The organism is Mesorhizobium sp. BR1-1-3 (assembly GCF_020165455.1).
Classification (GTDB): domain Bacteria; phylum Pseudomonadota; class Alphaproteobacteria; order Rhizobiales; family Rhizobiaceae; genus Mesorhizobium; species Mesorhizobium ciceri.
Window position 1 is genome coordinate 1 of record NZ_JAIUIC010000013.1, and the last position, 197,943, is coordinate 197,943.

At 63.3% G+C, this 197,943-nt stretch carries 190 protein-coding genes, 2 tRNA genes and 3 pseudogenes; 99 read left to right on the plus strand and 96 right to left on the minus strand.

Going from position 1 to position 197,943, the window contains the following annotated elements; translation table 11 throughout:
• Positions 1-128: 128 nt before the first annotated feature.
• From LB559_RS25200 to LB559_RS25225, 6 genes are all read right to left on the minus strand, one after another.
• Entirely contained in the window at positions 129-1,148 is a 1,020-nt protein-coding gene (locus LB559_RS25200) for a zinc-binding alcohol dehydrogenase family protein (protein WP_224675231.1), read from the minus strand.
• Positions 1,149-1,214: 66 nt separating this feature from the next.
• Entirely contained in the window at positions 1,215-2,180 is a 966-nt protein-coding gene (locus LB559_RS25205; RefSeq protein ID WP_013529527.1) for an ABC transporter permease, read from the minus strand.
• On the minus strand, positions 2,177-3,730 hold the full coding sequence (locus tag LB559_RS25210) for a sugar ABC transporter ATP-binding protein (RefSeq protein WP_064995547.1): 1,554 nt from the start codon (positions 3,728-3,730) through the stop codon (positions 2,177-2,179). The genes LB559_RS25205 and LB559_RS25210 overlap by 4 nt, the downstream gene beginning before the upstream one ends.
• A gap of 183 nt (positions 3,731-3,913) precedes the next feature.
• Positions 3,914-4,906 carry an ABC transporter substrate-binding protein gene (locus tag LB559_RS25215; protein WP_013529529.1) on the minus strand — a complete coding sequence of 331 codons (993 nt, stop codon included), beginning with the start codon at positions 4,904-4,906 and terminating at the stop codon, positions 3,914-3,916.
• A gap of 300 nt (positions 4,907-5,206) precedes the next feature.
• Positions 5,207-6,205, minus strand: coding sequence for an aldo/keto reductase (locus tag LB559_RS25220; protein WP_224675232.1), 999 nt, complete (start codon positions 6,203-6,205; stop codon positions 5,207-5,209).
• Between the two features lie 60 nt (positions 6,206-6,265).
• The gene (locus LB559_RS25225; RefSeq protein ID WP_013529531.1) at positions 6,266-7,771 is read right to left on the minus strand and encodes a UxaA family hydrolase; all 1,506 of its coding nucleotides are present in this window, start codon (positions 7,769-7,771) and stop codon (positions 6,266-6,268) included.
• Between the two features lie 229 nt (positions 7,772-8,000).
• Between LB559_RS25225 and LB559_RS25230 the strand changes: the two genes are divergently transcribed.
• From LB559_RS25230 to gndA, 6 genes are all read left to right on the plus strand, one after another.
• The gene (locus LB559_RS25230; RefSeq protein ID WP_224675233.1) at positions 8,001-8,903 is read left to right on the plus strand and encodes a GntR family transcriptional regulator; all 903 of its coding nucleotides are present in this window, start codon (positions 8,001-8,003) and stop codon (positions 8,901-8,903) included.
• Positions 8,904-9,100: 197 nt separating this feature from the next.
• Positions 9,101-9,457, plus strand: coding sequence for a DUF2946 family protein (locus tag LB559_RS25235; RefSeq protein ID WP_224675234.1), 357 nt, complete (start codon positions 9,101-9,103; stop codon positions 9,455-9,457).
• A gap of 97 nt (positions 9,458-9,554) precedes the next feature.
• Positions 9,555-10,094 carry a copper chaperone PCu(A)C gene (locus LB559_RS25240; RefSeq protein ID WP_224675235.1) on the plus strand — a complete coding sequence of 180 codons (540 nt, stop codon included), beginning with the start codon at positions 9,555-9,557 and terminating at the stop codon, positions 10,092-10,094.
• 41 nt (positions 10,095-10,135) lie between these two features.
• Positions 10,136-10,654: a YcnI family protein gene (locus LB559_RS25245; RefSeq protein WP_013529535.1), complete on the plus strand. Its 519-nt coding sequence runs from the start codon at positions 10,136-10,138 to the stop codon at positions 10,652-10,654.
• Positions 10,655-10,707: 53 nt separating this feature from the next.
• Complete coding sequence (locus LB559_RS25250) at positions 10,708-12,345, plus strand: copper resistance CopC/CopD family protein (protein WP_224675236.1); 1,638 nt, start codon at positions 10,708-10,710, stop codon at positions 12,343-12,345.
• A 149-nt stretch (positions 12,346-12,494) separates the two neighbouring features.
• Positions 12,495-13,922, plus strand: a complete 1,428-nt coding sequence (gndA, locus tag LB559_RS25255) for an NADP-dependent phosphogluconate dehydrogenase (protein WP_064995551.1) — start codon at positions 12,495-12,497, stop codon at positions 13,920-13,922.
• Between the two features lie 17 nt (positions 13,923-13,939).
• On the opposite strand, the gene LB559_RS25260 is transcribed toward gndA, so the two are convergent.
• The gene (locus LB559_RS25260) at positions 13,940-14,995 is read right to left on the minus strand and encodes a LacI family transcriptional regulator (RefSeq protein WP_224675237.1); all 1,056 of its coding nucleotides are present in this window, start codon (positions 14,993-14,995) and stop codon (positions 13,940-13,942) included.
• Positions 14,996-15,399: 404 nt separating this feature from the next.
• Between LB559_RS25260 and LB559_RS25265 the strand changes: the two genes are divergently transcribed.
• The 8 genes and pseudogenes from LB559_RS25265 (at position 15,400) to LB559_RS25300 (ending at position 23,364) form a co-directional block, all read left to right on the plus strand.
• Positions 15,400-16,638 carry an ABC transporter substrate-binding protein gene (locus tag LB559_RS25265; RefSeq protein ID WP_224675238.1) on the plus strand — a complete coding sequence of 413 codons (1,239 nt, stop codon included), beginning with the start codon at positions 15,400-15,402 and terminating at the stop codon, positions 16,636-16,638.
• 81 nt (positions 16,639-16,719) lie between these two features.
• Positions 16,720-17,607, plus strand: coding sequence for a carbohydrate ABC transporter permease (locus LB559_RS25270; RefSeq protein WP_024504415.1), 888 nt, complete (start codon positions 16,720-16,722; stop codon positions 17,605-17,607).
• 2 nt (positions 17,608-17,609) lie between these two features.
• Positions 17,610-18,541, plus strand: a pseudogene (locus LB559_RS25275) (carbohydrate ABC transporter permease).
• A gap of 5 nt (positions 18,542-18,546) precedes the next feature.
• Positions 18,547-19,644: an ABC transporter ATP-binding protein gene (locus tag LB559_RS25280; protein ID WP_224675239.1), complete on the plus strand. Its 1,098-nt coding sequence runs from the start codon at positions 18,547-18,549 to the stop codon at positions 19,642-19,644.
• A gap of 53 nt (positions 19,645-19,697) precedes the next feature.
• Positions 19,698-20,444, plus strand: coding sequence for a sugar phosphate isomerase/epimerase family protein (locus tag LB559_RS25285; protein WP_064995552.1), 747 nt, complete (start codon positions 19,698-19,700; stop codon positions 20,442-20,444).
• 11 nt (positions 20,445-20,455) lie between these two features.
• Positions 20,456-21,598 carry a Gfo/Idh/MocA family protein gene (locus tag LB559_RS25290; RefSeq protein ID WP_224675240.1) on the plus strand — a complete coding sequence of 381 codons (1,143 nt, stop codon included), beginning with the start codon at positions 20,456-20,458 and terminating at the stop codon, positions 21,596-21,598.
• A 120-nt stretch (positions 21,599-21,718) separates the two neighbouring features.
• A complete protein-coding gene (gene mgrA / locus LB559_RS25295) occupies positions 21,719-22,765 on the plus strand; it encodes an L-glyceraldehyde 3-phosphate reductase (protein WP_013529545.1) in 1,047 nt (348 codons plus the stop codon).
• A gap of 194 nt (positions 22,766-22,959) precedes the next feature.
• The gene (locus LB559_RS25300) at positions 22,960-23,364 is read left to right on the plus strand and encodes a Fur family transcriptional regulator (protein WP_013529546.1); all 405 of its coding nucleotides are present in this window, start codon (positions 22,960-22,962) and stop codon (positions 23,362-23,364) included.
• 152 nt (positions 23,365-23,516) lie between these two features.
• Here LB559_RS25300 and polA read toward each other — a convergent pair whose 3' ends face one another.
• Positions 23,517-26,468, minus strand: coding sequence for a DNA polymerase I (gene polA / locus LB559_RS25305; RefSeq protein ID WP_224675315.1), 2,952 nt, complete (start codon positions 26,466-26,468; stop codon positions 23,517-23,519).
• 416 nt (positions 26,469-26,884) lie between these two features.
• Between polA and LB559_RS25310 the strand changes: the two genes are divergently transcribed.
• The 7 genes from LB559_RS25310 (at position 26,885) to LB559_RS25340 (ending at position 33,219) form a co-directional block, all read left to right on the plus strand.
• Complete coding sequence (locus tag LB559_RS25310) at positions 26,885-28,270, plus strand: M20/M25/M40 family metallo-hydrolase (RefSeq protein ID WP_013529548.1); 1,386 nt, start codon at positions 26,885-26,887, stop codon at positions 28,268-28,270.
• A gap of 125 nt (positions 28,271-28,395) precedes the next feature.
• Entirely contained in the window at positions 28,396-29,016 is a 621-nt protein-coding gene (locus tag LB559_RS25315) for a ribonuclease D (protein ID WP_013529549.1), read from the plus strand.
• Between the two features lie 100 nt (positions 29,017-29,116).
• Positions 29,117-29,320 (plus strand): hypothetical protein, encoded by a 204-nt coding sequence (locus LB559_RS25320; protein ID WP_224675241.1) that lies wholly within the window; start codon positions 29,117-29,119, stop codon positions 29,318-29,320.
• Positions 29,321-29,428: 108 nt separating this feature from the next.
• On the plus strand, positions 29,429-29,683 hold the full coding sequence (locus LB559_RS25325; protein ID WP_013529551.1) for a GlsB/YeaQ/YmgE family stress response membrane protein: 255 nt from the start codon (positions 29,429-29,431) through the stop codon (positions 29,681-29,683).
• Between the two features lie 25 nt (positions 29,684-29,708).
• Positions 29,709-29,855, plus strand: a complete 147-nt coding sequence (locus tag LB559_RS25330; protein ID WP_013529552.1) for a hypothetical protein — start codon at positions 29,709-29,711, stop codon at positions 29,853-29,855.
• 18 nt (positions 29,856-29,873) lie between these two features.
• Positions 29,874-30,788 carry a hypothetical protein gene (locus LB559_RS25335; RefSeq protein WP_224675242.1) on the plus strand — a complete coding sequence of 305 codons (915 nt, stop codon included), beginning with the start codon at positions 29,874-29,876 and terminating at the stop codon, positions 30,786-30,788.
• Between the two features lie 169 nt (positions 30,789-30,957).
• Positions 30,958-33,219 carry a transglycosylase domain-containing protein gene (locus tag LB559_RS25340; protein ID WP_224675243.1) on the plus strand — a complete coding sequence of 754 codons (2,262 nt, stop codon included), beginning with the start codon at positions 30,958-30,960 and terminating at the stop codon, positions 33,217-33,219.
• Positions 33,220-33,228: 9 nt separating this feature from the next.
• Here LB559_RS25340 and LB559_RS25345 read toward each other — a convergent pair whose 3' ends face one another.
• Positions 33,229-33,594: a nuclear transport factor 2 family protein gene (locus LB559_RS25345; protein WP_224675244.1), complete on the minus strand. Its 366-nt coding sequence runs from the start codon at positions 33,592-33,594 to the stop codon at positions 33,229-33,231.
• A 161-nt stretch (positions 33,595-33,755) separates the two neighbouring features.
• On the opposite strand from LB559_RS25345, the gene LB559_RS25350 reads away from it, so the two are divergent.
• The gene (locus LB559_RS25350; RefSeq protein WP_013529556.1) at positions 33,756-34,508 is read left to right on the plus strand and encodes an SDR family NAD(P)-dependent oxidoreductase; all 753 of its coding nucleotides are present in this window, start codon (positions 33,756-33,758) and stop codon (positions 34,506-34,508) included.
• A 13-nt stretch (positions 34,509-34,521) separates the two neighbouring features.
• On the opposite strand, the gene LB559_RS25355 is transcribed toward LB559_RS25350, so the two are convergent.
• Entirely contained in the window at positions 34,522-35,442 is a 921-nt protein-coding gene (locus LB559_RS25355; RefSeq protein ID WP_224621315.1) for a zinc-binding dehydrogenase, read from the minus strand.
• Between the two features lie 137 nt (positions 35,443-35,579).
• On the opposite strand from LB559_RS25355, the pseudogene LB559_RS25360 reads away from it, so the two are divergent.
• Positions 35,580-36,384: pseudogene (locus LB559_RS25360) on the plus strand (AraC family transcriptional regulator).
• A gap of 70 nt (positions 36,385-36,454) precedes the next feature.
• On the opposite strand, the gene ybaL reads toward LB559_RS25360, so the two are convergent.
• Positions 36,455-38,251 carry a YbaL family putative K(+) efflux transporter gene (gene ybaL / locus LB559_RS25365; protein ID WP_024502843.1) on the minus strand — a complete coding sequence of 599 codons (1,797 nt, stop codon included), beginning with the start codon at positions 38,249-38,251 and terminating at the stop codon, positions 36,455-36,457.
• A 219-nt stretch (positions 38,252-38,470) separates the two neighbouring features.
• The gene (locus LB559_RS25370) at positions 38,471-38,920 is read right to left on the minus strand and encodes a host attachment protein (RefSeq protein ID WP_013529560.1); all 450 of its coding nucleotides are present in this window, start codon (positions 38,918-38,920) and stop codon (positions 38,471-38,473) included.
• A gap of 420 nt (positions 38,921-39,340) precedes the next feature.
• Here LB559_RS25370 and cysG point away from each other — a divergent pair, with 420 nt between their 5' ends.
• The 6 genes and pseudogenes from cysG (at position 39,341) to LB559_RS25400 (ending at position 45,944) form a co-directional block, all read left to right on the plus strand.
• Positions 39,341-40,792, plus strand: a complete 1,452-nt coding sequence (cysG, locus tag LB559_RS25375; protein WP_024502841.1) for a siroheme synthase CysG — start codon at positions 39,341-39,343, stop codon at positions 40,790-40,792.
• Complete coding sequence (locus LB559_RS25380) at positions 40,789-41,082, plus strand: DUF2849 domain-containing protein (protein WP_013529562.1); 294 nt, start codon at positions 40,789-40,791, stop codon at positions 41,080-41,082. The genes cysG and LB559_RS25380 overlap by 4 nt, the downstream gene beginning before the upstream one ends.
• Before the next feature lie 43 nt (positions 41,083-41,125).
• The gene (locus LB559_RS25385; RefSeq protein WP_013529563.1) at positions 41,126-42,796 is read left to right on the plus strand and encodes a nitrite/sulfite reductase; all 1,671 of its coding nucleotides are present in this window, start codon (positions 41,126-41,128) and stop codon (positions 42,794-42,796) included.
• Complete coding sequence (locus tag LB559_RS25390; RefSeq protein ID WP_224675245.1) at positions 42,771-43,535, plus strand: phosphoadenylyl-sulfate reductase; 765 nt, start codon at positions 42,771-42,773, stop codon at positions 43,533-43,535. The genes LB559_RS25385 and LB559_RS25390 overlap by 26 nt, the downstream gene beginning before the upstream one ends.
• Before the next feature lie 172 nt (positions 43,536-43,707).
• Positions 43,708-44,241: a DUF934 domain-containing protein gene (locus LB559_RS25395; RefSeq protein ID WP_224675246.1), complete on the plus strand. Its 534-nt coding sequence runs from the start codon at positions 43,708-43,710 to the stop codon at positions 44,239-44,241.
• 97 nt (positions 44,242-44,338) lie between these two features.
• Positions 44,339-45,944, plus strand: a pseudogene (locus LB559_RS25400) (GMC family oxidoreductase).
• 126 nt (positions 45,945-46,070) lie between these two features.
• Here the strand turns inward: LB559_RS25400 and LB559_RS25405 are convergent.
• The 3 genes from LB559_RS25405 to LB559_RS25415 all read right to left on the minus strand — a co-directional run bounded on the left by LB559_RS25405 (position 46,071) and on the right by LB559_RS25415 (position 47,924).
• Positions 46,071-47,093 carry a fatty acid desaturase gene (locus tag LB559_RS25405; protein ID WP_013529567.1) on the minus strand — a complete coding sequence of 341 codons (1,023 nt, stop codon included), beginning with the start codon at positions 47,091-47,093 and terminating at the stop codon, positions 46,071-46,073.
• Positions 47,094-47,245: 152 nt separating this feature from the next.
• On the minus strand, positions 47,246-47,749 hold the full coding sequence (locus LB559_RS25410) for a hypothetical protein (protein WP_318014183.1): 504 nt from the start codon (positions 47,747-47,749) through the stop codon (positions 47,246-47,248).
• Positions 47,724-47,924, minus strand: coding sequence for a hypothetical protein (locus tag LB559_RS25415; RefSeq protein ID WP_013529569.1), 201 nt, complete (start codon positions 47,922-47,924; stop codon positions 47,724-47,726). The genes LB559_RS25410 and LB559_RS25415 overlap by 26 nt, the downstream gene beginning before the upstream one ends.
• A 238-nt stretch (positions 47,925-48,162) precedes the next feature.
• Here LB559_RS25415 and grpE point away from each other — a divergent pair, with 238 nt between their 5' ends.
• Both grpE and LB559_RS25425 read left to right on the plus strand, forming a co-directional pair.
• Positions 48,163-48,798 carry a nucleotide exchange factor GrpE gene (gene grpE, locus LB559_RS25420; protein WP_013529570.1) on the plus strand — a complete coding sequence of 212 codons (636 nt, stop codon included), beginning with the start codon at positions 48,163-48,165 and terminating at the stop codon, positions 48,796-48,798.
• 112 nt (positions 48,799-48,910) lie between these two features.
• On the plus strand, positions 48,911-49,543 hold the full coding sequence (locus LB559_RS25425) for a trimeric intracellular cation channel family protein (protein ID WP_013529571.1): 633 nt from the start codon (positions 48,911-48,913) through the stop codon (positions 49,541-49,543).
• A gap of 64 nt (positions 49,544-49,607) precedes the next feature.
• Here LB559_RS25425 and LB559_RS25430 read toward each other — a convergent pair whose 3' ends face one another.
• The 6 genes from LB559_RS25430 to LB559_RS25455 form a co-directional block, all read right to left on the minus strand.
• Positions 49,608-50,483, minus strand: a complete 876-nt coding sequence (locus LB559_RS25430; RefSeq protein ID WP_224675316.1) for a GNAT family N-acetyltransferase — start codon at positions 50,481-50,483, stop codon at positions 49,608-49,610.
• Positions 50,484-50,665: 182 nt separating this feature from the next.
• Complete coding sequence (locus LB559_RS25435) at positions 50,666-52,957, minus strand: PAS domain-containing hybrid sensor histidine kinase/response regulator (protein WP_224675247.1); 2,292 nt, start codon at positions 52,955-52,957, stop codon at positions 50,666-50,668.
• A 141-nt stretch (positions 52,958-53,098) separates the two neighbouring features.
• A complete protein-coding gene (locus LB559_RS25440) occupies positions 53,099-54,088 on the minus strand; it encodes an MDR family oxidoreductase (protein ID WP_024502831.1) in 990 nt (329 codons plus the stop codon).
• Positions 54,089-54,141: 53 nt separating this feature from the next.
• On the minus strand, positions 54,142-54,630 hold the full coding sequence (lspA, locus tag LB559_RS25445; protein WP_063169013.1) for a signal peptidase II: 489 nt from the start codon (positions 54,628-54,630) through the stop codon (positions 54,142-54,144).
• 13 nt (positions 54,631-54,643) lie between these two features.
• Positions 54,644-55,501, minus strand: coding sequence for a TrmH family RNA methyltransferase (locus tag LB559_RS25450; RefSeq protein WP_224675248.1), 858 nt, complete (start codon positions 55,499-55,501; stop codon positions 54,644-54,646).
• On the minus strand, positions 55,498-56,592 hold the full coding sequence (locus tag LB559_RS25455; protein WP_224675249.1) for a class I SAM-dependent rRNA methyltransferase: 1,095 nt from the start codon (positions 56,590-56,592) through the stop codon (positions 55,498-55,500). The genes LB559_RS25450 and LB559_RS25455 overlap by 4 nt, the downstream gene beginning before the upstream one ends.
• Before the next feature lie 136 nt (positions 56,593-56,728).
• On the opposite strand from LB559_RS25455, the gene LB559_RS25460 reads away from it, so the two are divergent.
• From LB559_RS25460 to LB559_RS25470, 3 genes are all read left to right on the plus strand, one after another.
• Positions 56,729-57,421 carry a helix-turn-helix transcriptional regulator gene (locus LB559_RS25460; protein WP_013529578.1) on the plus strand — a complete coding sequence of 231 codons (693 nt, stop codon included), beginning with the start codon at positions 56,729-56,731 and terminating at the stop codon, positions 57,419-57,421.
• Positions 57,422-57,492: 71 nt separating this feature from the next.
• On the plus strand, positions 57,493-57,888 hold the full coding sequence (locus LB559_RS25465; protein ID WP_013529579.1) for a VOC family protein: 396 nt from the start codon (positions 57,493-57,495) through the stop codon (positions 57,886-57,888).
• Positions 57,885-58,322, plus strand: a complete 438-nt coding sequence (locus LB559_RS25470) for an EVE domain-containing protein (RefSeq protein ID WP_224675250.1) — start codon at positions 57,885-57,887, stop codon at positions 58,320-58,322. The genes LB559_RS25465 and LB559_RS25470 overlap by 4 nt, the downstream gene beginning before the upstream one ends.
• Here LB559_RS25470 and LB559_RS25475 read toward each other — a convergent pair.
• The 4 genes from LB559_RS25475 to sppA all read right to left on the minus strand — a co-directional run bounded on the left by LB559_RS25475 (position 58,319) and on the right by sppA (position 61,059).
• Complete coding sequence (locus LB559_RS25475) at positions 58,319-59,284, minus strand: ornithine cyclodeaminase family protein (protein WP_224675251.1); 966 nt, start codon at positions 59,282-59,284, stop codon at positions 58,319-58,321. The two genes, LB559_RS25470 and LB559_RS25475, sit on opposite strands and share 4 nt — an antisense overlap.
• A gap of 37 nt (positions 59,285-59,321) precedes the next feature.
• Positions 59,322-59,678 carry a DUF1049 domain-containing protein gene (locus LB559_RS25480; RefSeq protein ID WP_024502826.1) on the minus strand — a complete coding sequence of 119 codons (357 nt, stop codon included), beginning with the start codon at positions 59,676-59,678 and terminating at the stop codon, positions 59,322-59,324.
• Positions 59,679-59,735: 57 nt separating this feature from the next.
• Entirely contained in the window at positions 59,736-60,020 is a 285-nt protein-coding gene (locus tag LB559_RS25485; RefSeq protein WP_006200394.1) for an integration host factor subunit beta, read from the minus strand.
• Between the two features lie 82 nt (positions 60,021-60,102).
• On the minus strand, positions 60,103-61,059 hold the full coding sequence (sppA, locus tag LB559_RS25490; protein ID WP_224675252.1) for a signal peptide peptidase SppA: 957 nt from the start codon (positions 61,057-61,059) through the stop codon (positions 60,103-60,105).
• 404 nt (positions 61,060-61,463) lie between these two features.
• Here sppA and lptC point away from each other — a divergent pair, with 404 nt between their 5' ends.
• The 6 genes from lptC (at position 61,464) to ptsN (ending at position 66,725) form a co-directional block, all read left to right on the plus strand.
• A complete protein-coding gene (gene lptC / locus LB559_RS25495; RefSeq protein WP_013529584.1) occupies positions 61,464-62,177 on the plus strand; it encodes an LPS export ABC transporter periplasmic protein LptC in 714 nt (237 codons plus the stop codon).
• Positions 62,164-62,745, plus strand: a complete 582-nt coding sequence (locus LB559_RS25500; RefSeq protein WP_013529585.1) for an LptA/OstA family protein — start codon at positions 62,164-62,166, stop codon at positions 62,743-62,745. Before lptC ends, LB559_RS25500 begins: the two co-directional genes overlap by 14 nt.
• Complete coding sequence (gene lptB, locus LB559_RS25505; protein WP_013529586.1) at positions 62,745-63,563, plus strand: LPS export ABC transporter ATP-binding protein; 819 nt, start codon at positions 62,745-62,747, stop codon at positions 63,561-63,563. Before LB559_RS25500 ends, lptB begins: the two co-directional genes overlap by 1 nt.
• Before the next feature lie 199 nt (positions 63,564-63,762).
• Positions 63,763-65,289 carry an RNA polymerase factor sigma-54 gene (gene rpoN, locus LB559_RS25510; protein WP_224675253.1) on the plus strand — a complete coding sequence of 509 codons (1,527 nt, stop codon included), beginning with the start codon at positions 63,763-63,765 and terminating at the stop codon, positions 65,287-65,289.
• A gap of 265 nt (positions 65,290-65,554) precedes the next feature.
• Positions 65,555-66,139, plus strand: coding sequence for a ribosome hibernation-promoting factor, HPF/YfiA family (gene hpf / locus LB559_RS25515; RefSeq protein ID WP_013529588.1), 585 nt, complete (start codon positions 65,555-65,557; stop codon positions 66,137-66,139).
• A 121-nt stretch (positions 66,140-66,260) separates the two neighbouring features.
• Positions 66,261-66,725 (plus strand): PTS IIA-like nitrogen regulatory protein PtsN, encoded by a 465-nt coding sequence (gene ptsN, locus LB559_RS25520; protein ID WP_013529589.1) that lies wholly within the window; start codon positions 66,261-66,263, stop codon positions 66,723-66,725.
• 92 nt (positions 66,726-66,817) lie between these two features.
• Here the strand turns inward: ptsN and LB559_RS25525 are convergent, their stop codons facing one another.
• Both LB559_RS25525 and LB559_RS25530 read right to left on the minus strand, forming a co-directional pair.
• On the minus strand, positions 66,818-67,072 hold the full coding sequence (locus tag LB559_RS25525; RefSeq protein ID WP_013529590.1) for a DUF1150 family protein: 255 nt from the start codon (positions 67,070-67,072) through the stop codon (positions 66,818-66,820).
• A 65-nt stretch (positions 67,073-67,137) separates the two neighbouring features.
• Positions 67,138-67,563, minus strand: coding sequence for an Hsp20 family protein (locus tag LB559_RS25530; RefSeq protein WP_013529591.1), 426 nt, complete (start codon positions 67,561-67,563; stop codon positions 67,138-67,140).
• A 315-nt stretch (positions 67,564-67,878) separates the two neighbouring features.
• On the opposite strand from LB559_RS25530, the gene LB559_RS25535 reads away from it, so the two are divergent.
• Positions 67,879-68,823 carry a nucleoside hydrolase gene (locus tag LB559_RS25535; protein ID WP_224675254.1) on the plus strand — a complete coding sequence of 315 codons (945 nt, stop codon included), beginning with the start codon at positions 67,879-67,881 and terminating at the stop codon, positions 68,821-68,823.
• 36 nt (positions 68,824-68,859) lie between these two features.
• Here the strand turns inward: LB559_RS25535 and LB559_RS25540 are convergent, their stop codons facing one another.
• The 11 genes from LB559_RS25540 to LB559_RS25590 all read right to left on the minus strand — a co-directional run bounded on the left by LB559_RS25540 (position 68,860) and on the right by LB559_RS25590 (position 76,431).
• Positions 68,860-69,234 carry a hypothetical protein gene (locus tag LB559_RS25540; protein WP_224675255.1) on the minus strand — a complete coding sequence of 125 codons (375 nt, stop codon included), beginning with the start codon at positions 69,232-69,234 and terminating at the stop codon, positions 68,860-68,862.
• Positions 69,235-69,237: 3 nt separating this feature from the next.
• Positions 69,238-69,558, minus strand: a complete 321-nt coding sequence (locus tag LB559_RS25545) for a hypothetical protein (protein ID WP_013529594.1) — start codon at positions 69,556-69,558, stop codon at positions 69,238-69,240.
• Positions 69,559-69,659: 101 nt separating this feature from the next.
• Positions 69,660-70,274, minus strand: coding sequence for a LysE family translocator (locus LB559_RS25550; protein WP_013529595.1), 615 nt, complete (start codon positions 70,272-70,274; stop codon positions 69,660-69,662).
• 113 nt (positions 70,275-70,387) lie between these two features.
• Positions 70,388-71,836, minus strand: coding sequence for an amidase (locus tag LB559_RS25555; protein WP_224675256.1), 1,449 nt, complete (start codon positions 71,834-71,836; stop codon positions 70,388-70,390).
• A gap of 1 nt (position 71,837) precedes the next feature.
• Positions 71,838-72,743: a ribokinase gene (locus tag LB559_RS25560; protein WP_224675257.1), complete on the minus strand. Its 906-nt coding sequence runs from the start codon at positions 72,741-72,743 to the stop codon at positions 71,838-71,840.
• 153 nt (positions 72,744-72,896) lie between these two features.
• Complete coding sequence (locus LB559_RS25565) at positions 72,897-73,379, minus strand: hypothetical protein (protein WP_224675258.1); 483 nt, start codon at positions 73,377-73,379, stop codon at positions 72,897-72,899.
• Positions 73,354-73,866 (minus strand): hypothetical protein, encoded by a 513-nt coding sequence (locus tag LB559_RS25570; protein WP_027161334.1) that lies wholly within the window; start codon positions 73,864-73,866, stop codon positions 73,354-73,356. Before LB559_RS25570 ends, LB559_RS25565 begins: the two co-directional genes overlap by 26 nt.
• On the minus strand, positions 73,833-74,225 hold the full coding sequence (locus LB559_RS25575) for a hypothetical protein (protein WP_064995573.1): 393 nt from the start codon (positions 74,223-74,225) through the stop codon (positions 73,833-73,835). The genes LB559_RS25570 and LB559_RS25575 overlap by 34 nt, the downstream gene beginning before the upstream one ends.
• A 19-nt stretch (positions 74,226-74,244) precedes the next feature.
• Complete coding sequence (locus tag LB559_RS25580; protein ID WP_224675259.1) at positions 74,245-74,715, minus strand: hypothetical protein; 471 nt, start codon at positions 74,713-74,715, stop codon at positions 74,245-74,247.
• Between the two features lie 221 nt (positions 74,716-74,936).
• Positions 74,937-75,812, minus strand: coding sequence for a methylated-DNA--[protein]-cysteine S-methyltransferase (locus LB559_RS25585; protein ID WP_224675260.1), 876 nt, complete (start codon positions 75,810-75,812; stop codon positions 74,937-74,939).
• 124 nt (positions 75,813-75,936) lie between these two features.
• Positions 75,937-76,431, minus strand: a complete 495-nt coding sequence (locus LB559_RS25590; RefSeq protein WP_013529603.1) for a DUF2244 domain-containing protein — start codon at positions 76,429-76,431, stop codon at positions 75,937-75,939.
• A gap of 22 nt (positions 76,432-76,453) precedes the next feature.
• Between LB559_RS25590 and nth the strand changes: the two genes are divergently transcribed.
• Positions 76,454-77,278 carry an endonuclease III gene (gene nth / locus LB559_RS25595; RefSeq protein WP_024502815.1) on the plus strand — a complete coding sequence of 275 codons (825 nt, stop codon included), beginning with the start codon at positions 76,454-76,456 and terminating at the stop codon, positions 77,276-77,278.
• A 1-nt stretch (position 77,279) separates the two neighbouring features.
• Here nth and LB559_RS25600 read toward each other — a convergent pair whose 3' ends face one another.
• The 4 genes from LB559_RS25600 to LB559_RS25615 form a co-directional block, all read right to left on the minus strand.
• Entirely contained in the window at positions 77,280-78,788 is a 1,509-nt protein-coding gene (locus tag LB559_RS25600) for a tripartite tricarboxylate transporter permease (RefSeq protein ID WP_027161338.1), read from the minus strand.
• Between the two features lie 10 nt (positions 78,789-78,798).
• Positions 78,799-79,272, minus strand: a complete 474-nt coding sequence (locus LB559_RS25605) for a tripartite tricarboxylate transporter TctB family protein (RefSeq protein ID WP_027161339.1) — start codon at positions 79,270-79,272, stop codon at positions 78,799-78,801.
• Positions 79,273-79,346: 74 nt separating this feature from the next.
• On the minus strand, positions 79,347-80,324 hold the full coding sequence (locus LB559_RS25610; RefSeq protein WP_224675261.1) for a tripartite tricarboxylate transporter substrate-binding protein: 978 nt from the start codon (positions 80,322-80,324) through the stop codon (positions 79,347-79,349).
• A gap of 135 nt (positions 80,325-80,459) precedes the next feature.
• Positions 80,460-80,915 (minus strand): DUF2214 family protein, encoded by a 456-nt coding sequence (locus tag LB559_RS25615; RefSeq protein WP_224675262.1) that lies wholly within the window; start codon positions 80,913-80,915, stop codon positions 80,460-80,462.
• A gap of 198 nt (positions 80,916-81,113) precedes the next feature.
• Here LB559_RS25615 and LB559_RS25620 point away from each other — a divergent pair, with 198 nt between their 5' ends.
• Positions 81,114-81,647, plus strand: coding sequence for a GNAT family N-acetyltransferase (locus tag LB559_RS25620; protein ID WP_224675263.1), 534 nt, complete (start codon positions 81,114-81,116; stop codon positions 81,645-81,647).
• Positions 81,648-81,678: 31 nt separating this feature from the next.
• Here the strand turns inward: LB559_RS25620 and LB559_RS25625 are convergent, their stop codons facing one another.
• Positions 81,679-82,443, minus strand: coding sequence for an IclR family transcriptional regulator (locus LB559_RS25625; RefSeq protein ID WP_224675264.1), 765 nt, complete (start codon positions 82,441-82,443; stop codon positions 81,679-81,681).
• A 183-nt stretch (positions 82,444-82,626) separates the two neighbouring features.
• Here LB559_RS25625 and LB559_RS25630 point away from each other — a divergent pair, with 183 nt between their 5' ends.
• The 5 genes from LB559_RS25630 to LB559_RS25650 all read left to right on the plus strand — a co-directional run bounded on the left by LB559_RS25630 (position 82,627) and on the right by LB559_RS25650 (position 87,853).
• Complete coding sequence (locus LB559_RS25630) at positions 82,627-83,601, plus strand: Bug family tripartite tricarboxylate transporter substrate binding protein (protein WP_013529611.1); 975 nt, start codon at positions 82,627-82,629, stop codon at positions 83,599-83,601.
• A gap of 139 nt (positions 83,602-83,740) precedes the next feature.
• Positions 83,741-84,277 carry a tripartite tricarboxylate transporter TctB family protein gene (locus LB559_RS25635; RefSeq protein WP_064995576.1) on the plus strand — a complete coding sequence of 179 codons (537 nt, stop codon included), beginning with the start codon at positions 83,741-83,743 and terminating at the stop codon, positions 84,275-84,277.
• A 4-nt stretch (positions 84,278-84,281) separates the two neighbouring features.
• A complete protein-coding gene (locus LB559_RS25640) occupies positions 84,282-85,805 on the plus strand; it encodes a tripartite tricarboxylate transporter permease (protein ID WP_013529613.1) in 1,524 nt (507 codons plus the stop codon).
• A 15-nt stretch (positions 85,806-85,820) separates the two neighbouring features.
• Positions 85,821-87,005: a CaiB/BaiF CoA transferase family protein gene (locus LB559_RS25645; protein ID WP_224675266.1), complete on the plus strand. Its 1,185-nt coding sequence runs from the start codon at positions 85,821-85,823 to the stop codon at positions 87,003-87,005.
• A complete protein-coding gene (locus LB559_RS25650) occupies positions 87,002-87,853 on the plus strand; it encodes a citryl-CoA lyase (RefSeq protein WP_063168996.1) in 852 nt (283 codons plus the stop codon). Before LB559_RS25645 ends, LB559_RS25650 begins: the two co-directional genes overlap by 4 nt.
• Positions 87,854-87,857: 4 nt before the next feature.
• Here the strand turns inward: LB559_RS25650 and LB559_RS25655 are convergent, their stop codons facing one another.
• Complete coding sequence (locus LB559_RS25655; protein ID WP_013529616.1) at positions 87,858-88,328, minus strand: NUDIX hydrolase; 471 nt, start codon at positions 88,326-88,328, stop codon at positions 87,858-87,860.
• A gap of 126 nt (positions 88,329-88,454) precedes the next feature.
• Entirely contained in the window at positions 88,455-88,763 is a 309-nt protein-coding gene (locus LB559_RS25660) for a hypothetical protein (protein ID WP_224675267.1), read from the minus strand.
• A 634-nt stretch (positions 88,764-89,397) separates the two neighbouring features.
• Between LB559_RS25660 and LB559_RS32920 the strand changes: the two genes are divergently transcribed.
• Both LB559_RS32920 and LB559_RS25670 read left to right on the plus strand, forming a co-directional pair.
• The gene (locus tag LB559_RS32920) at positions 89,398-97,473 is read left to right on the plus strand and encodes an autotransporter outer membrane beta-barrel domain-containing protein (RefSeq protein ID WP_263499148.1); all 8,076 of its coding nucleotides are present in this window, start codon (positions 89,398-89,400) and stop codon (positions 97,471-97,473) included.
• A gap of 35 nt (positions 97,474-97,508) precedes the next feature.
• Positions 97,509-98,087, plus strand: a complete 579-nt coding sequence (locus tag LB559_RS25670; RefSeq protein ID WP_224621330.1) for an invasion associated locus B family protein — start codon at positions 97,509-97,511, stop codon at positions 98,085-98,087.
• 85 nt (positions 98,088-98,172) lie between these two features.
• Here the strand turns inward: LB559_RS25670 and coaBC are convergent, their stop codons facing one another.
• From coaBC to ubiE, 5 genes are all read right to left on the minus strand, one after another.
• Positions 98,173-99,405, minus strand: a complete 1,233-nt coding sequence (coaBC, locus tag LB559_RS25675) for a bifunctional phosphopantothenoylcysteine decarboxylase/phosphopantothenate--cysteine ligase CoaBC (RefSeq protein ID WP_224675268.1) — start codon at positions 99,403-99,405, stop codon at positions 98,173-98,175.
• Entirely contained in the window at positions 99,402-99,824 is a 423-nt protein-coding gene (locus LB559_RS25680) for a type II toxin-antitoxin system VapC family toxin (protein ID WP_024502801.1), read from the minus strand. Before LB559_RS25680 ends, coaBC begins: the two co-directional genes overlap by 4 nt.
• Before the next feature lie 2 nt (positions 99,825-99,826).
• Positions 99,827-100,084 carry a FitA-like ribbon-helix-helix domain-containing protein gene (locus LB559_RS25685; RefSeq protein ID WP_224675269.1) on the minus strand — a complete coding sequence of 86 codons (258 nt, stop codon included), beginning with the start codon at positions 100,082-100,084 and terminating at the stop codon, positions 99,827-99,829.
• Between the two features lie 81 nt (positions 100,085-100,165).
• Entirely contained in the window at positions 100,166-101,740 is a 1,575-nt protein-coding gene (gene ubiB / locus LB559_RS25690; protein WP_063168992.1) for a 2-polyprenylphenol 6-hydroxylase, read from the minus strand.
• Positions 101,741-101,810: 70 nt separating this feature from the next.
• Entirely contained in the window at positions 101,811-102,587 is a 777-nt protein-coding gene (ubiE, locus tag LB559_RS25695) for a bifunctional demethylmenaquinone methyltransferase/2-methoxy-6-polyprenyl-1,4-benzoquinol methylase UbiE (RefSeq protein ID WP_013529624.1), read from the minus strand.
• Positions 102,588-102,721: 134 nt separating this feature from the next.
• Here ubiE and LB559_RS25700 point away from each other — a divergent pair, with 134 nt between their 5' ends.
• The 3 genes from LB559_RS25700 to LB559_RS25710 all read left to right on the plus strand — a co-directional run bounded on the left by LB559_RS25700 (position 102,722) and on the right by LB559_RS25710 (position 105,260).
• Positions 102,722-103,696: an adenosine deaminase gene (locus tag LB559_RS25700; protein WP_224675270.1), complete on the plus strand. Its 975-nt coding sequence runs from the start codon at positions 102,722-102,724 to the stop codon at positions 103,694-103,696.
• Positions 103,697-103,842: 146 nt separating this feature from the next.
• Positions 103,843-104,472, plus strand: coding sequence for a uracil phosphoribosyltransferase (gene upp, locus LB559_RS25705; RefSeq protein ID WP_013529626.1), 630 nt, complete (start codon positions 103,843-103,845; stop codon positions 104,470-104,472).
• 224 nt (positions 104,473-104,696) lie between these two features.
• Positions 104,697-105,260 (plus strand): TIGR02281 family clan AA aspartic protease, encoded by a 564-nt coding sequence (locus tag LB559_RS25710; protein WP_024502797.1) that lies wholly within the window; start codon positions 104,697-104,699, stop codon positions 105,258-105,260.
• 86 nt (positions 105,261-105,346) lie between these two features.
• Here the strand turns inward: LB559_RS25710 and deoA are convergent, their stop codons facing one another.
• The 6 genes from deoA to LB559_RS25740 are packed head-to-tail and all read right to left on the minus strand — an operon-like array spanning position 105,347 to position 111,594.
• Complete coding sequence (gene deoA, locus LB559_RS25715) at positions 105,347-106,666, minus strand: thymidine phosphorylase (protein WP_224675271.1); 1,320 nt, start codon at positions 106,664-106,666, stop codon at positions 105,347-105,349.
• Entirely contained in the window at positions 106,666-107,475 is an 810-nt protein-coding gene (locus LB559_RS25720) for a purine-nucleoside phosphorylase (protein ID WP_064995584.1), read from the minus strand. Before LB559_RS25720 ends, deoA begins: the two co-directional genes overlap by 1 nt.
• Before the next feature lie 30 nt (positions 107,476-107,505).
• Positions 107,506-107,898, minus strand: a complete 393-nt coding sequence (gene cdd / locus LB559_RS25725; protein ID WP_013529630.1) for a cytidine deaminase — start codon at positions 107,896-107,898, stop codon at positions 107,506-107,508.
• 54 nt (positions 107,899-107,952) lie between these two features.
• On the minus strand, positions 107,953-108,924 hold the full coding sequence (locus LB559_RS25730; protein ID WP_013529631.1) for an ABC transporter permease: 972 nt from the start codon (positions 108,922-108,924) through the stop codon (positions 107,953-107,955).
• 1 nt (position 108,925) lies between these two features.
• Positions 108,926-110,065, minus strand: a complete 1,140-nt coding sequence (locus LB559_RS25735) for an ABC transporter permease (RefSeq protein WP_024502793.1) — start codon at positions 110,063-110,065, stop codon at positions 108,926-108,928.
• Positions 110,062-111,594 carry an ABC transporter ATP-binding protein gene (locus LB559_RS25740; RefSeq protein ID WP_224675272.1) on the minus strand — a complete coding sequence of 511 codons (1,533 nt, stop codon included), beginning with the start codon at positions 111,592-111,594 and terminating at the stop codon, positions 110,062-110,064. The genes LB559_RS25735 and LB559_RS25740 overlap by 4 nt, the downstream gene beginning before the upstream one ends.
• A gap of 227 nt (positions 111,595-111,821) precedes the next feature.
• On the opposite strand from LB559_RS25740, the gene LB559_RS25745 reads away from it, so the two are divergent.
• Positions 111,822-112,031 (plus strand): SlyX family protein, encoded by a 210-nt coding sequence (locus LB559_RS25745; protein ID WP_013529634.1) that lies wholly within the window; start codon positions 111,822-111,824, stop codon positions 112,029-112,031.
• Between the two features lie 23 nt (positions 112,032-112,054).
• Complete coding sequence (locus LB559_RS25750; RefSeq protein ID WP_127368211.1) at positions 112,055-112,450, plus strand: hypothetical protein; 396 nt, start codon at positions 112,055-112,057, stop codon at positions 112,448-112,450.
• On the opposite strand, the gene LB559_RS25755 is transcribed toward LB559_RS25750, so the two are convergent.
• From LB559_RS25755 to LB559_RS25775, 5 genes are all read right to left on the minus strand, one after another.
• Positions 112,445-112,906, minus strand: a complete 462-nt coding sequence (locus LB559_RS25755; protein ID WP_013529636.1) for a GNAT family N-acetyltransferase — start codon at positions 112,904-112,906, stop codon at positions 112,445-112,447. The two genes, LB559_RS25750 and LB559_RS25755, sit on opposite strands and share 6 nt — an antisense overlap.
• Before the next feature lie 115 nt (positions 112,907-113,021).
• The gene (locus LB559_RS25760; protein WP_024502791.1) at positions 113,022-114,011 is read right to left on the minus strand and encodes a BMP family protein; all 990 of its coding nucleotides are present in this window, start codon (positions 114,009-114,011) and stop codon (positions 113,022-113,024) included.
• Between the two features lie 195 nt (positions 114,012-114,206).
• Positions 114,207-114,872, minus strand: coding sequence for a peptide-methionine (S)-S-oxide reductase MsrA (msrA, locus tag LB559_RS25765; protein ID WP_224675273.1), 666 nt, complete (start codon positions 114,870-114,872; stop codon positions 114,207-114,209).
• A 32-nt stretch (positions 114,873-114,904) separates the two neighbouring features.
• On the minus strand, positions 114,905-115,228 hold the full coding sequence (locus tag LB559_RS25770) for a hypothetical protein (protein WP_024502789.1): 324 nt from the start codon (positions 115,226-115,228) through the stop codon (positions 114,905-114,907).
• Between the two features lie 232 nt (positions 115,229-115,460).
• Positions 115,461-116,165, minus strand: coding sequence for a hypothetical protein (locus LB559_RS25775; RefSeq protein ID WP_224675274.1), 705 nt, complete (start codon positions 116,163-116,165; stop codon positions 115,461-115,463).
• Between the two features lie 361 nt (positions 116,166-116,526).
• Here LB559_RS25775 and LB559_RS25780 point away from each other — a divergent pair.
• From LB559_RS25780 to LB559_RS25825, 10 genes are all read left to right on the plus strand, one after another.
• Positions 116,527-116,616: transfer RNA gene (locus tag LB559_RS25780), tRNA-Ser, on the plus strand.
• 588 nt (positions 116,617-117,204) lie between these two features.
• Entirely contained in the window at positions 117,205-117,450 is a 246-nt protein-coding gene (locus LB559_RS25785) for a hypothetical protein (protein WP_224675275.1), read from the plus strand.
• 367 nt (positions 117,451-117,817) lie between these two features.
• Complete coding sequence (locus LB559_RS25790; RefSeq protein ID WP_013529642.1) at positions 117,818-118,120, plus strand: DUF982 domain-containing protein; 303 nt, start codon at positions 117,818-117,820, stop codon at positions 118,118-118,120.
• A gap of 449 nt (positions 118,121-118,569) precedes the next feature.
• Positions 118,570-118,659 (plus strand): K(+)-transporting ATPase subunit F, encoded by a 90-nt coding sequence (locus LB559_RS25795; RefSeq protein WP_032808122.1) that lies wholly within the window; start codon positions 118,570-118,572, stop codon positions 118,657-118,659.
• A 20-nt stretch (positions 118,660-118,679) separates the two neighbouring features.
• A complete protein-coding gene (gene kdpA / locus LB559_RS25800) occupies positions 118,680-120,383 on the plus strand; it encodes a potassium-transporting ATPase subunit KdpA (protein WP_224675276.1) in 1,704 nt (567 codons plus the stop codon).
• Between the two features lie 25 nt (positions 120,384-120,408).
• Positions 120,409-120,606 carry a hypothetical protein gene (locus LB559_RS25805; protein WP_224621338.1) on the plus strand — a complete coding sequence of 66 codons (198 nt, stop codon included), beginning with the start codon at positions 120,409-120,411 and terminating at the stop codon, positions 120,604-120,606.
• Positions 120,603-122,696 (plus strand): potassium-transporting ATPase subunit KdpB, encoded by a 2,094-nt coding sequence (kdpB, locus tag LB559_RS25810; RefSeq protein ID WP_027161361.1) that lies wholly within the window; start codon positions 120,603-120,605, stop codon positions 122,694-122,696. The genes LB559_RS25805 and kdpB overlap by 4 nt, the downstream gene beginning before the upstream one ends.
• Positions 122,697-122,770: 74 nt before the next feature.
• The gene (kdpC, locus tag LB559_RS25815) at positions 122,771-123,337 is read left to right on the plus strand and encodes a potassium-transporting ATPase subunit KdpC (protein WP_127365906.1); all 567 of its coding nucleotides are present in this window, start codon (positions 122,771-122,773) and stop codon (positions 123,335-123,337) included.
• 54 nt (positions 123,338-123,391) lie between these two features.
• A complete protein-coding gene (locus tag LB559_RS25820) occupies positions 123,392-126,121 on the plus strand; it encodes a sensor histidine kinase (RefSeq protein WP_224675277.1) in 2,730 nt (909 codons plus the stop codon).
• Positions 126,118-126,810 (plus strand): response regulator transcription factor, encoded by a 693-nt coding sequence (locus LB559_RS25825; RefSeq protein ID WP_013529648.1) that lies wholly within the window; start codon positions 126,118-126,120, stop codon positions 126,808-126,810. Before LB559_RS25820 ends, LB559_RS25825 begins: the two co-directional genes overlap by 4 nt.
• A 15-nt stretch (positions 126,811-126,825) precedes the next feature.
• Here LB559_RS25825 and LB559_RS25830 read toward each other — a convergent pair whose 3' ends face one another.
• The 7 genes from LB559_RS25830 to LB559_RS25860 all read right to left on the minus strand — a co-directional run bounded on the left by LB559_RS25830 (position 126,826) and on the right by LB559_RS25860 (position 132,438).
• Entirely contained in the window at positions 126,826-128,262 is a 1,437-nt protein-coding gene (locus tag LB559_RS25830) for an MFS transporter (protein WP_224675278.1), read from the minus strand.
• A gap of 222 nt (positions 128,263-128,484) precedes the next feature.
• Entirely contained in the window at positions 128,485-128,967 is a 483-nt protein-coding gene (locus LB559_RS25835; RefSeq protein WP_224675279.1) for a DUF992 domain-containing protein, read from the minus strand.
• A 91-nt stretch (positions 128,968-129,058) separates the two neighbouring features.
• The gene (locus LB559_RS25840; RefSeq protein WP_024502781.1) at positions 129,059-129,535 is read right to left on the minus strand and encodes a DUF992 domain-containing protein; all 477 of its coding nucleotides are present in this window, start codon (positions 129,533-129,535) and stop codon (positions 129,059-129,061) included.
• Positions 129,536-129,744: 209 nt separating this feature from the next.
• Positions 129,745-130,587: a tetratricopeptide repeat protein gene (locus LB559_RS25845; protein ID WP_013529652.1), complete on the minus strand. Its 843-nt coding sequence runs from the start codon at positions 130,585-130,587 to the stop codon at positions 129,745-129,747.
• Positions 130,588-130,725: 138 nt separating this feature from the next.
• Complete coding sequence (rpsU, locus tag LB559_RS25850; protein WP_013529653.1) at positions 130,726-131,004, minus strand: 30S ribosomal protein S21; 279 nt, start codon at positions 131,002-131,004, stop codon at positions 130,726-130,728.
• A gap of 177 nt (positions 131,005-131,181) precedes the next feature.
• The gene (locus LB559_RS25855; RefSeq protein ID WP_063168976.1) at positions 131,182-131,568 is read right to left on the minus strand and encodes an SET domain-containing protein; all 387 of its coding nucleotides are present in this window, start codon (positions 131,566-131,568) and stop codon (positions 131,182-131,184) included.
• A 111-nt stretch (positions 131,569-131,679) separates the two neighbouring features.
• Positions 131,680-132,438 carry an SDR family oxidoreductase gene (locus LB559_RS25860; RefSeq protein WP_224675280.1) on the minus strand — a complete coding sequence of 253 codons (759 nt, stop codon included), beginning with the start codon at positions 132,436-132,438 and terminating at the stop codon, positions 131,680-131,682.
• Positions 132,439-132,707: 269 nt separating this feature from the next.
• On the opposite strand from LB559_RS25860, the gene LB559_RS25865 reads away from it, so the two are divergent.
• From LB559_RS25865 to LB559_RS25900, 8 genes are all read left to right on the plus strand, one after another.
• Positions 132,708-133,961 (plus strand): sarcosine oxidase subunit beta, encoded by a 1,254-nt coding sequence (locus tag LB559_RS25865; RefSeq protein ID WP_127259922.1) that lies wholly within the window; start codon positions 132,708-132,710, stop codon positions 133,959-133,961.
• Positions 133,961-134,401, plus strand: a complete 441-nt coding sequence (locus LB559_RS25870) for a hypothetical protein (protein WP_224675281.1) — start codon at positions 133,961-133,963, stop codon at positions 134,399-134,401. Before LB559_RS25865 ends, LB559_RS25870 begins: the two co-directional genes overlap by 1 nt.
• A gap of 10 nt (positions 134,402-134,411) precedes the next feature.
• Positions 134,412-134,708, plus strand: a complete 297-nt coding sequence (locus LB559_RS25875; protein WP_013529658.1) for a sarcosine oxidase subunit delta — start codon at positions 134,412-134,414, stop codon at positions 134,706-134,708.
• Complete coding sequence (locus tag LB559_RS25880; RefSeq protein WP_224675282.1) at positions 134,705-137,701, plus strand: sarcosine oxidase subunit alpha; 2,997 nt, start codon at positions 134,705-134,707, stop codon at positions 137,699-137,701. Before LB559_RS25875 ends, LB559_RS25880 begins: the two co-directional genes overlap by 4 nt.
• Positions 137,694-138,278, plus strand: a complete 585-nt coding sequence (locus LB559_RS25885; RefSeq protein WP_224675283.1) for a sarcosine oxidase subunit gamma — start codon at positions 137,694-137,696, stop codon at positions 138,276-138,278. The genes LB559_RS25880 and LB559_RS25885 overlap by 8 nt, the downstream gene beginning before the upstream one ends.
• 60 nt (positions 138,279-138,338) lie before the next feature.
• On the plus strand, positions 138,339-138,569 hold the full coding sequence (locus LB559_RS25890; RefSeq protein ID WP_024502775.1) for a hypothetical protein: 231 nt from the start codon (positions 138,339-138,341) through the stop codon (positions 138,567-138,569).
• Between the two features lie 77 nt (positions 138,570-138,646).
• Entirely contained in the window at positions 138,647-139,432 is a 786-nt protein-coding gene (locus LB559_RS25895) for a ThuA domain-containing protein (protein ID WP_224675284.1), read from the plus strand.
• Positions 139,433-139,502: 70 nt separating this feature from the next.
• Positions 139,503-140,552 carry a Gfo/Idh/MocA family protein gene (locus tag LB559_RS25900; protein ID WP_224675285.1) on the plus strand — a complete coding sequence of 350 codons (1,050 nt, stop codon included), beginning with the start codon at positions 139,503-139,505 and terminating at the stop codon, positions 140,550-140,552.
• Positions 140,553-140,594: 42 nt separating this feature from the next.
• On the opposite strand, the gene LB559_RS25905 is transcribed toward LB559_RS25900, so the two are convergent.
• The 5 genes from LB559_RS25905 to LB559_RS25925 form a co-directional block, all read right to left on the minus strand.
• Complete coding sequence (locus tag LB559_RS25905) at positions 140,595-140,843, minus strand: DUF680 domain-containing protein (protein ID WP_013529664.1); 249 nt, start codon at positions 140,841-140,843, stop codon at positions 140,595-140,597.
• Positions 140,844-141,048: 205 nt separating this feature from the next.
• Complete coding sequence (locus LB559_RS25910) at positions 141,049-141,693, minus strand: TetR/AcrR family transcriptional regulator (protein WP_013529665.1); 645 nt, start codon at positions 141,691-141,693, stop codon at positions 141,049-141,051.
• Between the two features lie 165 nt (positions 141,694-141,858).
• Positions 141,859-142,890, minus strand: a complete 1,032-nt coding sequence (locus LB559_RS25915) for a phosphotransferase family protein (RefSeq protein WP_224675286.1) — start codon at positions 142,888-142,890, stop codon at positions 141,859-141,861.
• Positions 142,887-143,372: a MaoC family dehydratase gene (locus LB559_RS25920; protein ID WP_263484965.1), complete on the minus strand. Its 486-nt coding sequence runs from the start codon at positions 143,370-143,372 to the stop codon at positions 142,887-142,889. Before LB559_RS25920 ends, LB559_RS25915 begins: the two co-directional genes overlap by 4 nt.
• Positions 143,373-143,411: 39 nt before the next feature.
• Positions 143,412-144,227, minus strand: coding sequence for an SDR family oxidoreductase (locus tag LB559_RS25925; RefSeq protein WP_224675287.1), 816 nt, complete (start codon positions 144,225-144,227; stop codon positions 143,412-143,414).
• A 113-nt stretch (positions 144,228-144,340) separates the two neighbouring features.
• Between LB559_RS25925 and LB559_RS25930 the strand changes: the two genes are divergently transcribed.
• The 7 genes from LB559_RS25930 (at position 144,341) to LB559_RS25960 (ending at position 150,762) form a co-directional block, all read left to right on the plus strand.
• Positions 144,341-145,582 carry an acyl-CoA dehydrogenase family protein gene (locus LB559_RS25930; protein ID WP_224675288.1) on the plus strand — a complete coding sequence of 414 codons (1,242 nt, stop codon included), beginning with the start codon at positions 144,341-144,343 and terminating at the stop codon, positions 145,580-145,582.
• A gap of 53 nt (positions 145,583-145,635) precedes the next feature.
• Entirely contained in the window at positions 145,636-146,673 is a 1,038-nt protein-coding gene (locus tag LB559_RS25935) for a zinc-binding dehydrogenase (RefSeq protein ID WP_064995599.1), read from the plus strand.
• A gap of 6 nt (positions 146,674-146,679) precedes the next feature.
• Positions 146,680-147,222, plus strand: a complete 543-nt coding sequence (locus tag LB559_RS25940) for a hypothetical protein (protein WP_224675289.1) — start codon at positions 146,680-146,682, stop codon at positions 147,220-147,222.
• 181 nt (positions 147,223-147,403) lie between these two features.
• Complete coding sequence (locus LB559_RS25945; protein ID WP_224675290.1) at positions 147,404-148,567, plus strand: glycosyltransferase 87 family protein; 1,164 nt, start codon at positions 147,404-147,406, stop codon at positions 148,565-148,567.
• Entirely contained in the window at positions 148,560-149,549 is a 990-nt protein-coding gene (locus LB559_RS25950; RefSeq protein WP_064995601.1) for a glycosyltransferase family 2 protein, read from the plus strand. Before LB559_RS25945 ends, LB559_RS25950 begins: the two co-directional genes overlap by 8 nt.
• Positions 149,546-150,355, plus strand: coding sequence for a ChbG/HpnK family deacetylase (locus tag LB559_RS25955; RefSeq protein ID WP_224675291.1), 810 nt, complete (start codon positions 149,546-149,548; stop codon positions 150,353-150,355). The genes LB559_RS25950 and LB559_RS25955 overlap by 4 nt, the downstream gene beginning before the upstream one ends.
• Positions 150,352-150,762, plus strand: a complete 411-nt coding sequence (locus LB559_RS25960) for a GtrA family protein (RefSeq protein WP_224675292.1) — start codon at positions 150,352-150,354, stop codon at positions 150,760-150,762. Before LB559_RS25955 ends, LB559_RS25960 begins: the two co-directional genes overlap by 4 nt.
• 64 nt (positions 150,763-150,826) lie before the next feature.
• Here LB559_RS25960 and LB559_RS25965 read toward each other — a convergent pair whose 3' ends face one another.
• From LB559_RS25965 to LB559_RS25975, 3 genes are all read right to left on the minus strand, one after another.
• Positions 150,827-153,958 (minus strand): efflux RND transporter permease subunit, encoded by a 3,132-nt coding sequence (locus LB559_RS25965; protein WP_224675293.1) that lies wholly within the window; start codon positions 153,956-153,958, stop codon positions 150,827-150,829.
• Positions 153,955-155,115: an efflux RND transporter periplasmic adaptor subunit gene (locus LB559_RS25970; protein ID WP_013529678.1), complete on the minus strand. Its 1,161-nt coding sequence runs from the start codon at positions 155,113-155,115 to the stop codon at positions 153,955-153,957. The genes LB559_RS25965 and LB559_RS25970 overlap by 4 nt, the downstream gene beginning before the upstream one ends.
• A 193-nt stretch (positions 155,116-155,308) precedes the next feature.
• A complete protein-coding gene (locus tag LB559_RS25975) occupies positions 155,309-156,136 on the minus strand; it encodes a MurR/RpiR family transcriptional regulator (protein WP_013529679.1) in 828 nt (275 codons plus the stop codon).
• 144 nt (positions 156,137-156,280) lie between these two features.
• Between LB559_RS25975 and LB559_RS25980 the strand changes: the two genes are divergently transcribed.
• The 12 genes from LB559_RS25980 to LB559_RS26035 all read left to right on the plus strand — a co-directional run bounded on the left by LB559_RS25980 (position 156,281) and on the right by LB559_RS26035 (position 170,788).
• Entirely contained in the window at positions 156,281-157,099 is an 819-nt protein-coding gene (locus LB559_RS25980; protein ID WP_224675294.1) for an N-formylglutamate amidohydrolase, read from the plus strand.
• A gap of 44 nt (positions 157,100-157,143) precedes the next feature.
• Entirely contained in the window at positions 157,144-158,700 is a 1,557-nt protein-coding gene (locus tag LB559_RS25985; protein ID WP_013529681.1) for an amino acid permease, read from the plus strand.
• 87 nt (positions 158,701-158,787) lie between these two features.
• Positions 158,788-160,158: a glutamine synthetase family protein gene (locus tag LB559_RS25990; protein ID WP_224675295.1), complete on the plus strand. Its 1,371-nt coding sequence runs from the start codon at positions 158,788-158,790 to the stop codon at positions 160,156-160,158.
• 127 nt (positions 160,159-160,285) lie between these two features.
• On the plus strand, positions 160,286-161,674 hold the full coding sequence (locus LB559_RS25995; protein WP_224675296.1) for an aldehyde dehydrogenase family protein: 1,389 nt from the start codon (positions 160,286-160,288) through the stop codon (positions 161,672-161,674).
• A gap of 17 nt (positions 161,675-161,691) precedes the next feature.
• The gene (locus tag LB559_RS26000) at positions 161,692-162,864 is read left to right on the plus strand and encodes an iron-containing alcohol dehydrogenase (RefSeq protein WP_224675297.1); all 1,173 of its coding nucleotides are present in this window, start codon (positions 161,692-161,694) and stop codon (positions 162,862-162,864) included.
• Between the two features lie 242 nt (positions 162,865-163,106).
• Positions 163,107-164,213 (plus strand): ABC transporter substrate-binding protein, encoded by a 1,107-nt coding sequence (locus LB559_RS26005; RefSeq protein WP_013529685.1) that lies wholly within the window; start codon positions 163,107-163,109, stop codon positions 164,211-164,213.
• Between the two features lie 187 nt (positions 164,214-164,400).
• Positions 164,401-165,195 (plus strand): ABC transporter permease, encoded by a 795-nt coding sequence (locus LB559_RS26010; RefSeq protein ID WP_224621361.1) that lies wholly within the window; start codon positions 164,401-164,403, stop codon positions 165,193-165,195.
• Complete coding sequence (locus LB559_RS26015; RefSeq protein WP_013529687.1) at positions 165,192-165,983, plus strand: ABC transporter permease; 792 nt, start codon at positions 165,192-165,194, stop codon at positions 165,981-165,983. Before LB559_RS26010 ends, LB559_RS26015 begins: the two co-directional genes overlap by 4 nt.
• Positions 165,984-165,999: 16 nt before the next feature.
• Positions 166,000-167,064 carry an ABC transporter ATP-binding protein gene (locus tag LB559_RS26020; RefSeq protein WP_013529688.1) on the plus strand — a complete coding sequence of 355 codons (1,065 nt, stop codon included), beginning with the start codon at positions 166,000-166,002 and terminating at the stop codon, positions 167,062-167,064.
• A 262-nt stretch (positions 167,065-167,326) separates the two neighbouring features.
• Positions 167,327-168,877, plus strand: coding sequence for a cation:proton antiporter (locus tag LB559_RS26025; protein ID WP_013529689.1), 1,551 nt, complete (start codon positions 167,327-167,329; stop codon positions 168,875-168,877).
• Between the two features lie 166 nt (positions 168,878-169,043).
• Positions 169,044-169,946: an endonuclease/exonuclease/phosphatase family protein gene (locus LB559_RS26030; protein WP_224675298.1), complete on the plus strand. Its 903-nt coding sequence runs from the start codon at positions 169,044-169,046 to the stop codon at positions 169,944-169,946.
• Positions 169,943-170,788, plus strand: coding sequence for an EamA family transporter (locus LB559_RS26035; RefSeq protein ID WP_224675299.1), 846 nt, complete (start codon positions 169,943-169,945; stop codon positions 170,786-170,788). Before LB559_RS26030 ends, LB559_RS26035 begins: the two co-directional genes overlap by 4 nt.
• An 8-nt stretch (positions 170,789-170,796) precedes the next feature.
• Here the strand turns inward: LB559_RS26035 and LB559_RS26040 are convergent, their stop codons facing one another.
• The 14 genes from LB559_RS26040 to LB559_RS26105 all read right to left on the minus strand — a co-directional run bounded on the left by LB559_RS26040 (position 170,797) and on the right by LB559_RS26105 (position 186,047).
• Positions 170,797-172,032, minus strand: a complete 1,236-nt coding sequence (locus LB559_RS26040) for an MFS transporter (RefSeq protein ID WP_411970117.1) — start codon at positions 172,030-172,032, stop codon at positions 170,797-170,799.
• 146 nt (positions 172,033-172,178) lie between these two features.
• Complete coding sequence (locus LB559_RS26045) at positions 172,179-172,487, minus strand: Dabb family protein (protein WP_224675301.1); 309 nt, start codon at positions 172,485-172,487, stop codon at positions 172,179-172,181.
• 17 nt (positions 172,488-172,504) lie between these two features.
• The gene (locus tag LB559_RS26050; RefSeq protein WP_224675302.1) at positions 172,505-174,133 is read right to left on the minus strand and encodes a GMC family oxidoreductase; all 1,629 of its coding nucleotides are present in this window, start codon (positions 174,131-174,133) and stop codon (positions 172,505-172,507) included.
• Positions 174,134-174,145: 12 nt separating this feature from the next.
• The gene (locus LB559_RS26055; protein WP_224675303.1) at positions 174,146-174,904 is read right to left on the minus strand and encodes a 3-ketoacyl-ACP reductase; all 759 of its coding nucleotides are present in this window, start codon (positions 174,902-174,904) and stop codon (positions 174,146-174,148) included.
• Complete coding sequence (locus LB559_RS26060; RefSeq protein ID WP_224675304.1) at positions 174,901-176,403, minus strand: GMC oxidoreductase; 1,503 nt, start codon at positions 176,401-176,403, stop codon at positions 174,901-174,903. Before LB559_RS26060 ends, LB559_RS26055 begins: the two co-directional genes overlap by 4 nt.
• A gap of 88 nt (positions 176,404-176,491) precedes the next feature.
• Positions 176,492-177,607 carry an ABC transporter ATP-binding protein gene (locus tag LB559_RS26065; protein WP_013529698.1) on the minus strand — a complete coding sequence of 372 codons (1,116 nt, stop codon included), beginning with the start codon at positions 177,605-177,607 and terminating at the stop codon, positions 176,492-176,494.
• Between the two features lie 4 nt (positions 177,608-177,611).
• Positions 177,612-178,556, minus strand: coding sequence for a carbohydrate ABC transporter permease (locus LB559_RS26070; protein ID WP_027161386.1), 945 nt, complete (start codon positions 178,554-178,556; stop codon positions 177,612-177,614).
• Complete coding sequence (locus tag LB559_RS26075) at positions 178,553-179,509, minus strand: carbohydrate ABC transporter permease (protein WP_024502750.1); 957 nt, start codon at positions 179,507-179,509, stop codon at positions 178,553-178,555. Before LB559_RS26075 ends, LB559_RS26070 begins: the two co-directional genes overlap by 4 nt.
• A 104-nt stretch (positions 179,510-179,613) precedes the next feature.
• Positions 179,614-180,867 carry an ABC transporter substrate-binding protein gene (locus LB559_RS26080; protein WP_013529701.1) on the minus strand — a complete coding sequence of 418 codons (1,254 nt, stop codon included), beginning with the start codon at positions 180,865-180,867 and terminating at the stop codon, positions 179,614-179,616.
• A gap of 57 nt (positions 180,868-180,924) precedes the next feature.
• The gene (locus tag LB559_RS26085) at positions 180,925-182,436 is read right to left on the minus strand and encodes an aldehyde dehydrogenase family protein (RefSeq protein ID WP_224675305.1); all 1,512 of its coding nucleotides are present in this window, start codon (positions 182,434-182,436) and stop codon (positions 180,925-180,927) included.
• A 9-nt stretch (positions 182,437-182,445) separates the two neighbouring features.
• Positions 182,446-183,222: an enoyl-CoA hydratase/isomerase family protein gene (locus LB559_RS26090; RefSeq protein WP_224675306.1), complete on the minus strand. Its 777-nt coding sequence runs from the start codon at positions 183,220-183,222 to the stop codon at positions 182,446-182,448.
• Complete coding sequence (locus LB559_RS26095) at positions 183,215-184,816, minus strand: acyl CoA:acetate/3-ketoacid CoA transferase (RefSeq protein ID WP_224675307.1); 1,602 nt, start codon at positions 184,814-184,816, stop codon at positions 183,215-183,217. Before LB559_RS26095 ends, LB559_RS26090 begins: the two co-directional genes overlap by 8 nt.
• Positions 184,813-184,992, minus strand: coding sequence for a hypothetical protein (locus LB559_RS26100; RefSeq protein ID WP_224675308.1), 180 nt, complete (start codon positions 184,990-184,992; stop codon positions 184,813-184,815). Before LB559_RS26100 ends, LB559_RS26095 begins: the two co-directional genes overlap by 4 nt.
• Positions 184,989-186,047, minus strand: coding sequence for a LacI family DNA-binding transcriptional regulator (locus LB559_RS26105; RefSeq protein WP_224675309.1), 1,059 nt, complete (start codon positions 186,045-186,047; stop codon positions 184,989-184,991). Before LB559_RS26105 ends, LB559_RS26100 begins: the two co-directional genes overlap by 4 nt.
• 238 nt (positions 186,048-186,285) lie before the next feature.
• Between LB559_RS26105 and LB559_RS26110 the strand changes: the two genes are divergently transcribed.
• Positions 186,286-187,440, plus strand: a complete 1,155-nt coding sequence (locus tag LB559_RS26110; protein WP_224675310.1) for a dihydrodipicolinate synthase family protein — start codon at positions 186,286-186,288, stop codon at positions 187,438-187,440.
• Between the two features lie 55 nt (positions 187,441-187,495).
• On the opposite strand, the gene LB559_RS26115 is transcribed toward LB559_RS26110, so the two are convergent.
• Positions 187,496-189,664, minus strand: a complete 2,169-nt coding sequence (locus LB559_RS26115; RefSeq protein WP_224675311.1) for an alginate lyase family protein — start codon at positions 189,662-189,664, stop codon at positions 187,496-187,498.
• Between the two features lie 228 nt (positions 189,665-189,892).
• The gene (locus tag LB559_RS26120; RefSeq protein ID WP_145923782.1) at positions 189,893-190,183 is read right to left on the minus strand and encodes a hypothetical protein; all 291 of its coding nucleotides are present in this window, start codon (positions 190,181-190,183) and stop codon (positions 189,893-189,895) included.
• A gap of 175 nt (positions 190,184-190,358) precedes the next feature.
• Between LB559_RS26120 and LB559_RS26125 the strand changes: the two genes are divergently transcribed.
• Complete coding sequence (locus LB559_RS26125; protein WP_224675312.1) at positions 190,359-190,718, plus strand: lysozyme inhibitor LprI family protein; 360 nt, start codon at positions 190,359-190,361, stop codon at positions 190,716-190,718.
• A 14-nt stretch (positions 190,719-190,732) separates the two neighbouring features.
• A complete protein-coding gene (locus LB559_RS26130) occupies positions 190,733-191,128 on the plus strand; it encodes a hypothetical protein (protein ID WP_013529710.1) in 396 nt (131 codons plus the stop codon).
• Positions 191,129-191,579: 451 nt separating this feature from the next.
• Here the strand turns inward: LB559_RS26130 and LB559_RS26135 are convergent, their stop codons facing one another.
• A complete protein-coding gene (locus LB559_RS26135; RefSeq protein ID WP_224675313.1) occupies positions 191,580-192,347 on the minus strand; it encodes a Stf0 family sulfotransferase in 768 nt (255 codons plus the stop codon).
• 403 nt (positions 192,348-192,750) lie between these two features.
• Here LB559_RS26135 and LB559_RS26140 point away from each other — a divergent pair, with 403 nt between their 5' ends.
• Positions 192,751-192,957 (plus strand): hypothetical protein, encoded by a 207-nt coding sequence (locus LB559_RS26140; protein WP_013529712.1) that lies wholly within the window; start codon positions 192,751-192,753, stop codon positions 192,955-192,957.
• A 274-nt stretch (positions 192,958-193,231) separates the two neighbouring features.
• Here the strand turns inward: LB559_RS26140 and LB559_RS26145 are convergent.
• Both LB559_RS26145 and cpdR read right to left on the minus strand, forming a co-directional pair.
• Positions 193,232-193,306 (minus strand) — tRNA-Val (locus LB559_RS26145).
• Between the two features lie 116 nt (positions 193,307-193,422).
• The gene (gene cpdR, locus LB559_RS26150; protein WP_006199474.1) at positions 193,423-193,785 is read right to left on the minus strand and encodes a cell cycle two-component system response regulator CpdR; all 363 of its coding nucleotides are present in this window, start codon (positions 193,783-193,785) and stop codon (positions 193,423-193,425) included.
• A gap of 163 nt (positions 193,786-193,948) precedes the next feature.
• Between cpdR and LB559_RS26155 the strand changes: the two genes are divergently transcribed.
• Together LB559_RS26155 and hisN are read left to right on the plus strand one after the other, a co-directional pair.
• Positions 193,949-194,890, plus strand: coding sequence for an N-formylglutamate amidohydrolase (locus LB559_RS26155; RefSeq protein ID WP_013529713.1), 942 nt, complete (start codon positions 193,949-193,951; stop codon positions 194,888-194,890).
• A 301-nt stretch (positions 194,891-195,191) separates the two neighbouring features.
• Positions 195,192-195,965: a histidinol-phosphatase gene (hisN, locus tag LB559_RS26160; RefSeq protein WP_024502739.1), complete on the plus strand. Its 774-nt coding sequence runs from the start codon at positions 195,192-195,194 to the stop codon at positions 195,963-195,965.
• Between the two features lie 17 nt (positions 195,966-195,982).
• Here hisN and LB559_RS26165 read toward each other — a convergent pair whose 3' ends face one another.
• A complete protein-coding gene (locus LB559_RS26165; RefSeq protein WP_224675314.1) occupies positions 195,983-196,960 on the minus strand; it encodes an alpha/beta fold hydrolase in 978 nt (325 codons plus the stop codon).
• 481 nt (positions 196,961-197,441) lie between these two features.
• Between LB559_RS26165 and LB559_RS26170 the strand changes: the two genes are divergently transcribed.
• Positions 197,442-197,909 carry an Hsp20 family protein gene (locus LB559_RS26170; protein ID WP_013529716.1) on the plus strand — a complete coding sequence of 156 codons (468 nt, stop codon included), beginning with the start codon at positions 197,442-197,444 and terminating at the stop codon, positions 197,907-197,909.
• Positions 197,910-197,943: the final 34 nt, after the last annotated feature.

Sequence of the window (197,943 nt, forward strand, 5' to 3'; positions counted from 1 at the left end):
GCTCAATCGCTCTAATCCCACGAAATCTCTCTCGTGTAGATACAAGGTGGCTCGGCGAAGCCGAGACGGAGTGGGGGTCGACCTGGCTCGGGCGTCGTCAATTCGGGCCGGGTTCGCCGCCTGCCATGTTATAACCCCACCTCGATCACAGCCTTGATCAGGCCGGATTTCTCATGCGCCCAACGAGCCAGATCGCGCGGCGTGGCGGCGAGTGTGGTGCGGTGTGTGACGAGCTTGGCCAGTGGTACGGCCCCGTTGCGGATCGAGGCGGCGACATGATCGAAGTCGGCGCGCAGCGCGTTGCGGCTGCCGATCAGCGTCATCTCGCGCTTGTGGAATTCCGGATCGGAAAAGCTGATGTCGTCCTTGACGACGGAGACCAGCACCAGCGTTCCGCCATGCGCGACATGGGCGAAGGCCGACTGCACCGACTGGGTGTTGCCGGTGGCGTCGAAGACGACATCGAAGCCTTCGCCTGATGTCGCTTCCCTGATCAGATCGGGCACCGCGCCGCGCGAGCCGTCTAGGGTCTGGAAACCAAGCTCGTTTCCAGCGAAGGCGAGCCTTTCACTGCTCATGTCGAGCAGCGTCACGTCGAGCCCGGCGATGCGGGCGAAGATGGCGGTGCCGAGCCCGATCGGGCCGGCGCCGATGACCAGCGTGCGGGCGCCGGGGTCGGCGCGGGCGCGCCGCACGGCATGCGCGCCGATGGCCAGGAACTCGACGGCAGCGGCGTCGGCCAGCGAAAGGCCGTTGGCCGGATAGAGATTTTGCGCCGGCACCAGGATGCGTTCGCACATGGCGCCGTCGCGATGCACGCCAAGCACCTCGATCCTGACACAGCAATTGGGCTTGCCGTGCCGGCAGGCGATGCACTTGCCGCAGGAAAGATAGGGGTTGACGACGACGGGCTCACCAATGGCCAGTTCGACGCCTTCGCCGGTCTCTATCACGGTACCCGAGACCTCATGACCCATGATGCGGGGATAGGCGAGGAACGGGTGCTTGCCCTCGAAAATGTGGTAGTCGGTGCCGCAGATGCCGACATGGCTGACCGCCACCAGCGCCCAGCCGGGAGGCGGTGCCTCGGGTGCGGGCCGGTCTTCAAGGACAAGATCGCCGGGCGAACGGCAGAGGACGGCTTTCATGCGCTAATCCAGTCATGAAATCGCCGGCCCGTTGGTGTGGCGGACCGGCGGTTGATTGCGGGGTCGCTACTTGCCGCGGCGGCGCAGGCCGTCGAAGTAGACGATGATGATGATCAGCGCGCCGGTGATGATGCGCTGCCAGAACGAGTTGACGTTGAGCAGGTTGGCGCCGTTGTTGATGGTGGCCAGGATGAAGGCGCCGAGCAGCGGCCCATGCACCGAGCCGACGGCGCCGAACAGGGAGGTGCCGCCGATGACCGACGACGCGATCGCCTGCAGTTCCCAGCCCTCGGCCTGCGTCGGGTTGCCGATGCCGATGCGGGCGGCCAGCAGCACCCCGACGAAGGCGGCGCACAGGCCCGACAGCGTGTAGGCCATGTAGATGGTGCGCTGGACATTGACGCCGGACAGGCGCGAGGCCTCGGCGTTGGAGCCGACCGAAAACAGGTATCTGCCCCAGCGGCTGTGGTGCAGGAAGATATAGGCCGGAATGCCGACCAGGATCACCATCCAGAACAGGTTGGGGATGCCGATGAAGGAATTGCGCGAGAAGGCGGTGAAGGTGTCGCTGTTGATGTTGATCGAATTGCCGTTGGTCATCAAAAGGCCGATGCCGCGCAGCGAGGTCAACGTCGCCAGCGTGATGATGAAGGGCGGCAGGCCCATCTTGACGATACCGAAGCCGTGGAACATGCCGATGGCGACACCGACCAGCAGCGTCACCAGAATGGCGAGCCAGATGGGGAAGCCGGCATTGATCATCATGGCCACGACCACGGTGGCGAAGCCGACCACGGCGCCGACCGACAGATCGATGCCGCCGGTGATGATGACGAAGGTCTGGCCGACCGCCATGATGGCGATCATCGAGCCCTGGCGCAGGAGATTGGCTATGTTGTTGGCCGAGGCGAAGCTCGTCGTCGTCACGGAGAGGAGGATCCAGAGCAGAACCAGCAGCGCCAATAGCGTCAGCCCGAACAGGACATTATAGTTGCGCTTCGGTTTTTCGACGGCGATCGCCTCGGTGCTCATATCTGTCCTCCCAGCTTTTCTTGTTTCTCGGCGAGCGCCTGAGTGAGAATATCCTCGTGGCTGGCGGCGTGAAAACCGTGCGTCGCCACCAGTTTGCCGCGCCGGAACACATGCAGCGTATCGGCGAGTTCATAGACTTCCGGCAGATAGGACGAGATCAGGATGATGCCGGCGCCCTTTGACAAAAGCGCGCCGAACAGGCGGTAGATCTCGGCCTTGGTGCCGACATCGACGCCGACGGTCGGTTCGTCGAAGATGAACAGCTTGGCGCCGTGCGCCAGCCATTTGCCGATGACGATCTTCTGCTGGTTGCCGCCCGACAGGCTGGATGCCAGCGCGCCACGTGTCGGTGTCTTGATGCGCAGATCGGCGATCTGGCGATCGGCCTGCGTCTTCTCCTGCGTGCTCGAAATCAGCAGATTGTTCGAGATGCGCTTGTAGATCGGCAGGTTGAGGTTGAAGCCGACCGGCAGGTTGAGGCAGAGGCCCTGGTCGCGGCGGCTCTCCGGCGCCAGCGCCATGCCGAGCTTGATCGCGTCATGTTCGGAATTGACCTGTACCTCCTTGCCTTCCCAGAGGATCTGGCCGGCGGATTTGCGGTGGCGGCCGTAGAGCGTGGTGACGAACTCGCTGCGTCCGGCGCCGATCAGCCCATAGAGTCCGACGATCTCGCCGGCGCGGACCGTCATCGAGACATTTTCGAAGCCCTTGCCGGACAGGTTTTTCGCCTCGATGATGGCGGCGCCCGGCGTGAAATGCTCCTTGTGATAGACCTGCTCGATCGAGCGGTTGATCATCATCTTGACCAGTTCGGCATCGTTGGTCTCTGCGATATTGCGGGTGCCGACCAGCGTGCCGTCGCGCAGCACGGATACCCGGTCGGCGAGTTCGAACACTTCCTCCATGCGGTGGCTGATGTAGATGATCGTCACGCCTTCGCCCTTCAGACGGCGGATCAGCGTGAAGAGCTGGTCGGCTTCCTTGCGGGTGAGGTAGGCGGTCGGCTCGTCGAAGATCAGGAATTTGGTGCCGCGCACGGTGGCGCGGGCGGCGGCTATCAGCTGCTGCTGGCCGATGGTCAGGTCGCCGAGCGTGACATGCGCCGGCAGGTCGAAGCCGAGGTCGTCGATGATCGTCTGCGCCTGCCTGACCATGGCGCGCTGCTGCAGGATGCCGAAGCGCGAATTCTCCTCGCCGAGGAACATGTTGGCGGCGACCGTCAGGTGACGGCACAGCACGACTTCCTGGTGCACGGCATTGATGCCGAGCGCCATCGCCTCGTGCGGCGTCGCCAGGGCGGCCGGCTGGCCCTCCCAGACAATCTCTCCGGAGGTGCGCGGCATGACGCCGGTCAGAAGCTTGATGAGCGTGGATTTGCCGGCGCCGTTTTCGCCGACGATGGCGTGGATCTCACCGGACTTGAAGGCGAGGTCGACCGGTTTCAGCGCGTGGGTGCCGGGATAGCGCTTCTCCAGCCCACGCAATTCGAGGATAGTCCGCCCCTGTTCCAGAACGGGTGCGGGATGCAGTTCCTGCGCCGTCGAAATCATGACAATCCTCCCAGATTGGCCTCCCGGATTGGCTTCCCAGGCTGGCCTCACGATTGGCACGCGGCGAGGCAGGGATATGCCTCGAAAACAGCCTGGCTCAGGCGTGCGGATTGCCAAGCCGTTTGTGCGGTAGTTTGTGTCTCCGGGGCGAGGTGCCCCGGAGACGATTGCGGATGCGACGGCTCAGAGCTTCGGATTGAGCAGCGCGTCGATCTTGGGGTCTTTCATGTTGTCCTTGGTCACCAGGTTGGCGCCGGTGTCGACATTGGCTTCGACCTTCTCGCCCTTGGAGGCGGCGAGCGCGGTCTTGATGCCGTCATAGCCCATCCGGTACGGATCCTGGACGACGAGGGCGGAAATGACGCCGTCGTTGAGGAACTTGATCAGCTTCTCGTCGCTGTCGAAACCGACCAGCGCCAGCTTGCCGCCAAGGTTGTTTTCCGCGACGGCCTGGCCGACGCCCTGCGCCATGATCAGGTTGGAAGCGAAGATGCCTTTGAGGTTCGGGTTGGCGGTGATCAGGTCGGTGGCGATGTTGAGGCCGGTGGTGGCCTGGCCGTCGGCATATTTGTCGGCAACCAGCTTGAGGCCCGGATATTTGGCGGCCAGCTGTTCGGTGAAGCCCTGCTTGCGCTGTTCGAGCGAGCCGGCGCCCGGTGCGTTGGTGATCAGGGCGACGTCGCCCTCGATCTTGCCGCCGTTGGCGGCGCCGATGGCGGCTGCGAGGCCGTCGGCAGCGACGCGGCCGCCCTGCACATTGTCAGTGGTCAGGAACGAGGTGAAGGCCTTGGAGTCGGCACCGGAGTCGATGCCGATGACCTTGACCTTGGCAGCGGCTTCATCGATCGGCTTGCCGAGCGCCTTGAACTCGGTCGGCGCAATGACGATGGCCGCCGGGTTGCTGGCAACGGCGTTCTCGAGGATCGAGACCTGGCCGTTGACGTCGGTTTCAGCCTGGGCGCCGAGTTCCGGCACGTTGACGCCGAGATCCTTGCCGGCCTTGCGGGCGCCGGCCAGAACGATCTGCCAGTAGAAGGACGTGGTGTCCTTGACGATGATCGGAATGGTGACGTCCGCCGCCGAAACCGGCGCCGAATGCATGACGCCGGCGAGCATTGAAGCTGCTGCCAGCGCCATGACGGCGCGGCGGTTGAGAATGCTGGTCACGAATTTCATGAGGTTTCCTCCCTAAGTCGCCCGGTGAACGATACGGAAGCTCCGTTCGGATAGGCGTGGTCCCAAACAGAACTTTATCAATAAAAAACAGTTGCCCTGTTTTGATAGTGCATCGAACAGATCGATGCAAGCGGTGTTTGATCAGTCGTTGCGAGGTCTGGCAGAGGCAGATCCCCCGCCCTGTTCTCCCATTGGCGCCGTCACGCTTCCGTTCCGTTCTGGGAATGTATGGAATATTAATTCCACCAATTCGTCAATATGGAATATCCATTCCTCCATGTGCCGCAGGAACATGAAGTTTCACACCAGCTCCTGCACCAGCGTGTAGGGACGATATTTGGCGTATTCCGCTTCCGGTACGTCGATGTCGAGCAGTTCGAGGTTGCGCGTCAGATTTGCCAGTTTGGCGGTGCCGGTCAGTACGGTGGCGACGGCAGCTTCATGCAAGGGGAATTGGAACGCTGCGGCGGCGAGCGGATAGCCACCCTCGGCGGCGATCCTCTCCATTGCGCCGACGCGGTCGAGCACGTCATGGTTGGCGGGGCGGTAGTCGAAATGTGCGCCTTGCACCGGGCCGGTCGCCAGGATGCCGGAGTTGAACACGCCGCCAATGACCAAGGAGGTCTGCTGTGCCCGGCATAGCGGCAGCAACTCGGCTTCGGCACTGCGGTCGAGCAAGGAATAGCGGCTGGCGAGCAGGATGCAGTCGAGCGGCGCCCGGCGCATCACATCCAGGCAGATCTGCACCTCGTTGACGCCAAGCCCATAGGCGGAAATGACGCCAGTCCGTTTCAGCTCTTCGAGTGCCTTGAGGCCGCCATCCATCAGGTCGCGAAAATGCAGCTTGGTCTTCTCGATACCATGGGTGTAGGCGCCGATGTCGTGGACAAACAGGATGTCTATCCTGTTTAGGCCAAGCCGCGCATAGCTGAACTCGACCGACCGCATAATGCCGTCATAGGAATAGTCGTAGTCGAGCGCGAAGGGCAGCGGATCGACATAGGAGTGATCGGGAACCTGATCGTCCGGCACCGGGCGAAACAGCCGGCCGACCTTGGTCGACAGCACATAGGAATCGCGCGGCTTGTAACGCAGGAAGTCGCCGAAGCGGCGCTCCGACAGTCCGAAACCGTAGAAGGGTGCGGTGTCGAAATAGCGCAGGCCGGCATCCCAGGCGCCCTGCAGCGTCTCCATCGCCGCTTCGCGCGAACAGGCGCGGTAAAGGCCGCCAAGTGCGGCGCCGCCGAAACTGACTTCGGTGACCTCCAGAGCTGTCCGACCGATACGGCGTTTTTCCATGCAAAACCTCCCCGTTGCCCGCCGCTGACCGGCGCGCAGTCTACTTTATATCAGTAAAATCTAAAGTGTTGCGCCCAGATGCCAGGGCACGAACTCGTTGTCGCCGTAGCCGAAGTCCTCGCTCTTGGTCTTGCGGCCGGAAGCCGTTTCGACGATCAGTTCGAAGATCTCGCGGCCCATGCCGGCGATGGTCTTTTCACCCGAGGCGATGACGCCGCAATTGACGTCCATGTCCTCTTCCATCTGGTGGTACATGGTCGAGTTGGTGGCGACCTTGATCGACGGCGTCGGACGGCAGCCGAAGCAGGAGCCGCGGCCGGTGGTGAAGACGATGACGTTGGCGCCGCCCGCCACCTGGCCGGTCGCCGAAACCGGGTCGTAGCCAGGCGTATCCATGAACACCAGGCCACTGCCGGTGACTTTTTCGGCGTAGCCGAAGACGCCGTTGAGCGGCGTCTGGCCGCCCTTGGCGACCGCACCGAGGGACTTCTCCAGGATGGTGGTGAGGCCGCCGCGCTTGTTGCCGGGCGAGGGATTGTTGTCGATCGAGGCGCCATGCTTGGCGACGTGGTCCTCCCACCACTTCACGAAGCCGTCGAGCTTCTGCGCGATCTCCGGCGTTGCCGCGCGGTAGGCAAGCAGATGCTCGGCGCCGTAGATTTCCGTGGTCTCGGAGAGGATGCCGATACCGCCAACGCCGGCCAGGATGTCGACAGCCGCGCCCAGCGCCGGATTGGCCGTGATACCCGACATGCCGTCGGAGCCGCCGCATTGCAGGCCGACGACGATCTCGCTGACCGGGATCGGCTCACGCTTCAACTGGCCGACTTCCTCGGCGATCTCGGCCAGCACGCCCATCGCTTTTTCCACCGATTTGCGCGACCCGCCGGCGTCCTGGATGTTGAAATGGCGCTTGCCGGCAGCGACGCCCTTCTGGCCGTAGAGGGTGAGCTGGTTGACCTCGCAGCCGAGGCCGACCATCAGCACGCCGCCGAAATTCGGGTGGCGGGCATAGCCGGCAAGCGTGCGGTGCAGCACCATCATGCCGTCGCCGGTGCCGCTCATGCCGCAGCCCTGGCCGTGCACGATCGGCACGAAGCCGTCGATGCCGGGGTATTTCGGCAACAGCGTGCGGTTGGCGGTATCGGCGATGGAATGGCAGACGGTGGCCGAGCAATTGACGCTGGCGACGATGCCGATGAAGTTGCGCGTGCCGGCGCGGCCATCGGCGCGGCGATAGCCCATGAAGGTGCGGGCGCGGTCGGCCTCCGTCGCGTGCTCGGCCTCGCTCGGCGGCACGACCGGCAAGCGGCCGGATTCGAAAACCAGATTGTGCGAATGCACGTGCTCGCCGGCTGCGATGTCCTGTGTCGCGCGACCGATCGCCTGGGCGTATTTCACCACGGCCTCGCCGGCGGCGATCGGCTTGATCGCCACCTTGTGGCCGGGCTCGATCAGCGCACTGGCGACGGCACCGCCCGGCAGCGCGGTGCCGATCTCGATGCGGCCGTTGGCGACGGCGACATTGTCGGCGGGGGACAGAAGAATGCAGTTGGAGGCGTTCACGGGCGGTTTCCTGGGTGATCCTGGGTTGCGCGGGGCGGATTGACACGCGCCTGTTTAGAGATATTGTCTTTTATCGTGAAAAAACAGTTTTGCGTCAATTGTTTTTTCGTGGGGAGTTCCGCATGTCTCCGGGTTGTTCCGGGAAGCAATTTCGCTTCTCAGAGCCATGCGAACGTCATATTGCGCTTCAAACCGTCCGCTGCAAGCGACGGCGTGCAACGGGTCAGGGATGTCGAAGAGCAACAACGTCTACAAGGATGCCTACAACCGCTGCCTGCGGCTGCTCGACGAAACGCGCAGCCTGCCTTCGGAGCCGGAACTGGGCACCTTGCTTGGCGTCAGCCGTACCACGGTGCGCACCATTCTCGCGCGCATGGAAGAGACCGGGCTGATCGCCTGGAACAAGCGCGCCAAGACGGTGCTGCGCGAACCGCTTCCCAATGATTTCTTCCCCGAGGAAGAGACAGACACGCTGGCCGAGATCATCGAACGGTCGTTCATGCGTCGGCTGCTCGCCGGCGGCGCCGAAGCCGGCATGCAGATCAACGAACTCGAACTGGCGCGTGAGATCGGCGTCGGCACCACCAGCGTGCGCGAGTTCCTGATCCGCTTCTCCCGCTTCGGCCTGATCGAGAAACGTCGCAACAGTCATTGGGTGCTGAAGGGCTTTACGCGCGCCTTCGCGCTGGAGCTGACCGAAATCCGCGAGATGTTCGAACTGCGCTCGGCGGCCGCCTTTGCCGCTTTACCGCAGGACAGCGCAGTCTGGACCGATCTCGACCGCCTGGAAAACGAGCATCGCCAGCTGGCAAACGACATTGCCGCCCGCTTCACGGAGTTCTCCGAACTCGACGAGCGCTTCCACCGGCTGATCCACCGGGCATCGCGCAATCGCTTCATCGTCGATTTCTACGATGTCATCGCCATGATCTTCCACTACCATTACCAGTGGAACAAGGCGCAGGAACGCGAGCGCAACGAAGTCGCGATCAGTGAGCATCTGGTCTACATAGAAGCGCTGAAATCACGCGATCTCGGCAAGGTCGACGCCGCTTGCCGCAAGCATTTGAAGTCGGCGCGCCAGACATTGCTGACCTCGATCCCGGAGAGCCGGTCGCTGCAAAAACACTGAGCCGCATCGCGGCTCGGAGCCTTGTTTCATGCATGTCGTTGTCCCAAAACCGCTATACACTTCTGGGCGACATGCCTTGGGCCTGCCGCGTTGCCGCCGCGGCGATTTGGCGATTTTCCACCCGCCGGCCCCGTGCTAGATATGGTTGGTTGCTGCGAAGAGGCAGGGCTTTGGGCGTATCGAGGAGACGATGGAGCATGCCGGTCGCGCTTGTCGCGGCCTATCTGCTGTTGCTCCAGTCGACGCTTGGTGCATTCGCCTTCGGCGCCGGTCCCAATGCATCGCAACTCGACGCTTTCGGCAACGTCATCTGTACCCATGAAGGCGCAACCCAGCTTCCGGGCGGCAACCAGCCGCCGTCCCATCTGCCGGCATGCTGCGTGCTCGGCTGCAGCATGGTTTTGGCGGCCTTTGCGCCGCCGCCCAATGCCGGTCTGGCGCCGGGCAGCCTTTCCTTTGAAACGGTCGCCTTTGTCTTCCCGGCGGCCATCCATCTCGACTTTGCGCGTGAGCGCTCGCCGTCGAACCCGCGCGCGCCGCCGCTGACGGCCTGAGCCTGTTTGCCCGGCGGAACCTTTCGTGGGCGTACCCATCCAAAGATCTAACTGCTCGCGACCGGCAACGGCGCGACCTTCACTTCATGGAGCAACCATGTCCTATTTTTTCCCTGACGCCGCGCGTCCTATGGCCGGCAGCATTCTACGCGGCATCGAAGAGCGTGTCGGCATTGCCGTGCTGGCTCTTGCGCTGCTGTTCACAGGCGCCCAGTCCGTCCTCGCGCATGAGTTCAAGGTTGGCGATCTTGAGATCGGCCACCCCTGGTCGCGCGCCACGCCGGCCGGCGCCAAAGTGGCCGGCGGTTATTTCACCATCACCAACAAGGGCAGTGCGCCGGACCGGCTGGTGTCGATTTCCTCCGATGTCTCCGAAAAGGCCGAGCTGCATGAGATGGGCGTCAAGGACGGCGTCATGACCATGCGGCCGGTTGCCGGCGGCCTGGAAATTCCGGCCGGCGGCAAGGTAGCCCTTGCACCTGGCGGCTATCATTTGATGTTCATGGGCCTGAAGCGGCAACCCAAACAGGGCGAAAAGTTCTCCGCCACCCTGACCTTCGAAAAGGCCGGCGCCGTCAGCGTCGATTTCGCCGTCGAAGGCATGGGCGGCGGCGCCGTGGACGATCACGCCAATTGACCGCGCCAGTTCGACAAATCTTGAAAATCCGAGGGACCATCATGAACAAATATCTTTTGTCGGCCGGCGCACTTCTCGCGCTCGGAACCAGCGCCGCCTTCGCGCATATCACGTTCGAAACCCAGGAGGCGGCGGTCGGCTCGACCTACAAGGCCGTTTTGCGCGTGCCGCATGGCTGCGACGGCAAGGCGACGACCGCCGTGCGCGTGCAGATTCCGGAAGGGGTGATCGCGATCAAGCCGATGCCGAAGCCCGGCTGGACGCTGCAGACCAAGAAGGGCAAGTACGAGAAATCCTACCAGCTCTACGGTCAGGCGGTGACCGATGGGGTCAAGGAGGTCGACTGGAGCGGCGGCAACCTGCCCGATGAATTCTATGACGAGTTCGTTTTCCGCGCGACGCTGACGGCGGATCTCCCCGTCGGCCAAAAACTCTATTTCCCGGTCGTGCAGGAATGCGACGGTGCAGCCGATCGCTGGATCGAGATTCCAGCGGCAGGGCAGGATGAAGACGCACTGGAAAGCCCGGCACCCGGCATCAAGCTGCTGCCGAAGAAATGATCTCCCAGGCGGCGCGCTCTTTCGAGTGCGCCGCTCTTTTTCGTGGCGGTGACATGAGCACGACCTCCCTCCTGCAAACGGCTTGCATGACCGGCAAACGCACCGGCCGGCTTGCCGTCGGCCTGTTGGCTGTGATCGTGTTTCTTGCCAGCCTTGCCGTGTCAGATCAGGCCTTTGCCCATGCCGCGCTGATCAAGACCGACCCGGCCGACGGCGCGGTGCTGGCACAGGGACCGGCGCAGTTCTCGCTGACCTTCAGCGAGCCGGTCTCGCCTCTGGTGCTGACGCTGGTGAAGCCCGACGGCAAGCCGGTTCCACTGACTGTCTTTCGTCTCAGCGACCAGACCGTCGAGATCGACAATCCGCAGCCGCTCAAGTCGGGCACGCATGTCTTGAGCTGGCGCGTCATCTCCGCAGACGGTCATCCCGTCGGCGGATCGCTGCTGTTTTCCATCGGAGCGCCCAGCGAACCGCCGGCCGTATCCGAAGCGGTCGACTGGCCGTTGCGGTCGGCTATCTGGGCGGGCAAAATCCTTCTCTACGTCGGCCTCTTCCTCGGCGTTGGCGGCGCCTTCGCGCTTGCCTGGTTGGCCGGAAGTGCCCGTGCCGGGCAACGCTTCGTTGCAGCTGCAATCCTGAGCGGGCTGGTCGCGTCGTCCCTGTCGCTCGGATTGCAGGGGCTTGATGCACTCGGGGCGCCGCTCTCCCATCTGGCACAATCGGTCATCTGGCGGACCGGGCTCGGCACCAGCTTCGGCTGGACGGTGCTGGTCGCGCTGATCGCGCTGGGGCTTGGCCTGCTGTCGCTGGCCGGTCCTCGTGCCACCGCCAAGCCATTGGCGCTGGCCGGCCTGGCCGGGGTGGGGATTGCGCTTGCCGCCAGCGGCCATGCCAGTGCCGCCGAACCGCAATGGCTGACGCGGCCGATGGTGTTCCTGCATGGCGTCTGCATCGCGTCGTGGGTCGGCGCATTGGTCCCACTCGGGCTGGCGCTCAAGGGGCAATCGGCGGAGGCCACGCCATTCCTGCGGCGATTTTCTTGGGCGATCCTGCCCGTGGTGGCCGTGCTTGCCGCTGCCGGCACCGTGCTTGCCGTCATCCAGGTGCAAACGCCCGCGGCATTGGTCGACACCGCCTATGGAAGGCTGCTGCTGATCAAGCTCGGGCTGCTGGTCTTTCTGTTCACGCTCGCTGCCGTCAACCGCTGGAAACTCACGGCATCGGCCGAGGCGGGATCGACGGAAGTTCAACGCAGGCTGGTCCGCTCGATCGGCGTCGAGATGTTGATCGTGTTGGCGATTTTCGGCGTTGCCGCGGGCTGGCGCTTCACACCGCCGCCACGAGCCCTGGCGATCGCGGCAGCGCAACCGGTGTCGGTCCATATCCACGCGCTGCAAGCGATGGCCGATCTCAACTTCACTCCCGGCCATGCCGGCCCGGTCGTTGCCTCGATGGTCATCATGAGCGGCGATTTCGGCCCGCTCGACGCCAAGGAGGTAACGCTTGTGCTGTCAAAGCCCGATTCCGGCATCGAACCCTTGAAGCGCACGGCGACCAAGCCCGGCGACGGCAGCTGGCGCGTCGACAACCTCGTCATTCCGGTGCCCGGTCGGTGGACGGTGCGCATCGACATACTGGTCTCGGATTTTCAGATGGTGAAGATCGAGGCGCCCGTCGACATCAGGCCGTAGGCGGGACTGCCAGGTACCTCTACACGGGCACGACCGACAAATCCGGGCAACACAATTGGGCGAGGCGGTTGACGCAGGCGTCAAGGCCCGTCAATCATCGCCCGCAAAATCGCGGTCTCAACAAACGATCCGAGAGCAGGGAAGAAACGATGGAAAAAGCCGAAATCGGCCTGATCGGCCTTGGCACGATGGGCTCCAACCTGGCGCTCAACATCGCCGAGCACGGGCACCGCATCGCTGTCTTCAACCGCACCAGGGCGCGCACCGATGCCTTTGTCGAGAATGCCGGCGCGCTCAGGGACATGGTCGTGCCCTGCTACAGCCTTGAAGAGCTCGCCGCCGCGATCCGACCGCCGCGCCCGATCATCATCATGGTGCTGGCCGGCAAGCCGGTCGACGAACAGATCGCGGCACTGCGCGGCGTGCTGTCGGCCAACGACATCGTCATCGATGCCGGCAACGCCAATTTCCGCGACACGATGCGGCGCTTCTCCGAGCTTTCCGGTTCGGGTCTCACCTTCATAGGCATGGGCGTGTCCGGCGGCGAGGAGGGGGCGCGCCACGGGCCGTCGATCATGGTCGGCGGCACGGAGGACTCATGGAAGCGTGTCGAGAAGGTGCTGACGGCGATCTCCGCCAAATTCAAGGACGAACCCTGCGCGGCATGGCTCGGCACCGACGGCGCCGGACATTTCGTCAAGACCATCCACAACGGCATCGAATATGCCGACATGCAGATGATCGCGGAGATCTACGGCATCCTGCGCGACGGCCTGGGCATGGGTCCGAAAGAGATCGGCACGGTGTTTGCCGACTGGAACAAGGGCCGGCTCAACTCCTACCTGATCGAGATCACCGCCAAGGTGCTGGCGGCCGACGATCCGAAGACCGGCAAACCGGTGGTCGACATCATCCTCGACCGCGCCGGCCAGAAGGGCACCGGCAAATGGTCGGTCATCGAGGCGCAGCAGCTCGGCATCCCGGCCACCGCGATCGAGGCGGCGGTGGCGGCGCGCGTTCTGTCGTCGATCAAGGACGAGCGGCTGGCGGCGGAAAAGGCCTATGGCAACATCGGCGTGACGAAGATTTCCGGTGACAAGGACGCCTTGCTGAAAGATCTGGAACTGGCGCTGTTCGCCGGCAAGATCGCCGCCTACGCCCAAGGTTTTGCGGTGATGAGCGGCGCGTCGAAGGAATTCAACTGGAACCTGCCGATGCCGACCATCGCCAGGATCTGGCGCGCCGGCTGCATCATCCGCTCGCAGATGCTCGACACCATGGCGGAAGCCTTCAGCAAGGGCGGCGCCTCGACCAACCTTCTGATGGCGCCGGCCTTCATCTCGCTGATGCAGGGAGCGCATCCGTCGCTGCGCCGCATCGTGGCGAGGGCTTCGGAGGCCGGCTCGCCGGTTCCGGCGCTGTCTTCCGCACTTGCCTATTTCGACAGCTATCGCCAGGGCCGCGGCACCTCGAATCTGATCCAGGCGCAGCGCGACTTCTTCGGCGCGCACGGCTTCGAGCGTATCGACGACAAAGGCGCGTTCCATGGGCCGTGGGGAAGCGGTGCGGCTGGCTGACAAGCCGGCCCAAGAGCCTAAACGGAAACCGGGGGTCTGAACGCCTGAACCTCGCTGGTGGCGACCAGGCGCTGCAGCGAGCCGGGTGCGGCGCCGCCGATCCAGCCGAGCACGGAGCGGGCGAGATCGGAGCCGGCCAGGCGGAAGTTCTCGTTGACGACGAGCAATTCCGGCCGGAACAGGTGCAACAGGTCCGACGACTGCTTGGACACGACATCGACGTCGCGGCCAAGCTTGAGGCCGGCATCTTCGATGCCGGCGACGATAGCCAGTGTCGCGGCGGCAGCGCTGCTGACGAAGCCGTCCGGCCTGTTTTCGCGGCGCATCACCTGCGCGGTCCTGCTCCTGATCTGCTCGATCGTGTGATCGATGGAAACGGTGTTGAACGGAATTTCGCTGGCGCCGACCTCGCTCAGCGCATCGGCAAAGCCGTTCAGCGTGTGGCCATAATAGGTCAGCCCGGGTGGCGGCGACAGAAGCGCCAGCTTGCGCCTGCCCATGCTCGCCAGGCGGCGCACGGCTTCCATCGCGAATACATGGTTGTCGAAGTCATGGTAGGGGTGGACGAGGCCCATATCGGTGCGGCCATGCGTGGCAAAGGGCATGCCGTGCTCGAGCATGTAGCGGGCGCGCGGATCGTTCGGTTGGGTGCGCGAGATGATGACGCCATCGGCCGAGCCGGTCTCGACGAGATAGCGGATCGGCTCCATCGGATCCTGCGAGCGGGAATAGGGCGTGACGATCAGGTGATAGGGCGTTTCGGCGAGCACTTCCGAAACGCCGTAGATGATGTCCGAGACGAAGCTCATGATCTCGCGGTCGGTGTTGAGCACGAGGCTGATGACATTGGTCCTGCCGGTGCGCAGACGCACGCCGGCGCGGTTCGGCCGGTAGCCGATCTGCTTGGCGACGAGTTGGACGCGGCGCCTGGTCTCGGCGCCGATTTCCGGGGCATCCTTCAAGGCGCGTGACACGGTGGTGACGCCGAGCCCGGTCATGAAGGCAAGCGTCTTCAACGTCGGCCGTCCCTGTGCCGAGTTCTCCCCGTTCTTGTCCGTACGCTGTCTGTCCATTCGTCCCGCCCGTCAGGCGCATAGCAGCCGCGGGCCATGTCGGCAATCGCCGTCATAGCGATACGATATGCGTCCCAGCCCCGGCAAAGCGTCAATATACTGAAACGTTACAGATTGCCAGTATCGAGATGTATGTCCTCGTCACGAGGTGGATGGTTCTTTTTGCGAAACGCATTGGGATTCCAGGAGAAATCGCCCCTGCCGCCGCCTTTTGCCCGTATCAGGCGGCATTTCGGTGTTTGCGCCGCAGCAAACCATGCTGCAGTGCATGAGAAGCGCGATCATTCAGGCGGATTTGTTCGCGGCCCGAAAAAATATCGAGGGCGCTTCGTTGATGGGTTGCACAGCCCGCGCAATTGCCGTATCGAAAATCTGTAACGTTTCAGATTCTGGGAGGAGCCGAAATGCGATACAGATTTTTGACCGCTGCCCTGGCGGCGACGGCTGCACTGCAATTTGCCGGCCAGGCGGCCGCGACGGACCTGGAAGTCACCCATTGGTGGACTTCAGGCGGCGAGGCCGCGGCGGTTGCGGAACTTGCCAAAGCATTCGATGCGACCGGCAACCACTGGGTGGACGGCGCCATTGCCGGCTCCGGCGGCACGGCGCGGCCGATCATGATCAGCCGCATCACCGGTGGCGATCCGATGGGCGCCACGCAGTTCAACCATGGCCGGCAGGCGGAAGAGCTGGTGCAGGCCGGCCTGATGCGCGACCTCACCGACGTCGCCACCAAGGGCAAGTGGACTGATGTCGTGCGGCCGAAGAGCCTGCTCGACGGCTGCACCATCGACGGCAAGATCTATTGCGTGCCCGTCAACATCCATTCCTGGCAGTGGCTGTGGCTGTCCAACGAAGCCTTCGCGAAGGCCGGCGTGCCGTTGCCGAAGGACTGGAATGAATTCGTGGCGGCAGCGCCGGCACTGGAGAAGGCCGGCATCATCCCGCTCGCCGTCGGCGGGCAAGCCTGGCAATCCTCCGGTGCCTTCGACGTGCTGCTTGCGGCTGTGGGCGGCACGGACACGTTCCTCAAGGTCTACAAGGACAAGGATGCCGAGTTCGCCGCCGGGCCCGAAGTCGCCAAGGTCTTCAAGGCCGCGGACGATGCCCGCAAGATGGCGAAGAACACCAATGTGCAGGACTGGAACCAGGCGACCAACCTGGTCATCACCGGCAAGGCCGGTGGCCAGATCATGGGTGACTGGGCACAGGGCGAGTTCCAGGTTGCCGGCAAGACCGCCGGCAAGGACTATACCTGCCTGCCGGGCCTTGGGCTGAACGAGGTCATAGCCACGGGCGGCGACGCCTTCTACTTCCCGCTGCTCAAGGATGCCGACAAGAGCAAGGCGCAGGAGGTGCTGGCCGAGACGCTGCTCGATCCCAAGACGCAGGTTGCCTTCAATCTGAAGAAGGGTTCCCTGCCGGTGCGCGGCGACGTCGATCTCAACGCGGCGAACGACTGCATGAAGAAAGGCCTCGCCATCCTCGCCAAGGGCGCCGTCATTCCATGGACGGACCAACTGCTTTCACAGGACACCCAGAAGCAGAAGGAAGACCTTTTCGCCGAATTTTTCGCCAAGCCGGAATTGACCATCGAAGACGCACAGAAGCGCTTCGCCGACCTCATCGCTTCGGCGGACTGACGCTGGCGGCAACCCACCTCGCTCCCGGCCTTGCGAATGCAGGGCCGGGAATGCACCGCCCTTACCCAGCCGGCTGACGAGATGAGCAAGAGCGAACGCCCCAACCTTCTGTTCCGCAACCTCAATGCGAAGGTCGCCTCGATCCCGATGATCCTCACCGCCATGGTGGTTTTCGTCGGCGGCACCGTTTGGACGGTGCTCTATTCCTTCACCAATTCGAAGCTTCTGCCGCGGCTGAATTTCGTCGGGCTCGACCAGTACTACCGGCTGTGGGCGACGCCGCGCTGGCTGATCTCGATCGAAAACCTGCTGATCTACGGCGCGATCTCGCTGGTGTTCTCGCTGGTCATCGGCTTCCTGCTTGCAGCACTGCTCGATCAGAAGATCCGCTTCGAGGACACGTTGCGCACCATCTTCCTCTATCCTTTCGCGCTCTCCTTCATCGTCACCGGCCTGGTCTGGCAGTGGCTGCTCAATCCGGATTTCGGCATCCAGCATGTGGTCCGTGACTTAGGCTGGACGAGCTTCAGCTTCGACCCGCTCTACAATTCCAGCATCGTCATCTACGGCATATCGATCGCGGCGCTGTGGCAAGGCACAGGGCTCATCATGTGCCTGATGCTGGCTGGCCTGCGCGGCATTGACGAGGACATCTGGAAGGCGGCGCGGGTGGATGGGATCCCGATGTGGAAGACCTATCTGTTCATCGTCATCCCGATGATGCGGCCGGTCTTCATCACCACGCTCGTCATCATCGCTGCCGGCATCGTCAAGGTCTATGACCTCGTCGTGGCCCAGACCAGCGGCGGCCCGGGCATCGCCTCCGAAGTGCCGGCCAAATACGTCTACGACTATATGTTCTTCGCCCAGAACCTCGGCCAGGGCTTTGCTGCCTCGACCATGATGCTGCTCTCGGTGGTGATCGTCATCGTGCCCTGGGCCTATCTCGAGTTCGGGCGGCGCAAATGAGCATGGCAGACATCACCGCTCAAGCGAGCACCGCCGCCGGCGCGCGCCAGGGCATCACCGATCCCTACGGCCCGAAGCCGCGCCGCGTGATTTCGCGCGCAACGTCTTCCTATACGGCACATTGTTCGTCATGGCGGTCTACTACCTCTTGCCGCTCTACGTCATGGTCGTCACCTCGCTCAAGGGCATGCCGGAGATCCGGCTCGGCAACATCTTCTCACCGCCGCTCGAGATCACTTTCGAACCGTGGGTCAAGGCGTGGTCGACTGCCTGCACCGGCCTTAACTGCGACGGACTTTCGCGCGGCTTCTGGAATTCGGTGCGCATCACCGTGCCGTCAGTGCTGCTGTCGATCGCCATCGCCTCGGTGAACGGTTATGCACTGGCCAATTGGCGCTTCAAGGGCGCCGATACGTTCTTCATCATCCTGATCGTCGGCGCCTTCATTCCCTACCAGGTGATGATCTATCCGATCGTCATCATCCTGCGCGAGATCGGCCTCTATGGCAGCCTCAGCGGGCTGGTGATCGTCCATTCCATTTTCGGCATGCCGATCCTGACGCTGCTGTTCCGCAATTATTTCTCCTCGATGCCGGAGGAGCTGTTCCGGGCGGCACGTGTCGACGGTGCCGGCTTCTGGGGCATCTTCCTGCGCATCATGCTGCCGATGTCGCTGCCGATCTTCGTTGTCGCCATCATCCTGCAGGTGACCGGCATCTGGAACGACTTCCTGTTCGGCGTCGTCTACACCCGCCCCGACACTTATCCGATGACGGTGCAGCTCAACAACATCGTCAATTCGGTGCAAGGCGTGAAGGAGTACAACGTCAATATGGCCGCAACCATCCTGACCGGGCTTGTGCCGCTCATCGTCTACTTCATCTCCGGCAAGCTTTTCGTACGTGGCATCGCCGCCGGCGCGGTGAAGGGGTGATGGCGATGACGGCAGCCAACGATACCAGCGTTTCGATCCAGGACCTGTCGCTGAATTTCGGCGCGGTGACCGTCCTGGAGACGCTCAATCTGGATGTCGCCGATGGCGAGTTCATCGTGCTGCTCGGGCCGTCCGGCTGCGGCAAGTCGACCTTGCTCAATTGCATTGCCGGCCTGCTCGACGTTTCCGAAGGCCGCATCTTCATCAAGGGCAAGAACGTCACCTGGGAAGAGCCCAAGGACCGCGGCATCGGCATGGTGTTCCAGTCCTATGCGCTCTATCCGCAAATGACGGTGGAGAAGAACCTTTCGTTCGGGCTGCGTGTCGCCGGCACGCCAAAAGAAGAGATCGCCAAGCGGATCACGCGGGCGGCTGAAATCCTGCAGATCGAACCGCTGCTGCAGCGTAAGCCGGCCGCACTTTCCGGCGGCCAGCGCCAGCGCGTCGCCATCGGACGGGCGCTGGTGCGCGATGTCGACGTGTTCCTGTTCGACGAGCCGCTGTCCAATCTCGATGCCAAGCTGCGCGCCGAACTGCGCGTCGAGATCAAGCTGCTGCATCGCAAGCTGCAGAACACCATGATCTACGTCACCCACGACCAGATCGAGGCGATGACGCTGGCCGACCGCATCGCGGTGATGAAGGGCGGCGTCATCCAGCAGCTCGATGCGCCGCAGACCATCTACAACCGTCCGGTCAACCGTTTCGTCGCCGGCTTTCTCGGTTCGCCCGCAATGAACTTCGTCGATGGCCACCTGGAAGACGCCGACGGCGGCTGGCGGTTCGCGGCCGGGGATATCAAGATCCCGCTCGGCACTTACGACTTTGCCAAGCCTCCGGCTCCCGGCCCCGTCACATTCGGTATCAGGCCCGAGCATGTCAGCCTGAACAGCGGCACCGGCTGGCCGTTCTCGATAGCCGCCAATGTCGAGGTGGTCGAACCCATGGGCTCCGACACGCTGGTCTGGCTGAAGCTTGCCCAGCAGAATTTCAGCGTCCGAGTGACCTCGGAACGCACGCCCAAGAACGACGAGGCGGTGACGCTTGGCTTCGATCCGATGCGCGCCTCGCTTTTCGACACCGCAACCGGCACACGCATCTAGCTTCCGAGAACCAACCTTCCAACGACGATCCCCAAGCAAAACGGACAGAGACGATGAATTGGTCATTCCAACTTTACAGCGCCCGCAATTTCCAACCCTGGGACGGTGTGCTCGCCATGCTCGGCAAGCTCGGCTACGCCCAGGTCGAAGGTTTCGGCGGCGTCTATGATGATCCCAAGGCATTCCGCGCCGAGCTCGACAAGAACGGGCTTGCCATGCCGACTGGACATTTCTCGATCGATGCGCTCGAGAACGATTTTGACGGCGTGCGCAAAACCGCCGACGCACTCGGTATCACGCTGCTCATCTGTCCTTTCCTGATGCCCGACCAGCGGCCATCCGACGTGGCCGGCTGGCGTGGTTTCGGCGAACGCCTGGCCAAGGTCGGTGACGCCGCGAAAAAGGCCGGCTACGGCTTTGCCTGGCACAATCATGATTTCGAGTTCAAGAAACTTGCCGACGGATCGGTGCCGCAGGACCACATCCTGTCATCCGCGCCCGATGTCAGCTGGGAGATGGACGTTGCCTGGGTGGTGCGCGGCGGCGATGATCCGCTGCCGTGGATCGAGAAACACGGCAAGCGCATCAGCGCCGTCCACGTCAAGGACATGGCCAAGCCCGGCGAGGGGCTGGATGAGGATGGCTGGTCGGATGTCGGCCATGGCACCATCGACTGGGCCGGCCTGATTAAGGTGTTGCGTGCCAGGAGTGCTGCCCAATACTACGTCATGGAACAGGACAACCCCAACGACATCGAGCGTTTCGCCCGCCGCTCCATCGCAGCCGCCAAAACCTATTAGGAGCAATCAGCATGGCAAAGAAACTTGGCATCGGCGTGATCGGCTGCGGCAACATCTCGAAGGCGTATTTTTCGCTGGCGCCGCTGTTTCGCGGCATTGAAATGCGTGCCTGCGCCGACATCAACATGGAGGCGGCCAAGGCGCGGGCGAAGGAGTTCAAGCTGCGCGCCGAAACCGTCGAAGACCTGCTCAAGGCCGACGACATCGACATCATCGTCAACCTGACCATCCCGGCGGTGCACTATGAGGTGTCAAAGCAGATCCTCGACGCCGGCAAGCACGTCTATTCGGAAAAGCCGTTCGTGCTGTCGGTCAAAGAAGGGCTCGACCTTAAGAAGCGGGCGGAGAAAAAGGGTCTGCGCATCGGCTCGGCGCCAGACACTTTCCTCGGCGGCGCGCACCAGCTGATACGCAACCTGATCGACACCGGCAAGCTTGGCAAGGTCACGAGCGGTACCTGCCATGTCATGGGCCACGGCATGGAGCACTGGCACCCCAATCCGGATTTCTTCTTCCAGCCAGGCGCGGGGCCGGTGCTCGACATCGGACCATATTACATCACCAATCTGATCCAGCTGATCGGGCCGGTGAAGCAGGTCGCGGCCTTCGCGACGACGCCGGCCAAGGAGCGCACGATCAGTTCAAAGCCGCGCGCGGGTGAAAAGATACCGGTCAACACGCCGACAACCATCCACGGGCTGCTGGAGTTCGAGAACGGCGCCGTTATCACGCTCAACACCAGCTGGGACGTCTGGGCCCACGGCCACGCGCCGATGGAGCTTTATGGCGAGGCGGGTACGGTGTTTGTGCCGGACCCGAACTTCTTCGGTGGTGACGTTCGCTTCACCGTCGCGGCCAAACCGGTCAAGAAGCTGCCGAACTGGCCGCATCCGTTCGGCGTGCCCAACGAGATGCATTCGCAAGGCATGATGGCCAACTACCGCACGTCAGGCCTTGCCGATATGGCGGTGGCGATCGCGGAAGGTCGGCCGCACCGCTGTTCGATGGAGCTGGCGCTGCACGCCGTCGACGTGATGACCGGCCTGCTGCGTTCCGGCGAAACCGGCAAGTTCGTCGCCATGCAGACCACCTGCGAACGGCCGGCCGCACTTGGCGTCAAGGAAGCCAAGGAGCTTTTGGCGAAGAAGAAATAGGGCAGCACACCTCAACCCTCTCCCCGTTTCGACGGAGAGAGGGTAAGGGTGGGGGCAGAGCCAACTCGCCGCGTTGTGACGATGCAGCCGACCGGCTCGTTTCCATTCGAGGATTTTCCGATGCCCTACACGCCCGCCGAAAACCGTTACGAGAAAATGGTCTACAACCGCTGTGGCCGCTCCGGCCTGAAGCTGCCGGCGATCTCGCTGGGCCTGTGGCACAATTTCGGCAACGACACGCCGCACAAGACCAAGCAGGCGATCGCGCGCAAGGCCTTCGACCTCGGCATCACGCATTTCGACCTCGCCAACAATTACGGTCCGCCGCCCGGTTCTGCCGAAACCGCCTTCGGTGAGATCCTGCGCACCGACTTCGCTGCCTACCGCGACGAACTGATCATCTCGACCAAGGCCGGCTACCAGATGTGGGCCGGGCCCTACGGCGAATGGGGTGGGCGCAAATACATTCTGGCCAGCCTCGACCAGAGCCTCAAGCGGATGGGGCTCGACTATGTCGATATCTTCTATTCGCACCGTTTCGATCCCGACACGCCGCTGGAAGAAACGATGGGTGCGCTCGACCATGCCGTGCGCTCGGGCAAGGCGCTCTATGCCGGCATCTCGTCCTACAATTCGCAGCGCACGCGCGAGGCGGCCGATATCTTGAAGCAGCTTGGCACGCCTTGCGTCATCCACCAGCCGAGCTATTCGATGCTGAACCGCTGGGTGGAGGAAGACGGCTTGCTCGACACGCTCGAAGGGCTCGGCGTCGGCTCCATCGTGTTCTCGCCGCTGGCGCAAGGCATGCTGACGGACAAGTATCTCGGCGGCATTCCGGACGGCAGCCGTGCGTCGCAGGGCAAGTCGCTGAAGACAGCCTTCATCAACGACAAGACCATCGCCAACATCAAGGCGCTCGACGCCATCGCCGGCAGGCGCGGACAGACGCTGGCGCAGATGGCGCTGGCCTGGGTGCTGCGCAAGGGGAGGGTGACCTCGGCACTGATCGGCGCCAGCCGGCCGGAGCAGGTCGAGGACTGCGTCGGCGCGCTCAAGGCGCTCGACTTCAGCGATGCCGAACTCGCCGAGATCGACACCTACGCGCGCGAATCCGACATCAATCTGTGGGCGGCTTCTGCCGAGCGCAAAGGCCCGCCGAGGAAATAGGTCCGCTCGATAAGCCGGCAAAGCGAAAAACGGCGGGCAACCTGCCTGTTGCCCCGCTCCGATCGATGTTCTCGGCCGCCTTGCGGGCAGAATGCTGGAAACAGTAGCAAAAATGCCTGTTCGTCGCTATCTGGGTGGGACATGGATCGTTTGTGCGCGGCGCAAGCGACGCAAGGCGAGTTGGAAACAGGATCATGGCGGCAAGGGATGTGCTGACGAAAAACCAGCTGTGCGTGCTCGAGAAACTCGAGACCGCCAGCGGACCGCTCAGTGCCTACACCTTGCTCGACCAATTGCGCGAGCGCGGTTTTCGCGCACCGCTTCAGGTCTATCGCGCGCTCGACACGCTGGTGAAGTCAGGTTTCGTGCATCGGCTTGAAAGCATCAATTCCTTCGTCGCCTGCGCCGAGCCGCATGACCACAGCCATTCGATGACTGCCTTCGCCATTTGCGACACATGCGGGCAGGTCACCGAGATGTCCGACCACGATGTCGGCCACAGCTTGGACGAATGGGTGCGCTCCACCGGCTTCGCCGCCAAGAAGGCGGTGATCGAGTTTCGCGGGACATGTGCCAAGTGTTTGGCTGAGGCGGCTTGAGGTGAGTTGAGATTCAGATGATGCCGGCCTGCAAATGGCGGCTTCCTGCCGCTTCCGGTGCTCACGTACGAAAAGTACGCTCCGCTCCGGTTCTCGGAATCCACCATTTTCGGCTCGGCCTGATCTGAATCTCAACACACCTTGCGTTGGTGCTAATGCGCCTCGTCCCAGTTGTTGGCGGCTCGCGCGTCGACATGCAGCGGCACCGACATCGAGACCGCCGGCATCGCCGCGTTTTCCATGACATGACGCACGACCGGGATCGTCGCCTCGACTTCCGCCTCGACGGTCTCGAAGATCAGTTCGTCATGCACCTGCAGCAGCATGCGTGCCGAAAGGCCTGCTTTTTCCAGCGCCTCCTCCATGCGGATCATGGCACGGCGGATGATGTCGGCGGCGGTGCCTTGCAGGCGGGCATTGATCGAGGCGCGTTCGTTGAAGGCGCGGAGCGAGGGGTTGGACGATCTTATGTCGGGGTAATGGATGCGGCGGCCGAAGATCGTTTCGACAAAGCCGTGCTCGCGGGCATAGGCCTTGGTCTCCTCGATGTAATCGCGGATGCCGGGGAAGCGCTCGAAATATTTCTTGATGTAGTTGCCGGCCTCCTCGCGCGGGATCGACAGCTGGTTGGCGAGACCGAAGGCCGAAATGCCGTAGATGATGCCGAAATTGATCGCCTTGGCGCGGCGGCGAACCTCCGACGGCATGCCTTCGACCGGCACGTTGAACATCTCCGACGCGGTGATGGCGTGGATGTCGGCGCCGTCGGCGAAAGCCTGCCGCAGTTGCGGGATTTCGGCGACATGGGCGAGCACCCGCAATTCGATCTGGCTGTAGTCGGCCGAGACCAGCCGATGGCTCTTGTCGGTGATGAAGGCGGTCCTGATCTTGCGGCCCTCGGCGGTGCGCACCGGGATGTTCTGCAGGTTCGGATCGGAGGATGACAGCCGGCCCGTCGTCGTCGCGGCCAATGCGTAGGAGGTGTGGACGCGCTTGGTGTCGGGATGGATGAAGCCGGGCAGCGCATCGGTATAGGTCGATTTCAGCTTGGTCAGCTGGCGCCAGTCGACGATCTTGCGCGGCAGTTCGTGACCTTCGGCGGCGAGATCTTCGAGAAGCTGCGCCGACGTCGACCACTGGCCGGTCTTGGTCTTGGAACCGCCGGGCAGGCCCATGCGCCCGAACAGGATGTCGCCGAGCTGCTTTGGCGAACCGATGTTGATGCGTTCGCCGATGAGCTGGTAGATTTCCTCTTCGAGGCGAGCGGCGCCCTGCGCCAATTCGCCGGAGAGCCGCGACAGGATCTGCCTGTCGACCGAGATGCCGCGCTGTTCCATGCGCGCCAGCACCGGCACCAGCGGCCGCTCCAGCCGCTCATAGACAGACACCAGGCCCTTGGCGGCAAGCCGCGGTTTCAGCACCAGCCAGAGCCGCAGCGTGACATCGGCGTCTTCGGCGGCATGAGCCGTCGCCTTGTCGATGTCGACCTGATCGAAACCGACCGAGCTTTTGCCCGAGCCGGTCACGTCCTTGAGCTGAAGAGGAGTATGACCGAGCCACTTTTCGGCAAGCGCATCCATGCCGTGACCATGGGGCGTACCGGCATCGAGCACGTAGGAGATCAGCATGGTGTCGTCGAACGGTGCGACATCGATGCCGTAGCGGCTCATGATGACAAGATCGTATTTCAGGTTCTGCGCGATCTTGAGAACCGATCTGTCTTCGAGCAGCGGTTTCAGCACCGTCAGCGCCTCGCGCAGCGGAATCTGGTTTTCGAGCGCGCCACCACCGAGCAGGTCGCCATTGCCGCTCATGTGGGCGAAGGGAATGTAGGCGGCGCGTCCGGGAGCCGTGGCGATGGCCATGCCGATCAGTTCCGCCTGCATCGGATCGGCGGATGTCGCCCTGACGTCGAAGGCGGCGATGCCAGCCTCCCGTGCCTCGGCGACCCAGGCTTTCAGGGTCGAGATATCGCGGATGCAGTGATAGGCTGAAATGTCGATCTTGCCGGTGGCCGCGCGCTCCAGCCTTAGTGCCGCGAGCAGGGAGGGGGTATCGCCTTGTTTTGACGTCTCCGCCGTCCCGCCGGCTTCGTCCGGTTCAGTGCCAGGCGCGTTCCGGGCAACCGGCGGCAACCCGGCCCCAACATCCGGGCCATGAGCATGATCGGCGCGTTCGACGGTGACCGCGACGGCCTGGACGTCGCCGGCCTCGGTGCTGGTCGCTTCCGCGACACGGCGGGTCAGCGAGGTGAATTCCATGGTCTTGAGGAAACCGATCAGCTTCGGGCCGTCGGGCGCGTGCAGGACGAAATCCTCCAGACCCTCGGTCACCGGTACGTCGTTCATCAGCGTCACCAGCTGACGAGAAATGCGCGCCTTGTCGGCGTTGGCGATGATCGATTCCCGGCGCTTGTCCTGTTTGATCTCGCCGGCCCGGGCCAGCAGCGTGTCTAGGTCACCGAACTGTTCGAGCAGTTGCGCCGCCGTCTTCGGCCCGATGCCGGGCACACCAGGCACATTGTCGACCGAATCGCCGGTCAGCGCCTGCAGGTCGACCATCTTCTCCGGCGGCACGCCCCATTTCTCGATGACCTCCGGAATGCCGATCTGGCGGTCCTTCATCGGGTCGTACATGGCGACCGTATCGCCAACCAGTTGCATCAAATCCTTATCGGAGGAGATGATGGTGGTATCGCCGCCGGCTTCGCAGGCGAGCCTCGCATAGGTGGCGATCAGATCGTCAGCCTCGTAGCCTTCGATCTCGACGCAGGGCAGGTTGAACGCCCTGGTCGCCTGGCGGATCAGGCCGAATTGCGGGATCAAATCTTCCGGCGGTGCCGAGCGGTTGGCCTTGTATTCGGGGTAGAGCTCGTTGCGGAAGGTTTTTGACGAATAGTCGAAAATGACGGCGAAATGCGTCGGCACGATGCCTACATCGGTATTGCGGGCGTCGAGCATCAGCTTCCACAGCATGTTGCAGAAGCCGGAAACGGCGCCGACCGGCAGGCCGTCGGATTTGCGGGTCAGCGGCGGCAGCGCGTGATAGGCACGGAAGATGTAGCCGGAGCCGTCGACAAGGAAGAGATGATCGCCTTTTTTCATGCCGGCAGGGATAGCGCGGCGCGGCGGCTTGGTCCATGCCAAAGGCAGCCTCGACTATCGGTTCCGGCAACACCCTGACAGATCGCCGTCACCCTGCTCACGGCCATGTTACAAAACTGTAATTTTCGTGCCCTTGAATCGCCACGTTCAGAGACCCAAATACACGTCATCGGCAGTTTTCGCCGAGTCCGGAGCAAGGCCCGTCCCCCGCCTATCCCGGACACCTGCGGCAGCCTATCCCCCCTCTCCGGGCTGCCGCATCGTTTCGAGTAGAAGGCCGCCGTGGTTCCCCCTCCACCACGGCGGTCTTTTTTTGCCTCGCAGAGACGTTTGCAGCCCGTGGTCCAATGATCGCGGGCTTTTCGTTTTCCCGTCATGCCTTTACGGTTCCGGTTCTGAATCGAAAGGCTTCACATATGTCCGCAGTTTCCCCCGTCCTCGACCGTCTCGACAAGAATCTCGACCAGAGCCTCGAGCGCCTGTTCGGCTTGCTCAGGATCAAGTCCATCTCCACCGATCCAGCCTATGCCGCCGACTGCCGCAAGGCGGCGGAATGGCTGGTGGCCGAACTCGAGCTGATCGGCTTCGACGCCAGCGTTCGCGACACGCCCGGCCACCCGATGGTGGTTGCGCACCATGACGGCCCGGCCGGTTCGCCGCATGTGCTGTTTTACGGCCATTATGACGTTCAGCCGGTCGACCCGATCGAATTGTGGGAAAGCGATCCGTTCGCGCCTGCTGTCAAGGAGGTCGGGCCGGACCACAAGGTGATCGTCGGTCGGGGGTCGGCCGACGACAAGGGCCAGTTGATGACCTTCGTCGAGGCTTGCCGCGCCTGGAAACAGGTGCATGGCAATCTGCCTTGCCGCATCACCATCCTGTTCGAGGGCGAGGAGGAATCCGGTTCGCCTTCGCTGAAGCCGTTCCTCGAGGCCAATGCCGGCGAACTCAAGGCCGATTTCGCGCTGGTCTGCGATACCGGCATGTGGGATCGCGACACGCCGTCGATCTGCGTCGGATTGCGCGGGCTGGTGGGTGAGGAGATCACGGTGAAGGCCGCCGACCGCGACCTGCATTCGGGCCTCTATGGTGGTGCCGCCGCCAACCCGATCCGCATCCTGGCCAGGGTGCTGGCCGATATCCACGACAAGGACGGCCACATCACCATTCCCGGCTTCTATGATGGCGTCGAGGAAACGCCGTCGCAGATCCTGAAATCATGGGAGACGCTCGGCGAGACTGCCGAGACGTTCCTGGGACCGGTCGGCCTGTCGATCCCGTCGGGCGAAAAGGGCCGCTCCGTGCTGGAATTGACCTGGGCGCGGCCGACGGCCGAGTTCAACGGCATCATCGGCGGCTATACCGGCAAGGGCTTCAAGACGGTGATCGCGGCCGAAGCCTCGGCGAAGGTCTCGTTTCGCCTCGTCCACAAGCAGGACCCGAAAAAAATCCGGGCCGCGTTCCAGAAGTTCGTCAAGGAGCGCATTCCGGCCGACTGTTCCGTCGAATTCCATCCGCATGGCGGCTCGCCGGCAATCCAGCTTTCCTACGACTCGCCCTTCCTGGCCAAGGCCAAGAATGCGCTGTCCGACGAATGGCCGAAGCCGGCGGTTACGACGGGCAGCGGCGGCTCCATTCCGGTTGTCGGCGATTTCCAGACCTATCTCGGCATGGAATCGCTGCTGGTCGGGTTCGGCCTCGACGACGACCGCATCCACTCGCCCAACGAGAAATACGAGCTCAGCTCCTTCCACAAGGGCCAGCGCTCCTGGGCGCGGATTCTCGATGCCTTGACGCGCTGAGCAGCGGCACCCCCTGTTTTCCTGTTGATTTTTCAGCCGATCGCGGCGAGGACGGGCCACAAGATAAAGCGCTGCAGCATCCCCTGCGGGTCAGGGGACACTATAGGGCTCGACCGGAGAAGATAATGGCCGATATCCGTTTCCATAAAAACGACCTGCCCGACCTCTCGCACTACAATGTCGGGGCAGTGGCCATCGACACCGAAACGCTCGGGCTCAATCCGCATCGCGACCGGCTGTGCGTGGTGCAGATTTCGCCTGGCGACGGCAGCGCCGACGTCATCCAGATCGCGCCCGGCCAGAAGAAGGCGCCGAACCTCGTCAGCCTGCTGAGGAACCGCGGCGTAACCAAGCTGTTCCACTACGGCCGCTTCGATCTTGCCGTTCTCTACAATGCGTTCGGCGTCATGCCGGAGCCGGTGTTCTGCACCAAGATCGCCTCGCGGCTGACCCGCACCTATACCGACCGCCACGGGCTCAAGGACATCTGCTTCGAGCTTCTCGGCGTCGGGCTGTCCAAGGCGCAGCAATCGTCGGACTGGGCGGCCGAGACGCTGTCGCCCGAACAGCTCGAATATGCGGCTTCCGACGTGCTCTATCTGCACCGGTTGCGCGATGTACTGGCCGGACGGCTGGCGCGCGATGGGCGGACCAAGGAGGCCGATGCCTGCTTCCGCTTCCTGCCGACGCGTGCCAAGCTTGACCTGATGGGCTGGGACGAAGAGGATATCTTCGCCCATAGCTGAGGGCCGTTGGCGCGCTCCGCGGGCCGGTGACCGTTTGGAACCCGATACAGGCCGTCGCGTTCTGTCGGCTCAGTTTGTCGGTGCAATTGGGGATAATGACATGGCGGACAGAAAGCCGATTGCGACCGCGCCGACAGACGGCTTCAAGGTCTCCGTGACCTGGAAGGACAGCGACGGCGTCATCAACGAATCCATCGCGCAATATCGCGACGACGGCTGGTGGGTCTATATCGACAGTCACACGCAAAAGAAGGTCGAGCCGACCAGCTGGCGCCCTGCCGCAAGCGACGACGACGATCAATAAGCGCGCCGCTGGTGAGGCCGGCTGCTTTCGAATAGCCTAAGCTGTTGATGTCGAGGCCGATTCGGGCTTTCCGGTCCGCGGTCGCCCTCTTGCTCGGAGGAAATCGCTATGGGTGTCGAAAGCCTGCTCGTCTTCATCATCATCGGTGCCATCGCCGGCTGGCTCGCCGGTCTCATCGTTTCCGGCTTCGGCTTCGGCCTGATCGGCAACATCATCGTGGGCATCGTCGGTGCGTTCATCGCCGGCTGGCTGTTTCCGCGGATCGGCTTTTCCATCGGCGGCGGCACTCTCGCCGCGATCATCCATGCCACGATCGGCGCCATCATCCTGCTGGTGCTGGTCAAGGTTCTGAAACGAGCCTGAGGCTCGACAACGCAAAGAGCGCGCCATGAAACAGAATACGCTCTATCTCGTCATCGGCGCGCTCGTCGTCGTGGTCATCGCGCTCGGCATCTATGTCTATCGCGAGCAGACCAAACCCAAGGGCGTCGAGCTCAAGATCGACGACAAGGGCATTTCGATCCAGCAGAACTAAGCCATGCGGGGGCGCGACATGGTTGCTTCTGACGCCCCGGAAGACGTCGATCAGCCTGGAATCACCGTGGCGGAGTGGGAGAGGCTGAACCGGCCGCCAAGGCGCGAGGCGCTGCTGCGCTATCGTTGGCGGGTGTTTCGCTTTCTGAGGACATCCGCGCCGGTCAGCGAATTGCAGGGGCAAGAGCAGGTATTCCGCGATGCGGTCGTCGCCACCGTGGCCTTCAACCGGCCCGAAATGATCGAATGGCAGATCCACCTGGTACGCCGATACCTGGCCGAGCACGAAAGCTACATCGTTTTCGACAACAGCAACAAGGGCGAGGCAAGGGAAGCAATCCGCGATCTCTGCCGTCGCCAGCATGTCCCTTATGTCGCATTGCCGAAGAACAGACTGGTCGTCAGCAGATCGCACGGTCAAGCGCTCAACTGGATCGTGCGGAATTTCTTGCCCAGGTTCGGGCCGAAGCTGTTCGGCTTCATCGATCATGACATCTTTCCGACTGAACCGTTTTCGATCCGCGCCCGGATGGAGGGCAAAAGCCTCTACGGCAGCGTGCGGCGCGATACGCCGACGCCAGGCGGCTGGTTCCTGTGGCCCGGCTTCTGTTTTTTCGACGGAAGCCTGTTGCGGCGACGACTGGATTTCGCCCCGAGCTACAAGTTTCATATGGATTCCGGCGGCGGCAACTGGCCTGTGCTCTACAGGTCGATCGATCCGGCGCTGATTCGATTCGCTGAAAACAAATCGCTTCGCTTCGGCGCCGGACATGATCAATCCGAGGATTTTTTCATGATGGTCGATGGCTGGCTGCACGTCACGAACGCCTCGAACTGGAGGCGACAGCCGGTTGACAGGGGCGAACACATTGTCGCGCTGTTGCGGCAAGCCGGCGGTCCCGACCAGCCGGATGTGAAGTTCGAGCCCATCTGAACGAGACAGCGAACAGCGTGGCGTCAGTAACCTGCAAAGAGCAGACGCTGGCCTTTTTGGCTGCCCAACCCCAAGGACGGCATTCGAACACGACTTAACCCGCCCTTAAATCGCCGCATCTACTCTTCAACCCGAACGCCATAGGCATCGGGGACATCAAGCACAGCGCATGGCGAACCGCAGAGACAGTCGCATCGAACCCAGTTTCGAGGGGCCGCCGCAGGCGCGGTCCTCGGCGGGTCTTTCGGTGAACGAGGAGGATCGCGTCGTGCCGAGCAATCGCAAAGCCTCCGCAAAACGCAAGCCGGCCAAAGGGAAATCGTCGCGGGTCAAGCGCGGCAGAAGCCGGCGCGGCCTGTTCGGCGTGCTCGGCCGGCTATTCTACTGGTGCTTCGTGCTCGCCATCTGGGGCGGCATCGCCGTGGCCGGCATCGTCATCTACTACGGCGCCAAGATGCCGGCGGCGACGACCTGGTCGATTCCCGACCGCGCCCCCAACATCAAGATCGTCTCGGCAGATGGCCAATTGCTCGCCAATCGAGGCATGAGCGGCGGCGAGGCCGTCGGCCTGCACGAAATGTCGCCCTATATCCCGGAAGCCGTCATCGCCATCGAAGATCGGCGCTTCTACTCGCATTTCGGCATCGACCCGATCGGGCTTTCCCGCGCCATGGTCACCAATGTGCTTGGCGGGCATTTCTCGCAGGGTGGCTCGACGTTGACCCAGCAATTGGCCAAGAACCTGTTCCTGACACCCGACCGCACGCTGGAGCGCAAGGTGCAGGAAGTGCTGCTGGCGCTATGGCTGGAGCACAAGCACACCAAGGACCAGATCCTCGAAATGTACCTGAACCGGGTCTATTTCGGCTCTGGCGCCTATGGCGTCGAAGCCGCCTCGCGCCGCTATTTCGGCAAGAGTGCGCGCGACGTCACCCTGTCGGAAGCCGCATTGCTTGCCGGCCTGCTGAAGGCGCCGTCGCGGCTGTCCCCGGCACGCGATCCGAAGGCCGCCGAGGAACGCTCGCAGCTGGTGCTTGCCGCCATGCGCGACGAGGGCAAGATCAGCGCCAAGGAACTGACCTCGGCGATGAGCGCGCCGGCAACGCGTGCGCCTTCCTATTGGACCGGCTCGGAGAATTACGTCGCCGATACCATCATGGAGGAACTGCCCGACCTGATCGGCGACGTACGCGGCGATATCGTCATCGACAGCACCGTCGACCTGAACCTGCAGAAGCTCGCCGAGCAATCGATCCGCAGGCTGATCGACGACAGCGGCAAGAAACTCAACGTCAGCCAGGGCGCCCTGGTGTCGATCGACGATTCCGGTGCGGTGCGCGCCATGGTCGGCGGCTACGACTATTCGACCAGCCAGTTCGACCGTGCTTCGGAGGCACGTCGCCAGCCGGGCTCGGCATTCAAGCCGTTCGTTTATATGGCCGCTCTTGAAGCCGGCCGCACGCCCGACAGCATCCGCAACGATGCGCCGATCAAGATCGGCAACTGGACGCCCGACAATTACGGCGGCAAGTATTTCGGCAAGGTGACGCTGGCCACCGCGCTGGCCAAGTCTCTGAATTCGGTGGCAGCGCAGCTGACCATGGAGGTTGGGCCGAACGCCGTTGTCGAGGCGGCGCACCGCATGGGCATCCAGTCCGACCTGACAGCCAACACCTCGATCGCGCTCGGCACTTCGGAAGTGACGCCGCTGGAGCTGACGTCGGCCTATGTCCCCTTTGCCAATGGCGGCTACAAGCCCGACATCCATTTCATCCGGCGCGTGACGACCACCGAGGGCAAGGTGCTTTACGACAGCGGCGGCGGCAGCGCGCCGCGCGTCGTCAAGCCTGAGATCGTCGGCATGATGAACTCGATGATGACGGGCACGGTTGAGATCGGCACTGCCCGGAAAGCGGCTTTCGCCTGGCCATCGGCCGGCAAGACCGGCACCAGTCAGAATTCGCGCGACGCCTGGTTCGTCGGCTACACCGCCAACCTCACCACCGGTGTGTGGTTCGGCAATGATGATGGCAGCCCGATGAAGAAGGTCACCGGCGGTGCACTGCCGGCGCAGGCCTGGCACGAGTTCATGGTTGCGGCCCACGAGGGTGTGCCGGTGCGGCCGCTGCCCGGCACCTGGAAATCGACGCCGGCCGACACAATCGTCCCCGACGAGATACCCTCGGCGAACAACACGGCGCCGGTTCCGTCCACGTCGGTCGGCCAGCAGGCACCAGCGCGGCCAGCAGCGCCGGTTGCCCAAGCGCCGGTCCGCGCGGCTCGTCCCGCCCAAACCGTCGATGCCGATGGCCTTTCCATGCCGGAGGATGACGGCGCCACCGCGTCGATCAAGCACCCGGTGCCGCCAGGCGACGTCGGCGGTCCGCGCAAGAAGCGGCAGACCTCGATCCTCGACCTCCTTGGCGGCTGAGTAGACCCGCTAATTCGCCTTTGGTTTGGCGCTGCCCAGCTTCTTGCTGTCAAAGGTCAGTTTGTCGCTGTGAATCTTGCCGTCGCTGATGGTGAGGTGCTTGGCGCAGGAAAGCGCGCCGGACGACTTTGTCATCAAGTCATACATAAGCAGCGCCTGGTGATCGTCTCCGAAGGCCGCGATCATGCGCACACCGGTCACATCCTGTGAAAGTTTGGTCAAGCCCTCGAGGTAGGGGGCCTTGCCAGTCGACTGTTGCATCGGCCCATCAAAAACGACGTCGTCGGCGACATAGGATGCTGCCTTTTCGAGGTCGTGTCCTGTCCACGCTTTGGTGAAGGCGGTGGCGATGTCGAGGGGTGCTGTCTGTGTCATGGCTTTGTCCTGATAGATTGATTCAGAACCCCGCGCCCTTTCCGCATTCAAGGACCAACGGCGAGCCGGCTTCCCGGTTCCTCCTTTGAGGTGAATGGTGACATTTCGGCCTCTCGCCACCTCGGCGGCGTTCGGCTACATCTGCCGGCTGGAGACCTGAAATGACTGAACTCGACACCCGAAAGACCATCGTGCTGACCGGCGCCAGCCGCGGCATCGGCCACGCCACCGTCAAGCGTTTTTCGCGCGAGGGCTGGCGCGTCATCACCTGCTCCAGGCAGGCTTTCGCCGAGGACTGCCCGTGGCCGGCCGGGCCGGAAGACCACATCAAGGTCGATCTCGCCGATCAGGAGGATGTCGGCATCGCCGTCTCCGAAATTCGCCACCGGCTGGAAGCGCATGGCGGCCAATTGCATGCGCTGGTCAACAATGCCGGCATTTCGCCGAAGCTCAAGGACGGCAACAGCCGCATGAATTCGATCGACACGCCGATGCATGTCTGGCGCGACGTGTTCCAGGTCAATTTCTTCGCGCCGATCATGCTGGCGCGCGGGCTGTTCAAGGAACTGGCGGCGGCCAAGGGCTCGATCGTCAACGTAACCTCGATCGCCGGAACCCGCGTGCATCCTTTCGCAGGCACGGCCTACGCGACATCGAAGGCGGCACTCGGCTCGCTGACGCGCGAGATGGCGCATGATTTCGGTCCGCACGGCATCCGCGTCAACGCGATTGCGCCGGGCGAAATCGATACCGCGATCCTGTCGCCGGGCACGGACAAGATCGTCGAGACCATTCCTCTCAGGCGCCTTGGCACCACGGCCGAAGTCGCCGACATCATCTTTTTCCTATGCTCGCAGCAGGCGTCGTATGTGACTGGCTCGGAAATCCACATCAATGGCGGCCAGCACGTGTGACAAAACAGGATGCTCATCCTGTTATGGTGAGAACAGCCTTGCCGCTGAGGCTGCGCTGGCGCAGTGCGTCCAGCGCTTGAGCGACGTCTGTCCACGGCGCCGTCAAGGCCACGCGCGTTTCGAGCCGGCCGGCTGCGACCAGAGCGAGCAGTGAGGCGATGTCCTCGCCGATGCCTGGACCAGACGTGTAGTACGCAAAAGTCTGAAGCCTTGCCCCTTCATGATCCGGAACGAACTGGCGGAATCCGACGGGCGTCAGCTCGCCGCTGCTCGAACCGAACATGACGATGGTCCCGCCAGGTGCGATACGTTCGATCGCGCGTGCGAGGCTTTGGCCGCCGACCGACTCGGTGACCAGCGAGAACGGCCCCTCGGCCAGATCGATCGCTTCGACAACCTGCTCGGCTCCCAGACCGCGGAGATCGTCGGCGTGCCGGGCCGCGGCGATTGCCGTCACCGAGGCGCCTTGCTCGCGGGCGATCTGGATCTGAAAACGGCCGACCGCTCCGCTTGCACCGGTGATCAAGACCTGCTGGCCGGCGAGGTCGCCGCCATGGCGTAGAGTCCTTAGTGCCGTCGTACCGGCGACAGGAAGCGTGGCTGCGGAAACGAAACTGACGTCATCCGGCAGGACGGCGAGACGGTCGATTGGGACTGCGATGCGTTCGGCCCAACCGGCCTCGTCGACCAAAGCAACAACCCGGGCGCCGACGGCTGGCCCGGAACCATCGGCTGCTCTTCGTTCGACAATCCCCGCGATGTCCTGGCCGGGTATCCAGCCCTCGGGGCGTATGGCAAGCAGGCGCAGTTCGCCCCGGTTCAACGAAGTTGCGTGGACAGAGACAAGCGCTTCGTTCGAAGCCGGTTGAGGCTCGGCGATGTCGGCGAGCCTCAACCCGGTCGCGCTTTCGGGAGAGATGACCAGGGCGAGCATGGCGTACCTTGTTGCTGGCTTGTCGGTGCCAGCTTGCTGTGGAAAGCACGGCAAGCTGAGTACGAGCCGGAGCTTATCGACTTTCGCTGTTAAAGAATTTAGCTATCGTGGCGTTTAATCGCTAATAACAGTCAACCATGAGACAACCCCTCAGCTACCCCTGGCTCGATCTCGATGTGGATGACCCTGCCGCGCCGGCGATTGTCGTGCGCGTTCCCCGAGACCAGAGCGGAAGTCCCCGCCCATCGGCACCGCAAAGGCCAACTCGTCTTCGCACTCGGCGGTGGCGTCACATGCCGCGTTCCAAGCGGTCTATGGATGGTGCCGCCGCATTGCGGGGTGTGGATCCCCGGCGGCATGGAGCACAGCAATGTCGCAACCGCCAACGCCCGGATTTTTTTCGTCTACATAGAGCCGGGAGCCGCCGATCTGCCGGAGCGGTGCTGCACGTTTTCAATCTCGCCCCTGCTGCGCGAATTGATCATCGAGCTTTCCGATCGGGTGGAGGGTGACGGGGCGAGGGGCGAACTCTTGACCAAGATGCTGCTCACCGAATTGCCACGCATGCCTGTCCAGCAATTGCACCTGCCGATCTCGTCCGAGCCACGCTTGAACAGGATCGCCGAAGCGTTGGCGCAAGATCCTGCCGACCGCAGCACACTGGCGGAATGGGCCAACCGCATCGCGCTCAGCGAGAGCAGCCTCGCCCGCCTTGTGGCAAAGGAGACGGGGCTGAGTTTCGGGCGCTGGCGCCAGCAATTGCACTTGATCGTTGCAATTCGGGAACTGGCTTCCGGCAAGAGTGTCCAGCAGGTCTCGGGCGATCTCGGCTATGGTTCCGTTACGGCTTTCATCATCATGTTCAAGAAGGCGCTTGGGAAGCCGCCGGCCAAATACCTCAGCGGTATCGCGCAAAATGGCGGCTCTGCATTCGTGGCGTGATGCTCGCTTGAAAGGGTGGTCGAGCCGATCACGTTGCCAGCGTGCGAGAGTGCAGCTTGGGCTTTGGGACTCAGGCCACCGACGGCTCGGCGGTTTCGCGCCTCAACTCCGGTTTGGAACCGAGAACTTCTTCCACAATCCCGCGCGCAATCTCGCGCTCGCCCATGATCACCGTATCGGCGCCCAAACCCTTGAGATGTTCGACCTCGGCATCGGAATGGGCACGGGCGATGACGTTGATAGCGGGATTGGCGGCGCGGGCGCGGAGCACGATCTGGCCGGCTTCGAAGGCATTGGGGATCGCAAGGATCAGCCGGCTGGCGCCCTCGGGATTGGCGGCGGCGAACACTTCGGCATTGGCCGCATTGCCGGCGACGGTCTCGACGCTGTCCGCTTTCAGCTTCGCCAGCGTCTTGTCGGCGTCCTCGATGACCAGGAAGGGCATTGCCGCGCCTTTCAGGGCCGAGCCGACCAGGCCACCGACACGGCCGTAGCCGATCAGGATGGCATGGCCGGTGAGTGTCGTCTTTGGCGGCGGCCCGTCCTCCTTTTTCGCCGCTGCCGCGACAGAGGCCACCTGGCCCGGCTCCGTCGCCGGACCAACCGGTTTTGCCTCGACCGGTGGTGCCGTCCTGGCGGCGCGCCGTTCCAGCCACGGCTTCATCCAGTCGATGGCCAGGAACATCAGCGGGTTGAGGACGATCGACAGGATCGCACCGGCCAGAATGAGGTCGCGGCCCTGTTCCGGCAGCAGCTTCAGCCCGACGCCGAGTTCAGCCAGGATGAAGGAGAACTCGCCGATCTGGGCGAGGCTTGCCGAGATTATCAGCGCCGTGGCGATGGGATAGCCGAAGGCAACAACGATGGCGAACGCGGCCAGTGATTTGCCGATGACGATGATGGCGAGCGTCGCCAGGATCGGCCAACCATTGCTGATCAGGCTGAACGGGTCGAACAGCATGCCGACCGAGACGAAGAACAGCACGGAGAAGGCATCGCGCAGCGGCAGCGATTCTTCCGCCGCGCGGTGGCTGAGTTCGGATTCGCTCATGATCATGCCGGCGAAGAAGGCGCCCAGCGCCAGCGAGACACCGAACAGTTTGGCCGCACCGAAGGCGACGCCGAGCGCGATGGCCAGAACCGCCAGCCGGAACAGTTCGCGCGAACCGGTATGGGCGACATAGTGCAGGATCCAGGGAATGACCCGGCGGCCGACCACCAGCATGACGATGACGAAAGCGGTGACCTTGGCCAGTGTGATGCCGACGACGCCCCAGATGCCGTAGCTGGCCGGCAGCGACAGCAGGCCGCTGGCATGGGCGTCGGCCTGCTCCTGGCCGCCGAGCACGCCAGCGAGCGCCGGCAGCAGCACCAGCGCCAGCACCATGGCCAGATCCTCGACGATCAGCCAGCCGACGGCGATGCGGCCGCGCTCGGTCTCGATCATCCGCCGTTCCTGCAGGGCACGCAGCAGCACCACGGTCGAGGCGACCGACAACGCCAGGCCGAACACCAGCCCCGCGCCCATCGACCAGCCGAGCATCCAGGCAAGACCAGCGCCAAGCGCGGTGGCAAAGCCGATCTGGACGATGGCGCCCGGCACGGCGATGGCACGCACCGACAGCAGATCCTTGAGCGAGAAGTGCAGCCCGACGCCGAACATCAGCAAGATGACGCCGATTTCGGCCAGTTCGTTGGCAAGCCCGGCATCGGCGACGAAGCCGGGCGTGTTCGGCCCGACCAGCACGCCGGCTATGAGATAACCGACCAGGGGCGGAATGCGGAAGCGGTTGGCGAGAGCCCCGAAGACGAAAGCCAGCCCCAGACCGGCGACGATGGTGGCGATAAGGGGCGTGTCATGCGGCATTGTCTATGGAGCGCCTTTCAAGTCAGCGATGTTGGATGAGCGCCGCCCAAGGCCGCCGCCTGTTTGCAATATGGTGGATGGTATGTCGGCGATGCAACCCGCAAAGCCGTGAAATCGACGGCGCTGCCGCGAAAATTTGACCGGCAGCTGAGAAAGCTGCCGGCCGGATCGGAATTTGTGCGGAGCTATTCGTCTCGATTCGTCAGGGCCGATCGATGATCAGGCTGCCCGCAGCAAGGCCTCGATTTCCGGTATGGCATGGTTGGTCAATGTCTTGGGAATTTCGGCGGTCACCTTGTCCCCGACCTCCTTGTGCAGCTTTTTGCGCATTGTCCCAAGCACCACCGGCGGCGCGACGAGCACGATCTCGCTGAACTCGCCGTCATGCGCGAGCTTGTAGAGCCGGGCGGCGATTTCATCGGCAAAACGCTCCTTGCCGATGCGGTGCCAGTCCGTATCCTCGACTGCGCTGCGGTGTACGGAGGGACCATCACTGTATCGGCCGGGGCTGTCACTGCCTTGCTCGCGGGTGGGCGGGTTGTCCTGCTGCATTTCCTGCACCACCTCGAGATTCGGATATTTGTTGTCACCGGCGTTCCTGAGGAAAAGCGCCTTCTCGCCATCGGCCACGATCACCCAGATACCGTGCTTGAGTATGATTGTGTTCATGATGACAGGGCTCCTTTTTAGCCGCGTGGCGACTTTAGTTGGCATTCCGCAGCCGGATTTCGATCCGACATGACGGGCCTTTTGAGAACGCACCTCGAGCCGGTAATGTTCCAGTCGGCAGCCACGTCGGCGTTGGACATTCTGGCTATCCCGAGGTCGCGACTTTAATCTACTAACTTGGTAGAATTTAGAAAAAACAGTTTTGCGGCTTTTCTCGCCGGGCGCTAAAAGAGCCACAAATCAAGGCCTGCGACAGAAGCTTGAATCCGCTCTATCTGTAAATGAGAAATATTTTTCTCTTGGCCGGGATGCTTTCAGAAAAGCAATTGCATCCCGATAAGGGATGCGCGAGTGCGTTCCTTCTGGTTTCTCGCGCTCGCGCGTAGAACTGCAAGCTCATTGAGGATTCCGCTCGCGTCCATGTCGCACACTGCTCCCAAGCTCAACGCCTTCCCCGTGTTCATGCGGGTTGAGGGCGAAGCTGTGGCCATCGTCGGGGGCGGCGAAGAGGCGCTGGCCAAGGCGCGGCTGATCGGACAGTCGAGCGCGCTCCTGCGGATCGTCGCGGAACACGCCGAGCCCGACCTGCTCGCCTTCGTCGCCCAGGCCGGCGCGACTCATTTTGCCGCGGCTTACGAGGCGTCGCAGCTCGAAGGCGCGGTCATGGTGTTTGCCGCCAGCGGCGACGAGGAACTCGACCGCCGGGTGGCCGCGGATGCGCGCCGCCTAGGCATTCCGGTCAATGCCGTCGATCGGCCTGAGCTTTGCGATTTCTTCACCCCGGCGCTGGTCAACCGTGCGCCGGTGGCCATCGCCATCGGCACCGAGGGTGCAGGCCCGGTGCTTGCCCAGATGTTGCGCGGCCGCATCGACCGCATGCTGTCGCCGTCGCTCGGGCCGCTGGCAATTCTTGCGGCTTCGTTTCGCGGGGCTGCCGAGAAGCTGCTGCCGAGAGGCAATGCCCGCCGCCGCTTCTGGAATGATTTCTTCGCTGGCGCTCCTGCGCGCGCGGCTGAAGCCGGCCAGCTTTCGCAGGCGCATGACGCCGCCGTCGATCTTCTGCTGTCGAACACGCCCGCTTGCGGTCACATCGCGCTGGTTGGCGCCGGTCCGGGCGCCGAGGATCTATTGACCTTGCGAGCCCATCGTCTGCTGATGGAAGCCGATGTCATCGTCCATGACGCCCTTGTGCCCGAGGCGGTCGTTGCCATGGGTCGCCGCGATGCCGAGCGCCTGCCGGTCGGAAAGCGCAAGGGCTGCCACACCAAGAGCCAGGCTGAGATCAATGCGCTGCTGGTCGAGCTTGGCCGTGAAGGCAAGCGTGTCGTGCGGCTGAAGTCGGGCGATCCGCTGGTGTTCGGCCGGGCCGGCGAAGAGATGGCGGCACTTCGCGACGCCGGCATCGCCTATGAGGTGGTTCCGGGCGTCACCGCGGCCTTCGCCGCCGCCGCCGATTTCGAACTGCCGCTGACCTTGCGCGGTGTCTCCTCGTCGATGGTGTTCACCACCGGCCACGACCTCAAGGGCAATTCGCTGCCCGACTGGGCCAAGCTCGCGATTTCCGGCGCTACCGTCGCCGTCTATATGGGCCGCTCGGTGGCGGCCGAGGTTGCCGGACGGCTGATCGAGGCCGGCCTGTCGCCGGACACTGCGGTGGCCGTGGTCGAGAATGCCAGCCTCGCCAACCGGCGGCGCTTCCACGGCACGCTTGCCGACCTGCCGTCGCTGGAAGCGCGCGCCGATCTTTCCGGTCCGGTCATGACCATCATCGGCGATGCGGTCGCCGGCGCCAACTTTGAACGGTCCGAGCCGCTGGCGGCACACAGGCATGAAGGCGCGTCCAGTTCGGTCGCCGAAGGAGTTCAGCAATGAAGATACTGACCGCCAACCGCCTCACCGACGGCATCGCCGTATGGTACGCCGATGGCGGCTGGGCCGAGACGGTGGATCATGCCGACCTCGCCCATGACAAGGCAGCCGATGACAGGCTCGAGGCGATCGGCGCCAAGGCCTATGCCGCCAACGAAGTGGTCGACGTCAATTTGATCGACGCCGAAGTCGTCAACGGCGTCGTCCAACCGGTGCGGCTGCGCGAGAAGATCCGCGCCGCCGGCCCGACCATCCGCAACGATCTCGGCAAGCAGGCTGCGCGGGCAGCATAACCAAGACACCAGGCATGGGCGGACGCGCCCCGAAAGACCAAGCATGTACCGTTACGATGAGTTCGACCACGATTTTGTCCAGGCCCGCGTCGCCGAGTTCAGCGACCAGGTGCAGCGCCGTCTTGCCGGCGAGATCACCGAGGACCAGTTCCGGCCATTGAGGCTGATGAACGGCGTCTATCTGCAGCTGCATGCCTACATGCTGCGCATCGCGGTACCCTATGGCACGCTGAACGGCAAGCAGCTGCGCATGCTCGGCCACATCGCCCGCAAATACGACAAGGGCTACGGCCATTTCACCACGCGCCAGAACATCCAGTTCAACTGGCCGGCGCTGTCGGACATTCCGGCGATCCTGGCCGATCTCGCAAGCGTGGAGATGCACGCCATCCAGACCAGCGGCAATTGCATTCGCAACGTCACCGCCGACCACTTCGCCGGCGCTGCCGCCGACGAGGTCGCCGATCCGCGTCCCTACGCGGAAATCCTGCGCCAGTGGTCGTCGGTGCATCCGGAATTCTCGTTCCTGCCACGCAAGTTCAAGATCGCGGTGACGGGGGCCGAGCGCGACCGCGCCGCCATCCAGACCCACGACATCGGCCTGCACCTGAAGAAGAACGCCGCCGGCGAACTCGGTTTCGCCGTCTATATCGGCGGCGGCCAGGGCCGCACGCCAATGGTTGCCCGCAAGATCCGCGACTTCCTGCCGGAAGCCGACCTTTTGTCCTACTGCACGGCGATCCTGCGCGTTTACAACCTCTATGGCCGCCGCGACAACAAGTACAAGGCGCGCATTAAGATCCTCGTCCATGAGACCGGCGTCGAGGAGATCACCCGCCAAATCGAGGCCGAGTGGCAAGAGTTGAAAGACGCCCAGCTGAAGCTGCCGGAAGCCGATATCCGCGCCATCGAGGCCTATTTCGCGCCACCGGCACTCGCTGAGCGGCCGGAAGGCGACCAGGCGGTCAAGCTGGCGCGGCTCGATTCCAAGGGGTTCTCGGAGTGGCTCGACCAGAATGTCGTGACGCACCGCCATCCCGATTATGCGGCTGTGACGATCTCGCTGAAGGGCATCGGCGAGGTGCCTGGCGACGCCTCGGACAGCCAGATGGACGCAATTGCCGACATCGCCGAGACATATGGCTTTGACGAGCTGCGTGTCAGCCATGAGCAGAACCTGATCCTGCCGCATGTGGCCCGCGCCGACCTCAAGGCGGTCTATGATGCGCTGGTCGGCATCGGCCTGGCGACGGCCAATTCCAACCTGATATCGGACATCATCGCTTGCCCGGGCCTCGACTACTGCGCGCTGGCCACGGCGCGCTCGATCCCGATCGCGCAGGAAATCTCGCGCCGCTTCGCCTCGCTTGAGCGGCAGCGCGAGATCGGCGAACTGAAGCTGAAGATCTCCGGCTGCATCAACGCCTGCGGTCATCACCATGTCGGCCACATCGGCATCCTCGGCGTCGAGAAGAAGGGCTCCGAACTCTATCAGGTGACGCTGGGCGGCTCGGCCGACGAGAACACCTCGGTCGGCGAGATCATCGGCCGCGGCTTCTCTTCGGAAGAGATCACCGACGCCATCGAACAGATCGTCGAGACCTATCTCGGCCTTCGGCTCGACCCACAAGAGAAATTCATCGACGCCTACCGCCGAGTCGGTCCCGCGCCGTTCAAGGAGGCGCTCTATGCTGGCGAAGCCAAGGCCGCTTGACCGTATTGGAGACGTCGATGACGGCATCGCCGCCAAAGCGGCAGGGCTCGATGCGCTCTATGGTCATCTGAAGCCGCTCGAGATCATCGAACGCTCGGCCCGCGAACTGTTCCTCGACGAGATCGCGGCGGTGTCGTCGTTCGGCGCGGATTCGGCTGTGCTGCTGCACATGATCGCCAAGATCGACCGGACGCTGCCGGTCATCTTCCTCGACACCGGCAAGCATTTCGAGGAGACGCTCGGCTATCGCGATGCGCTCGCCGCCGATTTCGGGCTGACCAACATAAGGGTGATCAAACCCGAGGAAGCAGCACTCGAACGGATCGATCCGACGGGCAATCTGCACCAAAGCGATACCGATGCCTGCTGCGACGTGCGCAAGGTGGAGCCGCTGGCGCGCGGTGTCGCGCCATTTCGTGCCTGGCTCACTGGCCGCAAGCGTTTTCAGGCCGAGACGCGGGCAGCGCTGCCGGTGTTCGAGGCGGTCGGGCCGCGCATCCGCATCAATCCGCTGGCGCATTGGATGACATCGGACCAGGCCGACTATATGCGCGCGCATGCGCTGCGCGAAAATCCGCTGGTCGCTTATGGCTATCTGTCGATCGGCTGCTTCCCGTGCACGCAGCCGGTGCAGCCGGGCGAGGACGCGCGCAGCGGCCGCTGGGCCGGTCATGCCAAGACCGAGTGCGGCATTCACCTGTCGGGGCTGGAGAAGTCGCTGACCGACGCATCCCTTTAGGATATGCTGATATTCAGGTAAGGCTGGCCTGCAAACGGCGGCTTCCTGCGCTTCCGGTGCTCACGTACTTCAAGTACGCTCCGCTCCGGTTCTCGGAAGCCGCCATTTTCGGCGCAGCCTGACCTGAATCTCAACACATCCTTGGTTCGTTTGACTGTTTAGGAACTTTTTGATGACTGGACCGACGACACCGGAAACCCGGCTCTGGACCCCTGCGGGTTTTCAGGAGGATGAGTGGACGCATGCCGAAAGCGCCGATGCGCTGTCCGGCAACGGCCGCTTCATCCTGCCGTTGCAAATCTTCCTCGATCTCGATCCGGAGGTGCGCCGCTCGGCCAAGGAACGGCTCGGCGTCCTGCTGCAGCCGGGTGATCCACTCGAGAAGATTGCCGACCTGCTCGACCAGCTGTCGCTGGTGGCGCTGGCCTTTCCGGCCTTCAGCGACGGCCGCTCCTTCTCCAAGGGAGAACTGCTGCGCGGCCGCTACCATTTCGAAGGTGCCGTTCGCGCCACGGGCCAGGTACTGGTCGACCAACTGCCGCATATGCTGCGCCTGGGCTTCGACGAGTTCGAGATATCGAACCCCGTGCTGTTGAAGCGTCTGGAGGAGGGCCGCACCGGCGGATTGGGGCTCTACTACCAGCCAGCCGCCGTGCCGGAACCAAAAGGCCCGAAATACTCCTGGCGGCGCGTTCGCAGCAGCTGACGTTGCGGTAATTCCGCGCGTCTTTACAACGCCCCCTGTTCAAGCCTTCTCTTGAGCTTCCGGATGGAAAATCCGGAATGATCGGGGAGGGGTCTTCATGCGTTACGACTATGTCATAGCCGGCGGTGGGTCCGCCGGCTGTGCGCTTGCCGCACGGCTTTCGGAAGATCCCTCGAAAACGGTCTGCCTGATCGAAGCTGGCGGCGAGGGCAGGGATATGCTGATCCGCGCTCCGGCTGGCATTATCGGTATGCTTTCCGGCCGGCCCAGGATCAACAACTGGGCCTTCGAAACCGTGCCGCAGCAAGGTCTTGGCGGCCGCAACGGCTACCAGCCGCGCGGCAAGGCGCTGGGCGGCTCCAGCGCCATCAATGCGATGCTCTATGTCAGAGGCCATCGCAGCGACTATGACGAATGGGCCGATCTGGGCTGTGAGGGCTGGTCGTGGGATGAGGTGCTGCCCTATTTCCGGCGCGCCGAAGGCAATGAGCGCGGCACTGATGCCCTGCATGGCGGGGACGGCCCGCTGAAAGTGTCGAACCAGCGCTCGCCGAGGCCAATCGCCAAGGCCTTCATAGAGGCTTGTGCCGAAAACCAGATTCGCGCCTCGGACGATTTCAACGGACCGGAACAAGAGGGCGCCGGCTATTTCCAGGTGACCCAATTTGCCGGTGGCGCCCGTAATGGCGAGCGCTGTTCGACTGCCGCCGCCTATCTCCATCCGGTGATGCAGCGGACCAATCTGACCGTGATCACGCGGGCGCACGCCACACGCATCGTCCTTGACGGCAAGCGGGCCACCGGTATCCGCTACCGGACACGCAAAGGCGAGGCAGTGGCGCAGGCGTCGTGCGAGGTGATCCTGTGTGGCGGTGCCTTCGGTTCGCCGCAGCTTCTGTTGCTGTCGGGTATCGGCCCGGCGGCCGAACTTGCCGTGCATGGCGTTCCCGTCGTCCACGAATTGCCGGGCGTCGGCAAGAACCTGCAGGACCACCTCGATTTCATCGTCGGCTGGAGATCGAAGGACACCGATATGCTTGGCATGAGCCCGCGCGGCGCGTTGGGTTTCCTACGGCATATCGCGCAGTGGCGGCGGGATGGGACCGGGCTGATCGCCTCGCCGGCGGCCGAGAGCGGCGCTTTCGTCAAATCCGACCCGGCGCTTGAGCGCCCTGACCTGCAGCTGCAATTCGTCATCGGGCTGGTCGAAAACCATGCGCGCACGCTGCACTACGGCTTCGGCTTCTCCTGTCATGTCTGCATATTGCGGCCCGCACTCGCGTGGCGAGGTTGGGCTGGCCAGCGCCGATCCACTTGCCGCGCCGCGCATCGATCCGCGCTTTCTCGGCGACCAGCGCGATACGGAGCTGCTGTTGAAAGGCGTGAGGATCACCCGGCAGGTGCTGGCTTCACCGGCGCTGACGCGCTACCGGCACAAGGAAATGCACATCGCCGGCGAGCCGAGCGATGCCGATCTGATGACCCATATCCGTACCCGCGCCGACACGGTCTATCACCCGGTCGGCTCCTGTCGGATGGGCGTCGACGAGATGGCGGTGGTCGATCCGCAACTCAAGGTGCGCGGGCTTGAAGCCTTGCGTGTCGTGGACGCCTCGGTGATGCCGACACTGATTGGTGGCAACACCAATGCGCCAACCATCATAATCGCCGAAAAGGCCGCCGACATGATCAGGGCTGCCTGATAGGAGCTCCAGGCCGCGGTGCCTATAGACTGGCGGTCGTTTTGTTTTTCTTGGTTTGATGCAATTGCCTCAGGGAAAACGTTACGTGCTTTCCCTGGAAACCGTTCACACCTCTGCTGGAATTGCTTAAGCCGCCGCTCGTGCCTCGCGGAACGACACCAGCTTGCGGCGGTTCTCGTCCCACAACGCCAGTTTAACGCAGCGCAGGCTTTCCAGCAGCGTGACACGGCCGATGTCGCGCAGCTCGGGATAATCCCGCAGCACTTCCTGCAACCGGTAGCACGGCACCTTGGCGGAGAGGTGATGGACGTGATGGACACCGATGTTGCCGGTGAACCAGTTCAGCACCGGCGGGAGGTCGTAATAGGACGATCCGTGCAAGGCAGCGTGCTGGAATTCCCAGTCGACATCCTTCGCCCATTCCGTTTCCTCGAACTGGTGCTGGACATAGAACAGCCAGATGCCGGCCGAACCGGCGAGGATGACGATCGGCAGGTGGACCACCAGGAACGCGCCGGGACCGACGAACCAAATGAGGATGGCTGCTGCGACCGCGATGCCAAGATTGGTGGTCATCGACGACACCCAAGGGGTCAGGCCGCCGCGCATCATGCCGACGGGCAGCCTTTGCTCGAAGATGAACAGCCAGATCGGACCGAGCCCGAACATCACCAGCGGGTGGCGATAAAGACGATAGGCAAGGCGGCCTCGCCACGACATCTGCCGGTATTCTGCAACGGTCAGCGTCCGGATGTCGCCCATGCCGCGTTCGTCAAGATTGCCGGCGCTGGCGTGGTGGGTCGCGTGGGCGCGCCGCCAGCAATCGTAGGGTGTCAGCGTCAGGATGCCGAGCGCGCGGCCGATCCAGTCGTCCGCGTAGCGATTGGCGAAGAAGGAGCCGTGGCCGCAATCGTGCTGGATCATGAAGATGCGCACCAGAAACCCGGCCGCGGGAAGGATGAGGATCAGTCCCCACCAATGGCCATAGGCATAGGCCGCCGAGGACAGGCCCCAGAGTATGGCGAATGGAATGAGAGTGATGGCGAGTTCGACGGTGCTGCGCCGCCTGTCAGGCTTCTTGTAGCGGGCGAGAATCTTCAGCCAGGCGCGCTTGCTGTTGGCGACCGTCTCAGGGGAAATCATGTTCATCAGGAAGCATAGGCGGGGTGCCTCGCCGCCGCAAGGCGACATCACGCAAAATTACTGTGCGTAATTGTCGCGTGGCCTGGCGGTCGAGCCAGCCAACCGCCGGTTCGACCTGCTGATGATTCTGAGCGTCGGTTTTCCGCTGGGGTCGATCGCTATTCGCGATCGAGGATGGGACAGCCGCGCTCGGTGCCAAAAGTCACGCGCACGCGGTCGCCACCCTGTCTGCCGCGGACTGTGATCTCCCGGCGGCCGACGGACTCTATCCTTGCGCGGCGGATGCCCATTCGGTCTGCCTTGTCGAGGGCCCGGTCCTCCGTGCAGCCTCGTTGACGGCGGTCACGCCGGTCGTCGCGACGGGGGCCTTCGCAATCGTCATAGGCGGGGTCGCAATCTTCCATGAGCTTCAGCCGCGGGCCATGTTTGCCCAATTGCAGCTGCAGATTGTCTGCTTGTGCCGGAAAAGCCGCCAAGGTGATGGCGCCGAGGCCGACAAGCGCCATCAGCGATGAGGTGATCGAAACCTTGCGCACTACGTCCTCCATTTTGAACCACAACACATCTATCCTTAGATGGTTCGGCTCTCCCCGGCTATTGCCGATAGGAGGTTTGCTGCCAAGATCGATTGTTGCGTTAACGCCGGCGCCAGCCGATGTCACCGCGCTCCGCCCCATCGAGGCGGTCGAGCAGTTCTCGGAGCCGGTCGGGAATGTCGGCCTCGGTGCGGAAGGCCGGCAAGGTGCGTAGAAAGCGGGTCACCGCCTCGGCACCCAACTGGCGCCTGACCTCGATGGCCAGCCCTTCTGCCTTTTCGCCCGTGTTGCGGGTCATCATCTTAAAATCCTGTGTCGGCTTCGAAACTCCTCCAGCAAGGGAATGGTTCCCCATCCTGCCTGTGGGGCAAGCAAAGCCGGCAGTTAAGGTAAAATTTGAATTAAAATCGAAATGTCTTGCCCGTCATTGTCCGGCCTTGGCCGGTGGCTTCCATAATCGCTTACCCCTTGATTTTTGGCTGCCAAACATCGATATCGGGCACAAAATCCACATCATTCGAGATTGACGGGAAACGGCGATGAGCGACCAGGCAAAAGACGAACGCGCGCCCGATGAAGTCGAGGCGACCGAGCCCGCAGCCGAGCGCACGGAAGGCAGCACCGACGGCGACTATGAAGCCCTTGTCCGGCTGCTGAAGGAAAATGAAGAGCTGAAGGACCGCGCGCTGCGCGTGGCGGCCGAGATGGAAAACCTGCGTCGCCGCACGGCGCGCGATGTGCACGATGCGCGCACCTACGCGGTCGCGAATTTCGCCCGCGACATGCTTTCGGTGTCGGACAATCTGCGCCGCGCGCTGGATGCGATTCCCGCCGAGGCCAAGGCATCGGGTGACGCCGGCTTCAAGGCGCTGATCGAAGGCGTCGACCTCACCGAGCGCGCCATGCTGTCGGCGCTGGAACGGCATGGGGTCAAGAAGCTCGCGCCGGAAGGCGAGAAGTTCGATCCCAATTTCCACCAGGCGATGTTCGAAGTGCCCAATCCGGACGTTCCGGCCAACACCGTGGTCCAGGTCGTGCAGCCGGGCTATTCGATCGGCGACCGCGTGCTGCGCCCGGCCATGGTCGGCGTCGCCAAAGGCGGTCCGAAGCTTGCCGCCGCTGAAGCGCCGGTCGAGCCGGGGCCGGTGAACGAGCAGGCTGAGAAAGATGCATAGTTAAGGGAGTAGGGCAGTAGGGCAGTAGGGAAAAGGGCAATCGCACCTTCCGTGCGGCTTCGTGCTAAACATACTGCCCTACTGCCCTATTCCCTTACTCCCCTGGCCTGCAATGAACCCCATCGCGCTTCTCGACTATGCCGGTGTCGCCGTCTTCGCGGCGACCGGAGCGCTTGCGGCTTCGCGCAAGCAGCTCGACATTATCGGCTTCCTGTTCCTGGCCAGCGTCACCGGGATAGGTGGCGGCACGCTTCGCGACGTCATCCTCAACCTGCCGGTTTTCTGGGTCGCCAACTCCGGCTATGTGCTGGTCTGCGCCGCGGTTGCGGTGCTGGTCTTCTTCAGCGCGCATCGTGTCGAATCGCGCTGGAAATGGCTGCTCTGGCTCGACGCCATCGGGCTCGCCGCTTTTTCGGTGATGGGCGCGGCCAAGGGGCTTGCGATCACCGGTTCGCCGGTCGTCTCCGTCATCACCGGCGTGCTCACCGCCACTTTCGGCGGCATTCTGCGCGATCTCCTTGCCGGCGAGCCATCGGTGCTGCTCAGGCCCGAAATCTATGTCACGGCGGCCCTTGCAGGTGCCGGCCTTTACACGCTTGGCGATCTTGCCGGACTGCCGCCGCTCGCCTCGGACCTTGCCGGTTTTGCGGCGGCGTTCCTTGTGCGTGGCGGCGCGCTCAAATTCGGCTGGTCGTTTCCGTCCTACAAGAGCCGGCCCGGCAGGCGGCCGGAAGATATTTTGTGAAAAGGAAGCGAATAGCGAATAGGGGTTGAACGAGATAGCTCCCGCTACTTTCTATTCGCTAGCCTCACGCAGCGAAGCGCTGGGCTTCCCCGCCATAATAGTTGACGTAGCGTGCGCCGATCTCCTTGACCGGCATCACGACGAACACATCGACCGTCGAGAATTCGCGATCGATGACGCAGCCATCGCCGATGCGGGCGCCGACACGCAGATAGCCCTTGACCAGAGGCGGCATCGCGGCGATCGCCGCCTTGGCATTGACCGCCTCGATCGGCATCAGGTCCATCGAGCAGTAGCGCCCGGACACCGCGCGCACGTCCCAGGCCGAATTGGTGCGGCAGTGGTGGGCGAGGTAGGTGAGCGCCTCGGCATGCGCCGCCGGCACGGTGCCGTGAAAAGAAGCGCAACCGGTCATCACACCGATTTCGTAATGGTTGATGTAAGCCCAGATGCCTTGCCACAACGCTTCGATGGTGCGCTTCGAGCGGTATTCCGGCAAAACGCAGGAGCGGCCGAGTTCAAGGAAACGCTGGCCGGGGTGACGGGCAATGAGCTTGGTCAGCTCGAATTCACCTTCGGAATAGAAACCGCCGGCCGTGGCCGCGATTTCTTGCCGCAGAAGCCGATATGTGCCGACGATACGGCGATGTTCGGGACCGGAAAGCGTGGTGTCCAAAACCAGCAGATGGTCGCAGAGTGGATCGAACCGGTCGGCGTCACGGCGGTCATGGGCCTGGAACAGGTCCTTCCTGGCGCCAAGTTCGTCGTAGAACACCCGGTAGCGCACTTCCTGCGCGGCCGCGATCTCGGCCTCGTTGCGAGCGAGCCGCACTTCAAGATTGCCTATACGGCCCAGTGCCGCGCCCTTTATGACGGAATCGACGTTACGTCCGGCACGCAAGGCGCTGCTGGCGTTCGGCCGAGTGTCACATTCCGGCATAACTGTATGCACGAGTGATTCTCCTTCGAGCCATCCCTCTTGGCACGGGGATACGGTGTAGGTGCAACAGGATTGTGACAGTACCGTGATACGACGTCGTGGGCAATACTTCGTCGGCTGGCGAATACGATCAACCGGCTACGTTTAAGTGATCGCCCGGTGCGGAATGGGCGGTGGAAAGCTCAGGCCGCGACGACCTGGCCCTCGACGGCATTGACCAGCGCCTCGGGGTCGAGCGGCTTGGTGACAAAGCCGCTGGCGCCATGGGCCAACACCGCATGGCGGGTCTTTTCCTGGCTGTCGGCCGACAGCACCATGATCGGCACCGGCCGCACGGCACTTTCTTCCTCATGGCGGCGGATGGCGGCAATCGCGTCCAGCCCGTCCATGACCGGCATGTGCAGATCCATCAAGACCACGTCGAAGCGGTCCTTGTGCGCGGCGCCGGTGACAGCCTCGACGGCGGCCTTGCCGTTGCCGACCACCCTGACGCGATGCCCGGCCTTCAGCAGCGTGGCGCGGGCCAGCATGGCATTGATGTCATTGTCCTCGGCGATCAGCACCGACAGGCCGCGCTGGCGGTTGCCGACGGCGCGCAGTGTCGGCGCGCCGCGCTTTTCCGGCTGCGGCAGGCCGAGGCTCGGAGCATGGCTGCTCAACAGTACACGCAAAAGTGTTCCGCCGCGCACCGGCCTGGCCAGGAAGGTTGCGTAGCCACTAGCGCGGAACTCGCCAAGCATGCCGCGATCTGTCGGCGCGATCAGCGTGATCGCCTCACAGTCGGAGAAACCGCTCTGGCGCAGGCGCTTGAGCAGCCTTCCGTCGCCTTCCTCCATCGCTGCATCGACCAGGATCGCGTCGCAGCCGGCGGCGAAAGGCGCGGCCTGTGCGGCGGTGGTGGCGATGTCGACCGCGCCGCCATTGGCGCGGATGGTGCGGGCGATGGCGTCGGCCTCGACGGCGTTCTTCGACAGGATCACCACGCGTCTGCCCGAGAGAGCATTCTGGCGGCCCTGCGGCGCTTCGGTGGCCGCTGTCGCAGGGACTTCGAAGACGAATTCCGATCCCTGGCCGAGCCGGCTGGATACCGAGATCGTGCCACCCATGGCGGCCACCAGGCGCCTGGAGATGGCAAGGCCGAGGCCGGCCCCGCCATGTGTGCGTGTCGACGTGCCGTCGGCCTGCTCGAATTCCTCGAAAATGCGCTCCAGGTCGGCATCACGCAGGCCTGGACCGGTATCGGCGATGGTAAAGCATATGCGGTCGCTGGTTTCGGTGCGTGCGCGTGCAATGCTCACCAGCACGCCGCCGCTGTCGGTGAACTTGATGGCGTTGCCGATGAGGTTGAGAAGCACCTGCCTGACCTTGCCTGGATCGGCGGTGATCAATTGCGGCACGTCGGGTTCGACATGACAACCCAGCCCGATATCCTTGGCGAAGGCGCGCGCCGCCAGCAATTCGATGATGTTGTCGGCGATCTCGCGCACCGACATCGGCTGCGGCTCCGGGTCGAAACGTCCGGCTTCGATCTTGGAATAGTCGAGAAGATCCTCGATCAGGGCAAGCAATGCGCTGGCTGAGGTCGAGACGGCGCCGACATAGGTCTGCTGCTCCGGCGACAGGCTGGTATCGGCGAGCAACCTGGCCATGCCCATGATGCCGTTCATCGGGGTGCGGATTTCATGGCTGACGGTGGCGAGGAAACGCGATTTGGCCTGGCTGGCATATTCGGCCCGTTCGCGTGCGGTGATCAGCGAGGACTCGGCGCGTTTGCGGGCGGTGATGTCGCGGGCGATGGCGCGGTGCGAAACCGCGCCACTGTCCTTGTCGCGCACCGACAGTTCGATCCAGGAGAACCAGCGCTGCCCGCTCGGCGTGCTGATAGAGACATCGGTGGAACTCAGGCACTCATGGTCGGAAAAGGCGGCATCGGGAACCATGCCGACCTCGATGCCGAGTTCCGCCAGGGTCTTGCCGGCAAGATCGCGCTGGTCGATCTCGACGAGATCGGCGAAGACCTTGTTGGCATAGACGATGTAGCCGTCGCGGTCGCGATGGATGACGAGATCGCCAAGCGCGTCGATCAGGCCACGAAAGCGCTCATCGCTCTCCTGCATCTCCCACATGCGGTCGGCCAGCGTCTCGATCTCGGCGCGGCTGCGGGCCGTGGTTTCGTCAAGAAGGGCGGCGGTGCGATGTTCGCTCCGCCTGGCGCGCAGATGCATGGCAAGGCCGGCTAGGCCGGTTGCTAGCAATGCAACGCTGATGAACATCGGTGCCCCGGTCAGGTGCGCCAGCCCGGCCATCACCACGATGGCGACGAATGTCAGAAAGGACAGGCCTTCGCGCCTGGAGAATTCCGGCTCGGGCACCAGCGGCGGCGCGGCGACGAAGCGCCGCGTCGACGCCGGCGGCAGCACCGCATCGACGTCGTCGCCAGTGTCCGCCTGTTGGCTGCCGGATTGCGCGATCATGCGAAATTCTTGCCAGACAGAGCTTATGGAAAATTGCGGCGGATCGTTCCAATTTTAGCGGATGAGCGCTTTTTGCCGAGGCGCGGCGGGTTTGCCACCAGATCTGGCGATTGCATCCGCCCTTCCGGCGGTTGGGCGGAGTCACATATCCACGACGACGCGGCCGCGGATCTTGCCCTCGACGATATCGCGCGCGGCATCGACGATGCCGTCGAACCCGATGGTGCTGGACAGGCTGGCGAGCTTCTGCAGATCGAGGTCGGTGCCGATGCGGCGCCATGCCTCGAGGCGGACTGCTTTCGGCGCCATCACTGAATCGATGCCGAGCAATGAGACACCGCGCAGGATGAAGGGCGCGACGCTGGCCGGCAGGTCCATGCCGCCGGCCAGGCCGCAGGCGGCGACCGCGCCGCCATAGGAGGTCATCGAGAGCACATTGGCCAGCGTGTGGCTGCCGACAGCGTCAATACCGCCGGCCCAGCGCTCCTTGGCCAGCGGCTTGGCCGGCTGGGCAAGCTCCTCGCGCGAGATCACCTCGGCGGCGCCAAGGTCCATCAGAAAGGGGCTTTCGGCATTGCGGCCGGTGGAAGCAATGACATGGTAGCCGAGGCTGGACAGGATGGAGACCGCGACCGAGCCGACACCGCCGGCTGCCCCCGTCACCACCACCGGGCCGCGATCGGGCAGGATGCCGTGCCGCTCCAGGGCCATGACACAGAGCATGGCGGTATATCCTGCGGTGCCGACGGCCATCGCGTCATGCGGGCTGATGCCTTGCGGCAGCGGCACCAGCCAGTCGCCCTTGACGCGGGCACGGCCTGCATAGGCACCGAAATGGGTTTCGCCGACGCCCCAGCCATTCAGCACGACCTTGTCTCCGGCGCGCCAGTCGGGATGCGAGGACGAAATGACGGTGCCGGCGAAATCGATGCCCGGCACCAGCGGCCAGCGGCGGATCACCGGCGCCTTGCCTGTGATCGCCAAACCATCCTTGTAGTTCACCGTCGTTGCCTCGACCGCGACGGTGACATCGCCTTCCATCAGGTCGGCCTCGGTGAGATCGGTCACGGCGACCGACTGCTTTTTCTCGGCGTCACGCGAAACGAGGATGGCTTTGAAGGTTTCGGACATGTCTTTCTCCGCGATCTTGACGACATGAACTGTGCGGCGATGGCCGCACGGGGTCAATCCTTGGAAGGACTGGCTTTGGGTTCGCGCCGCCAGCCGAACAACTCGTCGAAGACGACCAGTGCCGCACCAACCGAAATGAAGGCGTCGGCAAGGTTGAAGACGGCGAAGGACCAGACCGGCGTGTGGAACAGGATATAGTCGATGACGTGGCCGTAGACGGCGCGGTCGATCAGATTGCCGAGCGCGCCGCCGACGATCAGCGCAAAGCCGGTGCGGGCAAGGATCTGGGACGGCGCGATCCGTGTCGCCAGGAACAGCACGAAGGCAACGACGGCGAGCGAAATGACGATCAGCCCGGTGTCGCCGAAGGACGAGAACATCGAGAAGGCGATGCCGGTATTGTAGGTGCGAAACAGCGCCAGGAAGGGCAGCAGATCAACCTTCTCCTGAAAAGGCAGATCGGCCTCGACCAGGTATTTTATCCACTGATCGAGCGCGATGGCCGCGACGACGAGCAATGCGTAGGGAGACCATGATCTCACGGGCAGGCAACCTTCATTGCTGGTCCAGGATTGGCTCGAGCTTCAGCGCGCCGCGCCGGATCTCGAACAGCATGATGCCGGTGGCAACGGCCAGATTGAGCGAATCGGCACGGCCCGCTTGCGGAATCCTGAGCAGCCTGTCGCAACTCGCAGCCAGGCTTTCGGGCAGTCCCTGCTGCTCGTTGCCCATCATCAGCAGCACGGGCCCGCGGGAAAAATCGACCGAGCGGTAGTCGACGGCGCCTTTCAGGTGGGTTCCGGCGACGAGGCCTGAAAACTCGCCTCGCCAGGCGAGGAAAGCCTCGGTTGTCGCCTTCGCCACCGGCACGGCAAAGATCGAACCCATGGTGGCACGCACCGTCTCCACGGAGAATGGATCAGTGGTATCGCCGACCAGGATGACGCCTTTGGCGCCGACGGCATCGACGGTGCGGATGACGGTGCCGAGATTGCCGGGGTCGCGCACCCGGTCGAGCGCCACCCAGACGTCGCCATTGTCAGCGCGGACATCCTTCAAGGCGAGGAATTTTTGCGAAAAGACGCCGACCACCATTTGCGGGTTGTCGCGACGGGTGATGGCGACCAGCACCTTCTCCGACACTTCGAGCACCATGCCGCCTGCCGCAACCGCGCGTGCGGCCACCTTCTCCACGGCAGCGTTGCCGCGCCCGGCCTTGGCGAAAACCAATGTCCTGATCTGCCAGCCGAGATCGAGCGCATCGATGACCAGCTTCAACCCCTCGGCCATGAAGGCGTTCTGCTGGTCGCGGAATTTCTTCTGAGCGAGCGCCTTGATGTCCTTGACCAGCGGATTGGCGAGGCTGGTGACCTCCTTCACCTGGCCAGGTGCGCCTGCATGCCGCTCGTTCATTCAGCCACCCAACGCGAAAACAATGAGGTCGATAGCGCCCGGCCGGCGGACTTTTCACGGATGATCAGCTCACCCGATTCAACCTTGCCGCCCATGCCGGCAAAGGTATCGCGCATCAGGGCATGGATGGCGAAGAAGGAGGCGCGGATCGAGTAGGCGGTCAGCACCACGGCAAGCGGCTTCGGCGTCAGGATCGCCCGGCAGAGGTCGGTCAAATCGGGCAGGTCCTCGAACAATTGCCAGACCTCGCCCTTGGGGCCACGGCCATAGGCCGGCGGGTCGAATAGGATGATGTCGTAGCGGCTGCCGCGGCGCTCCTCGCGCTCGGCGAATTTGACCGCGTCGTCGACGATCCAGCGGATCGGCTTGCTGCCGAGGCCGGCCATCTCCTGGTTTTCGCGGGCCCAGCCGATCGCCTTCTTCGAGGCATCGACATGGGTGACCTCGGCACCGGCGCTAGCCGCCACCAAGGAAGCGAGACCGGTATAGCCGAACAGGTTCAGAACTTTGACCGGCCGCTTCGCCGCCGCGATCAGCCCGGCCATGTGGTCCCAGTGGGAGGCCTGCTCGGGAAACACGCCGACATGACGAAACGAGGTGAAACGGCCGAGATAGTCGATGCCGTCATGCTTCATCGGCCAGGTCTCGCCGAGCGGCAGCTTCGGGAAACGCCAGCGGCCGATCCCCTCCTCGTCGGTGTCTCCGGTGAAGACGGCGTCGGCGCGCTCCCATTCCTTTGCCGGCAATGCCTTTTGCCAGATCGCCTGGCCCTCTGGCCGCACGATCCGGTAGGGGCCATATTGTTCGAGCTTCTGGCCGGTGCCGCTGTCGAGCAGCGCATAATCGGCATTGGGCGCCACTTCCAGGATCACGGGAAGATGTTCGGCGGGCAGAGCGCCTTCGCGGCGGGCCGGGATGCGCGGCGCCGAGTTCGGTTCGGAACGATTTTCCGTCTTCGCCTCATGGCGCTCGCGCGGTGGCGCTTCCGGTCTGGCAGGAGCCTGGCCGGGACGCGGGCGTGACACGTCCGCCGCACTCTTGGCGGATGGATGTGGACGGTTGTCGCGGCGTTTGTCGCGAAAAGACTTCAAGCGGGGGCAACTCCGAACGGCGTGGCCGCTTTTGACATAGGGCAACCGGCTTCGCAACCAAGTCCGACAGGTCGGCCTCTCCGGTTTATGTCTGCCGGCGATGGACCAATGTCAAAGAAACAGGCAACTCTGCTCGATGTCCCGCTCCGAACGCCTACTCGACCTCATACAGTGCCTGCGCCGGCATCGCCGGCCGGTGAGCGGGCACATGCTTGCCGACGAGACGGGCGTTTCGATCCGCACGCTCTACCGCGATATCGCCACGCTGCAGGGCCAGGGCGCGCCGATCGAGGGTGAGGCGGGGTTGGGTTATGTGCTCAAGCCCGGCTTCATGCTGCCGCCGCTGATGTTCAGCGACGAGGAGATCGAAGCCATTGTGCTCGGCTCGCGCTGGGTCGCCAGGCAGCCGGACCAGCGTCTCTCGGCCGCCGCCGCCAACGCGTTGGCCAAGATCGCAGCCGTGCTGCCCGACGATCTGCGCGAGGATCTTGACGCGAGCACACTGCTGGTCGGGCCTCCTGCCGCGGCCACCGAGGGCATCGACCTTGGTCTGGTGCGGCAGGCCATCCGCAACGAGCGCAAGCTCGGCTTTCTCTACCGCGATGCCGGCGGGGCCGCGTCCCAGCGCGTCGTCTGGCCATTTGCGCTGGGCTTCTTCGACAAGGTGCGGGTGGTGGTGGCGTGGTGCGAGATGCGGCAGGATTTCCGGCATTTTCGCGCCGATCGCATTGCCGAACTCCAAGCAATGGACACGCGCTATCCGCGTCGTCGCCAGGCGCTGCTCAAGGAATGGCGGACGACGCTCGACAAGCCGCGTGGTTCGCGATGACTGCTGCCATATTCTGACAGTAGCCTATCTTATGTTCGCCAAGTCGAAACACCGAACCTTGGAGAGCAGATATGGCCACCCCGAATTTCGTCATCCTCTATGTCGACCAGCCGCAGCAGAGCGGTGCCTTCTACAGCGCGCTGCTCGGTCGTGAGCCGGTCGAAAGTTCGCCGACCTTCGTGCTGTTCGTGCTCGATGCCGGCTTCAAGCTCGGCCTGTGGTCGCGCCACACGGTGGAGCCGGCAGCCGCCACGTCAGGCGGTGGCGCCGAAATCGTGTTTGCGCTGGATACGCCCGATGCGGTCGATGCCGCCCATGCCGACTGGTCCGGGCGCGGGCTGAAGATCCTGCAGACGCCGACCGACATGGATTTCGGCCGCACTTTTGTCGCGCTCGATCCCGATAATCATCGCCTGCGCGTCTACTGGCTGTCCGACGGGGAACAGGCCAATGGGGAACAGAAATGAGCGCGTATTGGATCGCGGTGGCGTCGGCCGAGCATGTCCGGCGTGGTCGCACAGCCGGCTTCATGCAGGTCAACCACGGCAAGGCGGCACCGCTGCGTCGCGTCAAGCCGGGTGATGGCGTCGTCTACTATTCGCCGACCACTGTTTTGGGCGAGAAAGACGGCCTGCAGGCTTTCACGGCGATAGGCATCGTGCGGGAAGGCGAGCCTTATCAGGGCGATATGGGCGCCGGATTCACGCCGTTCCGCCGCGATGTGGTATGGGCCAAGGCCGAGGAAGCGCCGATCAAGCCGCTGCTCGACAGGCTGGACTTCACCGTGGCCAAGTCGAAATGGGGTTATCAGCTTCGCTTTGGCCTTTTTGAAATCGGGGATCACGATTTTCGTGTGATCGCCGAGGCGATGGGCGCCGAAATGGGTGCAACGGTAAACTAGGCCGTGAGCGCCTTGTAGACGGCAATGCCGGCGGCAAGATCCTCGAGCGCCGCTCCTACCGACTTGAACAGCGTGATCTCACCGGCGCTCTCGCGGCCCTTCTTCCGGCCGCGCGCCAATTCGTGCAGATCGGCGACGATGGCTTCCGGTTTCAGCACGCCGGAGGTCAGCGGTTGGACAATGTCGCCGGCTTCCTTGGTGGCGCCGGCGCGGGTGTCGACATAGACGCGGGCAAGCCTGATCGCATCGTCATCGCTCTCGCGCATCGTCGGCGTAAAGCCGCCGACCAGGTCGACATGGGTTCCCGGCCGCAACAATGCGCCCTTGATCAACGGCGTGGTCGTGATCGTCGCCGAGGAGACGATGTCGGCCTGCCCAAGCTCCGTATCGAGATCGCTTGCCGCGCTGGCCGCGAAGCCCTGGGCGCACAGATCGGCCGCGACTTTCTCGGCATTGGCCGGGGTGCGGTTCCAGATGCGGATGGTCTTGATGGGCCGCACGGCCGAGTGTGCCTTGGCGAGGAAGGGCGACAGCGCGCCGGCGCCGACCACAAGCAGCCGCGAGGCATCGTCGCGGGCGAGATAGGAGGCCGCGAGCGCCGAAGCACAGGCGGTGCGCCATTGTGTCAGCCGCTGGCCGTCGATCAGGGCCTCGGGTTCGCCGGTGGCGCCGTTGAGCAGAAGATAGAGCCCCATCACCGCGGGCTTGCCGATGGCATTGTTGTCGGGCGACACGGTGACGATCTTGACGCCGACGTGACCGCCGGCCGACGTGCCGGCCGCGTTGAGATCGGTCCAGGCCGGCATCAAAAGCAGTGTGGAGGCGGCACCATCGGGCCGCTCGATCGTATGATGATGCCTGACCGGCTGCACCGCACCGTCGCGAAACGCCATGCGCAGCGTCTCGACCAGTCCGGGAAAGGTCAGCGCACGGTCGACCTCTGCGGCCGAAATGGTCAGCATGAAAAACTCCGTGAGGACAAAACCGCCGATTGGCGGCTCAAGCGGTCGGCTTCGGCAATGCTGCCCCTTGGGCGGACCCCGGTGCCTGGCTTTGTGATACCGCCGGCGCACGGCTGACCGCCTGGCGCAGGTTCTCGGCTTCGACGCCGCGCTGGCGCGCCAGCTTGCGATAGCGACCCTGTTTGACCCACGTAGCCAGACTGCCGACGATCATGCCGATGGCGAGCGCCAGGAACAGGAAGATGAACAGCGGCAAAGTCAGGGTCAGCTTCGGATTGCCGGGATTGAACGGGTCCAGCGTGAAGGCGACCAGTTCGCGGTTGGCGACAGCGAGTGCGATCAGGATGATCGCCAGGGGCACGAAGATCGCGATAAGGATGAAGCGATTGAACATGATGTTTTCCGTCGGAAGCTGGCCTGTCCGAAAGGCCGTCAGGCGCTGGCGTCGCGCCTACTTGCCGCCGTTCAGCCTTTCACGCAGTTCCTTGCCGGTCTTGAAGAACGGCACCCATTTCTCCTCGACCTCGACGGATTCGCCGGTGCGCGGATTGCGTCCGGTGCGGGCGGGACGATTTTTCACCGAAAAAGCGCCGAAGCCACGCAACTCGACCCGGTTGCCTTCGGCAAGGGCGTCGGTGATTTCATCAAAGATCGCGCCGACGATGTTTTCGACGTCGCGCAGGAAAAGATGCGGATTGCGCGTGGCAATAATCTGCACAAGTTCGGACTTGATCATGAGACGGGTCCCCGTGAAAGCAGTGCGGTCAAAATTATGAGGATGATTTTATTTGCTTTTTTCACTTGCCCCAAACGGCTTCTCAAGGGTGCCAGACGGAAACGAGACCGTCAAGAAACAAGCGGTCGGCTCCGAGTTCATGGATGACGTCGCTGCTGTAGGCGGGCAGGCCGAGCGCACTGCCGATCGTTTGCGCCATCGCTTTCGAGAACAGGAAGCCGCCGCGCCGTTCGGTATCCTTCCACTCGACGACCTTGAGCTTGGCATCGACGCCCTTGGTCGCCAGCCAGTCGACCGCCACGGTCTCGCCGCCGACGGCGTCGATCAGCCCGTTGGCAACGCCCTGGCGACCGGTGAATATCGAGCCGTCGGCAAGCACCAGCGCTTGTTCGCGGCTCATCTTGCGGCGTTCGGCGACGATGTCGACGAACCAGTTGTAACTGTCGAGGATGAGCTTGCGAACCATGGCGCGCTCGTCGTCATTGGTCGGCTTGAAGGGAGAGGGCGCGGCTTTCAGCGGCGAGGATTTCACCTCCTCCAGCTTGACGCCGAGTTTGTCCATCAGGCCGCTGACGTCGGGATACTGGATCAGCACGCCGATCGAGCCGACGATCGAGGTCTTGCGGGCAACGATGTGATCTGCGGCACTGGCGATCATATAGCCCGCCGATGCGGCGAGCGTGCCGACTTCCGCCACCACCGGCTTGTCGGCGGCCAGCTTGCGCACTTCTTCATAGATCGATTCACCGCCAACGGTGGTGCCGCCAGGCGAATCGATCGACAGGATCACGCCTTTCACCTTCGATGAAAGACGGATGGTTTCCAGCCGCTTGATCAGTTCCTCGTCCTCGGTGATCGTGCCTTCGATCTTGACCTTGGCAATATGGTCGACCGTCGAGCCGCCGAAATCGTCGCCATAGAACCAGGTTGAAAGCGCAATCACCCCAAGGGCTATGATGCCTATGGCGACGACGCGCCAGAATGTCAGCTTGCGCCGCAAACGGCGGCGGTCGATCAGGTCGTCGGCTCTCAGTGCCATGGTCAGCCTTTCAGTCGGCGGGAGGAGACGCTTTTAGACCATGATCCTCCCATCTGGAAGCAGTTCTCTTTTGCGCATGCCGAGACAAGTCGGCGCCTGGACGTGAGGTGGGTATCCGCGTTGGCAGTCGACGGGGCCGGGTCGGGCCCTCTCCAGGCGTCGGTCTGCTCACATATTCGTGCAATCGCCACCAGGTCGGGCGACGAGACCGATGGCTGATAAATTTTACGCCGCGTGTCTGTTTCTGCTATGGAGAACACGCAGTTGTGCGGACTTCGTTTTCGTCTGTACAAAGGCGGCTGTCACATTTTTGCAGTTTTCGTGGGCTTGTGCTTGCTTGAAAGCGCCGGCGTCCCACCTATAGGCGGTGCCCGAGGGCGGGCAGGGTTAGAAGAAAGCAGTGAATGTTAGCGCGACCGATTGAACCGACCGACGCCGAGGCGGTGTTGGCTCCCCCGGCGGACGGCCGGACGCGCGGCGATGCTTTCGACCGTGCACAGCGTCATTCGCGCCGCGTGCGCGTTCTCAAATTTGCCGTGCCGGTGGCCGCAGCACTGATAGCGGTCGCTTTCCCGGTCTACTCCTATCTCGCCGCACCCGTCTCGGTGAAGATTCAGGCGGAAGGCACTGCCTTTTCCAACGGCAAGCTGGTGATGGCCAATCCCAAGCTCAACGGTTTCACCAAGCAGAAGCAGCCTTATTCGATGACGGCGCTGCGTGCCATTCAGGATGTCAGCACGCAAGGTATCATCGAGCTGGAAGGCATCGACGCCAAGGTGCCGATCGCGTCCGACAATGTGGCGGCGGTCAAGGCCTCGCACGGCACCTACGATCGCGACGGCAATACGATGAACCTGACCAGTGACGTGACGATCACCACGACCGACGGCATGCAGGCCAAGTTCAAATCGGTCTTCCTCGACATGGGCAAAGGCACTATGAAGACAGGAGATCCCGTCGATGTCAGCCGTGGCGGGTCGCGGATCACGGCGGATACGATGTCGGTCCAGGACAATGGCAAGATTCTGGTTTTCGAGAACAAAGTGCGCGTCAACATCGATTCCGCCGCCCTGAAGGCGGCACAGGGAAACAGCGGAGAAACCAATGCGGCTCAGTAGTTCGACGCGGCTCGCGGCTGCAACTTCAGCGTTGCTGCTGCTCGGACTCGTGCCGTCATGGGCGCAGACGACCAGTCAATCAGGCCTCAAACTGTCCGGCGACAAGCCGATCCAGATCGAGAGCGACAAGCTGGAAGTCCGCCAGGCCGACAGTGTCGCCATCTTCACGGGCAATGTCAGCGTCGTCCAGGGGCCGACATTGATGAAGGCCGGCAAGATGACGGTCTACTACGTCAAGGACCCCAACGCCGCTGCCAAGGGCACGGAGGCCGCAGGTGCTGCGATGACGGGCTCCGCCAACATCGACCACCTGGAGATCTCCGACAAGGTCTATATCAAGTCGGATGCGCAGATCGCGACCGGCGATCAAGGCAGTTTCGATATGAAGAGCCAGGTGCTGGTGCTTTCGGGCAAAAAGGTCGTTCTGTCGCAAAACGACAACGTTCTGGTGGGCTGCAAGCTTACCGTGCAGATGAAAAGCGGGCTGGCTCAGGTGGATCCATGCGCTGGGCAACGTGTCCAGATGTCGATCACGCCGCCGCCGAAATCGGGAGCGACGAACCCCTGATGGCCAGCCTGTCGTCGCTGACGGCGCGTCTTCCGGGACGGGCCGCCGGCAAGCTTTCGGCGCCGGCCACGGTGACCGTCGATGCGGGAAAGTTCAAGGGAACCCTGATCGCCAAGGGGCTGACCAAGAGCTACAAGGGCCGCAAGGTCGTCAGCGGCGTTACCATCGGCGTGCGCGCCGGAGAGGCCGTTGGACTGCTCGGCCCCAACGGCGCCGGCAAAACGACCTGTTTCTATATGGTTACCGGCCTGGTGCCGGTGGATGAAGGCACGATCGAGATCGACGGCTTCGATGTCACGTCGATGCCGATGTACCGTCGCGCACGCCTCGGCATCGGCTATCTGCCGCAGGAAGCATCGATCTTCCGCGGCCTCAATGTCGAGCAGAATATCCGCGCCGTGCTGGAAGTGGTCGAAAAGGACCGCAAGGTGCGCGAGCGCAATCTCGACGAACTGCTCGAGGAATTCCACATCAGCCATCTGCGCAAGGCGCCATCCATGTCGCTTTCGGGCGGCGAGCGGCGACGCTTGGAAATCGCGCGAGCGCTGGCGACGCGTCCGGCCTACATGCTGCTCGACGAGCCTTTCGCCGGCATCGATCCGATCGCCGTCGCGGATATTCAACAACTGGTGCGCCACCTCACGGCGCGCGGCATCGGCGTCCTCATCACCGATCACAATGTGCGCGAAACGCTCGGCCTCATCGACCGCGCCTACATCATCCATGCCGGCCAGGTGCTGACCCATGGAAGGGCCGACGAAGTGGTGGCAAACCCGGATGTGCGGCGACTTTACCTCGGCGAGGGTTTCACCCTCTGAGCGTGAAATTTGTTTCCTGACACGATTTTTGCGGCTCGCGCGGCGCTTTTTCGTCGATTTTGCTCCGAGATAACGCTCCGGTAAGCGAGTTTTGCTACCGATTGCCTTGACAAGCAAAAGCCGGGCCAGTTTCTATGGCCGGCTGCAAAATTCCTTTCCGGAAGTCCGGATGCGTAGACGAGGCGTTTGAAACCGAACCATGGCGTTGGCGGCCAAACTACAGCTACGACAATCGCAGTCGCTGGTGATGACGCCGCAACTGATGCAGTCGATTCGGCTGCTGCAGTTCACCCATGTCGAGCTCGAGCATTTCATCGACGAGGAAATCGAGCGCAATCCACTGCTGGAGCGCGCCGAGCCGCAGGACGATGCCGCCAGCGACCAGGCGCAGAAGATCGAGGCGGAGCCGCAAGCCGCCACCGAAGGCGACTGGTTCGAAAACGAGACGCAGTGGAGCGCCGAGGCGATCTCGGACAAGCTCGACACGTCGCTGGAAAACCTGTTTCCCGACGACCCGGGCACCAGCGAGCGGCTCGGTCCCGACCTGACGGCGCAATGGAAATCGGCTTCCGGCAATGGCGCGGGTTCCTCATCCGAGTGGTTTGACGCCGGCGATATGGCGACTGCTGCGATCACGCTGCGCGACCATGTCGGTGAACAGGTAGCGCTAACCTTCGCCGATCCGGCTGCACGTTTGATCGCCGCCGACCTCGCCGACGGCCTCGACGAGAGCGGCTACCTGCGTGCCGATCTGGCAGAGATCGCCGCTCGTCTCGGTGCGGATGCCGCCGCCGTGGCGAAGGTGCTGGCGGTGTGTCAGACCTTCGAGCCGGCCGGCCTGTTTGCCCGCGACCTGGCCGAATGCCTGTCGCTGCAGCTTGCCGTGCGGAGCCGGCTCGATCCGGCGATGAAGGCGCTGGTCGCCAATCTCGAACTCCTGGCACGGCGCGATTTTCACGCATTGAAACGGATCTGCGGTGTCGACGAGGAGGATCTGCTCGACATGCTGGCCGAAATCCGGGCGCTCGATCCCCGGCCGGGCATGGCGTTTTCGGGCGGCGCCAGCGACGCGATCGTCGCCGATGTCGAGGTGCGCGCGGCCAATGACGGCAGCTGGACGGTCGAACTCAATGCCGAAACGCTGCCGCGGGTGTTGGTCGACCATATCTATTTCGCCCAGGTCTCTCCGCAGGCCAAGAACCAGGCGGAAAAGGATTTTCTGGCCGAATGCCTGCAGAACGCCAACTGGCTGACGCGCAGCCTCGACCAGCGGGCAAAGACCATCCTCAAGGTCGCTTCGGAAATCGTTCGCCAGCAGGACGCCTTCCTCGTCCATGGCGTGCGGCAGCTGAAGCCGCTCAATCTGCGCACTGTGGCCGACGCCATCGGCATGCACGAATCGACCGTCAGCCGGGTCACAGCCAATAAATACATGCTGACGCCGCGCGGCGTGTTCGAGCTTCGCTACTTCTTCACCGCCTCGATCGCCGCATCGGGCGGCGGCGATGCGCACTCCTCGGAAGCCGTGCGTGACCGCATCAAGCAGTTGATCGACGAGGAGAAGCCCGTCGACGTGCTTTCCGACGATGCAATCGTCGACATGTTGCGCGAAAGTGGCGTCGACATTGCAAGGCGTACGGTCGCCAAGTACCGGGAAGGCATGAATATCCCCTCCTCGGTGCAGCGCCGGCGCGAGAAACGTGCGATGGCCAGCGCCGGGCGCTGAGGCGGGTCGATTTTCCACAAGCCAGCACTTCATTGACAAGCCGCGGTGAACTGGCTAGAAGCCCGCCCGCATGAGACGGGCTAGATGCCCGCATGCGGATGGTCCGTCACGACGTTGGCCTCGGGACGGTCAAAGGGCGGCTTGTGATCAACCGGAAAGTCTGGATTTAAAATCGGCGCAAGTGACGCCGCAAAGCTTGTGCGCACGGATCACGAGTATAAACTCGGGCCAGTTTGAAGCCTGAGCAAGGAAGGTCAGTTTTCAGATGAATCTGCGCATATCGGGAAAACACATGGACATCGGCGATGCGTTTCGGACACGCATCAACGATCGTGTCGGCGAAGCGATCGGCAAATATTTCGATCGCGGCTTTGCCGGACATGTCACGGTCATCAAATCGGGTTCGCGCTATTCGGCGGATTGCATGATCCGGCTGGATTCCGGCGCTTCGCTGCAGGCCACCGGCGATGCCCAGGATCCGACGCTTGCCTTCGAGGCGGCGGCGGACCGTCTGGAAACCCGCCTGAGGCGCTACAAGCGCCGGCTGAAATCGCACAATTCGGGCGCCGCCAACGGCCAGCCGACCGACATAGCCTACACGGTGATGGCGCCGCTTGCCGATGACGACGAGGACATTCCGGAGAATTTCGCGCCGGCCATCGTCGCCGAATCAACCATGACGTTGAAGACCATGTCGGTGGCGTCGGCGGTCATCGAGCTCGACACCAAGGACAGCCCGGTCTTCGTCTTCCGCAACGCGGGAACCGACCATCTCAACATCGTCTATCGCCGACCCGATGGAAATATCGGTTGGATCGACCCGTCGACGACCAAGGTCGCACAAGCGTGACGACAACGGTCGCACGGTGACGACAAGGGTCGCACGGTGACGACGAGGTCGCACTGGGATAAGAGCCGGCCGCACGAGGGGTGAGGACTGGTGACGGCAGGCGAACAAGGGATTTTCAAGCATGGATCTGAGCGATCTTATCAACGTTCCGGCGATATTGCCGGCGTTGAAGGCGAACTCCAAGAAGCAGCTGCTGCAATTGCTGTCCGAACGGGCGGCGGCGATTTCCGGCATTCCGGAGCGGGAGGTGTTCGACACCATCCTGCAGCGTGAGCGGCTGGGTTCGACCGGCGTCGGCAACGGCATCGCCATCCCGCACGGCAAGCTGGCCGGCGTGAAGCGCATCGCAGGTGTTTTCGCCCGGCTGGAGACGCCTGTCGATTTCGAATCGCTGGACGATCAGCCCGTCGATCTGGTGTTTCTGCTGCTGGCGCCGGAAGGGGCGGGTGCCGATCACCTCAAGGCACTGTCGCGCATCGCGCGAGTGCTGCGTGACGCCGACACGGTGGCCAAGATCAGGGGTACGCGCGACGCCGCGGCTATCCACGCGCTTTTATCGGACACCCAGGCCTCGCACGCGGCCTGATTTTTCTGGTGAGACGAACTTCAAGGGCCGCCACGGGCGGCCCTATGCGTTTGAGCCTGCTGGTCGCGCCTAACAGGGCGGCGCGCTGGGTCTTAGTGGATGGCGACCGTGGTCAGGTCGTTTTCCATGGCACCGGCCAGTGCGCGGTCACGCGCGTCGGAAAGCAGGATCGGCTGGCCATTGGCGGCAAACAGCGCCCACAGTTCCATGCCGGGAGCGATTTCGCCGAGATTGGGGAAACGGCCGAGCAATTCGTCGCTCGAGACCTTTCTGAGATAAGCGACCGAGCCCTCGCCGAGATGAGCGAATTCGCCATTGGTCATGGTGATAGTTTCAGTTCTGGTCATTTCAAAGCCTCCTTGGCGCGAGGACGCCGCTCAAGGCCATCCCGCATGAGAGCCATCGGTAAAGATCAGTCTTTCACCGATATGTTTATTTTCCGTACCAGCCGTTCGGACTCCGGCCGATCGAGGTCGATCGCCAAAAGGCCGTTCTTCAACTCCGCTGCGATCACCCGCATGCCGTCGGCCAGCACGAAACAGCGCTGGAACTGGCGCGCGGCGATGCCGCGATGAAGAAATTCGCGCTCGGTGTCGTCGGTCTGACGGCCGCGCACGACCAACTGGTTTTCCTCCGTGGTGACATCGAGATCGCTTTCGGCGAAACCGGCGACCGCCAATGTGATGCGCAACCTTTCGGTTTTGCCGTCGGCGCCGCTGAGGCGTTCGATGTTGTAGGGAGGGTAGCTGTCACCGGACTTCGCCAGGCGTTCCAGGGTCTTTTCCATGGCGTCGAAACCAAGCAGAAGCGGGCTGGAAAAGGGCGTCATTCGGCTCATGTTACACTGTCCTCTCAAGAGCGACATAAAGTGGAAAAACCCAGATGGCATTTTTCCCGATGGCCTTGATATGGTCCGCCCCGCGACCAAGTTCAAGCCGTCAACAGACCCGCCCAAAAAGACCAGGCCGTGGACTCACAGGAATGACAGACATGGCGCTTGAAACGGCGAGCAGATGCAAGGAAAAGCGCGCGGGTCGGGATTGTCTTCCCCGGTCGAGCGGTTCGGCCTGGCAGCTCGCGGCCGCTTCGGCGTCATTTGGATGTTCCGATCGGATCGATGCAAGTCCACGACCTCGCCAAACAAGGAATTGAAATGCCCCAGTCACGCAAGATCATCATCGACACGGATCCCGGCCAGGATGATGCCGTCGCCATATTGCTGGCGCTCGGCAGCTCCGAACTGGAGATCGTCGGCATATCAGCCGTTGCCGGCAACGTGCCGCTGAAGCTTACCGAAAAGAATGCCCGCAAGATCTGCGAGCTGGCCGGCCGCCCGGACATCAAGGTCTATGCCGGTGCCATCCGGCCCCTGACGCGCGAACTGGTCACCGCCGAGGAAGTGCATGGCAAGACCGGCCTCAACGGTCCGCAATTGCCCGAACCGACGATGAAGCTGCAGGACCAGTACGCGGTCGATTTCATCGTCCAGACGCTGATGAGCGAAGAAAGCGGCACGATCACGCTTTGCGCGCTCGGCCCGCTCACCAACATTGCGCTGGCGCTGATCCGCGAGCCGCGCATCGCACCGCGCATCAAGGAAATCGTGCTGATGGGCGGCGGGTTCTTCGAAGGCGGCAATGTCACCCCGACCGCCGAATTCAACATCTATGTCGACCCGCAGGCCGCCGACGTCGTGTTCAAATCCGGCGTCCCGATCGTCATGATGCCTCTCGACGTCACCCACAAGGCGCTGACCACCGCCAAGCGCACGCAGGCCTTCCGCGCGCTGGGCACCAGGGTCGGCACCGCCACCGCGGAGATGCTGGAGTTCTTCGAGCGCTTCGATGAAGAGAAATACGGCACCGACGGTGGCCCGCTGCACGATCCTTGCGTCATCGCCTATCTGTTGAAGCCGGACCTGTTCAAGGGCCGCAACTGCAACGTCAGCGTGGAAACCGCCTCGGAACTGACCATGGGCATGACCGTGATCGACTGGTGGGGCGTCACCAAACGGCCGAAGAACGCCATGGTGATGCGCGACATCGACCATGATGCGTTTTTCGCCTTGCTGGTGGAGAGGCTGGGGCGGCTTAACTGACCGTCAGAACAGAACTGAACTTGTGAGCACGCGTCTTCACTCATTGAGAAACCGATAGGTGTCTCCGCCGCGCTTATGATGTTGCCGCTCGATGGGGATGACCGAACCGACAAGGTGCGGCATCCCCACTTCATCATCGATGGATGTCACCGCGTTGTTGCCATCAAGGCGGACATCGTATGTGTAATACAGCCCGCGCCCGGCAGCCATCTTCGGATTGGGCATTAACCTCACATACTCGATAGTGCCCATCACACGCTGAGTTGCCACAACCGGATTGTCCTGGTTCATCGCAATCGGGATCAGCGCCGCCAGGGGCAGTGCGCAGAAGAATACGACACCAATGACTGCGTCTCGGTATTCTGCCTGAAACAGAAGCAGGCGGTTTCTGAGAGAAGATACTGTTGCCATGATTCAATTCACGAATCGGTAGAAGACGAAGCCATTGTCGCGCGTGACGCGTTCGATGTTTGTGCGCGAGCCGATCAGATGCGGGTGATCGTCATCGATAAGGACAGACGAACCGTTCTCGATAGAAACCAGATATATGCCGCGGCCATGGTCCAACCGGACACTTTCGACGTTTGCCTCGACTGTGTCGACCGATCGGATCGGGCTGGCGTCGTTGATCCATTTGTTTGCCGCCAACATGATCATAACCGCAAACGCACCAATAAAGAGGATCACGCCAGGCGCGTTCCTCTTCAAACCATCCCAAGTCCAAAAGACAGACATGAATCCCTCAAGCCAGATTCATGTGGTGGTGGGACAGCACACTTTCAATCTGTTGCCATTCCAGGGTGCTGCAATTCCTTGCGGCGCCGGCTCGGCCGCCTTTACTTCGACCGCGAAAACGCCAGCCACAGGCCGCCGCCGACCATGAAGCTGCCGCTGATCCTCGACAGGAGTTTGATGCGGCCGGCCGACAGCAGGCGCCCGGCGCGGCCGGCGGCCAGCGCGTAAGTCGAATCCGAGAAGGCGGCGAAGATCATGGCGGTCAGACCCATGACGGCGATCTGCAGCGAGTAGTTGCCTTGCGGCGAAATGAACTGCGGAAAGAAGGCGCCGAAGAAAATCAGCGTCTTGGGGTTGCTCAGCGCCACCAGCAGGCCCTGCAGGAAGAAGCCGCCGCGCGGCTTTCTCGCTGTTCCATCGGCATTCAACGTGCCCTTGGAACGGAACATCTGCACACCCATCCAGATCAGATAGGCGGCACCGATCAGCCGTACCCATTCGAACCAGTGGCCCATGCCTGCGATCAGCGTGTTGAGGCCGATGCCGACGATGGCGATCATCACGGCAAGCCCGGCCTGCGTGCCGGCGACGTTGGCGAGGCCGGCGCGCGAGCCATGGCGGATGCTGTTGGCAATGATCAGCGTGACCGTCGGACCGGGCACCAGGATAATGACGATGCAAGCGAGGACATAGGCGGCGTAGAGTTCGAGCGACATGCTTTTTCCCCAGGAATACCGCCGAGGCGGCGCGGCTGAGGATAATCAATGCATGGCGGCGATAGCGATGCAAGCCGGTGCGCGAAGCGCTGCGGCACGCCAACGCGTGCGATTCAGGCGCCGGCCGGCCAGGGCAGTGTTGCCTCATAGGCGGCCGCCGCCTTGAGCACGGCAAGGTCGCCGCGTGGCCGGCCGATCAGCTGCATGCCCATCGGCCGCCCTCTATCGTCGAAGCCGACCGGCACATTGGCCGCCGGGCAGCCGCCCAAGGTCGCGAAGGCGGAAACCTGCATCCAGCGGTGATAGCTGTCCATTGTGCGTCCGGCGACCTCACGCGGCCAATGCGTATCGATGTCGAAGGGGAAGACCTGCGCTGTCGGCAGCGCAATCAGATCATAGCGGTCGAAGATCGACAGAAGCGTGCGATACCAGGACGTGCGGATGACCGAAGCGGCGCGGATCTGTGGCGCCGTCAGCCGCGTTGCGTTCTCCACTTCCCAGATGGCTTCCGGCTTGAGCAGGCGGCGCTTTGCGGGATCGTCATAGTGGGTTTTGAGCGCGCAGCCGCTGCTGGCCTGGCGCAGCGTCACGAAGGCCTGCCACAGCGCTTCGAAATCGAAATCCGGCAGCAGGGGCTCGGTCGCGAAGGACGCTTCCGCAAAGCGGCCAAGTGCCGCCTCGCACAGGCCGAGAATGCCTGTTTCAACCGGCAGATGACCGCCGAGATCACCGAGCCAGGCTATGCGGCCACCAGTTGCGGGTATTCCAAGCCCTTCGAGGAACGAGCCGGGTTTCTCGTAGGACAATGGCGCGTGCGGGTGGTAACCGGCCTGCACATCGAGCAGCAGTGCCATGTCACGGACGTTGCGGCCCATCGGCCCGTCGACGCCCATCTGCGCATGGAAGACTTCGAAATCGGGTCCGCCGGGAACAAGTCCTTGCGACGGGCGGAAGCCAAAAACATTGTTCCAGGCGGCCGGGTTGCGCAGCGAGCCGCCAAAATCGCTGCCATCGGCGACGGGCACCATGTCGAGCGCCAGGGCAACGGCCGCGCCGCCGCTCGAGCCTCCGGCGGTCAGGGCCGGATCGAAGGCGTTCAGTGTCGGCCCGAACACGGCGTTGTAGGTGTTGGAACCAAGCCCGAATTCGGGGACGTTGGTCTTGCCGATGATAATGGCGCCGGCATTGCGGATGCGCTCGACGAAGAAATCGTCCTCCTGCGGCACGAAATCGGCGAAGATCGGCGAGCCGAAAGAGGTCCTGAGGCCCGTGGTCGAGGCGAGGTCCTTGATGGCCATCGGCAGGCCGAAGAGCGGGTTGGTTTTGGCTCGCGTCGGGCTGGCATCGGCCGCATCGGCTTCGCGCAGGATATCGGCGCGATCGCGCAAGGAGACGATGGCGTTGACCAGCGGATTGACCGCCTCGATCCGGTCGAGGAATGCCGCCACCACCTCGCGCACGCAAAGCTCTCTCTCCCGGATCGCGCCGGCGAGTTCGACTGCGGACAGGCGGCAGATGTCGCCTGCCGGCGGCACGGCATGTTTCGTTTGAGGACGCAGCATTCTAACGGGTTTCCTGCAGCGCCTGATCGACGTCTTTGGCGAGCGGGATCGCCGGTTGGGCGCCAGGCTTCAGGCAGGCCAGCGAGCCGGCCGCGCCGGCGCGCGCCAGCGCCTGTTCGAGCGTGAGGCCCGACGACAGGCTGGCGGCGAAATAGCCGCAGAACGTATCGCCGGCGCCGACCGTGTCGACGGGGACGATCTTGCGCGCAGCAACGGCCAGGAACTCGGTCGGTGTCGCCGCCATCACGCCATCGCCGCCGAGCGTGACGACAACGGTGCGGCCGGTCTTTCCGGCAAAGTCGCGCATGCGCGCCGCCCGATCGCGGCCTTGCAGCGACAGCGCTTCGCCATAGAGGTCGAACTCGGTTTCGTTGGCGACGACATAGTCGGCCTTGTCGAGAAAGCCGGCTGTCTGCGCCTGGAAAGGTGCTGTGTTGAGCACGGTGATGGCGCCGGCCGCCCTTGCCTGGTCGAGGGCGGCATCGACGGTGGCCAGCGGAATCTCATTTTGCAGCAGCACGACGTCGCCTTTTTTCAGAAAGGCCTTGGAGAGATCGCCGGGCACCACGGAAGCGTTGGCGCCCGGCACCACGGCGATGATGTTCTCGCCGTCGTCGGCGACCATGATCAGTGCCGTGCCGGTCGAGGCGTGAGTCTCGGCAACGCCGGACAGGTCGACCTTGCCGTCGCGCAGCAATGCCAGTGCCTCGGCGGCGAAGCTGTCCCTGCCGACGGCGCCGACCATGCGCACCGAGGCGCCGGCGCGTGCGGCGGCCAGGGCCTGGTTGGCGCCCTTGCCACCAGGCGCGGTGGTGAAGGCCGAGCCGCCCACAGTCTCGCCGGGGCTCGGCAAGCGGTCGACCTTGGCGATAAGGTCGAGGTTGATCGAGCCGATGACGATAATCAAGCAGGGCCTCCTGGCAACGCAAATTCAAAATGTCGGAGCGTCTTCGTGCGTCCGGGCGAACGCAGATCGTTCCGATTGCGTGGAAGCTAACCTGTAAGGCCGCAGCTTGCCAGACCACGCGCATGGTCCAGCCCGATTTGAGTTGTCGCGGCCTTATTCGCAGCGCACGGTGACCGTGCCCTGATAGTTGCCGGCGGGAAAGATACCGCTCGACTTGGTGGCGGTGAGGTCGACCTGCATCGCGTGGGTGCCGTTGGCAACCCTCTGCGGCACACTTCCGTTGACATCGGCCCCCGAGCCATCGAGGCGGAAGACCGAAGCGAACGTCACGTTGGTGCCACCGCCGCTCGGCGCGGACGAGAATGCGGCAGGCGCCGGCGCCGAAACCGAATAGCAGTCAAGCAGGTTGAGTATTGAGCATAACAGGGAGCTTGCCACCACGGTGGCGCTGGCGCTCGATCCGCCTGCCTGTTTGGAGCCCAGTATGCTGATGGCGGGATTGGCCTTCATCGTTCCGGACGCCCCGACCATGATGGTGCAGGTGCCGATGATCGCCGCCTGCATCGGAAGGCAGGAACCGGCAAGTGCCGCCATCGCAAACAGCGCGCGGCTACTGCTTCTTCTTTTTCTTGCCATCGCCATTTCCGGTTCTGATGCTCCAGCCTTCGTTGGCCCACCCCGGTGATGCGGTCGCGGGAGCGGTGGCGGCAATACTCGCCGTCTGGCCGTCGGTGCCGAGGCCCATTTTGAGGAGCTTCAGCTCCAGCTGAAGGCGCTCGACCTCAAGCTCGTAGAGACGGCTGCAATCGACGCGCTTGGGCGTACGCCCGATGGGGATCACCACGCGGCCGTAAGTGGCGACATCATTGTCGGACTGGCTGTTGCCTCTGATGACGCCGAGATCGACATAGGCGCCGGAGCCGGAGACGGCGGAACGGCAAGTGGTGCCATCCGCGGCATGGACCTCGTCCTGGCCCTGGGGCAAGGTGACGCCGGGCAGGTTGAAGCCGCTTTCGTTCTGGTTGAGGTTGTAGACGTCCTCGGCCCCGGCCGGCGAGGCACCCGCCCAAACAGCCGCGAGCGCCAGTGTCAGGACTTGCGGCGCCCAAAAAACTTTCCGCATATCTGTGCCCTTATCTGCGTCTGTTGATTGGGAAAGGGGATGCTTTCGGTACAGATACGCACCTTACGCTCGGCAGCGCCGTCGAAAGGCACAACCACAAGGACAGAACGGGAGGCCTGGGAGGCCAGTTGGAAGACATTTGGAGAGACCCTGGCATCTACCGGCTGGAAATCCTGATCGTAGACGTGAATTTCGACCCGGATCTTGCGGTCGTAGGGATTGGCGGGGAAGACGCGAACCGCAAAGACGTCGGTGAAGCTTTTGATATCGCCACGCATCGGCGACATCGACTGAGCCTTGGCGGCAACGGGCGCCAATCCGACGGCCAACGCCGTCGCCAGGATTCGAGCATGTTTCACGACCCCTCCTTCGCCCGCGTCATTCGCAGCGCAGCGTTACCGTTGCCTGATAATTGCCGTTGGCGAAGCGATTGCTGCCGCCCTTGGTTCCGGCAAGGTGAACCGAGACGAGATCTGCGCCGGGGGTGGTGATGCTGGTTGTCGAGCCGGTCTCGACGATGGAATGCGCGCCGGCGGCGGAGTAGGTGGGTGTCCAGGTCGTCGACGTGCTGTCGGCGGATGGCACCGTCATGGTGGTGACCGGGTCGACGCTCAGCGACACACCTCCGGTCGTCGTCAGCGTCACGGTTCCAGCCGAGCCGCCGCTGTTGTGGGAGCTCAGGGACTGGAGATCGGGACTGGCCGTCATCGTACCGTTGGTGGCAACGACCAGCGTGCAGGTGGGCGCGATCGTGCCGTTGAAGATGAGATTCTGCGTCGTGGCCAACGCGGCCTCGTCGACGCTGGCAACCAGCAGAGCTGCGCCGCAGGCGGCGCGAAACAATGTCATCGAGACCTCCTATCAAGCCGGATCGTCCGGATTAATATGAGAGCATCATCACTTTATCGTGGTTAATTTAGAGTTACCTAAAATAACGCCTCAAAATAACAACTACAGGAACCGGAGGTTGCCCTCGGTTGCAAAAGCGGAAACCACAGCGTAAATAGCGCTTATACTTGATAGCGCCGATATAACCATGTTTTTCTTCGCAATATCGAGAAAAATCGATATTACGATATCTGCCCGGCTTCCCAACCCAGAATGGCGCGCTTGCGGGTCAGGCCCCAATGATAACCGGTGAGGTCGCCTGATTTGCCGATGGCGCGGTGACAAGGCACCACGAAAGAGAGCGGATTGGCGCCGTTGGCCGCACCGACCGCACGGCTGGCGGACGGTGCGCCGATGCTGGCCGCAATCGAGGAATAGGTGCGGGCCTTGCCCATCGGGATCTTGAGCAGCGCCTCCCAGACGCGAACCTGGAAGTCGGTGCCGATCATGACGACATGCAGCGGCTGGTCGGGGCGCCACAGCGTCGGGTCGAAGATACGGGCGGCATAGAGGCCGGTGGCAGTCATGTCCTCGACGTAGATGGCGTTCGGCCAGCGGCTGGCCATGTCGGCGAAGGCGGCGCGTTCCTCGCCGGGGTCGCTGAAGGCGAGGCCGGCGAGCCCGCGCTCGGTGGCCATGATCAGGGCGGTGCCGAACGGCGAGGAATGGAAGCCGTAGCGGATGGTGAGCCCGGCGCCGCGTGTCTTGTAGTCGCCCGGCGACATCGCCTCGTGCGTGACGAACAGATCATGCAGCCGGCCGGGGCCGGACATGCCCAGTTCGAATGAGGTCTCGAGCAGCGGCATGCCGGAATCGAGCAGCCTGCGCGCATGGTCCAGTGTCACCGCCTGCAGGAAGGCCTTGGGCGACAGGCCGGCCCAGCGGGTGAAGAGTTTTTGCAGGCCGGTCGGCGTCTCGCCGACCTCCTCGGCCAGCTCTTCGAGGGAAGGCTGGTCGCGATAGTCGAGACTGATCTTCTCGATGGCACGGCGCACGATCTCATAATCGCTGCCTTCAGGCGTGATGTCCTTTTTGAGGACTGCGGTGTGTGTGCTCATGGAACTGTCTCCTTGAGCCGGAATATCGCCCCTTGGGGCGTCGATCGCCACCCGAAACTTGCCTTCTTGCGGCGCATACCCGGATAGGCACCGGATTCGAGCCCAGGAATCGCTCGCGGCTGCCTCAGCGTGTCTTGGCGGTCGCCAGCGCGCGCGAAAAGGCGGTGGCAAAACTCTCGCGGGAATCGGGGTCCAGGAACGATCCGATCGGCACGTTCTGGCCTTCACCTTGCACCGTCATGCCTGTGATGCCGATCTCGGCGTGACGGGCCACCGAAAACCGCGCCCAGAACGGATTGAAGCGATGCGCTTCCGATTTCCCCGAGGGGGCTGTCTTGCGGATGTCGAGGCTGGTGCGCGAGACCGAGACTTCTTCGCGTGCGCGAGCGGCACGATAGTTGATGCGAAAGGCGATGTAGACGGCGGCCACGTCGAGGCCGAAGAAGCCGAACACCGGCCAGGCGCCGCGCGACAGGAAAAATGCGCCTGTCACCAGCCAGCCGAACAGCAGCGCGCCCATCAGGACGAAGAAGCCTGTCCGGCCCAGAGACCGGTGCGGGGTCAGTAGCGCCTGAAAGAATGGCTCGTCGGCCTGAAACGAGGCGTTTGTGTCGCTCATGAGGGGATATTATAGGAGGGAAATGGCAAGCCCCAAGTCCAAAGATTCTTCCCTGTCCAAAAAAGAGCTGTTGCCCGCACGACGCGATGGTTCGAACGCAAAGCCGCGCCCGAGGCCGGTGCGACGCGCGTCACGCTACAGCCCGGCCGAAGTTAACGAGATATTCCGGCGCTTTTCCGTCCAGCGGCCCGAGCCGAAAGGCGAACTCGAACATGTCAACGCCTTCACGCTGCTGGTCGCGGTGGTGCTGTCGGCGCAAGCGACGGATGCCGGCGTCAACAAGGCGACGCGGGCGCTGTTCAGGGCCGCCGATACGCCGCACAAGATGCTGGCGCTGGGGGAAGCAAGGGTCGGCGAATATATCCGCACCATCGGGCTGTGGCGCAACAAGGCGAAGAATGTGATTGCGCTGTCGCAGGCGCTGATCCGCGACCATGGCGGCGAGGTACCCGATAATCGTGATGAATTGGTCAAGCTGCCCGGGGTGGGGCGCAAGACCGCCAATGTCGTGCTCAACATGGCCTTCGGCCAGCACACGATGGCGGTCGACACGCACATTCTTCGCATCGGCAACCGGCTCGGATTGGCGCCCGGCAAGACGCCGGAACAGGTCGAGCAAGGATTGTTGAAGATCATTCCGGACGAATATATGCGCCATGCACATCACTGGCTGATCCTGCATGGCCGCTACGTCTGCAAGGCGCGCAAGCCGGATTGCCCGGCCTGCGTCATCGCCGACATCTGCAAGGCCGAGGTCAAGACGACCGATGTGCCGGCACCGCTGGTGCCGATCGCACCGCTCGACCCGGTCGAAGAGGTTCAGGACCGAGGCGGAACGGCGGCGTAGTTCAACTCTCCTCCACAAACACCTCTTCGCGCTTTTTCTTGACCGCCGGCAGGAAGACGACGGCGAGCACGGCGAGTGCTATGAGCAGCAGGCCGGCGCTGATCGGTCTGGTCACGAAGGTGCTCGGGTCGCCGCGCGAGAGGATCATGGCGCGGCGCAGGTTTTCCTCGAGCAGCGGGCCGAGCACGAAGCCGAGCAGCAGCGGTGCCGGTTCGCAGCGCAGCTTGGTCAGGAGGTAGCCGAGGAAGCCGAAGAAGGCGACGGCGTAGAGATCATAGACGTTGCTGTTGACGCTGTAGACGCCGATCGAGCAGAACGCCATGATGATCGGGAAAAGCACGTAATAGGGGATCGTCAGCAGCTTCACCCAAAGCCCGATCAGCGGCAGGTTGAGGATGATCAGCATCAGATTGCCGATCCACATCGAGGCGATGATGCCCCAGAACAGCGCCGGCTGTTCGGTTGCGACATTGGGGCCGGGCACGATGCCCTGGATGATCATGGCGCCGATCATCAGAGCCATGACCGGGTTGGCCGGAATGCCCAGCGTCAGCATCGGGATGAAGGAAGTCTGCGCACCGGCATTGTTGGCCGATTCCGGTCCGGCGACGCCTTCGATGGCGCCCTTGCCGAACTCCTTCGGGTTTTTCGAGACGCGTTTTTCGACCGTGTAGGAGGCAAAGGCTGCCAGGATCGCGCCGCCTCCCGGCAGGATGCCGAGCGCCGAACCGATGATCGTTCCGCGCACGATGGGCGCTGCCATGCGCCGAAAGTCCTCGCGGGTCGGCATAAGGCCGGTGACCTTGCGGATCATCACGGAGCGCTCATCCTCGTTTTCGAGGTTGCGCAGGATCTCGGCGATGCCAAAGACGCCGACCGCCACCGCAACGAAATTCAACCCGTCGGCATATTCCCGGATTCCAAGCGTGAAGCGCGGCGTGCCGGTGTAAATGTCGGTGCCGACAATGCCGAGCAGCAGGCCGAGCACGACCATGGCCAGCGCCTTGACGATCGAGCCGTGGGCGAGCGCGACGGACGAAACCAAGCCGACGATCATCAGCGAAAAATACTCGGCCGCGCCGAATTTCAGCGCGATCGCCGTCAGCGGCGGGGCAAAGATGGCGACGAGGAACGTCGACACGGTTCCGGCAAAGAACGAGCCGATGGCCGCGATCGCGAGGGCCGCCCCGGCGCGGCCGTTCCTGGCCATCTGGTAGCCGTCGATCGCGGTGACGGCGGACGAGGATTCGCCGGGCATGTTGATGAGAATGGCGGTGGTCGAGCCGCCATATTGCGCACCGTAATAGATGCCGGCGAGCATGATGAGGGAGGAAACCGGGTCGCCGATCTGGAAGGTGATGGGCAAAAGCATGGCGATGGTCGCGGTGGCGCCGATGCCGGGCAGGACGCCGATCAGTGTGCCGAGAAGGACGCCGATCAGGCAGAAACCGAGGTTGGTCAGCGACGTCGCCGTCGAAAAGCCGAGCGCAAGGTTGTCGAGCAGATCCATGCTCATCGCCTTACGATACCGACCACGGGGCCAGCCACGGGCCGAAGCGGCGGAACGGCAGGCCGAGCGCGTAGCTGAAGACAAGGAATGCAAACAATGTCAGGCCGGCCGACAGCACGAGCGCGGTCATCGGTTTCATGCGGCGGCTGGCAAACGACGCGATCAGCGCCGTCAGGAAGATCGACGGGATGAATCCGAGGCCGCGCACCGTCAGGCCGAAGAAGATCGGAGCAGGCAGGATGAGCAGCATGCCGCGCCACGCAATATGCCCGATCGCTTCGCCCTCGACGCGTACAGCCTGGACGAGAATGACGGCGCCAAGCAGGATCAGCACGATCGCCAGGACCAGCGGAAAATAGCCTGGCCCCATGCGCAACGCTGTGCCGATTTCGAGGCCGAGCGATTGCAGCGCGAACCATGCGCCGAAGCCGATGAACAGGGCGGCGCACAGGCCGTTGGCCCTGTCGATCGCGAAAGGTTTCATGATGGTTCTCCCAAGCCCGAGTGGGTAGCGGATGCCGAGCGAACAGGGGCGCCGGTGGCGCCCCTGTTCAAACCTCAGTCGGCGTACTGGCCGGCGGCTTCGATGATCGGCTTCCAGCGCGCGATCTCACTTTCCAGCTTGGCCTTCAGTGCGGCGGGCGTCGCATCGGCCTCGGGCGATGGCTTGGTGCCGAGTTCGGCGAAGCGGGCCGCGACGTTCTGGTCCTTCAGCGCGACCTGGAGCGATTTCGACAGGCGTTCGGTGATCCCGGCCGGTGTGCCCTTGGGTGCATAGAGACCGTGCCAGATGCCGACCTGCACTTCGGGAAGGCCGCCTTCCACCGTCGTCGGCACGTCTTTCAGCACATCGAGGCGCTCCGGCGAGGTGACGGCATAGGCCTTGATTGTGCCGCCCTGGATCTGCTTGGTGGTGTTGGTCGTCTGGTCGCACATGATGTCGACCTGACCGCCGAGGAGATCGGTCATGGCCGGGCCGGTGCCCTTGTAGGGCACGGTGACCAGCGGCGTCTTGATGGCGCTCATGAACAGCATGCCGCACAGATGCGAGGCCGCACCGATGCCGGCATTGGCGACGGTTATGGAATCCTTGTTGGCCTTGGCGTACTCCACCAACCCCTTGAGATCGGTCGGCTCCAGGTCCTTGCGGCCGACGATGGTCATCGGCACCTCGGTGACGAGGCCGACATATTCGAAGTCGTTCAGCGTGTCGTAGGCGAGCTTTCTGTACAGCGTCGCACTTGTCGCCATGCCGATGTGATGGAGCAGCAGCGTATAGCCGTCAGGCTCGGCGTTGGCGACGCGGCCGGCACCCAGCGTGCCGCCGGCGCCGCCGACATTCTCGACGATGACCTGCTGGCCGAGATCCTTCGACATCGCTTCGGCGACGAGGCGGGTGACCGTGTCGGTCGGGCCGCCGGCCGCAAACGGCACCACAACGGTGATGGTGCGTTCAGGATAGGTCTGCGCGCCGGCAGTGAACCCATAAAGCGTAACGGCCGCGGCAGCAGCCAGAGTGGCGACAAATCTTCTCATCGTGATCTCCTCCCAATACGTAAATCTCCAACCGCTGCGCGGGGTCCTCTCAACACCCTGCAGATGGAGCAACAACTAGCGCAAATTAACAGATTGCAACCGGACTCAAACGGCAAACTGCTGATGGGCGCCATCCTAATAGCCGTAGCCGCGCGCCATCGCCGCGGCGAAGATCGGGATGAGCAGGAAGATGCAAGCTTCGGCGCGGATGTAAGTCTTTACGGACGCAAGCTCGGCCGCCGGCACCTGGAACGAGGCATTGCCGCTCGCCTGCCTGTTCCAGGATATGAAGCGGACGGTTGGGATGATCGACAGCAGGCCGACAGCGCCGAACGCCGCTATCTTGGCCCAGAACACCCAGTTGTAGACGTAGAATTCCCAGCCCTTGAGGCCATAGAAGACGCGGCCGATGCCGACGACGATGATCAGCGTGGCAATGATGCCGTAATGGCGGTCGATGCCTGCGAGCCTCTTGAGCGTCGCAGCACCCAGGTCGCCGCGGATCAGGACGAATTCGGCGCCGATGATCCCCGCCAGCGAAAAAACCAGCAGATGATGGAAGATCGCAAGCACAAGATCGGTGGCGTCCATGCTCTTTCCCCGGGTTTGACGGCGCCAATGCGCGCTTGAAAGTCGCGCTGGCAGGTGTTGAAATCGGCCTGCGGTGAAAAATAACACCGTCTCGCAAAATTCCCATAGCGGTGCCTGGATGATGGGCCGTGTTGCCCTGGCCCCTTGCGCCGCACCGGCGATTTGCTAATCGCTGGCGATCCGTGCGAGGCAGATCCCATGAACAATCCACAAGCGACCGTTGCTCCTGTCATCGAAACGAAGCGCACCATCCTGCGGGCACACCGGCTGGACGATTTCGACAGCTATGCCGCGATGTGGACGGATCCCGTCGTCACCCGCTTCATCGGCGGCAAGCCGCGCACGCGCGAAGAAAGCTGGATGCGCTTCCTGCGTCACGCCGGCCTGTGGTCGCTGCTCGGCTATGGCTTCTGGGCGATCGAGGAGAAGGCGACCGGACGCTTCATCGGCGAGGCCGGGTTTCACGACCTGAAGCGCGACATGGAACCATCGATCGAAGGCATTCCCGAGGCCGGGTGGGCGCTGGTTCCGGCGGTGCACGGGGCGGGCTTTGCCACCGAGGTGGTTGGCCGCATCCTGGCGTGGGGCGAAGTGACTTTCGGGCGCGAGAAGACCGTCTGCATCATCGATCCGGAAAACGGCGCTTCGCTGAGGGTGGCTGCCAAGTGCGGTTACCGGGAAGTGGTAAAGACCACCTATCACGACGCTCCGACCATCCTGCTGGCGCGGTGACCTGAGCGGGGGCTTCCAACGAGGACGTGTTCTACCGCATGGCGTCCGCTGCCAGGCTTGCCCGCTCGAGCATTGAGGCGTCCTCGCCGAAGGCGCGGGTGGCGCGGGCCGCCGCCTCGAGCAGCGGACGCTTCATGCGCTGCAGAAAGGCCGCATCGACGCGCGTGCTTGGTCCAGCCAGGGTCAAGGCGCCGAGCAGGACGCCCCCTGGCCCGAATACCGGCGCCGACACGCCCCCCGTCTCGGGGTCGCGGTCGCCGACGGCGAGACAGTTGCAGGTCTTGCGGATGGTCTCGTAGGGTTCGCCCTGCTGGCCCGAAAACGCTGCGAGCACGCGGCCGCCCGAGCCGAGCAGCAAAGGCAATACGTCGCCTTCGCGTATCGTGTAGCGGATCGGGTGCTTGGATTCGACGCGGTAAAGACAGGTGCGGACATCGCCCGAGCGAACGTAGAAGGCAACGCTTTCCCAGCTTCGCTCGGAAAGATCGCGCATGATCGGCAGCAGGATGTCGACCGCCACGACCGAACGCTGGTAGAGCGCACCGAGCCGAAACGTCGCGGGTCCGACGCGGTAGCGCCCATTGTCGAGGCGCTCGAGCAATCGTCCGCGCAAAAGGGAATTCGCAAGCCGCAGGATGGTGCTCTTGTAGAGGCCGGTGCGCGCCGCGATTTCGGCTAGGCTGAGCGACCGGTCCTCCGTGCTGAAGGCATCGAGGATGGCAATCGCCCGATCGAGTGCTGCAACACCTTCGGCGCGGTCGATTTCCGCATCTGCCGATTTGCTTGGCGAATCCATGGCGGTTCCAGTTTGAAGAAAGCCGAGCGACGCGACTGTGTCGCGCCGCCAAATCGTTCTGTCCAGTAGAATATCGTTTCCGTTGACAGAACTCCGTAACATCTGCTTGAAATCGATGACGGGTCTGGATGCAGGCGCGTTTTGGCGGGCACCGGAGGAGGTGTCGTGATTTGGAGGAATCCCATGCTGGACAGACGCAGATTTTTGATGAGCACCGCAGCCGTGGGTGCCGGGCTGATGACGTCGCATCTTTCTCCCGCTTTGGCCGAAGGCGCGCCCCAGATACAGCTCTTCGTGCCTGCCGCACCGGGTGGTGGCTGGGACCAGACGGCGCGCACGATCGACCAGGTGCTGCGCAGTGAAAAGCTCATCTCGGGTTCGCAGATCACCAATGTCGGCGGCGCCGGCGGGACTGTCGGGCTGCCGCAATTCATCAGCCAGTGGAACGGCAAAGGCAATTCCCTGATGGTTGCCGGCATGGTCATGGTTGGCGCCATCATTGCCAACAAGGCCGCCAACAATCTGACGCAGGTCACCCCGATCGCCCGCCTTACCGGCGAGTTCGAAGCCTTGGTCGTGCCGGCGGAGTCGCCGTTCAAGACGGCCGCTGATTTCGTCGCCGCGCTCAAGGCCGATCCGACAAAGGTTCCTGTCGCCGGCGGCTCCGCAGGCGGTTCCGATCACATCCTGTTCGGCCTGATTGCCAAGACTGTCGGCGTGCCGGCGACAAACCTGTCCTACGTGCCGTTCGCCGGCGGCGGTGAGGCGTTGTCGGCGCTGCTCGGCAACCAGGTCGCGGCCGGCATCTCCGGCTTTGGCGAGTTTTCCGAGCAGGTCAAGGCGGGCGCGCTGCGGCTGCTCGCCATCTCGGCAGACAAGCGCCAGGACGGCATCGATGCGCCGACGCTGAAGGAGGCCGGCATCGATGTCGAACTGTTCAACTGGCGCGGCGTCTTCGCACCGCCGGGTATTTCCGACGCCGACAAGGCAGCGATGATCACCCTGATCGAGACCATGGCCAAGAGCGACGCGTGGGCGACCGAATGCAAGAACCGCAACTGGACGCCGATCCTGCTCACCGGCGACGACTATGCGAAGTTCGTCACCGAGGATTCAGCCCGCATCGAGGCGATCCTGAAGGATCTCGGGCTCGCCTGATCCATCGTCATAGGGGCGGCGCAGGTCGCCCCTTCTCGCATGAAATGCAAGCCGGCATGACCCTGCGGTGGGGAGCAAGCATGCGGCGCCGGGCATTTTCGCCAACCATACTTGGCCAGCTCTCCTGGGGAGGACAATCATGAGCACCAGCGACCAGCAGCCGGCGCCGTCGCGGCTTGCCGTGCCGGAATTGTTGATAGGCATCGGGCTCCTGGCCTGCGCCGGCGCCGTTGCCTGGCAGACGCTGGCGATCCCGGTGTCGCCGCTCTACTCCAAGGTCGGCCCGACCGTCTTTCCCTACCTTACCATGGTTGGCCTGGTGGTACTTTCGCTGTTGCTCATCCTTGCCGCGCTTCGCGGCGGCTGGCAGCCGGAGGAGGAAAAGGAGACGCCGACCGACTGGAAGGCAATGGGCTTCGTCGTCATCGGCCTGATCGCCAATCTGCTGCTCATCCAACCGCTCGGCTTCACGGCGGCATCCGTCATCATGTTCGTGCTCGTCTGCTACGGCTTCGGCAGCAAGCGTACGCTGCGGGACGTCGTGCTCGGCCTTATCCTGGCGCTGGCCGCCTATTTCGGCTTCGCCAGGGCGCTCGGCGTCAACATCGGTGCCGGTTTCATCGAGAACCAGCTGAACGCGGTCATCGATGCGTTCATCACCATGTTGAGGGGCTGACGCCATGGAAACGCTCGGACATCTCGCACACGGCTTCTCGGTCGCCTTCACCCCGGTCAACCTTCTGTGGTGCCTGCTCGGCACCACGCTTGGCACCGCCATCGGTGTGCTGCCCGGTCTTGGGCCGGCGCTGACCATCGCGCTGCTTTTGCCGATCACCTATCAGGTGGCGCCGGAGGCATCCTTCATCCTGTTTGCCGGCATCTATTACGGCGCCATGTACGGCGGCTCGACGACGTCGATCCTGCTCAACACGCCCGGCGAAAGCGCCACCATCGTCACCGCGCTGGAAGGCAACAGGATGGCGCGTTCCGGCCGCGGCGGTGCGGCACTCGCCACTTCGGCGATCGGCTCGTTCGTCGCCGGCACGATCGGCACGATGGGCGTCGCTTTCCTGGCGCCGGTGGTGGTCAAATTCGCGCTGGCCTTCGGTCCGGCCGAATATTTCTCGCTGATGGTGCTGGCCTTCATCACCGTCTCGGCGGTGCTCGGCTCGTCTTCCGTTCGCGGCCTGACCAGCCTGTTCGCAGGCTTCGTCATCGGCATGATCGGCGTCGACCTGCAGACCGGCCAGCCGCGCTTCACCTTCGGCATGACCGAACTGCTCGACGGCGTCGACGTCATCATCGCCGCCGTTGGCCTGTTTGCGGTCGGCGAGACGCTGTACATGGCCTCGCGCCGCTATGCCGGCAAGGACGAGATCGTGCCGCTGAAGGGCTCGCTCTACATGACGGCGGCCGAGTGGGGGCGTTCGTGGAAACCCTGGCTACGCGGCGCCGCGATCGGCTTCCCGATCGGCGCCATGCCGGCGGGCGGCGCCGAAATCCCGACTTTCCTGTCCTATGCCATCGAAAAGAAGCTGTCGAAGCACAAGCAGGAGTTCGGCACGGTCGGCGCCATCGAAGGCGTTGCCGGCCCCGAGGCCGCCAACAATGCGTCCGCAGCCGGCGTGCTGGTGCCGATGCTGACGCTTGGCCTGCCGACCTCGGCGACGGCGGCGATCATGCTGTCGGCGTTCCAGAGCTACGGCATCAATCCCGGACCACTGCTTTTGACGACCCAGGGCGACCTCGTCTGGGGGCTGATCGCCAGCCTGTTCATCGCCAACGTCATCCTGGTCATCCTCAACCTGCCGCTGATCGGGCTGTGGGTGCGGCTGCTGAAAATCCCGGCGCCGCAGCTCTATGCCGGCATCCTGGTGTTCGCCACGGTCGGCACCTATGGCATTTCGCAATCGCCCATCGACCTCGTCATCCTCTATCTGCTGGGGGCCGCCGGTTTCCTGATGCGGCGGTTCGATTTTCCGACCGCGCCTGTCATCATCGGCATGATCCTTGGGCCGCTCGCCGAAACCCAGTTCCGCCGGGCGATGACTATCTCGAATGGCGACTGGTCCGTGTTCTACACCCACAAACTGTCGCTGACACTGCTGACGCTCGCCTTCATCGGTCTCGCCGGCCCGCATATCTGGGCCTTCATCGAGCATCGTCGTCGGCGCGGACCGGAGCATGTGCCCGGCGATGCCTGATCGATCCCTGATGCCATGACAGAACTGCTTTCCGGTATTCGCGTCCTCGACCTGACCAATGTCCTGGCCGGTCCCTACTGTGCCTATCAGCTGGCGCTGCTGGGCGCCGACGTGATCAAGGTCGAGGCGCCGCAAGGCGGCGACCTCGCCCGCCAGCTCGGCGGCTCGCCGAAGCTGAACAGCGCCGGCATGGGCGCCTCGTTCCTGGCTCAGAACGCCGGCAAACGGTCGGTTGTGCTCGACCTCAAGAAGCAAGCCGATCGCGAGCGCTTTTTCGATCTGGTGGCCAGCGCCGACGCACTGGTGGAGAATTTCCGCCCCGGCGTGATGGATCGGCTGGGGCTTGGCTACGAGGCACTGAAGACGGTCCGTCCGGGCCTCGTCTATTGCGCGATATCGGGTTTCGGCCAGACCGGGCCAATGCGCGATAATCCTGCCTATGACCAGATCATCCAGGGCCTGTCTGGGATCATGAGCATCACCGGCACACCGGAAACGGCGCCGCTGCGGGTCGGCTATCCCGTCGCCGATACGCTTGGCGGACTGGTCGGCGCGTTCGCCATCGCCTCGGCGCTGGTGCGGCAGAAGACGAGCGGCGAGGGTGCCTTTCTCGACGTCTCGATGCTCGAATGCACACTTTCCGCACTTGGCTGGCCGGTTTCCAACTATCTGACCGCAGGTATCGACCCCATGCCGATGGGCAACGAGAACATGACGGCGGCACCCTCCGGTGCGTTTCGCACCGGCGACGGGCTCATCAACATCGCCGCTAACAAGCAGGAGCAGTTCGTGGCGCTGTGCCGGCTGATCGGCCGGCCGGAATTGGCTTCCGATGTCCGCTATGCAGAGCGCGAGACGCGCAAGCGCAACCGTGCGGCGCTTAAAGTCGAGATCGAGGACGCCCTGGCGGGCGCCTCGGCGGCGGCCTGGGAAGAGACGCTCAATCGCGCCGGCGTGCCTGCCGGCAGGGTGCTGACGATCCCGCAAGTGCTGGCCGAGCCCCAAGTCCTCGAGCGCCAGGTGAACGCGCATTTCGACGATGTGGCTGGCATGGACAAGCCGCTGACCGTTTTGCGCGGCGGCTTCATGGTCGATGGCGAGGCGCCCTTGCCGACAAAGCCGCCGCCGGCGCTCGGCGAACATATGAGCGAGGTGTTCGCCGACCTGCCGCCCCGCACCAGGACAAAGGCACGCGCATGAGCGGCACGGAGAAGAAGACGGGCCGTGAGCGCGGCGAGGAATGGTGGCAGACCGACATCATCGAGATGCGGCCAGGTGTCATCCGGCTGCGCGGCTACGAGATCCAGGATCTGATCGGCCGCGTCAGCTTTCCGGCTGTCATCTGGCTGATGCTGCGCGGCGAACTGCCCAGCGAGGACCAGGCAGAATTGCTCGGCATTGCCTTGGCTGCCGCCGTCGACCATGGACCGCAGGCGCCATCGATTGCCATCGCGCGCATGGCTGCAACCTGCGGCGTCGGTATCAACAGCGCCATGGCCTCGGCCATCAACGTTCTCGGCGACGTGCATGGAGGCGCCGGCGAGCAGGCGCTTTCCTTCTATGGTGACATTGCCGTGGCGATCGATGCCGGGATGACGCTGAATGAGGCGGTCTCGGCGCGGCTCGACCGGTTCTTCGCCGAGGAGAAGGGCTATGTGCCGGGGCTCGGACATCGCTTCCATCCCGTCGACCCGCGCGCGCCGCGCTTGCTGGAACTGACCCGCGAATTTGCCGCACGCGGTGCCGTCAATGGGCGTTTCGCCGATATCGCCGAAGCGGTCGAGGCGGATGTCGAACGCCGCAAGGGGAAAAAAATACCCCTCAACATCGATGGCGCCACCGCCGTCATCTATGGCGAACTCGGTTTTCCGCCGCCGTTGACGCGAGGGCTTTTCGTGCTGTCGCGCTCGGTCGGCATCCTGGCGCATGCCTGGGAGCAGTCGCAGCAGGCCGAGCGAAACAAGGGGCCGCTGCCGCGCGAGTGGCTGTGGGCCTATACCGGCACGCCGGTGCGGCCGTTTCCCGAAAGCGATGACCCCGGCGAGTGAGGCTCTACGCCTGGTCCACCTGCACAGGGATCTTCAGCGTCTTCACCAACGTTGAAAGATCCGGCTCGTCGATGAGCATGGCCGCATCGGCTGGCGCCAGCCAGGCCCGCTGGCGTCGTTTGGCTTCCTGCCAGTCGGCCAGTTCCTCGCTCACCTCGAGCAGGTAGACGATGACGTCGACGCGGACAAAGCGATTGGCCAGCCGCTTCCAGTAGGAATAGGTGCCCGCCGGCTGCTTCAGCGTCTTGCCGAGCACGCCGGCTTCCTCCTGCGCCTCGATGGTGGCCGCCTTGCGTCCGCTCTTGCCCTTCATCGGCCAGCCCTTGGGGACGATGAAGCGCCTGGTGGTACGCGACGTGACCAGCATCACCTCGATATCGCCACGCGCGGTCAGCCGGAAGGGAATAGCCGCCACCTGGCGGATTCTCTCGCCCTTCTTTGCCTTGCGTACGGCCTTTTTCTTGGTGGCTGCCATTCGTCAATCCAGTCGATGCAATGTCGCATAGCGCGACAAGGCGTCGTTGCAAAACCAAAACTTTCGCATGTGCCAACGACACTCGAAATACATAAGTCGGCTAAATAAACGAGAAAGGCCTTGATGTCAGCGGCAATTGCTCACGGCGGTGGTGCCGATTATCTGGGTCTGGCAGCTTGGCTTGAGCTGCTGCACGACCGGTGGCGGTTGCTGAAAGATCTGGCGGTCCTGGGCGCGATTCTGCTGCTGTTGCTGTTGATATTGCTGCCGCTGTAACCTGTTTTGCAGGATTTGCAGGTCGTTCTGCCGGATCAGCGCATTGTTGCCGGTAGCGGGATTGAGCGCTTGCGCGGAAGCCGGCAGGCAAACGCCCGCCAGCACTGCCGTGGCCAGCATTGCCACTGTGAAGATCGTTGATGGCCGAAGTGCCGACATCCGTTCATTCCCGCGCAAAAACTCTGTCCTTTGATATAGGGCGTTTGCGCGTCGATGCCATGGCCAGCGGGTCGAGTATCACGAATCGGGCGGTCCAATCGCTTTGTTCTGCGATTTCGGCCGCGAAACGGCAGATAGTCATCATATGATGACTATGAAACGTCGGTGGCTTTGGTCAGTGTTCCCCACGTAAATTTTTGGTTTCATCCGGCATAAGTTAATGTATTCTAATTGAGTCAGAGCTCCGCAAGTGGGAATACGGATGCCCTGTTTTAATGCATTGAACCTTATTGCACAGTGCCGGCATCCTTATTGCAATTGCATGAGCAGAGCATAGCGGTGGCGTCGGACTCAAGCAGGCATTGAGGCGCGCCCCCGTAAAATGGGGGGTAAGTGCATGGCTTTGTTCACAGAGCGCGTTGCCGTATTGTCGTGCGCATCGGCCGACGACGGTTCAGCCAAGGCATGTTCTGAGGAAGTTCTTCGTGATGCCGCGGCGACTCAGAAGGGTTTGCCCGGCCGGCCGAATCAATGTCTCGCCACTCTGCCCAAACGGATAGCTCGATTGCTTTGCGCTACGGCACTGGTGGGGCTGGTCTTTCCTTACGCTCAATCTCCGGTCCATGCGCAGCAATTGTCCATCAATACGGATGGTGCACCGGGCGACAATGGTGATGACGGAATCGGTACTGCTGACGCCGGAGATGGCCATTCGCCGGTGGCGCCGGCTACGGGAACGAATAGTGTCGGCCGCACGACCTCCGGGGAGGCCGCTTTCGTTGGCAGCGCCCGGGGTGGGCGCGGCGGCGATGGCGGCTCGGCTGTCCATGCAACAGCCGTCCCGCCTTTTGTGGAGATCAAGGGTGGTAAAGGCGGCGATGGCGCCAAGGGCGGAACCGTCGATATAACAAACAACGCATCTGGCGCCCTCGAAACATCGGGGGACAATGCTCCCGGCATATCGGGCGACGCCAGCGGTGGGGATGGTGGTAACGGCGCATGGGCATTCGCCATCGCGGTAGGCGGTAAGGGCGGCGTCGGCGGGCGGGGTGGCGATGGCGGCACGGCGACCGTGACCACTACGATCGAAAGCAATATCATCACGCACGGGGTCAATTCGACCGGCATCACCGTCAATTCCAGCGGAGGGCGCGGCGGCAATGGCGGCTTGGGCGCTGCGATCGGTGCCGGCAAGGGTGGCAATGGCGGCAATGGCGGTTTCGGCGGTGACGCGAAAGGCGATAATGCCGGCTCCATTTCCACGGACGGGGCTTTCTCGAAGGGTATGCTTGTGCGGTCGGCGGGCGGCGTTGCCGGTGATGGTGCGAGTGGTTTCGGTATCGTGGGTAACGGCGGCAATGGGGGCGTGCCGACAATCGGCGGCAATGCCGAGGGGATAAATTCCGGGACCATCACAACTCGGGGAGATTTTGCCAGCGGCATGGTCGTGCAGTCGGTGGGCGGTGGCGGCGGCGACGGCGGTGGCGGTCTAGGTCTGTTCGGCGGTGGCGGCGCGGGTACGGATGGCAATGACGGCCGGGCAGCCACGGGGACCAACACCGGCAACATCACCACCAGTGGCCTGGGCGCCATCGGCATGCTGGTCGAGTCGGTGGGCGGCGGCGGCGGCGATGGCGGCGGCGCCATCGGTCTCGTGTCGATCGGTGGCAAGGCAAGCGGTGGCGGCCAGGGCGATACGGCGACCGGCAATATTGGCGGCGTCATCAAGACCGGCGTCGATGGAAACGGCGGCGACGGCGCGCATGGCATTCTGATCCAGTCGGTCGGCGGTGGCGGCGGCAATGGCGGCTACGCCATCGGCGTAGCGCCTGCAATTTCGGTCGCCATCGGCGGTGGCGGCGGCACTGGCGGCAAGGGTGGCGTGGTCAACGTCAATCAGGCCGGCAACGGTGTGACCGTCGAGACGAACGGCCGTTCCGCTAGCGGCATCATCGCACAGTCGGTCGGCGGCGGCGGCGGCAATGGCGGCGGCGCCATTGCCATTGGCGGCCTGGTGGGTGTGTCGGTAGGCGGATCAGGCGATGCGGCGGGTGACGGCGACAAGGTGAATTACAACGTTGCGAACGCCAAGGTCACCACGCTCGGGGACGATTCCATCGGCGTGCTTATGCAGTCGGTGGGCGGCGGCGGCGGCAATGGCGGGTTTGCACTTTCCGGCTCGACCGTCGCAGCAGTGGGCGTCGGCGGCAGTGGCGGCAAGGCGGGTAAAGGCGGCGTGGTCGACGCGACCGTCGGCGGCACCGTCAACACCTCCGGGGATCGGTCGACCGGCATCGTTGCCCAATCGATCGGCGGCGGCGGCGGCAATGGCGGCTTTTCCGGCGCTGCCAGCTTCGGCGCCAGTGTGGGTGTCGGCGGCAGTGGCGCAGGCGGCGGCGATGCCGATGCCGTCACGCTGCGCACGGCTGATGGCGCGATGCAATCGATCACCACGGACGGCGCGGATTCGGCCGGCCTGATCGTGCAGTCGGTCGGCGGCGGCGGCGGCAATGGCGGCTTTTCCGGCACACTGTCGGCGATTGCCGGCTTCGGCATGGGGGGAAGAGGCGGCGCGGCCGGCAAGGGCGTGGCGACGGAAGCCACCTATAATGGTTCGGTCGAGACTTTCCGCGAAAGGTCGGCCGGTATCATCGTGCAGTCGATCGGTGGCGGTGGCGGAAATGGCGGCGGCCAGTTCGGCCTGAGCGTCAACGCAAGCGTGGGCATCGGTGGTTCGGGCGCGGGGGGCGGCGAAGCCGGGACGGCAAAGTTCTTCTCGACGACAACACTTGACGTCACGACCCATCAGTCGGACTCGGCCGGCGTCATCGTGCAGTCGGTCGGCGGCGGCGGTGGCAATGGCGGCTTCTCGTTGAACGGCGCGGGTCTTGTGGCTGCTGTCAGCATCGGCGGCAAGGCCGGCACTGCCAGCGACGCCAAGGCAGTGACGGTCGGCATCAATTCAGGGCTGATTCACACGCTTGGCGACCGCTCCACGGGTATCATCGCCCAGTCGATCGGCGGCGGCGGCGGCAATGGCGGCGGCACGGCTTCCGCCGGCCTCGGCGCCAACGTCACAATCGGTGGCAAGGGAGGTGGCGGCGGCACGGGCTGGACCGTCGATGTCACCAATGGCGCGGCGGTACACACCGAAGGTGTCCAGTCTCATGGCATCCTGGCGCAGTCGATCGGCGGCGGTGGCGGCTCAGGCGGATTTGCCGTCTCGGTTGGCGGGCCGTCCTTCTCGCTTGGCGGCGATGGCGCGTCGGGCGGCGGGAGCAAGAAGGTCTATGTCGAAAACACAGGCCTGATCAGCACGGACAAGGATATGTCGATCGGCATCTTCGCGCAGTCGGTCGGCGGCTCGGGCGGCGACGGCGGGTTTGCGATGGCGGCCGGCGCCTTTGCCGCGGTCGGCATCGGTGGCAAAGGCGGGGCCGGCGGCGCGGCCGGCGAGGTAGAGGTCAAGAACACCACCAACATCACGACGGTGGGCTCCCTCTCACACGGCATTCTCGCCCAGTCGGTCGGCGGCGGTGGCGGCAATGGCGGATCTGTCGGAACGTTTGCCGTCGGTCTGTTCGGCGCCGCTTCCGTGGCGATCGGCGGCGGTGGCGGCGATGGCAATCTCAGCAACCAGGTCACGGTCACCCACAAAGGTGACATTCATGTCGGCGGCATGGGCTCGAAGGCCATCCTTGCGCAATCGGTCGGTGGCAGTGGCGGCAACGGCGGTTCGGCTTATTCAGGCGCGGTCAGCGCTGGTCTCTACGTGTCCGCTTCGGTCGGGGTTGCCGTGGGTGGCGAGGGCGGCAACGGAGGCAATGGTGGAAAGGTAACGGTTCGGGCTGATGGCAACCTGATTGCCGACACCGACGCAGCCGGTTCCGGCGGCATCGTTGCCCAGTCCATCGGCGGCGGCGGCGGCAATGGCGGCCGCGCTGCCACGATTTCGGGTGCAGCCAGCACGGGGGTTAGCGTTTCACTCGGTGTCACTGTTGGTGGCTGGGGTGGCGACGGTGGCAAGAGCGACCTCGTCATCGTCGACAGCGGCATGAATGGCGGCGGCAGCATCGTTACCAAAGGCGCCAACGCGATCGGCATCCTCGCGCAATCGGTGGCCGGTAGCGGCGGCAATGGCGGCGATTCCTGGGGAGCTGCAGGCGGCTTCGGGGTCAACGCCAGCATCAATGCGACGGTCACCATCGGTGGCGGCGGCGGCAAGGGCAACATCAGCGGCGATGTCGCCGTTCACAACGCCATGACGATCAAGACGGGTGGGGACATGAGCGCCGCGATCGTTGCCCAGTCGATCGGCGGCGGCGGCGGCAACGGCGGAGCGACCAATGGCGCGACGGCCGATCTCGGTACAGAAAACGGCGTCAACGTCGCCGTCAACGTTGGTGTTGGTGGGGCGGGTGGCACAGGCAACAAGTCCGGTGCCGTGGATGTTACGAATTCCGCCAATTTGACCACCGACGGCGACTATTCGTCCGGCATTGTTGCCCAATCGATCGGCGGCGGTGGCGGCATGGGCGGTGCGACAAACACGCAGGCCTTCCACGTCGGCGGCACCGCCGGCACGAGCGTTACCGCAAATGTCAGCATCGGCGGCAATGGCGGCGAAGGCAACGATGCCGCCTGTGCCGCGGACGCAGGTGGCAATGCCACTTGTTTCGATGGCAAGGTCGGTGTCGCAGTCGATAATTCGGGCGAGATCCGCACAAGCGGGTTCAACTCGGTCGGCATCCTCGCCATGTCCATCGGCGGCGGTGGCGGCGGCGGCGGCTCGGCTTCGACCAAAGAGGATATCGTCGGCCCAGGCGATGCTGGCGAGACTTCGGTCGGTATCGGCGCGGCGATCGCGCTCGGTGCCGGCGGCGCCGGCAATGGCGGCACGGTTTTGGTGACCAACCGCAATCTGATCGTCACGGACGGCGCCGATTCCTATGGCATCAGCGCCAATTCGATCGGTGGCGGCGGCGGTGTCGGCGGCTCGTCCAGCTCTGGCGTGCTTGGCACTTACGCAATCGGCGGCTCGCTTGGCGGTGCGGGTGGCAAGGGCGGCAATGGCAACCAGGTCGATGTCGTCAATATGGCCGGCGCAACGATATGGACCAAGCAGGAGCGCTCGATAGGCATCTTCGCGCAGTCGGTCGGTGGCGGCGGCGGCGCAGGTGGTGCCGGCGAAAGCAAGGGCAAGAGCGATGGCGGTGAGGTCGCGGTAAACCTGTCGCTTGGCGGCTCGGGTGAGGTCGGCGGCAACGGCGGCAAGGTCAATGTCGAAAACAGCGGCATAATCCAGACCGACAAGGCCAATTCCCACGGCATCCTGGCGCAGTCGATCGGCGGCTCCGGTGGCGTCGGCGGCGCGTCCGGCACGTCATCCACCGACTCGAAGATCGCCATCACGCTGAGCCTCGGCGGCGCCGGCGGCGCTGGCGGTACCAGCGACAAGGTTCACGTCCAGAACTTCCAGAGCGGTTCGATCCTGACGCAGGACGACAACTCGCACGGCATCTTCGCACAGTCGGTGGGCGGCGGCGGTGGTGCGGGTGGCGCTGGCTCGACGGAGACCGGTAAGGCCGAGACGGCCGTTACCATGTATATTGGCGGCCAAGGCGGCAGTGGCAGCATCGGCGGTGAGGTCGAGGTCAACAACTTCGGCAAGATTGAAACACTGGGCTATATCTCGCACGGCATTTTTGCGCAGTCGATCGGCGGTGGCGGTGGTGCCTCGGGTGCCGCGACCGGCGCATCGGAAGCAGACATGACAATCGGTGGCGGTGCCAGCATACCCAACGGGATTCCGATCCCGGTGGTCGGCGACCCCAACGACCCCGACAACGAGGCCGATGGTGGCAAGGTCACCGTCACCAACGATGGCGAGATCATCACACACAAGGATGGGTCATACGGCATCTTCGCCCAGTCCATCGGCGGCGGTGGCGGATATGGCGGCACGGTTTCGTCCGACTTCGCCGGGTCCGATTCCTTTGCTCTCAGCCTGGGCGGCAAGGGCGGCAACGGCGGCGATGGCGGAGATGTGAGGGTTGAGGTTTCCGGATCGATCGAAACCTTCGGCGCCCGCGCGCATGGCGTCGTGGCGCAGTCGGTGGGCGGCGGCGGCGGTGTCGGCGGCGACGCAAAAGGTAAAACCTCGAACGCGCTCGGCATCGGCGGCCTTGGCGGCAATGGCGGCGATGGCGGCGACGTGACCGTGATCCGCACCGGCACCATCACCACGCATGGTGTCGATGCGGTCGCCATCATCGCTCAGTCGGTCGGCGGCGGCGGCGGCATCGGCGGTGCCGGCTTCGGGCGCTTCGGCGCCACGGCGGATGGCGGCAGCGGCATCGACAACAACACCATCGGCTTCAACACATTTGCGGGTGCCAAGGGCAATGGCGGCACGGTGACCATCCAGCAGGACGGCGAGATCGTCACCGATGGCGAGCGGGCGCACGGCATCGTGGCCCAGGCGGTGGGCGGCGGCGGCGGCCTGGCCGGCACGCTCTCCGCCGGCGCTGCCGGTTCCGGCGGTGGCATCGGCGATGCCGCGGCGGCGACGGCGACGGCCATGAGCCAGGTCTGGGTCAAGGGTGCGAGCTCGTATGCCATGTTCGGACAGAGCGCGACCGGCATCGGCGATGCGCACGCGGTTACGCTGACCGCGGGCGACAGCCTGTTCGCGCAGGGTGCTGGTTCCGTGGCCGCCTACGGCGAAAGCACAGCCAACGGCGCGAAAGGCAACATCACCATCAATCTCAACGGTCATTACACGATTGGCGGCGCCGGAACCGGCGTTGCCGCCATGCTCGTCGGCGGCGCCAACAACGCGCTGACCAACCACAGCCTGCTCTACGCAATGGGAGCGACGCCGACATTCGAGATCCAGGCAGCGGATATCCAGGCATTCCAGACCTTCCTGTTGGCGCCCGGTCCCGTCGTGCCGACCAATGCGATCCTGGAATCGCTGCTCGACGATTTCAGTCCGCTGGCCATTACCGGCACGTCGGGTGATGACCATGTCGACAATTCGCGGCTGGGCGACACGCTGGGACGCGTCATCGGCAACATCGATCTCGGCGGCGGCAACAACAGCTTCCACAATTTTGCCGATGCCTCGATGGTCGGACTGAAAACCATCGATCTCGGCGGCGGACTGTTCATCAATGACGGGCTCTATACCAACCAGGGCATCGGCGTGGTGGCAAAGGTGGATGTCGGCGGCGGCTTCAAACAAAACCTGTCCGGCGATTTCGTCACCGATGTGGATCTCAACAACCAGATCACGGATGCCCTGGCACTAACGGCGGCCGGTGACTTCAACGGCGAAGCGCCGCTGAATTTCCTGTCGATCGATAAGCTGTTCACGGAATATGTGGTCGCCAATGGCTCGGGGATGACCGACTCCGGCATAGCAGCGAAGACCTTGCATCCGGCAGTGGGCTTCAACTTCCAGTTCCGGGTGGATGGCGGCACCGATCTCGTTCTTTACGCCGACAACCCGACATTCCTGGAACTGGCGCAGGATCCGGGGTCCGGCACCACCGATCCCGGCGTGTTCCAGATGGCGCAGTACCTTGACGATGTCGAGGCAGCATCGACCCCGGACAACCCGATGGCCAGGCTGATCAACATGCTGCGCTTCCTGCCCAATGAAGAGGAACTGGGTGCAGCATTGACCCGGCTCACACCGCATTATGCCGTGCATACGTTCGACATGATCAACCGCGAAGCCGACATGATGCTGGAAGCGGCGCGTGAGTGTACTGGCGTGCCTGCCTACAAGAATCCCGACGGCCGCTGCGTCTGGGCAACGATCAGCCCGCAGGCCGAGTACGGCCGCGACGCGGGCGCTGGCACTACAAGCCGCGACGACGTCCTGAAGACGATGTCGCTTGGCGGCATTGGCGAGATCGGCCAGAACTGGTCGCTTGGTGCCACGATCGGCCGCACAGAGTTCGATTCCAAGATCGGCTTTGATGGCGACCTGCTGTCGGAGACCACCGGTGAGGCCTGGCAGGCCTATGCGCTGGCCAAATATACCAACAAGAATTACTTCGTGGACTTTGCACTCGGTGGCGGCACGGGCTCGTTCAAGGGCGAACGCGACACCCATATCGACCCGGCATTCTACATTCCGGGCGAAACGTTGGCGGGTGGTTATCTCGACGAGGTAATGCTGCCTGGCATCGGCAGCAGCGTCACCTACACACAGAAGACCGCGATGTTCGGCGGCTCGGCGCGGTTGGGTTTCACCCGGGAGATGGGCGCGTTCTATCTGCAGCCGACAGTGCAGTTCGACGCGCGCTGGCTGCGTGTCTCAGGCACGGAGGAGGGTTCGGTCGCCGCCTTCAACTTCGATGGCTCGGCCAACACTTACTATTCTGCAACCCCTGCAATCGAGATCGGCACCGACATCGCGCTCAGCGACATTGCCAGCCTTCGCGTCTACGGCAAGGCCGGGGCGGAGTTTTCCAACAAGGAGTGGGAAATCGAAGGTCGCTTCGCGGCGGCGGAGAATCTGCCTGGCAACCCCGCATTGCACTTGACGGAGGCCGTCGATTCGCCGCTCTATCGGGTCGGCGCCGGCCTTGAACTGAATGGCGTCAATGGCGTCGGCATGTCCGTCAGATATAATGGCGCCTTCGGCGAAACGGTTAAACAGAACGCGATCAGCGCGTCTCTCAAGGTCAGCTTCTAGCTGGCCCGAGGCGGAGCCGGGCGGGAGGGGTCTTGATGAGGAAGTTCGCGTATTTCTTGGCGATGCTGGGTGTTGCCTGCACCGTCGGTGTGCCGGCCGTGGCGGCGCAAACCAAGAGCGACAAGGCGGTCGCGGCACCGGCTGCCGCCGATGCGCCGCAGTTGCCCGGTGGCGCGTCGGCACTGTCCGAAACCCACGGCGACTGGACGGTCAATTGCCAGATATCAGGCGCGACCAAAACCTGCAGCCTGTCGCATCAGCAATTCAACAAGCAAAACAATCAGCGCCTGCTGGCGATCGAGCTGTCGAGCAAGACCGGCGAGGATGCCACGGGAACGCTTGCGCTGCCGTTCGGCCTGGCGCTGGCCAAGGGGGTGAGCCTGACCATCGACGATCAGAAGCTGGACGGCAGCCTGGCGTTCAACACCTGCCAGGTCGTCGGCTGTCTGGTGCCGGTGGTGTTCGATGCGACTGTCACGCCGCTGCTGAAATCAGGCACCACGCTGAAGATCGACGCTTTCGCGGCAGACACCGGACAAGCGGTGAGCTTTTCCATTCCGCTCAACGGCTTCGCCGGCGCACTTGCCCGGACCGCGGAGCTTTTGACCAATTGATGTGAGCCGCAGGACTTAAAGCGCGCGCCGCCTGAACGCAGTCTCGCGGCAGGGCGGTGCGTCACTGCAGCAGAACATTTTTCAGTCAAACGACGATTGTTTTAAGCCGTTCGGCGATCAGGGCGGCAAGCCGAGCCGCCACTTCGTCCTTGCTCATCTCCGGCCATTCCTCGACACCGGCCTTTGACACGATCCGCACCCGGTTGCGATCGCCGCCCATCACGCCCGAAGAGCCGACGCCGCTTCCCTGCGACACGTCGTTGGCAACGATGAGATCGGCGCCTTTCTTCTTGAGCTTGGCCTCGGCGTTGCGCAGGAGATCCTGTGTCTCGGCGGCGAAGCCGATAACCAGGCCGGGTCGCTGGCTGTGATGGCCGACGCCGGCGAGAATGTCGGGATTCTCGACCATGCGCAGCACCGGCGGCTCTTCGCCCGCGACCTTCTTGATCTTCTCACCGGCCGAGTTCTCGGTGCGCCAGTCGGCCACGGCGGCGACGAACACCGCCGCATCTGCGGGCAAGAGCCGTTCCACCGCGTCGCGCATCTCCTGCGCACGCTCGACGTGAATGGTCTTCACTCCGGGGGGATCGGCGATGCCGACAGGGCCGGAGACGAGGCGCACATCGGCGCCGAGCCTGGCCAGTGCTGCCGCGATCGCATGGCCCTGCTTGCCGGACGAGCGGTTGGCGATGTAGCGCACCGGGTCGATCGGCTCATGGGTCGGGCCGGAGGTGACGATGATCTTGCGCCCCGACAGCGGCCTGGGGCCGACATCGAGCAGCGCCTCGACCGCGGCAACGATCTCCAGCGGCTCGGCCATGCGGCCTTCGCCCGCCTCATTGCTTTCGGCCATCTCGCCCCTGGCCGGACCGACGAAGGTGACGCCGTCCTTCTGCAGCGTCGCGCGGTTGCGGCGGGTGGCCGGATGCGCCCACATTCTGGGGTTCATGGCCGGCGCCATCAGCACCGGCTTGTCGGTGGCGACAAGCACGGTGGAGGCCAGATCGTTGGCGTGGCCGTTTGCGAGCTTCGCCATCAGGTCGGCGGTGGCGGGCGCCACCACCAGCAGATCGGCCTCGCGCGACAGCCTGACATGGCCGACATCGTGTTCGTCATTGCGGTCGAACAGCTCGGTGAAGACATGGTCGGCGGAGAGCGCGCCGACCGACAGCGTGGTGACGAATTCCTGCGCGGCCGATGTCATGACCACCCGAACCGCGGCCCCGCGCTCGCGCAGCCGGCGGATCAGATCCAGCGCTTTGTAGGCGGCGATGCCGCCGCCGATGATGAGCAGGATGCGCTTGCCGGAGAGGCTCATGCACCCTCCCAAGGATTGACTATGCTGATACCGCAATCGGAAAAGTCAGCAACATTTCTAGTCACCACCGCAAAGCCCCGCGAGCGAGCAACCGAGGCGATCTGTGCGTCAAATTCGCGTATAGGACGTCCCAGAAATCGTCTGTTCGAAACAATCTCCGCGTATGCTTCGGCTTCGCGGTCACCGAACGCGAGCACTGGGGTCTTGAGCCATTTGGTGAAAAAGGCCCCGATGACACTACCCAGTGCAGCCTTACGCGTTCCGTCCGGCATGTTCGCAAGCCCAACGAGCAGCTCTGCCTTGGTCATCGCCGTGACATATGAGCGGGTCGCGAGCGAGCTATCCATCCAGGTAGCCACCCCTGCATCCGGCCGTGGTTTGAAGGTTTCCGAGATAACATTCGTATCCAGCACGAACATGGTTAGTCAAATTTCAGTGGCTCGCGCGTAGGGCCGCGCTCCGGCAACTCGATATCGAAACCGCCGTGGGGCTCAACCAGCCTACGAATCGCGGCATAGAGTGACTCTCCCCGAGGGTCTTGGTCCACACCGTCCGAAAGAACACTCTTGGCAAGAACGCTACGCGCTTCCTCTTCCATTGAGACTCCTCTCACGGCAGCTCGCTCACGCAGTTTCTGCTTCACGTTGGTGTCGAGATTGCGGATGGTAAGTGTGCTCATGTTTTTGCTCCTTACCTCAACGTAGTCCATGAAAGCGTTGCTTTCAATGATAGCAATGCCGGCACTGCTGTCACCGAGAACTCAGATCATCTTCCAGGCGATATAGACCAGCGTCACGGCAATCACCCAGAGTGCCCAGCGGCCGGAACGGCTGTAGCGCGCCTCGGCCTTGCCGATGGCGTGGGCGGTGGTCTCGTCGAAGCGCAGGCCGTGCTCGGCCATCAGGTCGATCTCGCGCGACAGCCGGTCAGTGCGCGCCGCAAGCTCGGGCACCTGGCGGGCCAGCGTCAGCAGCGCCTTGGCGCCATCGCGCGCATCCATCATCATGCCACGCGGCCCAAGATTGCCTGATATCCAGTCGCCGACCACCGGCTCGGCAGTCTTCCACATGTTGAAGGCCGGGTCGAGCGTGCGCGCCACGCCCTCGACCACCACCATGGTCTTCTGCAGCAGGATCAGTTCGGGCCGCGTCGCCATGTCGAAGAGCTCGGTAACTTCGAACAGCAGCGTCAGAAGCTTGGCCATCGAGATGGTCTCGGCCGGCTGGCCATGGATCGGCTCGCCGATCGCCCGGATCGCCTGCGCGAAGGCCGCGACATTGTGCTGGCGCGGCACATAGCCGGCCTCGAAATGGACCTCAGCGACGCGCAAATAGTCGCGCGTGATGAAGCCGTAGAGGATTTCGGCGAGGAAGCGGCGCTCCTTCTTGCCGAGCCGGCCGGCAATGCCGAGATCGACGGCGACGATGGTGCCGTTCGCCTCGACGAACAAATTGCCCGGATGCATGTCGGCGTGGAAAAATCCGTCGCGCAGCGTGTGGCGCAGGAACGACTGGATCAGGTTGGTGGCGATGGTTTTCAGATCGTGGCCCGCCGCGACCAGTCCGGCAATGTCGTTCATCTTGACGCCGTCGACCCACTCCATGGTCAACACGTCGCGGCCGGTACGCTCCCAGTCGACGGACGGCACGCGAAAGCCGGGGTCGTGCCTGGTGCTTTCGCCGAGCTCCGAGAGGGCCGCCGCCTCGAGGCGAAGATCCATCTCGATCTTGGTGGTCTGCGCCAGCGTCTGGGTGACCTCGACCGGCCGCAGCCGGCGTGAGGAGGGGATGTATTTCTCCTGCAGGCGAGCGGCAAGGAAATAGCTTTCGAGATCCTGGAAGAAGCGGCGGCGCACGCCGGGCCGGATCACCTTGACCGCCACCTTGGTGGCAACGCCGTCATGCATGGCATCGGCGGCATGGACCTGGGCGATGGAGGCGGCGGCGACCGGATCGCCGAATTGCGCGTAGAGATCGCCGACTTTGCGCCCGAGCGAGGCTTCGATGGCCGCTATGGCTTCGGCCTTCGGAAAGGTGTGCATCTTGTCCTGCAACATGGCGAGATCGAGCGCCATGTCGTTGCCGACGACGTCGGGCCGCGTCGCCAGGAACTGGCCGAGCTTTACATAGGAGGGACCGAGCCGGACGACCGCCTTGGCCAGCCGGTCGCTGCGCTCATAGGCCAGCGCGCGGCGGCGCGTGAACAGCCGTGCCATCCGCCAGCCGAACTTCGGCAGGCCGGACAGTTCCTCACCCGGCAGAGCGGCGACGACACCCTCGCGGACCAGCACCCAGCCGGCCCTTACGAGCCGGAATCCTGCACTGACATTGCTCATGGCCGCGCCAACCCTGCCGGCTCTTTGAACCGGCATAGCACGCGTCGATTGTGAGAAATGCGGTCCGGCCTCAAAGCTTCCAGCCCGAATGAAGTGCTGCAATACCGCCGGAATAGTTGCGGAAGGAAACGCGGTCGAAGCCGGCGCGGGAAATCATCGTCGCGAAATTCTGCTGGTTGGGAAACCTGGCGATCGATTCGACCAGATAGGAATAGGGCTCGCCGTCGCCGGTGACCATCTTGCCGATCTTTGGAATGGCGTTGAACGACCAGGCTTCATAAGCCTTGTCGAGCAGCGGCATCTCGACCTCGGAAAATTCCAGGCACAGGAAGCGCCCACCGGGCTTCAGCACGCGAAACGCTTCGCCCAAGGCCACCTCGATGCGCGGTACGTTGCGGATGCCGAAAGCGATGGTATAGGCATCGAATGTGGCATCAGGGAAGGGCAGTTCCTCGGCATTGGCCTCGACGAAATCGGTGTTGCCGGACAGGCCCTTCTTTTCGGCCCGGTCGCGGCCGACAGCCAGCATCGAGCCATTGATGTCGAGCACGGTGGCATGGGCATTGCCGTGGCTGGCATCGACGATGCGAAAGGCAATGTCGCCGGTGCCTCCGGCAACGTCGAGCACCTTCCAGCCCGCCCGTTTAGGCGGATTGAGCCAGGTGACCATGGCGTCCTTCCACAGCCGGTGCAGGCCGGCCGACATCAGATCGTTCATCAGGTCGTAGCGGTTGGCGACCTTGTGGAAAACATCGTTGACCAGGGACTGCTTGTCGCCAGCCCCTACACGCTTGAAACCATAGGAGGTTTCCATGCCGCCCGCGGCCGTGGTTCTCTCAACTGACATTTTTTTGATCCGTCATAAAACCGGCGGGACCATAGCCGATCGATGGTGCGGGCGCTATTGTTTAAGGCGCGGTGTTCAGCCGCGCTTCCAGGTGGCGGGTTTTCGAGACCTGGACGGACCGACGGGATGATTGAATGCCTTTGAAAGCGGAACTGCACTGCCACATTGAAGGGGCAGCGGCGCCCGAACTCGTCATCCGCCAGGCGCAGAAATACGGCAAGGACACCTCGCCCTATATCCAGAACGGGTCCTTCGTCTGGCACGATTTCACCTCCTTCCTGGCGGCTTATGATTTTTCCGCCGATCTGTTCCGGACCGAGGAGGACTATGCGCGGCTGGCCGACCACTATCTGACCAGCCTTGCCCGCGATGGCGCCATCTATTCCGAGGTGTTCACCTCGCCGGACCACGCTAAAAAAGCCGGCCTGTCGCCCAAGGCCTATACCGACGCGCTCGGCGAAGGCATGGCCCGCGCCAAGGCCAAGACCGGCATCGAGGGCCGCATGATCGTCACCGGCGTGCGCCATGTCGGCGTCGAGTCGATCGAGCAGGCGGCGCGCTTCGCGGCGCGCTGCGGGCATCCGCTGGTCACCGGTTTCGGCGTTGCCGGCGATGAGCGGGTCGGTGATATGGAGGACTATGTCAGGGCTTTCGAGATCGCTCGCGAAGCCGGGCTCGGCATCACCATCCATGCCGGCGAACTGACGGGCTGGGAGACCGTCCAGGCGGCGCTGGATCACATCCGCCCGTCCCGCATCGGCCACGGCGTTCGCGCCATCGAGAACCCGGACCTCGTCCGGCGCATCGCCGACGAGGGTGTCGTGCTGGAATGCTGCCCCGGTTCCAACATCGCGCTCAAGGTGTTCGACAGTTTCGCCGATCATCCGTTTCCGGCCCTGCAGGCGGCAGGCTGCAAGGTGACGCTCAATTCCGACGATCCGCCCTATTTCTGGACCTCGCTCAAGCGTGAATACGATATCGCTGCCGAGCATTTCTCGATGAACGACAAGGCGCTGACCGCCGTCACCAGAACGGCCATCGAGGCCGCTTTCGTCGATAGAAAGACAAAGACGGCACTTCTTGCCCGGTTGAACAGCGCGGCACGCTGATTTCCGCCGACAAAGCTGTGGTCGGTGCGGGCCAAGCGGTTCCTTGGCCGGCGCATTGCCGCTAGGGTTCGCCCAGGCAGCTTGAAGCGCGGCGCGTCCGAAAGGGCGATGCGCGCATTTTCGGGCGCAGGCATCAGGAGAACACCATGCAGGGCGTCACCGTCGTCGACCACCCGCTTGTCCAGCACAAGCTGACCATCATGCGCAAGAAGGAAACCTCGACGGCGGGCTTCCGCCGGCTGCTGCGCGAAATCTCGCTGCTGCTCGGCTACGAGGTCACCCGCAATCTCGAACTGACGACGACGACCATCGAAACGCCGATGGAAACGATGGAAGCGCCGACGCTCGAGGGCAAGAAACTGGTCTTCGCCTCGGTGCTGCGCGCCGGCAACGGCTTGCTGGAAGGCCTGCTCGACCTGGTACCGGCGGCGCGTGTCGCCCATGTCGGTCTCTACCGCGATCACGAAACGCTGGAAGCGGTCGAATATTTCTTCAAGGCGCCGAGCGACCTCGCCGACCGGCTGGTGATCGTCGTCGATCCGATGCTGGCCACCGCCAATTCGGCGATCGCGGCGATCGACAAGCTGAAAGAGCGCGGCGCCACCAACATCCGTTTCCTTTGCCTGCTGGCGGCGCCCGAAGGCATCGAGCGCTTCATCAAGGCGCATCCGGACGTTCCCGTCTTCACCGCTTCGATCGACCGCCAGCTCAACGAGAAGGGCTACATCATGCCCGGCCTCGGCGACGCCGGCGACCGCATGTATGGGACCAAGTAATATCAGACCAAGTCGCCTGGTACGATTTACCAAATATTTACGCAAAGGCGCGGTTTTGGCGCGCGTTAAAGCGGCAAACACCATCCGGGCTTAACGATCGGCTGTCACTACAGCGCCGCGCGTCCGTTTCGGACGCGCAAAGGACGCTGTAGCACTTTGATTTTGTGCATGAGCCTTTCCGAAAATCGTTCCCGATTTTCGGGGTCATGCGGCGAGGCCGATCCATGCTGCGCAAACTTCTGATCCTCGCCGTTTTCGCCGGTACATCGGCATCGATACCGATTGTGTATCAGTCGAATCCGCAACTCGTCGAAAACCTGCTGAGGTCGGCGGTGCCGGGCAAACAAGCGGTCGAAGCCCAGCCGAACGTCAACCTGGCATCGGTGCCCAACAAGCCCGCGGCACCGCTGCCGATGGGCCGCAAGGTCCTCGTCGCGGCAGACGAACGCGGGCATTTCTCGTCACCCTTCAAGCTCAACGGACGTCAGGTCGACGGCATGATCGACACCGGCGCCACATTGGTCGCCATCAACATTTCGACGGCACGCAGGATCGGCCTGTCGCTGAACGCTTCCGACTTCAACCGCGAGGTCAACACCGCCAACGGCACCATCAAGGCGGCCGTGGCCATGATCGACCGCCTGCAGATCGGCAGCATCACCGTCAATGACGTCCAGACCATCGTGCTCGACGACAGGGCGCTGCGCACCAATCTGATCGGCATGAGCTTCCTCAACCGGCTCGACAAATACCAGGTCGAGAACGGCACGCTGCTGCTCGTCCAGTAAGGCTATTCGTTTTCCCAAATTCCCAAGGGAAAGCGCTATGCGCTTTTTCCCGGGGAGAACCGTTTCACACTTTTCCTGGAATTGCTCTAGCCGCGCGGCAGAATCCGCCGGATGACCGACTTGTCGGCGGGCGGCTTCGAGGCGCCGACCATATAGGCCGAAAGCACGGCTGCCGCGGCGGCCTCGGCATCGGCCGATGAGCGGGCATGGATCAGCGCCAGCGGCTCGCCGATCCCAACCTCCGCACCGACCGGCAATAGTCTGGTGATGCCGACCGCAGGGTCGATCTGGCCGTCCGGCCGCGTGCGTCCACCTCCCAGGCCGACCACGGCGAGCCCGATATCGCGGGTGGCGATGCCGGTGACGAAGCCATTTGCGGTCGCCTTGACGGCAAGTTCGATCGCCGCCGCAGGCAGATATTTTTCCGGTTTCTCGATGAAATCGGCGGGGCCGCCAAGCGCGGCCACCATGCGTGCGAAAGTGGCGGCGGCGCGGCCGCTGGCGAGCGTCTCGGTGGCGCGCCGCATGCCATCCTGGTTGGACGACACCAGCCCGGCCGACTGCAGCATTTCGGCGGCCAGCGCCAGCGTCACATCTTCGAGCCGACGGTCACGATACCGGCCGGTGAGGAAATCGACGGCGTTGCGCACCTCGACTGCGTTGCCGGCGGCCGACGCCAGCGGCTCGTTCATGCCGGTGATCAACGCCGAGGCCTTCAGTCCGGCGCCGTTGGCGATCTCAACCAGGCTGTTGGCGAGTGCGGTGGCGTCGCGCGATTTTTCCATGAAGGCGCCGTTGCCGACCTTGACGTCGAGCACCAGCGATTGCAGCCCGGCCGCCAGCTTCTTCGACAGGATCGAAGCGGTGATCAGCGGCACCGATTCGACCGTGCCGGAGACGTCGCGGATCGCATAGAGTCGTCGATCGGCGGGTGCGAGGTCGGCGGTCTGGCCGATGATGGCACAGCCTGTTTCGAGCACCGCCTTGCGAAACAGCGCGACATCGGGCTGGCTGACGTAGCCGGGAATGGCATCCATCTTGTCCAGCGTACCGCCGGTGTGGCCAAGGCCACGGCCCGAGATCATCGGCACATAGGCGCCGCAGGCGGCGACGATCGGCGCCAGCATCAGCGAGACATTGTCACCGACGCCGCCGGTCGAATGCTTGTCGGTGACCGGACCTGGCAGGTCCGACCAGTCGAGCACATCGCCGGAATCGCGCATCGCCAGCGTCAGCGCCACGGCCTCGTCGCGGTTCATGCCGTTGAAGAACACCGCCATGGCGAAGGCGCCGGCCTGGCCGTCGGTAACGGCGCCTGACGTCACGCCCGCGACGAAGCCGGCGATCTCCTCCTCCGACAGCCTGAGGCCATCGCGCTTGCGGCGGATGATTTCCTGGGGAAGCATCAGATCTCCAGCAGTCCGTCGCGGAACACGCGCTGCAGGACCGTCGCCAGCCGCGCGCCGCCGACCGGCGCCATGTCCTTGGTCTCCTGGTGCGAAAGCTCGGCCCCGGTCATGCCGGCCGCCAGATTGGTGATGACCGAACAGGCGGCGACGCGCAGTCCGAGGAAGCGGGCGAGAATGACCTCCGGTACGGTCGACATGCCGACCGCATTGGCGCCCATGATGCGCGCCATGCGGATTTCGGCCGGCGTTTCGAAGCATGGGCCGGAGAACCACATATAGACGCCCTTGTGCAGGGTGGTGCCGGTCGCTTTTGCCGCCCGTTCGATGGCCTGGCGGATGCCGGCATCATAGGCTTCGGTCAGGCCGACGAAACGCCGGTCGCTTGGTTCGCCGATCAGCGGGTTGGTGCCCGAGAAATTGATGTGGTCCGATATCAGCATCACCGAGCCCGGCGGCATGTCCGGATCGACCGAGCCGGCGGCATTGGTGAGGATCAGTTTCGTGATGCCGATGCCGGCAAGCACTTCCAGCACCGGCCGCATCGCCGCGGCGTTGCCGTGCTCATAGTAATGGGCACGGCCCGACAGCAGCAGCACCGGCACGCCGGCAAACAGCCCTGCCACCACTTCGCCGGCGTGCCCGGTGACACCGCTTCTGGGAAAGCCGGGCAGGTCGGCATAGGAGATGCGGATCGGGTCCTCGATCTGGTCGACCAGACCGCCGAGGCCCGAGCCGAGCACCAGTGCCGTGGCCGGCGCCAGGCCGTCCAGCCTTTCGACGAGATGATCCAGGGCTTTTTCCGTCATCGTTGCCAGCTGTTCATTTGAGCCTGTTGCTCATTTCAAAATATCGCCGCGGAAGCCGTAAGGCAGCATGTCGCCCATGGTCACGGTTTCGGCCACACCCGCATTGTCGCAGAGATAGAGCTTTGTTTCCGGCCGGCAGAATTCGGCAAGCCGCTGGCGGCAGCCGCCGCAAGGCGAGCATTTGGCCATGCGTTCGGCTAGGACGGCGATTTCCACGATCTTGCCGCCGCCGCCCATAATGTAGTGGCCGAGCGCCGTGGTCTCGGCGCACCAGCCTTCCGGATAGGAGGCGACTTCGATGTTGGCGCCTGTAAAGACGCGCCCGTCCTCGGTGCGCAAGGCAGCGCCGACCGGAAACTTAGAATAGGGCGCGTAGGCCTTGGCCATGGCGGCTTTGGCGGCCTCGAACAGATCATGCGACATTCAGCGTTCTCTCCGTGATCGTGTTCAAAACCCGGCGCAAAGCCGACCCGTCGCTCAACGTTCCTTGACATAAGGCACGCCGCCGGCGCGTGGCGGGATTGCCTTGCCGATGAAGCCGGCGAGAAGGATGACGGTGAGGATGTAGGGCAACGCCTGCATGAACTGCGCCGGCACCTTGCCGATGATGGGCAGCGGGGATCCTTGCAGGCGGATCGACGCCGCGTCCAGGAAGCCAAACAGCAGGCAGGCGAACATGGCGTTGACCGGCTTCCACTTGGCGAAGATCAAGGCTGCCAGCGCGATATAGCCCTTGCCGGCAGTCATGTCCTTCACGAAGCCGCCATTTTGCACCATCGACAGGTAGGCGCCGGCAATGCCGGTGAGGATGCCGGTGCAGATCAGCGCCCGGTAGCGCAGCCAGGCGACCGAGATGCCGGCGGTGTCGACGGCGGCCGGGTTCTCGCCGACGGCGCGAAGGCGCAGGCCGAAGCGGGTGCGAAACAGCACCCACCAGGTGAACGGCACCATCAGGAAGGCAAGATAGACCAGGATCGAGTGGCCCGACAGGAGTTCGGCATAGATCGGTCCGATGATCGGCACGTCGCGGATGGCCTCGGCGCCCGGCAGGGTGATGGCCTCGAAGCGCTCGCCCGGTTGCAGCGCCGGCGTGCGCCCGCCCTGCTGGAACCAGGCCTGGCCGAGGATGATGGTCGAGCCGGCGGCGATGAAATTGATCGCCACGCCGGAGACGATCTGGTTGCCGCGATGAGTGATCGAGGCAAAGCCGTGGATCATGGCGAAGGCGACCGAGATCACGACCGCCATGCCGAGGCCGAGAAAGGCCGAATGGAACACGGAAGCTGCGGCCGCTCCGGCGAAGGCGCCGACAAGCATCTTGCCTTCGAGGCCGATGTCGAAGATGCCGGCGCGTTCCGAATAGAGCCCGGCGAGGCAAGCAAGCAGCAGCGGCACCGAGAGGCGGATGGTGGAGTCCAGTGTCTGGATGATCGCGTTGAACACATCCATCTCAGGCACCTTTCCCCTTGACCGCTTCCATGCCGACCGATCGCGGACTGAACGAGGCAAACAGCGCCTGGATGTAGGGCCGGAACATGTGCTCGAGGGCACCGGCAAACAGGATCACCAGGCCTTGAATGATGACGATCATGTCGCGGCTGATTGCCGGCATCTCGAAGGCGAGTTCGGCGCCGCCCTGGTAGAGCATGCCGAACAGGACCGCCGCCAATACGATGCCGACAGGGTGCAGGCGGCCCATCAGCGCCACGGCGATGCCGACGAAGCCGGCGCCGGAAACGAAGTCGATGGCGACATTGTGCTGATCGCCCATCACCGGATTGAGCGCCATCATGCCGGCCAGTGCGCCCGAGATCATCATGGCGGTGATGATGATGCGGGTTTCGGAAATGCCGGCATAGCGTGCCGCCTTCGGGCTGTGACCGTAGGTGCGCATCTCGTAGCCGAGCTTGGTGCGCCAGATCAGCAGCCAGACCAGGAAGGCCATGACCAGCGCCAGCAGGAAGGTGACGTTGAGCGGCGCCGAACGGATCTTGGCGCCGAACAGCTCGATGATCCAGTTGAGTTTGGGCAGTTCCGCGCCGGCGAGGAAGTTGCGCGTCTGCGGCGCTTGCGAGGCGGCTGGCTTCAACGGGCCGACCAGCAGGTAAACCATGATCGAGGCGGCGATGAAGTTGAACATGATGGTGGTGATGACGATGTGCGAGCCGCGCTTGGCCTGCAGATAGGCCGGGATAAGCGCCCACAATGCGCCCACCGCCGCCGCAGCAATGATCGCCAGCGGGAAGGTCAGCCACCACGGCAGTGTACTGTCGAAGCTCAGGCAGACGATGGCGATGCCAAGGCCGGCGATGTAGGCCTGCCCCTCGGTGCCGATGTTGAACAGGCCGCAATGCGCGGCCACCGCCACCGAAAGCCCGGTGAAGATGAAGGTGGTGGCATAAAACAGGGTGAAGGCGATGCCTGTGCCTTTGCCGAAGGCGCCTTCGACCAGGATGACGGCGGCGCGCAACGGATTCTCACCGACCAGAAGCACGACGAAGCCGGCGACGACGAAGGCGACGAACAGATTGATCAGCGGGATCAGGCCATAGTCGGCCCAGGCCGGCAGTTTGGCGTAAGGCGTGCTCATTGCGCGGCCTCCTGGTGCTCGATGCCGGCCATCAGCAGGCCGAGCTCGCCCTCGGTCGCTTCGGAGCCGCGCTCGCCGACGATGCGGCCGGCAAACATCACCAGGATACGGTCGGACAGCGAACGGATCTCGTCCAGCTCGACCGACACCACCAGCACCGCCTTGCCCTGATCGCGCATGGCGATCAGGCGCTTGTGGATGAACTCGATGGCGCCGACATCGACGCCGCGTGTCGGCTGGCCGACGATCAGCACGCCCGGGTCCTGTTCCATCTCCCGTGCCAGCACGATCTTCTGCTGGTTGCCGCCGGAGAAATTGGCGGTCTTCAGCCGGCAGTCGGCCGGGCGGATGTCGTATTTGGCGATCTTGTCCCTGGCATCGTTGCGGATGGCATCGATGTTGAGGAACGGCCCCTTCAAATAGCGGGGATCATCGTGATAGCCGAGGATCGAATTCTCGTTCTCCTCGAAGGCCAGCACCAGCCCGACGTGATGGCGGTCCTCCGGCACATGCGCCAGGCCACGGTCGCGCAACTCTCCGGGGTCGGCGGCACCGGTCAGGTCGATCGGCTTGCCATCCAGCATGACCGAGCCGGAAACGGCACGCCTGATGCCGGAAATCGCCTCGAGCAGTTCGGATTGTCCGTTGCCGGCGACACCGGCGATGCCGACGATCTCGCCGGCCCTGATATCGAAGGAGATGTCGTCGACCATGGTGACGCCGCGCGTATCCCTGACCGTCAGGTTCTTGACTGCGAGCTTGACGGCGCCGGCCTCTGCCTCGCCCTTCTCGACCCGCAAGAGCACGCGCCGGCCGACCATCAGCTCGGCCAGTTCCTCGACAGTCGTCTTCCTGGTCTCGCGCGTCGCCACCATCGTGCCCTGGCGCATGACCGACACCGTGTCGGTGATGGCCATGATCTCGCGCAATTTGTGGGTGATCAGCACCACCGTCTTGCCCTGGTCCTTCAACTGCCGAAGGATGCGGAACAGATGGTCGGCTTCGGCCGGCGTCAAAACGCCCGTCGGTTCGTCGAGGATCAGGATCTCGGCGCCGCGATAGAGCGCCTTCAGGATCTCGACACGCTGCTGCAGGCCGACCGGCAGTTCCTCGATGATTGCATCGGGATCGACTTCCAGCCCGTATTCACGCTCCAGCCGCTCCAGTTCGGAGCGCGCCTTGGCGATGCTCTTCTTCAAGAGCGCATCGCTTTCGGCGCCGAGGATGACGTTCTCCAGCACTGTGAAATTGTCGACCAGCATGAAGTGCTGATGCACCATGCCGATGCCGAGCGCGATGGCGTCATTGGGGGTCTTGATCGAAGCCGGCTGGCCGCCAACGCGGATCTCGCCGCTGTCGGCCTGGTAGAAGCCGTAGAGGATCGACATCAGCGTCGACTTGCCAGCGCCGTTCTCGCCGACAATGCCGTGGATCGTGCCGCGACCGATCTCAAGATTGATGTCCCGGTTGGCGCGCACCGCACCAAAACTCTTGTTGATGCCGATCAACTCGATTGCGGCTTGCGCCATGCAGCCTGTCCCACTCTTATTTTTTTATCGCTTGGTCAAAACGCCTAGCATGACGCTCCGCCCGTGCCAATTGGCGGAGCAGGTTCACTCTCGACAAATCCCGGTGCGCTTGTCAATTTGCAACGTGGCCGGGGCCTTCACATTCGCTAGTATGACGGAGCCGAAATTCGCATTGCGGCGCAAGACATCGCGGCGCAAGACATCGCGGTGAAGACTGGGGAATTCACATGACCATACCCGCCGACCGGCTGACGACGCTGGAAATCCGCGCCGCCGAGCAGGAGAAGACCATCGAGGAACTGTCCGGCCAGATCGCCGAGCAGTGGAAAGTGATCGAGCGCATGCAGCGCAAGCTCGACGCGCTGACGGATCGCTTCCTGGCGCTGGAGGAGCAGACGGGAGATGAAGTGCCTGTAACCAAGCCGCCGCACTGGTGAGGAAAAAGGGAAGGGCGCACGCCATGGCCAGTGAAAGCGATCGCATTGCACGGGCCAGCGACTATGTGCGTGGCCTGATGAACGATGCGGAGCGCGAACGGGCCGAACGTGATCTGGAGATCGACCCGGCCTTCCGCGACGAGGTCGTGCGACTTGCCGAGCGCATGCACGTCTTCGACCGTGCCGAACCGGGGGATGGCGAAGAGCGCTGGAAGCAGATCACGCAGCGCATTGGCGACCTGCCGCAGATGCGTAGTTCTGGCCTGAGCGACGCCAGGCCGCCAACCGTGATCCGAAGCCTGTCGCAGCGGCCATACGGCGTCGGCGTCCACGCGCTGGGCGGCCGGCGTGGATTTGTGGTTGCCGCCGGACTGATGGTGGCGTTCGCGCTCGGTTGTCTCGTCGCGAAGCTGCTATAGGCGAGGCCGGCGAGACATCAGAGCCATCGTCTCGCCGTCCGAACTGCATATCTCAACGATGTTCCAGCCGAGGGCCGCGTAGAAACCACGCGCATCCCATGTGTAGAGATAGAGCATCTCGACGCCCCGTGACGCCGCATGGGCTTCCGTTGCCTTGACCAGCGCGGTGGCGATGCCTTGGCGTCGATACCTTGCATCGACAACCAACCCGGCCAGCCATGGCGTCAGATCATGCGCGGGCTCCAATTCGTGGCGGACCAGCAGGCATGTCCCGACCGGGGTGTCGCCGATCCGGGCCACGAATGCCGCCTCGAAACCGTCACCGGCGATCAAGTCGCGAAGCCCTGCAGCATCTTCCCCGAGAGTCCTTCCGGTTCCCTCGAAAAAGGCAGACAGGCGCAGTTGCGCGACCGCTGCTACGTCGTGCTCGCCCATGGGTCCGATCGTCGGCTGCATCTGTATCTCGAAACGGTGTCCGGCACGGAGCGAAGGTTTCGCTCGATCCGGTAAAGGCAAAACCGCCGGGCTGGCGCCCGGCGGTTTGCAGATCATGGCTGTATGTTCGTGCCGCTCAATAGGGGCAGGCGTTGTCAGTCGTATAGTCGTGTACTTCGACCTTGCCGGCAATGATGTCGGCCTTGGCCTTTTCGACGGCCGCCTTCATCTCGTCCGTCACCAGCGCCTTGTTGTTGTCGTCCATGGCGTAGTCGACGCCGCCTTCCTTGAGGCCGAGATTCTCGACGCCGCCCTTGAAGGTGCCGTTCTTGCCGTCCATGAAGGCGGTGTAGACGGCGACGTCGACGCGCTTCAGCATCGAGGTCAGCACCTTGCCGGGCTGCAGGCCGTTCTGGTTGGAATCGACGCCGATGCCGAGCTTGCCGGCATCTGCCGCCGCCTGCAGCACGCCGACGCCGGTGCCGCCTGCCGCGGCATAGACCACGTCGGAGCCCTGGTCGATCTGCGTCTTGGCGATCTCGCCGCCCTTGGCCGGATCGTTCCAGGCAGCCGGCGTGTCACCCGTCATGTTCTGGATGACATCGGTCGCGCCGGCCGATTTGGCACCGCCGACATAGCCGCATTCGAACTTGCGGATCAGCGGGATGTCCATGCCGCCGACGAAGGAGACCTTCTTCGACTTCGAGGCCATCGCCGCCATGATGCCGACGAGATAGGAGCCTTCGTTTTCCTTGAATACCAGCGAGCGGACATTGGGCATGTCGACGGCGTCGTCGATGATGGCGAAGTTGAGATCGGGATATTCGGCCGCGACCTTCTTCAGTGCATCCTCCCAGGCGAAGCCGGCCATGACGATCGGGTTGTGGCCGTCCTCGGCGAAGCGGCGCAGCGCCTGCTCACGCTGTGAGGCGTTGGAGACCTCGAATTCGACGTAGGCCGTGCCGGTTTCCGTCTTGAATTTCTCGGCGCCGTGATAGGCAGCCTCGTTGAAGGATTTATCGAATTTGCCGCCGAGATCATAGAGGATGGCCGGCTGGACATCCGCGGCGAAAGCCGGAAGAACCATTGCGGTTGCGGCCAGGAGGCCGAGAACGATACGTTTCATGTGATCCACACCCTGTCGGTTATTTTTTCCGTTACGCACCGCATGCCGGCCCGGTTCTCCGGCAGGCATGCGACGTCAGCCAGGAGTGTATTCCCTCCCGCTCGGCGGCAATCTGGCATGGCCCGAAACAAAATTCACGCGGAATTTTGACCTTTTGGAAAAGCTTGGTGCGGGCAAGCCGCACCGCAGCTTGTGTCAGGCGGAGGCGGCGGCAGGGATGGCGCAAGCGACACCGGTGCCTTTGAGGTTGCAGGTGCCGTAAGGGTTCTTTGCCAGATATTGCTGGTGATCGGCTTCGGCGAAGTAGAATTCGGCCGCCGGGGCGATCTCGGTGGTGATCCTGCCGTGGCCGGCACCGCGCAGCGAGGTCTCATACGCATCGCGCGAGGCGCGCGCCGCCAACAGTTGCGCCTCGTCGCTCGTGTAGATCGCGGAGCGATAGGCGGTGCCGACATCATTGCCCTGGCGCATGCCCTGCGTGGGATCGTGGCTTTCCCAGAACAGCTTCAGAAGCCCAGCATAGGAGACGATCCCGGGGTCATGGACCACCAGCACCGCTTCGGCATGACCGGTTAGCCCGGTGCAGGTCTCCTGATAGGTCGGATTGGGCGTGAAGCCGCCGGCATAGCCGGCCGCGGTGACCCAGACGCCTTCGATCTGCCAGAACAGCCGCTCCGCAGCCCAGAAGCAGCCGAGCCCGAACATGGCCGTCTCCAGCCCCTCGGGATAAGGACCCTTGAGCGGTCTTTTCAAGACCTTGTGCCTGGATGCGGTCGGGATCGCCCTGGCGCGGCCCGGCAGGGCCTCGGAGGGCTTCGGCAGATTGAGCTTCTTGTTCAGCATGTCGCTGAGAAAGAACATGCGCGGGTTTCCCTCTCTTCGCGGAAAGCGGATCAGTTTGCGACGAACTGTCCGGCGCGACGTTGCCGCCTGTAGCCTATCGCATAGAGCAGGAAAGCCAGCACCGCGAACACGGCGAAGCCCGGCTGGTTCAGCACCCAGGCGATGGCGCCATCCCACAGCAGCGGGCTGGTCTTGGTTCGGATGAAGGTCTCGAAGGCGGCCCGCGTGTCGGGCGAGACCGCCAGCCAACTGCTGTTGAGCGGGGTCAGCACCAGCACGGAGGCCGCCACTGTGCGTGTCGCGTCGAGCACCGCCATGATGACGGAAATCGACAGCGCGATCATTGCAGCAAGACGAAAGACGAAGCGAAACATCAGAACCCTCCTCCGGGCTGGTCCTCTGCCGAGGGGCTTTTCAGAGATAGAATGCGCATGGCTGGATCGCAATCGCCATACGCGAATTTGCAGACTCCAAACTCAGGTCAACGGAGGGCCGGACGACAGATGACCCGCCGCACAGGCGGGTTTTTGCGTTTGGTGGCCGCAAACCGACTTGCCGGCGAAGTCTTCAAAGACCGTGTGAACCCGGATTTGTTGCCCGCGCGAATTATGCGGCCGGCTTCCTTTTGTGCCGGTGGACACGCCAGACAGCAAAAACGCCGCCGCCGATGGCGCCGATCACCAGACCGGCCAGGCCGGTGAACACGGCGAAATAGCCGCAGGCGCCCTCGAAACAGCTCATCTCGGTGGCATCGGCGATCACCGAGCCGATGGCGAATCCGCCCACGGCGCCGATGACCGCGCCCAGGACGATGCCGAGCAGCGCGGCGATGACCGAGACGAAGGCCGATGGGCTCTCGGTTTTCGGATTGACATAAACGGCATCGGCTTCGGATCCATGGCGCAACAGATAGATGCAGAGCGCGCCGATGGCGATTTCGGTGCCGGTGATGACAAGCGCCTGGCCCGAGAAGACGAATCCCGGCACCGTAGGGGCATAGGCATGGATGACCAGCAGCCCGACGATTATGGCAATCTGCCAGATCGTGAACTGGCGCGGGAAGCGGGCCGAGCGGCCGAAGGCGAGGCCGAGCAGGTAAAGCCCCCATAGGATGGTGACGATGTCGACGACGAGCCCGCCATAGATAAGGTAAAGCACGCTGTCTGGCAGGCCGGTGGCGCCGACCGCGGGCCAGACGGAGATCAGGCCGTAGACCGACCACGCCATGACGAAGACAAGCCAGCCCACCGGCACGAAGGACAGCCCGCTGTCCGGCCGCCTGACTGGCGTCTGTCCATTGCTCGATGTCATCTCCGCACAATGCCCCCGCAAAGCCTCGGCACCCGACAGGCAACTCCGGGGGAAGTCAAGGGCGGCCGTCCCTGCGGTCCTGCCTGTGCACACCATTGCAGCGGCGGCGCCCGCAAAAACGGGCATGCCGGCGGCCTCGTGAAACACTGTGTGGCCGGCAAAGCGAATAGACTGCCGTTATGGCTTGGCATTCGCCGTCGGATCGACTAGATGAGCCCCGCGCCTGTTGCTTCGACGGCTCAGGTGCAGGGGAAGGCGTTTGCTGGTTGGCGACGCCGATGGCGAAAGTTTCGTCTTGCCCCAAGGGAGGTGCATCTCCCCAACCCGCGCGGCAAAACCGGCCGACGCGACATGCATGGACGGAGAGGTGGCCGAGTGGTTGAAGGCGCACGCCTGGAAAGTGTGTTTACGGGAGACCGTAACGCGGGTTCGAATCCCGCTCTCTCCGCCATCCTGCTTCGCTCTACGAACTTCGCAGGACAAGCCCGAGCCTCTGCGCGAAGCAGGGCGGTAAACATCCCGCCGCGCTCTGCCCTTGAAACCTGCCAATCACAGGAGATGGCATGCCGAACGATGTAATCGTGCGCGACAGCAATGGCGCTCAATTGCCTTGGCAGATCGGTTGCCTGGCGGCTTAGACCAATAACTTAGACCAATCTGGCATCATTCCTCAAGCGGCCTTCCGCACGTCCTCCACGGTACCACTGCAGGGCCTGCCACGGTCATCCTCAAGCAACCGCACCGCCTCGGCGTAGGCTTCACCTTCGCCACAGTATTCCTTGACGTGCTCAATGTGCCCTTCATCCACTCGGCCACGTCGGCTTCAAGGGTGCTGTAGTTGATGCTCATCGGTCCCGCTCCTGTTGCGACGCGTCATCGCGGTCCCAGTGGGGTAGAAGACCGCACGACAATCCGTCAAAATCAAATAAATTCAATGCATTAGCGGAACTGTTCCCTTGGCGGAACTATCCCGTGATCGGGTCGATCTATTGCCCTCGTTTTCAATTTCCAGCATTCTGCGCCAAACCGGGAGGGATGGATGCGTTCCATGTTCATAGCCGCGCTTAGCTTGGCCCTTGTCGGGTGCAACAACACGACGTCGTCAGGGCAGTGGCGTGAGGTTCAGGCCACAACAAAAAACAGCCGTTTCGAGAGGGCCAAGGCAATTTGCAATGGTCGCGCAGGCGAAACGCAGGTGATGGCGGGACGGCTGTGGATTGCCGGGGCGATGGCATCGAACAGCACATTCAAAGCCTGCATGGCGGAACAGGGGTTCGTACAATAAAGGGCCCCGCCTCCGACACGCCTCTTGGGGCGATGTATCGGGAGCGGGAAAGGCGTCAGTCGGTGAAGGCTTTGCCGGCCTTCCGGGCCGCCGCTATGAAGGCGTGAGCCTCAGGGCGGCAAGCGATCTCGATGGCTCCTTCGGGATTTTGGAGAGCCTGCCGTCGCCAAGTGGAAGCGGAGCCGTTGAGCGTCCGGCACATGATCGTTGCGCTGCGAAATTGATAATTTCGCCGACCAGACACAATCAAAAACCGCCAAGACCCAAGTCTGGAACCTCCGGCCTCATTGCGCGTTTCAGGGCGTCCCGTTCGCGGATCCGCCCGGATATCTCTCCAAGCGCGCAAAAAAAACCAGGAGCCCGCTTCATGCACGACAAGCTGTTTCATTCCCCGGTCGCACTCTCGGTCGGCCTTGGCTTCAAACGCGAGATTGCGTCGCTGGCCGAAATGCACGACTTCCTCACCAATTGGACGACCTCCCGCCGCGGCCCGCTCTACCGCAACGCGGTGGAAGCATGTGAACTCGCCATCCCAGGCTATGTGACCATCGAGCAGGCCCGCCACGCGCTCGTCCAGTTTGCGCAAGCTTCTTGTATCCTGTGGCCGGACCTCGAGCCGGTGGCGGGCGTGCACGCGGTTGCGCGTGGCTATGGCGGCTACGCCGCCTGAAGATCGATACCCTCCGTGGCGGCTAAAGCCACACCACCATAGAAGGCCCGGCTGGCCCCAGCCGGGCTTTCCCGTTTCCGGCAGCTCGCAAGCAAATCGCAATCCTGTGGCTGGCCGCCTGCCTTGCGCGACAATCCCTGCGTGGAGTGTTGGGAAGAGCCCGCGCAAAAATCTTTATGAAATTCCTATTTCTTTCCACTGCGCCCCGTCTCGAACCTTTATGGCGATCGGGTCCATATTCCCTTCAGAAAACACATTCGGTTTCGTCGCCAAAGATGCAACGGGACAATTTCGAGATATTGCGAAATCTCCTGTCAATTCGCAAAGTACAAAAGAACAAAAGGAATAACACAATGGATATATCCGTTATCGGGATCGGAATTTTGTTCTTCACCCTTTGTTTCGCCTACATCAAAGCTTGCGACGCGCTCTAGAGCGAGGCTGAGAAAATGATCGTCGACTATATCCTCGGTGGCGGCGTGACGCTGTTCCTGCTCGCCTACCTGACCTACGCGCTCGTTCGTCCAGAACGCTTCTGAAGGCACGGAAAGCCACAGCCATGACACTGAACGGTTGGATACAGATCCTGGTCTATTGCGGGATCGTGATATTGCTGGTGAAGCCGCTCGGCGGCTACATGCACCGCGTCTTCGACGGCGACCGGACGCTGCTCTCGCCCCTCTTCGGCCCGCTCGAGCGCGGGCTGTACCGTGTTTGCGGAACCAGCGAACGGGAGGAACAGCACTGGACCACCTACGCGGTCGCCCTGCTGCTCTTCAACCTCGCCGGCTTCCTGGTGCTCTACGCCCTGCAGCGCCTGCAGGGCAGCCTGCCCTACAACCCGGCCGGCATGACAGCGGTCGAGCCTGGGCTCGCCTTCAACACCGCCGCCAGCTTCATGACCAACACCAACTGGCAGAACTATGGTGGCGAGAGCACGATGTCCTATCTCGTGCAGATGGCCGGGCTGACGGTGCAGAACTTCGTTTCGGCGGCCACGGGCATTGCCATCGCCATCGCGCTGATCCGCGGCTTTGCCCGGGCTTCGGGCAAGTCGATCGGCAATTTCTGGGTCGATATGACCCGCTCCACACTCTATTTGCTGCTGCCGTTCTGCGTCGTGCTGACGCTGGCCTATGTCTGGCTCGGCATGCCGCAGACGCTGGGCGCCTATGTCAACGCCACGACGCTCGAAGGCGCGCAGCAGACCATCGCCGTCGGCCCGGTCGCTTCGCAGGTGGCCATCAAGATGCTCGGCACCAATGGCGGCGGCTTCTTCAACGCCAATGCCGCGCACCCGTTCGAGAACCCCGACGCGATCTCCAACCTGATCCAGATGGTGTCGATCTTCGCCATCGGCGCCGCCTTGACCAATGTCTTCGGCCGCATGATCGGCAACCAGCGCCAGGGCTGGGCGATCCTCTCGGCCATGGGCGTCATGTTCATCGCCGGTGTCGCCATCTGCTACTGGGCGGAAGCCGCCGGCAACCCGCTGGTGCATGCGCTGGGCATCGACGGCGGCAACATGGAGGGCAAGGAGACACGTTTCGGCATCGCCTTGTCGGCGCTGTTTGCCGTCATTACCACGGCCGCTTCCTGCGGCGCTGTCAACGCCATGCACGGCTCGTTCACGGCGCTCGGCGGCATGATCCCGATCATCAACATGCAGCTTGGCGAAGTCATCGTCGGCGGTGTGGGCGCGGGCCTCTACGGCATCCTGATGTACATCGTCGTCGCCGTCTTCGTCGCCGGCCTGATGGTCGGTCGCACGCCCGAATATCTCGGCAAGAAGATCGAGGCCAAGGAGGTCAAGATGGCGATGCTGGCCATATTGTGCCTGCCGCTGGCGATGCTGATCTTCACGGCCATCGCCGTCGTGCTGCCGACCGGCGTGGCGTCGATGGGCAATGCCGGCCCGCACGGCTTCTCCGAGGTCCTCTATGCCTACACGTCGGCGGCGGCCAACAACGGTTCGGCCTTTGGCGGCCTCAGCGGCAACACGCCCTGGTACAACATCACCATCGGCATCGGCATGCTGATGGGCCGCTTCCTGGTCATCATCCCGGCGCTGGCCATTGCCGGCTCGCTGGTGGCGAAGAAAACGGTTCCGGCCTCCGCCGGCACCTTCCCGACCGACGGCCCGCTGTTCGTCGGGCTGCTGATCGGCGTCATCCTGATCGTCGGTGGCCTCACCTTCTTCCCCGCGCTCGCCGTCGGGCCGATCATCGAGCACCTGGCGATGGCTCACGGGCAGACCTTCTGAGGCCGCCATGTCGTGGTTCAATGCCATGCGCCGCAAGGTCGCCCACAGGGACGATCACGGAAAGGAGGAGGGACCTCCTCCTTTCCCGACCCTGTCGACGTTTCTCGGCCTTGCGGCAGTCATGCTCGTCCTCTGGCTGCTGGCCTACGGGCCGCCCCATCTCTTTTCGGCATCCGATCATCCGGTGCCGTCCAACAACACCGAAGCCGGAGCTTCAAAATGAGCAACTCGAAATCAGCCAGCATCATGGATGCCAGCATCCTGCTTCCCGCCATCGGCGGCGCCTTCCGCAAGCTCGACCCGCGCACGCTGGCCAGGAACCCGGTGATGTTCGTCGTTGCCGTCGTCTCGGCGCTCACCACCGTGCTGTTCGTCAAGGACCTGGTCTCCGGCGGCGGCAATCTCGGCTTCACGCTGCAGATCATCATCTGGCTTTGGTTCACCGTGCTGTTCGCCAACTTCGCCGAAGCGGTCGCAGAAGGCCGCGGCAAGGCGCAGGCGGATTCGCTGCGCAAGGCACGCACCGAGACCAAGGCCAAGCTTTTAACCGGTGAAGACCGCACCAAATACAAACTTGTGCCCGGCACCAGCCTCAAGGTCGGCGATGCCGTGCTGGTCGAGGCCGGCGACATCATCCCGTCCGACGGCGAAGTGATCGAAGGCGTCGCTTCGGTCAACGAGGCCGCGATCACGGGCGAATCCGCGCCGGTGATCCGCGAATCCGGCGGCGATCGTTCGGCGGTCACCGGCGGCACGCAGGTGCTGTCCGACTGGGTTCGCGTGCGCATCACGGCGGCTTCCGGCCACACCTTCCTCGACCGCATGATCTCGCTGGTCGAAGGTGCGGAGCGCCAGAAGACGCCGAACGAGATCGCGCTCAACATCCTGCTCGTCGGCATGACGCTGATCTTCGTGCTGGCCACCGCGACGATCCCGAGTTTTGCTTCCTATTCGGGCGGCTACATTTCGGTGACCGTTCTGGTGGCGCTGTTCGTCACCTTGATCCCGACCACGATCGGGGCGCTGCTTTCGGCCATCGGCATCGCCGGGATGGACCGCCTGGTGCGATTCAACGTGCTGGCCATGTCGGGTCGCGCCGTGGAAGCCGCAGGCGACGTCGACACGCTGCTGCTCGACAAGACCGGCACGATCACGCTCGGCAACCGCCAGGCGACGCAGTTCCGCCCGGTCAAGGGCGTCACCGAACAGGAACTGGCCGACGCGGCCCAGCTTGCCTCGCTCGCCGACGAAACGCCGGAAGGCCGTTCCATCGTCGTGCTGGCCAAGGAGAAATACGCCATCCGCGCCCGCGACATGGCAACGCTGCACGCCACCTTCGTGCCCTTCACAGCACAGACCCGTATGAGCGGCGTCGACATCGATGGTTCGTCGGTGCGCAAGGGCGCCGTGGATTCCGTGCTTGCCCATGTCAACCAATCGACGGTCGCAGCCCATGCCACGCGGCCCGGCAGCGATACCGTCAGGGATCTCCAGGCCATCGCCGACGAGATCGCCAAGTCCGGCGGCACGCCGCTGGCGGTCGAACGCGACGGCCGCCTGCTCGGCGTCATCCACCTCAAGGACATCGTCAAGGGCGGTATCAGGGAGCGCTTCACCGAACTGCGCCGCATGGGAATCCGCACGGTGATGATCACCGGCGACAACCCGATGACGGCGGCGGCCATCGCTGCGGAAGCCGGCGTCGACGACTTCCTCGCCCAGGCCACACCGGAGGACAAGCTGAAGCTGATCCGCGACGAACAGGCCAAGGGCAAGCTGGTGGCCATGTGCGGCGACGGCACCAACGATGCGCCAGCCCTCGCGCAAGCCGATGTCGGCGTCGCCATGAACACCGGCACGGTTGCCGCCCGCGAGGCCGGCAACATGATCGATCTCGACAGCGATCCGACCAAGCTCATCGAGATCGTCGAGATCGGCAAGGCGCTCTTGATGACGCGGGGCTCGCTGACGACCTTCTCGATCGCCAACGACGTCGCCAAGTATTTCGCCATCATCCCGGCGATGTTCGCTGTCTTCTACGTCGCACCGGGACAGACGACCGGTCCGCTGCAGGCACTCAACGTCATGCATCTGGCGACGCCACAGAGTGCCATCCTGTCGGCCATCATCTTCAACGCGCTGATCATCATCGCGCTGATCCCGCTGTCGCTGAAGGGCGTCAAATATCGGGCCATCGGCGCCGGCGCGCTGCTCAGCCGCAATCTTCTCGTCTACGGCCTCGGCGGCCTCATCGTGCCTTTCGTCGGCATCAAGGCGATCGACATGATCGTCACCGCGCTTGGCCTCGCTTAACTCTTTGTTTTAACGCAATTCCCTAGGGAAAACCGCTTCACACTTTTCCTGGAATTGCTTTGAGGAACATCTCCATGCTCACCCAGATAAGACCCGCGATCATCATGATCGTCTTCTTCACGGTCCTGACCGGCCTGATCTATCCCCTGGGCATGACCGGCATCGCCCAGGCGCTGTTTCCGCGGCAGGCCAATGGCAGCCTGGTCGAGAGGGACGGCAAGATCATCGGCTCCGAATTGATCGGCCAGGGGTTTGCCAGCGACAAGTATTTCCACGGCCGCCCCTCGGCTGCCGGCGACGGCTACAATGCAGCCGCCTCGAGCGGCAGCAATCTCGGTCCGACCAATCCCAAGCTGATCGATCGTATCAAGGGCGAGGCCGAGAAGTTGAAAGCGGAAAAGCCGAACCAGCCTGTGCCGATGGACCTGGTGACGACGTCCGGCAGTGGCCTCGATCCCGACATCAGCCCGGAAGCCGCCTACTTCCAGGTCGCTCGGGTGGCCAAGGCCAGGGGCATCGAGGAAGCCAGGGTCAAGGCGCTTGTCGATGCCCAAGTCGAGGGCAGGGAACTCGGCTTCATGGGTGAGCCTGTGGTCAATGTGCTTGGCCTCAACCTTGCGCTGGACGTAGCGAAAGAGTGAATGGCGGCGGCCGGGGATCGACAGTACCCCCGGCGCCATCCATGATCGATCCCGATGCCTGACGACAGAAGCAGCGACACCAGACCCTCGCCCGACGCACTGCTTGACCATGCCGAGCGGGAGGGTCGCGGCCGCCTGAGAATTTTCCTCGGCGCGGCACCGGGCGTCGGCAAAACCTATGAGATGCTGATGTCGGGCCGCGCCAGGCTGGCCGACGGCGTGGATGTGGTGATCGGCGTCGTCGAGACGCATGGCCGCAAGGAGACGCTGGCCCTGGTCGAGGGCTATGAGGTCATTCCCCGCCGCAAGGTCGACTACAAAGGGCGCATCCTCGACGAGATGGATATCGATGCCATCCTCGCCCGGCGCCCGGCGCTGGTTCTTGTCGACGAACTCGCCCACACCAATGCGCCCGGCAGCCGCCATCCCAAGCGCTATCTCGATGTCCAGGAGATCCTGACGCACGGCATCGACGTCTATACGACGCTCAACATCCAGCATGTCGAAAGCCTGAACGACGTCGTCGCCCAGATCACCAAGGTCAGGGTTCGCGAGACGGTTCCCGATTCCATCATCGACCAGGCCGACGATGTCGAGATCATCGATCTCACCCCCGACGACCTGATCAAGCGGCTCGAGGAAGGCAAGGTCTATTTCCCCAATACCGCGCAGCGCGCAATCGAGAACTATTTCTCGCCGGGCAACCTGACGGCGCTCAGGGAACTGGCGCTGCGCCGCACCGCGCAGCGTGTCGACGACCAGTTGCTCATCCATATGCAGGCGCACGCCATTCCCGGACCGTGGGCGGCAGGCGAAAGGGTCCTCGTCTGCCTCGACGCGCGACCTGGAGGAGCGGCCCGCGTGCGCTATGCGCGCAGGCTGGCCGACCGGCTGCGTGCGCCGTGGACGGCGCTGCACGTCGACAGCACGCGCTCGGCCAGCATGCCTGAGGATGACAAGGACCGGCTGGCGACGAACCTGCGCCTTGCCCAGCAGCTTGGCGCCGAGGTGACGACCATTCCGGGTCAGAATGTGGCGCAGGACATCGTGCGTTATGCGACGGCGAACAATTTTACCCATATCGTCGTCGGCAGGCCGACCCGGTCGCGCTGGCGCGAATTGATCGAAGGCTCGCTCACCTATGACCTCATCCGCAATGCCGGCGATATCAGCGTCCATGTCATTTCGGGAAGCGAACGCGGCACCGAGGCGGCGTCGCGGAGCGTCAAGGCGGCCGACGAGCAGTGGCAGTTCGAAATCTGGCCCTATCTCAAGTCGACGGCCTTTGTCATCGGCTCGCTCGCCTTCGCCGTCCTTCTCGATCAGTTTCTCGACGTTCGCAATCTGGCGATCATTCTGCTCATCGGGGTGCTGGCATCGGCGGTGACCGGCGGCCTGTGGCCGGCTCTGTATGCTTGTTTCGTCAGCGCCCTTGCTTTCAATTATTTCTTCCTGGAGCCGCGCTATACGCTGACGATCAGGGATCCGGAGAGCATCGTCGCGCTTGGCGTCTTTCTCGTCGTTGCGGTCATTGCCAGCAATCTGACGGCGCGCGTGCAGCGCCAGGCGGTCGCCGCCCGCTCGCGGGCGCGGGCGACGGAGGATATCTACCTCTTTTCGAAGAAGCTCGCCGGCGCCGGGACGCTGGACGACGTCCTCTGGGCCACGGCCTTCCAGATCGCCTCGATGCTGAAGTTGCGCGTGGTGCTGCTTTTGCCGGAAGACGGGACGATCACCGTCAAGGCCGGCTATCCGCCTGACGACACGCTGGCCGAAGCCGACATCGCCGCCGCCCGCTGGGCCTGGGAGCATAATCGTGCCGCGGGTCGCGGCGCCGACACGCTTCCGGGCGCCAAGCGCCTCTATCTGCCCTTGCGGACCGGGCGCACGGCCATCGGCGTCGTCGGCCTCGACAACGACAAGCAGGGACCGTTGCTGACGCCCGAGCAGCAGCGGCTTCTCGACGCACTGGCCGACCAGGCGGCGGTCGCCATCGAGCGTATCCAACTGGTCGCCGACGTCGACCGGGCCAAGCTCGCCGCCGAGGCGGACAGGCTGCGCTCGGCGCTGCTCACCTCCATTTCCCATGATCTGAAGACGCCGCTCGCCGCCATCATGGGCGCCGCCGGCACGCTGCGGGATTTTTCAGCAGCACTTCCCGAACCGGATCGGGCCGAACTGCTGTCGACGGTGCTCGACGAATCCGAGCGGTTGAACCGCTTCATCGCCAATCTGCTCGACATGACCAAGATCGAGTCCGGCGCGATGGAGCCGAACTACGCCTTTCACTATGTCGGCGACATCGTCGGCTCTGCCCTGCAAAGGGCCAGGAAAATCATCGGCGAGCACAAGATCGAGACGGACATCCCCAGGGATTTGCCGATGTTGAAGGTCGACCCGGTGCTGTTCGAGCAAGCGTTGTTCAATCTTCTCGACAATGCGGCGAAATATGCCCCGGCCGGCTCGACGATCCGCGTCCAGGGCTGGACCGACAATGGCTCCGTCCTGCTGCAGATCATGGATGAAGGGCCGGGCATTCCTCCCGGCGATCTGGAACGGATTTTCGACACCTTCTACCGGGTGCGCAAGCGCGATCAGATCCGCGCCGGCACCGGGCTCGGCCTGTCGATCTGCCGCGGCTTCATCGAGGCGATGGGTGGCACGATCACGGCGGCAAACCGGACCGACGGTTCGGGCGCGGTCTTCACCATCAAAATGCCCAAGCCGGCAAATCCGCCCAATTTCGACGCTTCGAATACCGACGATGTGGGTGACCTGGCATGACAAACTCGAACGTCAGGATACTGGTCGTCGATGACGAGCCGCCGATCCGCAAGCTGCTGCGCGTCGGCCTCGGCAGCCAGGGCTACGCGATCAGCGAGGCGCCGAATGCCAGGGCGGCCATCGAGCTGATGGAGGCGGAGAAGCCGGACCTCGTCTTGCTCGACCTTGGCCTGCCCGGCATGAGCGGCCATGAGTTGCTGCGCAAATGGCGCGACGACGGCCTCGACATTCCGGTGGTCATCCTGTCCAGCCGGACCGACGAGGCCGGTATCGTCCAGGCCCTGGAGCTCGGCGCCGACGACTATGTCACCAAACCCTTCGGCATGAACGAACTGGTCGCACGCATCCGCGTGGCGCTCCGCCACAAGTTCCAGCAACAGGGCGAGAAGCCGATTTTCCAGACCGGCGATCTCAGCGTCGATCTGGTCAAGCGCATCGTCAAGGTCGAGGGCAAGGAGGTAAAGCTGTCGCCGAAGGAATACGACATCCTGCGCATGCTGGTGCAGCACGCCGGCAAGGTGCTGACCCACCATTTCCTGTTGAAGCAGGTCTGGGGCGACTCGACCGACGTGCAGTATCTCAGGGTCTATGTGCGGCAGCTCAGGCAGAAGATCGAGAAGAGCCCCGATCAGCCGCGCTACATCACCACCGAGACCGGCGTCGGCTACCGCCTGCGCGAGGTCGAATGAGCGGGTTGGGCGCTTCTAGCCAGTAGCTTCCAGCTGCTGGCCAAGCGGCTTGGAAACCCGCAAGGCCGCCAGGCAGCCGACAATGCCGAGCGGGATGAAGGCAAGAAACAGCCAGGACGCGACATTCGCCGCCGCGTCGTGGTTCAAACCTTGCGAAAAGCCGCTGGCATTGGCGACGATGCCGGCAAGGGCTGCACCCACGGCGTAGCCGATGCGCTGCATGGTCGGCACCGCCGCCGAGGCGATGGTCTGCTCGCTCTTCGGGGCGGAGGCGACGATGACGCGTGTCAGGAACGGCCAGGCGATGCCGAAGCCGCCGCCTTGCAACAGGGCACAGATCAGGATGAGCGGGATGGAGCCCAGGGGTATCGTGTAGGCAAAGCCGGCGATGCCGGCCGCGATCATCACCGCGCCGCCGATGATGATCAGCCGCTCGCGCCGCGGGGGCGCGTTGGCGACCAGGATCGACAGGATCGACCAGGCGATCGATTCGGCGGCGATGATGTAGCCGGTGGTCAGCAGCGGAATGTCGTGAAGGCTGGTCAGCAGCAGCGGCCCGTAGACGCCGAAGGAACAGGTGGCCACCGAAAAGGCGGCAACCATGGTCATGCCGGCGCCGACCGGCGTGCGCCATGAGAACAGCCGCGCCGGGAACAGCCGCGAAAGCGGCTTCAGCGCGTCGATGGTGAAGAACAGCAGCAGGCCGATGAGGCCGAAGGCCATCAGCAGCGAAGAGCGTAGCAAGGCGATGTCGACGCCGGCCGAGGCGATCAGCACCACGGCAACGGTAAGGCAGGCAAGGGCCGCGAACGGGAAGGGCGGCGCCCCGCCTGCGCTCGCCTTCGGCCTCGTCGCCTCCGGCGTGTCGAGCACGATGAAACTTGCCAGCGCCATGGCTGCGCCGCCGAGGGTGAAGATGCCGAAGGCCCAGCGCCATGACAAAAGCTCGGTCATGATCGCGCCGAGCAATGGTCCGCTGAAGGCGGCGACGCCCCAGATCGCCGACATGATGCCGAAAAGCTGCGGCCAGATGGCGCGCGAGAACAGTCGTTCGACCGAGACGAAGGCCAGCGACACCAGCGCACCGCCGCCAAGTCCTTCGATCAGGCGGCCGGCGAGGAACAGTTGCATGGAAGGCGAGGTGGCGCAGATCAGGGCGCCTGCTGCGTAGAGCAGGGCTGCGACCACCATGTTGGTGCGCAAGGGGACATAACTCACCAGCCGTCCGGCGGCCGCGCCGGCAACGATGGCACCGAGTTCGTAGATCGCCAGCGACCAGCCGACGAGCTGCACGCCCGCCAGTTCGCCGACCATGGCCGGCATCACCGTTGCCACCATCGTCTCGTTGGTGGCGTGCAACAGGATGCCGAGGCTGATGAAGCAGAAGCGCGCCAGGTCGCCGCTTGCCCATAATCCGCGCCAGTCGACCTTGTTTGTGCTGATCCCGGTCATTTCCACCCCTGTCTTGCATATCTCGACGCCAGCGCAGGACGCCAGAAGCCAGTACGGCTTTCCGGCAGGACCATGCGGTTCGACAGCGCCGGATCGGGCGCCGCATCGAGGCGTTGTTGCGTTCGGGGCAGGCTTGTAAAACCTCAACCGGGGTTGAGCTCAAGCGGTTTTTTGAGGACCGTTCGCGCGGCAGCCTTTCCGATTGGCGGGTTCGTTGCGCGATCAGTTCTCGGTGCTGCGCAGCTGGAACTGGCTGACGCCGATCGCGAGGTTCATGCCGGTCTGCGTCTGCAAGCTGAGCGGCTGCAAGGTGAAGGCCTGAGCGGAGCCGCCGACCAGGAGATTGGCGCCGGCGCCGACGGCGGCCGTCACCTCGGCGCTGGCGCCGATGTAGTCGCCGGCCAGCGCACCCGGCGCGTAGATGTTCTTCAGCGGCGTCAGCACGATCCACTGCATGACCGTCTGCTTCGTCGTGCCGATGTCGAGGCCGTATTTGTTGACGGCGCCGAAATAGGCTTCCGACGCGAAGCTCTTGTCGGCGGGGTTGAAGGTGCAGCTCAGATCCTTGCTCGAGCCGAAGATGAAGCCGGTGCCGCCGCCAATGGCACAGTCAAGCGTACCGAGCTCTATGCCTCGGTCCTGCGCCTGCGCTGCTCCGGCAAACACGGTAGCGAATATGGCAGCAGCAATGGCTGTCTTCAGCATGATGGTCCCCTCAAAAATCAACGGCGCGGAACCATCCTATCTGGTTCCGCGCCGCGGGGTGAGGGGTCATGGAGCGCACGGCTCCATGCGATCACTTGAATGAATGGATCAGCTGGAGCGAGGTCACGGCCACGGCAAGGTTGACGCCGGTCTGCGCCTGGACGCTGAGCGGCTCCAGCATGAAGGCGCTGTCCAAGCCGCCAACCAGCAGATTGGCGCCGCCGCCGGTCACCACGCTCGCCTCGGCGTTGACGCCGTAATAGCTGCCGGCGAGATCGCCTCCGTCACGGTCCCGGGTCGCAGCCAGCACGGCCCAAACGAGCTGGCCCTGATGCGTCTGGCCGACATCGAGGCCGATCTTGGAGATGACGCCTGTGTAAACCTCGGACGGCCCGTGATGATGAGGCCGGAAGACACAGGACACGCCCTTGTTGGAAGCGACGATATAAGCGGTGCCGCCGTCGATGGTGCAATCGAGCGTGCCGAGTTGCAGCTTGCCGGCGCTGGCTGGAGCCACCGCGAACATCGTCGTGGCGAGGGCAGCGGCGCAGGCGAGTTTCTTGATCATGGGAGGGTCCTTTCGCAAATTGCTTTTCGATAACGGCTTGGGAGGCCAGACCGTTCCGCTGAAAACTTGGCGCGATCAAGGCAGGGGCCGAAAGCCTCCTGCCGGGGTTAATGCGCAGTTGCGAAGTGCGTCTTTTCGGACACGCCAAGAATCCCGCGGCACTTGGATGTCACGCGGCTTTGTATGGGAAGCGTTTGCCGAAACCGAGATCAGCTGACACGGGCGAGGCCATCCTTGGCCGGCTGGTAGGTCGGGTCGAGGCGAACGGCTTCCTTATAGGATTTCGCGGCTTTGGCCTTGTCACCGCGCCGCTCGTAGATCAGCGCCTGGTTGGCCCAGGCCTCGGCGTTCTTGCCGTCGAGCTTGATCGCCATGTTGAAATCGGAGAAGGCGTTGTCCTCGTCATTGGTTGCCAGATAGGAGAGGCCGCGGCCGTTGTAGGGCTCGGCGGCGTCCGGCGCCAGCGAGATGGCGGTCGAGAAATCCTCGATGGCGAATTTGTGCTGGCCCTGGCTCTGATAGATCAGGCCTCGATTGTGGTAGGCGCGCGCGTCGGTCGTATCGAGTTGGATCGCCTTCTGAAAGTCGTTGAAGGCGTCCTGGGTGCGACCCGCCTTGCGGTAGAGATTGCCGCGGCCGATATAGGCGGCGTCATAGTTCGAGTTGATCTGGATCGAACGGTTGTAGTCCGCGAGTGCGGCTTCCTGGTTGCCGAGGAAGCGCTGGATGAGCGCACGATTCGAATAGGCCTGGAAGAAATTCGGATTGAGCTGGATGGCTTGATTGAAATCCTTGAGCGCCGCCTGGTATTGGCCGCCACGGCCATAGGCCGAGCCGCGCACATTGTAGCCTTCGGGATCCTGGGGATTGCGCTGGATGACCGCCGACAGCGAGGAAATGTTCTCGCTCGAGCCTTGCGCCTTGTCGATGTTGTTGAATTCACCGGTCGGGCCCGCCGTTTGGCAGCCGGCAAGCGCCAGTCCGGAGAGCAGGGCCGCTGTCAGGGCGAAACCACGCAATGCGGTCCCGCGCTCCACGCTCGTTGCGTTCATGTCTGCCCTGTCCTCACTTCAAGCCGCGTCGTTCAGATCCGGCTCCCCCTCCGGACCGGTCACATCAAAACAAAAAGGTGGCGGCGATTCCACATCGCGCCACCTCTGATATCCTTCGAAAAGGACGAAAAATTGGCGTTAGAACCGCGGCGGACGCGGAGCGCCAGCTGCACCACCAGCGGCGCCGGCAGCAACAGGGCGCGGCGTCATCGGCAGCAGGCCTTCGCGCTGGGCGCGCTTGCGGGCCAGCTTGCGGGCGCGGCGAACGGCTTCAGCCTTTTCGCGGGCGCGCTTCTCGGACGGCTTCTCGTAGTGACCGCGCATCTTCATTTCGCGGAAAATGCCTTCGCGCTGCATCTTCTTCTTGAGAGCGCGAAGCGCCTGATCAACGTTATTGTCGCGGACGAGTACCTGCACGGGCAATCCTGTCTTTCGGGTTTGATATCAACAGGCAAGCGATCATAGCCGCTAGCCTCCGCGGCGGTTTACACCACGAATTGTGGCGGCTGATAGCAGAATCATGCCGCGCTGTCCACAGCGGAAATGAATTTGCGGTGTCAGCCGCAGTCTGTTTGCCTTGAGATAAGGAGCCGACTAGGCCGTCGCGAGGTGCAGCCGCTCGAAATCCTCGAAGAACTCGCCGTAGTCGCAGGTGATCTCCTCGCCCACGGCGATGTCGCGGGTCGCGGTGGCCCCGCCATATTGCGAAAAATCCGTATTCGGATTGCTGGAATGGTTCATGAAGCGGCCATTGTCGACTTCATAGACCATGAAACCTGGCCGGTCGGGGCTGGGATAGGCATAGCGGTCGAGCAGTTCCCTGAGATGCGGGGGGGCCGCTTCGTATTTGTCCATGGGGACCAGTCGGTCGAAATCCGGATCGAGCCGCCAGATCGAAGCCCCTTTCCTGATCGGCTCCGCAGCGAACACGCCGACGCCTTCGATCGCACTCGCAGTCACATAGGTTCTGATCAACAACATAGTTCCAGACCCCGCTTTTGGACAGAAACGGCATCGCCAAATCGCGGCGAAAAATCAAGACCGGCCGTCTGCCTGGCGGCTATGAACATGCATTCCGGACGCGAAAAGTCTTCACGTCCGGTTGATCGACACGCCGCCATCGGCAAACAGAGCGGCTCCGGTGGTAAAGCTCGAGGCATCGGAGGCGAGATAGAGCGCCGAGCGAGCGATCTCCTCCGGCATAGCGACACGCTTCAAAGCATGCAGGCCTTCGACGAAGGCCCGTGATTCCGGGGTCTTGAAGGTTGCCGCCGGCGTGTCTGTGCCGCCGGGCAGCAGCGCGTTGACCCGCACGCCTTTCGGGCCGTATTCGGCGGCCAGCACCTGTGTCAGTCCGATCAGGCCGGCCTTGCTTGCGGCATAACTGGTCATGCCTGGCATGCCGACTGTGTGGCCGACGAAGGTGGAGGTGAAGATCAGCGAACCACCGCCACGCTCGACCATTGCCGGCACCTGGTATTTGGCGCCGAGAAACGCGCTGGTGAGATTGGTGTCGAGCGTCTCGCGCCAGCCTTCCAGCGGCAATTCGGCTATCGGTCTCATCAGGCCGACAGCGCCGGCATTGTTGAAGGCGATGTCGAGCCCGCCGAATTTTTCGACCGCCAGATCGACAAGGGCCTTTGCGTAGGCTTCGTCGCGGACATCGCCGGCAAGCGCGATGGCGATGCCATCGGCATCCGCGATTTCGGCGACAAGCGCGTCGAGCTCGGCCTGGCGGCGGGCGGCGACGATGACCTTGGCGCCTTCCTCGGCAAAGAGTTTTGCCGTGGCGCGGCCGATGCCGGAACTGGCGCCGGTGACGATGGCGACCTTGTTGGCGAGTGCGAACATTTTTGCATCCTTTTCTTCGCGCCGGCTTGACCGGCAGTTGGGATGCTTGGTCGCAGATCGAGGCAAAGCGAGCCACCCGATACTCGCCAAGATGCTGGAAAGCGCCGACGCGCCGGATGCGTCTTTTTCACCACGGCGCAAAACGGCAAGCGCCGTCGCAAACAGCGCAAGGGTGGAAGCGCTGTTTCGCTAGTGATACACCTCGCGCGCCGGGACCGAATGAACGCCGGCCGCCATTCGCGAAGCCTTTTTGGGGCGAGGTTGGGACGTTGAAGAAATATTCGGTATTCGCCATCGCCCGTGAAGCCATGCGCGGTCACAAGGGCTGGGAAGAACAGTGGTCCTCGCCTGAGCCCAGGAAAGAATACGACGTCATCATCGTCGGCGCCGGCGGCCATGGCCTGGCCACCGCCTATTACCTCGCCACGGTTCACGGCATCACCAATGTCGCGGTGCTGGAAAAGGGCTGGCTCGGCGGCGGCAACACAGGCCGCAACACCACCATCATCCGCTCCAACTATCTCTATGACGAGAGCGCCGGCATCTACGACCATGCGCTGAAGCTGTGGGATGGGCTGAGCCAGGAGCTCAACTACAACGTCATGTATTCGGCGCGCGGCGTCATGATGCTCGCGCACAATGTGCACGACGTGCAGGTGCTGAAGCGCCACGTGCACGCCAACCGGCTGAACGGTATCGACAATGAGTGGCTGACGCCGGAGCAGGCGAAGGAATTCTGCCCGCCGCTCAACACCTCCAAAGACGCGCGCTATCCGGTGGTCGGTGCGGCGCTGCAGCGGCGCGGCGGCACGGCGCGCCACGATGCGGTTGCCTGGGGCTATGCGCGCGGCGCCTCGGCGCGCGGCGTGCACATCATCCAGAATTGCGAGGTCACCGGGGTCAAGCGGGCGCCCAATGGCGCGGTCATGGGCGTCGACACGACACGCGGCTTCATTGGCGCCAAGAAGGTCGGCGTCGTTGCCGCCGGCCATTCCTCCGTCATCATGAATATGGCCGGCGTGCGCATGCCGCTGGAAAGCTATCCGCTGCAGGCGCTGGTGTCGGAACCGGTCAAGCCGGTGGTGCCCTGCGTGGTCATGTCGAACACGGTGCACGCCTATATCTCGCAGTCCGACAAGGGCGAGCTGGTGATCGGCGCCGGCACCGACCAGTATGTCTCCTATTCGCAGACCGGCGGCCTGCACATATTGCAGCACACGCTGGACGCCATCTGCGAGATGTTCCCGATCTTCACGCGCATGAAGATGCTGCGCTCGTGGGGCGGCATCGTCGACGTCACGCCCGACCGCTCGCCGATCCTGGCCAAGACGCCGGTGCCCGGCCTCTATGTCAATTGCGGCTGGGGCACCGGCGGCTTCAAGGCGACGCCGGGCTCGGGCCATGTCTTTGCCCACACCATCGCCAAAGACGATCCGCATCCGATCAACGCGCCCTTCACCATCGAGCGCTTCCGCACCGGCCGGCTCATCGACGAGGCGGCGGCGGCGGCGGTGGCGCACTGATGATGGCTGGGATGGCTGTCGCGATGCCGCTGATTCTGGCGGGGGAACACGTGCTGGCGGGGGAACGGGGCATGTTCCATTTTCCGTCGGCTGACGAAGTGCGCACGCAACCGATCAGCCGCACCGGCAACGAGACCGTCTGGCCGTTTTCGGTCGACGACGGCACGCTGGCCTGCGTCTGGAGCGGCGGCCAGCGGGTGGTGATGTTCTTCGAGAGACGTCCCGAAGGGCTTGACGAAGACGAGACATTCCAGCCGCGTCAAGTCATCGTCACCACCGATCCGATGCAACTCACTCTCGGCAACATGGCGTCGCGCGATCTGTTTCGTCCCGCTGCAAGCGTGGAGGAACGCATCCGGCTCGTCGCGCCGTTCGCGACCCTGGGACAGAAGCTTTGCGATCAACCGGCGGGCGCCCGCGTCGGCCACGGCGAATTGTAGGAACGAACAAATGCTTCTCATCCGCTGCCCCTATTGCGAGGAAGAGCGTCCGGAACTCGAGTTTCGCAACGCCGGCGAGGCGCATATCGCGCGCTCGGCCAATATGGCCGGCGAGAGCGACGACGATTTCGAAAAGTTCTTTTTCATCCGCTCCAACCCCAAGGGCATCATCTATGAGCGGTGGCGGCACATGCATGGCTGCGCGCGCTTCTTCAACGCCGTGCGCGACACCGTCACCGACAGGTTCGTCATGACCTACAAGGCCGGCGAACCCAAACCCTCCAAGCTGCCGGGAGTTGGCAAATGAGCGGCGCGTCGTACCGCATTTCCGGCGCCGGCCGCTTCAGCCAAGCCAAGACCGCGCGTTTCAGCTTCGATGGCCAGTCCTATGCCGGCATCGAGGGCGACACGCTGGCCTCGGCGCTGCTCGCCAATGGCGTCCATCTGGTCGGCCGTTCGTTCAAGTACCACCGTCCGCGCGGCATCCTGTCGGCGGGCGCCGAGGAGCCGAACGCGCTGGTCGAAATCAGGCGCGACGCGGCACGCAAGACGCCGAACGTGCGCGCGACCGTGCAGGAACTTTATGACGGGCTCGAGGCGCAGTCGCAGAACCGCTGGCCGTCGCTGTCCTTCGACGTCGGTGCGGTCAACGACATCGCGTCGCCGATGTTTTCGGCCGGCTTCTACTACAAGACCTTCATGTGGCCGAAGGCGGCATGGAAGAGCCTGTACGAGCCAAAGATCCGCGCCGCGGCCGGTCTTGGCGTTTCCCCGGACCAGCCCGATCCCGACCATTATTCGTCACGCTATGCGCATTGCGACGTGCTGGTGCTGGGCGGCGGTGCGGCGGGCATCGCTGCGGCATTGGCAGCGGCGGAGACCGGCGTGCGCGTCATCCTCGCCGACGAGCAGGCCGAGTTCGGCGGCAGCCTGCGTTTCGAGAGCGGCGCGAAAATCGACGGCCAGGACGGTTTCGCCTGGGCGCAAGCTGCGGTGGCGAAGCTCGCCGCGATGGACAATGTCCGCGTGCTCCCGCGCACGACGGCGTTCGGTTATTATGCGCAGAATTTCGTCGGCCTGGTCGAGCGTGTTAGCGATCATCTGAAGGCTCCTGGCCACGATCTGGCGCGCGAGCGGCTGTGGCAGGTCAGGGCCAAGCGCGTGGTGCTGGCCTCGGGCGCCATCGAGCGCCATATGGTGTTTGCCGACAACGACCGCCCGGGCATCATGCTGGCGGGTGCCGCGCGCACCTATCTCAACCACTATGGCGTCGCGGTCGGCAGGAATGTCGGCGTCTACACCGCCAATGATTCCGCCTATGCAGCGGCGATCGACCTGAAGAAGGCCGGCGTCAACGTGGCGGCGATCGTCGATTTGCGCGACAATCCGACCGGACCGGTGATCGACGAGGCGAGGGCGCTCGGCATCGAGGTCAATTTCGGCCGCGCGGTGATCCGCGCCGGCGGCAAGCTGCGCGTTTCCTCGATGACGGTGCAGCCGAAGAATGGCGGCGGCGAACGCACCATTCCAGTCGACGCGATCCTGATGTCGGCCGGCTGGACGCCGTCGGTGCATCTGTTCTCGCAGTCGCGCGGCAAGGTCGCCTTCAACGACGAGACCAAGCGCTTCGTGCCGGGCACCTATGCGCAGGATTGTGTCTCTGTCGGCGCCTGCAATGGTACCGACGGCCTATCGGCGACGGTCGACGAGGCCTATGCCGCGGGCGCCAAAGCGGCCAGGGATGCGGGCGCGAAAACCGCCAAGGGTACGAAGCCGAAGGTCGACACCTCCGAGAGCTGGTCGCGCGGCATGCTGGGTGCGGCTCCTGGCGCCGGGCCGGACACCACGGTGAAGGCGTTTGTCGACTTCCAGAACGACGTCACCGCCAAGGATATCCGCCAGGCGGTGCACGAAGGCATGCGCTCGATCGAGCACGTCAAGCGCTTCACCACCAACGGCATGGCCACCGATCAGGGCAAGACCTCCAACATGCACGGCCTGGCGATTGCCGCCGAGATGCTGGGAAAGCCGATCCCGGAGGTCGGCCTGACCACGTTCCGGGCGCCCTATACGCCGGTGACCTTCGGCACGATCGTCAGCCATGCGCGCGGGCCGCTGTTCGATCCGACGCGTAAAACGGCGATCCATCCCTGGGCCGAGGCGCAAGGCGCGGTGTTCGAGGACGTCGGCCAGTGGAAGCGCGCCTGGTATTTCCCCAAGGCGGGCGAGGACATGCACGCCGCGGTCGACCGCGAATGCGTCGCCGTGCGCAAGACGGCCGGCCTGTTCGATGCCTCGACGCTCGGCAAGATCGAAGTGGTCGGGCCGGATGCGGCCAAGTTCATGGAACTGCTCTACACCAACCCATGGGAGAAGCTGGAACCCGGCCGCTGCCGCTACGGCATCATGCTGCGCGAGGATGGCTTCATCTATGATGACGGCGTCGTCGGCAGGCTGGCGCCCGACCGCTTCCATGTGACGACGACGACCGGCGGTGCGCCGCGCGTCATGAACCATATGGAGGACTATCTCCAGACCGAGTTCCCGCATCTCAATGTCTGGCTGACCTCGATCACCGAGCAGTGGGCGGTCATCGCCGTGCAGGGACCCAAGTCGCGCGACATCATCGCGCCGCTGGTCGAAGGCATCGACATGTCGGACGAGGCGCTGCCGCACATGTCGGTGCGCGAAGGCAAGATCTGCGGCGTGCCGACGCGGCTGTTCCGCATGTCGTTCACCGGCGAGCGCGGGTTCGAGGTCAATGTGCCGGCCGATTATGGCCAGACGGTCTGGGAAGCGCTGTGGGCCGAAGGCCAGAAGCATGGTGCGGCTGCTTATGGCACCGAGGCGATGCACGTGCTGCGCGCCGAAAAGGGCTACATCATCGTCGGCCAGGACACCGATGGCACGGTAACGCCGAACGACGCCGGCCTCGACTGGGCGGTCGGCAAGAAGAAGACCGATTTCGTCGGCATCCGCGGCCTGACTCGGCCGGACCTTGTCGCCAAGGGCCGCAAGCAGTTGGTGGGCCTCAAGACCAAAGATCCCAAGGTGGTGCTCGAAGAAGGCGCGCAGATCGTCGAGGATCCGAAGCAGGCGATCCCGATGAAGATGATCGGCCATGTCACTTCGAGCTACTGGTCGGAAAATTGCGGCCGCTCGATCGCGCTGGCGCTGGTCGCCGGCGGCCGCGACCGGATGGGCGACACGCTCTACGTGCCGATGCCGAACGGGGTGATCGAAGTGGAGGTTACCGGCATGGTGTTCTTCGACGAGACGGGAGGGCGCCTCAATGGCTAAGGCCGCTGCAAGGAAGACGGCTCCGGCTGCATCGCCTTCGGTCGAGCGCCGTCCGGCGCTGGCTGGACGCAGCACCACTGCTGCCGCCGTCAAGGTCGAGGTGCTGCCGCCGGCCAAGCGCATTTCGCTGCGTGCGCCGGAGGCTTCGGCCGCAGCGCTTTCGAAGGCGCTCGGCGTGACCTTGCCGAAAAAGCCGAAGACATCCGCCTCGAAGGGTGGGCGCATCGCTCTGTGGCTCGGCCCCGACGAATGGCTTGTCATCGATGAGGCCGGCAACGATCCGCTCGCCGATTGCGCCAAAATATCCGCGCCGCATTCGGCGGTTGGCGTCTCGCATCGCAACATCGCGATATCAGTGACGGGCACTGGGGCAGCGGCGACGATCAATGCGGGCTGCCCGCAAGACCTGTCGCTCGACGCGTTCCCGGTTGGAGCGGCGTCGCGCACCATCCTGGGCAAGACCGAGATCGTGCTGTTGCGCACAGCCGCCGATGCCTTCCGGGTCGAATGCTGGCGTTCCTTCTCGGACTATGTCTTTACTTTCCTGTCCGAGGGATCGCGCGACGCGGCGGTCTGAACTCGGAACGTTTTGCAGGGCACGCTCGTTCTGCATCCGCACGCCGAGGGAGAAATGCCGATGCCGTCGAATTCCGCGCCGAAGTCGCCGGTCAAAAAGACATCGGCCGTCCGCTCGCTCGAACATGAGCGACATGAAGCCCCGAGCGCCGAAGAGGAACTCGAGGAAGGCCTTGAAGACACGTTCCCGGCCAGCGATCCGGTATCCATTACCGGAACCGCCATCCCCGGCGCACCGGCGAAACCGGGCAAGGCCAAGACCGTGCCGGGGCGCAAGAAGCGCAAGACCTAGTATTCCATCGGGCCAGATCGCATCGGACCTTCTCAATCTCCTTGGGCGTGCTATTTAAAGCGCTTTGGGAGATGAAAATGCCGACAAAAGCGATCGTTTGGGGCGAGAATGTCCACGAGCAGACCAATGAAGCCGTGCGCGAACTCTATCCCTTGGGGATGCACGGCACCATCGCCGCCGCGCTCAACCAGGACAAGGGCATCGAGGCGACCACCGCCACCTTGCAGGAGCCCGAGCACGGCCTGAGCGAAAAGCGCCTGGCGGCCACCGACGTGCTTTTGTGGTGGGGCCACGCGGCGCATGGCGAGGTCAAGGACGAGATCGTCGAGCGGGTGCAGAAGCGAGTGTGGGAAGGGATGGGCCTGATCGTGCTCCATTCCGGTCACTACTCGAAGATATTCAAGCGGCTGATGGGCACGCCATGTTCGCTGAAATGGCGCGAGGCGGGCGAGCGCGAGCGCGTCTGGGCGATCAACCGCGGCCACCCGATCGCGCAAGGCATTGGCGAGTGCCTGGAGATCGGCGAGACCGAAATGTATGGCGAGCCGTTCGCGGTGCCGGAGCCGCTGGAGACGGTGTTCGTCTCCTGGTACGAGGGCGGCGAGGTGTTCCGGTCCGGGCTGACGTACCAGCGCGGCGCGGGACGGATCTTCTACTTCTCGCCCGGCCACGAGACCTATCCGATCTATCACAATGAGGGCGTGCAGCAGGTGCTGCGCAACGCCGTCCATTGGGCGCACAATCCGGCCCCGGCCTGGTCCGGCATCACCAATGCGCCGAACGTGCCGACGGATGCGGCCAAGGAGAAGATCGTGCAGAAGGGGCTGCGCCTGCATGCCGATGGCGACAAGGGCCTGAGCTGATCGGGGCGGCCTGAGCTGATCGGGGCCTGAGTTGCCCAAGGCGTGAGTTGATTTTGGGGGCTTGGGGCTAATGCATCGAATTCTTCTGCTCGGCACCGGCGGTATCGCCGGGCATCATGTCGAGGAGTTTGCCGGGATTCCCGGCTGCAGCATCGTCGCCTGTGTCGACCAGGTGCCCGGTCGCGCTGCGGCGTTCGCCGCGGCCAGCGAGATCGGCGATTCTTTCGAGAGCCTGGAGGCGGCGATCGCCTGGGGCCAGTTCGATGCCGCCATCAACGCGACGCCGGATGGTGCGCATAGGGCGACGACGCTGGCGCTGCTCGGCGTGGGAAAACATGTGTTTTGCGAAAAGCCGCTGGCGCCGAATCATGCCGACGCACTTGCTATGACCGAAGCGGCCGAGGCTGCCGGGGTGATCAACATGGTCAACCTTACCTATCGCAACTCACCGGCGATCCACGAGGCGCGGCGCATGGTTCAGGCCGGCGCGATCGGCGCGTTGCGCCATGTCGAGGCGAGCTACCGGCAAAGCTGGCTGGTCAGCAAATCATGGGGTGACTGGCGGGTCGAGGACAAATGGCTGTGGCGCTTGTCCAGCCGGCACGGTTCGACCGGCGTGCTGGGCGATGTCGGCATCCATATCCTGGATTTCGCCACCTATGGCGCCGGCCAGGATATCGTCAGCCTGCATGCCGATCTGGTGACGTTTCCGAAGGCCGAGGGCGAGCGCATCGGCGACTATGTGCTGGACGCCAATGACAGCGTGGCAATGACGGCGCGGCTCGAGTGCGGCGCGCTCGCCACGATCGTGGCGAGCCGCTACATGACCGGTCACGCCAACGATTTGTCGCTGGCCCTGCACGGCACCCAGGGCGCCATCAAGGTCGAGACCGACGGCAAGGCATCGAGCCTCTCGGACTGCCTCGGCGGGGATGTCGATCTTCAGCGCTGGCGGACTTTGGATCTGCCCAGTGTCAAGCACAATGCGCGACGCTTTGCCGATGCGCTGGATGCAGGCCGGAATGGCGATCCGTCGTTCCGGCGCGCCGCCGACATGCAGAAGCTGATCGACGCAGCCTTTGAGAGTTCAGCGGCGAAGCTGCCGATTTCGGTCGCTTGAAGCTGGCCGGCTTGTGCCGGCCAGACGTGATCTTTGCTGATATCAGAATGCGCTCGGCACAATCCACGGATTGATGCTGATGCCGAGCCGCGGGCCCTTGCCTTCAGCGGTGTTTTCCGTGGCCCCCTTCTTCTCGACCGAACCGGTCGAAGCGCAATCGAGCTTCAGGTTGGTCTTGGTGTCAACGCAGGCCGCCACCGGCGCATGCTTGACCGGATGGGTGGTGTTGGCGGCGAAAGCCGAGCCCGAAAGTGCCAGCACGGCGGCGAGGGTGAGGAGTGTCTTTTTCATTGTCAGTCTCCGGTTTCCGGGTCGAATTCAATTCGTACCGACGGGTGAATTTTTTTCGTACATGTACGATACGCTGTACATATACGCCGTCGATTAGGAATTCAAGGGAAAACCGTACGCGTACGATAAATTTTTCGTTAACCAAGAATCCCCCCAGGGTTTGGCTGGAGCGGAGAGAAGATATGGAAATGAAAGGGAACGGCGTTCAGCAGTTGACCGGTGTCTCGGTCAATGGCGGGACGTTTTGCGTGCTGAGCGTGGCGAGCGTGAAATCGCACATCCGCTTCACGAAGGCCTGCGGGTCGCCGAAGGGGTAGAATGGAAAGGTGATGAGCAGCGAGATCGTGCCGTGGCCGACCGCCCACAGCATGGTAGCGATGGCGCGCGGATCGCCCTGCAATTTTCCGGCGGCAACGCAGGCCTCGACCCGGCTGATCAGCGCCTTCATCGCCGGGTTGCTCTCTTCCATGTCGTCGTAGCTCCTGCCTTCCGGCAGCTTGGTCTTTTCGGTCATGAATACGGTGCGGTATTCGTTGGGATTGCCGAGCCCGAAGGCGGCATATTCCGTCATCACCGCCTGCAAGGCTGCGATCGGATCATCGGACGGATGCTCCTCGATGCGGCGAGCAAGCGTCTCGAATGCGTCCTCGGCCAGAGCGAACAGGATGTCCTGCTTGTCGGCGAAGTAGGAATAAACGGACATCGGGGCGTAGCCGACCCGCTTGGCCAGCTTGCGGATGGTCAGGCCCTCATAGCCCTCTTCCTGGACAAGCTTATGCGCGGCCTCGAGCAATTCGGAGCGCAGTTCTGCTTTTTGTTTCTCGCGGCGTGTCTGGACGCTCTGCGGCAAGATCTGGTGCCTTCGGTTGGGTTGGTGGCTGGCTAAATTATATACGCTGTACGGAAACGGACAAGGGCACGGGAAGTTCCCAAACGGTATGCTTCGGATCGTGCCGACGCTTGTCGTAATTTGGCAGCCCCGTGATCAGCACCGTTCCTCTCTCGAAATGGCCCATCACGCCTCCCTGTCGATCAGTTCTGCGGCAAGACACGAAAGCAGTTTCACCGCCTCGCCATAGGTTTTCGCCTTCTCGGGATTGGAGGCGTTGCCGTCCAGCGCCCGCTTGAAGACGCCCTGGCAGATGGCAGCCAGCCGGAAGAAGGAAAAGGCGAGGAAGAACGTCCAGTTGCCGATACCGGTGAGCCCGCGCCGCCGGCAGTAGGCGGCGACGTAGTCCTCTTCGGAAGGCAGGCCGAGTGCGGAACGATCGATACCGCCCAGGCCGCGAAAGCCGGAAGCGTGCGGCAGCCGCCATTGCATGCATTGATAGGCGATATCGGCGAAGGGGTGGCCTGATGTCGAAAGTTCCCAGTCGAGCACTGCCAGAACCGTTGGCCGGTCCGGCGCGAAGATCAGATTGTCCAGCCGGTAGTCGCCATGGACCAGTGAGATCCGGCCGTCATCTACGGGCATATGCGTTTCCAACCAGGCAATCAGCCGGTCCATGTCGGCGACGGTGCCGGTTTCCGAGGCACGGTACTGGCTCGTCCAGCGCGCCAGTTGGCGCTCGAAATAATTGCCCGGCCGGCCGAAATCGCCGAGCCCCACAGTCTCGACATCGACCTCGTGCAGGGCGGCGAGGGTGTCGTTCATGGCATCGTAGATGGCGGCGCGTTCATCATTGTCGCCAGCCTCCGGCAGGGCCGGATCCCAGAAAATGCGGCCGTCGAGGAAATCCATCACGTAGAACATGCGGCCGATGGGCGAGCCTTCCGCCGACAGGTGCAGCATGGCAGGCACAGGCACGGCGGTGCCGGCAAGCGCGCTCATCACCCTGAATTCGCGGTCGACCTGGTGCGCCGATTTCAGCAATTGCCCCGGCGGCTTGGCGCGCAGCACGTAACGGCCGCTTGCCGCCGTCAAAAGGTAGGTCGGGTTCGATTGGCCGGATTTGAACTTCTCGACTGCAGCAAGCCCGGAAAAGCCCGGTATGTTCGCCTCGAGGTAAGGCGCAAGCACTGCCTGGTCGAGAACGGGATCACTCATGCCGTCTCGGGCTGGCGTTCGATCAAGGTCAGCGTCAGCCAGCGCGCGGTCAGTGCCGGCTTCTTCGAACCCTCGATCTCGATCGTCACGTCGTGCGCGGTCTGCACCCAGCCCGACGGCCTGACCTTGACGTCGGCCAGCACGAAACGGGTGCGGATGCGCGCGCCGGTTTTCACCGGCGCCAGGAAGCGCAGCGAATCGAAGCCGTGGTTGACGCCCATCTTGCCGTTTTCCAGCGGCGGCATGGTCTCGAAGGTCATCGCCGACAACAGCGACAGCGACAGGAAGCCGTGCGCGATGGTGCCGCCGAACGGCGTTTCACGCATCGCCCGCTCCGGATCGCAGTGGATGAACTGATGGTCGTCCGTGGCGTCGGCGAACTGATCGATCATGCGTTGCGTGACCACCCGCCACGGCGACACGCCGACCTCCTTGCCGACACTGGCCAGAAGCACATCGAGACTGATCGGTTCCACGCTCATGTCCTCCAGTTCACCCCCGGCTTCTGTGGCCGGAAAATGTCATTCCTTGAACAAGGTCAGCCCATGCTGCACCGACTGTCCGCCGTCGATCGGCAGGATGGCGCCAGTGACATAGCTGCCTGCACGGCTGCACAAATAGAGCGTTGCGCCGGCAATGTCATCCGGTGCGCCGATACGGCCGATCGGAACATGGCTGCCGACGTGCCTGGCCTGTTCCTCTGTGGCGGTGGCAAATGCCGTCATCCGGCTCTGGAAGGGGCCGGGGGCAAAGGCGTTGACGGTGATGCGGCGGGCGGCGAACTCGAGCGCCAGTGTGCGCGTCAGATGATGAACCGCAGCCTTCGAGGCGGTGTAGGAATAGGCGTCGTCGGCCAGCGGCTGCGTGCCCATTACCGAACCGAGGTTGATCACCCTGGCCGGATCGGCGTCGCTGGCGGCGGCATCGAGCAGCGGCAGCAATTCGCGCGTCAGGTGGAAGACCGCGGTGACGTTGACGCCAAACACCTTGGCCCATGCCGAATAGGGGAAGCTTTCCAGCGGCGCGCCCCAGGAGACGCCGGCGTTGTTGACCAGAATGTTCAGCCGTTCGATGCGCGATTTGACCTCGGCCACGAGTGCGGCGATGCCGGCTTCGCTGGAAACGTCGCCGACGAAGCCGTCGGCCCGGCCCGGTGCACCAAGCTGGTTCAACTCTTCGGCGACCTTGATACAATCCTCGCCCTTGCGCGACGCGATCATCACGCTGGCGCCGGCCTTGACCAGCGCGGTCGCCGCCATGCGGCCGATGCCGGTCGCCGCACCCGTCACCAGTGCGGTCTTGCCGGCCACCGAAAACAGTTCGTTTAGATAGCTCATCACAATCCTCCGCGCTCGGCATGCGGGCAAACAGTTCGTTGACAAGGCTATCCGAAGTACGGTCATCCTTGCCACTGACAAAATGCCTGGCGTGTATGAAGGGTTAGCGACCGATGACGGAGATGAATCTCGGCATGACCGAGCGGCTGAAGCCAATCCACGCGCGCGTCGCGGCCATGGTGCGCGACGAGATCATGCCGCTCGACCATGAATTCCTCAGCGAAGTGGGCAAGGCAGGCAACCGCTGGGTCTACAGTGCGCGTCAGAGCGAGATCCTCGAAGGGCTGAAGAAGACCGCAAGAGAGCGCGGCCTGTGGAATTTCTGGCTGACCGGCTCGGAACGCGGCTATGGCCTTTCCACCGTCGAATACGCCTATCTGGCCGAAGAGATGGGCAAGGCGCATCTCGGCGCCGAGACCTTCAACTGCTCGGCGCCCGACACCGGCAACATGGAGGTGCTGGAGCGACACGGCTCGACCGACCACAAGAAAGCATGGCTGGAACCGCTGCTCGACGGCAATATCCGCTCGGCCTATCTGATGACCGAGCCGGATGTCGCTTCATCCGATGCCACCAACATTGCCATGCGCTGTGAACGCCACGGCGGCGACTATGTGCTCAATGGCGAGAAATGGTGGGCTTCGGGCGCCGGCGATCCGCGCTGCGCCATCTACATCGTCATGGTCAGGACCGGGGGCGATGACGAGCCGCAGCACCGCCGCCATTCGATGATCCTGGTGCCATCAGACACCAAAGGCGTGACCAAGGTGCGGGCCATGCAGGTCTATGGCGATGACGACGCGCCGCATGGCCACATGCATCTTCGCTTCGACAATGTGCGCGTACCGGCGTCGAACCTGATCCTCGGCGAGGGCAGGGGGTTCGAGATCGCGCAAGGGCGGCTCGGTCCCGGCCGCATCCACCACTGCATGCGCGCCATCGGACAGGCCGAGATGGCGCTCGAGATGCTGTGCCAGCGTTCCGTGCGCCGCGAGGCCTTCGGCCAGAAGCTGGCAAAGCTCGGCGCCAATTTCGACATCATCGCCGAATGCCGCATGGAGATCGAGATGGCGCGGCTGCTCTGCCTCAAGGCGGCGTGGATGATCGACCAGGGCGATGCGCGGGCTGCTGCTCCCTGGATCAGCCAGATCAAGGTGATCGCACCGCGCGTCGCGCTCAAGGTAACCGACGAGGCGGTGCAGATGTTCGGCGCGCAAGGCATCAGCCAGGACACACCGCTGGCGCGGTCGTGGACGCATCTGCGGACCTTGCGCCTTGCCGACGGGCCGGACGCCGTGCATCGCCGTCAGGTGGCGCGGACGGAGTTGAGGAAATACACGCAGGAGAAGGTCTGAGCGCCGGCATCGTCATGCGGGCGCGACCCGAGGCTCGAGCGAGGAGTGTTCCGATGACCGTCCCATCCGAAATGAAGGCGCTGCTGCTTGTCGGCGATGGCTACACCAGGACGCGGAGCGGCAGTGTGCTGGAGGCGATGGAGCCCTATCTCGAGCCGGGCAGCATCGCGGTGCCGACACCGGGCCCCAGCCAGGTGCTGATCAAGGTCAGCCTCGCCTCGATCAATCCGTCCGATGTCGCCTTCGTCAAGGGCCAGTACGGCCAGCCGCGCGCCAAGGGCCAGCCGGCCGGTTTCGAGGGTGTCGGCATTGTCGTCGCCAGCGGGGACGAGCCCTATCCCAAAAGCCTGATCGGCAAGCGCGTGGCCTTTGCCACCGGCGTCACCAACTGGGGCTCGTGGGCCGACTATGCCGTCGCCGAGGCGGCTGCCTGCATCCCGCTGCTCGACACCGTTCGCGACGAGGACGGTGCGGCGATGATCGTCAACCCGCTCACGGCGCTCGCCATGTTCGACATCGTCAAGGAGGAAGGCGAGAAGGCCTTCGTCATGACCGCCGGCGCCAGCCAGCTCTGCAAGCTGATCATCGGCCTGGCCAGCGAAGAGGGTTTCCGGCCGATCGTCACCGTGCGCCGCGACGACCAGATCGCGGCTCTGAATGCGCTTGGCGCGGCGCACGTGCTCAATGAAAGGGCGCCGGATTTCAAGGCGGCGCTGCGCGAGGTGATGAAGGCCGAACAGCCGCGCATCTTCCTTGACGCGGTAACCGGGCCGCTTGCCTCCGCCATCTTCGACGTCATGCCGAAGCGGTCGCGCTGGATCATCTATGGGCGGCTCGATCCCGAAGCCACCGTTATCCGCGAGCCCGGCCAACTGATCTTCCAGCACAAGCATATCGAAGGGTTTTGGCTGAGTGAGTGGATGCGCCAGTTCCGCGACCGTCGCGGCCCGGCGATCCTGGAAGCGCAGAAGCGTTTTTCCGATGGGCGCTGGTCGACCGACGTGACGGCGGTGGTGCCGCTTGCCGAAGCAATGGCGCGGCTGCCAGCCGAACTGGCCAAGCCCAACGGCAAGGTGTTCATCAAGCCTTGAACGAAAATGGCTGGCGAGCGAAGTCCAGTTACTGCAAAAAAGGGGCTGCTTGTGAGAAAATGGTGGTTTGTCCCGATTGTCCTCATGTCGATGGCCAGTACCATTGGTGCACAGGCTGCCGAAAAGTTCCCGCCGTTTTGGCGCAAGGCGATGACGAACGATCCCAGTACGAATTACTTTCTCAAGAAATATTCGGCCCCGCTGGATGATCCTGCCGGGACCGCGGTCAGGAATATCATGCTGGCGCGGGTCGTCGGCGCCGAATGTCAGGCCTCCAGACTCAACAAGGCCAAGATCAAAGCCTATCGCGACAGGATGATCGGGCCGCTCACGCCTGAGCAACTCAAAACAGCTGCATTTGAAGGTGGCAGTGCGTTGCGCAGTTTCAACTACCAGGATCTCGCTCACCTCTGTGCCGGCATCGACTATCAGTTCGGGCCGAAAGGCGTGCTGATTCCGGGGGCTGTTCTTGCTGGTAAGGGCGAGCCGAAATATCCCTTTGATCCGCGCAACCCCTATTTTCGTTTGCCCGAATTCACTGGCGATTAGTCAGGTCGCCAGCCTCGGACGGCAGCCATGAAGGTGGGAACGCATATTCGAGGCGAAGGAGGTGCGGCCCTGACGTTCGTCAGCCCCCTATGCCACGCCGCTTCGTCCGTGATATGCCGCCGCCATCGAATGCCGGGACAGGCTGGACTGATCCAGTTCCGGGATTGTGTGGAGCGCCTTGATGACGATTTCCAAGCCGGTTTTCGACCGTTTGGGGTTTGGCCTGTGGATCGGAGCGTTCCTGGTCGTTCTTGCCCTGGTCCTGTGGTCGCCGCACACGCGGACGGTATGGCAGGCCTATATCGACGGCAGCGAGGCGCTTCAGGCCGGTCTGCCGCTCTACGACACCCAGTCCGAGATGGGGTATCTCTACGCGCCGGCCTTTGCCGCGCTCTACACTCCAATAGTCAAGCTCGGTCCGCATCTGGGCGGCTTGGTTTGGCATTCCATTGGCTTTGCGGTGCTGACCTACGCCGCGATGCGGCAGGTGCGCAAGCTCGGCGGCGGCGAACTGGCATGGCTGCTTTCTTTCGGTCTTTTCCTCGCTTTGCCGATGGCGGTGGGGGCGATCCGCAACGGCCAGGCGACGATCCTTTTGACCGGCGCTTGCTGGCTTCTCACCCTGTCGGCGCTGGAAGGGCGGCGGGCGGAGACGTTCTTCTGGGCTTCGCTTGCCATCATCGCCAAGCCGACCGCGATCATAATGCTGTTGTTGGTAGGAGCCCTTCGGCTCCGGTTGATACCGGTGCTGGTGCTGGCGCTGCTGTTCGTGCTGGCACTGCCTTACGCTTTTGCTCCCGCCGGCTATCTCAACGATCAGTATCGTGTCTTCATCCAGATGCTGACCTCCATGGCCGTCGACAACACCAGCCATTTCGTGCCCACCGATTTCACGGCACCGTTCACCACGATAGGACTGCCGATACCGGAAATCGGCGCAACGATCGTGCGCATGGTCATGGCCCTGTTTACGCTTTCTGCCGTCATCTGGTTCGACCGCAGGCTCGAACAGGGAAAGGCGGCGCTGGCGATCTTCCTGACAGCCACTTTCTACATGTGCGTCTTCAACCCGCGCGTCGAGCCAAACACCTTTGCCATGATCGCGGTACCAGCCGGTCTTGCCATCGCCCTGTTGTGGCGCGAAGAACGGGGCGGCGTCCTTGCCTCGGTGCTGTCGACGACGCTGTTCGTGACCGGGTTGAGCGGCGTCGAGCGCCATGTGCACGATTTCCTCTTCCCCTGGTTCCGGCCGGTCGCCGTCACTTTTATCGCCGGTTCGCTGATCTGGTGGTTCTGGGCCAAGGCACGGGAAAAGGTGGTGAATGCGGGAGTCGCGAATGGTTGAGTTGCGGCCGAGCCTCGATATTGTCGCACCGTTCTTCAACGAGGCGGCATCGGCATCGGCCTTCGCGTGCCTGCTGGGCGAGCTCGAAGTGGCCGTGGCACAACGCTTCGGCATGACCGTACACAAGATCCTCGTCGATGACGGCAGTCGTGACGATGGCGCCGTGCGGTTTTCGCAAGCGCTGACGGGGTCGTGGGAGATCGTGCGCCTCAGCCGCAATTTCGGCAAGGAAGTCGCGGTGCTCGCCGGCCTCGACCAGTCGCGCGGCGACATGGTGCTGATCATGGACGCCGACCTCCAGCATTCCCTGGACATCAGCCTGAAGCTGATCGCCGAGCTGGTGGACCATCCGGACATCGACGTCGTCTATGCGCAGAACGACCGCCGCGAGGCGAGCTGGCGGCGCAGCCAGCTTGCACGGCTTTTCTACAGCCTGATCAACTCGAGCCAGCGTTTCGACATTCCCGAAAATGCCGGCGACTTTCGCGTCATGCGCGGCGCCGTGGCGCGCGCGCTGACCAGCCTGCGCGACAAGCGGCGCTTCAACAAGGGCCTGTTTGCCTGGGCCGGCTTTCGCCAGAAGGCGTTGCCCTATTCGCCGGAAGGCCGCGCCAGCGGCACGTCGAAATGGAGCCGGCTCAACCTGATCGCCTTCTCGCTCGAAGGTTTTACTTCCTTTTCCGTCATTCCCTTGCGTCTCATCAGCCTCAGCGGGCTGCTCGCGGCGTTGGCCGGTGCGCTCTATGGCGCCAAGGTGCTCTTCGAGGTGATCTTCTACGGCATTGCCGTCCCGGGCTACCCCAGCCTGCTGGTTGCCGTCGTCCTGCTCGGCGGCCTCAACCTGACCTTGCTTGGCCTGATCGGCGAATACGTCTGGGTCACGCTCAGCGAGAGCAAGGATCGCCCGGTCTATCTCGTGCGCGACGTCGTGCGCAGCGTGGCCCCCGCCGATCGGCCGGAGCCGGGCACTTCGAACAGATGACGCGGCGCATCCGCCTGATCGCCGACGATTACGGCCTGGCGCCCGGCGTTTCCGCCGCGATTCTCGACCTGCTCGATCGCGGCCGCCTGACCGGCACCAGCTGCATGACCGGCTTTCCGGAATGGGAAGCGGAGGCAGAGCGCATAAAACCGCTGTGCGGCCGGGCCGCGGTCGGGCTGCATCTCACCTTGACCGACCAGCCGGCGGTCACCGGCCGGTCGAGCCTGGCGCCGGAAGGCCGGCTGCCACCGCTCCGCGCACTGGCCTTGCCTGTTCTGCGCGGCCGCATCGACGAGCGCCATGTTCATGCCGAGCTTGACGCCCAGTACAGCCGCTTCGTCGAGGCGCTTGGCCGCCGCCCCGATTTCGTCGACGGGCATCAGCATGTGCATTTCCTTCCCGTCGTGCGCACATGGCTGCGCGCGCGGTTTCCAGAAGGCGCCGACAGGCCGGCCCTACGCGGCGGCCCGGCGCTGGCCGCAGGGTCGAAGGTCGCCGCGATTGCCGCGCTCGCTGCCGGGTTCAACCGTTCGATGCAGCGCGCCGGCTTCATCGTTTTCCAGCCGCTCGCCGGCATCTATGACTGGCGGCAGCCCGAAAAATTCACTGCGGTTCTGCAGGCCGCCGTCGAAGGGTTGCCGGAACAAGGGCTGTTCATGTGCCATCCCGGCCATGTCGACGAGACGCTGCGCGCGCGCGACACGATGCAAGGTGTGCGCGAGGTCGAATTCGCGGCCCTGGCATCGGACGCGTTCGGAGCCAGCCTGGCCCGCGCCAATGTCGCAATCATGGATGGCAGGGGATGAACGACGCCGAGCGGGCCCCGCGTTCGACCGGCAACAAGATCGTCCGCTTTGCCATTGTCGGACTGGCCAACACAGCCATCGACCTTGCCAGCTTCTTCCTGCTGCTCAAGCTCGGTGCTTCGCCGCTGCCGGCCAACGTTGCTGCCTGGTTCATCGCCGTCACCTTTTCCTTCGCGGCGAACGGCTTCTGGTCGTTCGAGCGCAATCGAGCCATCCGGCTGCGTGACGCATTCCTTCGCTTCGCCTCGCTTGGAGGGCTGATTTCGCTCGGCGTCTCCAGCCTCTCCATCGCGCTGTTTGCCGGCATCGCCGGAGTGTGGCCGGCAAAGATCGCCGGTGTCGTGGTGGCGGCGGTGCTGAATTTCCTCGCCGCGCGCTGGTCGATCGAAGGCCGATTCTTGAGATAGGCGGAACTATTTTTCTTACGAAATTCCGGACGGAAAACCGCTACACACTTTTCCCTGGATTTCTTTACTCCGCCGGTTCCACATTGGTGTAGGCGGCTTCCTCCAACTCGCGCTTCAGTCGCGCTTCCTCATGGGTCTTCGGCGTGACGAAGCGGCCAAGCAAGAGATAGGCGACCGGCGTCAGGAACAGCGTCGAGACGGTGGCCAGCCCCAGGCCGCCGACGATGACCCAGCCGAGCGCGACGCGCGCCTCGGCCCCGGCGCCGCTCGCCAGCACCAGCGGCAAGCCGCCGAGCACGGTGCAGATCATCGTCATCATCACCGGCCGCACGCGGATGATCGAGGCCTGCTCGATCGCTTCGCGCACGCCAAGCCCGCGATCGCGCAGCTGGTTGGCGAATTCGACGATCAGGATGCCGTTCTTGGCCATGACGCCAACCAAAAGCACCAGGCCGATCTGGCTGTAGGCGTTGAGACTGGTGCCCGAGAGCAGCAGCGCGAAAATCGCGCAGGCCAGTCCGAGCGGCACCGTCGCCATGATGATGACGGCACTGACGAAACTTTCGAACTGGGCGGCCAGCACCAAAAGGATGATGACCAGCGCGAAGCCGAAAATGGTGATCATGGCGCTGTTGGTTTCGCCCAGCGTCGCCGCCTCGGCCAGAGGCAGGATGCGGCTGCCCGCAGGCAGCAGCGGCGTGGCGATCTCCTCGGCGCGGGTGAGCGCGTCGCCAAGTGCGAAGTCGCCACTGAGGTTGGAGGTGATGGCCACCGAGGGCTGCTGCTGTTCGCGCGACAGTGATGGCGGTACGGCACGTTCGGTCAGGGTGGCGATGGTCGACATCGGCACGAAACGTCCGTCTGATGTTTTCAGGAAGATGTTTTCCAGATCCGTCGGATCGTTGATCGGATTGGTGGTCGAGACCAGCTTCACGCCGTAGCTGCGGTCGGCGATGTAGACGTCGACGACATCGTTGCCGTCGAGCATGGCCTGCAAGGTGTTGGCCAGTCCTGATATGTCGATGCCGAGGTCGGAGGCGCGCTCGCGGTCGATGGCCACGGCGAGCTGCGGTTGCGTCGGGTCGATGGACAGGCGCGGTGTCTGGAAGCGCGCGTCCTTCTGCATCTCGGCGATGATCTTCACGGCTGCGTCGCCGAGCGCCTTGCGGTCGTTGCCGACCAGCGCGAACTGCAGGCCGTTGCCGGCGCCACGGATGCCGAGGCTGTTGGGCTGTACCGGGAAGATGCGCACGCTCGGCACCTGCCTGGTCAACTGTCTGATCTCGGCCATGATCTCCTGCTGGCTGCGGCTGCGCTCGTTCCACGGCGCCAACGTCATCACCATGAAGCCGGAATTGTAGGAGCCGTTCTGGCCGGCATTCTCGAAGGTCGAGCGGATCTCGCCGGAATCGCGCATCGGCTGGATCAGTCTCTCGATCTTCTGCATCTGCTGCGTCGTATAGTCGAGGCTGACGCCTTGCGGGGCGCTGATGCGCAGAAGCACGGCGGCGCGGTCCTCGGTCGGCGTCAGCTCCTGGCGGATGGTGCCGAACAGCGTGAAGGCGGTGCCGGCAAACAGCACCGCGACCAGAAGCACGATCCATGGCGCGTCGAGGCAGGCGTGTAGGCCGCGCTTGTAGGCCGTACTGAGCGCGCCGCCGATGCGGGCGCCGATGCCATGGCCCCCTTCGTGGTGGAGCGATGCGCTGGTCAGCATGCGCGAGGCGAGCATCGGGCACAGCGTCAGCGCCACAACGCAGGACAATAGCACCGACATGGCAAGCACGAAGCCGAATTCGCGGAACAGGCCGCCGGTCTGGCCGGGCAGGAACGAAATCGGCACGAAGACGGCGACCAGCGTCAAGGTGGTGGCAATGACGGCGAAAAACACTTCCTGCGCGCCAAGCACGGCGGCGGCGCGGGGCCCCATGCCTTCATTGCGTCGTCGCACGATGTTTTCGAGCACGACGATGGCGTCGTCGACGACCAGTCCCGTCGCCAGCACCAGAGCGAGCAGGGTCAGGATGTTGACCGAGAAGCCGGCCAGATAGATGGCAGCGATGGTGCCGATCATGGCGACCGGCATCGACAGGCCGGGGATCAGCGTCGCGCGCCAGTCGAGGAGAAACACATAGATGACGATCAGCACCATAGTCACGGACAGGCCGAGTGCGATCTCGACCTCGTGCACCGCGCCCTTGACGAAGACGGCGTCGTCGCTGGTGATCTTGATCGACATGCCCTTGGGCAGGTTTTCCTGCAGCTTGGCGACGGCGGCCTGGACACCGGTCGAGATGTCCAGCGTGTTCGATTCCGCCTGGCGGATGATGCCGATGCCGATGCCGGTCTTGCCGTCCGAGCGCAGCGTGGTCTGGCCGACGTCGGGACCGAGCGTGACGGTGGCGACGTCGCGGATGCGCGTCGTGCCGCCGACAATGATGTTTTCGAACTCTTCCGGCGTGGTCACGTCGGCAGTCGTGCGGACGATCAGGTCCTGGTTGGTCGTGGTGATCGAACCGGCAGGGGAATCGAAAGCGACCGAGGCAAGGGCGGCCCTGAGATCGGCAACCGTGAAGCCGAGGCTGGCCAGCTTGTTCTGGTCGACATCGATGCGAAAGATCTTGTCGCGGTCGCCATAGACCTGGACGTCGGCAACGCCGGGCACGGCGGCAAGCTCGTCCTCGATCTGGTCCTGGACCACCACGGTCATGTCCTGGATCGACATGTTGTCCGAGGTCACCGCCAGTCGCATCACCGCGTCGGAATTGGCGTCGGCCTTGACGATGCGCGGCGGATCGGCGGTGTCGGGCATCTGATTGGCGACGCGGCCGACAGCATCACGCACGTCCGAGGCGGCGACATTCAGATCGACGCCGTCGTTGAACTCGATGGTGACGCGGCTCGAGCCGAACGAGGAAGACGACGAGATCGACTTGACGCCTGAGACGCGGGCGACGGCGCCCTCGATCGTGTCGGTCAGTTCGCGGTCGACGGTCTCGGCCGCCGCGCCCTCGAAGGTGGTGGAAACAGTGACGACCGCGCGGTCGACATCAGGCAGTTCGCGGATCTCGACGCCGTAGAAAGCGGCCAGGCCGGCGACCGCAATCAGTGTGTTGAGCACGAAGGCCATGACCGGCCTGCGGATGAACAGGGCGGTGAAGCCGGTCTCGCTGGCGGTGTTGATGGTTCCGGTCATGAGCCTGCGGCGGCGTCCGCGGCGCGCTGCTCTTCGCCGGCAAGGCGAACCGCGCCGCCCTCGCTGACGCTCTGGGTGCCTTCTGTGACCACCATGTCGCCATTGTCGATCTCGGCGTCGATCAGCACGGTCTCGGTGTTGCGCTGGATGATGCGCACCGGGACCCGCCTGGCCTTGCCATCCTCGATCTGCCAGACATAGGCGCCGTCCGACCCCCACAGGATCGCCAGCGGGCTGACAGCCGGATAGGTTTGCCCCGGAAATTTCATGGTGATGCCGAACGACATGCCGGCGCGCAGCGAATCGGCCGGGTTGGCGATCTTGGCCTTGACCAGCAGGGTGCGACTCTTTTCATCGATGTGGTTGTCGATGGCCGAAACGGTGCCGCTATAGGCGTTGCTGGGATTGGCGATCGGCGTCGCCGTCAATTGCGCACCGACCTTGACGGCGGCGGCGAAGCGCTCGGGCACCAGGAAATCGACCAGGATCGAGGACCGGTCGTCGAGCGTGGCGATGGCCGACTGGTTGGTGACGTAATTGCCGGCCGAGATCGGCAGGATGCCGACGGTGCCGGCGATCGGCGCCAGGATCGACCGGCGCTGCAGTGCAAGTTCCGCGTCCTGAAGCGCCAGCTTGGCGCCCGCCAGCACCACCTCGGCGTCAGCCACGGCTACCGGGGTCGCGGCATTGGAGGCACGCAGCGACTTGACGCGGTCGAGCTTGGACTGAGCGTCCTGCAAGGCGAGCTTGGCACGGTCCTGAGAGATCACTTCGGTCTCGGAATCGAGGGTGGCGAGGATCTGTCCCTTTTCGACATGGCTGCCGGACTCGACCAGCAGTTCGGCGAGGCGGCCGGAGCTGTAAGGATTGACGGTCACCGAGGCGTTGGCACGGCCGGTGCCGATCGCCTGCAGGCGGTCGTTGATAACAGCCGAAGTGGCCGCCAAGGCGACCACGTTCACCCGCTGATTGCCGTTGCGGCCGTTTGCCTGCCTCGCGTTGGCGGCACCGGTTTCAGCCGGGGGCGTTGCCGCGTAAGCCCAGTCGATGCCCCAACGTGCCAGCACGTCCGGTGCGCCGGGATAAAAGCGCAGCCAGGCGGCTGCCGCCACCACCAGCACCATGAGTGCAAAAAGTATCTGTTTCCAGGCGGCCATCAGCACTCCGGTTGGTAAAACAATCCTTCCGTCTACCGGTTTCCCGAAATGAAGCAGACGCAGCGAGGCTATTGTAAGGCAAAGAAGCCGTCTCGATATCGCGTCTTTATGACAATTCTCCGGGGGCTGCGCACATTAAATATATGTAACGTTTGAGAAAATATGCGTAACGCTTCGGATCATCGCATATGCACTAACGCAGACTTTCCATCTCGCGAATGCGTTTGGCGCCTTCTGCTTCCAGTTGCCTGGTGACGGCGCCGATCAGCGTTTCGGCGACGACGAAAAGGGCCGCCGATGAATCCCATGCCGACGGCACCGCGGTTCGTCCGGCGATGACATGGCGAGCAAGGCGGGCGATCGGCGACAGCCACTGGTCGGTGAACAGCACGATCTGCACGCCACGCTGATGCGCCTTCTCGGCGAAGCGGAGGAGGCTGTCCTGGTAGCGCCTGATGTCGAAGATGACCAGCACGTCGCGCTTGCCCATGTCGATCAGCCGGTCACGCCACATGCTTTCCTGCCCGGCGAGGTGAAAGACATCCGGCTGGATGATGGCGAGGTGGGCGGCCATGTAGCGCGCCAGCGGATCGGTGAAGCGGCCGCCGATCAGGAAGGTCTTGCCGCGCCGGTCCGCCAACCGGGCGGCGATGTCGGCAAGCTGCTTGTCGGACAGGTGCCTGAATGTCTCGCGCATATTGTCGAGCGTCGCTTCCAGCATCGGCGACACGGTCCCGCCGCCGGGCGAGGGCGGATTGAGCGTCCTTGTCGCCGGCGATTGCAGTTGCGCCGCCAGTTCGTCCTGCAGGCTCGACTGGAACTCCGGATAGTTCTGAAAGCCCAACCGGGCGACGAAACGCAGGATCGTCGGCGAGGAAACGCCGGCTGCGGCCGAGAATTCAGCGACCGTTTTCAAGCCGATCATCGGGTAGAAGGCAATCAGTGTCTGGGCCGCGCGCCGTTCGCTGGCCGGCATCGTGCCGATGCGGTCGGCGATCAGTTCGGCAATGTTGGAAATCATCTTTTCCCCACCCCTGGCTCGGTCGATGGTCTTTTCCGAAATCGCATTTGACAAAGCCGGACAAACTGTATGAAATCATCCACAGGGACGCAATGAGGCAAAATACGTAACATACGATACAGCGCTCCCCGGGGACGGCAGAGTATGGAGAAAGCACGGCTCGCCAGCCTTGCATCGTCTGATACCGTAAGGGTGACGAACCCCGGCGGATCAAGCCCTTTCGTGCTGACCTGCGATCACGCCTCGAACTTCCTGCCCGCCGAATTCGGCACGCTCGGCCTTGCTGTCGAGGACCTGTCGCGCCACATCGCCTGGGATCCCGGCGCGCTGCCGGTTGCCCGCCGCATGGCGCAGGCGCTCGACGCGACGCTGGTCGAAACCCGCATTTCGCGCCTTGTCATCGACTGCAACCGGCCGCTTGACGCGCCCGACCTGGTGCCGCCGGTCAGTGAGACAACGGCCATACCGGGCAATGCCGGCCTGTCGGAAAGTGAGCGTGCCGCGCGTGTCGCGCTTTCGTGGCGCCCTTTCCACGATACGATTGCGGATATCATCAGCCACAGGCTGTCACACGGTCAGGAAACGCGGCTGGTTTCGGTCCATTCCTTCACGCCGGTATACAAGGGCCGCAACCGGCCCTGGCATATCGGCATCATCCATGACGAGGATCGCCGGCTGGCGGCGCCGCTGATATCGGCGCTGAAGCGGCTTTCCGGTGTCACCGTCGGGGTCAACGAGCCGTATTCACCTGATGACCGAGTCTATTTCACGCTGGAACGGCATGCGCGCTCGCGCGGACTGCCCTGCGCGATGATCGAAATCCGCAATGACGAAATCGCCGGCGAGACCGGGCAGCGGAAATGGGCGGATCTGCTCACGGGCATTTTTTCGGATCTGGAGCCAGAGGAGGCCGGACACACCAGATCGCATTCAGTCGGAAAGTCAGTTCAATCGGCTAGCTAGGGCGGGATCTCATCCCGACCCGAAAACCAACAGGGGACACTAAAATGGCAGCACCGGGTTATACTGAAGTTGACAAGGCGGAGGACGTAAAGCACCTCCACAGCATGGGCTATGCCCAGGAATTGGAGCGGCGCCTCAGTCGCTTTTCGAACTTCGCCGTTTCCTTCTCCATCATCTGCATCCTGTCGGGCGGCATCAATTCGCTGGCCCAGGCCACCTCCGGCGCCGGCGGCATCGGCATCGGCATCGGCTGGCTGGTCGGCTGCTTCGTTTCGCTGACCTTCGCGGTCGCCATGTCGCAGATCAGCTCGGCCTATCCGACGGCCGGCGGCCTCTATCACTGGGGTTCGATCCTCGGCAACCGCGGCACCGGCTGGGTCACCGCATGGCTCAATCTGCTCGGCCTGATCACCGTGCTCGGCGCCATCAATGTCGGCACCTGGACGTTTTTCATCGGCGCTTTCGGGCCGACGCTCGGAATCGAAGGCACGCTGACAAACCAGATGATCTTTCTGATCATCATCACCGGCGCGCAGGCGCTGATCAACCATCTCGGCATCAAGCTGACGGCGAAGCTGACCGATTTCTCGGGCTATCTCATCTTCTTCGGCTCGATCCTGATCGCCATCGTCTGCCTGGCTTCCGCTGAGACCTGGGATTTCAGCCGTCTCTTCACCTTCAAGAACTATTCCGGGGACGCAGGCGCCGGCGTGTGGCCATCCGTCTCGAATGCCTGGGTGTTCGCGCTCGGCCTGTTGCTGCCGATCTACACGATCACCGGTTATGACGCTTCCGCGCACACCTCGGAGGAAACCATCAAGGCGGCTTCTTCCGTGCCGCGCGCCATGGTCATGTCGGTGATCTGGTCGGCCGTTTTCGGCTATCTGTTCCTGGCCGCCTTCGTGCTGATGATCCCGAACATGGACGATGCCGCCAAGCAGGGCTGGAACGTGTTCTTCTGGGCCTTCGACCAGCGCGTAAGCCCCGGCATCAAGGAGTTCGTCTACCTCGTCGTGTTCGTCGCACAGCTGCTGTGCGGCCTTGCCACGGTGACGTCTGCCTCGCGCATGATCTTCGCCTTCTCGCGTGACGGCGGCCTGCCGGGTTCGGCGGCACTCGCCAAGGTCAGCCCGACCTACCGCACGCCGGTGGCGGCGATCTGGACGGCTTCGATCCTGTCGGTGCTGTTCGTCTGGGGTTCGACGCTGGTTTCGGTCGCAGGCACTTCGGCCTATACCATCGTGGTTTCCTGCACCGTCATCTTCCTGTTCCTCTCCTTCACCGTGCCGATCGTGCTCGGCATGCTCGCCTGGGGCACGCCGAAGTGGGACAAGATGGGTCCCTGGAACATGGGGCGCGGCGTGTTCATGCTGTTCGCCTTCCTGTCGATCGTCTCAATGATCCTGATCTTCATCATCGGCATCCAGCCGCCGAACGATTGGGCGCTCTACATCACCGTCGGCTTCTTCATCCTGACGGCAGTCGTCTGGTTCGGCTTCGAGAAGCGCCGCTTCCAGGGGCCGCCGCTCGGCGACATCATTGCGGCGCGTCAGGCGGCCATCAAGGCGGCCGAACAGGCAGTCGGCGAAACCGGCCACTGACCTCGACCATCATGGCCATGGCCGGCATCGTGCCGGCCATGGTTTCGTTCAACTCATTCAAAGCCCAAGCGCTGGAGTGCCAAAGGAATGGCCGGAAATTTCTCGTTCGATCAGTTGAAGAAAGCGGTCTCCAGCGGTGAGATCGACACCGTGCTGGCCTGCATCGTCGACATGCAGGGACGGCTGGCGGGAAAACGCTTCCTGGCGCAGTACTTCGTCGATTCCGCGCATGACGAAACGCATGGATGCAATTATCTGCTGGCCGCCGACATCGATATGGAGCCGGTGCCGGGCTACAAGGCGGCGAGTTGGTCGAAGGGCTATGGCGATTTCGTCATGAAGCCGGATCTCGCCACGCTGCGGCGCATTCCCTGGCTGGAAAAGACCGCGCTCGTGATCTGCGACGTGCTCGACCACCACACGCATGACGACCTGCCGCATTCGCCGCGCGCCATCTTGAAGAAGCAGGTCAAGCGGCTGAGCGAGCGCGGCTATATCGGCTATTTCGCATCCGAGCTCGAATTCTATCTGTTCAACGAGACCTACGATTCGGCCCGCAAGAAGCACTGGCAAGTTCTCGACACCGCATCGCCCTATATCGGCGACTACCAGATCGGCATCACCACCAAGGAAGAAGGCGTCATGCGCCGGCTTCGCAACGAAATGGAAGCGGCCGGCATTCCGATCGAGAATTCCAAGGGCGAGTGGGGTCCTGGCCAGGAAGAGATCAATGTGCGCTATGCCGAGGCGCTCGACATGGCCGACCGCCACGTCATCCTGAAGAACGGCGCCAAGGAAATCGCCGAGTCCGAGGGCAAGGCGATTTCGTTCATGTCCAAGTATAATTACGGGCTCGCCGGCAATTCCAGCCACATCCACAATTCGCTGTGGAGCGCCGACGGCAAGACACCGCTGTTCTTCGACAAAAAGGCCGACTGGACGCTGTCGACACTCGGCCAGCAATGGGCCGCCGGCCAGCTCAAATACGCCAAGGAATTCACCTGGTTCCTGGCGCCCTATATCAACTCCTACAAGCGCTTCCAGGCCGGCACCTTCGCGCCGACCAAGATCATGTGGAGCGAGGACAACCGCACCGCAGGCTTCCGCCTGTGCGGCGAGGGCACCAAGGGCATCCGCATGGAATGCCGCATCGGTGGCGCCGACCTCAACCCGTATCTTGCTTTCGCAGCCCTGATCGCCGCCGGCCTTGCCGGCATCGACGAAAAGCTGGAATTGCAGAAGCCGTTCGTCGGCGATGCCTATCAGGCATCTCGCCTGCCGGAGATTCCGAAGACGCTGCGCGATGCCACCGACACGCTGGCGAAGTCGAAGATGCTCAAGCAGGCGCTCGGCGAGGATGTGCTCGAACACTATGTCCACACCGCAAAGTGGGAGCAGTTCGAATACGACCGCCGGATTACGGATTGGGAACTGCACAGAGGGTTCGAGCGGTATTAGGTATCGACGGTTCGTCGGCGCCCCCCCTTCACTCTTAGCCTCTCCCCGTGGGGAGAGGCTGTCGGCAGGCAGATGAGGGGCAGCGTCAGGCCACACGATTTTGTTGTAGAATACGAGGACTTACAAAATGACCGAGACGGTCAAACTCATTACCCCCGTCGATGGCTCGATCTATTCCGAGCGGCCGATTGCTACAGACCAGGCGATCAACGCCGCAGTGGAACGCGCCAAGGCGGCGCAAGAGAAGTGGGCTGAGACACCTATCGTCGAGCGCGGCAAGTACATGTTGGCTATGCTGGAAGCGCTGGTCGCGATGACCGACGAGATCGTGCCGGAAATCGCCTGGCAGATGGGGCGGCCCGTGCGCTATGGCGGCGAATTCGGCGGCGTCAGGGAACGCACCAACTACATGGTCGAGATCGCCGAGCAGGCGCTCAAGTCGGTGCCGGCCTCCAACCCCAAGGACGGTTTCCGCCGCTATGTGAAGAAAGACCCGCTCGGCGTCGTGATGGTGATCGCGCCGTGGAATTATCCCTATCTGACCGCCGTCAACACCATCGTGCCGGCGCTGATGGCCGGCAACACCGTGATCCTGAAGCATGCGGCGCAGACGCTGCTGGTCGGCGAGCGCTTTCAACAGGCTTTCGACAAGATCGGCCTGCCCAAGGGCGTGTTCCAGAATGTCGTGCTGAACCACGCCCAGACCGAAAGGCTGCTCGGCTCGGGCAAGATCGACCACGTCAATTTCACCGGTTCGGTCGGCGGCGGCCGCGCCATCGAAAAGGCGGCGGCGGGCACCTTCATGACGCTCGGCCTCGAGCTTGGCGGCAAGGATCCGGCCTATGTGCTGCCCGATGCCAAGATGGACCATGCGGTCGCCAATCTGGTCGACGGCGCCTTCTACAATTCCGGCCAGTGCTGCTGCGGCATCGAACGCGTTTATGTGCACGAGAAGGTCTATGACGAATTCGTCGAAGGCTTCATCGCCGAGACAAAGAACTATGTCGTCGGCAATCCGCTCGATCAGGCGACGACGATGGGACCGATGGCGCAGGCGCGCTTTGCTGACCTGATCCGTGAACAGAAGGCGGAAGCGCTGCGCAAGGGTGCCAAGGCGCACATCAACATGAAGGTGGCTAACGACAAGGCTGGTTCGCCTTATCTGGCACCTGAGGTGCTGACAGAAGTCGATCATCAGATGAGCGTCATGCGCGAGGAAAGCTTTGGCCCGATCGTCGGCATCATGAAGGTGCGCAACGACGAAGAGGCGATCGCGCTGATGAACGACAGTCCCTACGGGCTGACCGCTTCGATCTGGACGCGCGATACCGAGCATGCCGTGGCGATCGGCAACCGCGTCGAGACCGGCACGGTGTTCATGAACCGCTGCGACTACCTCGACCCCGCCTTGGTCTGGACCGGCGTCAAGGACACCGGCAAGGGTGCGGGCTTGTCGGCCATCGGCTACGACAATCTGACCCGGCCGAAATCATTCCATCTGCGCGAAGCCATCTGATTTATTGAAAGACAAAAATGTCCAAGCTGATCTCCAAATGGAACTACCCCACCACCGTCCGCTTCGGCGCCGGCCGCATCAAGGAATTGCCTGAGGTGCTGGCGGCCACCGGCATCAAGCGGCCGTTGTTCGTCACCGACCCTGGACTGGCGAAACTGCCGGTCGTTGCCTCGACGCTGAAGATACTCGACGACGCCAAGGTTCCCTACGGCGTCTTCTCCGAGGTCAGGCCTAACCCGGTCGAGTCCAATCTGACCGCCGGCATCGCCGTGTTCAAGAAGGGCAAGCATGACGGCGTCATCGCCTTCGGCGGCGGTTCGGCGCTCGATCTCGGCAAGCTGATCGCCTTCCAGGCCGGGCAGGTCAGGCCGGTATGGGATTTCGAGGATGTCGACGACTGGTGGACGCGCGCCAATTCGGACGCCATCGCGCCGATCATCGCCGTGCCCACCACCGCCGGGACCGGATCGGAAGTTGGCCGCGCCGGCGTTATCACCAATGAGGCGACGCACACCAAGAAGGTCATCTTCCATCCGAAACTTTTGCCAGCAATCGTTGTTGCCGACCCGGAGCTGTCGGTCGGCATGCCCGGCTTCATCACCGCCGGCACCGGCATGGATGCGCTCGCCCACTGTCTCGAGGCCTATTGCGCGCCGGGCTATCATCCGATGGCCGACGGCATCGCCGTCGAAGGTGTGAGGCTGGTCTTCGAGAACCTGCCGAAGGCCTATGCCAACGGCAGGGATCTCGTCGCGCGCGCCCACATGATGAGCGCCGCCGCCATGGGCGCCACTGCCTTCCAGAAGGGGCTCGGCGCCATCCATTCGCTGTCGCATCCGGTCGGTGCGCTCTATGACACCCATCACGGCATGACCAATGCGGTGTTCATGCCCTATGTGCTCGCCTTCAACCGTGACTCCATCGAGGAGCGTATCGGCCGGCTCGCCGCCTATTGCGGCATCAAGGGCGGCTTCGACGGGTTCGCCAAGGCGATTATCAAGCTGCGCAAGGAATTGAAGGTGCCGCATGCGCTGCCGGGCCTTATCAAGGGGCTCGACATGGACAAGAAACGCAAGGCGCTGATCGCCGACATGGCGGTGGTCGATCCGACCGCCGGCGGTAACCCGGTCAAGCTGACCAAGAAGGCGGCGCTGACCTTGCTCGAAAACGCCATTGCCGGCACGGTCTGAGGCGTTTTCCGCGCCGCAAAGTGATCTGAAAAGGGGCTATGAAAACAAGGGGGAGGATGACGGGCAAGGCACAAACTAGTTAGCCGGAAAAAGAATCGCGGAGCGATTGCTACATCAGGTTAAAAAGAGTTTACTTTTTCGCACTGCGAGCAGCCGCTTTCACAAAGCTTTCATCTGGCTGTCACATGAAAACGATACCGCATCGCAGGCGTCCAACGGCGTCAGTTCAACGGAGAGAACACATGTTCAAGTTCACGGGGAAAGTGCTTTCCCTTTCGGCCGCGGCGCTTTTCGCGTCGACGGTGATTTCGTCCGCGGATTCGCTGGACGATCTCGTCAAGGCTGCCAAGGCGGAAGGCCAGCTCACCACCATCGCGCTGCCGCATGACTGGTGCGGCTATGGCGATGTCATCGCAGGTTTCAAGGCGAAGTATCCGGAAATCACCGTCAACGAACTCAACCCCGACGCCGGCTCCGGCGACGAGGTCGAGGCGATCAAGGCCAACAAGGACAACAAGGGCCCGCAGGCGCCCGACGTCATCGACGTCGGCCTGTCCTTCGGCCCGACCGCCAAGGCCGATGGCCTGATCCAGCCTTACAAGGTGTCGACTTGGGACTCGATCCCCGACAGCGCCAAGGATGCCGACGGCTTCTGGTACGGCGACTATTACGGCGTTCTGTCGTTCATGGTGAACAAGGACCTGATCAAGGAATCGCCCACCGACTGGGCCGACCTCTTGAAGCCGGAATTCGCCAACGCGGTCGCTCTTGCCGGCGATCCGCGCGTTTCAAACCAGGCCATCCAGGCTGTCTACGCCGCCGGCCTTTCCGGTGGCGCCGCAGCCGGTGAAGCTGCCGGCACTGCTGGCCTAGACTTCTTCAAGAAGCTCAACGCCGCCGGCAATTTCGTTCCGGTCGTAGGCAAGCCGGCAACGCTTGCCCAGGGTCAGACCCCGATCCTGATCAACTGGGACTACAACGCGCTCGCCGGCCGCGACACGCTGAAGGGCAACCCGCCCGTCGACGTCATCGTGCCGAAGACCGGCGTCGTCGCCGGCGTCTACGTGCAGGCGATCAGCGCCTACGCGCCGCATCCGAATGCAGCCAAGCTGTGGATGGAATACCTCTACTCCGACGAAGGCCAGATCGGCTGGCTGAAGGGCTATTGCCACCCGATCCGCTTCAACGATCTCGCCAAGAACGGCAAGATCCCGGCGGACGTGCTGGCCAAGCTGCCGCCGGCGGAATCCTATGCCTCGGCCGCGTTCCCGTCGCTCGACGAGCAGGCTAAGGCCAAGGAAGCTATCAGCAAGAACTGGGACGCCACTGTCGGCGCCAACGTCAAGTAAGACTTGAAATCCACCGGGCGGCCGCGAGGCCGCCCGGTCCTTCCTCGAAGACGGTAGCCGGCGCATGACCGATCTCTCGCTTTCAAATCAGGCATTCGCCACCAAGCCGGTGCCGCCGAAGGAGGCGACCGCCTTCCGCTTGCCAACGCAATGGATCGGCGTGGCGCCGTTCTTCATCTTTGCCCTAATGTTCTTGATCCTGCCCACGCTCTATCTCGTCGTGGGAGCCTTCCGGAACGGTGAAGGCGGGTTCACGCTCGACAATATTCTGCAGCTGGTCAGCGATCCGTCGATCAGCAATTCCTACTGGTCTTCGATCAAGATCAGTTTCTGGTCGGCCATCATCGGGGCGTTTGCCGGGCTCGCCATCGCGATCGCGATCGTGCGCGGCGGACTGCCAAGCTGGACGCGCTCCGCGACCCTGACGTTTTCGGGCGTCGCCTCGAATTTTGCCGGCTTGCCGCTCGCCTTCGCGTTCCTGGCTACGCTCGGCCGTGTCGGTATCGTCACGACGCTTCTGCGTGACGTGCTCAACATCAACATTTACGCGATGGGCTTCAATTTTCTCACCACAACGGGCCTGATCGCGGTCTATCTGTTCTTTCAGATTCCCCTGATGGTGGTCATCATCGTGCCAGCCATCGATGGCTTGAAGAAGGAGTGGGGCGAGGCTGCGGCCACGCTCGGTGCCACGCAGGCGCAGTACTGGCGCATGGTTGTCATCCCTGTGATATGGCCGAGTTTTCTCGGTACGGTCATCCTGTTGTTTGCGAACGCCTTCGGCGCCATCGCCACCGCTTATGCGTTTGCCGGTCCGACGCTTAATATCGTTCCGATCAAGCTCTACTCGCAGATGAATGGCGACGTGCTGCACAACCCGCAACTCGCTTATGCCATAGCCTTTGGCATGATCGTCATCACCGGGCTTGCGAATGTCTTCTACATCTGGTTTCGGACTCGGTCCGAAAGGTGGCTCAAATGAAGTCGGGTAAGTTCTGGGCCTGGGTCGTCTTTGTTGTCGGGGCTGCCTATTTCTTTATTCCGTTGATGGCGACGGTCGAGTTCTCGCTGCGCATGCGGCGCGGCGTCCACTCCTTCGACGCCTATCAAGTCGTGCTGGGAGACGCGCGCTTCCAGTCAACTTTCCTCTTTTCAGTCATCGCTGCGCTCTGCACCATTATCCTGGGGGTGCTGATCGTGGTGCCGGCGGCATACTGGATCCGGCTGCGTCTGCCTCAGCTCAGGCCAATCGTCGAATTCATCACCCTTTTGCCGCTGGTCATTCCGGCAATCGTCATCGTCTTCGGCTATATCAGGATGTACGGCTCGAACTCGCCGCTGCCATTCTTGGCAAGCAATTGGGGTGCGAACGCGTTGCTTGTCATTGGCTATACGACGCTGTCTCTGCCTTACATGTATCGGGCCGTTGACACCGGTCTGCGCACCATCGATGTGCGTACGCTGACCGAAGCCGCGCAAATTCTGGGTGCGGGCTGGGGCACCATCATCACCCGCGTCATCCTGCCCAATGTGCTGATCGCGGTGCTGTCCGGCGCATTCCTGACTTTCGCCATCGTCATTGGCGAGTTTACAATGGCCAGCCTGCTCAGCCGTCCGGCTTTCGGCCCGTATCTGCAGAACATCGGCGCCAACCGTGCATACGAGCCCGCAGCCCTTGCAGTGATCGCCTTCGCCATCACCTGGGGCTGCATGTCGCTGATCCAGATCCTGTCCCGCTTCGCGCCGAAATCGGCGAACCGCCCAAATTGATCGAGAGAACCACGCCATGGCCGACCCATTCCTCTCCATCCAGCACGTTCGAAAATCCTTCGGCGCCACCACGGTGGTGGAGGATTTCAATCTCGACGTAGAGCGCGGCGAATTCGTCTCCTTCCTCGGGCCATCCGGCTGCGGCAAGACGACGGTGTTGCGCATGGTTGCCGGTTTCGAGGAGCCGAGCGCGGGCACGATCGTCGTCAGCGGCAAGGACATTACGAGACTGAAGCCCAACCAGCGCAATGTCGGCATGGTGTTCCAGGCCTATGCGCTGTTCCCGAACCTGACCGTGGCGCAGAATATCGGCTTCGGCTTGAAGGTCGCCGGCATGCCGAGGGCGGACATCGATGCCCGCGTCGCCGAGATGCTCGGCATCATCAAGCTGCCGCAGATGGCGGATCGCTATCCCTACCAGCTCTCGGGCGGCCAGCAGCAGCGCATCGCGCTAGCCCGCGCCATCGCGCCGAAGCCAAAGCTGCTGCTGCTCGACGAGCCGCTGTCGGCGCTCGACGCCAAGGTGCGCGTGTCGCTGCGCGAGGAAATCCGGTCGATCCAGAAGAAGCTCGGCATCACCACCATCTTCGTCACGCACGACCAGGAAGAGGCGCTGTCGATCTCGGACCGCATCGCCGTCATGTATGGCGGCAAGGCCGAGCAGGTCGGCACGCCATTCGAGATCTACAACCGGCCGGCAACCAAGTTCGTCGCCAATTTCGTCGGCACGCTGAATGTGCTGGAAGGCACCGTCACCGATGCCGCCGCGGGCACGGTGCGGGTCAATTCCGAACAGGTCTCGCTCAAGGGCAAGCTCAACGGTTCCAAGTCGGGCGACACGCTGTCCCTGGCGCTGCGTCCGGAAGCCATCTCGCTTGGGCGCCAGCCCGGCCGCGACTCCAGCCTTTCCGGAGAAATCTCCGAAGTGCATTTCCTCGGATCGGTCATCCGGGTTCGTGTCGGCATCGGCGGCAACACGGTCTCGCTCGACACGTTCAACAGCCCGGCAACGCCGCCCCCCGCAGTTGGTGAGAAGGCCGAGATCTCGTTTTCTTCGAGCGATATGCTCGTGCTGCACTAGGCTGCTGCGCTTGTTTGGAATGAATGGCTGTATCCCGGTTAGCGAAGGGGCAAGGATGCTTCCGCCCGCGTGGCATGGGCTGCAGTGCAGGGAAGTCCGCGTTTAAGCGAGCCCCATATCAGATGATTTCAATGTCGGTGTGGACGGCGATTTGTCAGGAAGCAATTCGAGGTATTTTCTGCCGGCTCGAGCTTGCCGGGCAATCAACAATTTCCAGCCGCTTTGCCGCTGCCAGAATCTCGCTTCCCGGCTATAAGAGGCCATGGTTCTTTTCGAACTGACACTCGTTCTGCTGTTGATCGCCGTTGCGCTGACGGCGCTGTCGCGGCGCGTGCAGGTTCCTTATCCCTCTTTGCTGGCGCTGGCAGGGGTGGCCATCGCCTTCGTGCCTGGCGTGCCGACCATCGAGATCGACCCGGAACTGGCGCTTGCCCTGTTCATCGCGCCGGTACTGCTCGACGCCGCCTATGACACGTCGCTGCGCGATCTCAACCGCTACAAGGTGCCGCTTGTGCTGCTGGCGCTTGGTGCCGTCCTTTTCACGACAGCGACGGTGGCGCTGGCCGGCTGGGCGATGGCAGGTCTGCCGATTGCCGCGGCCATAGCGCTTGGCGCCATCGTGGCGCCGCCCGATGCGGTTGCGGCATCGGCCGTGCTTGGCCAGTTCAAGGTGCCGCATCGCATCACTGCCATTCTGCAAGGCGAGAGCCTGCTTAACGACGCCACCGCGCTGCTGATTTACCGAATGGCGATTTCTGCGGCAGCAGGCTCCATTCTGCTGAGCAGCGCCGTTCCGATGATCCTGCTGTCCACGCTCGGCAGTCTTGCGGCCGGCTATCTGCTTGGCCGGTTGTCTCTGATGACGCTGGGCCGGATCGAGGACCCGGCGAGCGGCACTGTGGTGCAATTTGCCGGCACGTTCGGAGTCTGGATCCTGGCCGACAGGATCGGACTGTCGGCCATCATCACCATAGTCGTCTATGCCATGACGATCGCCCGCACCGCGCCGCGCCGCATGCCGGCCAGAAACCGCATCAGCTCTTATTCCGTCTGGGAAACGGCGGTCTTCGTGCTCAATGTTCTGGCTTTCGTGCTGATGGGCCTGCAGGCGCGTACGATCGTCGGCCGGCTTGCCGGGCAGGGGCAGACCGATGCGTTCGTCCTGGCCGGGACCGTGCTCGCCATCGTCATCGTCTCACGCTTCGTCTGGGTTCTGGGGTGCGGCGCGATCATCAGGTGGTTTGACCGTTTCGGCGTGGCTGATCGTCAGCGTGACGCTCCGTCGTTTCGTGGCGGCGTGCTGATCGGCTGGTGCGGGATGCGCGGTTTGGTGACGCTTGCGGCGGCATTCGCCCTGCCGGCTGAATTCCCGGCCCGCGACCCGATCGTGCTCGCTGCCTTCACGGTCGTCCTCGGCACGCTGGTGCTGCAAGGCATGAGCCTGAAGCCGCTGCTGCGCCTTTTGAATCTCAACCCTGACGAAACGGTCGACCGCGAGGTTGCGCAGGCGCGCGTTGTGGTCATGCAGGCGGCGCTCGACATATTGAGCGGCAAGACATCGGACGCTGCGGCCGCGGTGCGCGAGCAATATGCCGCTCAACGCAAGATCGCCAAAAACCCCGACGATGCCCAGGCCGCGACCGAATATGACCGCTTGCGTCTTTATGCGATCAAGAGCCAGCGCGACGCGCTGGAGGAATTGCGCCGCAACGAGACGATTGGCGACGAAGCCTATCATCGCCTTGAGGAAGAGATCGACTGGACCGAACTGGCCGCGTCGCCACCCGGCCGGTTCCAGCCGCTGAATACTTGAGGCATCGCACGCCGTTTTCCGGCGCACGGAAGATACCGAAGTGCTTCGGGATCGGTGCATGATCCCGGTCAGGGGCAAGGCTGGTCCAAGCCACGTCCATTCTCCTGCACATTGCAACCGCGGCATCGAACCGCTACTGCCAACACGAAATTGAGCCGGATAAGCAATGAAGCTGGTCAGCTACAACATCCAGTACGGGTTCGGCAGCGACGGGCGCTACGATCTTTCGCGCGCCGCGCGCATCGTTGCCGGCGCCGACGTCATTGCACTGCAGGAAGTCGAGCGTCACTGGCAACGCAGCAATTTCGACGATCAGCCGGAACTGCTTTCCAGCCTGCTGCCCGACTATCACTGGGTCTATGGCCCGGCCTTCGACATGGACGCCAGCGAGCGGCATGACGGCCGCCTGGTCAACCGGCGCCGCCAGTTCGGCACCATGGTGCTGTCGAAACTGCCGATCGTCTGGTCGCGGCTGCATGCGCTGCCGATGCGCCGCACGCTGCGGCCGCTCAACACCCGCAATGCGGCACTTGAATGCATGATCCGCACGCCGGCAGGGCCGGTGCGGGTGTTGTCGCTGCATCTCGCCCATATCGCGGCCGAGGAGCGGCTGGAGCAGATCGACTATCTCCTGGCCGAGCATCGCCGGGCACCGTCCGACGGCGGGCCGTGGAGCGGCGTCGACGACGAGCCCACGCGCAACTGGACCAGCGGCGAAGCGGAGCCGGAAAACCCGCTGGCGGCGATCTGGATGGGCGATTTCAACATGGAGCCGGGCAGCGTCGAATATCGCCACATCGTCGGCAGCACGCCCTACCATCGGGGTGCCGCCTATCTCAGCGGTTTCGTCGATGCCGCCGCCGTTGCCGGGGAGCCGGTTCCGGACTTCCATACCCATGTGAAGACCATCGACGGCAGATTGGCAAAGCGCCGGCTCGACCATTGCTTCGTCGGCGGCATGTTCGCCGGGCGGGTGCGTTCGATCGGTGCCGATATCGGCGAGGTTGCGTCGGATCATTTTCCGTTGCGGGTCGACATCGACCTGGAAACGCCCGGCATTGCCACATGACGCTTTTCGTTTTTTTCGCAGTGCTTGCCGCCGCTGCCATGCACGCGATCTGGAATGCGCTGGTCAAGGTCCATCTCGACCGCTTCCTGTCGATCACGCTGATGACGCTCGGCATGGGCGCGGCGGCACTCGTGGTGCTGCCCTTCGTCGAAGTGCCGAAGGCGGAGGTGTGGCCCTACATCATCGCCTCCGTCATTTTCCACATGGGCTACCGCACCTTCCTGATCGGCGCCTACAAGGCCGGCGATTTCGCCCAGACCTATCCGCTGGCGCGGGGCACCGCACCTCTGCTCTCGGCCTTTGGCGGCATGTTCGTCGTTGCCGAGATTCCCGGCCCGTTCGCCATGCTCGGCATCTTCCTGTTGTCGGCCGGCACGCTGGTGATGTCGTTTCGTGGCGGCGCACATCTGGAAAAACTCAATCTGCGCGCGGTTGGCTTCGCACTGGGCACTTCCATCTTCATTGCCAGTTACACGCTGTCCGACGGCAGCGGCGCACGGCTGGCGGCAACCGCGCAGAGCTATGCAGCCTGGCTGTTCACCTGCGATGCTTTTGGCGCCTTGGTGCTGTGCCTCATCTTCCGCGGGCCGAAGGCGCTGCCGGTGTTGGCGCGCGACTGGAAGGCAGGGCTGTTCACGGGCGTGCTCAGCGGCGCCGCCTACTGGATCGTCATGTGGGCGATGACCAAGGCGCCGATCGCCTCCGTGGCCTCGCTGCGCGAAACCTCGATCCTGTTTGCCATGATGATCTCGGTCTTCGCTCTCGGCGAAAAAATGACCGGCTGGCGCGGTGCCGCCGCGCTCAGCATCGTCGCCGGTGTCGTTGCGCTCAGGCTCGGCTGATTTCGACCCTAATTGAGTACGGTCATCAACTGGCCACGTCGTTCCGGACTGAAACGTATGACGACGATGATGCAGATGGCGACCACGCCTGCGAACAGCGCCAGGGCATAGCCATAGCTGCCTCCGGCGCTTTCCGCGATTCCTGCCTGATAGGGGCCGCCATAGGACGCGGCGAGATTGCCCGCCTGATAGATAAAGCCGGGCAAGGTCGCCCGCACCGCCCCGGGCGAAAGCTCGTTGAGGTGCACGGGGATGACGCCCCAGGCGCCCTGGACCGCGACCTGCATGACGAAGGCGCCGATGGCGAGCATGAACGGCGTGGTCGAGTAGGCCCATAGCGGGATCGACGGCAAGGCGATCAGGCAGGCCAGCGTGATGGCGTTGACGCGGCCGATCTTTTCGGACAGCGCGCCGAATGCCAGGCCGCCGACGATGGCGCCGATATTGGCGACGATGGTGATCCAGCTCACCGTATGCGGATCGAAGCCGTGCTGCTTCTTCAGGAAGGTCGGGTAGAGGTCCTGCGTGCCATGACTGAAGAAATTGAAGAACATCATCAGCACGACGGCATAGAGCGCGACACCCCAGTGTTTCTGCAGGGTTTCCCACATGCCCGGTCGAGCCGTCTTCTGCGCTTCGACGAAGGCCGGCGATTCCGGCACATGCGAGCGGATGAAGAGCACAATCAGCGCCGGCACGAAGCTGAGCAGGAACATGGCGCGCCAGCCGATCGTGTAGCCGCCGATCGTCTGCTGATAGAGCAGGCCATAGACCACCGCCGCCAGCAGATAGCCGGCCGGATAGCCGCATTGCAGGATGCCGGAGACCATGCCGCGTGCGCTCGGCGGAATGGATTCCATGGCCAGCGAACTGCCAAGCCCCCATTCGCCGCCCATGGCGATGCCGAACAGCGCGCGCAGGGCGAGGAAGATGCCGAGATTGGGCGAGAAGGCGGCCAGCGCGCCGATCACCGAATAGCTCACGATGTTGAGCATGAGGATCGGCTTGCGCCCGTATTTGTCGGCAAGCATGCCGAAGAAGAACGCGCCGATGAAGCGTGTGGCCAAGGTCAGGAACAGCGCCTTGGAGACCGCGGGCACGTCGGCGTGGAATTCGGTCGCGATATCGGTGAACAGGAATGTCAGAAGGAAGAAATCGAAAGCATCGAGCGTCCAGCCCAGGAACGAGGCGAGGACGGTCTTCTTCTGCTGCGAATTAAGGGGCAAATCTTCCTCCTCCACCATCATCGATGTGAGGAATTATCAGCCAGTTCAGGGAAGACCGGTGGTCACTTTTTCGCGCGGCTCATTTGATCGAACGCCCGCTGAGGTGCAATGAGGAGCGACCGGCGCCATCTGTCGATGAACTCGATCGTGGCTTGATGGTGAGTCTAGATTTCGAGATCAAACACCATCAGCCCGTCCGTGCCGCCTTCCAGGGCAGCGACCAGGCGTGCGCCGGCGCGCTGGTGCGCTTCATGCGCAAGATAGGCATCGCGCGCGGCAGCATCGCGGAAGTCGATGGTGAAGCCATGGGTGAAGCCGCGTGCGAACGGCTCCGGGCTGACATTGGCGCTGAATTTTACGGCGTCCATGCCGTCGATAACCTGTCGCAGCGCTTCGAGATCGGCATGGATCGCCGTGCGTTCGGCGGCGTCGACATCATTGCGAAATCTAGCGAAAACACAGTGCTTGATCATGTCTTGCTCCTCAGCGGCTAAGCAGCCCGGTTTCCGGAAAACACCGCCGGCGGCAGCGGCTCGCGACCGAGGACCAGATCGGCTCCTTTTTCACCGACCATTATTGTCGGCGCATTGGTGTTGGATGAAGGCACGCGCGGCATCACCGAGGCGTCGCAAACGCGCAGGCCCTCGATGCCGCGCAACCGCAGATCCGGTGTCACCACGGCCATGTCGTCATGGCCCATGCGGCAGGTGCCAACCGGGTGATGGTCGGTTTTGGAGGTGCGGCAGGCATAGTCGAACAGCTCGTCGTCGCTGGCGAGCGACGGCCCGGGCAGCACTTCGCGCAGCACGTAAGGGGCAAGCGCCTTCTGCCGCATGATCTGGCGCGCCAGTCGCAGCCCCTTGATCGACATGGCGCGGTCATAGGGATCGGACCAGTAGTTCGGATCGATCAGCGGGTGGTCGGCCGGGTCGGCACTCTTCAGCCGCACCGTGCCGCGTGAGCGCGGCCGCAGGAAGGCCGAGTTCAGGGTGACACCTGGATTGTTCAGCTTCTCGACGCCGGCCTCGATGCCGGATCCCAAGCCGAGATGGAACTGAATGTCGGGCGAGGCGGCGGTCGGGTCGGCGTACCAGAAGCCGCCGGTCTCGAACAGGCTGGAGGCCACCGGGCCTTTCTTCAGCAGCAGATATTGCAGACCGGCCCAGGCCGTGCGGTGCAGCTTGGCGTAGTTGTCATAGGTGTGATCGCCGGTGCATTCGGCGATGACGAACAAATCGAGATGGTCCTGCATGTTGGAGCCGACGCCGGGCAGGTCATGCACCGGCGTCACGCCGACCGACTTCAGATGGTCCGCGGGGCCGATCCCCGACTGCATCAGGAGCTTCGGCGAGCCGATGGCGCCGGACGAGACGATCACCTCGCGTTCGGCGCGCAGGATTTTCTTCTCGCCGCCCGGCCTGTCGACCACCTCGACGCCGATAGCGCGACCGTTCTCGACGACGATGCGCGTCACCAGCACATCGGTTCGGACGGTCAGATTCTTGCGGGCGCGGATCGGCTTCAAATAGGCGACTGAAGCGGACGAGCGCCGGGCATCCTTCTGGGTCAACTGGTAGTAGCCGACGCCTTCCTGGGCAGCGCCGTTGAAGTCCGGGTTGAAGGGGATGCCCATCTCCTGGCCGGCACGGAAATAGGCCTCGCAGATAGGCAGCGGCGAAATCGGGTTGGACACGCCGAGCGGGCCCTGGTCGCCATGAAAGTCGTTGGCGTAGCGCTGGTTGTTTTCGGCGCGCTTGAAATAGGGCAGCACGTCGCGATAGCCCCAGCCGGCGAGGCCTTCTTCCTTCTCCCAGGCGTCGTAGTCGCGGGCATTGCCGCGCGTGTAGATCTGCGCGTTGATGGACGAGCCGCCGCCGACGACCTTGGCCTGCGTGTACCAGAAGACGCGGTCCTTCATGTGCTTTTGCGGCACGGTCGACCAACCCCAGGAAGCAATGCCTTTGGTCATCTTGGCGAAGCCCGCCGGCATGTGGATGTAGGGGTGCCAGTCCTTGCCGCCGGCTTCCAGCAGCAGGACCGAATTGCTGGGATCTTCGCTCAGCCGGTTGGCCATAACGCAGCCGGCAGGACCGGCGCCCACGATGATATAGTCAGTCATTTCCTGATCCATTCATAGCCGTGGCACCGAGAGCGCGCCGTCGACATTGATGATCGAGCCGGTCGAAAAGCCGAGCTTGCCGCCGGCGAGCGTCGCCACCACCGCGCCGATGTCCGATGCTTCGCCCCAGCGTTTGGCCGGAACCAGGCCGCCGTCGATAAGGGCGTTATATTTGGCGGTCACGCCTGAGGTCATGTCGGTGCGGATGATGCCGGGCCGGACTTCGAAGACGGCGATGTTTTCAGGCGCAAGCCGCAACGCCAGGTTCTTCACCCACATCGAAAGCCCGGCCTTCGAGATGCAGTAGTCCGGCCGTTCCGGCGATGCCATTTCAGCACTGACCGAGGTGATGGTGATGATCGATCTCTGATCGCCTGGCGCAGCCAGCATCGCCTTGGCGACAGCCTGGCTGAGGAAGACGGTGCCGCGCAGGTTGATGCCCAGCGTGCGGTCGAAATTCTCCGGCTTGAGGTCCAAGAGGTCACCGCGCACCACGGCGCCGACGCCGGCATTGTTGACCAGGCAGTCGATGCGGCCGAAGGCGCGCATCGCGGCATCGACAAGTGCTGTATGGGTGTCGAGGTCCGCGATGTCGCACCTGACATAGGCGAATTTTGCGCCACGCTTGGCGATGTCGGGGGCAAGTCCGTCAGCGGCTGTTTCGGCAAGGTCGGCGACCAGAATATCGAAGCCGGCATCCGCCAGTGCCTGGGCGCAGGCGAGGCCGATGCCGCGCGCGCCGCCGGTGACGATGGCGGCGGGGCGGGTCATGCGGCGAGGTCCGTCTTGCGGATGTGGTCAGCAACGCGCAGCGCTTGGGCTGCAATCGACAGCGCTGGGTTGACCGCCGCCGAGTTCGGCAGGAAACCGGCGTCGACGACGAACAGGTTCCGGTGGTCGAAGGAGCGGCAGTAGGGGTCGAGCGCCGCCGTCGCCGGATCGTCGCCCATCTTGATCGTGCCGCATTGATGCGACGGCGTGCGCTTGTCGAAGGGGCGCGACAGCACGATGGGATAGCCGCAGGCGCGGAAGTTCTCGCGCATTACCTTGTTCAGCCCGTCGAGCGACTGCATGTTGGAGCGCCGCCACTGCATGACGATGTCCTTGCCGTCGACCATGATGCGGCTTTCCGGGTCGGGCAGGTCTTCGCACATAAGGTACCAGTCGACGGCGTGGCCGGCCATGAAGTCGAGCGCGAATCCCGGCGTGTACTTGACATTGGCCCGCAGCATGTTGCCGTCGATCTTGCCGAGCAGTTGGACGTTCCCCAGCGGCTTACCGCCCTTGCCGTCGGACAGATAGTAGTCGTTGAGCATCAGCGTCTTCTGGTAGACGGCATCGTTGCGGCGGCGCGGATCGATCGCCAGCATGGCGCTGGAATTGTGGTTCATGAAATTGCGCCCGACCTGATCGGAGCGGTTGGCAAGGCCCTTGCCATCAGGAGACGGTGATCGCAGCAGGATGACGGCGGAATTGACCGCGCCAGCGGAGAGGATGACCAGTTTCGGCGCGACCTTTTTCAGCTCACCATTCTGCCGATAGTGGATGGCAGCAATGGTTTTGCCGTCGGTCGATGCCTCCAGGTACTCGACATAACAGCCGGTCTCGAGCCGGATGTTGGTGTCCTTCAGGGCCGCCGTCAGCGGTCCTGTCTGCGCGTCGACCTTGCCCTGGCCGGTGTTGGGAAACGCATCCCAGCCGGTCTTGCCCTCTTTCAGCCAGGTGTCGATGTCGACGCCGAGCGGCAGCGAGGCCGGATGCAGGCCGAGGTTTTTCAGCTCGGCGCGGGCGCGGGCGATCGGCGCCTCGTCGGGCACCGGCTTGTAGGCGTAGGGGATCGAATGGAACGGCTCGGTCGGATCCTCGCCCAGTGCACCGCGCACGCGAAACAGCTGTTCGGCTTTCGAATACCAGGGCTCGAATTCCTCATAGGAGAACGGCCATGCCGGCGAGACCCCGCCAAAGTGCTCCATGGCGGCGAAATCTTCCTTGCGGTAGCGGATCAGCACCGCGCCATAGAACTTCGAATTGCCGCCGACATAATAATAATTGCCGGGGTTGAAGGCGGCGCCGCCGGCCTCACGCCACATCTCCTTCGGCCTATAATGGCCGTCGACGAAGATCGAGCGCGTGTCGCGCGCGTGCGGCGTCGCCGGCAACGGCTCGCCGCGCTCGAGCATCAAGATCGAGGCGCCGCTGCCGGCAAGGCCGGAAGCGATCGTGGCGCCGCCGATGCCGGAGCCGATGATGACGATGTCCGGATTTCTCATGGCCTAAATCGCGTCCCGACGCGCTTTAGTTTTTTGTTTTGATGCATGTCGTTGCCCCAAAACCGGATCCACTTTTGGGCGACATACATCAGCGAATACGGGTCTCGGTCGCCGGATCGAAGAACACCGCCTTTGTCAGGTTGAAGGCGAGCGGCGTGTTGGTGCCCGGCTGAATGTTGGCGTCGGCGCGCAGCCGCGCCACCACGCCCTTGCCGCCGAGATTGGTGACGGCGAAGGTGTCCGAACCTGCCGGCTCGACGACCTCGATGTGACAGTCCGCGGTTGCGATGTGCGAGGCGTTGCGCTCGGCACCTTCCGGATCGGTCAGGGCTTCGGGACGGACACCGAAGATGATCGGCTTGCCCTGGAATGCCGACAGGCCCGCCGGCGCATTGGCCATCGGCAGGTTGATCGGCTCGCGCGCCTCGCGCTGCAGCACGACGGACAACGCATTGCCTGACGTACCGATCGTCGCCGGGATCAGGTTCATCGCCGGCGAGCCCATGAAGTCGGCGACGAAGAGATTGCTCGGGTTGTTGTAGATTTCGGCCGGCGTGCCGAACTGCTGCACCTCGCCGTCGCGCATCACGGCGATCTTGGTCGCCAGCGTCATCGCCTCGATCTGGTCGTGGGTGACGTAGACGATGGTGGTGCCGGTGGTGGCATGCAGGCGCTTGATCTCGATGCGCATGTCGACGCGCAGCTTGGCGTCGAGGTTGGACAAAGGCTCGTCGAAAAGGAACAGTTTGGGGTCGCGCACCAGCGCCCGGCCCATGGCGACGCGCTGGCGCTGGCCGCCCGAAAGCTGGCTCGGCTTGCGCTGCAAGAGGTGGCCGATCTGCAGCACCTTGGCCACCTTGTCGATCGCCTTCTGGCGCTCCGCCGCCGGCACGCCGCGCATCTCCATGCCGAAGGAGATGTTTCCGGCCACCGTCATGTTCGGGTAGAGCGCATAGCTCTGGAACACCATGGCGATGTCGCGCTTGGAGGGGTGCAGATCGTTGATGGCGCGGCCGTCGACCCGGATTTCGCCCGAGGTGATCGTCTCCAGGCCGGCGATGGTGTTGAGCAAAGTGGACTTGCCGCAGCCGGAAGGGCCGACCAGCACCAGGAAACCGCCTTTCTCGAGCTCGACATCGATCCCTTTCAGGATCTCGACCTGGCCGAAGCGCTTTCTCAGACCATCAATTTCCAGAAAAGCCATCAGATCATCCTTTGACGGCGCCAGCCATGAGACCGCGCACGAAGTAGCGGCCGGCGAGCACATAGACGAGAAGGGTGGGCAGTGCCGCGATCATCGCGGCGGCCATGTTGACGTTGTATTCGACGACGCCGGTCGACGTGTTGACGACGTTGTTGAGCGCCACCGTCATCGGCATCGCGTCGCCGGTGCCGGCGTAAGCCGAGGCGAACAGGAAGTCGTTCCAGATGTTGGTGAACTGGTAGATCACGGTAACGACGAAGATCGGCATCGAGTTCGGCAGCATGATGCGGCGGAAGATCTGGAAGAAGGATGCGCCGTCGACCTGTGCCGCCTTGACCAGTTCGGTCGGAAACGCTTCGTAGTAGTTGCGGAAGAACAGCGTGGTGAAGCCGATGCCGTAGACGACGTGGACGAAGACCAGGTTGACCGTCGGGTTGCCGAGACCGAAGCTCGTTCCGACCGAGTTCTGCAGTGTGACGCCGAAGCGGCCGAGGCTGCCGAGGATGGTCGCCATCGGCAGCAGCACCGACTGGAACGGAATGAAGCAGGCGAACAGCATCAGCCCGAACACCAGCGTCGCGCCGCGAAAACGCCATTTGGTCAGAACGTAGCCGTTCAGCGCGCCCAGCATGGTCGAAATCAGAACGGCCGGAACCACCATCTTGATGGAGTTCCAGAAATAGCCCTTGATGCCGGCGCAGGTGAGGCCGACGCAGGTCTCGCCCCACGCCTTCAGCCACGGGTCGAAGGTCGGCGCCTTGGGCAGCGCCAGCATGTTGCCGTTCTGGATCTCGTCCATGGTCTTGAACGAAGTCACCAGCATGACGAACAGCGGCATCAGGTAAAACAGCGCAAACAGCGCCAGCAGCCCGTAGATGACGATGCGGTTGAGGGTCTTGACGTTGACGCCGCCGGAGGCCTGGCGGGCGGGAGTGGTGACGGCGCTCATCGCGGCTTCTCTCGCAGTTCCGAATAGAGATAGGGCACGATGATGGCGACGATGGTCATCAGCATGATCACCGCACTGGCCGAGCCGACGGCCATTTCGTTGCGCTTGAACGTGTACTCATACATGAAGTTGGACGGCAGCCACGCCGAGCCGCCGGGCCCGCCGCTGGTCAGTGCGACCACGAGATCGTAGGACTTGATGGCGAGGTGCGCGAGCACGATGAAGGCCGACAGGAAGATCGGCCGCAGCAGCGGGATGACGATGCGGCGATAGAGCTGGAAGGTGGTGGCGCCGTCGATCTGCGCGGCCTTCATGATCTCGCCGTCGATGCCGCGCAGGCCGGCCAGGAACATCGCCATGATGAAGCCGGAGGCCTGCCAGACGCCGGCAATGACCACCGTGTAGATGACGAAATCCTTGTTCTTGATCCAGTCGAAATGGAAGCTCGTCCAGCCCCACTGATGCAAGGTCTGCTCGAGACCTAGGCCGGGATCCAGGAACCATTTCCAGGCGACGCCGGTGACGATGAAGGACAGCGCCATCGGGTAGAGATAGATCGGCCTCAACACGCCTTCGCCGCGGATCTTCTGGTCGAGCAGGATGGCCAGGAACAGGCCGAGCGCCAGGCAGATTGCGATGTAGAGGAAACCGAAAATACCCATATTGGTGATCGACGTGTACCAGCTCGACGGCGGGTCGGTGTCGAAGGTCCAGCCCCACAGCCGCTGATAGGCGCGCGAGCCGGTTAGGACATAGGACGGGAAGGTCTTGGAATTGGTGAAGGACAGATAAATCGTCCACAGGATGAAGCCGTAGACGAAGACGATGGTGATGGCGAAGCTCGGCGCCAGCACGATCTTCGGCAATGCGTCCTGCAGGCGCGAGCGCACCGAGGCGCGTGGCCGCGCATGCTCCGGCGTCAGCTTGATCTGGCTTGTCGCTACCGTGCTCATGGGGCTCCTCCCGTCGACTCGCGGCCAACCAGCTTCGCGGATCTATGTTCGCGGATCTGGGCCTTCCCCGCCGGAGCGGGGAAGGCGTTTTTGGCGCGTGGCGCTTACTTGGCGTCGTCGATCGCCTTGACCAGCTCGGTCACGGCTTCGTCCGAGGTCTTGATCTGACCATGGACGAATTTGGAGACGACATCCTTATAGGCATTGGCGACCGCCGGAGGCGCGCCATAGCCCTGGGCCAGCGAGCCGAACAGCGTGCCGCCTTCATTGGCTGCCTTCAGGTCGGCGATGCCCTTCTTGCCGCAAGCGTCGAAGTCGGTGTCCGGAACGTCGGTACGGGCCGGAACCGAACCCTTGACGACGTTGAAGGCCGACTGGAAGCTCTTCGACAGGGTGGCGGTGGCCAGTGCGACCTGGGCGGCCTTGCGGTCGTCGGGAACATTGAACATGCCGAACATGTCGGAGTTGTAGATCACCGAGCCGTCGGTGCCCGGGAAGCGATAGCACAGGAAGTCGGTGCCCGGGGTCTTGTTGGCGGCGTGGAACTCGCCCTTCGCCCAGTCGCCCATGACCTGCACCAGGGCATCGCCCTTGATGACCATGGCGGTGGCAAGGTTCCAGTCGCGGCCCGAGAAGTTGGGGTCGACATAGGTGACGAGCTTGGCCAGATTGTCGAACGACTTCTTCATCGTGTCGGACTTCAGGGACTCGTCATCGAGGTCGTTGAAGGCCTTCTTGTAGAACTCGGGTCCGCCGGTCGACAGCACGACGGAGTCGAACATGGTGGCTTCCTGCCAGTTCTGGCCGCCGAGAGCGAGCGGGATCACGCCTGCCGCCTTGGCCTTGTCGAGCAGGGCAACGAAGTCGTCGAAGGTCTTCGGCTCGGTGCCGCCGATCTTGTCCAGGACGGCCTTGTTGATCCACAGCCAGTTGACCGAGTGAACGTTGACCGGCGCCGCGACCCACTTGCCGTCATAGACCGAAAACTTCTGCAGGGCTGCCGGAACGGACTTGTCCCAGCCTTCCTTCTTCGCCGTTTCGGTCAGGTCGCCCATGACGCCGGCGGCTGCATAGTCGAGCACGGTGTAGCCGAGCATCTGCGAGGCGGTCGGATAATTGCCGGCCGCGACCATCGCCTTCAGCGCGGTCATGGCGGCATCGCCGCCGCCGCCGGCCACCGGCACGTCCTTCCAGGCATAGCCTTCCTTGGCCAGATCACCCTTGAGAACGTTGAGAGCAGCCGCTTCGCCGCCCGAGGTCCACCAATGCAGCATCTGGACTTCCTTGACGTCCTCGGCGTGGGCCGCGAAAGCCAGGCCCGACGCGAGAGCCGTTCCGATAAGCAGTTTGCGCAACATGTACTTCCTCCCTTGTTGCATTACACGACCGGCGGATGCCGCCGGGTTCTTCTCAACTCAGCCGACCCACCACCCGGTGCGCTGGCCGCGATGAAACTGGATTGTCTTTTCCTCGGTATAGTCCTCGACGGCGCGTTTGCCGAGTTCGCGTCCGAGACCGGACTGCTTATAGCCTCCGAAAGGCAGCTCGGGATAACCTTCCATGAACGTGTTCACCCAAACGGTTCCCGAACGCACGCCGCGCGCGACCGACATGCAAGTGTCGATGCTGGCGCTCCACACGCCCGCCGACAAACCATAGGGCGTGTTGTTGGCGATGTGCAACGCCTTTTCAATCGATTCAAAAGTCAGCACCGAGAGCACCGGGCCGAACACTTCCTCGCGCGCTATGGCCATGTCCTCGGTGACGCCGCGGATGATGGTGGGATCGAGGTATTGGCCGATATTGGAGGCCAATTGCTTGCCTCCGCTGTAGATGCTGCTGCCCTCGGTCGCGGCTGCCGCAACGTAACCGGCCACCTTGGCCAAATGGTCGGACGAGATCATCGCGCCGACCTTGGTTTGGTCATCGAGCGGATCGCCGACCGTGACCCTGGCGGTAAGCGCCTTGACGGCGCTGAGAAAATCGTCGGCGATCGCCTCGTGCACGATCAGCCGGCTGCCGGCATTGCAGCACTCGCCGGCATTGAAGAAGCCGCCGAACACCGCCGCATCGGCGGCCGCTTCGAGGTCGGCGTCCTGGAAGACGATCTGGCCGTTCTTGCCGCCGAGCTCCATCGAGACTTTCTTCAGCGACTGCGCGGCGGATGCCATCGTCATCTTGCCGACGTGGGTGGAGCCGGTGAACGAGACCATTTCGACCAGCGGATGGCTGACCATCGGCGCACCGACATCGGCGCCAAGTCCGGCCAGGATATTGACGGCGCCGGCGGGCAGGCCGGCCTGCATCAGGATGTCGCCGAGCACGAAGGTCGAGGCCGAGGTCATTTCGCTCGGCTTGACCACCGCCGTGCAGCCGGCGGCGAGCGCGAAGGGCAGTTTCTGGCTGACGATCAGGAACGGGAAATTCCACGGGGTGATGATCGAGACGACGCCGATCGGTTCGCGCAGGACGACACCCAGCATGGCGTCGCCGAGATTGGCGTAGGTTTCACCATGCAGGGTGCGGGCAAGCGAGGCGGCATAGCGCCAGATGTCGATGGCGCCGCCGATCTCGCCGCGTGCCTGGGCGATCGGTTTGCCCGATTCCAGTGCGTCGAGCCGGGCGATGTCTTCCAGCCGGCCCTCGATCAGATCAGCTGCCTTGAGCAGGATCCCGGCACGTTCGGCCGCCTTCATGCGCGGCCATGGACCCGTTTCGAAAGCCCTGTGGGCGGCAAGCACAGCGGCTTCCACTTCGGCCTCACCGGCCTGCGCATAGTGCGAGACGGTGAAGCCGTGGCCGGGGCTGTTTCGAGCAATCGTACGGCCGTCGCGGGCATCGACATGCTTGCCGTCGATCAGCAGCTTGTAGCCTTTCGGGGCTTCGGCCGCCTCGGCCGGCATGGCGATCTTCAGGGGTGCGTTCATATGTTTGCTCTAGGATCTCGAAAAGGCCGGCTTCTGCTTGGCCTTGAAGGCATCGACGCCGGCCTTCAGATCGCCGGTCAGGGCGATGAAGCCGCTGGCCAGCGCTTCGGTGGCGGCGGCACTTTCCTCGCCTTCGGCGACCGCGATCATCAGCTTGGCGGCTTCCGTCGCCAGCGGGCCGCGCTCGGCGATCTTTTCCGCCCACGCCTTTGCTTCTTCGTGTGCGTTGCCAGTTGCGACCACCCGGTCGACGATGCCCAGGACGAGTGCCTCGGGGGCGAGAAGGATCTCGCCGCCCAGCGCCATGCGGCGCACCGTCTGCGCGCCGAAGCGGCGCACGGCGCGCTGCGTACCGGACCAGCCGGGCACGACGCCAATCGAGGTTTCCGGGAAGCCTAATTTCACTTGTGTTTCCGCCACGCGCAAGTCGCAAGCCGCAGCCAGTTCCAGGCCGCCGCCCAGCGCATGGCCGGACAGGACGGCGATTGTCGGCTGCCGCAGCCGCGCCAAGCGGTCGAAGACGCGGTGGCCGTAGCGCACCCACTGCACCTGGAAATGGGCGGCACTCATCTGCGCCCAGGCTTCGACATCGCCACCGGCGCAAAAGCCCTTGCCTTCGCCGCGCAGCAGCACGACGCGGACGCCCTCGGCCATCTCGGCCTCGTCGAGCGCCGTCTCTAGCGCCCGCAGCATCGGAATGTCCAGTGCGTTGAATTTCTCCGGCCGGCGCAGCGTGATGGTACCGATGGCGCCATCCTGCTCGAAGGTGACGAGAGGCTCAGCCACGCGCGCCTCCGAGCGAGGCGCCGCCATTCAGCGACAGGCCTATCGGTTGCTCCTGATAGAGGGCTGCCGGTGTCGTCTTGAGGTCCCTGGCAACGGCCAACGGAATTTCCGACTGGGCCAGCACATCCCGCTGCAGATCGATGCCGGGTGCGAGTTCTGTGACGACCAAGCCCTCCGGCGTCAGCTTCATCACGCAGCGTTCGGTGACATAGGTGATGTCCTGTCCCTGCGCCACCGCGCGCTTGCCCGAAAACGAGATGTGCTCGACTTCGTTGACCACCTTCTTGACCTTGCCCTCGTGGTCGATGCGGATGCCGCCATCGGCCAGAGACAGCTTGGCGCCGGCATTGAAGAAGCCGGAGAAGACGATCTTCTTCGCCCGTGCGGTGATGTCGACAAAGCCGCCGGCGCCGGCGGTGACATGCGGCCGCGCCGAAAGCTTCGAAACATTCACAGAGCCGTGTCGATCGATCTGCAGGAAGGACAGCAGCGAGGCGTCGAAGCCGCCGGCCTGGAAATAGATGAACTGGTGCGGCGAGGGCATGAAGGCGTCGGCGTTCGATGAGCAGCCGAATTTGAAGTCGAGCAGCGGCACACCGCCGACCGCGCCCTGTTCGATCACCCAGGTAATTTTGCCGTGCTGGCCTTCCTCGAGAAGGATGCGCGGCACATTGGCGGAAATGCCGAACCCGATATTGACGGCCATGCCGTCGCGCAACTCCATGGCGACGCGGCGCGCGATCACCTTCTGCACGTTCATCTCCGGCGTGCGGAAGCTCGACAGCGGCCGGAAGATTTCTCCCGAGATCGCCGGGTCGTAAGGTGTCAGCGTCGTCTGCAACTGGTCGGGCGCGACGACGATATGGTCGACCAGGACGCCCGGCACGCGCACGTCATGCGGTTTCAGCGTGCCGTTCTCGACGACGCGCTTGACCTGCGCGATGACGATGCCGCCATTGTTGCGGGCGGCGAGCGCCTGTTCCAGTCCGCCGAGATAGGCGCCCTCATGCTCGTAGGTGAGGTTGCCGCGCTCGTCGGCCGACGTGGCGCGGATGATCGACACCTGCGGCACGATAGAGCGGAAATAGAGCCATTCCTCGCCGTCGAACTGCTGCACCGAAACGATCGGCTCCCTGGCGGCGGCGTTCATGGCGCAGCCCTGGTGGCGCGGGTCGGCGAAGGTGTCGAGACCGACTTTGGTCAGCACGCCCGGCCGCTTGGCCGCGGCTTCGCGGTGCATATCGAACAGGATGCCGGACGGCACGTTGTAGGCGGCGACCGAATTGTCGCCGATCATCTTCCAGATCTGCGGCGGTTCGGAAGAGGAGGGGCCGGACGGGTAGGAGCCGCACAAAGTACGCTTCAGCAGTCCCGGCTTGGCCAGATGGTCGATGCCTTTGATGCCATACATGTCGCCGGCTGCGATCGGGTGCAGCGTGGTGATGTTCTTAGGATGGCCTACTGCGTCGAAGCGTTCGCCGATCGCGGCGAGCACCGCATCGGGGCAGCCGAGGCCGCTCGACGAGGACACCGACACGACCATGCCGTCCTTGACTAGGCCGGCTGCCTGCGCTGCGGAGACCACCTTGCTCAATTCATACTCCCGAGTTCAGGGTCGATTGCGACCGCCTTGCCTGATTTCGCGGTTTGCAATGCTGCTTCGATTGGCGCCGATGACCAGATGCTGTCCTCGCCTTGCGCGCGGATGGCGTTGATCATGAACTGCCTGACGATCGTGCTGGCGCCGATCAAGCTCCATTTGACGCTCATGCAGCGCCTCCCGAACCGGCCGCCCTGTTTCGAATGCGGCGATCCGGGCCGCAGCTTTCCCTGACCACCAGATTGACCGCGCCGATATGGTCTTCGGCCCGTGTGGTGCGCGACTGGATCATTTTCAGCATGACATGGGCGGCACGTTCGCCAAGACCCGCCGAGTCCACCGCGACGCTGGTCAGAGCCGGCATGTAATGCTCGGCCTCGGCCACATCGTCGAAGCCGACGATGGCGAAATCAACTCCGGGCTCAAGCGCGCGCTTGCGCAGCGCCAGCATGGCGCCAAAGGCGACGGCGTCGTTGAAGCAGAGTGCCGCAGTCGGCGGTTCAGCCATTGCGAGAGCGGTTTCGAGGCATGCGATACCACCTCTGCGGCTGGTCTCTCCCTCGACGACCAGAGTGTCGCGGTCGGAGATGCCCTGCGTCTCGCAGGCTTCGCGAAATCCGCCAAGCCGCTCGTGATAGACGACGAGATCGGACGAGCCGCCGAAGAAGACCAGCCGGCGATGTCCCTTGCCGATCAGATGAGCGGTGGCGAGATAGGCGCCGCGATGATTGTCGGGCGCGATGACCGGAATGCGGCTCTCGGGAAGCCGGCGCATGGCGAAGACCACCGGCAGACCTGCCGTCTCGATCCGCCTGAAGGCGCCCGGCGTCGTGCCGCGAGCCGGCGACACGATGAGGCCGGCGACGCCTTGCTCCATCAGCGACTTCAGCACTTCTTCCTGGCGCACCGGATTTTCCGCCGTGTTGGCGATGAACGGCACGATGCCGGCCGACTGGAAGACCCGCTCCATGCCGACCGCCAGCTCTGCGAAGAAAGGATTGGTGAGATCGTTGATGACCATGCCGATGACGTTGGAGTGCGCCTTGCGCAGATTGGCGGCGCCGCGGTTGTAGACGTAACCGACATCCTCGATCGCCTTGCGCACCTTGCTCGCTGTTTCGGGCCGGATCAGTCCGCTGCCCTGGAGCACGAGCGATACCGTCGATTTGGACACGCCCGCTTCGCGGGCGATGTCGAATATCGTCGCCTTGGCCCGGCTGGCCATCCAGATGCATCCTCCCGACTGCAGGCCCAAAACTATTGGAACGTTCTAATCTCTGCTCCGCTCGTGAGTCAATCGGGATTTTTCCCGCGCCTCGAACATCGATTGTGTGTACTCAAATGGCATGCTCCATAAGGCTTTCTTGTTGCAATGCAGCATTTCATCCTGCAGGGAGTTCGAATTTTAAAGGCCCTTGATTTATTGGAACGTTCCATTTAGTACGTTGCGAAGGGAGCGATGGATGGACATTTCCTTGCCTGGTGAGGGTGTCGGCAGCACCCGGTACACGCTGGTCGGCGAGCCCGTGCAGCCTGACATCGGCGCGCGATTTTCGCGTATCGCCTATGCCGCCGCGCACGTCGTTGCCGATCCGCTCGCCATGACCGATCCGTGGTCCAGACCGGTGGTCGACTGGGAGAGGACGATGGCGTTCCGTCACCATCTGTGGCGGCTGGGCTTCCGCATCGCCGAAGCGATGGACACGTCGCAGCGCGGCATGGGTTTCGACTGGGCAAACGCGCAGGAATTGATCCGCCGCTCGATCGCCGAGGCGCGCACGGTCAATGGCGCCGATCTCGCCTCGGGCGCCGGCACCGACCATCTGGCGCCCGCCGCCGCCAAAACAATCGATGACGTCATCAAGGCCTATGAAGAGCAGTTCGCTTTTATCGAAGGGCTCGGCGGCAAGGCGATCATGATGGCCAGCCGGGCGTTGGCGGCAGTTGCCAAAGGGCCGGACGACTATGTCAGCGTCTACGACCGCATCCTGTCACAGTCCTCCGGCAAGGTCATCCTGCACTGGCTGGGCGACATGTTCGATCCGGCGCTCAGGGGCTATTGGGGCAGCGAGAATTTCGAGGTCGCTCTCGATACAGTCGTTGCCATCATCGAATGCCACGTCGGCAAGGTGGAGGGGATAAAAATCTCACTGCTCGATGCCGGCAAGGAGGTCGCGCTGAGAAACCGTCTGCCGGACGGCGTCGTCATGTTCACCGGCGACGATTTCAATTATCCCGAACTGATCGCCGGCGACGAGAAAAGGCACTCGCACGCATTGCTGGGTATTTTCGACGCGATCGCGCCGGTCGCCAACGCGGCGCTGGCGAAACTGGCGGAAGGCGACCGCGCCGGCTTTGACGCGTTGATGGCGCCGACCGTGCCGCTGTCGCGAAAGATCTTCGAGGCGCCGACCGAGTATTACAAGGCCGGCATCGTCCTCATGGCCTGGCTGAACGGCCATCAGGATCATTTTGCGATGGTCGGCGGTATGCAGTCGGCGCGCGGCATCCGTCACTATGCCGACGTGTTCCGCCTTGCCGACCAGGCCGGATTGCTGGCCGATCCGGAACTGGCGGTGACCAGGATGAAGAGCCTTTGCACCGTCGCGGGCGTTTGAAGCGCGCAAAGTGGTTCTCATCATCGACGTAACAGGCCAGGAATGCCGGGCGTCGCTAACGTCTCCGCCACAGCCAAAAAGGCGCGATTGCCTCGTCTGGATGAAAAATGGGCTTGGTCGCCCTTCCCAGATCGGCAGGTGGCATTCCTGCGGGATCATGGTGCGTCAGGTCGAGAAGCAGCGGCCCAAGCCGATCCGGATCGACAGTTTCGGCCGACATGGTGTGTGGCTTGTTCTCGTGCGCAACAAGCCAGTGCAGCGCCTGGACCAGTCCCAGTCCCTCGGCTGTCTTGTGTTGCCAGAGATTGTCACCGACCGAAGACAGGACACGGGCCAGCGACGTCCAGCCTTGCAAGGTAAACATGGCGTAGTGCCTGGGGCGCGTGCGGGACAGTTCCCTGGGCAAGGAGCCATCGGCTGCGATCTGGGTTGCTAGTCTCTCCCGAGCATAGAGGCTGATCTTGGCCAGGGTGGCGCTGTCGCCAAGAAACGTGGCGATCGATGCCCGCTGCAAATCGTAATATGTTCCTTGGTTGCTGCTGCTGCAGAAGGCCGTCGCGGCTGCCGGCGCGGTGTCCAGCCATTCGCAGTAGGAACCGAGCCAGGCTCTGAACGCCTCGCGATCCTCGTCGCCCAGTACTCCTGTTCGCTCGAGCAGGCGTACGGCATCCAGGAAGAAATAGAAATCCTTCAGCTCGATGATGCCGTGGCCGGACCCTTCATTGTTGTCGTGGCCCGACCGCACCTGCGCATAGCGCAAATGCGGGTTCATTCTTGTCCTGGGATCGATAAACCATGCGCGAATGAGCCTGGCGGCGTGGACGGCATAATGATGCCCATCAAGCACGGTTGCGGCGAGCGCAAGCACGGTTGTGTCGTCGAAGACGCGCTGCAAGCGTGTGCGATCGTAGGTTTCGCTTCCTGCTGCATACAATGCCGTGCCGGGCACGCGTTCGCCATCGCGCCGGATATAGGGCAGGCCGTCGGGTCTGTCGGGGTCGGGCCACCAGTAAGGCGCGGGGTGAAAATAGTCCTGGGGATCCCCGCTGGGGGCTAGGCCAGTCTTGTCGAGCACGCTGAACGGACCGCGGGCGAGTGCCTGTCCGGCCGCGGTTTCGAGATGGTGCAGGATGGGCCCGTCCTTCACCGCGTGGGCCAGGGCGTCTTCGTCATAAAAGGCCAGGCGGGAGGCATCAAGCCGAGCGGCGACTGCCTTGGCGTCACATTGATCGACCATATCGACGATCGCCTGATCGCGGCTGACCAGACGCGCGACGAAGCCGGCCTTGCCGATCTCCAGATGCGAACGCCCTGAATCCAGGCGCGCCACCCAGCCCGCTTTCTGGAGCAGCCCGGCATCCGCTGCCCGGACCGGGCGTGGAAAATCCCAGGCATCGTCGCGGTAGCGGTCCCAGGGGCCGGGAACTGCCAACCGCCACAGCATCTCGATTTTTGGCCGCCTTCCGTAACCATAGTTTTCGTCAAACAGTTGCGTGGTATCGGCTCGAAATATGATCTGCGGCTCTTCCTCGGCCGGCGGCTGGAAGCTCTGGTCCAGCAGAAGCGCATTGTCGACAATGCGCGCCATGGGCACCACAGCGTAGGGAAGGTGCGGGTTTTTCTCGATCGCGGACCGTATCCGCTGGAACGCAGAGTCTGTCAGGTAGCAGTTCCCGTCCCAGGGCATCAGCCATTTTGCCCTGTCGCGGGCAATCGCGAGCGCGGCGTTGCGAGCCCCATTGTTGTTCATCACATAGAGGTTCTTGCTGCGGCGGATGTGCGTTTCGTAACGCGCGGACTGTCCGCTCGCCCGGCCCTTCTCTGAGAATCGGAGGTCGCCGGCAACAAGCTGGTCGACGTCCCAGGATATCTTCCGGTACTGATCGAGTTCGAAGGGGATTGTATGAAAATTCTGGCGGCGGCTTTCGAGCAGGCCGATGATCCGGGCTTCCTCGTCGGTGTCGACTATTCGATTGACGATCCAGAATTTTTCGCAGGCGTCGAAGACCGGTTCGTTGTCCAGAATGAACAGCACGTTGTCGAATGACTGGCCCTTGCGGTGTCGGGGTTCCAGATCATTGCCGATGATCCGGACGAGCATGAAGCTGTCGGCGATCTGCGAGATCGGCGACGCCGTGTAAGTCTCGCGGGCGGCCTCGATCCGCTTGCGGAGTCCGCGCCGGTATTCAGCGTTCTGCTTTGCGGAAATGAGCGCGTTGCCCAATGTCGACCACGGCGACCGCAATTGCGTGCGCACACGGTTCAGTTCGCGATATATCTTCGGCCAGGACGACGGTTTTGTCCTACCGGACTGCGAACTCATGACGGCACGCAGGGAGACCGGATCCCGATCACCGCCTCGGGGATGCGCGCGGTTTCGCCAATCATTCCGACTTCGATTCCGGACCATTTTTGAGCGTGAGGCGACCAAGCCCTGAATTGTCCGACACGATCAATCATGGAAAACGTCTCTCGCATGTAACGTTGCGAATGTCCTGTTATGTTCTGCTGCATAAGTGACGGCAGGTTGCCAGGCAACGCCGACAGGACAATGCGATAAATCAAATCCGAAAACCACATAGCATGGCAAATGCCCCGGCATCGGCGATTCGCCTTCACGCAAAGGCAAGCTCGCAAAAGATGCGCCGGTGATCGCAATTTTCTTGGAACCAATCCTCCCGGCGCGCGACCAAGCGATGTGTCCAAACATGGTCAGCTTGTGGCGGCCGCATTCGACCGCCATTGCATCGAATGCATGAGTTATCTGCCACTCCCCGCATATCACCTCACGGCCCTAGCCTCGTCCGTCCTGCATTGTTGAACCCGACAACCCTTTGCTTACTATATGGTTTTCCAGGCCTTGCCGGCTGCTCCTATGCGTGCTTACTTGTGGTTGTTTTCATGAGGGGGATACAATCATGCGTTTTCTACTTGCTGCGGTCGCCATGCTGTCGTTCGCCGCCACCGCGGCTCTGGCCGATCCAGCTTCGGACTTCAAAAGAGCCGATCAGGCATTGAACCAGACCTTCAAGCAAATCCAGAAGCGGCTTACGGATGATTCCGACGGCAAGGCACGGTTCGTGAAAGCGCAGAGAGCGTGGATTGCGTTCCGCAACGCCGAATGCACGTTTCAATCCAGCGGTGACGATGGTGGCTCCGCGGCGCCGATGGTTGCCGCTACTTGTCAGGCTGACCTGACCAAGGCCCGCACCAGGCAGTTGAAGGCCTACCTGAACTGCCAGGAGGGTGACCTCTCTTGCCCGGTGCCATCAGAATAATCTGGAGTGACAAAATGCCGAATTTCAAGATGAGATATGTGCTGATCGCGCTTGTGCCGTTGGCGGTTGCCGGTTGCGTCAGCGCTGAGGATCAGCGCGCAATGGATCAGCAACAGTGCGCGTCTTACGGCTACAGGCCAGGAACCAACAGGTTTGCCGACTGCATGATGCAACAGACCTCACAACGTTCAGAAGATGAGCAGCGCTCATTGGATCGCATGGCCGCGCAAGAACAGAGAGACAAGGATCGCAAGGAAGCGCGTCGAAAGGACGACAGCTACATCGATCCAAGGCCGAGTTACGACAAGGACGGCAATCCGAATTTCGACACTCAAGGCAATTACCAAGGGTGTCACGGCGCGGGATGTTTGGTCGACAATCCAGATAATAACGATGACGATGACCAGTAGGCTGGCTCCGCGAGGCTCTCCTTCCTGCCCCCTATAGTCCGGACCTCAACCCAATCGAGAAACCCTTCGCCAACTTCAAGCACTACATGCGGCGTTGCGCCAGGTGCAGGCTAGAAGTCAATCCAAATGCGAACCGCTCTACCTCTGGCGAACAGCCGGGAAATGCCGATCCTGCACACGCGATCCGCGATTCCATCAGCTTGAAGGATGGTTCCGGAACTTTTTGCCGCAATGGCAGGTTCGAGCGACATGACGAAACTATCTGACCCTGCCCCGCCGTTCCCAGCAAGCTGCACGGCGGCCAGGACATCCCGGAAGAGAGCATTACTGCGGGCAGAAGGTTGACCAGCGCGATTTACTCCAGGTGTTCTGGAGGAAGAGCCGGGGCATTGAGCGCTGAACCGAGCCAGCTGCAACGATCATCGAATTTCCCCGAAGAAAGTACCTGCCTCTAGAAGCGCTTTCGGATCAGGGGCCGTTTCAGGGCAAAGCGGGCGATATTGTCGAGCGTTCTTGGCACCGCCATCTCCCCGATGCCCTCAATGGCGCCCTTGGCCGCTGCATCCTCACGAAAGCGCACTATCCATTCTTCCGTGAGGCTGTCCCGTTGAACAGTGAATCTCGAATTGGCGGTGTCTTCCGGGACCTGGACGCCCATATAATCCGCCACAGCTTCCAGATAGGGCCGTGGGTCTTGCTGCAAATCTTCGTAGACGAATTGACGACAATCCAGCCCCGCAAGTTGTAGGTAGGACCTCCAGAACGCATAGCTTCGATCAACCTGGAAATATGCTTGGCTGATGTCGGCGAAGCTATAAGGAACAGCGCGCGGATTGACTTTCCCTTCGTGCCGGCTCGTCCACACTCCAGACATCCTAGCTCGGTAGAACGAAATAGCTTGCTGAATTCGGTCGCGACGTTCCAACAAAATGAATTCCAAGCCGTGTTTTCTTCGAATCTCGAATAGAAAATCCTTTCCGAATTTCTCCTTACACCAGGCCAGATGGCGCGGAAACAACTTGATCGCAAACCGCCCGTTGTCGGTCGACGCTTTCTCGATGGCCGCTTTTTCAAGATCATCATAGGTGCGGGGATCGAAACGTAGATAGGCCGGATCAAGCCATTCCTCCGACCGTCCCATCAGGCCAGTTGCGTTCGTCAGGCTTCCCAGCCAGTTCGAACCGCTTCTTCCCTCTGTAAGAATCGCAACGCCCCGCATAAAATCCTCACTTCACCTTGTCCCGCAACGCATGCCGCAAGGCCCGCTTACCTTCAATCCAAATCAGCGCTGCGTTCCCGCCCCATGTCCAGGAACACCGTGTTCAGCTTATTGCCGCCGTGATCTTCGTTGCCATCTTGTCGGCATCACCAGGGTTTTGGCTGGATTCCAGACCAGATGACCACGCAATTCATCTAGGACGCCGCATCGGCCGCCATCGTCATCGTGGGCGTGTTCGCCGTCGCCGACACGTCGCCACGCGATTGCTGCGCCTGCCCAGGAGTGTCCTCTGTCGAACAACCGTGAGGGTTGTTTTCGCCGCCATCACTATTTTTGTGAACCAATTCACCCGAGGCGCGACCAAGTGATGTGTCCAAACATGGTTCATCAAGGAGAACGTCTTATGTTTACTGTCTCGAGAAACGTCTTTTTGGCCGCCATCGCCGTTTCGGTGCTGGCCGGCTGCAAGACAACCGCTCCCAGGGAATGCGACAAGCTGAAGCCTGGCGTCACCTATAACGGCAAATGCTGCGGCATCGGCGAGCCTTGCCGCGAAGGCAAGGGCGGCGGCGACAGGCCGGGAAATACGCCTGATCCAGCGCCGCAATGATCTGATTGCGTGTCGCCCGTTCCGGTCAGCGCTGGGACGGGCGCGTTGCGCTCGAAAGCTCGCCAACGTCCAGCCTCCCCTTGAGGCACCGAAATCGTCCACCTCTGTGTGACGCGCGCCCTGGACGGCCCTGTGCCACGCTGTGCCCAGCTTATCCCAAGTGAGGCGTTCTTCCGCCACCACCTCGACGCTGCTCATCCCGCGCGTCATGCCCACGCGCCTTGTCTGGCGAGCCGGCCAGCATGTCGATCCAGGTCTGATTTGTCTGGTTGGATGGTGGGCGTGACAGGGATTGAACCTGTGACCCCTGCAATGTCAATGCAGTGCTCTCCCGCTGAGCTACACGCCCATCCGAAGCCGCGCATACACCATTTTTGATCCAGCGCGTCAATAGCAGGAAAAAGGAAAGAAGGCGTCGTCTCGCCGCAGTGGCGAAGAGGTGCGGCGCCTCGCCTAGAAAACGGCTCAGGCCGCCTGCAGCATCTTCTCCACCTCGTTGACGAGGTCGCGCAGATGGAATGGCTTCGACAGCACCTTGGCGTCTTTCGGCGCCTTGGAATCCGGGTTCAACGCAACGGCGGCGAAACCGGTGATGAACATGACTTTCAGATCGGGATCGATCTCGGTGGCGCGGCGCGCCAGCTCGATGCCGTCCATCTCCGGCATGACGATGTCGGTCAGCAGCAGCGAGAACGGCTCTTCGCGCAGCCGCTCATAGGCGCTGGCGCCATTGTCGAAATCGCTGACCTGGTAACCGGCGCGCTCCAGCGCCTTGACGAGGAACCGACGCATATCGTCGTCGTCTTCCGCCAGAAGAATGCGTGCCATGATATCCTGTCCGAATCACCCGCCCGAGATTGCCGTTGGGCAAGCCCGTTAACCATCCTGTATATGAGGAGGTGAGGGTAAACATCAAGTGAACGCGGACGGCGATGATCCATATTTGCCGGGGGTGTGCCGCCGCTGAAATGCTGGACACGCGGCCTGCAAGGTGGCACTTTCACATCATGATGCACTGGTGTTTTCGGGTTCGTTCAAATTGAAGACGGCAGCCGAGGATTTTTCGGTCTTTCCACCCTTCGAAATCCGGTCGGGCGCCGAGCAGCGCGTCCCCTTCCTCTTCAACTCGCCGCATAGCGGCCGCTATTATCCCGAACGCTTCCTGGCCATGGCAAGGCTGGACCGCAACGCCATCCGCCGGTCGGAAGACTGTTACGTCGATGAGCTGTTCGGCGGTGCCGTGGCGCTCGGCGCGCCGCTGCTGGCGGCGAATTTTCCGAGGGCCTATCTCGACGTCAATCGCGAGCCGTGGGAGCTCGATCCTCGCATGTTCGCCGAGCCAGTGCCGTCCTTCTGCAACATCCGCTCGGCGCGGGTGGCGGGTGGGCTTGGCACGGTGCCGAAGCTGGTCGGCGAGGGGCTCGACATCTATTCCGGCCGCCTGCCGCTGTCGGAAGCCGTTGCCCGGATCGAAACCGTCTACAAGCCCTATCACGAGACGCTGAAGCGGCTTTTGACCCGGACCCATGCGCGGTTCGGTTTTGCCGTGCTGATCGACTGTCATTCGATGCCGGCGAGCATCCGTGTCGGCGACAGCGGGCTGCGGCCCGACTTCATCATCGGCGACCGTTTCGGCATCTCGGCAACCGCCGCCCTGACCGAGACCGCGATCGGCCTGCTCAGCGCCATGGGCTATTCGGTTGCCCACAACAAACCCTATGCCGGCGGTTTCATCACCGAACACTACGGCCGCCCGGCGCGCCATCTGCATGCGCTGCAGATCGAGGTCAATCGCGGGCTCTACATGAACGAACGGACATTCGAGAAGGCCGCCGGCTTCGATGCGCTGGCCGACGATCTGACGCGGTTCTCAGCCGACCTGATGTCGATGCCCGACCATCATTTCATCGACCTGCCGCTGGCCGCGGAGTGAAATCGCGGCGTAAAAAAAGACCGCATCGTTTGCACGATACGGTCGAAGTCTAGGGAGGAAACGCCCAAGGAGGGCATGGACAGGAAACCCTGTCCGAGGTCAAGGGTATTGTGCGTTGCACAAATGTCAAGCGGCCTTCGGGCTTTTTTAATTCACTCTGATGTGGAAATTGCGTTTCGACGACGCTTATGTGACATACGGGCAACATATATCGTCGCGGAGAAGTCGTCGAACACACTTGTTTTGGTACGAAATTGGCGGCAGAGCACGGCTCGGGCATGCTGCAGTGCGGGAGAATCAGTTGGACATCAGTGTCGATTTCATGCGCCGCATCGCGCAGGTGGCGGCGGCGGAGACCTTGCCGCGCTTTCGTGCCCAAGGCGCGGTCGCCAACAAGGAACAGGGCAGTTTCGATCCGGTCACCGAGGCCGATCGCGAGGCCGAGCGCGCTATCCGGGCGCTGATCTCTGCCGAGTATCCCGACCATGGCATTCTTGGCGAGGAGCATGGCAGCGAGAACATTTCGAGCCGGCATGTCTGGGTGATCGACCCGATCGACGGCACGCGCGCCTTTATTTCCGGCCTGCCGGTGTGGGGCACGCTGGTCGGGCTGACGGTCGACGGTGACGCCGTTGCCGGCATGATGGCGCAACCCTTCACCGGCGAGCTGTTCTACGCCAACGCCTCAGGTTCGCACTATGAGGGGCCGGGCGGGCCGCGAAAACTGACGACCCGCAAGACGACGAAGTTGGACCAGGCGACGCTGTTCACCACCACGCCGGCGCTATTCAAAGGCGAAGCGCGCAACCGTTACGATGCATTCGAAAGACAGATCCAACTCGCCCGCTATGGCGCCGATTGCTATGCCTTCGCCATGATCGCTTCGGGAAGCGTCGATATCGTCGCCGATCCCGGTTTGAAGCCATACGACATCGTGGCGCTGATCCCGATCATCGAGAAGGCAGGCGGTGTGGTCACCACATTCGATGGCGGGCCTGCGGAAAAGGGCGGCGATGTCCTGGCGGCTGCAACGCCGGAACTCCACGCAGCTGCCATGGCCGCCTTGCGCGGCTGACCAGCGACCGGCGGCCGTCAGGCCGTGGGGTCGTCGCTGCCGGGAATGAAGGCGTCGAAGGCGGCGAGCAATTGCTCGCGGTAGATATCGGCTTCCTGCAGGATTTCGTGGCGGGAGCCGTCGATCATCAGCAATGAACCGAGCCGCAGACGCCTGGCGTAGGCTTCGACAGCCCTGGTCGAGACGACCTGGTCGGCGCCGGCGGCGATGATCAGCAGCGGGACTTGGATCCGGGCCATGAAGTCGGGGTCGCTGACGGCTTCCGAAGCTTTCGCGGCTGCCCGCAGCCAACGGATCGTCGGCCCGCCAAGCGCCAGTTGCGGGTATTCTTCATAGATCCGTGTGTTGCGCCGATAGCGTTCCGGGTCCGATGTCAGCTTGTTGGTCTCGAAAGGGGCCGTTACCCTCGGCCGCGGACCCCAGGCGGCATAGAGCCGGCCGAGGCCGAGAGCGCAGAACAGGGAACAGACGCGGCGAACCGTCGAGATCGAGACCGGCAGGTCGGGCAGCGTCAGGAAAGGCGCGATCAGCACCATGCGCCGGACGCGGTTCACCATCGACGGCGCGGCCAGCAGGGTGATCAATGCGCCTGCCGAATGGGCCAGGATGTAGTAGGGTCCGCGGCAATCGGGCAGCACGATCTCCTCGAAGAACTGTTCGAGGTCGGCGGTGTAGTCGCGGAAGCTGCTGACGTAGCCGCGCTGGCGATCGCGAATCAGCCGGTCTGAATCGCCCTGGCCGCGCCAGTCGAGCGTAGCGATGCCAAAGCCACGATCGGCAAGGTTGCGGATGGTTTCGAAATATTTCTCGATGCACTCGTTGCGGCCGGTGAGCAGGACCACGGTGCCCTTCATCGGGCGAGCGACCGCGCCGAACAGGCCGTAGCGGATATTCTTGCGGTCACGCGTGGTGAAGAAGCCGCCGGCGGCGTTTTCCGGCCGCGGATTGCCCTCGATTTCGTGAAAAAGGGAGTTTTCGGTGAAAAGATCCGTCATTCGGCGCTTCGTGCTCGGCGTCTCGCATGCCCGCCTGCGCTGGCCGGCTCCGCTAAGGTGATAGACGCCCATGCGCCAAAAGCCAAGGAATTCCCGGTGACTGACTGGGCTGCAACAGGGAAGGCCGGAAGCCGCTTGAAAGCGTGCTTCCGGCCTCTGTCGATCCGGGAGGAAGGGACGTTACACCCGGTCGGCCTCGTTGCGGTGCCTGTTGTGCAATCGGCGCCGCCAGTCCTTGATCCTGGAATGGACTTTAGCGCCGGCTGCCTGAACGCGCGCCGAAGTGCCGGTTCATCTGCCGTTCATCAAGGGTCCGGCCGCCGTGGCTTTTGCCGCCAGGTGAAATCTTGAAATGCTTTCCAGCGCTCCCCAAATGTCTCGTGCGGTCGCCAATGTCGGGGCCGCTGGCCCACCCGAAACGCCGCTCAAGGGTTTCGCACCGGCCATACGCAAACCATGTTGCTCAACAGGAGAACACCTCATGCGTCACGTTGATTTTTCCCCGCTTTATCGCTCGACCGTCGGCTTCGATCGTCTGTTCACGATGCTCGATTCGCTTGCGCAGCCGGATGGCGCGCAGACCTACCCGCCCTACAACATCGAGCGCACCGGTGAGGATTCCTACCGGATCTCGATGGCGGTTGCCGGCTTCTCTGACGAGGAAATCTCGATCGAAGCCCATCGCAACGTGCTGACCGTGAAGGGTGAGCGCAAGGACGAGGGCACCGGCGAAGGCTCTGAACTGCTCTATCGCGGCATTGCCTCGAGAGCCTTCGAACGCCGCTTCCAGCTTGCCGACCACGTCGAAGTTGTCGGTGCTTCGCTGAAGAACGGCCTGCTGTTCGTCGACCTCAAGCGCAACATCCCCGAGGAGCTGAAGCCGCGCAAGATCGCGATTACGGCATCTTCGGCCAAGGCCAAGCAGATCGAGGCCAAGACCGCTGCCTAAAGTACAAGTCTCCTCCCGAGACGGAAGCGGGGCC

Coding starts and splice junctions, on each gene's coding strand:
- grpE (WP_013529570.1), top strand. CDS start 48,163: ATGAGCGACCAGGCAAAAGACGAACGCGCGCCCGATGAAGTCGAGGCG.
- LB559_RS25205 (WP_013529527.1), bottom strand. CDS start 2,180: ATGAGCACCGAGGCGATCGCCGTCGAAAAACCGAAGCGCAACTATAAT.
- LB559_RS25840 (WP_024502781.1), bottom strand. CDS start 129,535: ATGATCAAGAAACTCGCCTGCGCCGCTGCCCTCGCCACGACGATGTTC.
- LB559_RS26085 (WP_224675305.1), bottom strand. CDS start 182,436: ATGAACGCACCCCTGAAGATCGCCATGCCGGCCGAGGCGGCCGAAGCC.
- LB559_RS25635 (WP_064995576.1), top strand. CDS start 83,741: ATGAGCACCAGCGACCAGCAGCCGGCGCCGTCGCGGCTTGCCGTGCCG.
- LB559_RS25760 (WP_024502791.1), bottom strand. CDS start 114,011: ATGAAACGTATCGTTCTCGGCCTCCTGGCCGCAACCGCAATGGTTCTT.
- LB559_RS25735 (WP_024502793.1), bottom strand. CDS start 110,065: ATGAGCACGCCTTACGCCAAACTGCCGGCCTGGGCCGACTATGGCCTG.
- LB559_RS25460 (WP_013529578.1), top strand. CDS start 56,729: ATGTCCCGCTCCGAACGCCTACTCGACCTCATACAGTGCCTGCGCCGG.
- LB559_RS25320 (WP_224675241.1), top strand. CDS start 29,117: ATGGCGGACAGAAAGCCGATTGCGACCGCGCCGACAGACGGCTTCAAG.
- LB559_RS25480 (WP_024502826.1), bottom strand. CDS start 59,678: ATGTTCAATCGCTTCATCCTTATCGCGATCTTCGTGCCCCTGGCGATC.
- LB559_RS25920 (WP_263484965.1), bottom strand. CDS start 143,372: ATGAGCGTGGAACCGATCAGTCTCGATGTGCTTCTGGCCAGTGTCGGC.
- LB559_RS26070 (WP_027161386.1), bottom strand. CDS start 178,556: ATGAGCGCCGTCACCACTCCCGCCCGCCAGGCCTCCGGCGGCGTCAAC.
- LB559_RS25955 (WP_224675291.1), top strand. CDS start 149,546: ATGACGCGGCGCATCCGCCTGATCGCCGACGATTACGGCCTGGCGCCC.
- LB559_RS25230 (WP_224675233.1), top strand. CDS start 8,001: ATGTCGAAGAGCAACAACGTCTACAAGGATGCCTACAACCGCTGCCTG.
- LB559_RS26005 (WP_013529685.1), top strand. CDS start 163,107: ATGTTCAAGTTCACGGGGAAAGTGCTTTCCCTTTCGGCCGCGGCGCTT.
- LB559_RS25775 (WP_224675274.1), bottom strand. CDS start 116,165: ATGACATCGAGCAATGGACAGACGCCAGTCAGGCGGCCGGACAGCGGG.
- lptC (WP_013529584.1), top strand. CDS start 61,464: ATGTTAGCGCGACCGATTGAACCGACCGACGCCGAGGCGGTGTTGGCT.
- LB559_RS25880 (WP_224675282.1), top strand. CDS start 134,705: ATGAGCGGCGCGTCGTACCGCATTTCCGGCGCCGGCCGCTTCAGCCAA.
- LB559_RS25450 (WP_224675248.1), bottom strand. CDS start 55,501: ATGAACGAGCGGCATGCAGGCGCACCTGGCCAGGTGAAGGAGGTCACC.
- LB559_RS26075 (WP_024502750.1), bottom strand. CDS start 179,509: ATGAGCACGGTAGCGACAAGCCAGATCAAGCTGACGCCGGAGCATGCG.
- LB559_RS25250 (WP_224675236.1), top strand. CDS start 10,708: ATGAGCACGACCTCCCTCCTGCAAACGGCTTGCATGACCGGCAAACGC.
- LB559_RS25960 (WP_224675292.1), top strand. CDS start 150,352: ATGAACGACGCCGAGCGGGCCCCGCGTTCGACCGGCAACAAGATCGTC.
- LB559_RS25985 (WP_013529681.1), top strand. CDS start 157,144: ATGGCAGCACCGGGTTATACTGAAGTTGACAAGGCGGAGGACGTAAAG.
- LB559_RS25835 (WP_224675279.1), bottom strand. CDS start 128,967: ATGCTGAAGACAGCCATTGCTGCTGCCATATTCGCTACCGTGTTTGCC.
- polA (WP_224675315.1), bottom strand. CDS start 26,468: ATGAAAAAAGGCGATCATCTCTTCCTTGTCGACGGCTCCGGCTACATC.
- kdpC (WP_127365906.1), top strand. CDS start 122,771: ATGCTCACCCAGATAAGACCCGCGATCATCATGATCGTCTTCTTCACG.
- LB559_RS25935 (WP_064995599.1), top strand. CDS start 145,636: ATGACCGTCCCATCCGAAATGAAGGCGCTGCTGCTTGTCGGCGATGGC.
- ptsN (WP_013529589.1), top strand. CDS start 66,261: ATGGATCTGAGCGATCTTATCAACGTTCCGGCGATATTGCCGGCGTTG.
- LB559_RS25240 (WP_224675235.1), top strand. CDS start 9,555: ATGTCCTATTTTTTCCCTGACGCCGCGCGTCCTATGGCCGGCAGCATT.
- LB559_RS26045 (WP_224675301.1), bottom strand. CDS start 172,487: ATGATCAAGCACTGTGTTTTCGCTAGATTTCGCAATGATGTCGACGCC.
- LB559_RS25720 (WP_064995584.1), bottom strand. CDS start 107,475: ATGACGGAAAAAGCCCTGGATCATCTCGTCGAAAGGCTGGACGGCCTG.
- kdpB (WP_027161361.1), top strand. CDS start 120,603: ATGAGCAACTCGAAATCAGCCAGCATCATGGATGCCAGCATCCTGCTT.
- LB559_RS25330 (WP_013529552.1), top strand. CDS start 29,709: ATGAAACAGAATACGCTCTATCTCGTCATCGGCGCGCTCGTCGTCGTG.
- LB559_RS25370 (WP_013529560.1), bottom strand. CDS start 38,920: ATGAACACAATCATACTCAAGCACGGTATCTGGGTGATCGTGGCCGAT.
- LB559_RS26015 (WP_013529687.1), top strand. CDS start 165,192: ATGAAGTCGGGTAAGTTCTGGGCCTGGGTCGTCTTTGTTGTCGGGGCT.
- LB559_RS25600 (WP_027161338.1), bottom strand. CDS start 78,788: ATGGATCTGCTCGACAACCTTGCGCTCGGCTTTTCGACGGCGACGTCG.
- LB559_RS26050 (WP_224675302.1), bottom strand. CDS start 174,133: ATGACTGACTATATCATCGTGGGCGCCGGTCCTGCCGGCTGCGTTATG.
- LB559_RS26030 (WP_224675298.1), top strand. CDS start 169,044: ATGAAGCTGGTCAGCTACAACATCCAGTACGGGTTCGGCAGCGACGGG.
- ybaL (WP_024502843.1), bottom strand. CDS start 38,251: ATGCCGCATGACACGCCCCTTATCGCCACCATCGTCGCCGGTCTGGGG.
- LB559_RS25970 (WP_013529678.1), bottom strand. CDS start 155,115: ATGGCCGCCTGGAAACAGATACTTTTTGCACTCATGGTGCTGGTGGTG.
- kdpA (WP_224675276.1), top strand. CDS start 118,680: ATGACACTGAACGGTTGGATACAGATCCTGGTCTATTGCGGGATCGTG.
- LB559_RS25755 (WP_013529636.1), bottom strand. CDS start 112,906: ATGCAGCCGACGATCGGACCCATGGGCGAGCACGACGTAGCAGCGGTC.
- LB559_RS25605 (WP_027161339.1), bottom strand. CDS start 79,272: ATGAAACCTTTCGCGATCGACAGGGCCAACGGCCTGTGCGCCGCCCTG.
- LB559_RS25345 (WP_224675244.1), bottom strand. CDS start 33,594: ATGACACAGACAGCACCCCTCGACATCGCCACCGCCTTCACCAAAGCG.
- LB559_RS25645 (WP_224675266.1), top strand. CDS start 85,821: ATGACAGAACTGCTTTCCGGTATTCGCGTCCTCGACCTGACCAATGTC.
- LB559_RS25630 (WP_013529611.1), top strand. CDS start 82,627: ATGCTGGACAGACGCAGATTTTTGATGAGCACCGCAGCCGTGGGTGCC.
- LB559_RS25430 (WP_224675316.1), bottom strand. CDS start 50,483: ATGCCGGAATGTGACACTCGGCCGAACGCCAGCAGCGCCTTGCGTGCC.
- LB559_RS25890 (WP_024502775.1), top strand. CDS start 138,339: ATGCCGTCGAATTCCGCGCCGAAGTCGCCGGTCAAAAAGACATCGGCC.
- LB559_RS25730 (WP_013529631.1), bottom strand. CDS start 108,924: ATGGATGTGTTCAACGCGATCATCCAGACACTGGACTCCACCATCCGC.
- LB559_RS25475 (WP_224675251.1), bottom strand. CDS start 59,284: ATGCTGACCATTTCGGCCGCAGAGGTCGACCGTGCGCTGACCTTTCCC.
- LB559_RS25260 (WP_224675237.1), bottom strand. CDS start 14,995: ATGGACAGACAGCGTACGGACAAGAACGGGGAGAACTCGGCACAGGGA.
- LB559_RS25825 (WP_013529648.1), top strand. CDS start 126,118: ATGACAAACTCGAACGTCAGGATACTGGTCGTCGATGACGAGCCGCCG.
- LB559_RS25790 (WP_013529642.1), top strand. CDS start 117,818: ATGCACGACAAGCTGTTTCATTCCCCGGTCGCACTCTCGGTCGGCCTT.
- hpf (WP_013529588.1), top strand. CDS start 65,555: ATGAATCTGCGCATATCGGGAAAACACATGGACATCGGCGATGCGTTT.
- LB559_RS25830 (WP_224675278.1), bottom strand. CDS start 128,262: ATGACCGGGATCAGCACAAACAAGGTCGACTGGCGCGGATTATGGGCA.
- LB559_RS25285 (WP_064995552.1), top strand. CDS start 19,698: ATGAATTGGTCATTCCAACTTTACAGCGCCCGCAATTTCCAACCCTGG.
- LB559_RS25405 (WP_013529567.1), bottom strand. CDS start 47,093: ATGAACATGATTTCCCCTGAGACGGTCGCCAACAGCAAGCGCGCCTGG.
- LB559_RS25390 (WP_224675245.1), top strand. CDS start 42,771: ATGCTGGCGAAGCCAAGGCCGCTTGACCGTATTGGAGACGTCGATGAC.
- LB559_RS25990 (WP_224675295.1), top strand. CDS start 158,788: ATGGCCGGAAATTTCTCGTTCGATCAGTTGAAGAAAGCGGTCTCCAGC.
- LB559_RS25795 (WP_032808122.1), top strand. CDS start 118,570: ATGATCGTCGACTATATCCTCGGTGGCGGCGTGACGCTGTTCCTGCTC.
- LB559_RS25280 (WP_224675239.1), top strand. CDS start 18,547: ATGACGGCAGCCAACGATACCAGCGTTTCGATCCAGGACCTGTCGCTG.
- LB559_RS25425 (WP_013529571.1), top strand. CDS start 48,911: ATGAACCCCATCGCGCTTCTCGACTATGCCGGTGTCGCCGTCTTCGCG.
- LB559_RS25680 (WP_024502801.1), bottom strand. CDS start 99,824: ATGTTCGTGCTGGATACGAATGTTATCTCGGAAACCTTCAAACCACGG.
- LB559_RS25550 (WP_013529595.1), bottom strand. CDS start 70,274: ATGTCGCTCGAACTCTACGCCGCCTATGTCCTCGCTTGCATCGTCATT.
- LB559_RS25625 (WP_224675264.1), bottom strand. CDS start 82,443: ATGGATTCGCCAAGCAAATCGGCAGATGCGGAAATCGACCGCGCCGAA.
- LB559_RS25640 (WP_013529613.1), top strand. CDS start 84,282: ATGGAAACGCTCGGACATCTCGCACACGGCTTCTCGGTCGCCTTCACC.
- LB559_RS25590 (WP_013529603.1), bottom strand. CDS start 76,431: ATGAGCGACACAAACGCCTCGTTTCAGGCCGACGAGCCATTCTTTCAG.
- LB559_RS25200 (WP_224675231.1), bottom strand. CDS start 1,148: ATGAAAGCCGTCCTCTGCCGTTCGCCCGGCGATCTTGTCCTTGAAGAC.
- LB559_RS25340 (WP_224675243.1), top strand. CDS start 30,958: ATGGCGAACCGCAGAGACAGTCGCATCGAACCCAGTTTCGAGGGGCCG.
- LB559_RS25855 (WP_063168976.1), bottom strand. CDS start 131,568: ATGTTGTTGATCAGAACCTATGTGACTGCGAGTGCGATCGAAGGCGTC.
- LB559_RS25770 (WP_024502789.1), bottom strand. CDS start 115,228: ATGTTTCGCTTCGTCTTTCGTCTTGCTGCAATGATCGCGCTGTCGATT.
- LB559_RS25925 (WP_224675287.1), bottom strand. CDS start 144,227: ATGAGCTATCTAAACGAACTGTTTTCGGTGGCCGGCAAGACCGCACTG.
- LB559_RS26170 (WP_013529716.1), top strand. CDS start 197,442: ATGCGTCACGTTGATTTTTCCCCGCTTTATCGCTCGACCGTCGGCTTC.
- LB559_RS25540 (WP_224675255.1), bottom strand. CDS start 69,234: ATGGCAACAGTATCTTCTCTCAGAAACCGCCTGCTTCTGTTTCAGGCA.
- LB559_RS25745 (WP_013529634.1), top strand. CDS start 111,822: ATGACCATACCCGCCGACCGGCTGACGACGCTGGAAATCCGCGCCGCC.
- ubiE (WP_013529624.1), bottom strand. CDS start 102,587: ATGTCAGTTGAGAGAACCACGGCCGCGGGCGGCATGGAAACCTCCTAT.
- LB559_RS25620 (WP_224675263.1), top strand. CDS start 81,114: ATGAACAATCCACAAGCGACCGTTGCTCCTGTCATCGAAACGAAGCGC.
- LB559_RS26130 (WP_013529710.1), top strand. CDS start 190,733: ATGCCGAATTTCAAGATGAGATATGTGCTGATCGCGCTTGTGCCGTTG.
- LB559_RS25940 (WP_224675289.1), top strand. CDS start 146,680: ATGGCTGGCGAGCGAAGTCCAGTTACTGCAAAAAAGGGGCTGCTTGTG.
- LB559_RS25570 (WP_027161334.1), bottom strand. CDS start 73,866: ATGCGGAAAGTTTTTTGGGCGCCGCAAGTCCTGACACTGGCGCTCGCG.
- LB559_RS25860 (WP_224675280.1), bottom strand. CDS start 132,438: ATGTTCGCACTCGCCAACAAGGTCGCCATCGTCACCGGCGCCAGTTCC.
- LB559_RS25290 (WP_224675240.1), top strand. CDS start 20,456: ATGGCAAAGAAACTTGGCATCGGCGTGATCGGCTGCGGCAACATCTCG.
- LB559_RS25215 (WP_013529529.1), bottom strand. CDS start 4,906: ATGAAATTCGTGACCAGCATTCTCAACCGCCGCGCCGTCATGGCGCTG.
- LB559_RS25325 (WP_013529551.1), top strand. CDS start 29,429: ATGGGTGTCGAAAGCCTGCTCGTCTTCATCATCATCGGTGCCATCGCC.
- LB559_RS25610 (WP_224675261.1), bottom strand. CDS start 80,324: ATGAGAAGATTTGTCGCCACTCTGGCTGCTGCCGCGGCCGTTACGCTT.
- LB559_RS25915 (WP_224675286.1), bottom strand. CDS start 142,890: ATGAGTGATCCCGTTCTCGACCAGGCAGTGCTTGCGCCTTACCTCGAG.
- LB559_RS25235 (WP_224675234.1), top strand. CDS start 9,101: ATGCCGGTCGCGCTTGTCGCGGCCTATCTGCTGTTGCTCCAGTCGACG.
- LB559_RS25315 (WP_013529549.1), top strand. CDS start 28,396: ATGGCCGATATCCGTTTCCATAAAAACGACCTGCCCGACCTCTCGCAC.
- LB559_RS26110 (WP_224675310.1), top strand. CDS start 186,286: ATGGACATTTCCTTGCCTGGTGAGGGTGTCGGCAGCACCCGGTACACG.
- rpoN (WP_224675253.1), top strand. CDS start 63,763: ATGGCGTTGGCGGCCAAACTACAGCTACGACAATCGCAGTCGCTGGTG.
- LB559_RS25900 (WP_224675285.1), top strand. CDS start 139,503: ATGCATCGAATTCTTCTGCTCGGCACCGGCGGTATCGCCGGGCATCAT.
- LB559_RS25870 (WP_224675281.1), top strand. CDS start 133,961: ATGATGGCTGGGATGGCTGTCGCGATGCCGCTGATTCTGGCGGGGGAA.
- LB559_RS25470 (WP_224675250.1), top strand. CDS start 57,885: ATGAGCGCGTATTGGATCGCGGTGGCGTCGGCCGAGCATGTCCGGCGT.
- LB559_RS26140 (WP_013529712.1), top strand. CDS start 192,751: ATGTTTACTGTCTCGAGAAACGTCTTTTTGGCCGCCATCGCCGTTTCG.
- LB559_RS25220 (WP_224675232.1), bottom strand. CDS start 6,205: ATGGAAAAACGCCGTATCGGTCGGACAGCTCTGGAGGTCACCGAAGTC.
- LB559_RS25685 (WP_224675269.1), bottom strand. CDS start 100,084: ATGAGCACACTTACCATCCGCAATCTCGACACCAACGTGAAGCAGAAA.
- upp (WP_013529626.1), top strand. CDS start 103,843: ATGCAGGGCGTCACCGTCGTCGACCACCCGCTTGTCCAGCACAAGCTG.
- LB559_RS26020 (WP_013529688.1), top strand. CDS start 166,000: ATGGCCGACCCATTCCTCTCCATCCAGCACGTTCGAAAATCCTTCGGC.
- LB559_RS25885 (WP_224675283.1), top strand. CDS start 137,694: ATGGCTAAGGCCGCTGCAAGGAAGACGGCTCCGGCTGCATCGCCTTCG.
- LB559_RS25380 (WP_013529562.1), top strand. CDS start 40,789: ATGAAGATACTGACCGCCAACCGCCTCACCGACGGCATCGCCGTATGG.
- LB559_RS25245 (WP_013529535.1), top strand. CDS start 10,136: ATGAACAAATATCTTTTGTCGGCCGGCGCACTTCTCGCGCTCGGAACC.
- LB559_RS25930 (WP_224675288.1), top strand. CDS start 144,341: ATGACGGAGATGAATCTCGGCATGACCGAGCGGCTGAAGCCAATCCAC.
- LB559_RS25265 (WP_224675238.1), top strand. CDS start 15,400: ATGCGATACAGATTTTTGACCGCTGCCCTGGCGGCGACGGCTGCACTG.
- LB559_RS25820 (WP_224675277.1), top strand. CDS start 123,392: ATGCCTGACGACAGAAGCAGCGACACCAGACCCTCGCCCGACGCACTG.
- LB559_RS25965 (WP_224675293.1), bottom strand. CDS start 153,958: ATGACCGGAACCATCAACACCGCCAGCGAGACCGGCTTCACCGCCCTG.
- LB559_RS25740 (WP_224675272.1), bottom strand. CDS start 111,594: ATGGCGCAAGCCGCAATCGAGTTGATCGGCATCAACAAGAGTTTTGGT.
- LB559_RS25465 (WP_013529579.1), top strand. CDS start 57,493: ATGGCCACCCCGAATTTCGTCATCCTCTATGTCGACCAGCCGCAGCAG.
- LB559_RS26055 (WP_224675303.1), bottom strand. CDS start 174,904: ATGACCCGCCCCGCCGCCATCGTCACCGGCGGCGCGCGCGGCATCGGC.
- LB559_RS25995 (WP_224675296.1), top strand. CDS start 160,286: ATGACCGAGACGGTCAAACTCATTACCCCCGTCGATGGCTCGATCTAT.
- LB559_RS25335 (WP_224675242.1), top strand. CDS start 29,874: ATGGTTGCTTCTGACGCCCCGGAAGACGTCGATCAGCCTGGAATCACC.
- LB559_RS26080 (WP_013529701.1), bottom strand. CDS start 180,867: ATGTTGCGCAAACTGCTTATCGGAACGGCTCTCGCGTCGGGCCTGGCT.
- LB559_RS25615 (WP_224675262.1), bottom strand. CDS start 80,915: ATGGACGCCACCGATCTTGTGCTTGCGATCTTCCATCATCTGCTGGTT.
- LB559_RS25945 (WP_224675290.1), top strand. CDS start 147,404: ATGACGATTTCCAAGCCGGTTTTCGACCGTTTGGGGTTTGGCCTGTGG.
- LB559_RS25525 (WP_013529590.1), bottom strand. CDS start 67,072: ATGACCAGAACTGAAACTATCACCATGACCAATGGCGAATTCGCTCAT.
- LB559_RS25670 (WP_224621330.1), top strand. CDS start 97,509: ATGAGGAAGTTCGCGTATTTCTTGGCGATGCTGGGTGTTGCCTGCACC.
- ubiB (WP_063168992.1), bottom strand. CDS start 101,740: ATGAGCAATGTCAGTGCAGGATTCCGGCTCGTAAGGGCCGGCTGGGTG.
- LB559_RS26010 (WP_224621361.1), top strand. CDS start 164,401: ATGTTCTTGATCCTGCCCACGCTCTATCTCGTCGTGGGAGCCTTCCGG.
- LB559_RS25785 (WP_224675275.1), top strand. CDS start 117,205: ATGCGTTCCATGTTCATAGCCGCGCTTAGCTTGGCCCTTGTCGGGTGC.
- LB559_RS25950 (WP_064995601.1), top strand. CDS start 148,560: ATGGTTGAGTTGCGGCCGAGCCTCGATATTGTCGCACCGTTCTTCAAC.
- LB559_RS26120 (WP_145923782.1), bottom strand. CDS start 190,183: ATGGCGGTCGAATGCGGCCGCCACAAGCTGACCATGTTTGGACACATC.
- LB559_RS25485 (WP_006200394.1), bottom strand. CDS start 60,020: ATGATCAAGTCCGAACTTGTGCAGATTATTGCCACGCGCAATCCGCAT.
- LB559_RS26105 (WP_224675309.1), bottom strand. CDS start 186,047: ATGGCCAGCCGGGCCAAGGCGACGATATTCGACATCGCCCGCGAAGCG.
- LB559_RS25585 (WP_224675260.1), bottom strand. CDS start 75,812: ATGAGCACACACACCGCAGTCCTCAAAAAGGACATCACGCCTGAAGGC.
- cysG (WP_024502841.1), top strand. CDS start 39,341: ATGTCGCACACTGCTCCCAAGCTCAACGCCTTCCCCGTGTTCATGCGG.
- LB559_RS25975 (WP_013529679.1), bottom strand. CDS start 156,136: ATGATTTCCAACATTGCCGAACTGATCGCCGACCGCATCGGCACGATG.
- LB559_RS25310 (WP_013529548.1), top strand. CDS start 26,885: ATGTCCGCAGTTTCCCCCGTCCTCGACCGTCTCGACAAGAATCTCGAC.
- mgrA (WP_013529545.1), top strand. CDS start 21,719: ATGCCCTACACGCCCGCCGAAAACCGTTACGAGAAAATGGTCTACAAC.
- LB559_RS26060 (WP_224675304.1), bottom strand. CDS start 176,403: ATGAGAAATCCGGACATCGTCATCATCGGCTCCGGCATCGGCGGCGCC.
- LB559_RS25710 (WP_024502797.1), top strand. CDS start 104,697: ATGCTGCGCAAACTTCTGATCCTCGCCGTTTTCGCCGGTACATCGGCA.
- LB559_RS26125 (WP_224675312.1), top strand. CDS start 190,359: ATGCGTTTTCTACTTGCTGCGGTCGCCATGCTGTCGTTCGCCGCCACC.
- sppA (WP_224675252.1), bottom strand. CDS start 61,059: ATGGCACTGAGAGCCGACGACCTGATCGACCGCCGCCGTTTGCGGCGC.
- nth (WP_024502815.1), top strand. CDS start 76,454: ATGGCAAGCCCCAAGTCCAAAGATTCTTCCCTGTCCAAAAAAGAGCTG.
- LB559_RS25655 (WP_013529616.1), bottom strand. CDS start 88,328: ATGGCAGCCACCAAGAAAAAGGCCGTACGCAAGGCAAAGAAGGGCGAG.
- LB559_RS26025 (WP_013529689.1), top strand. CDS start 167,327: ATGGTTCTTTTCGAACTGACACTCGTTCTGCTGTTGATCGCCGTTGCG.
- LB559_RS26035 (WP_224675299.1), top strand. CDS start 169,943: ATGACGCTTTTCGTTTTTTTCGCAGTGCTTGCCGCCGCTGCCATGCAC.
- LB559_RS26040 (WP_411970117.1), bottom strand. CDS start 172,032: ATGGTGGAGGAGGAAGATTTGCCCCTTAATTCGCAGCAGAAGAAGACC.
- LB559_RS25555 (WP_224675256.1), bottom strand. CDS start 71,836: ATGCTGCGTCCTCAAACGAAACATGCCGTGCCGCCGGCAGGCGACATC.
- LB559_RS25385 (WP_013529563.1), top strand. CDS start 41,126: ATGTACCGTTACGATGAGTTCGACCACGATTTTGTCCAGGCCCGCGTC.
- LB559_RS25700 (WP_224675270.1), top strand. CDS start 102,722: ATGCCTTTGAAAGCGGAACTGCACTGCCACATTGAAGGGGCAGCGGCG.
- LB559_RS25580 (WP_224675259.1), bottom strand. CDS start 74,715: ATGACATTGTTTCGCGCCGCCTGCGGCGCAGCTCTGCTGGTTGCCAGC.
- LB559_RS25875 (WP_013529658.1), top strand. CDS start 134,412: ATGCTTCTCATCCGCTGCCCCTATTGCGAGGAAGAGCGTCCGGAACTC.
- LB559_RS25530 (WP_013529591.1), bottom strand. CDS start 67,563: ATGAGCCGAATGACGCCCTTTTCCAGCCCGCTTCTGCTTGGTTTCGAC.
- LB559_RS25350 (WP_013529556.1), top strand. CDS start 33,756: ATGACTGAACTCGACACCCGAAAGACCATCGTGCTGACCGGCGCCAGC.
- LB559_RS26100 (WP_224675308.1), bottom strand. CDS start 184,992: ATGAGCGTCAAATGGAGCTTGATCGGCGCCAGCACGATCGTCAGGCAG.
- lptB (WP_013529586.1), top strand. CDS start 62,745: ATGGCCAGCCTGTCGTCGCTGACGGCGCGTCTTCCGGGACGGGCCGCC.
- gndA (WP_064995551.1), top strand. CDS start 12,495: ATGGAAAAAGCCGAAATCGGCCTGATCGGCCTTGGCACGATGGGCTCC.
- cpdR (WP_006199474.1), bottom strand. CDS start 193,785: ATGGCACGCATTCTTCTGGCGGAAGACGACGACGATATGCGTCGGTTC.
- LB559_RS26065 (WP_013529698.1), bottom strand. CDS start 177,607: ATGGCTTTTCTGGAAATTGATGGTCTGAGAAAGCGCTTCGGCCAGGTC.
- LB559_RS25660 (WP_224675267.1), bottom strand. CDS start 88,763: ATGTCGGCACTTCGGCCATCAACGATCTTCACAGTGGCAATGCTGGCC.
- LB559_RS25395 (WP_224675246.1), top strand. CDS start 43,708: ATGACTGGACCGACGACACCGGAAACCCGGCTCTGGACCCCTGCGGGT.
- LB559_RS25565 (WP_224675258.1), bottom strand. CDS start 73,379: ATGGCAAGAAAAAGAAGAAGCAGTAGCCGCGCGCTGTTTGCGATGGCG.
- LB559_RS26000 (WP_224675297.1), top strand. CDS start 161,692: ATGTCCAAGCTGATCTCCAAATGGAACTACCCCACCACCGTCCGCTTC.
- cdd (WP_013529630.1), bottom strand. CDS start 107,898: ATGTCGCATGATCTGTTCGAGGCCGCCAAAGCCGCCATGGCCAAGGCC.
- msrA (WP_224675273.1), bottom strand. CDS start 114,872: ATGTTCTTTCTCAGCGACATGCTGAACAAGAAGCTCAATCTGCCGAAG.
- LB559_RS25535 (WP_224675254.1), top strand. CDS start 67,879: ATGCCCCAGTCACGCAAGATCATCATCGACACGGATCCCGGCCAGGAT.
- LB559_RS25805 (WP_224621338.1), top strand. CDS start 120,409: ATGCGCCGCAAGGTCGCCCACAGGGACGATCACGGAAAGGAGGAGGGA.
- LB559_RS25895 (WP_224675284.1), top strand. CDS start 138,647: ATGCCGACAAAAGCGATCGTTTGGGGCGAGAATGTCCACGAGCAGACC.
- LB559_RS25440 (WP_024502831.1), bottom strand. CDS start 54,088: ATGTCCGAAACCTTCAAAGCCATCCTCGTTTCGCGTGACGCCGAGAAA.
- LB559_RS26165 (WP_224675314.1), bottom strand. CDS start 196,960: ATGACGGATCTTTTCACCGAAAACTCCCTTTTTCACGAAATCGAGGGC.
- coaBC (WP_224675268.1), bottom strand. CDS start 99,405: ATGAGCCTCTCCGGCAAGCGCATCCTGCTCATCATCGGCGGCGGCATC.
- LB559_RS25210 (WP_064995547.1), bottom strand. CDS start 3,730: ATGATTTCGACGGCGCAGGAACTGCATCCCGCACCCGTTCTGGAACAG.
- LB559_RS25650 (WP_063168996.1), top strand. CDS start 87,002: ATGAGCGGCACGGAGAAGAAGACGGGCCGTGAGCGCGGCGAGGAATGG.
- deoA (WP_224675271.1), bottom strand. CDS start 106,666: ATGCTTCCCCAGGAAATCATCCGCCGCAAGCGCGATGGCCTCAGGCTG.
- LB559_RS25545 (WP_013529594.1), bottom strand. CDS start 69,558: ATGTCTGTCTTTTGGACTTGGGATGGTTTGAAGAGGAACGCGCCTGGC.
- LB559_RS26135 (WP_224675313.1), bottom strand. CDS start 192,347: ATGCGGGGCGTTGCGATTCTTACAGAGGGAAGAAGCGGTTCGAACTGG.
- LB559_RS25415 (WP_013529569.1), bottom strand. CDS start 47,924: ATGATGACCCGCAACACGGGCGAAAAGGCAGAAGGGCTGGCCATCGAG.
- LB559_RS25750 (WP_127368211.1), top strand. CDS start 112,055: ATGGCCAGTGAAAGCGATCGCATTGCACGGGCCAGCGACTATGTGCGT.
- LB559_RS25845 (WP_013529652.1), bottom strand. CDS start 130,587: ATGAACGCAACGAGCGTGGAGCGCGGGACCGCATTGCGTGGTTTCGCC.
- LB559_RS25270 (WP_024504415.1), top strand. CDS start 16,720: ATGAGCAAGAGCGAACGCCCCAACCTTCTGTTCCGCAACCTCAATGCG.
- LB559_RS25500 (WP_013529585.1), top strand. CDS start 62,164: ATGCGGCTCAGTAGTTCGACGCGGCTCGCGGCTGCAACTTCAGCGTTG.
- LB559_RS25980 (WP_224675294.1), top strand. CDS start 156,281: ATGGAGAAAGCACGGCTCGCCAGCCTTGCATCGTCTGATACCGTAAGG.
- LB559_RS25355 (WP_224621315.1), bottom strand. CDS start 35,442: ATGCTCGCCCTGGTCATCTCTCCCGAAAGCGCGACCGGGTTGAGGCTC.
- LB559_RS25300 (WP_013529546.1), top strand. CDS start 22,960: ATGGCGGCAAGGGATGTGCTGACGAAAAACCAGCTGTGCGTGCTCGAG.
- LB559_RS25435 (WP_224675247.1), bottom strand. CDS start 52,957: ATGATCGCGCAATCCGGCAGCCAACAGGCGGACACTGGCGACGACGTC.
- LB559_RS25905 (WP_013529664.1), bottom strand. CDS start 140,843: ATGAAAAAGACACTCCTCACCCTCGCCGCCGTGCTGGCACTTTCGGGC.